Consider the following 228,744-nt stretch of genomic DNA (forward strand, 5'->3'; position numbering starts at 1 on the left):
AGAAGATCCGGGATTTCTTTGTGATCGTCTAACGTGGGTCGCTGTGGACGTGCTGAGCGATCTGTTGCATCGAGCGCGAGTGGGCAATACCGAGGTACGCCAGCTCATCCAGCGGCCGCCGTGGTCGCTGACCTTCGCCGCATCCGGACATCCAGCGCTCGCTGTCGTCGCGGTGCTCGGCGGTCCGGCGCACTTGCGGCTCGACGATGCCCACACGACAAAGGTGCCGGTGCCCGAGGGCGGTATCGCCGTGGTGAAAACGACCGGCGGATATACGGTTGCCGATAGTCCGACCACCCCGCCTCAGATTTTGATCGAGGAGGGGCGCAAAGTCGTCCTCGACCACAGCCGGGAACCGGGCGCGCTCCGGAATATGGGCCCACGCACCTACGGTGACGGTCTGCCAGGAGCCACGACAGTGCTGCGCGGCTCCTTCGTACTTCATGGCGACGTGGGCGAGCGAGTACTCGATCTGCTGCCACCCGTGGCGGTCGTACCTGCCGGATCACGGACCAGCGCCGCGTTGCATCTGCTCACCACCGAAGCCGCCCGGGACGAGCCGGGACAAGACGCCGTCCTGCATCGGTTGCTCGATCTGGTGCTCGTGCTGGCGCTGCGCGCCTGGTGGGCCGCGCCCGGCGCGACACCACCCGGCTGGTATCACGCGATGATCGACCCGCGGATCGGCCGTGCTCTCCACGCGCTCCACAACGATCCGGCCCACCGCTGGACCGTTGCCGCGTTGGCCGAGGAGGCCAACATGTCCAGAGCCTCCTTCTCCGCGCGCTTCACCGCCCTGCTCGGACGCCCGCCGCTGACCTATCTCACCGATTGGCGAATGACCCTCGCCGCGGACGCACTTCGCGATACCGACGCCACCATCGCGACCATCGCTCGTCAAGTCGGATACCACGACGCCTTCGCTTTCAGCGTCGCGTTCAGACGCACCCGCGGGACCGGGCCCTCGGCCTGGCGGCGCCGGCAGACCATGCGTACACCGCCAGACCGAGACACCCATTGACCGCCCTACCCCGCTGTCGCCGGTGCACTCGCGGGTCCGGCGGCCAGTCGGCGAATCAGCCCGCTGCGGTGCCGAACCACCGGGGCAGGTGCTCGAGCAGATCCTGCTGGTCTGCACCGACCCACGCCACGTGGCCGTCCGGCCGCAGCAGCACGGCGGGCACCTCCAGTTCCTCGCTGACATCGACGACGTGGTCCACCCGATCCGCCCACCCCGTTACCGAAAGCCGGCCGGTCTGGTCGAGCAGCAACCCACGCCCGCCGTGCATCAGTTCGTAGAGACGACCCCGCTTCAGCCCGACGTCCCGCATCCGCCGGCCGAGCAGGTCGTGCCCCTCGCCGAAGTCGTAGCGGACCCCGACCGCGGTGATGATCTCGGTGATATACCGGTTGACCTCCTCGAAGTCCATCAACTTCGAGAACAGCTCGCGCAGCGCGGTCGCGCCCGGATCGGTTCCCATCAGCGTGATCTGCGCGCGGGTGTTCTCCAGCACACGCGCGCCCACCGGGTGTCGTTCGGCGTGATAGGTGTCGAGCAGTCCCTCCGGCGCCCAGCCGTTCACCTCGGCGGCCAGTTTCCAGCCGAGGTTGAACGCGTCCTGGATGCCGAGGTTCATCCCTTGCCCGCCGGTCGGCGGATGGATGTGCGCAGCGTCGCCGGCCAGCAGCACCCGGTCGACCCGGTAACGCTCGGCCTGCCGCGTAGCGTCGCCGAAGCGGGACAGCGAGCGCGGGGAGTGCACCCCGAAGTCGGTGCCCGAGAACGCCCGCAGTTGCCGCTTGAACTCCTCCAGGGTCGGGGCCGCACGATCGTCCGACACGCCCTCGGCAGGCACGACGATACGGAACAGCCTTCCGTCGTCACCGGAGCGCGCGGCGCCGAACCGCTTCTGCGTTTTGTGGACTTCCTCGACGATCGCGGCCACCTTCGCCGGGTCCTCGGTCACCTCCATTTCACCGAGCAACGTCTCGACTTTGGTGGGTTCGCCGGGGAAGCCGACGCCGAGCAGTTTGCGCACCGTGCTGCGGCCGCCGTCGCAGCCGACGAGGTAGCGCGAGCGTAGTTGCGTGCCGTCGGCCAACGCGACGGTCACCCCCTGCTCGTCCTGACTCAGCCCCACCACTTCGCAGCCGCGCCGGATCTCGGCGCCGACCTCGAGGGCGTGCTCGTTGAGCAGCCGTTCGGTGACGGGCTGTGGAGTGGCGAGGCCGTACGGGTGCGCCGTGTCCAACCGTTCCGGCCACGGCTTGACGATGCCGCCGAAAAGACCGCCGACTTGGAACTTTTTACTGACCGCGAGGAACCGGTCCAGCAGGCCGCGCTGGTCCATCATCTCGACACTGCGCGCGTGTAGGCCCTGCCCCCGGGACAGCGTGGACGGTTCCGTCTCCTTCTCCAGTACCAGCGTGTGCACGCCGTGCAGCCGCAACTCGCTGACCAGCATCAAGCCGGTCGGTCCGCCGCCGACAATGATCACGTCAAACATGAACCGCCCATCCGTTGGTGTCGCATCTCGGCCAGCCGGTCCGGCGGAAATCCGCGAGCGCACGTGCCTCGCGAATCGCCGATTTCCGCAGGTTCTGGCTTCGGCCGAAGATTTTGCAGCACGACCCGGGCCTTGCCGCAAGTCCCCCAGTGCGATATATGTTAAAAGGGAAGAGCAATTGGTTCTTCCCCGTCCGCGCCCGGTATGGACATCGTGGCAGCACCCATCCCCCATTCGGCCAGTGCGTTCGCTTCGGTGTGGCAGGAAGCATCAACCCACGCGTCGGGTGGCCGGTCCATGCTTCTCGACCTCAGCATGCCTCGCAGGGTCGGCGCGTCCGCCGTGTAGATGAGCCGAAGCGGAATCTGCCGACAATATCCGGTCCGCAGCTGATGTGACCCACGAATACAGGGTCGTCCCAGCGGAATTGGCGACGGTGGCGCCCGGCTATTCGACGCCGAGCGCCACCTCGGTCGACTTGATGAGGACTTTGACGCGTGTGCCTTCGGTGAGTCGCAGGTCTTCGACTGCGTCGCGGGTGATCGAGGAGGTGATCTCGTCACCCCCGGTGAGCCGGACCCGGACCACGGCCATGGCTTCGCCGCGGGTGATCGAGACGACGGCGCCGTCAAGTTGATTGCGGGTAGATAGCTGCATGCCGGTGATGGTACGCACGCCCGGCCCGGGTGGCGGGGATTGCCGACGGGGGTGTCAGTAGGCGTCGCGGACGTGGCAACCGGCTACCTCACCTCCGCCCGAAACCGGGCTTGCTCGACACGACGGTGGATATGCCGTCCGCGTGCTCGAAATGTGCAGCGGGATGCTGTCCGTGCGGCTGCCGGAAGCGGTGAGTTCCGATCAGTATCGGTCGACGGCGGGCGGCGTCAACGTCGAATCACGCAGCGGCCCGATCGTTTCCTCGAACGCCTTCTGCCACGAACCGTCGGCCACCATTTGCTCGAGCGCGTCGTTGATCTTGTTCCGGGTTTCCTGGTCGCCCTTCTTCAGGCCGATACCGTACTTCTCGGTGGTGAACGTGTTGCCGACCAGCTTCAGTTCCCCTGACGCCTGCCCCGCGAAACCGGCGAGGATGATGTCGTCGGTGGTCACCACATCGACCGAACCGCGGCGCAGAGCTTCGATGCACTGCGAGTAGGTGTCGAGTTCCACCAGCTGAACATCTTTGGCGTAGTGATCCTTGACGTATTGCGCCGGGGTGGAGCCTTTGACCGAGCAAAGTTTCTTGTTGCCGTTCAGCGACTCGACACCGGTGATATCGGTGGTCTCCTTCTTCACCAGCAGCGCCTGCCCGGCCACGAAATACGGTCCGGCGAAGTCGACTTTCTCCTTGCGCGTGTCGGTTATCGAATAAGTGGCGACGATGAAGTCCACCTCGCCGTTCATGATCATCGTCTCCCGCCGGGCCGACGGCGTCTCTTTGAAGGTGATGCCGTCGGGCCGCACGCCGAGCTTGCTCGCTACGTACTTGGCGATCTCGACGTCATACCCTTGGTAGGAGCCGTCCGCTTCACGGAATCCGAGTCCTGGCTGGTCGAACTTGATGCCGATGGTCAGCTTGCCGTCCCGCACGTGATCGGCGGTGGTCGCGGGGTCGCTGCCGCCACCGCAGGCGGCGGCGACGAGGGCGACGGCGATCGCCCCGATACCGAGGCGAAGTGTTCGGGTGATCCTCATCGAATTCGGCTCCTTCTCACGCTGAGCTGCCGGTCCGGGGGCCGACGACACGTCATCTTTCCCGGAACATCGATCGCCCGGCTCGACTGCCCTCCCGCCAGTGGAAAGTTCGGGGATGTGGCCGCACGCGCCGGAAGTGCACGGCGTCGTTCAGGCCGACGACGCGGCCCCGACGACCGTTATCGGCACTTCCGGGCTTTCACGAGACGGTTGGAAGTTGTCGCGCCACAGACGTACAAGCGACCACGCGGTTGCGCAGAGCAGCAGGCCGTTGCGCACTGCCAGGACCACTACTCCCGGTCCGCTTCCGGTGGCGACCCGGTCGTAGAGGAACGGGAACTCCACCTGACTCGCCAGTGCCGTCGCGAGTACCAGCACCAGCACAGGCCGCTGCGTGGTGCGCGGGTCGAGCGCGCAGACCGCGGCGACCCCGACCGCCCACACCAAGTACTGCGGGCTGAGCACCCGACTGGCCGCCAAGGCGAGGAGCACCGCCGCCAATGCCAGATCCGTCGCCGGAGGACGCACGCGCCACCAGGTGATCAGCAACACCGCGCCGCCGATGATCATGACGGCCACGCATCCCCTGGCCACGGCGGACACCGCAGGGCCGGACAGCTCCTCCGCCCCATAACGATGCACGATGGTCCAGCCGCCGTTCATCAGCCGAGCAACCAACAACGGTGTGGCAGCGACGGATTCGATCTGCAATCCCCGCTTCGACTGAAACTCCAGAAACGACCACGCGCCCGGACCCAACGCGGTCAATCCCGCCATCGCAACCAGACCGGCGCAGGCCGCCGCCGCGCTCATGCGCCACAGCGTCCGTCGGCGCAGCCCGAGCACGACCACCACCGGCCACAGTTTCAGCAACACACCCGCGGCGGCGGCCACGCCTGCCGCCGCCGGTCGGCGCGCTGACCACAACAGTGCCGCGATCGCGGTCGCGGCTACGATCAAATCGAATCGGCCGTAACAGACCCGGCCAAGCAAGGCCACTCCGAGCGTCCAAATCCACGGCCCGGCCTGCGCTGTCCGCAGCCCGTCAGCCCGCGCCGCCCTGATCAACAAGCTGAGCACACCGGCGTCCGCTGCCGCGACCAGCGCGAAGAACAACCAGTTGTAGCCCGACCCACCGCCGATCAGCCAGGGCACCACCAGCAACGCACCCGCCCCGGGCGGGTACTGCCAGCGTTCGTCGTCCAACGGGAAAGCGTTCTGGTGCACGATATGTTCGGCCCACGCGCCGTACAGGGTCAAGTCCGCCGCCGAGGCATCCCAGACGCTGTGCGGCAACGCCGTCACACCGGTGAACACCACCATCAGTAATCGAGTAACCACCCAAACGACCCACAACCTCGACACCGACGACAGCTCGCGCACAAGGTCGCAGCCTAACCGTCCTGCGCAATGAGCAAGGCGCCCACGGGTATTCGCAGACGACGATCGTCTTACATTCCGGTTCGTGCGGTGATGCGGCCTTCCTGGATCGCGCGCTCGAGTTCGGCATGGTCGCGCGCGTTCTGGTCGGCGTAGGTTTCGGCGTATTCCGCCATGGCATGGTCGAACTCGTCTGTCGTGCCGAGGTACGAAGCGATCGCTATCCGGTCGCCCGCGCGGGCGTGTGCGTAAGCCAGCACCCGCCCGCACAGTCGGCCGTAGAGTCGCAGTCCCTTGGGGCCCATGGTCTCGATCACCGCCGAGCCCTTGCCGTCGCGTAGCTGCCGGAAGTAGAAGTCCCGCTGCTCGCCGTCGATGTCGGGACCGTGTTGCCAGCCCAGCAGGATGTCGCTCGCCGCCTGCATCAGCCGCTGCCCACGCACTACCCGCTCCCCCTGGTTCGGATACGACGGGCCCGCCAGATACCGTGCCAATACCGACGGTTGGGTCTCTTTCGCCTGCAGAAACAACGGATCCCCGTCGACTCCCAGCATCAGGACGATCCAAGCGCGGGTGCCCACGCTCCCCACGCCGACCACCTTGCGCGCGGCTTGCGCGAACTCGAATTGGTCCAGCAGCGCGCGGCGATTGTCCTGCAGAGTCGCACGGTAATCGCTGAGACGTTGGCGTAGTTCGCGATACAGCTGCTCGGCGTCGACATCGGCGAAGAGTTCCTCGAGCGGGACGAGCAGGGGCGGATCGCTGATGATCCGCGGCCTGCCGTCGACACGGGTGGTCAGCTTCGCCAGGGCGTGGTGGCTGTCGTGCGTCCGCGACTTCGCGAGCGCCTTGCGCACCCGCTCCTGGGTCGAGGTGTCCAGCTCGTCGCGCAATTCGGGCAATTCGGCCGTGGGATCGATGCGCGAGTACCACACGGCTGTGGTGCTCCGCTCGGCTTGGTCCCGCATCGTGGTCCGGTATTCCGCCGCACACGCTAGCGTGACTTTCAGCCGCTGTTTGGCGGAGAAGCCGTTCTCTCCGGCGGCGACCGCCAGGCTGGTGACGAGCCGTTTGACATCCCATTCGAACGGACCGGGGTATGTCTCGTCGAAATCGTTGATGTCGAAGGCCAGGCGGCGTTCGGGTGTCGCGAAGATTCCGAAATTGCTCAGGTGGGCATCACCGCACAGTTGAGTGTGCAGCCCCGTCGTGGGCGCTCGGGACAGATCGTCCGCCATGACCAGGGCCGCGCCGCGATAAAAGGCGAACGGTGAGTTCGCCATGCGGCCGTACCGCACCGGAACCAGTTCCGGAATCCTGGATCGAGCCTGCCGATCGAGCAGGTCGACCGGGTCCCTGCCGGTGGCGTCGTGTTCGGCGAGAGCGGCGAAAGGGGTAGTCCGCCGAGCGGATTCACCCTGCTCGGCACGTTCGGCGCGGGTGGCGATCCGATCGTTCACCGCGGCCGTCCGGTGGGTCACGGTGCGACCGGCTCGAACGGTCGCGTTTCATCGTGACCGAGGCGGACGACGCCTGCCGACGATTCCTGGACTTCGTTCCACGCTCCCGGCAGGTCACGCAGCGGCTCGGAGACCACGAACCGGGCCTCCTCCCCCAGCCCGCGGAGAGATTTCACCTCCGGATGCAGGGCGCGCACTTTCGCGACATCGTTGGAATAGAACAGCGATCGCGTCTGCCGCTCGGTGGAATACCGGAAGAACCACATGGATTCACCGTCGGTGGTCGCGACGGTCATCTGTACCGGAGCCTCGACCTCGTGCGCCCGGCCGACGTCTTCGACGAGGCCGACCGCGCGGGCGACCGCCTCGAACGGGTCGTGGACGAGCCCGAAGGTCAGGGCAAGGAAGAAGAGCAACTCGGAATCGGTAGATCCCTCGATATCGGCGAACAGGAGCGGATCGACCGCCGTCATCAGATCACGCTTGCACTGCCGGAACCCGCGCAGCGCTCCATTGTGCATCCACAACCAGTGCCCGTGCCGGAACGGGTGACAGTTGCTGCGCTGCACCGAGGTCCCGGTCGACGCACGCACGTGCGCGAAGAACAGCGACGTGCGCACCGCGCCCGCGATCTCCCGCAAGTTGCGGTCGTTCCATGCCGGTTCGGTGTTCTTGAACACCGAAGGTCGCGGGCCATCGCCGTACCAGCCGATCCCGAAGCCGTCACCGTTCGTGGTCGTCGCACCCAGTTGGGAGTGCAAGCTCTGGTCGATCAACGAATGCGTCGGCCGGAACAAAAGGTCCTCGGCCCGGATCGGCTCCCCTGAATAAGCCATCCACCTGCACATATATCGATTGAAGCAGAGCAGGCGGGGTTCGGCCACAGCATCCGCGCGATCAGTGGGTCATGATCACCTTGACCACCACCACGGTGGTGGCCGCAACCGCCAGCAGCAGGGCCTCGAGCAAGGTCGAACGCCGGGGACGCGCACCGTTGAGCCGCTCGATGACGAACACGATCCCGCCGATCCGGATCAGCATGACCACCTCCGCGAGCAGCTGCGCAGTGCGCGGTTCGAGCCATCCGAGACCGGCGATGCCGAGGATCACGCAAGGTAGCACCGCCGAGCTGAGGATCGGCACGGAGTCCCGCATGTCCATCCAGCGCTCCCGAGCGGAGATCGGACGGTTCTGCTGGACGCTCTGGCCGACCCCTTCGGCGAAAGAGTGTGCGATGAACGTCGAGAAAGCCGTCCCGAGGACGATCAAGATGCCGACGTGTTCGGCGGAGGTCGTCACCGGTATCAGCGCCGCGAGTATCAGCACGTTCCCGTAGACATAGGCGCTGATCCGGCTGGCCGCATTGCGGCGATCCAGCGGAGCGCTCCGGGAGAACAGCGGTCCGTGTAGGAATGCATGTCTGCTGGCTTCCATCGACCTCCCACCGAGTTCGTCGCCGGGCCATCCGTCTTTCCGAGTCGTGCCGAGCCCGCGGCAAGGCCTACTAAATAGTAGCCAGAAGATCGCTGGGGATTATGCTGAACACCGGCGCACGGCGACGTGTGCGGGCTCTGTTGTTCCAGGTTTTCGGTACGTCCCATGCGGATCGGGCAAGACGCCCCGTCAGACCGATGCATCGCTCCGTGCATCGCCGATGAGAGAGGTGACCGGCAAATGTCAGCAACTAATGACCATTCCGTCAAGCAGGCGGTCGCGGCCACTACTTCGATCGGCGCCGCGGTCCTGCTGTTGGCCGCTGGGCTCCTGTCGATCTTCCAGGGGATCTCCGCGATCGCCAAGGACGATCTTCTGGTCTCCGGAACGAATTACACCTATCAGTTCAGTACCACCACCTGGGGGTGGATCCATCTCGTTCTCGGCATCTTGGTCGTGATCGCGGCGGTCGGGCTGATCGCCGGCGCTATGTGGGCGAGGGTCACAGCGGTGTTCCTCGCCGCGCTGTCGATCCTGGCCAACTTCCTGTGGCTGCCGTACTACCCGTGGTGGTCGACCATTGTCATCGCCTTGGACGTCGTCGTGATCTGGGCGGTCACGACCTGGGAGCCGAGCCGCATGTGACCGGCAGCGGCCGCGGTGCCGGTGCGGGTCAGGTGTCGCGCGACGCCACGGGCGGCGCCGACACCGTGCGGCGGGGCAGCAGCGCCGCGGCGAGCAGTCCGCCGAGGCCGATCGCGGCGAGAACGCTCATCGCGGCCGCGTAGGCGTGACCGCCGGGATCGGCGACCAGGATGGTCCCGGCCACCGCGGTACCGAGCGAGGAACCGAGGTTGGACACGCTGCGCGACAACCCCGAGATCTCGCCCTGCAGTTCCTCACCGAAGCTGGACTGCACCACGTTGACCGACGGGGTGAGCATCACGCCGAGGCCGAGCCCGATCAACAACAGTCCGGGGGCGAACGCCCACGGGTTCAGCGCGCTGCCCGCCAATGCCAGCAGCACCACCACGCCGATGATGGTCACCAGGTAACCACCCATGATGAGGGTGCGCGCGGCGCGGCGCCTCGCCAGTCGTCCGGCCGACAGTGACGAGACCAGCAGGCCGATGGTGGCGGCGGTGAAGATGACGCCGGTCTCGATGGCGTTGTATCCGCGCACAACCTGCAGATACGCCGAGACGACGAACGAGGTGCCCATCAACAGCAACCACTGGATGTTCTGGGTGACCAGGCCGAGGTTCGACGTGCGGTTGCGGAACAAGCCGGTCGACAGCAGCGGCTCATGCCCGGCGCGCTCCTTGTTGCGGCAAGAGACGAAGAACCAGGCGAGGAACATCGCACCGAGTGCCAGCAGCGCCAGCATCAACCAGAAATTGTCGTCGGCGGCCAGAATGCCCATGACGAACAGGATCAGGCCGACCGCCGACAGAATCGCGCCCCCGAGATCGAAAGGCCGCGTGGGGTCCGCGGGCAGCGGGTCGGTAATGCGGCGGCTGAGCAGGATGATCGCCACGATGACGAGAGCCTGGAAGCCGAAGGCGGCGCGCCAGCTCAGCCCGGAGGTGATGAGTCCGCCGATCAACGGTCCGGCCGCGGCGCCGATGCCGCCCATGGCCATGATGGCGCCGAAGGCCCGTGCGCGAGACGACGTCTCGGTGAACAGCAGGGTGCTGAGGATATAGACCGGTGGGATCAGCAGCGCGGTGCCGACACCTTCGAGGATCGAATTGCCCAGGATCAGCACACCGAGCGCCGGTGCGAGAGCGCTGAGCACGGCGCCGACGCCGTAGACGGCCAAGCCGACGACGAAACATCGCTTGCGACCGTATCGGTCGGTGAGCTTTCCGCCGGGGATCATCAGCGCGGCCATCACCAGCAGGAAGATCGTGATCGTCACCTGCACCCCGTGCACGGTGGTGTTCAGGTCGGCGCTGATGTCGGTGATCATCACGTTCATGTTCGAACCGGCGAAGCTACAGATGAACTGCGCCAGCGCGAGGGGAAGCAGCACCCCACGCGGTCTGGACCCGGTCGGCTCCGCCATCCGCGCGCCCCGGGTCAGGAACCGTCCGGCCGAGCTTCGGCTCGGTCGAGCTGTTCATCCAGCGCCATCGCCGCGGCGACCAAGGCCAGGTGCGTGAACGCCTGTGGGAAGTTGCCCAATTGCTCGCCGGACGGGCCGATCTCCTCGGCGAAGAGACCGACGTGATTGGCGTAGGTGAGCATCTTGTCGAACGCGTAGCGGGCTTGGGTCAATCGCCCAGCACGGGCCAGCGCCTCCACATATAGGAAACTGCACAGATTGAACGTGCCCTCGACGCCGCGTAAGCCGTCCGGGGAGGCTTCGGGGTCGTAACGGTAGACCAGGCTGTCGCTGACCAATTCCTCGTCCATCGCGTCGAGCGTGCTCAACCACGCCGGATCCTGCGAGGACAGGAAGCCCATCCGCGGCATGAGCAGCAGCGACGCATCCAGCACCTCGGTGGCGTAGTGCTGCACGAACGCCTGCCGCTTCGAGCTCCAGCCGCGCTCGATGATCTGGTTGAACACGGCGTCCCGTTCCCGTGTCCAGCGCGCGACGTCCGCGGGCCGAGAGTGTTCGATCGCCAGCCGTACACCGCGATCGAACGCGACCCAGGTCATGAGACGGCTGTAGGTGAATTCCTGTTGACCACCACGAGTTTCCCAAATCCCCTCGTCGCGCCGGTCCCAGTTCTCGGTGAGCCAGTCGATCAGGTTCGCGATCGCCCGCCAGCCCGAGATTCCGCCGATATCGGACATCTGCGCCAGCGCGTCGGCCGCCTCACCGTAGATGTCGAGCTGGATCTGATCGGCCGCCGCGTTACCGACCCGCACCGGCGCCGATCCGCGGTAACCCTCCAGATGAGAGAGAATCTCCTCTTCCAGTCGAGGATCGCCATCGATGCGATACATGATCTGCAACGGCTCACCAGAAGTGGTGTCACCGGCTTCCAGCCGCTCGCGCAACCAGCGCCGGAAGGCATACGCCTCTTCGGCGAAACCCAAATCGTTCAGCGCCCGCACCGACAGGGACGCATCCCGGATCCAGGTATAGCGGTAATCCCAGTTGCGTTCGCCGCCCACCTGCTCGGGCAGCCCCATGGTTGCCGCGGCGATCGGCGCCCCGGTGGGCGCATACGTCAGCAGCTTCAGCGTGATCGCCGAACGATTGACCATGTCCCGCCAGCGACCCCGATACGTGGACGATCGTAACCACGTCTGCCAGAACGCGCGGCACGCGTCCAACTCCGCGAGCACAGCCTGCCGCTCCGGAGGCGCCGGTGCGGCGCCCCCGCTGTCCGTGCTCGTCAACACGAGCACCGCCGTCTCCCCTGCCGAAAGGGTGAACTGCGCGGACACATCATCCCCTTCGGCGCGCAACGCCACCGGGTCGGTTGCCTGCAGGCGCAGATCGGTGCCCGGCCCGCGAAAGGTCACCGACCGGTGATCGTGCACTGTGAGGGTGTGGGCGGCGCGCGCATAGTCGAACCGTGGTCGGCAGCTGAGCGCGAACGGCAGAGTGCCCCGCACCACCCGCGCAATCCGCACCAGCCGATGCCGGTCGATCGGGGCGCGATCACGGATCGGCTCCATGAAATCGATGACTTCGCCGACCCCGCTCTCGGCCATGAACCGGGTGACCAGCACGGCCGTGTCCGACAGGTACAGCTGACGAATCGTCACCTCCGCCTCGGCCAGATCGGCAGACAACTGACAGCTACCACCACGCTCGCTGTCGAGCAGTGCGGCGAAGACGCTCGGCGAGTCGAATCGCGGAGTACACCACCAGTTGATGGTGCCCACCGAGGACACCAACGCCACGGTCTGTAGATCACCGACAATGCCGTGCTCCGCGATCGGTGGATACGCGTTCATGGCAATCCTCCAGTGGCATCGACCGAACGGACAACTCAGCCCAGCGCAACCGATCGCCGCATCCCTCATTCGAGAGATGCGACCCTCACAGTGTGCTCCATGCCGACCGAAAAAGTGAACAGCTTATACATAGCAAATCTGAAACAGGCGACTACGGCGTATCGCCCCGACCTACCCGCGCCTGTCGCTCAGCTCGCTTCCGACTAGACAGCCGCAGCGGAGACCATCGGCTTGCAATTGGCCGCAGCGCATCTCGGCGGCTCGACCGACGACACGGCGGCTGGACGCGGCCACTGGATCATGCCGGGTAGGAACGAGTTTCGGTGGCCTTCACCGCAGCCCACAGCCGCTGGCCCGGACGCAGTCGCAGCTCGGCGACGGTGGCCGGTGTGATGTCGGCGAGCACGGGCGGCGCGCCGTCGAGACGAATCCGGGTGATGTGCGCGTGTTGCTCGATGCCGGTGATCGTGACCGGCCAGCTGTTGCGGGGGCTGCCGACGGGTTGTTCCGGATGCAGGCCGACCGCGTTCGGGCCGAAGGCCACATGGACTCGCCCCTCCGCGGGTTCGGCGATGGTGAGGCTGCCGCCACCGTCCAGGTCGACAGTCGTGCCGCGAGCCGTGCCGCGGTAGAGGTTGAGGCCCATCAAAGTCGCCACGTAGTCCGAGCGTGGTCTCGCCGCGACCTGCGCGGGCGGTCCTTGCTGGACGATCTTGCCGTCTTCGAGGATGATCAGCCGGTCGGCGAGGACCATGGCGTCGAGGGGGTCATGGGTGACCAGGACGGTGTGGCCGGGGTAGTCGCGCAGATGGTGGGCGAGGTCCGAGCGCACTTGGACCCTGGTACCGGCGTCGAGTGCCGCGAGTGGCTCGTCGAGCAGCAACAGCTGCGGTTCGGTGGCCAGCGCGCGGGCCAAGGCGACCCGTTGCGCCTGTCCTCCGGACAGTGCCCGGGGTTTGCGAAGTGCGTAATCGGCCAGTCCGACCCGCGCGAGCCATTCGGTGGCCCGCTCCCGCGCGACGGCACGCCGACATCCGCGGGCGCGCAGCCCGAATGCGACATTCTCCAGTGCCGACAAATGCCCGAACAACAGGTAGTCCTGGAACACGACGCCTACCTGTCGGCGTTCGGCGGGCACGAACGCCGACGGTGGGGCGTCCCAGGTGGTTCCGTCCAGCCGGATGTGCCCGCCCGTCAGCGCGATCAGCCCCGACAGGGCTCGCAGGGCAGTGGTCTTGCCCGCCCCGTTCGGTCCCAGCAGAGCGGTCACCTCGCCCGGTGCGGCGGCGAGAGGCAGTTCGAGCGCGAAATGCCCTCGGTCGATCCGTAGGTCGGCCTCCAAGCTCATATCGCTCCCCGGATCCACCGTTCGCGCAACGCGACCAACACGGTGACCGAGACGGCCAGCAGAACGAGGCTGAGCACGATCGCGGCGTCCGGATCGGTCTCCAGCGCGAGATAGACCGCCAGCGGCATAGTGGTGGTGCGGCCGGGGAAGTTACCGGCGAAGGTGATGGTGGCGCCGAACTCACCGAGCGCGCGGGCCCAGCACAGCACCGCGCCCGCGACCACTCCGGGCAACACCGACGGCAGGGTCACCCGGCGGAAGGTGTACCAGCGGGTGGCGCCGAGCGTGGCGGCCGCCTCCTCGAAGCGAGGATCGGCCGCCCGCAGCGCTCCTTCGACGGAGATCACCAGGAAAGGCATGGCCACGAATGCCTCGGCCACGATCACCCCGGCGGTGGTGAAGGGCAGTGAGACACCGAACCATTCGTAGAGATACCGCCCGATCAGCCCGCGCCGTCCCAGCACCAGCAGCAGTGCGACACCGCCGACCACCGGCGGCAGCACGAGCGGTACGGTGACCAAGGCGCGGATCAGCCCGCGCCCCGGCAGTTCGGCGCGCGCGAGCACCCAGGCCAGCGGGATGCCGAGGACCAAGCAGATCGCCGTGGCCGCGGTCGCGCACACCAGCGAAAGCCGCAGTGCCTGGCCGAGTTCGACGCTGAACAACCGATCCGGCATGGTCGCCCACGGCGCTCGCGCCAGCAACCCGATGAGCGGTACGACGAGGAACGCCAGCCCGCAGCCTGCGGGCAGCATCAGCGCGACCGGTCGCCGCCCGAGCACCGCCCGCCGCCGCGAGGGCGCGATCACGGCGTGTCGAATCCCGCCGCTGCGAAGACCGTCTCGGCCTTGTCCGAGGTCACGAAGTCGACGAACGCCGCCGCGGCGGCCGCGTTCGGCGCGTGCGCCAGCGGCGCTACCGGGTAGTCGTTGATCGCCTTGCCGGACTCCGGGAAGTCGATGCCCTCGACCTTGTCGCCCGCCGCCTTCACGTCGGTGCGGTATACCAGCGCCGCGTCGACCTCGCCGAGCGTCACCTTGGTCAGCACCGCCTTCACGTCCTGCTCGCGGGTATCGGGTTGCGGGATGATGTTCGCCGTCTCGAACACCGTCTTGGCCGCCGCGCCGCAAGGCACCTGCTCCGCGCACAGCGCGAGCTTGGGCTCGGTTCTGCCGAAATCGGCCAACCCGGTGATGTGTCCCGGGTTGTCCTTGGGCACCGCGATCTCGAGCCTGTTGCGCACGAAGGTGACCGGCGCGGCGGTGACTTCCCCCTTGTCGCGGAGCTGCTGCATGTTCTTCGGCGCCGCCGAGGCGAACACGTCGGCCGGTGCGCCTTGATCGATCTGTTCGGCGAGCGCCGAACTCGCGCCGAAGCTGTAGATCACCTTCACGCCCGGGTGCGCGGCCTCGAACTGTTTGCCGAGTTCGGTGAACGTCTCGGTCAGCGAGGCGGCGGCGAACACGGTCACCGTGCCCGAGACATGCTCGGCGCCGGTGTGTTCGGTCGTGTCGTCCGAACCACAGCCGGCCGCGGTCACCACGGCCAGCACCGTCGCGGTGGCGACACCCCACTTGCGAATCATCCTCATCCTCGTCAACTTTCCGGTATCTCCACGACGACGTGCGTGGACTTCACCGATGCGACAGCGACGCTGCCGACTTCCAGACCGAGCTCGTCCACCGATTCCCGGCTCAGCAACGACACCAGCCGGAACGGTCCGGCCTGCATCTCCACCTGCGCCATCACCGTGTCCTTGACCACCCGGGTCACGATCCCGCGCATCCGGTTGCGGGCCGACGCCGCGACCGTCGCACCGGGTGCGGGCGCCTCGGCAGTGGCGCGCAGGAACTCGGCGAGCTCGCGGCCGCTGACACCCTTGCGGCCGTTGTCCAGCTGAATCGCGGTCAGACGGCCCTGATCGATCCATCGGCGCACCGTGTCGTCGCTGACACCCAGCAACGCGGCTGCCTCACTGATCCGTAGATTCGACACAAGCGACAGTTTATTGCCGCATTCACGGTAAAGATAGTCGGTCAGATCCGCTACTTCGAGTACTCTCGTTCGCCCGCGCCCGGCGGCTTCTCGTGACGGCAGGGCGTTGTCGATGTCTTCACAAGCCGGACTGCGCCGCGGTGCGGCGCACCTACCCGTCGGTGTGGAGCGTTCCTGTCGATGCGGCAATCCGACGGCTATACGGTCGTGGTAGGCCACCGCTCGCGCAGTCGTGGCGCATGGCAGACGACAAGGAACCCGAGCGACATGTCGATATCGAAGAAGGCGCATCCGGACGCGTGCACGCAGGAATTGGTGGCCGCCTGCCGTGCGGAGATCCCCGCGCTGACCGATCGGCTGATCTCGGAGATCTTCACCGAAAACCCCGAATGGACCGATTATTCGCGGGTACCCCGCGCGGATCTGGTCGACGGCTGCCGCCGGTACGTGACCCGCATCCTCGACCGGTTGGGCGCTCCGACGACCGCGTTCGACGACGATGTCGCCGCGTCCATCGGCCGCCGCCGTGCCGAACAGGGCGTACCGCTGGAAGCCATGTTGCGCACGTTCCGGCTCGGCGGCCGGATCGTCTGGGAGGTCCTGCTCGACCGAGCGGACGATCTCGCTCCCGGCGAGATCCGCGCGGCGGGCACCGCGTTGTGGGCCGTGATCGACGGGCTGTCCACGTCGCTGGTCACGTCCTACCGGAATACCGAATTGGAGCAGTTGCGCAGCGACGAACGCCGTCGGCACGCCCTGATCGAGGACCTGCTCGCCGGCCGGGGCAACGACACCACCTTCGCCGCGCGCGCCGCACGTGAGTTGAACCTTCCGGCCGGTAGCGACTACCTCGTGGTCGTCGCCTGCGGTGCGGGCGAGGCGATGCACACCGGCACCGAGGCGGCCTTGGCCGCGGTCGGCATTCGTTCGGTGTGGCACGATCGCGTCGACTCGACGGTCGGGCTGATAGCGGTCGAACGCCACGACGTCGCCTCGGTGTTGCGACGGATCGAACCGCACGTTCGCGGACGGGCAGGCGCCTCGCCGACCGTCGGCGGCCTGGCGCAGGTCGGCACCGCACACGGCTGGGCACTGCTCACCCTGCAAACCTTGCCCGCGGACGCGACAGGACTCGTGCCGCTGCACCAACGCTTCCAACATGCGCTGTTGCTGCGCTCCACCGACGTGACCGACATGCTGGTCGCCCACACCCTCGGTCCGGTACTCGCACTGCCCGCCGCCGAGCGCACGACCTTGCTCGACACGCTCGCGGCATGGTTGGCGCACGACTGCTCGGCGGCCCATGCGGCGACACGGCTGCACTGCCACCGCAATACCGTGATCAACCGCCTCCATCGCGTCTCGACCTTGCTCGGCCGTCCGCTCGAAGGCCAGCGCAGCTATGTGGAACTGTCGCTGGCCCTGGCCGCCCTCGATCTCGTCCGGTCACCGGAGAGAGCCTGATCCGACCTCATCGGATTGGGCGCCGCGCCCAATCTGGCGATCGCACTACTGGGCTTCGTGGCAATTGTCTGTGCACTTCGCTACGGCAACACTCGATAGCGATGATTCGCCCCACAACCGGAGGCGGATCGGATCATCGAGGACGAGGAGCACCACGAGTGCCGGATTTCGATCTACTGGTGGTCGGCGGCGGCCCGGGCGGGTACGTCGCCGCCATCCGCGCGGCCCAGCGCGGCCTGCGGGTCGGCTTGGTGGAGAAGGAGCGCCCGGGCGGCGTCTGCCTCAATTGGGGCTGCATTCCGACCAAGGCGATGCTGCGGTCCGCCGAGATCTTCCAAACCGTCACCGCCGCAGCTGATTTCGGCGTATACGCCGACAACGTGCGCTATGACTTCGCCGCGGTGCGGCAGCGCAAGGACGGCATCGTCAAGCAACTCACCGACGGTGTGGCGAGCCTGCTCGCCGCGAACGGCGTGACGGTGATCGAGGGACACGCCCGCTTCACCGGTCCGACCAGCGTCGAGGTATTCGAGGCCGGACAATCGCCGATCTTCCCCGGCGGCCCCCGCTACGCCGCCGCACCGACCGCCACCGCCACCCGGACGATCAGCGCGAGCGACGTGATCATCGCGACCGGATCGGTGCCCGCTCGACTGCCGATTCCGGGCGCGGACCTGCCGGGCGTCATCACCTCCGACGGCGCGTTCGGGCTGACCGAGGTGCCCGAACGCCTCGTCGTCATCGGCGGCAGCGCGGTCGGCGCGGAATGGGCCAGCCTGTTCGCGAGTTTCGGCAGCCGGGTCACCGTCGTCGAGCTACAGGACACCCTGGTGCCGCTGGAGGACGCCGACGTCGGCGCCGCCCTGGGACGGTCGTTCACCAAGCGCGGCATCACCGTGCTCACCGGCTCCACCGTCGAAGCCATCGCGCGAACCGATGCCCTGCGCGTCACCGTCGCAGGCGAGCACGCCGGTGAACTCGACGCGGACGTGGTACTTGTCGGCGTCGGACGCCGTCCCAACACCGCCGACCTCGGCCTGGACCGCGCGGGAATCGACACCGACCCGCGGGGCTTCATCCCCGTCGACGAACGGCTGAGCACCGGCGTCGAACACGTCTACGCCATCGGTGACGTCACCGGGCGTGCCCTGCTCGCACACGTCGCCTCGCATCAGGGCCTCACCGCCGCGGACGTGATCGCCGGCCATCCGGCGCACATCGACTACACCGCGATCCCGGCCGCCACCTTCACCCACCCGGAGATCGCGAGCGTCGGGCTCACCGAGGCGAAGGCCCGCGCCGCCGGGCACGACGTCGTCACCGCCCGATTCCCCTTCGCGGCACTCGGCCGGGCGAAGACCTTCGGCGAAACCGATGGCTTCGTCAAAATCGTTGCCGGACAGCGCCATCGAGAAGTGCTCGGGGTGCACATCATCGGCCCGTCGGCCAGCGACCTGATCACCGAAGGCGCCTTGGCCATTGCGCTGGAGGCGACCCTCGACGAACTCGCCGACACCATCCACGCCCACCCCACTCTCGGCGAGATCGGCATGGAGGCGGCCATGGCCGGACTCGGACTGCCCGTGCACATCCCGCCCCGGAAGCGTTGAGGAGCCTGCCGTGACCACCAGCACCGCATCCCGCAAACCGAGTCGCAAGACGGCTCGGTCGACGGCCGCACACACCTCCGCGTCGGTCACCGAGGAGCGCAAGAGCGACGCCGCCGAACCCGCACGGACGCAGGACGACTCCGTTCCGGCCGACGCGCGCATCGCCGCGGAGGATCCCGACAGCCTGCGCGGCCTGTACCGCGACATGCTGTTCGTGCGCCGGTTCGAGGAGCGCACCGCCCAGAGCTATCAGCAGGCGAAGATCGGCGGCTACTGCCATCTCAACCTGGGCGAGGAAGCCACCGTGATCGGGCTCGGCGCGGCCATGCGCCCGACCGACTATCTGTTCACCAACTACCGCGAGCACGGATACGCGCTGGCCAAAGGCATCGAGCCCGGCCGCGTCATGGCGGAACTGTACGGCCGCTCCACCGGCACCTCCAAGGGCTGGGGCGGTTCCATGCACATGTACGACACCGCGACTCGCATGCTGGGCGGTTACGCCATCGTCGGCGGCCAGGTTCCGCTGGCCGTCGGCGCGGCGCTGGCCATCGACTACCGCGGCGAGGACGACGTGGTGGTGTGCCAAATGGGTGAGGGCACGACGAACATCGGTGCGTTCCACGAGTCGCTCAACATCGCGGCCCTGTGGAACCTGCCGGTGGTGTTCCTGGTGATCAACAACCAGACCGGCATGGGCACCACGGTCGAGCGCTCCTCCGCCGAGCCGGATCTGTGGAAGCGCGCCGCCGCCTACCGCATGCGCGGGGAGCGTGTCGACGGCACCGATGTGCTCGCCGTCCGCGATGTGGCCGGTGAGTTGATCGAAACAGCTCGGCGCGAGAAGAAACCCGCGCTGCTCGAGGCGGTCAGTCACCGCCTCAAAGGCCACTCCGTGGTCGACCCGGCGAAATACCGTACCGAAGAGGCCGTCTCGATCGCCCGCGGCAACGATCCCATCGTGCGCTGGCGCGACGCGCTGCTCGCCGCCGGTGTGCTGGACGATCGGTCCGTGGCCGCGCTCGAAGCGGAGGCGACGGCCGCGGTCGCCGCTGCGGTCGAATTCGCCGACGCAAGCCCCCATCCGGAGCCGTCGAGCCTGTTCGACTACAACTACGCGACGCCCGTGGCGGGCGATTCGCGTCGCCTGCCCGCCGATCCGCTCTTCACCCATTAAGGACATCACCGTGGCTGTCATGACCTATCGTGAAGCGCTGCGCGAGACCCTCCGCGAGGAGATGCGGCGCGACGACGATGTCTTCCTCATCGGGGAGGAGATCGGCATCTTCGAAGGCTCCTACAAGATCACCGCGGGACTGCTGGCCGAATTCGGCGAGAAGCGGGTGCGCGACACTCCCATCGCCGAGGAGGGTTTCGTCGGCGCCGCCATGCTCGGACTGCGCCCGGTCGTCGAGATCATGACGATCAATTTCTCGCTGCTGGCGCTGGATCAGATCGTCAACCACGCCGCGAAGATCTACGGCATGTTCGGCGGCCAGACCAGCGTGCCCATGGTCATCCGCACCCCGGGCGGCGGCGGGCAGCAACTGGGCGCGACGCATTCGCAGAACGTGGAGTTGTACTACGCCTTCGTGCCGGGCTTGAAGGTGGTCGCGCCGAGCACTCCGGCCGACGCGCGTGCGCTGCTGAAAGCCGCCATCGAAGACGACGATCCAGTGTTGTTCCTGGAGAACCTGTCGCTGTACAACACCAAAGGCGAAGTGCCGGAATATCTTCCGAGCGTCCAGATCGGCAAGGCCGCGGTCACGAGAACCGGCTCCGACATCACGCTGATCGGGTACTCGCGAATGGCGACGATCTGCTCCGAGGTCGCCGAACGACTCGCCGCCGACGGTTTCTCGGCAGAGGTCATCGACCTGCGCAGCCTTCGTCCGCTGGACCGCGCCACCCTGATCGAGTCCGTCCGTAAGACCGGCTGCGCCGTCATCGGCGAAGACGACTGGCTCACCTACGGCATCGGCGCAGAGGTCGCGGCTTCCATCTCCGACGGCGCCTTCGACTACCTCGACGCCCCGGTCCGCCGGGTGGCCATGGCCGAGGTGCCGCTGCCCTATGCCAAGCCGCTCGAACGACTCGCCCTGCCGTCGGCCGATTCGCTGTACACCGCCGCAGTGGAAACCCTTGCGGCAGTGGGCAAGCGACGCTGAAAGACCAGAGGACATTCATGCCCGAAATCACCATGCCCCGCCTCTCCGACACCATGGAGGAAGGCGTCGTCGTCTCCTGGCTCAAGCAGGTGGGCGATCCGGTCGAACAAGGCGAAATCCTCGCCGAGATCGAAACCGACAAAGCTCTCATGGAGCTCGAGGCGTACGACAGCGGCGTGCTCGAGCAAATCCTCGCCGGTGAGGGCGCGCGGGTGCCGATCGGAACACCCATCGGCGTCATCGGCGACGGCAGCGGAACTACCGCGAGCGGCCCGAACGGGGGTACGCCCGCCCCCGCCGAGGAGCAAGCTCCTGCCGGACACGGTGCGGAGCCGGACACTCGCCCGGTTCCGGCTGTCACGGTGACCGAACCCACCGTCGACTCCCGCGCAACGGTGCAGCGAAAGAAGACGTCGCCGCTGGCGCGCAAGATCGCCGACGAACTCGGCGTCGACATCACCACCGTCGTCGGCACCGGCCCCGGTGGGCGCATCATCCGGCAGGATGTCGAATCCGCCCATCGTGCAGCCGAACTCGATCCGCCGCGGAAGGTCGTCCCCGCTCCCCCGAGCGAGGTTTCCGCTCCGGCCGCAGGCGACTACGAGGAAATTCCGCTGACCACCATCCAGCGTGTCTCGGCCACGCGGCTCACCGAGAGCAAACAACAAGCTCCGCACATCTATCTGACCAACGCGATCGATGTGACCGACCTCTTCGACTTCCGCGCACAGGTCAACGCCACGCTGGCGCGGACAGATGTGAAGGTCAGCGTCAACGATCTGCTGCTCAAGGCCGTCGCCGTGACGCTGCGGAACAACCCTGCGGTCAATGTCTCCTTCGCAGGCGACAAATTGTTGCGGCACCGTGGCATCAACCTCGGTATGGCGGTCGCGACGCCCGCGGGCCTTCTCGTTCCCGTGCTGCGGGACGCCGATCGCAAGAGCGTGTCCGAGATCGCCGCCGAGAGCAGGGACAAAGCCGAACGCGCCCGCGAGCGCAAGTTGCGGACCGACGAGATGAGCGGCGGCACTTTCACCATCTCCAACCTCGGTATGTTCGGCATCGAGCACTTCACCGCCGTCATCAACCCACCGGAGGCCGCCATCCTGGCCGTCGGCGCGGCCACGGACGAACTGCGTCTGGACGACGGTGAAGTGGTGACCCGCAAGATTCTGCGGGTCACCATGTCCGCCGACCACCGCGCCATCGACGGAGCCGTGGCCGCACAGTTCCTGCAACAGCTGAAGGACCTGCTGGAACATCCACTCCGCATCGTGACCTGACACTTCGGCGCTCAGCCAACCGCCTTCCGCACCAGTTCGCCGATCCTCGCCTCCTCGGCGGCGGACACCTTCGTCAGCGCGAAGTACGTCGGCCACATGGCGCCGTCGTCGAGGGTGGCGATATCGCTGAAACCGAGAGTCGCGTAACGCGATTTGAACTTTTCCGCGCTCTGGAAGAAGCACACGACCTTGCCGTCCTTGGCGTAGGCGGGCATGCCGTACCACAGCTTCGGCGACAGATCCGGAGCGCTGGCTCGGACGACGGCGTGCACCCGCTCGGCCATGACGCGATCGGATTCGGCCATTCCGGCGATCTTCTCGAGCACGTCCTTCTCCCCGTCCGCCTTCGTCGCGCGCGAGCCGCGGCGCGCGGCCGTCTTCAACTCTTGGGCGTGCTCCTTCATCGCGGCGCGTTCCTCGTCGGTGAATCCCACCGCGGTCTTGGTCTTGGCGTTGGTGCGGGTGGCGGACTTCTGCGCGGTCATGAGTGTGTCTCCTTCGTCTCGGACAGGGGTGATTTCGATGGTGGTTCGGGCGCTCATCGGTCCTGGATCAGCCCGAGGACGTGGCCGTCGACGTCGGTGACGGTGGCCACCAGGCGGCCGCCGCCGACATCGTGGGCGGACTCCGCCACAGTGGCGCCCGCGGCGGTCACTTCCGCCAGCTTCGCCTCGATGTCCGGCACGTGCCAGTAGGCCACCGGTGCGGTCATTCCCTGCGGTCCGCCGTTCGGCACCAGCCCGATGTGCTGGCCCTCGGCCTCGAAGCCGACGTAGTAAGGCGAGTCGGTCTGCGGCGCCGTGCCGAGCAAAGCGGTGAACAGCGCCTTGGCTGCCGCCAGGTCGGACACGGGATGCAGCACGGTCTTGATTCCCTGGGTGGGAGAGCTGGTCATGATCACTCCTGAACTCGTCGGTCACGTTGTCCCGGTGTGCCGTTCTGTCGGGCGAACCGGGCGTGCTCACAGCATCTCTCCCGGCGACTCCGACCCACATCCGTGGCGACCACGGAACCGTCCACTGATCGGGCCACCGATCGACTACGGCGGCAACCCGCAACCGGGAACAGACCGAGAAGTATGAGGGCGAAGGGATACGGCAGAATCGGTGCCATGGTGGCGACGGTGGAGATCTCGGCTCGGGAAGCCGAGGTGCTGGCGCTGGTGGGGGAACATCTCAGTAACGCCGAGATCGGGGCGAAGCTGTTCATCTCCGTGCGCACCGTGGAAAGCCACGTCTCCTCACTGCTGCGCAAACTGGAGGTGCCCGATCGGCGGGCACTGGCCCAGCGCGCGTCCGCTTCGGTACGCGACGACCGGCCGCACCCGGCGCCGGTCCTGCCGAGGCCGCTGACTTCCTTCATCGGCCGCGGCCGGGAGCGCGCGGAACTGACCGCGATGATCGGCGAATACCGGCAGGTGACCGCGGTCGGTCCCGGCGGAGTGGGCAAGACCCGGCTTGCGCTGGCCGTCGCGGCGGAGATGGCCGCTGCGTACACCGACGGGGTGTGGTTCGTCGACCTGGTGCCGGTCACCAGCGCGGACACCGGCGTGATCGCCGGTACGGTCGCCCTCGCGCTCGGCCTCGGCGAGCAGCCCGGCCGCGGCATGGACGAGTCTGTGCTCACCGCGCTGGCCGACCGGCACGCCTTACTGGTGCTGGACAACTGCGAGCATGTGCGCGACGGGGTGGCGCCGTTCATCGAACGACTGCTCGCGACATGTCCGCGATTGACGGTGCTGGCGACCAGCCGGGCCCGGCTGATGGTGCCGTTCGAGCGGGTGTACACGGTCGCGCCGATGTCCTTGGCCGGCGATGGCGACTCGGATGCGGTCCGGCTGTTCATGGACCGCGCGGCGGCCGGCGGCTGGCCGCCGAATCACGCCCTTCGCGACCAGGTCGCCACCTTCTGCGAGCGACTCGATGGTGTGGCGCTGGCGATCGAGTTGGCTGCCGCACGCTGGACGACGCTCGGGCTGGATGGTCTCGAAGCCGGACTGTCGGACCAGCTCAGGATGCTCGCCGGGGGACCGCGCGCCGAGGACCGGCACCGGTCGGTCCGGGCAGCGCTGGACTGGAGCCACGCCTTGCTGGAGCCGGACGATCGAGTGCTACTGCGCCGGGTGTCGGTCTTCATGGGCGCGTTCACCGTCGAGGCGGCGGCGCAGGTAGCGGCGTCCGAGAAAGCCGTTGTCGCAGACGGACTGGCCCGACTCGCCGAGCAGAGCCTGCTCGCGGTGACGGCATACCCGAGTGGGACCGGATACCGGGCGCTGGAAACCATCCGCCAGTACGGGACGGAGCAGCTCACGCAGGCCGGTGAACTGGCAGGCACCCGTGCGGGGCACCTCCGCTGGTGCCTGGCCGAGGCCGCCGAGCTGACGGTGGTGAAAGCGGACTGGCGGGCACGATTCGACGCGGTGGCCGACGACTTCCGCGCCGCGATGACGTGGGCGAACGATCGGCCGGAGCACCGCGCGGATGCCTTCCGGTTCGCCCAGCATCTGGCGCGACTGTGCTTCACCCGAAATCTGATCGGTGAGTCCCAGATGCGCTACGAGCAGGCGGCCGCGCTCGCCGACGACCCGTCCGCCGCCGCCTCGATGCTGCGCCATGCCGCTGCCGCGGCCGGAGGTCAGATGCGGGGCGACGATATGCACCGCCTGCACCGCGCGGCCGCGGAGGCGGCCCTCAGGTCCGGCGACTCCGCCGGCGCCGCCCGCGACCTGGCGACCGCCGCTGCCAACGGCTACCGGTTCGCGAGTAAGTTCGTCCGGCCCCTGGCACCGGAGGAAGCCATCGCGCTCATCACCGAGGCGCGGCAGCTCGCCGGTGTCGACCCGCCCGCCCAGGCCGCCGTGGCGCTGGCCGAAGCCGGACGAGCGCTCACCGATGCCCTCACCGGCCTGCACTCATCCGACCTTGTGTCCGAGACCGTCGCGCGCGCCGAACGTGCCGTCGAACTCGCCAGGCACACGGCTGATCCGCTCGCGGAGTCCGCTGCGCTCGACACACTCGCCGGGGCGCACAGCATGGCCGGTGACACCTTCGCCGCAGCGGCCGTTGCGCGTAGCCGAATGGTGTTGTTGAACTCCGCTCCGCATACCCCAGCCGGTACCCATGAGCTGATCGACGCGCTCGGCGAGGCCGCCGAGGCCGAACTCGGCGCGGGTGATCTGCTGGGCGCCCGCCGGTGGGCCCAGCAGCTCGCGGATCATCCGCTGCTCGCCGAGGTCGGACATCGCGCGACGAGCTGGCTGCTGGTGACCGACGCGTTGGCGGGCAATGTCGCGGAGGTACGCACCAACAGCGTCCGATTCCTCGAGTCGTGGCATCGGGTCGGCAACCCCGTCAAGTCGGTCCTCGGTCCGGCGGTAGCCGGCGTGGCGATGATCCACGACCTACGCGGCGACCATGACGCTCGGGCCGAATGGGACGCCGTCGTAGCCCGACTCGGCACGCCACCAGCGCATATCCACGGCTATGGCGCGGTCTTCGACGCACTCGCCATGCTCCACCGCGGGCAGGTGAGCGCGGCGTTGGAACGGATGGCAGCCGATCCCGGCGAGGTATGGAGATGGGTCACCTGGATCTGGCTGCACTGGTATGTGGCGCTGCGGGCTGAAGCCGCCGTGCTCGCCAAGGCCCCCGATGCCGCCGATCGCCTCGCCGAGGCCAGGACCATCGTCGCCGGAAACCCCATCGCCGGTGCCATCGTCGAGCGCGCCGCGGCATTGCACGCCGGTGACCGGCAGCGGCTGCTCGCCACGGCGGCCGCGTTCGACGCCGCCGGTTGCCGTTACCAGTCGGCGCGCACCGTGGTGCTCGCCGGTGGCGAGCACGCCGCACGCGGCGCGGCCGCGTTCGCCGAACTCGGCCTCGCCCCGATGGCGCCTATCACTTTGTGAACCGCCGTCTGCGCTCGGCTCACGCTTACTTCCCGCGTCCCGACCAACGACGGAACAATCGCCGGACGCGCTCGCCGAGACTCGGCGCGGGTTGCGGCTGCGCACGGGCGGTTTCGGCGTCCGCCGCGGCCGACGCCGCCTGGGCCAATCGCGCGTGCAGTTGTTCGCGCACTTGGTCCGGGGTGTAGGCACGGCGGCGGCGCTCGGCGCGCACCACCACGACACCGGTGGCAACCACACCGGCCACACCCGCCAATCCCACTGCCTTCCACCACCTCATACCGCATAGGCTACGACCATGACGGGGACGGGCATCGATCTCGACCGAGCGGTCGAGGTCACCAGGACGGGTGACATCTGGCTTTTCCGTGGCCATTCCACAGCCGACCGGGTGATTCGCATGACGACGAACAGTCCGGTGAACCATGTCGGGATGTCCGTCGTGATCGACGACCTGCCCGCGCTGATCTGGCACGCGGAGCTCGGACGATCACTGACCGACATGTGGTCGGGGACCGCGCACCGTGGCGCCCAGTTGCACAATCTGCGCGATGCCGTTCTGGTCTGGGCACACCGCTACGGTCAGCAGGCATGGTTGCGCCAGTTGAACCCTCCCACCACCCGCGCCATGGAGGACGGCGCGCTGCGCGCCATCGCCCGGCTCGACGGCACTCCGTTCCCCTCCACCGCGGGCTTGGCGGGGCGCTGGCTCCGCGGTCGTGCGCGTCTGCCCCGCAGGAAGACGAGTGGATCGACCGCCCGCGAGCTGGAGAACGCGTACTGTGCCGAAATCGTCGCCGCCACATACCAAGCGATGGGGCTACTGCCCGAGCGCCGCAGCCCCGACTGGTACGACCCGGGCCGATTCTGGAGCGGAGACCGACTGCAACTGTCCGGCGACTACGCATTGAGCGGCGAAATAGCCGTACGGACACCGGCTCGCACGGATTCCTGACGCGAACACGAGAGCGGGACCCGGCGGTCCCGAAGTAAAAATCACCTCGATTTTCACAATATGGAGCGGATAAGAACATCCGTACCGTGAGGCCATATGGTCCCATCATCCTATTTGTGCAGGGCGCATTACTTACCGGCGCATATTCGAGTTGTCGCATGACCACCTACCGGCAGGACGGATCGTCGGTCGAACTTCCCTCACTTCGGCCATTGTTGTTCACCGTTTACGTACCCGCGGCGGCGTACGGGATCGGCATGGGAGCCGCGGCGCCCGTCATGGCACTCACGGCGCTCGACCTGGGCGCGTCGGCCGCCGTCGCTGGTCTGACCGTCGCCCTGGTCGGCCTCGGGCAGATACTCGGCGACATTCCCGCGGGCCAGGTCGTCGCCCGGCTCGGTGAGCGGATCTCCATCATCGCCGCGAGTACGGCGGGTTCGATCGGCGTGCTGTTGTGCTTGTTCGCACCGGCGGTGCCGATTCTGGGTGCAGGGCTGATAATCGTCGGACTGTCCAATGCGGTCTGGGGATTGGCTCGAATGAGCTATCTGTCGGAAGTGGTGCCGTTCGAACGCCGAGCGCGGGCGATGTCGTTATTCGGCGGAGCCATGCGACTGGGATTCTTCGCCGGACCGTTTCTCGGTGCGGCCGCTATCACCGGCCTCGGCACGCGCGGCGGATTCGTCGTCCAGTTGATCGCCATCGCGATCGCCGGATGGCTGATGGCCCGGCTGCCGGACCCGCAGACCCCGGCCGCCGGAGCGATACCGAAACCGCCGCTGTCCCTGGTCGAGATCGCGCGAGCACATCGCGCGCTGTTACTGACGCTGGGCGCCGGGTCGTTGTTGATGGGTGCGGCGCGTTCGTCACGGGAAGCCGTACTGCCGCTGTGGGCCGATCATCTCGGCGTCGACGCCGCTACCGCGAGCCTGATCTTCGGCATCGGGGCTGGCCTCGATGTACTGTGCGCCTATCCCGCAGGGCATTTGATGGACCGGTACGGCAGGAGATTCATCGCCGTGCCGTCGTTGGTCATCCTGGCGGTCGCGTATTTGTCGGTGCCGCTGACCGATTCGGCGCTCACACTCGGCATCGCTGCGATCGTCATGGGAATCGGCAACGGCATCGGCAACGGTGTCATCATGACCATCGGCGCCGATATCGCGCCCGCCGCAAGTCGTGCCGAGTTCCTCGCCGCGTGGCGGCTCACCCACGACGGCGGTTTCTTCGTGGGCCCGTTGGTGATCAGTGGATTGGCGGCGATCGGTCCGCTGGCCGTGGCGGTCCTCGCCATCGGAGGCGTGTCGGCCCTCGGCGCCGGGGTGATGGCGCGATACATTCCGGTGTACATCCCTTGGCCCAAACCGAGCTATCGCGCAGTTCAGCCGTAGTTACCGTTCTCAGCCGACCAAATGAGGAAGACGGATCGGGCTCGCGCGCAACGACGCCCGATCCGTCGCATGCATTACTTCGGAGCCTGCGAGTTGTACTTGTTGGTGTAGAACTTCGACGGCTCGAACGAACCGGTGATGGCGCCGGTATCCCGCAACCAATCCTCCCAGCGCACGAAGTCGGCATCGACGATCACGCCGTTGACGGCAGGCACTCCGACCGAAAGCCAGTACTTCACCGACGAGGCGTCCTCCCCCGAACGCTTTCGCTTCTCGATGATTTCGGTGAACTTCGCGACCACCTGGTCACGAGGAGTCGTCTTCTGCCATTCGATCGCCTTGGCGACCCCGTCGACGAATGCCCGGACACTGTCGGGGTTCTTGGCGATGAAGTCGTTGCGGAACACGTACTGGCCGCCGTTGAAGGGACCGAACTCCTCGTAGTCGGTGAAGACCGGACGAAGGCCGCCATTGGCGATCGCGCGCTGCTGGAATTGTCCGCTCAGAGCGGCCACGTCGACCTGGCCGCGCCGCACGGCGTCCTCGGTATTCGGCGGGGGCAACACCACCAGCTGAACCGATTTGATCTGCTGCTCGGTGAAACCGACCTTCTTCAGCGCGGTGTGGATGTCCGCCTCGGACTGACCACCCAGGGTGTTCACCCCGATCTTCTTGTCCAGCAGATCCTTCGGAGTTCTGATCGGACTGTTCTCGGGAACATAGAATCCGGTGAACGTCTTCGCATCGGATCCGTAGTAGTTCACCACCGCTGTGATCGGCGCACCGCCCTGCGCCAGTTTCGCGACCGCGCCGCCGAACGCGCCGCCGAAATCGACCTGACCGGTCGCCGCCGATTGGATGTCCTGCGGACCGCTGATGGTATTGCCCTGCCATTCGAGCTTCACTTTGCCGTCGAAGAAGCCCAGATCCTCCGCGAGTTCGGGAATGACGACTTGCGAGGCCCAGCCTTGATACCGCAGGACCGGCACACCGCCGGAGGTGCGGACCTCCCCGCCACCGCATGCGGTCGAAAGCAATGCCAGAGTTGTGGCGACTACCGCGCCTATCAGAAACTTGCTGCGCGTTATCACGCTCATACTCTCCCTCGATACATCCGCCGACGCGCCATCGCGTCGCAGTGCAGCGATCGTTGAGCATGCGCTATTTCGTGTCCAGGGTTGTCTTCGGCGCGATTCGAAAACGACACGCGCTCGCGGTAGGCACATCGTCGTGCCCGCCGCGGTGCGACGCCCCGCGATCAGGCGCTGCGCGTACCTTCCAGCGGCCGTGTGGCGGTCGACTTCTCGGTCCGCCTGAAGGTCAGCACCCCGTCTTCGAGCGCGCCCTTGCGCAGCAGCTTGCGATCGCGGAAGTAGTTGTTGATCACCTGCCACGGGCCATTGGTGCCCTGCCGCGGCATCACCGCGTCGCCGCGCTGGATGTAGCCGGAGGTCAGTGCCCCGCCCATCACCGAGTCGGCGCCTCGGTCGCGCTCGGTGGCGACGGCCTCGACCCGGGTGAAACCGTTCTTCCTCATGTGGTTGAGCACCCGGCAGAAGTACTCGGCCGCCAGGTCCGCTTTCAACGTCCAGGACGCGTTGGTGTAGCCGAGCACCATCATCGCGTTCGGCACGCTGTCGAGCATGGCACCCTTGTAGACCACCCGGTCCCGGGTCACCACCGGCTCGCCGTCGATCTCCAGGGTCATGCCGCCCAGCATCTGCACGCTCAGGCCGGTGGCGCTGATGACCAGATCGGCGGGCAGTTCCTCGCCGGAGGCCAAGCGGATGCCGGTCTCGGTGAAGGTCTCGATGCGGTCGGTGACGATGGAGGCCTTGCCGCTGCGCAACACCTTGAACAGGTCACCGTTGGGAACCACGCACAGCCGCTGGTCCCACGGGTTGTAGTTCGGCGTGAAATGGCGCATGTCGATGCCGGGGCCGACCTGCATGCGCACGGCGGCCAGCAGGAGCTTCTTCGCCGCCTCCGGGTTGGTGCGGGAGAGTTGGAAGCTCGCGCGCTGCAAGGCGATATTGCGGGCCCGGCCGATCCGGTAGGCCAGCTTCTCCGGCACCTTGGCGGCTTTCATCCCCACCGCGACCGGGTCGTCGGCGGGCAGCGCGGTGATGTACGTCGGCGAGCGTTGCAGCATGGTGACGTGCGCCGCCGCGTCGCTCATGGCCGGGATCAGAGTGATCGCGGTGGCGCCGGAGCCGATCACCACCACCCTCTTGCCTGCGTAGTCGAGGTCTTCCGGCCAGTGCTGGGGATGCACGATGCGCCCACCGAAGTTCTCCTCACCGGGAAACTGCGGACGGTAGCCGTTGTCGTAGTCGTAGTAGCCGGTGCAGCCGACCAGGAAGTCGCTGGTGTGGATCTCGGTCTCGCCGGTCTGCTCGTCGAGCGCCTCGACCGTCCAGGTGGCCGTCTCGCTCGACCAGCGGGCCGTGGTGACCTTGCGGCCGAACCGGATGTGCTCGGTGACGCCGTACTCGGCCGCCGTCTCCTCGATGTAGTGGCGGATGTGCGGGCCGTCTGCGAGGACCTTGGTGCCGTTCCACGGGCGGAAGCCGTAGCCGAAGGTGTACATGTCGGAATCGGAGCGGATGCCGGGGTAACGGAACAGATCCCAGGTGCCGCCGATGGCGGTCCTGCGTTCCAGGATCGCGTAACTGCGTCCCGTCTGCTCTTTGGTGAGATGGCAGGCCATGCCGATTCCGGACAGCCCAGCGCCGATGATCAATACGTCGACATGCCGCGTCATTGAGGTACTCGTTTCGTCCGGTCCGCCTCGCACACCTGAGGGTGCGTGCTGAGGCCAGATTACGTGTTATTCGTGGTTACGTCTAGTCACGAATAGTGACACGTACCGAGACCGGAATAAAAACCGGCTTGGTTTCAAATCGTGACCTGAGCCGGCGGAGCGCCCAGCATGGATCACTGCGGCGCGCCCACAAGGCGCACCGCCCGATCTGTCCCACCCGAGGTGCCGCGGGGCCGTTGTGACCGCGACACCGGTTCGGGTCGCTTCGCGTGCGCGCTGGTCACCGCGGTGGCTCGGCCGCGGTCTCCGGAAGGGAGTTGGCTCAGCATGAGTCTGTCGTTCCACTGGTTCCTCCCCACTTACGGCGATTCCCGCGGACTGGTCGCGGGCGGGCACGGCACCTTCATGTCCGGTGATCGCCCGGCCAGCCTGCGGTATCTGAACCAGATCGGCGCCGCCGCCGAGGACAACGGGTTCGAGGCCGTGCTCACCCCCACCGGCGCGTGGTGCGAGGACGCCTGGCTGACCACCGCGATGATGGTGGAGACCACCGAGACGCTGAAGTTCCTGGTGGCATTCCGCCCCGGCCTGGTCAGCCCGACGCTCGCGGCACAGATGGCGGCCACCTTCCAGCGGCATTCCAGGGGCAGGCTGCTGCTCAACGTGGTGACCGGTGGCGAGCCGCACGAGCAGCAGGCCTACGGCGACTTCCTGGACAAGTCCCAGCGCTACGCACGCACCGGCGAATTCCTGCATGTGGTGCGGGAACTGTGGACCTCCACCGAGCCGGTGACGTTCGAAGGCGAACACATCCGAGTCGAGCAGGCACTGCTGAGCAATCGACCGGACCCGGTGCCGCCGGTGTTCTTCGGCGGTTCCTCCGAACCCGCGGGCCCGATCGCGGCCCGCTATAGCGACACCTACCTGACCTGGGGCGAGCCGCTGCTCGCGGTGAGCAGGAAGCTGGAATGGATCCGCCGTCTGGCGGTGGACCACGGACGCGTCCTCGACTACGGCCTGCGCATCCACGTGATCAGCCGTGACACTTCCGAGCAGGCCTGGGCCGAGGCCGACCGGCTGCTGGCCGGCATCGACCCCGCCGACATCGAGCAGGTGCAGGCGAACCTGGCGCGCAGCGAATCCGAAGGCCAGCGGCGCATGCTGGAACTGCACGGCGGCAGCACCGAACGGCTGGAGATCGCGCCGAATCTCTGGGCGGGCGTCGGCCTGGTCCGCGGCGGCGCGGGCACCGCACTGGTCGGCTCGCATGCCGAAGTCGCCGAACGGCTGGCCGAATACGCGCGCCTGGGCATCACCCACTTCATCCTCTCCGGCTATCCGCACTTGGAAGAGGCGTACTGGTTCGGCGAAGGCGTGCTGCCGATCCTGGAGCGCAAAGGCCTGTGGCGGCATCCCAACCGCACCGAGCACATCGCCGCCGCCACGCCCTTCGCGACCTCATCCGGCAGCTGAGCGCAACACCCCAGTTATTCCCACGCGCTGCTACGCGGCGAGAATGGTCTATCTGTCCGGCACACCGGCCGCGACCGACGGACCGTTCCTGAGGGAGTCATGACCACCGCATCAGCCCGGCGATGGCGCCGCCGCCTGCCCGACACCGCGACCGAAGCGGGCGCGCCCACGCTGGCGCGCAGGCTCGGTCGGCTCGATCTCACCGCCATGGGCGTCGGCACCATCGTCGGCGCGGGGATCTTCGTCATCACCGGCGTGGCGGCAGCGGAGAAAGCCGGGCCCGCCATCATGCTGTCGTTCGCCTTGGCCGGAACGGTGTGCGTGCTGGTGGCGCTGTGCTACAGCGAACTCGCGGCGATGGTGCCGGTCTCCGGCAGCGCTTACACCTATACCTACGCGACCCTTGGCGAAGCACCGGCGTTCCTGGTCGGCTGGAACCTGCTGCTGGAGTTCGTCATCGCGGGCGCCGCGGTGGCGATCGGCTGGTCGGCGACCACGGTGTCCGCGCTCGATTCACTGTTCGGCATCACCGTCCCGCACGCACTCGTCGCGGGGCCAGGAGAAGGCGGCGTGGTGAACCTGCCCGCCGTACTGATCGTCGCCGCCGTCGTCGCGGTGCTGGTGGGTGAGGTGACGTTCACCGCCCGCATCACCAAGGCGCTGGTCCTGGTGACCATCAGTGTGCTGGTGCTGGTGATCGCCGTAGGCACCCCGCACGTGAGCGTGGACAACTGGACCCCGTTCGCGCCGTTCGGGCTCGGTGGGATCATCGGCGGCGCCGCGATCGCGTTCTTCGCCTTCCTCGGTTTCGACGTGGTCGCCGCGTCGGCGGAGGAGGCGCGCAACCCTCGGCGCGACGTACCCTTCGCCATCATCGGCACGGTGCTCATCGCCACCGTGCTCTACGCGCTGGTCAGCGCCGTGCTCACCGGCATGGTGCCGTTCGCCACGCTGAACAACAGCGCACCGATCGCCGCCGCGTTCGGCGCGGTGCGCATCGGCTGGATCGGCGACGTCATCGTGATCGCCTCGATCATCGCGCTCACCAAGGGTTTGCTGCTGATCGTGTACGCGCAGGTGCGGTTGATGTTCGCGATGTGCCGCGACCGGCTGCTGCCCTACTCCCTCGCGGCCACCGGCAAACGTGCCACTCCGGTGCGGCTGACGTTGCTGCTGGGAACGCTCGGCGCGGTCATCGCGGGACTGCTGCCGATCGACATCGTGGTGGAACTGGTGAACATCGGCGCGCTGTCGGCGTTCGCGGTGGTGTGCGTGGGCGTGCTGGTGCTGCGCCGGGTGGAGCCCGAGCGCGAACGCCCGTTCCGCACCCCTCTGGTGCCCGTGGTTCCGGTGCTCGCGCTGGTCGGGTGCCTGCTGCTTGCGACCACGCTGGATGCGCTGACCTGGGTGCGGTTCGGCGTGTGGGTGCTGGTCGGCATCGCGGTCTACCTCGGATACGGACGCAAGCGCTCCACCCTCGCCGAGCCGCGGCTGGACGCCGCCCCGCCGACGGGATCCTGACTCGGCGATACACCTGACGCCGATTTGCACTCGCTGCCGAAACATTCTGCGGCACAATCTTTTATCCGGCATCGAGTGCATCGGCGGTTCCACGTGGATCACGACGGGCACCGCCACCAGGCGACACGCTCCGGACGATCCCACCACTCGCGCGGCCGAGTTGTGAATCACAACATCCGGACCGGCACGCCGCGGCATGGGCGATTAGGGTCGGTCAGGTGACCTGGACCGTGGGCTTCGACCTCGACATGACGCTGATCGACTCGCGGCCGGGCGTCGCGCGGGCCATCGACCTGCTCGGCATCGAATTCGATCTGCCGCTGAACGGGACGACCTTCGCCGATCGGCTCGGCCCGCCGCTGGCCACCTTGCTCGTCGAAGCGGGCGCACCCGAGGATCTCGTCCCGGCCCTGGTGACCCGCTACCGCGCGCTCTATCCGACGATCGTGTCGAGCATTCCCCCCATGCCCGGCGCGCAAGCCGCACTGGCGGCCGTCGAGGCACGTGACGGACGAGTGGTCGTCGTCACCGGCAAGCACGCCCCGCTCGCACAGCTGCACCTCGCCGAACTCGGTTGGCGCGTCGATCATCTCGCGGGCGACCTCTGGTCGGCAGGCAAGGCGGCGACGCTGCGCGAACAGGGAGCGAATCTGTTCGTCGGCGACCACGTCGGCGACATGAACGGCGCGCGCGCCGCGGACGTCTTCGCGGTCGGCGTCAGCACCGGGCCGTGCTCGGCCGACGAACTGCGCGCGGCGGGCGCGGACGTGGTGCTTGCCGACCTCACCGAGTTCCCCGCCTGGCTCGCGACGGAATTCGGAGCGGTCACCGCTTAACCCACCTCCGATCACGGCTCCTCCCCTTCGGGACTGCTCGCGCGGTCGCCACGGCCATGTGCGACGGGCCGATAGCGGCACGAGGCATTCGCGGGTGAAACGACGGCCTGCCCAGCCTTCCGCGAACGCTCCACGCCGAAAACTTGCGGTGCAAGTTTTTTCTTCGCTAGCCTACCGCGCATGAACCTCGAACTGTCCGGCGAGCAGACGGCGGCGCGACAGCTGGCGGCCGATTTCGTCGACCGGGAGATCGCGCCGCACGCCACCCGGTGGGATCGCGACGAACAGGTGGACCGGTCGATCGTCGCCCGGCTCGGCGAACTGGGCTTCCTCGGGCTCACCATCCCCGAGCAGTACGGCGGCAGCGCGGGCGACCACCTCACGTACTGCCTGGTCCTGGAGGAATTAGGGCGCGGCGACTCCTCCGTGCGCGGCATCGTCTCGGTGTCGCTCGGCTTGGTCGCGAAGTCGATTCACCACTTCGGCACCGAGGAGCAGAAGCAGGCCTGGCTCACGCGACTGGTCGCCGGCGAGGCGCTCGGCTGTTTCGCGCTCACCGAGCCCGGTACCGGATCCGACGCCGCCCAGTTGCGCACCCGCGCGGTGCGCGACGGCTCGGACTGGGTGCTGTCGGGCACGAAGATGTTCATCACCAACGGCACGTGGGCCGATGTGGCGCTGGTGTTCGCGCGTACCGGCGGCGAAGGGCATCGGGGCATCAGCGCGTTCCTGGTCCCGACCGACTCCCCCGGCTTCACCGCGCGGGAGATCCACGGCAAGCTCGGGCTGCGCGGACAGGCCACCGCCGAACTCGTGCTCGACGGGGTGCGCGTCCCCGACAGCGCCCGCCTGCACGCCGAGGGCAAAGGCTTCACGGTGGCGATGGCGGCGCTGGCCAAGGGCCGCATGTCGGTCGCGGCCGGTTGCGTCGGGCTGGCCCAGGCGTGCTTGGACGCCGCCGTCGGCTACGCCACCCAGCGGGAACAGTTCGGCAAGCCGATCGCGGCCCACCAGCTGGTGCAGGAGCTGCTCGCCGACATCGCGCTGGACGTCGACGCGGCGCGGCTGCTGGTGTGGCGGGTCGCCGATCTCGTCGACCGCGGCGAGGAATTCGCCCTGGCGTCCTCCAAGGCGAAGCTGTTCGCTTCCGAGGCCGCGGTCCGTGCGGCCGATCGCGCGGTGCAGGTGTTCGGCGGCTACGGGTACATCGACGAGTTCCCCGTCGGCAAGTATCTGCGCGACGCCAAGGTGATGACCCTCTACGAGGGCACGAGCCAGATCCAGAAACTGCTCATCGGCCGCGCACTGACCGGCGTCGCCGCGTTCTGACAGGAGTACATCCGATGCACCGCTTCACCGACCGGGTCGCCGTTGTCACCGGCGCGGCTCAGGGCATCGGCGCGGCCACCGCGCTGCGCCTCGCCGCCGAGGGCGCCGCCGTGGCCGTACTCGACCGCGAAGAGCCCAGCGAGACCGCCGCGCGGATCACCGCGGCGGGCGGCGTGGCGCGCGGTTACGTCTGCGACGTCACCGACCGCGCGTCGGTGCAGAACGTATTCGACCGTGTCGCAACCGATCTGGGCAGTCCGCAGATCTTGGTGAACAACGCGGGGATCACGCGCGACGACCTGTTCTTCCGCCTGACCGAGGAAGACTGGAACGCGGTACTCGCGGTCAATCTGACCGGCGCCTACCACTGTGCGCAGATAGCGCAGACGTTCATGGTGGCCCAGCGATACGGCCGGATCGTGTCGCTGTCGAGCCGGTCGGCGCTCGGCAATCGCGGCCAGGCCAACTACGCCGCCGCCAAGGCGGGCATCCAGGGACTGACCGCGACGCTCGCTCTCGAACTCGGGCCCTACAACATCACGGTGAACGCGGTGGCGCCCGGCTATATCGCCACCGCCATGACCGCCGCCACCGCGAACCGGGTCGGCGTGACGGCCGAAGACCACCAGAAGGCCGCCGCGGACCGTACGCCGCTGGGCCGGGTGGGACAGCCCGACGAAGTCGCGGCGGTCATCGCGTTCCTCGCCAGCGACGAGGCGAGCTACGTCAGCGGCCAGACGCTGTATGTCAACGGAGGCGCCCGCTGACTTGCGCAGGCCCGGTCCGAGGCACCCATCGGCCCGCACCGTCCGGACTTCGCGTCGATAGCCGGTCCCGTCGTCGGCTCACCACGGGACCGGCCCGGTGCGGTCGAAGAACCCGCCGGTGGGTCCGTCCGGCGGGAGCGTCGCCAGCCGCACGATCGCGTCGGTCCCTTCGGTGACGGTCTGGAAGCCGGAGTGACCGTTCAGGTCCGTCGCGGTGTAGCCGGGGTCGGCCGCGTTGACCTGGATGCCAGGAAGCGCGCGGGCGTACTGCGAGGTGATCATGTTCAGCGCCGTCTTCGACGCCGGATACGGCAGGCCGAGCAACGTGGATTCGATCCGGGCCGGGTCGGAGGTTCGCGCCAGTGAACCGATACCACTGGACACCATCACGATCCGCGGCTGCTCGGCGGCACGCAGCAGCGGCAGGAACGCGTTCGTCACCTGCACCGGACCGAAGACATTGGTTTCGAACATCGCGCGCATGTCCGCGGCCTCGACTTGATCCGGCAGTTTCCGGGTCCCTCCGATACCCGCGTTGTTGATCAGCACGTCCAGCCGCGCGGTGCGCTGCCGTAGCTGCTCGACCGCGGCCGCGATCGATGCGGCGGAGGTGACATCGAGCGGGATGAACTCGACCGGCGCCCCCGTCGCGGTCAGCTCCGCCGCAGCCGCCTCCCCCAGCTTCTCGTCCCGCGCGGCCAGGAACACCCGCCAGCCCAAATCCGCCAACCTGCGGACGGTTTCGCGTCCCAAGCCCTTGTTCGCCCCGGTCACCAGGGCCGTAGTCGTATCGTTCACGGATGCCAGCGTCACGTGTCCAAGCAACCGCGCACCAGGGCTGCCAACTCCTGGGAGCAGCGCTCCCACCCCGGCGTCGACCGGCTGCGGCATGATCGGGATGTGGATCGAACCGAGCTGGCCGCGTTGCTCCGGCAGGCGCGCGAGCGAGTGCGTCCGGTGGACGTCGGGCTGCCCGCGGGCTCGCGCAGGCAGGTGCCGGGACTGCGGCGCGAGGAGGTCGCCCAGCTCGCTGGCGTCAGCGTGGACTACGTGGTGCGGCTGGAACAGGGGCGCGGTCCCCGTCCGTCCAGCTCGGTGCTGGCCGCGCTGGCCCGCGCGTTGCGGCTCAACGACGAGGACCGCACGCTGCTGTTCCAGCTCGCGGGCGCGGCGCCTCCGCAGGAGGACCGCATCGACATGGTGGTGCGGCCCAGCGTCTTGCGTCTGCTGGACCGGATGGCGGATCTGCCCGCGCTGGTGCTGTCGGCGAAAGCCGATCTGCTGGCCTGGAATCCGATGGCGACCGCGCTGCTCGGCGATTTCTCCGTGTGGCCGCCCGCCCAGCGCAACATCATCTGGCAGCGTTTCCTCGGCACCGAACCCGGGCGGGTGATGATGACACCCGCCGAGGCCGACAATGCCGCGGCGTTCTCGGTCGCCAGCCTGCGCAGCGCTCGCGCGCGCTACCCCGACGATCCCGGCCTCCTACGCCTGGTCTCCGAACTGCGCGCCCGCAGTCCACGATTCGAGCAACTGTGGAACGCACGGCGGTCGGGGCAGTGGCGCAGCGCGACCAAGACGATCGATCACCCGGACCTGGGCTCGTTGCGGCTGGACTGCGACACCCTGCTCGTGCCGGACACCGACCAAGCCGTCGTCGTCTATTCGGCGGCGCCCGGCAGCCGGGAAGCGTCGGCCCTGGAGTTGCTCCGGGTGACCGGTGCCCAGCGGTTCACGGTGACGGAGCCCAACGGCTAGCCACCGCCTTACGATGACAGCCGTGCGCGACGATCCCTACTGGAATCACAACACCCGCTACCACTCCTGGCTGTTGAAGCAGGTGCCACTCTCCGCGCGCACCGCCCTCGACATCGGCTGCGGGGACGGGCTGCTGGCGGGCAAACTGGCCGGACGCGGGCTGGCGGTCACCGGGATCGACGTCGACCCGGACATCATCGCCGCAGCCCCCGCCACGACGGGCGTGTCGCTCGAACAGGCCGACTTCCTCGACTACGCGGGCTCTTTCGATGTCGTCACCACCGTGGCCACGCTGCATCATGTTTCGCTGCGGGCGGGGCTCACGGCACTGCGCGACCTGGTCGCGCCCGGCGGCGTGCTCGCCGTGGTCGGGTTGTGGAAGATGACGCCGCGCACGGACTTCCACTACTTCCCAGTGGTGCCGCTCATCCGGGCGATGGACCTCGCGCACCGCGTCTCCTGGCCGAGTGCGCGAACGCGCGACCCCGTGGACGGATACGCCGAGATCCGCTCCGCCGCAGCGGAACTCCTGCCCGGAGCGCGCATGCGGCGGCGGCTCATGTGGCGCTACACACTGCTGTGGCACAAACCCGCGTGATCGTCCATCGCGAGGACGCACCCCGCTAGAGTCGTGGGCATGCCGCCGCTTCGGGAGCACAGACCGCGAAAGGCCATCCGCACGCTGCCCGACCACGCCGTGCCGACGCCGCCGCTACTACCCGGCGAGGAGGTGGACGTACGGCACGCAGGCGCGGCGTGACCACCCGCGCACTCGGCGGAGTCGTCTTCGACGCCGCCGCCGTCGTCGCGTTCGCCAACCGCGCCAACTACGCCCAAGCGGTCGTCTGGGCGACGGTCGACGCGGGAAACACCATCGTCGTTCCGAGCACCGTTCTCGCGGCGGCGCGCACGCACATTCCGGCCGATCGGCTCGACATCCTGGCCGTGCTGGTCGGCCTGCCGCACACCGTCGTCCCATCGTTCGACCGCACCGTGAGCCCGCCGCTCACTCCACTCGGCGGCGCGGCCCCCGCCGACGCCCTCGTCGCCGCGGGCCATGTCACCCGCGAGGCGGTCGCCCGCACCTGGCCCTGCCTGACCAGCCGCCCGAGACGGCTCAGGCAGATCGATCCGCGCGTCATCATCGATCCACTGCCGTGACTCGCGTCCGGCGGATCAGCGCAGCAACGCGATGACCGGGGCGAACTTCTCCATGCTGTCCTCGAGGACGGTGATGTAGGTGATGCCGTAGCGATCGCGCCGATCGCGCAGGCGGTCGGCCATCTCCTCGGGAGTGCCCATGAGCAGGATCGGATGTTCCTCCGGGGAGTCGGCGACGTCGGGCGGCAGCGCCGGACCGAAGACCTCCAGCACGCTCGCGCGCTCCTCGGGCGGCACCACCCGCTGCACGAGGATGTTGAACTCGACCTTGTCCAGCCGCGGACCGAGCAGATCCCGCACATAGACGACGCGCTCCTCGATCTCGTCGAGCCCGGCCATCTGCAGTGGCCCGCCATTGCGCGCGGCCGCCGCGCCCGTGAAGGCGATGATGTCGGCGTGCCGCGCGGCGACGGCGAGCAAGCGATCACCCCATCCGCCGATGAGCACGGGCGGTCCCGACGGCTGTGCGGGTTGCGGCTGATACTCCGGATCGGCGAACAGGCCGCGCAATGTGACCACCGTCTGTTCCAGGTGCTCGACGCGCTTGCTCCCGCTTTCGAAGGGGATGCCCGCGGCCTCGAATTCCGCCTGCACGTAGCCAGCGCCGAGCCCGAGTTCGACCCGCCCGTCGGTGAACTGGTCGGCACCGGCCACGTCGCGGGCCAGCAGGACGGGGTTGTAGAACGCGGTGTTGAGCACGAAGGTGTTCAACCGCACCCGCTCGGTCGCCTCGGCGGCCAGGATCATCGCGGGGAACGGCGCGGGCAGGCCGAGATGGTCGGCGACACCCACCACGTCGAAGCCGAGTTCCTCTGCTCGACGGCACTTTTCGATCCAATTCGACCTGGACTCGGGGACCACCATGTTGACACCGAACCGGAAGGGGCGCTGCGCAGTCACGTGTCCTGTCTAGCGAACCGGGCCGGACCGCCGTACTTCGGGGCCGATTCAGCACTGGGCGAGCGCACCCGCGGCCACCACGATGCCGAGCAGCGCGACGACAGCGGCGACCACCGGTACCGGCCTGCGCAGCGCCCGACGGACCGGGCCGGGAGCGTTGCGCGCTGCGGCGTTCGCGCGCGGGGATCGACGGGCGAACCAGCGCCGCGTCATGGCGACCGTGGTGATGATCAACGTCGCGATCAGCATGCCCGCCCCCTCAGACGCGTACGGCGCGCGGCGCGACCGCCCGGGAGGTGGACTTGCCTCGCGGTGGTTCGACGATCCCGTGCTGCAGCAAGCTTTCGGCGGTGTCCAGCACGGTTTCCCGTACCGGGCGCATGGTCCAGCCGAGTTCGCGCCGGGCCTTCTCGGCGCTGAGCGACTCGGTGCGCCCCAGGGCCGGCAGGGTCAGCCGGACGCCCTTGTCGAAGATCGCTACGCCGCGCACCAGCCAATTCGGCAACTGTCTGGTCGGCACCCGGAATCCGCGCGGCCCGAATTCCTCGGTGAGGATGCGCGCCATTTCCCCCATCCACAGGTGCTCGCTCGCGCAGATATAGCGGTTGCCTGCGGCCTCCGGTGTTTCCAGCGCGAGCCGATGCGCCACGGCGAGATCGCGCACGTCGACCGGCGCCCAGCCGACGCGGGGCGTGCCGGGCACGTCCCCGGCGAGCAGTCTCCGTATGGGCTCGTGCGAGGTGCTCGTCGTGGTGGACAGCACCGGCCCCAGCACCATTCCCGGGTTGACGACGACCAGTTCGAATCGCTCGCCCGCCGGAAGCCGTGCGACGAAATCCCAGGCCGCCCGCTCGGCCAGCGTCTTGCTCTTCTGATAGGCCGGGCTGCGCTCGACCACCGTCCAGTCGGCCTCGGTGCGCAGAACGTCCTCGGCGTGCCCGGCGACGATCGCCGCGATCGAGGAGGTGAGCACCACCCGGCGGACGGTGCCCGCGGCGGCGCAGGCGCGCAGCACGCGCAGCGTTCCTTCGACCGCCGTGTCGATGAGTTCTCGCTCGTCGTCGGGCGGGGTGGTGGGGAACGGCGAGGCGACGTGCAGCACCGCGGCGCTACCCGCGACGGCGGCTGCCCAGCCGTCGTCGCCGTTCAGGTCGGCTTGCGCGAACTCCAGTTCGCCCCCGGTTCGCCGGGCCAGTTCGACCAGGTGTGCCCGTTTGCCGGTGTCGGCGAGGTCGCGAACCGTCGCGCGCACGGCGTAGCCATGCTCCAGCAATTCGGCGATGACGTGACCGGCGACGAAACCCGTTGCGCCGGTGACCGATACCCGTGTGCTCATTTCTTCATCCGTCTCGTGAAGTGGTTGCGCCGCACTCATCTGAGCGCCGCTCAGATAATCTAAGCACCGCATAGTTAGGTTGTCCAGGACACGTCGCATACGCTCGGACGGTGACGCGGACCAGTTACCACCACGGCGCCCTGCGCGACGCGCTGCTGGCCGCCTGCCTGCGTTTGATCGAAACCGAAGGGCTCGCCGCGGTCAGCCTGCGCCGGGTGGCTCGCGAGGCAGGCGTGAGCACCGCGGCGCCGTACCACCACTTCCCCGACCGAGCCGCGCTGCTGGCAACACTGTCCACCCAGGGTTTCCAGATGCTCGGAGCGCAACTGGCGGCCGCCCGCGCCGAGGCGGAAACGCCCATGGCCGCCCTGACCGCGCTGGCGAACACCTATGTGCGGTTCTCCCGTGAGCAACCGGCCTACTTCCGCCTGATGTTCCGGCCCGAACTCTCCCAGCCCGACAAGCATCCCGACACCATGGCCGCCGGCGACGCGGCTTTCGGAGTGCTGGCCGACGCGATCACGGAGTGCGTTCGCGCGGGCGCGCTGCCCGCCGACAAAGCCGACACACTGGCCGTCATGTTCTGGGGACTCGGCCACGGCCTGGCCTCGCTGTGGCTGGACGGACAGCTGGAGAAGCGCGCGGGACAGTTCGGCACCACCGGCTCGGCGTTGGTGGACGACGTGATGCGGACCTTCGCGACATTGATCGAACCCGGCGCGCCGCCGCTGCCCTAGAGTGAACGCCAGACGTTTGCTCCTCCGATGCTCCCCACACCGATCCGAGAGGACGACACGGATGACCGCGCAGCTGGATCCGACGGTGCAGGAGTTCGTCGACGCGCTCAACGCCAATGATCAAGACCGGTTCTACGCGGTGCTCACCGACGACGCCACCATGTCCGACGACGGTGTGGAGCGCAACCTCGCCCAGTGGACCGAAGCGGAGATCTTCGACAGCAATGCCCGCATGCAAGTCGAGTCGGTCGGCGACGACGGCACCGAACTGGTCGCCGACTACACCAATACACGCTGGGGCTCGATGCGAACCACCTGGCGATTCGTCCTGCGCGAAGGCAAGGTGAGCCGTTTCGAGACCGGGCAGGCGTGAATGCCCTTGCCAGCCTGCCGTCCGCGTTGACATCCTGACCTTCGTGTTCGTCGCGCCGCGTTACGGTACGGGTTCCCTGGCCGACCTGTTCCCCTCCGTCCTCGCCGGTCTCGGCGTGCCCGGCGAGGCGGACCGCCTCGGGCTGGAGCTCGACGCCGACCAGGTCTGCGTCCTGCTGGTGGACGGGCTCGGCTACCACGATCTGGTCGCGAATCCCGCTGCGGCGCCCTTCCTGTCCGGTCTCGCGCCGACCTCGCTCACGGCCGGTTTCCCGACGACGACGGCCACCAGCCTGGCCTCGCTCGGGGTGGGTGTTCCTCCCGGCGAGCACGGCATCGTCGGCTATCTGTTCCACGTCCCCGGCTACGACTCGCTGTTCACTCCGCTGTCCTGGCGGCTGCACGGCGTACCGAAGTCCGATCTGCGGAAGGAACTCGTTCCGACGGAATTCCAGCCGCGCACAACGGTTTTCCAGCGCGCCGCCGCCGACGGCATCGCCGTCGCCCAGGTGTCACCGCGCGATCAGGCGGGATCGGGACTGACCGAGGCGGTTCTGCGCGGCTGCGAGTTCCGTCCCCAGCTGTCGTTCGGCGATCTCGTCGCCAATGTGAGCGAGGCGCTGCGCGCCGGTCCACGCTCGCTGGTCTACACCTACCACGGCGATCTCGACCTCACCGGACACGTGCGCGGACCCGCCTCGCGATCCTGGGAGTTGGAACTCGCGCATGCCGACCGGCTCGCCGCCGCGCTCGCCGAGGAGTTGCCCGCCGGAGCGGCGCTGCTGGTGACCGCCGATCACGGCATGGTGCTGCTGGACGACCGTATCGATTTCGACACCACTCCCGTGTTGCAAGAGGGTGTCCGGGCACTCGGCGGTGAAGCCCGCGCCCGGCACGTCTACACCGAGCCGGGCGCCGAACCCGATGTCGCGGCAGCCTGGCAGGCTACTCTCGGCGCGGACTTCGAGGTGCTCGGCAAAGCGGAAGCCGTGAGCCGAGGCTGGTTCGGGCCCACCGTGGACCCCGCGATCGCCCAGCGCATCGGCGATCTGGTCGTGGTCGCCCACGGGCGGCGCGGCGTCATCCGGACCGGCGCGGAACCGCTGCAGTCCCGGCTGGTCGGTCACCACGGTTCGCTCACCCCCGCGGAGATCGACATCCCGCTGTGCGTCTTTCGCGCCTAGCCCCTGTCGTGGTGAACATACGCCCGGGAGCGCTCTAGTCTGGAGTCCGATCGCGGCGGGCAGCGCCGCCGAACCTCAGGAGGAGTCCCATGAACGCCACGCTGTCACGGACCGGCCGAACCGGCCTCGGGATCGCGATGGTCGCCATGGCGCTCGCGGGCTGCACCGACATCGAACGCGCGCTCAACCGCGGCGGCGACACCCCGTGCAGCGAGTACATCAAGCAGGACCAGGACACCAAGCGCACGACGATCACCAAGTTCGTCAAGCAACAGAGCAAGGACGACCGCGAGCCGGCGGGGACCGTGGTGGACGCGACGATGGTCTCGGTCGACTTGCTGTGCGGCGCCCAGGCCAATGCCGACACCCCGATCAAGAACGCCGACGTCGCAGGCATTTTCATCCGGAAGTGACCGCTCAGCGCGGCGGATGGGCGGCAAGCCAGTCCGCCGCGCGCTTACGCGAGGCCCGGGCCAGCCAGGCGTCCTGGATGACCTCGGTGAGTTCCCGACGGCTCAGTTCGCCGAGTTCGGCCGCGCGCACCAGGACCGACGGATGTCCGTCGAAATGCGGCGTGGTGAAGAACGGCGAGTCCGGGTCCTGGACCAGCGCCTGTTTGTCCGACTCCGACGGCACCCAGATCACGATCACATCGGCATAGCGCTCGCCGGTCGCCGGGTCGACCGCGTCCGGACGCGGGTTGCGGAAGAACACGAACGATTTGCCCCCGACCTGGTAGATCGGGTTGCCGCGTGGTCCGTCGACGCGCGTCACGTGGGGCATGCCCGAGGCCACTGCGTGCACGTCGGCGAGCCGTGCACGTGGAGTACCGGTCGCCATGCCAGCAGCTTATGGCGTGACCGGCCGGTAGGGCTCGAACAGTTCGCCACCGTCACCGGCGTCCGCCAGAATGAGAGTGCGATTACGAGCTCACACGACGATGGGTCTTCCACGTGGCGCGGTTCCGCACCCTCACGCAACAGCGGGTCGAACTGGAAAGAGAATGGGAGCGTTGGGCGACGGCTCCGCGGGCGACACCGGAGCCACGGAACACCGTCCTGCGCAACGAAGTAGCGCAATCCTGGCGGCGGTCGTTGCACACCGTCGATCCGGGCACCACCGGCGCGCCGGGAGTGGACGACATCGGCGACCGCTGGGCCGCTTCCCCGTTGCGCGATCCGGTGACGGCGCTGGCGGGTGAACTGCGCGCCGTCACCGAGGACTCCGGTTATCTGGCCGTGGTCACCGACAGCGCGGGCACCGTCCTGTGGTCCTGCGGTGACCGCACCCTGCGCAGGCAGGCCGAGCAGGTCAATCTCGCACCCGGCGGCTGCTGGGACGAAAGCCATATGGGCACCAACGGCCTCGCCCTCGCGCTGCACACCGATCGCCCTGCCTCCGTGTTCTCCGCCGAGCACTTGGTCGCCGCCCTGCACGGCTGGGTCTGCTATTCCGCACCGATCCACGGCCCCGACGGCAGGCAGGTCGGCGCACTGGATCTGTCCAGTACCTGGGACCGTTCCCATCCCGCGGTGCGGACCTCGGTGCGCGCGCTGGTGACGGCGGTGGAGACGATGTTGCGCACGGCCGCGCCCGTGCCCGAGCCGGGAATCCGGCTGGAATGCCTCGGCGCCGCGCGACTGGTGCGCGACGGCGTGCCGCTGCCCCTGCCGCCTCGGCAATTGGAGATCCTCGCGCTGCTGGCGCTCCAGCCGGACGGCTTCTCCCCGGAGCAATTGCACGCCGCCCTCTACGGCGACCGCGCGGTTTCCATCAGCACGCTGAAAGCCGACGTCTCGCACCTGCGCCGCGCGATCGGCGGCGAGATCAGCAATCGCCGTTATGCCCTCACCGGTCCGGTGTCCTGCGACGCCGTCGACCTGCTCGCCGCCGTCACCGCGGGCGACACCACCTCGGCGGTCTGGCTGTACCGGGGGCCGCTGCTGCCCGGATCGGAAGCGCCCGCCGTGCTGCAGTGGCGTGATCATCTCGACGTGGGTGTGCGCACCGCCGTGCTCGCCGGGGACCGCGCCGAGCACGCGGTGGCATTCGGCGAACGCGTGCCCCGTGACATCGCGGTGCACGAGCACGCGCTGCGGTTGCTGCCGCCTGACGACGTGCGCCGCGCCCTGGTCGCGGCTCGGCTGCATACCGCGTTGCGCGACTGAGATTTTCCCACCAACCTCGCACCAACCTCGGCGGACCATAGTGGGTCGGTCCGAGATATCTGCGAGGAATCATGAGCTACACCAGACCGGGGGCCGGACTCCGGCATCGCCGACTACCCGATGCCCGGCTCCGTCGCCCACGCGGTACGGCGGCGCACCGAACGCATCGGGTGGACATCACCGACCGCGCCAGGGCCGCGCTGCGCCACGTGATCGACCAGCACGGGGCCGTGCTGCTGCACCAATCCGGCGGACACCACGACAGCGGATCGCCGCGCTGCCTGCCCATCCGGGAGTCCCGGATCGGCGGTGAGGACGTTCTGCTGGGCAGCCTTCCCTGGCACACCGAATTGTGGATCAGCGGGGAGCAATACGAGCACTTGAAGCACGCCCACCTCACCGTGGACGTGGCCGACGAGCCCGGCGGCGGCCCCTCGGACGCACTCGAGGACATGCGTTTCGTCATCAGATCACGGCTGCTCACCGACGAAGAAGCAGCGGCGCAGGCGGCGGGCGGGCCGCCGCGCACCGGAGCCGACCGGTTGGCGTGACCCCTGCACGACCGAACCGGCGGGTCGTCCGTCCGGGTGGGCACGACCACCCGGACGGACGTCGTGTCTCAGCGCCCGGGCAGGAAACGCAGACTCCGGGCCACCGTCATCAGGAACGGCTGCCACTTGCCCTTGGGGAACAGTTTCGGCGCGTCGAGGTTCATGAAACGGGTGACCACGATCGACTGCGGCTCGGTGAATTTGAGCAGGCCGTCCGGCCCGTGGCGGCGCCCCACACCGGAGATACCCATACCGCCCATCGGCGCCCCGGTGGTGCCCCATGCCGGCGCGTAGCCCTCGTCCACACAGACCGTGCCCGCGTGCAGCCGCGCCGCGATCCGCTCGCCTTCGGACTTGCTTCCCGCCCACACCGAGGCGTTGAGACCGTAGGCGGTGTCATTGGCCAGGCGCACGGCCTCCTCGACATCGTCGACCGGATAGATCGACACCAGCGGTCCGAAGGTTTCGTCGCGGCCGCATTCCATCTCGTCGGTCACTTCGGCGAGGACGGTCGGCTCGAAGAACAGCGGACCCAGATCCGGGCGGGCCTTTCCGCCGGTGAGGACCTTCGCTCCCTTGGAGGTGGCGTCCGCGACGTGCTTGGACACCGTCTCCAGTTGCGCTTCGGAGATGAGGCTGCCGATGTCGGTCGAATAATCGTAGGCGGCACCGAGTCTGGCGGCGTTCGTGGCGGCGACGAATTTTTCGGTGAACGCCGCGGCGACCTGCCGCTCGACATAGAGCCGCTCGATCGAGATGCACAACTGCCCGGCGTTGGAGAAGCAGGCGCGCACGGCCGCCCGCGCGGCCTTGTCCAGGTCGGCGCCGGCGGCCACGATCATCGGATTCTTCCCGCCGAGTTCGGCGGAGAAGCCGATCAGCCTGCGGCCGCACTGTTCAGCCAGGGTGCGGCCGGTCGCCGACGACCCGGTGAACATCAGGTAGTCGCAGGCCTCGACGATCGCGGTGCCGACAACGCCGCCCGGCCCGGGGACGACCGCGAGCAGCTCCCGGGGCAGACCGGCCCGGTAGAGCAATTCCGCACCGGCCAGCGTGGAGAACGGAGTCTGGCTGTCGGGTTTGACCACCACGGCGTTACCCGCGATGAGCGCCGGTATGGAATCGCCGATCGACAGCAGCAGCGGGTAGTTCCACGGAGCGATGACGCCGACCACGCCTTTGGGCTGGTACCGCACGGAGGCGCGGTTGAGCACCGGAAAGGCGCCCGGTACTCGGTGGCCGCCCAGCAGGCTCGGTGCGATCCTGGCGAAATAGCGGGCCGCGAACATCAGGCCCATGATCTCTTCCTGGGCCGCCCAGCGCGCTTTGCCGGTCTCGGCCTGCACGACGTCCATCAGGAATTCACGGTGCTCCACCACCAGCGCGCGGTAACGATCCAGCACGGCGGCGCGTTCGGCCACCGGCTTGGCCGCCCAGCTCCGCTGCGCGGCCCTGGCCTTCTCGAAGGCGGCGGCGACATCAGCTGCCGTGCCGACCGGCACGCTGCCGAGCGGCTTTCCGGTGAAGGTCTCGGCGATCGTCCTGCGCTGACGATCTGCGGGCGCCTCGATCGCGGCCAGCGCGCTGAGGCGGTCGAATACATCGGCTTCCGGCGCGGGCATCGTTGCCTCCTACTTGTAAGTAACCGAGGGATACGGACAATCTACGCCGCGTTCGAGGCGCCCTGAACCGGCCACGGGAGGATTTCGGGGCGTATCGGGCCACGGTCGACCGCTCAGGTGAGCCGCGCCGGACGCCATCACCTCCCAGTTATGTGCTCCGGCAATAATTTTCGGTAGAGCGCCGCCGAATCATGAGGACGTGTGTCACGTCAACTCCAGTCCCGCTCACCGGGACAGGACGCCCGGATCGCCGGGTTCGTGGATTACGTTGTGCCGATGTTCAGAGCGAGGCTCGGGGTCCGCACCCGGATTCTGGCGATCGCGCTCATTCCGAGCCTGACTCTGCTTGTCGTCGGCGTGGGCGCTGCGAGCTATCTGGTCGCGGAAGGAACCAAAGCCAAGGACTGGGCCGCTGAGAATCAGAAAGCCATTCCCTCGACCAGGGAATTGATGGAGGCGGTCCAGCAGGAACGCTACTTGACGCTCGCACAGCTGAGCGGCGACCCCACGGCGGCGGTACCACTCGGCGCCGCGCGGATGCGACTGGACGGTGCGCTGCGCGGCTTGGTCCAGGCCTCCGAGGGCCTCCGCGACATCGACGACTCCAAGCTCGGCGACAACGTCGCCAACTTCACCACCCTCACGCAGAACATGACCGCCGTGCGTTCCGGCGTCGACGCCGTGGCGCTGCCGCCCTCGGACGCGTACATGTTCTTCAACCGCCTGCTCGACGTGATCTCCGTCGGCACCAAAGTCGCCGAGCAGACCGCCCCGTACACCGAAATCGGCGTGCGGATCGCCACCGGCATGCGCCTGTTCAACGCTACCGAGGCGATGGCGCGCAGCAACGCGCTCGGCGGCCTGTACGTCGACGGCGCCACCGCGCCACCGGCCATTCCCGCCGAGGAGTACGTCCGTCAGGTCGGCTTCTACCACACCGAGATCGCCGCGCTCAGCGCCGAACTGCAGGGCGCCGAACAGCACCAACTGCAGACGCTGACCGCGAGCCCGGCCTGGCAGCAGCTCTCCGCGATGGAGAACGCCATCGCCCAGCGCGCCGTGACTCCTGCCGCGCCGACCGGCTCGAGCACATCCGGCAGCGGTCCGCGTTCATCGAGTCCGCCGCCGCTGCCACTGAACACGCAGGAATGGCGCAGCGCCGCCGCCGAGGTCAACCGCGGCCTGATGGATGCCTGGACCGGGCACAACCGGGCATCGCAGAAACTCGCGGAGGACAAGGCGGCCGCGGCGGCGACCAGATCCGCGTTCGCGGGCGGCGGCGTGCTGGTGATCAGCGTGCTGGCGTTTCTCATCGCCGTGGTGATCGCCAATCGGGTCATCCGCCGGTTGAAGCGGCTGCGCGGTCAAACGCTGGCCCTGGCCGATGAGCGGCTGCCGGAGATGATGCGCAGGCTGCGCGACGGAGAGACCGTCGATCCCGCGGTCGAATCCCCGAATCTGGACTACGGCAGCGACGAGATCGGCCAGGTGGCCAAGGCTTTCCAGCACGCGCATTCCGCGGCCGTCTCCGCGGCGGTCGCCGAATCTCGTACCAGAGAGGGCGTCAAAGCGGTGTTCCTGAACATCGCGCACCGCAGCCAGATCGTCGTGCACCGGCAACTGGAGATCCTCGACGAAGCCGAGCAGCGGCAGGAGGACCCGATCCTGCTCGACACCTTGTTCCGCCTCGATCATCTCGCGACCAGAGAGCGGCGCAACGCCGAGAACCTCACCATCCTCGGCGGCGGCAAGCCGGGCAGGCAGTGGCGCAACCCCGTGCCGCTGGTCGACTTGGTGCGCAGCGCCGTCGGTGAGACCCTCGACTACGCGCGGGTCCGGGTGGCGCGGCTGCCCGAGGTCCGCGTACTCGGCACGGTGGTCGCCGACCTCATCCACCTGCTCGCGGAGCTGGTGGACAACGCGACCTCCTTCTCCCCGCCGCAGTCGCGGGTCGAGGTGACCGGCAACGTGGTCGGCAAGGGCGTAGTGGTCGAGATCGGCGATCAGGGCATGGGCATGTCCGAAGCCGAACTGACCAAGATGAACGAGATGCTGCGCAACCCGCCGGATTTCGGCGTGGCGGCGCTGTCGGCGGACTCCCGGCTCGGGCTGTTCGTGGTCGCGCAGCTGGCTACGCGCCACGGCATCGCGGTGCGGCTGTCGGACTCCGACTACGGCGGTATCAAGGCCATCGTGCTCATTCCGACCGCGCTGATCGCGACGGATTCCGTCGCACCGCAGACACCGGCGGAACTCACCGATCCCGGCAGCCGACGCAAACTCGTCGCCGGTGCCGCGGTCGCGGCGGATACCGGGACGTTCGCGCAGTCGGCATCGCCGGTGGCGACCCTGTCCGCCGAACCGGCCGCACCCCCGCGCTACGGACCGCGCCCGTATACCGAGGCGCCGACGCAAGCGGGTCCGGACGGCCGTCCGGCGTTGCCCCGCCGGAGCCGCCAGACCAACCTCGCACCGCAATTGGCGCAGCCGGTCCAGGAGCAGGCCGCACCCGCGCAGCCGCCCCGCTCCGCCGAGCAAGCCCGCGATCTGATGTCCGCCATCGAGAACGGGACCAGGCAGGGCCGTCGCGCTGCCATCTCCGACGAACAGGAAGGCTAGGTGTGTCCGCTTCTCCCGCAGGTGATCTCAATTGGCTGCTCGACGATCTCGTCGACCGGCTGGCCGGCGTCCGCCACGCGGTGGTGCTGTCCACCGACGGGCTGCTGCTGGGCCGCTCCAGCGGAATGAACCGCGAGGACGCCGAACACTTCGGCGCGATGTCCTCGGCGCTCTACGGGCTGGCGCGCAGCGCGGGCAACCGATTCGACGGCGGCGGGGTCCGCCAGGCGGTCATCGAACTGGACCGCGCGGTGCTGTTCGTGACCTCCGCGGGCGACAACGCCTGCCTGGCACTGCAGGCCGCCGAATCGGCCAATCTCGGCATGGTGGCCTACGAGATGAATCTGACCGTCCAGCGCGTAGGCAACTACCTGTCCACAACTCCGCGCCAAGACCTCGTCGGACATGTCGAATAGCGACCGCCATGACCAATCCGCGTGAGCCCTGGTTCGACGAGGCGGCCGGTCCGCTGGTGCGTCCCTACGCGCTCACGCGCGGGCGCACCAGCGGCGCCGGACCCGAACTGGATATGCTCACCACCGTGGTCGCGGACACCTCCGCGTCCGCACTGCGACGCAGTGAACCCGAGTACGCCGAAATCCTTCGCCTGTCCCGGGTCTCGCAGACCGTCGCCGAACTCTCCGCACAGTTGCGTTTGCCGCTGGCGGTGACGAAGATCCTCGTCGGTGACCTGATCGGCGACGGGCAACTGATCTTCCGCGCTCCCGTTCCGACGGAGGCCGGACCCGATGACCTCAACATATTGCGAGCGGTACTGGATGGAATCCGAAAACTTTGACCCGAGCGGCACACCGCAACTGGCCGCCTCGGTCAAGATCCTCGTCGCCGGCGGGTTCGGCGTCGGCAAGACCACGATGGTCTCCGCGATCAGCGAAGTCGCGCCACTGCGCACCGAAGAACTGATCACCGAGGTGAGCACCGGCATCGACGATCTGTCGGGCGTCGAGCAGAAGTCCACGACCACGGTCGCCTTGGACTTCGGCAGGCTCACCATCGACCGTGAGCTGGTGCTCTACCTGTTCGGCACGCCCGGCCAGGATCGGTTCTGGTTCCTGTGGGACGAACTAGCGCGCGGCGCGCTCGGCGCGGTCGTGCTGGCCGACACCCGCAGACTGGGCAACTCCTTCGCCGCCGTGGACTTCTTCGAGCGGCGTGGTCTGCCGTTCATGGTGGGCGTCAACTGCTTCGACGGCGCACCGCGATACACCATCGACGAAGTGCGTGACGCCCTCGACCTCGACACGGTGACCCCCGTCATGCTCTGCGACGCCCGCGACCGCAGCTCTTGCAAAGACGTCCTGCTCACCCTCGTCGAGCATCTGATCCAGCGGGCACAGCGCGCACACGCCACCACCTGATCGCGCCGCGTGTTCACACGCGGTGCACTCCCTCGGCGACTGAAACCCCGAGAGTTCCGGGCTCACACCTGCCGCAGCCAGGCGACGAACAGCAGCGCGCCACCGGCGACGAGCACGACCGCCGCCGGAGCGGGCCACCGTGGCCCGTTCCGGCCGAGCAAACCGCGGGTCAGCCGCAATTGGAACGCGCCGAGCCCGGCCAGGGCCAGCAACCACACCGGCAGCAACCCGACACCGAGCGCCGCGTGCACCGCCCACCCCCCCGCCAATGTCGGGCCACCCCAAGAATCTTCGAGATCATCACTCGCGACGAGCGGATAGCAGACTCCGCGGAACGCGCCCAGGGCCGCGAGGAACGCCAGGAACCACGTCACCAGGCCCACCCCACCGCTGAGCACCGAGTGCGACACCGACCGGAGAGCCGAGAATTTATGCGGCAGAACGGATTCGCCGAGCATTCGCCGCGGCACGCGCAATCGGGTGGGAATTCGCCGCGCCGCCAGGGGCAGCGCCCGGAGTGCGTAGGCTGCGTAGCGCAGAAGCGGCCGAAACCAGGACATATCGCCGACGGTAGCGCTGTTCGGCCCGCGATTCACCGCAGCAGACCCGCGTGCACCAGATCGTCGAACAGCAGCTGATCCACGGGGGGGACGAGGGCGCGATCGGCATAGGAGAACCACGCGACCTCTTCGATCTCGCTGCTGGCGGCCAGCGTTCCACGATAATCCGCGGTGTAGCAACTCATCCGCACCAGCGCGCCGTCCGTCGGGCCGTGCACCGCCTCGTAGGTGCCGACATGCGCTGCGGTCTCCGGCAGCAGGGCGACGGTGAGTTCCTCCTCGATCTCGCGGAGCAGTGTCTGCAGGTCGGTTTCGGCGCCCTCGCGCTTGCCGCCCGGGATGTAGAAGACGCCTTTGCCGCGCGGTCTGGCGCAGAGAATGCGTCCCTCCTCGATGCGCACCCACGCCACCGTGTCGATCAGTTGCCGCACTCGCCCGTCCGCCACCGCCGCAGCCTATCGCCGTGCGGCGGTGAACGCGGAACCGGCCGCACCCGCCTCAGCGCGATGGCAGGAGGGAAGGATCCTTGGCGCCGGGGCCGAGAACGGGGCGCAGGTCGCGTGGGGCGATGTGCTCACCACACTCGGAGCACACCGGTTCGACGGTCGCGAGGTTCCCGCACGTGGTGTGTACGGTCTGCACCGGCGGGCCGTCCGGGGCGGCCCATTCGTCGCCCCACTGACGCATCGCGGTGACGACAAGCCACAGCGAACGGCCTTTCGGGGTGAGCCGGTAGTCGTAGCGAACCGGATTGTCCTGGTAGGGCTCTCTGGTCAGTACCCCATGCTCGATCAGATGCTCGAGACGCTGGGTGAGCACGTTGCGGGCGATGCCGAGACGGGCGTGGAAGTCGTCGAAGCGCGTCACGCCGAACAGAGCGTCGCGCACGATCAGCAGCGTCCACCACTCTCCGACCACCTCGAGGCACTGGGCCAGCGAGCAGTTCATGTCCTCGAAGCTCGTCCTGCGCATATCCGTCAGCATAGTCGGTTGCTTCATAGAACTCACTCGCTTATGGTGCATTGCATGAAACAACTCACTAAGCGGACACTCGCCGAGGAGTTCACGCTCACCGAGACCGGCACCGCTGGGTGGCAGGCGCGCGTCGACCGGTCCTGGCGCGGCTGGACCGGCCCGCACGGCGGCGTGATCGCGGCACTGCTCATCGAGGTGGCTCGCGCGGCCGCCGCGGAACCGCTGCCGGTGCGGGCCGTGGACCTCCGGTTCCTGGGGCGCCCCACAGACGAAGTGCTCACCTTCCACGCGACCGCACGCGCCGTCGGCCGCAGCACCGTCGTGGTGGAGGTGGGCGCCGACCAGGACGGCAGCCCGATCGCCGGGGCGTCCGTCACGCTCGGTCGCGCCATGGCGTCGGGCGTCGCGGATTACGCAGGCGCGCCCGCGCCGCGAGTGCCCGATCCCGATTCCTGTGCGCACTTCGCCCTCCCGCCCGAAATCGTTCCGGTGGGCGTGCATTTCGACATCCGTCCGGCAGCCGGGCCGCTGCCGCTGACCGGTGCGGACGAACCGATGATGTGCGCGTGGATCGAACTCGTCCCCGAGTTGCCCACCGATGCCGCGGCCCTCGCGATCCTCGCCGATGCCCTGCCGCCCGCCGTCTTTCCCACACTGCGCGCGCCCGTCGCGATTCCCACCGTGGCGTTGTCGATGCACCTGCACGACGTGCCGACCGAGGGCTCGCCGGTGCTGGTGCGCACGGTGAACGCCTCGACCGGCGGCGGCTGGTCGGTGGACGACACCTCTATCTGGGATCGAAGCGGCCTGCTGCTCGCCTCGGCCCGCCAGACCCGCCGCGTGCTCGGCTGAACGGAGACGATCGTGCATTCTTCATCCACGCCGCCCAACCGGGCCACCGACTACCGGGTCGTGCTCGCCGTCGTCTCCCTCGGCGTCCTGCTGTCGAGCCTGGACCTGTTCATCGTCAACGTCGCCCTGCCGGACATGGCCGCCGACCTCGGCGGAGCGCAGATCTCGGGACTGTCCTGGGTACTCAACGCCTACGCGATCGTGTTCGCCGCGCTGCTGGTCCCGGCGGGACGACTGGGCGACCGTCGCAGCATCCGGACCACCTTCCTGCTCGGGCTGGTGGTCTTCGTCGTCGGATCGGCACTGTGCGCCACCGCCTGGGACGTCGGGTCGCTGGTGCTGTTCCGCGTGCTCCAGGCCGTCGGCGGCGCGCTGCTGACGCCCGCCTCGCTCGGCTTGGTGCTCGCGGCCAGCCCCCCATCGCGCCGCGCCGCCGCCGTGCGGCTGTGGGTCGCCTTCGGCGGGCTCGGCGCGGCGCTCGGCCCGGTCCTCGGCGGCCTTCTCGTCGAATTCGGCTGGCGCTGGGTATTTCTGGTGAATGTGCCGATCGGTCTGGCCGCCGTGGTGGTCGGACTGCGGACGCTGCCCGATCCCGAGGGCGACGGCGGGCGGCTGCCCGACCTGCTTGGTGCGGCGTTGCTGGTCGGGGCCATCGCGAGCCTGGTGCTCGGCCTGGTCAAGGGCGAGGGCTGGGGCTGGTCGTCGGCGCGGGTGCTGGTCGCGTTCGCGCTGGCGGCGATCCTGGCGGTGGCGTTCGTCGTCTCCTCGGCCCGGCACCACAGCCCGGTGGTGGATCCGGCGCTGCTGCGCGCGCCCAGCTTCGCCTGGATGACCGGCAACGCGGTGTTGTTCAACGTGGCCTTCGGCGCGATGCTGCTGTCGGTGGTGCTGTGGGCGCAGAACGTCTGGGATTGGTCGGCGTTGCGCACCGGACTGGCCATCGCGCCGGGCCCGCTGATGGTGCCGGTGGTCGCAGCCCTGGCGGGACGGCTGATCGGCCGGATCGGGGCCGGGCCGGTCATCGCCGCGGGCGGGATCGTGTTCGGCGCGGGCATGCTGTGGTGGGCGCGGGCGGTCACCCTGACGCCCGACTATGTCGGTGGCTTGCTCGGCGGCATGGTGGTCAGCGGCATCGGCGTCGGCCTCACCCTGCCGACCGCCTTCGCCGCGGGCACCGGCGGACTGCCGCCGCAGCGGTTCGCCACCGGATCGGCCGTGCTGAGCATGGCGCGCCAGCTCGGTCTCGCCGTCGGCGTCGCGGGCCTGGTCGCGGTGCTCGGCTCACCTACAAGCCCGGAGGCGACACTCGACGCGTTCCGGCACGGGTGGTACGCGACGGCGGTGGTCGCGGTCCTCGCGGGCTTGGTCGGCGCGACCGCGCGTATTACGAAACCCACTGTCGCACAACCAGAATCGGCTATCGAGTCGGCCGTCGCCTGATCCGGGTCCAAGCCCATGGCCCGTGCGTGACACTCCGCTCGACAGCGCCGATTCGACAGCGCGCGTCGCGCCGCCATTGCTCGGCGATCCGCGGCCGCACTTTCCGGATCCATCGCGGCGCTGTCCGTAGTGGTTGTCATCGGCCGATTCGTGACCGCACACTTGGTCGATCCCTGGTCGACGTCCGAACAGCACCGGACGCCGACCAGGGTCCCACGCGACGGGCGGTTCAGCGGCTGGGCGCTGAAATCGCCGGACCACGAGCGGCAGGATCGGCACCAGTAGCCCGTTTCGGTCGGCACAGCATGGCAACGCTACGCGACTCGCACCGTGAGGCTCTCGCGCCCGGCCGCCAGCGCCACGTGGGCGACGGCCGCTTCCAGGCCCCGCGCAGGCAGCGGCGCACCGTCGAACATGGTGATCTCGACGGCGTCCTCGGCGAGCTCCCAGACACCCGCGATGCGCCCACCCACCACGACGATCGGTGAGATCCAGCCCGCGGTGCGGCTCACCTTCGCACGGTGGGCGGCAGGCAGCAGCACGGTGTCACCGGTGCCCGGTCCCAGCACGTATTGGTCGAAGGCGCCGAGCAGGTGCACCGTCGCACTCGGCGCGGCGGCGGCCAGTGCGTCGACCTGGTCGGTCGGCAGGAAGGCGCGGCGGCCCTCCACGTCGATTTCGGTGATCAGGTCGCCCAACTCGGCGAACCAGCGGCGCACCGTGGTCTCGCGCAGGCTGTTGCGGCTGAGCCAGGCGTCGAAGGTCTCCGGCGTCGCCGGGCCGTAGGCGCCGAGATAGCCGAGGATCGCCACCCGCGCCGCGGCGTCGAGAGCGGGCAGGCCGGGCCAGTCGCGCACCAGGTGCGCGGGACTGGTGAACGTCACTTTGGTGCCTCGTCCCGGGCCGTGACACAGCACGCCCTGCCAGGCCAGCGGTTTGAGCAGCGCACCCCAACCGGATCGCAGTTCCTCCCCCAGCCGATGGAATTCCGGTGCGGACACCAGGGCTTCGACCAACTCCTCCCGGGTGAGCACCGCGGCGTCGAGTACCTGCGCGACCGCCTCGGTCAGTGCCGCCACCTCCGTGGGCGAAGCGCCGAAGTTCTTCTGCCAGGAGGGTTTCTCCCAGGTGCGCGCGGAACCGATGAGCGCGAGAACGGCGGCGGCCAGTTCCGAAGGCAGCGCGTGCAGCGTGCCGCGCATCGCCCAGGTCTTCATCAGCGCGCCCTCGTCGAGCGCGCGCACCAGCGCGCCGGATTCGGGCTTCGTGCTGCGCAGTGCGACCGCCAGTTCGGCCGCTGAGGTGACCTGAGCCTGCACACCGCACAGACGCCCGGCCACCGCTACCGCACCTTCGTCGGTCCGGGACAAGACATAGTGCCGGTCCAGCCGCCAGGCGAAAACCTGATCCCAGGTGGCCCGCATTCGCGCTCCTTCTCCTGCTCAGTTCAGCATCGTGCCCGCGCAGGCGACCAGCGCGGCGGCCAGCGCCGACCCGGCGAGCGTCATCGCGATCACGCCGAGCAACGCGGTGCGGGTGGTGGCGCGCCGAATCGCGCCGACCGGGTCGGCCAGCCGTTCGGCGCGGGCCAGTACCGCCGTGCCCGCCGCGGCCAGCGCACCCGGCGGCGCGGGCTCGACGATGCCGACGATCGCCAGCAGCCCGCCGAGCAGCGGCAGCGAACCGTGCTCGTCGGCGGCCTTGTCGTCGGCGCACATCTCCAGCAGGCGGGCGATCTCGGCCGCGCCACCGGTGAACAACCGCAGGCCGGGCAGTGTGGTGGCCACCGCGCGCAGCACCGCGGTCAACGCCGCGTGCCTGCCGGACAGGTGCGCGCGTTCGTGCGCGAGTACCGCGGCGAGTTGATCCTCGTCCAGCGCCGCCAGCGCGGCGGTGGTGACCACGATGGTGTCGGGTCGTCCCGGCACGCAATACACCTGCCGCTCCGGTGAGTCGAGCACGACCGCCCCGATTCCCGGCACCGGCCTGCCGACCAGACGGACCGCCCGCGCGTGGACGCTGGTGCGCCTGCGCATGTCCAGCACGACTCCCACGGCGCGCGCCACCAGCGCGACGGTTCCGGTGGACACCAGTGCCGCCACCGCGAACGTGGCCGCACGGCCGGCCGCGGCGCCGTGCGCATCCACCGGAGCCCACAGGAACGAGGCGCACGCGTGCAACGCGTCCTTCGGATGTCCCCAGTAGGTGGCGAACTCGACGGTCAGCACCGCCGCCGCAACCCCCCATGCGCTCAGCGCACCGATGATCGCGACAACCCAGGCGATCACACCCAGCCGCGGCGCGATCCCGCGATAGGTCAGTCTGCGCAGCACGGGCGGACCGAAGGCCGCCACGACGCCGCCGTACAACGTCAGAGCCAGGGCCAGGCTCACGGCACTTCTGGTGACTTACGCGCCGCGAGTCTGCGTAGCGCGGCACGCAGCCCCGCCGACTCCTCGGCGCTGATCCGATCGACGAAATGGCTGAGCACCAGATCCGAGCGTCCGCCGGAACCCAGCGCCTCCAGCATGAGCCGGGCGCTGTGTTCTTCCCTGGTGAGCGTCGGCCAGTATCGATAGGCCTTGCCCGCGCGTTCGCGCGCCAGCCACCCCTTGCGATGCAGGTTGTCCATGGTCGACATCACCGTCGTATACGCGATGTCGCGCTGAGCCGACAGTTCGTCGAAGATCTCACGCACCGTTGTGTCCTCTGCGTCCTGATCCCAGATGCGGTCCATGATCACCGCCTCCAGATCCCCGAATCCACGCACCGTACCGACTCCCTCATCCGAGCTGTGCCCCGTCGTGGGAACAGGTTACCGGTTTGGGTGGGTTACTACGGAGGCAACCAGTAGATCCGTCCGCTCCGACCGCACCCTGTCGGGGCCATATGCGAACATATGTTCGTGTCCGACGCGCCCGTCTCCCGATCCGGCAGGCCCCGGATTCTCGCGCGGCCGGAGGCATCGATCCTGCATGCCGACCTCGACTCCTTCTATGCCTCGGTCGAGCAGCGGGACGACCCGTGGCTGCGCGGCAAACCGGTGATCGTCGGCGGCGGCGTCGTCCTGGCTGCCAGCTACGAAGCGAAGGCGTTCGGAGTGCGCACCCCGATGAACGGCGGACAGGCGCGCCGGTTGTGCCCGCACGCGATCGTGGTGCCGCCGCGCATGTCCGCCTACGCCGAGGCGAGCAGAGCCGTCTTCGAGATCTTCCGCGACACCACACCCGTGGTCGAGGGCGTCTCGATCGACGAGGCCTTTCTCGACGTCGGCGGACTGCGCCGGATCGCGGGCGAGCCCGTCGCCATCGCGACGCGGCTGCGTGCGGAAGTCCGCGACCGGGTCGGCCTGCCCATCTCGGTGGGCATCGCTCGCACCAAGTTCCTCGCCAAGGTGGCCAGCGCCGTCGCCAAACCCGACGGATTACGGCTGGTGCCGCCGGACGGCGAACTGGACTTCCTGCATCCGCTGCCGGTCGAAAGGCTCTGGGGTGTAGGCGATGTCACCGCGCGCACGTTGCACGAGCACGGCATCACGCGGGTGGGCCAACTGGCCGAACTCGGCGAGCGCCCGCTGCGGGCGATCCTCGGTCCCGCCGCGGCACGCCACCTCTACGCCTTGTCCTGGGCGCGTGACCCGCGCCGGGTCGAGACCGGCCGGCGGCGGCGCTCGATCGGCGCCCAGCGTGCCCTCGGCCGCAAGCACCGGCCGCCGGACGAGATCGAGGCCTACCTGCACGGGCTCACCGATCGGCTCGGCCGTCGCCTACGCGCCGCCGACCGGGTGTGCCGAACCGTGGTGCTACGCCTGCGTTTCGACGATTTCACCCGGGCCACCCGCTCGCATACTCTCGCCGGGGCCACCGACCACACCGAGACGATCCTGAGCGCGGCCCGCACCCTGCTCGCCGGGGCGATGCCGGTCATCCAGGAACGCGGCCTCACCCTGATCGGTCTCGCGCTGACCAACCTCGACGACGCCGACTCCGTCCAGCTCGCCCTGCCCTTCGAAGCCCGTGCCACCAACAGCCTCGACGCCACCCTCGACGACTTGCGCAAGCGCTTCGGCTCCGCCGCCGTCACCCGCGCCGCCCTCCTCAACCGCGGCGAGGGCCTCTCGGTTCCTCTTCTCCCCGACTAGCCGCGCCTCAGTACGAGCGTTTCGGCCGCTTGTCCATCAACCGCAGGATCAGCGGCGTGAAGATCAGCTGCATGGCCAGCTCCATCTTCCCGCCGGGCACCACGATGCAATTCGTCCGCGACATGAACGAGTCGTGCAGCATCGACAGCAGATAGGGGAAGTCGATCACCTTCGGGTCGGCGAACCGGATCACCACGAAACTCTCGTCCGCCGTCGGGATGGTGCGCGCGATGAACGGATTGGACGTGTCCACGGTCGGCACCCGCTGGAAGTTGACGTAGGTGCGGGAGAATTGCGGGCAGATGTAGGTGACGTAGTCCGGCATCCGCCGCAGGATCGTATCGATCACGGCCTCGCTGGAGTACCCGCGCTCGGTCTTGTCCCGGATCACCTTCTGAATCCACTCCAGATTGATGATCGGCACGACGCCGACCAGCAGATCGGTGTATCGCGCCACATCCACGGTGGAGGTGACCGCCGCGCCGTGCAGGCCCTCGTAGAACAGCAGGTCGCTGCCCGGCGTCAGCTCCTCCCACGGCGTGAAGGTGCCCGGCGGCTGGCCGTAGGGCTTCGCCTCGGCCTCGTCGTGCAGGTACCGGCGCACCGTTCCGACCCCGGTCTCGCCGTAGTCGCGAAACAGCGTCTCCAGTTCCTTCAGCAGGTTGGCCTCCTCCCCGAAATGCGAGAACCGCAGATTGCGGCTCTGCTCCGCCTCGGCCATGGCCAGTTTCATCTCGTTGCGGTCGTAACGGTGGAACGCGTCGCCCTCGACGATGGCCGCGTTGATCTCTTCGCGGCGGAAGATCTCCTGGAAGGTCCGCGTCACGCTGGAGGTCCCCGCCCCGGAGGACCCGGTGATGGCGACGACCGGGTGCTTGACCGACATGGTTCTCCTCTTCAGCGCTGGGCCGGACGAAACAGCGACCGCCTGCCGAACAGCGAGCTGTCGAAGCTGGGGCCCTCGTCCGGTTCGCGGTGATACCGCTCGATGCGCTCGACTTCGTTGCGGGAGCCGAAGATCAGCGGCACCCGCTGATGGACGTCGCCGGGCGTCACTTCCAGCACTCGCTCGCTGCCGGTGGTCGCGGAGCCCCCGGCCTGTTCGACGATGAACGCGATCGGATTGGCGCCGTAGAGCAATGCCACCCTTCCCGGACGCGTGGGCGGGCGGGTGTCGCGGGGGTACAGGTACACCCCGCCTCGGGTCAGGATGTGAAAGGTGTCGGCGACCAGCGAGGCCACCCAGCGCATATTGAAATCCCGCTCGCGGGGGCCGTCGACGCCGTCGAGGCACTCGTGCACGTAACGGCGCACCGGTCGTTCCCAGAACCGCTCATTCGCCGCGTTGATCGCGAATCCAGAGGTGTCCTCGGGGATGCGCATCCGCGGGTGGGTCAGCACGAACGCGCCGATCTCCCGGTCCAGGGTGAACCCGTCGACCCCGCTGCCGGTCGTCAGCACCAGCATGGTCGCGGGCCCGTACAGGGTGAACCCCGCGCACACCTGCTCGACGCCGGCCTGCAGGAAGTCGGCCGCCGCGGGGCCCGGGCCCTGCGCGGGCGCACGCAAGACGCTGAAGATGGTGCCCACCGGCAGATTTACGTCGATGTTCGACGAACCGTCCAGCGGATCGAAGGCCAGCAGGTACTTCCCGCGCCGATGGGTGGCGGGCACCGGATGGATCTCGCTGATCTGTTCGGACAGCAACGCCGAAAGGTGCCCGGTCCATTGAGTTTCGGCGACGATGATGTCGTTGGTGATCGCGTCCAGTTTGCGATGCACCGTCGGCGGCAGATTGTCCGGCTCGGACGCACCGATCGAGCCGACGATCGCGCCCCTGGTGACCTGATTGGCGACGATCTTCGTCGCGGTCGCGATCACGTTCACCAGGGCGGAGAACTCACCGGACGATCCGGGATGCCGATGCTCCTGTTCTATGGTGAAGCGGGTGAGGGTCTTCAGTCCTTCTGGCATAACGCCTCGATCTCGTCACCGGGGTCACACGGTCGGCTCGCCGGCGGGCTCGGGGTCGGTGAACACGCTGCTGCCGTAGACATCCCGGTCGGTCAGCGTGATCAAATCGGTCTTGGTCAGCGGTCTGCGCAGTTCCACGAGACGCTTGGCCTGCCGCAACCGGCAACGGTCGAGCGCGTTGCGGACGCTGCGCGCGTTGGAGAAGCGCGGGCGGGCCATCCGGTGTTCCAGGTACTCCCCGAAAGCGGTCCGCGCCGCGTCGTCGAAGTGGAAGTTCTCCGCCGCCACCATGAGCTCGGCGATTCCCAGCAGCTCCGCGTGCGTGTAGTCGGCGAACTCCAGATGGTGGGCCACCCGTGAGGACAGGCCCGGATTGGCGGAGAAGAAGCGGTCCATCCGGTCGGGGTAGCCCGCGAAGATCACCACCAGGCTGGCGCGTTCGTTCTCCATCTCCTGCAACAGGATCTCGATCACCTCCTGCCCGTAGTCGCGTTCGTTCTCCGGCCGGAACAGGTAGTAGGCCTCGTCGATGAACAGCACCCCGCCCGCCGCCTTGGCCAGCGCCTCTTTGGTTTTCGGTGCGGTGTGCCCGATGAACTGACCCACGAGATCGTCGCGGGTGACCGTGTGCACCTTGGGTTTGCGGATGTAGCCCAGGGCGTGCAGCATCTGCGCCATCCGCAATGCCACCGTGGTCTTGCCCGTGCCGGGACCGCCGGTGAAGCTCATGTGCATGGTCGGCCGCGAGGAGGTCAGTCCGAAACGTTGCCGGGCACGGTCGATCAACAGCAGCGCCGCGATCTCGCGGACCCGCCGCTTCACCGGAGCCAGCCCGATCAACTCCGCGTCCAGCCTGCGCAACGTTTCCTCGACGTCGTGACCCGCGATGTCGCTCGACAAGTCCAGCACCGCGTCCTCGGCCAGGATTTCCGGCTCTTCCGGATCGGGCGACGCCGTCCGCACCGCGCCGGGGACATCAGCCCCCGGCCGGTGCAGACGGAATCCGGAGCCGTTGCGCTCAGCCGCCATACCGCTCTCCCGGCCGGACGGTCGTGGCATACGAATGCAGGCCGTATGTCTGCATCCGGTCGGGACCCTCGGTGCGGGTGAGCACGAAACCCGGCTCGTCGGGCGGTCGTTGCACCAGGAAACTCAGCGCCGTCGTCTGCCTGGTGTAGCGGGCGTCGTAGGCGAGCACCCGCACGTAGTGCCGGGGGAAAGTCGCCCGGCACGCGTTGATCTCGGCCAGCACACCGTCGGGCTCGTCCAAGTCGAACAGCGGCAGCCCCCACATCTCCCAATAGGCATTACGCGGGTGCGGATCGTCGGTGTACTCGATGGACACCGGCCAGCTGTTGAGCAATGCGTAGCGCACTTGGGCGGCGATCTGCTCGTCGGTCAGCGGCGGCAGGTAGCAGAATGTTCCGTGCCTCAGATACATCGGCTCGTCCTTCCTGGATGGTCAGCGGCTGGCCGTCGGCACGGCGTCCGGCGCGTCGGTGGAGGTGTAGTCGAAGGTGACATCGCCCCAGGTGGCAAGCGCGACATCGAGCGGACGGCAGATCTCGGCCGCCTTCCTGAGCACATCGGGGCCTTCCTTCAACAGGTCGCGGCCTTCGTTGCGGGCCTGCACGACCGCCTCCAGCGCGACCCGGTTCGCCTCCGCGCCCGCGGCGATGCCGAGCGGATGCCCGATCGTGCCGCCGCCGAACTGCAGCACCACGTCGTCACCGAACAGGTCGAGCAACTGATGCATCTGCCCGGCATGGATGCCGCCGGAAGCCACCGGCATCACACCGGGCAGGCTCGCCCAGTACTGGTCGAAGAAGATCCCGTTGGCCGGCTCGGTCCGGATGTGGTTCTCCCGCAACGTGTCGTAGAACCCCTTGGTCGTCGCCGGGTCGCCCTCCAGTTTCCCGACCACGGTGCCCGCGTGCAGATGGTCGACGCCGATCAGCCTGCACCACTTGGCCAGCACCCGGAAGCTGACGCCGTGCGTCTTCTGCCGCGTGTAGGTGGAATGCCCCGCGCGATGCAGATGCAGCAGCACCCCGTTGCGGCGCGCCCAATGCGACATCGACTGCATCGCGGTGAAGCCGACGGTGAGGTCCATCATGATGACGACGCTGCCGAGTTCCTTGGCGAACTCCGCGCGCTCGTACATCTGCTCCATCGACGCCGCGGTCACATTCAGGTAATGGCCTTTGATTTCGCCGGTCTCCGCCATCGCACGGTTGACGCCCTCCATCGCGAACAGGTACCGGTCGCGCCAGCGCATGAACGGCTGCGAGTTGATGTTCTCGTCGTCCTTGGTGAAATCCAGGCCGCCTTTGCATGCCTCGTAGATGACGCGTCCATAATTGCGGGCGGATAGCCCGAGTTTCGGTTTCACCGTCGCGCCGAGCAGCGGCCTGCCGTATTTGTTGAGATATTCGCGTTCCATCACCGTGCCGTGCGGCGGCCCTTGGAACGTCTTCACGTACGCCACCGGAATGCGCATGTCCTCCAGCCGCAGCGCCAGCAGCGGCTTGAACCCGAACACGTTGCCGATGATCGAGGAGGTCAGGTTGGTGATCGATCCCTCCTCGAACAAGTCGAGATCGTAAGCGATATAGGCGAAGTACTCCCCCGGCCGCCCGGGGACCTCGTCGATGCGGTAACACTTCGCCTGGTAGCGCGAGTGGGCGGTGAGCCGGTCGGTCCACACCACCGTCCAGGTCGCCGTGGAGGATTCACCCGCCACCGCGGCCGCCGCCTCGATCGGATCGACACCGCGCTGCGGAGTCACCCGGAACACGGCGAGCACGTCGGTATCCGACGGCTGGTAGTCGGGCGCGTAATACCCCATCGACGCATAGGATTGGACACCCGGATCCCAGCGGTCGCGTTCGGTTTCTTCGGCCATCGTTCCTCCTGCTGTGCCACTGCGGGACACCCGCACCCGGGCGAACGGGCGTGCCTTGGGATTTCCAGGATGACGGGCCGGATACCGACAAACAATTTGATTGTTTCTCGCGACACTCAACATATTCGTTGAGTTTGTTACCGTTCTCGGGTGGGTATGGTGAGCGCGGCTCGGATGGAAACCTTCCTGGCCGTCGCCCGCCACGGCAGCATCCGCCGCGCCGCGGCGCAGTTGCACATCACCGAGGCCGCCGTCTCCGCGGCCGTCGCGCACATCGAGAAACTGCTGGGGGCAAAGCTCATCGCGAAGTCCGGGCGCGGCATCGCGCTCACGGAGGCCGGGCGCGTCTACGCCGAGTACTGCCGCGGCATCCTCGGGTTGATGAAGGAGGCGCAGGCGGCCGTGCGCCGCGCCGAGACCGGGCGGCTGCGGATCGGCGTGGTCGCCACCGCGGGCGAGTACGTCCTGCTGCGGCCGCTCGCCTCGTTCCGCCGCCGGTTCCCCGACATCGAACTGAGCCTGTCGGTGCATCCGCGCGACGCGCTGTTCCTCGAATTGCAACACCATGAAACGGATCTCGTCATCGCAGGCCGCCCGCCACGCGACACCGGGCTGGTGGTGCGCGCCCGGCGGCCCAGCCGTCTGGTCGTGGTCGGCCTACCGGAACTCGACCCGCTGCACACCACCTGGCTGCTGCGCGGGCGCGGCTCCGGCACCCGCGAGGCCACCCTCGCCTTGCTCGACCAACTCCGGATCGAACCGCCCGTGCTCACTCTCGGCTCCCACGGCGCCGTCCTCGCCGCCGCGCGAGAAGGACTCGGCGTGACGTTGATCCACAGCGACGCCATCTCCCAGGACCTGGAGAACGGCGCGCTGCGCGTGCTCGCGGTCGAGGGCACCCCGCTGGATCGTCCCTGGCATGCCATCACCACCCGCACACCGACGCCGACCACCCGCCTGTTCCTCGCCCATCTGCTCGACCCCGCGGAGGTCGGTTCCGACGCCTTCCACCCGCATTGAGGCCCGCGACCTGCGCGAACCGGCACCACAGCCGCCACGGAAACCGACTGGACGGATATGACAGACTGACTCGCATGACCCGAGGGGATGTTCCGTCCAACGTCTCGGACACCGCGCGCTGGGTCGCGGCCTACCGGGCACGCGAGACGATCCGCCCGGACGCGCTGTTCCGCGATCCGCTCGCCGACCGGCTGGCCGGCGAACGCGGCCACGCCATCGCCGACAACGCGCCTGCGGTGATGCGCGACGGGTGGCCGATCGTCACGCGGACCAAACTGATCGATGACCTCATAGCCACCGCGATCGGCGAGGGCTGCGACCGCGTCCTCAACCTCGCCGCCGGTCTGGACGCTCGCCCCTACCGGCTCGATCTGCCCGACGAGTTGCTCTGGATCGAGGCCGACCTCCCCGAGATCGTCGCCGAGAAGGACAGCGCCCTCGCCGGCGAGACGCCGCACTGCGTGCTCATCCGCCGCGCGGTCGATCTCGCCGACCCGGACGCGCGGATGAAGTTCCTCGACGAGGCGCTCGGCGCGATCGGCCCGAGCGCCACCGGCGCGTCCAAGGCCCTGGTGCTCACCGAGGGGCTGCTGATGTACCTCGACCCGCCGACGGTCACCGATCTCGCGACCGCACTGGCCCGCCCTGAGATCGCCTGGTGGCTGCTGGACCTGAGTCTGGGCATGCGCAAGATGCGCTCTGGCGACACCTTCGCCAACGCGCCGATGCAGTTCGAACCCGCCAACGGCGTCCGCTTCTTCGAAGACCTCGGCTGGCAGCCGATCGAACTGGAAAGCCTGCTGCTGCACGCCCGCAAGTTCCACCGCGCACCTTGGTACCTACGTCCCTTCACCTATCTCCCCCAGCCCGACCCCCGCAAACCCATGCGCACCCCCTGGTCGGGCATCATCCGTTTCCGCCACACCTGAGCGACGCCGTCCTCGGCTACAGCTGGCCGTGCTGAGAGTCGAAGGTGAGCACGCGGCCGCCCAGTTGGATCTGGGCTCCGGGTGCGAGGACGATCGGCTGGCCGGGGACCGCTCGGACCCAGTCCTGGCGTCCGGGATGACGAATGTGGGTGCCGTTGGTGGAACCGCCGTCCACGACCGTGACATCCCAGTCGACGAGGCGGATCTCCGCATGCGCCCGCGACATTCCGCCCGAGCTGTCCTCCAGCCGCACCGGGCGCGCGCCACGCGCGACCGCGTCCGAATGCTCCGGTTCGCGGCCGAGAACGCAGTCGCTGTCCAGGACGAACGACGTGCCGTCGTCCAGTAGCAACACACCGAGTGGTGGGCGCACCCCTTCGCTGAGCACGCAGGTGAGCTGATCCATCCGGATCCCGCAGACCGCGCAGAACGACACCCGAGGATCGTTGTGATGATGCCGGGCGCATTGGAAACCCGGCACGATCACGCGATGTCCCAGCGCGTTCGAGCCGGTCGACCCGAGCGCGTCGGCGACGACGCCGGTCGAGGGAACCATCGTCTCGGCGAGATTCGCGTCGTTGGCGATCGCGTGATCCCGATCGGTGCGGTGCGCGGGCCGCGCCGGGCTCTGGTCCGGCGCCGGTGGTACTGGCTGCGCCGCCGGGGGCGTCACGCCTTCGCGTGGCGTGGCCCGCCGCGCCGGCGCTTGGAGATCGACTTCCGTCGCGGCATCGCCGGACTCCTCGCCCTTCCGCAGGCTCGGCGCCCGTCGTGGTTGCGCTTCGGACTCCTCGGAACCCGCCTGCCCGCCCGGCCGGTGTGGTTGCGGCATCGCCTGCGGTCCGGCGGTGCGAATCGGTTGCGGCATCTGATCCGGCATCGGCGGCCGATCCTCGAGGCGATGCGGTTCGGCCGCCGGTCGTGGCGCGACGTGCGGCGGCTCCGGCCGGGGCTCGACGGGAGATGGCGGCGCGGATCCGGCGTGCGGTCGCCGCGGGGACTCGGCGTCACCGTGGCTGTCCGGCTCATCACCGATCGCGCCCGACCACAGCACCGCGCCGGACCCTGGCGCGGCGCCCGCCTCCAGCGACAGAATCCCCCGCCCCGGTAGCGATTCCGCGGTCCAGCCCGCCTCGTCCACGAACAACCCGGCGCCGCTGCCGGGTGCGGGCGTCACCATGCGGTCGACGGTGAATCCGGCGTCCCGGCCGCGCAGCACCTCCGTGTGGCCCGGACCGGCGAGCACCGCGGTGACCCCACCGTGCAGAAACACCGCGAGACCTTGGTCCACCGGCGTGATCACCCCGAATTCGACTTCCTCCTCCTCGCCGTTGGACAGGCCCATCAGCCAGGTCGTGGCCAGTCGCGCCACCGCGCGCCCGCTGCGGCGCCGGTCGCGCGCGACGGCTTCGCGAACGATGTCCAGCAGCGCCGTCATCGTGCGGGCAGCGACCGTGTCCGCCGTGAGGAGCCCGTCGCCCCGGTGCGCGACGACCACGACCGCGCCATTCGCGCTCGCCACCAGGTGGGTGCCGGGCAACACCTCGATCTGCGCGCTCACAGGAACCGGCCGCCTTGGAAGCGCCACCGATGGAAGACCACCCGCATCGGCCCGTTCACGATGAGCCAGAAGGCGATCCATGTGACGACGAACTGGATGAGGAAGGCAGCGAGCGGCGGACGCAGATGCTCGGGCAGCACCACCGTGGTGTAGCGCACGAGCACCCAGATCAGCGCTCCCTCGTTGAGGATGGTGACCAGACCGAACAAGGTCGGCCAGTCCTTCTCCCAGCGGAACTGTTGGAGCAGGTGGTAGAGCAGTTCCCAGAGCACACCGACCAGAACGGTCGCCAGCAGCACCGACAACGTCACCCGGTACGCCTGACCGATGCTCGAGGACCCGGTCGGCAGGAACGGGGTGATGAGCAGCGCGACGACGAAGCCGATCACGCTCAGCGCGAGCAGACGGGTCTGGATTCGCCCGTTCAAGGTAGGAAGCATCGCTCAGATCTTCTCGTTCGTAACCCACAGCCACCATTGCCGCGTCGAGCGCAGCGGCCCCATCCTGCGGCAGAACCCGACCGCGGCCAGGTCGTCGGCGATCTCCTGCGCGGCGATCTGCAAGCCGAGGAAGGTGTCCACCCCGGCGAACGGCCCGCCGAGCGTCGCGCTGCCGGAGGCGTATATCCGTCCTGTGCCGCTGCGGGTGCCGATCAGCTCGAAAGTCGTGTCCACGTCCAGCCGACCGAGCGGATTACGGCCCGCGCCGGTGTGGTCGAGCAGGTCTGCCAACAGCCGGTGCTCCCGGACGTCGGCTTCCAACCCCGTGCAGTCGATGATGTAGTCGACGGTCGTGTCGAACGGTTGCGTCGGCGGCGGAAAAGGCAAGGGCGCGCTGGAATCCGGAAGAATCGTGGCGACCACGCCTTGCCGTCCAGCGGCAGGACGCGGAGCGCGCATCGTGCCGGCCATCACCTGGTACCACCCCTCCCGGCGGCCACGGCGCAACTGTTCCTGCCAGTTGTCGCGGATGGGGGTGTTGGTGCCGGAGATCTCCTTGTACGCGCGCGCCCGTTCCTCGCCTTGCAGTCGTCGCACCTTCTGCTTGAGCTGACCGCCCCACACCGACTTCGGATAGTTGAAACCCTGGTAGGCCCATCCGTCGCCGCCCTTGCGCCTGCTGAAGATGTTCTTGCCGTGCGAGCCTGCGATATACGTGCGGAACAGGTGCAGGATCCGGGTGTCGAGCCGGTATTTGTCCCGGTCGTCGATGAGCCGTTGCAGGACGCGGCTGGCCACGATCCCGCTGCCACGGATCAGCACCGTGCCGGGCCGCCGCTGGAGCGCCTGGTAGACGTGCTCATGCGGCTCGTAGGCATTGACCACACGGGTCGGATCACGATGGGTCTCGCGATACTCCTGCAGATCCGGCAGCAGCTTCAGCCCCGGATAGCCGACGGCGACATGGACATACGTGCTGCGGAAAGCGACCCGCTTGGTCGGTGCCGAACCCGCGGGCGGGGTGAGGATGGTGAAGTATCCGCCGCCGTTGCGCTTGCGGACCATGCGCACGTGCCCGCGGTGCAGCGAGCGGGCATAGCCGATGCGGTGGAATTCCCGCTCCATGGAGGCGAACGCCTGGCCCGCACGCGGGGTGTAGTAGTTGGCGAAGATCGGCTCGACGAAGACGTTCCACAGCGGCTTGATCGACTTGTCCGCGATCGCCTCCCGCACCGCGTAGGACGGAAAGCCCCAGATGTTGTCCGGCGTGGAGGCCGAGTCGCTGCGCAGGCGTTCGCCACGGGGGATCTGCGACACCCTGGTGAGGTACTCGTAGGAGGTCCACGGGTGCTCCTGCGGACCGAGCACCGCCATCGCTTCGGCGGGCACGCCGAAGATCCGGAGCGTGTCGTAGGTGACGAACGATCCGATCCCGCTGCCGATGGTCACGAACGGTACGTCGAACACCGGAATCCCGGCGCTGCCGAGCATTTCATCGGTCCATACGTCGGTGTCGACGAGGGCCTGCGTGATATCTCCCCGCATTGGCCGGACTTTACCGGCAGATCCTTATCAACTGCTTGCCATCGGCTTTCGCCGGACGACCGCACTGGTGACGCGCCGCGCACGACGCGTGTGAACCATCTGCGCCGAACCTGCCACGCGGTATGCCCTCGCGGACGTACCATGCCGTTCGTGGCCGATTCCACTCGTTCCACCCCACTGCGGGTCCTCGTGTACAGCAACGACGCCGACACCAGGCGCCAGGTGATCCAGGCCTTGGGCAAGCGTCCGAGCGCAGAGCTACCGGAGTTCGAGTACCTGGAGGTCGCCACCGCTCCCGTGGTGATCGCGCAGCTGGACGCCGGTGGCATCGACTTGGCTGTGCTCGACGGCGAGGCCGCCCCCGTCGGCGGGCTCGGCATCGCGAAGCAGTTGAAGGACGAAGTCGATCCGTGCCCGCCGCTGCTGGTGCTCACCGGCAGGGCCGACGACGCATGGCTTGCCAGCTGGTCGCGCGCGGAGGCAGCGGTGGCGCATCCCATCGATCCGCTCCGGCTCACCGAGGCCGTCGTGGCTCTGCTGCGCAGCCGCTCCGCGGCCTGAACCCGCCAGCGATTCATAGCGATCATGAATTAATTCACCCGGGCGCGCCGCCGCGCCCGGACCGCCGGTAAGCGACCCTCGACCGCGCCGCCCTCGGCGCCGTTGTTCGCCGCGCAGTTTGTCGCCTTTTCCGACTGCGAACCCGCTCGGGACCACATTTGACGTCGCCGTACCCGACACCTCAACGTTTCCAACTGACCGTTCACCCAACGGTGCGGACCCCTCGCGCGGATTACCACCGTTTCGGTCATAAATGCTTGTACTGAATTCGATCAAAAGCCGTCGCCAAACGCGGTGCAGGCCGCCGGTTCAGTTGTAGGCTGTGCCCTACCTCACACGGAGATGGGTCCGGTAATGACCGTCCCCGGGTGGAGCCGAGGGGCGAGTCTGGCCGAGGCGGACAACGACGTCAGCCCGCCTCGGACGCTGTTGTCAGCTGCCGCTCGCAAGGAGGGGAAGTGCAGTCGTGAACATCGAGGTGCCGACACTTGTACTCGGCGCGATCGCGGCGGCGTTCGCGCTGTTCTCCATCGTCCTGTCCGCCCTGGTCGGCCCGAAACGACGAAACCGGGCAAAGCTGGAACCCTACGAATGCGGTATCGAACCCACGCCGCATGCCGTGGCGGGCGGACCGGGAAACGTTACCGGGCAACGCTTTCCGGTGAAGTACTACCTCACCGCCATGTTGTTCATCATCTTCGACATCGAGATCGTGTTCCTCTACCCGTGGGCAGTCCACTTCGATGCGCTCGGTCTCTTCGGTCTGGCCGCGATGGCGTTGTTCATCGTCAACGTCTCGGTGGCCTACGCCTACGAATGGCGACGGGGTGGGCTCAGCTGGGACTGACCACCGCGCAGCCGAATTCGTAGCCGACGAGTGGAAGCGAGTCAGTAGAACATGGGTCTCGAGGAAAAACTGCCCAGCGGCTTCCTGCTGAGCACCGTCGAGGATTTCGCCGGATACCTGCGCAAGGGCTCCCTGTGGCCGGCCACCTTCGGGCTCGCCTGCTGCGCCATCGAGATGATGGCCACCGGCGGGGGCCGTTTCGACATCGCCCGCTTCGGCATGGAGGCCTTCCGCGCCTCGCCGCGGCAGGCCGATCTGATGATCGTCGCGGGCCGGGTGAGTCAGAAGATGGCTCCGGTGCTGCGCCAGGTCTACGACCAGATGACCGAACCCAAATGGGTGCTGGCGATGGGCGTCTGCGCCTCCTCCGGCGGGATGTTCAACAACTACGCCATCGTGCAGGGCGTCGATCACGTGGTGCCGGTGGACATCTATCTGCCCGGCTGCCCGCCCCGGCCGGAGATGCTGCTGAACGCGATCCTGGCATTGCACGCCAAGATTCAACAGATGCCGCTCGGCGTCAACCGCGAGGAAGCCATTCGCGCCGCCGAACAGGCCGCGCTCGCCTCGACGCCGACAATCCGGATGGAGGGTCTGCTGCGATGACCTTCGACACCCCCGACGACACCGAAACACCGCCCGCGCACGACGCGATCGATGCCGCCGCCACCGCGGGCCCCGAAGGCACACTGCCCGAGGAGGATTCCAGGCCGGCGGAGGCCGACGTGATCGGCGTGCGCCGCGGCATGTTCGGCGTCACCGGCACCGGCGACACTTCCGGCTACGGCCGCCTGGTCCGCCCCGTCACCCTGCCCGGCGGCACGCCCGCCCCCTACGGCGGGTACTTCGACGAGTTGGTCGCCGCGCTCCACGCCGCGCTCGCCGCCACCGGCGCCCGCTCCGACGCCGCGCTCGAGAAGGTGATCGTCTTCCGTGGCGAACTCACTTTGCACGTGCGCCGGGAGCATCTACCCACGGTGGCCCGCGCGTTGCGCGACGATCCCGCACTGCGATTCGAGCTCTGCCTCGGCGTCGACGGCGTGCACTACCCGGAGGACTCCAGCCGTGAACTGCACGCCGTCTACCACCTCATGTCGATCACGCACAACCGCCGTCTACGGGTGGAGGTCTCCGCACCGGACGCGGACCCGCACATCCCCTCGCTCTACGAGGTGTATCCGACCACCGACTGGCATGAGCGCGAGACCTACGACTTCTTCGGCATCCGGTTCGACGGGCACCCCTCGCTGACCCGGATCACCATGCCGGACGACTGGCGCGGTCACCCCCAGCGCAAGGACTACCCGCTCGGCGGGATCCCGGTCGAATACAAGGGCGCGCGCATCCCGCCGCCCGACGAGCGGAGGGCATACAGCTGATGAGCGACACCGACACCGAACCCGAGGTCACCGCGCCCGAGCCCGCCACGGTCACCGTCGCAGGCCAGGACTGGGACCAGGTGGCCGAGACGCTGTCCGGCGCGGGCGAAGAACGCATCGTCGTCAACATGGGTCCGCAGCATCCGTCCACCCATGGTGTGCTGCGCCTGATCCTCGAGATCGAAGGCGAGACGGTCACCGAGGCCCGCTGCGGAATCGGCTACCTGCACACCGGGATCGAGAAGAATCTCGAATTCCGCAACTGGACCCAGGGCGTCACGTTCGTCACCCGGATGGACTACCTGTCGCCGTTCTTCAACGAGACGGCGTACTGCCTTGGCGTGGAGAAACTGCTCGACATCACCGAGCAGATCCCCGAGCGCGCCACCATCGTCCGCGTGCTGCTGATGGAACTCAACCGCATCTCCTCGCACCTGGTCGCCCTGGCCACCGGCGGCATGGAGCTCGGGGCGTTGACGCCGATGCTGTTCGGCTTCCGCGAACGCGAGCTGATCCTCGACGTGTTCGAGACGATCACCGGCCTGCGGATGAATCACGCGTTCATCCGCCCCGGCGGCCTGGCTCAGGACCTCCCCGACAACGGCGTCACCAAGGTGCGCGAACTGCTCGCGCTGCTGCCCGAACGGCTGCGCGATATGGAGCGCCTGCTCACCGCCAACCCGATCTGGAAGGCCCGCACCCAGAACATCGGCTATCTCGACCTGCAGGGCTGCATGGCCCTCGGCATCACCGGCCCGGTGCTGCGCGCCACCGGTCTGCCGCACGACCTGCGCAAAGCCCAGCCCTACTGCGGCTACGAGAACTACGAATTCGACGTTCCCATCACCACCGGATGCGACTGCTACGGCCGCTACGTCATCCGGGTGGAAGAGATGAAGGAATCGTTGAAGATCGTCGAGCAGTGCCTGGACCGGTTGCGGCCCGGCCCGGTCATGATCGATGACAAGAAGATCGCCTGGCCCGCCGACCTGCAACTCGGCGCCGACGGACTCGGCAACTCTCCCGAGCACATCGGCAAGATCATGGGCAGGTCCATGGAGGGCCTGATCCACCATTTCAAGCTGGTCACCGAAGGCATCCGCGTTCCGGCCGGCCAGGTGTACGCGGCCGTCGAGTCGCCGCGCGGCGAGCTCGGCGTGCACATGGTCAGCGACGGCGGCACCCGGCCCTACCGTGTGCACTACCGCGACCCCTCGTTCACCAATCTGCAAGCGGTCGCGGCGATGTGCGAGGGCGGCATGGTCGCCGACGTCATCGCCTCGGTCGCCAGCATCGACCCCGTCATGGGCGGAGTGGACCGATGAACCCGGCAACAGACGGCGATACCCCGAACGGTGGCTACGGGACCGGTGGCACACGGGTCCTGCTGAAGCTCAGCGCCCGGCCCGAGCCGTACCAGCCCTTCGTGCGCGAACGGCTCGAAACCGACGCCAAGGAGATCATCGCGCGCTATCCGCATCCGCGCTCGGCGCTACTGCCCCTGCTGCACCTGGTGCAGTCCGAGGAGGGTTGCGTCACCGGCACCGGAATCGAGTTCTGCGCCGAGCAATTGGGCTTGACCGGCGCCGAAGTCACCGCGGTCGCCACCTTCTACTCGATGTTCCGGCGCACACCGACCGGCGACTACCACGTCGGCGTCTGCACCAATACGCTCTGCGCGGTCATGGGCGGCGACGCCATCCTCGCCGCACTCGAGCGCCACCTCGGCATCGGGCACGGCGAGACCACAGCGGACGGATCGATCACGCTGGAGCACGTCGAGTGCAACGCGGCCTGCGACTTCGCGCCGGTCGTCATGGTCAACTGGGAGTTCTTCGACAACCAGACCCCCGAGTCCGCGCGGGCGCTGGTGGACGCGCTGCGAGCCGGACAGCAGGTCACCCCGACCAGGGGCGCGCCGCTGTGCACGTTCAAGCAGACCGCCCGCATCCTCGCCGGTTTCCCCGACGAGCGCCCCGGTGTGCTCGACGGCGCGGCCGGTGACGCGACACTCGCCGGCCTGCGGGTGGCCCGCGAACAGGGCATGCGCGCCCCCGCGCCGGAAGAGGACACGGAGGGCAGGCGATGACGCTCACCCCGGTGCTGAGCACCTACTGGGACGATCCGCAGTCCTGGACGATGGACACCTACCTGCGCCACGACGGCTACCAGGCGCTGCGCACCGCCCTGCGGACGGACCCGGATCAGATCATCCAGACCGTCAAGGACGCGGGCCTGCGCGGGCGCGGCGGCGCGGGCTTCCCCACCGGCATGAAATGGAGTTTCATCCCGCAGGGGCCGGGTCCCGACGGCGTCACCAAACCGCACTACTTGGTGGTGAACGCCGACGAATCGGAACCAGGCACCTGCAAAGACATTCCGCTAATGCTGGCCGCCCCGCACGCGCTGATCGAAGGCGTCGTCATCGCCGCCTACGCCATCCGCGCGGCGCACGCGTTCATCTACGTGCGCGGCGAGGTGGTTCCGGTGCTGCGGCGGCTACAGGCCGCGGTGGCCCAGGCCTACCAGGCGGGCTTCCTCGGTCATGACATCCTCGGCTCCGGCTACGACCTCGAGCTGATCGTGCACGCGGGCGCGGGCGCCTACATCTGCGGTGAGGAGACCGCACTGCTGGACTCGCTGGAAGGGCGCCGCGGCCAGCCTCGGCTGCGCCCGCCGTTCCCCGCCGTCGCGGGTCTGTACGCCTGCCCGACCGTGGTGAACAACGTCGAGTCCATCGCCAGCGTGCCGCCCATCATCCGCAACGGCATCGCGTGGTTCCGCTCCATGGGCAGCGAGCGCTCGCCCGGCTTCACGCTCTATTCGCTGTCGGGTCACGTCACCCGGCCCGGGCAGTACGAGGCCCCGCTGGGCGTGACGCTGCGCGAACTACTCGGCTACGCCGGTGGCGTGCGCGCCGGGCATCGGGTGAAGTTCTGGACTCCGGGCGGCTCGTCCACGCCGCTGTTCACCGAGGAACACCTCGACGTGCCGCTCGACTACGAAGGCGTCGCGGGTGCGGGATCCATGCTCGGCACCAAAGCCTTGCAGATCTTCGACGACACCACCTGCGTGGTGCGCGCCGTGCTGCGCTGGACGGAGTTCTACGCCCACGAGTCCTGCGGCAAGTGCACCCCATGCCGGGAGGGCACCTACTGGCTGGTGCAGCTGCTGCACCGTATCGAGGCGGGCACCGGCGTCGCATCCGACCTGGACAAGCTGCTCGACATCAGCGACACCATCAACGGCAAGTCGTTCTGCGCCCTCGGCGACGGCGCGGCCAGCCCGATCATCTCCTCGCTGAAGTACTTCCGCGAGGAGTACGTCGAACACCTGCGGCTGGGCCGCTGCCCGTTCGACCCGGCGCGCAGCACGGCATGGGCCGAGTCAGGAGAAGAGGTCCGATGAAACCGGTATCGCGGAGCGATTCGATCAGGGGTGGCGGCCGGGCGGCGAACGGGCCTGCCGCCGTGCGTGACAACAACGGCGGGCCCGCGCCCGCCGACCTGGTGACCGTGACCATCGACGACACCGCCGTCAGCGTGCCGCCCGGCACACTGCTGATCCGGGCCGCCGAGCTCATCGGCATCCAGATCCCCCGCTTCTGCGACCATCCACTGCTCGACCCGGTCGGCGCATGCCGTCAATGCCTGGTCGAAGTCGAAGGGCAGCGCAAGCCGGTCGCCTCCTGCACCATGGCCGTCGCCGACGGCATGGTGGTGCGCACCCAGCTCACCTCCCCCGCCGCCGACAAGGCGCAGGAGGGCGTGATGGAGCTGCTGCTGATCAACCATCCGCTGGACTGTCCGGTGTGCGACAAGGGCGGCGAGTGCCCGTTGCAGAACCAGGCGATGTCCACCGGCCGCGCCGAAAGCCGGTTCGACGGCCGCAAACGCACCTATCCCAAACCGATTCCGCTGTCCACGGCCGTGCTGCTGGACCGGGAACGCTGTGTACTCTGCGCCCGCTGCACCCGTTTCTCCCAGCAGATCGCGGGCGACCCGTTCATCGAACTGATGGATCGCGGCGCGCTGCAACAGGTCGGCACCGCGCAGGCCGAACCGCTGGATTCTTATTTCTCCGGCAACACCGTGCAGATCTGCCCCGTCGGCGCGCTCACCGGCACCGCCTACCGATTCCGCGCGCGCCCGTTCGACCTGGTGTCCAGCCCGAACGTCTGCGAGCACTGTGCCTCCGGCTGCGCCCAGCGCACCGACCACCGGCGCGGCAAGGTGTTGCGCAGGCTGGCCGGAGACGACCCGCAGGTCAACGAGGAGTGGAACTGCGACAAGGGCCGGTGGGCTTTCGCCTACGCCACCGGACCCGACCGGCTCACCACCCCCCTGGTGCGCGGCTGGGACGGCGAACTCGCCCCCGCCTCGTGGTCGCAAGCGCTGGCCGCGGCCGCGGAGGGGCTGGCCGCGTCCTTCGGCAACGCCGGCGTGCTGGTCGGCGGCCGGGTCACCGAGGAGGACGCCTACGCCTACGCGAAGTTCGCGCGAGTCGCCCTCGGCACCAACGATGTCGACTTCCGCTCCCGCGCGCATTCTGCCGAGGAGGCCGATTTCCTCGCCGCCCGCGTCGCGGGCCAGGACGGCGCGGTCACCTACGACAGCATGGAAGCCGCACCGGTCGTCCTGCTCGTCGGATTCGAACCCGAGGAAGAATCGCCGATCGTCTACCTGCGCCTGCGCAAGGCGGCCCGCAAGCGCGGCCTGCCGATCTACTCGCTCGCGCCGTACTCCTCGCGCGGGCTCGAGCGCATGTCCGGACGGCTGATGCGCGCCGTGCCGGGCGCCGAACCGCATCTGCTCGACGCCATCCGCACCGGCGAGATCACCACGCCCGGCGCGGATCCCACCCAGCTGGCCGATCTGGCCCGGCTGCTGCGCGAACCCGGTGCGGTGATCATGGTCGGCGAGCGGATGGCGGGCGTCGCGGGCGCGCTGTCGGCCGCGGTGCGCCTCGCCGACGAAACCTCGGCCGCCCTCGCCTGGGTGCCGCGCCGGGCAGGCGAACGTGGCGCGGTCGAAGCGGGCGCCATGCCCGGCCTGCTTCCCGGCGGCAGGCCCGTCGCCGATCCCCGTGCCCGCCAACAGGTCCGCGCTGTCTGGAACGTGCCGGAGCTGCCCGTCGGCGCGGGCCGGGACACCACGGCGATCCTGGAGGCCGCCTCCGGCCTCGGCGCGCTGGTCATCGGCGGAGTCGATGTCGCCGACCTGCCCGATCCGGCCGCAGCGCTGGCCGCGATCGACGCGGCCAGGTTCGTGGTAAGTCTGGAACTGCGCCGCAGCCCGGTCACCGAACGCGCCGACGTGGTCTTCCCGGTAGCCGCGGCCATGGAGAAATCCGGCACCTTCCGCACCTGGGAGGGCAGGCCGCGCCCGTTCGCCGCCGCGCTCGGTGACGACATGGTGCGCCGCCAGACCGCGCCGCTGTCGGATCAGCGCGTGCTGCACGCCATCGCCGAAGAGATGTCGGTGCGCCTCGGCCTGCCCGACATCGAATCCGCCCGCGCCGAACTCGCCGAACTCGGCGCGTGGGACGGCGCACCCGTCACCGCCCCCACGCACGGGCCGAACCCGTTGCCGCGGCTCGAGCCGGGAACGGCGGTGCTCGCCAGTTGGCGCATGCTGCTGGACGAAGGCCGGATGCAGGACGGCGAACCGAATCTGGCCGGCATCGCCCGGCCCCCGGTGGTGCGCCTGTCGGCCGCCACCGCCGCCGAGATCGGCGTACAACCCGACGACCCGGTCACGGTCGCCACCAGCCGCGGCACGGTCACGCTCCCGCTGATGATCAGCGACCTGCCCGACCGGGTGGTCTGGCTGCCGCAGCACTCGCCCGGCTGCTCCATCGCCGAGCAACTCGCCGTGCAGCCCGGCGCGATCGTGCATCTGCGGCACGCCGACGAGAGGATGAAGGAGCACCGTCATGAGTGATCTCGCCGCGCTCGCCTTGACCTCCACGGTTACCCGCGCCGCCTCCGATCCCTACGCGCCCGCCGGCTTCGGGCACGACCCTTTGTGGCTGGTGATCGTCAAGGCGCTGGCCGTCTTCGTCTACCTGATGCTGATTCCGCTGATCGCCGTGCTCGCGGAACGAAAGATCGTGGCACGCATGCAAATGCGGATCGGCCCCAACCGGACCGGGCCGTTCGGCTCGTTGCAGAGCATCGCCGACGGCGTGAAGATGGCCCTCAAGGAGGACATCGTCCCGGCGATCGTGGACAAGCCGATCTACATCCTGGCGCCGGTCATCTCGGTGGTGCCCGCCTTCATGGCGTTCGCGGTGATCCCCTTCGGGCCCGAGGTGTCGTTCTTCGGTGTCATCACGCCGTTGCAGCTCACCGATCTGCCGGTGGCGGTGCTGTACATCCTCGCGATCACCTCCATCGGCGTCTACGGCATCGTGCTGGCCGGATGGTCGTCGGGCTCGACCTATCCGCTGCTGGGCGGGTTGCGCTCGACCGCGCAGGTCATCTCCTACGAGATCGCGATGGCGCTGTGCTTCGCGACGGTGTTCCTGCTCGCGGGCACCATGGCCACCTCCGGCATCGTGTCCGCGCAGGAAGGCACCTGGTATGTCTTCCTGCTGCTGCCGTCGTTCCTGATCTACTGCGTCTCGATGGTCGGCGAGACCAACCGGGCGCCGTTCGACCTGCCGGAGGCCGAGGGCGAGCTGGTCGGCGGCTTCCACACCGAGTACTCCTCGCTCAAGTTCGCCATGTTCATGCTGGCCGAGTACGTCAACATGGGAACGGTGTCCGCGCTGGCCACCACCTTGTTCCTGGGTGGCTGGCACGCCCCGTGGCCGCTGAACATGTGGGACGGCGCCAATTCCGGTTGGTGGCCGGTGCTGTGGTTCACCGCGAAGGTCTGGACGTTCCTGTTCGTGTTCATCTGGCTGCGCGGCACACTGCCCCGGCTGCGCTACGACCAGTTCATGAACCTCGGTTGGAAACTGCTGATCCCGACCTCGCTGGCTTGGGTCATGGTGGTGGCCACCGCACGGGTGTTGCAGGCCGAGGGCTATCGGGTGCAAACCCCCATCCTGGTGATCGGCGGCTTGGTGGTCACCGGCCTGCTGGTGCTGCAATTCCTGCGGGCGGGCCGGGCGCAGGCGGCGCCGCCACCGGTCGAGCAACCCGTGACCGCGGATTCCCCCGAGTCGACGGTCTTCCTCGGCTTCCCGGTTCCGCCGCTGCCCGCCGACGCGCACACACGCGACGCCACCCGCACCAAAGCCGGGCTGTTCGATCCACTGGGCGGGTTCGCGGTCACCGCGGGCACCATGTTCAAGAAGCCGAACACCGAGTTCTATCCCGAGCAGAAGACGCCGACCGCGCCGCGTTACCACGGCAGACACCAGCTCAACCGGCATCCCGACGGCTTGGAGAAGTGCATCGGCTGTGAGCTGTGCGCATGGGCCTGCCCCGCCGACGCGATCTACGTCGAGGGCGCCGACAACACCGAGACCGAACGGTTCTCGCCCGGTGAACGATACGGCCGGGTCTATCAGATCAACTACCTGCGCTGCATCGGCTGTGGCCTGTGCATCGAAGCCTGCCCCACCCGGGCGCTGACGATGACCAACGACTACGAGATGACCGATGACAACCGGGCCGACCTGATCTACGAGAAGGACCGATTGCTCGCCCCGTTGCAGCCCGGGATGACCCCACCGCCGCACGCCATGCACCCCGGCGCCGACGAGGCCGACTACTACCTCGGCCGGGTGCCCGGCGCGCCTGCCACCAGCGGTGCCACGGCGACCGACGCGCTCCGCAAACCCGCCGCCGCCGGCGCGGAAGGAGTGACACGATGACCGAACTGATCCTGGCCGCGGAGCCACTGACCCGCGCATCCACCGGCGAGACCGTCCAATTCTGGATCCTGGCCCCTATCGCCGTGCTCGGCGCGCTCGGCATGGTGTTCGCCCCCAAGGCCGTGCACTCCGCACTGTGCCTGGCCGCCACGATGATCGCGCTGGCCGCGTTCTACATCGCCCAGGACGCACTGTTCCTCGGCATCGTGCAGATCGTGGTCTACACCGGCGCGGTCATGATGCTTTTCCTGTTCGTGCTGATGCTCGTCGGCGTCGACTCCGCCGAATCGCTCAAAGAGACCATCCGCGGCCAGCGACTCGCCGCCGCCGCGGTAGGCATCGGCTTCGGGCTGCTGCTCAGCGGCGGCATCGCCCACGGCGTACGCGAATCCGGAACCACCTTCCCCGCCAACGGTTTCCCCGGCCGCAACGTGATCGCCGAATTGGCCGAACTGATCTTCCTGCGCTACGTGTGGGCCTTCGAACTCACCGGCGCCCTGCTGATCACCGCAACCATCGGCGCCATGGTGCTCGCGCACCGCGAGCACTTCGGCCCCCGCACCGATCAGCGTGAACTGTCGCGCCGCCGCTTCCGCGAGAAGGGCCACCGCGCCACACCACTGCCCACCCCCGGCGTCTACGCCAGGCACAACGCGGTGGACATTCCCGCGCGGCTGCCCGACGGGTCGTTCGAGGAACTGTCGGTCAGCACCATCCTGCGGCACCGCCGCACCAGGGCGCTCACCGAAGCGGCCGTCATCTCGGTCGGCACCACGCCCGCGGCGGACGCGGCCGACACACCCAGCGACGAGGAAGGCAACCGGTGAATCCCGAGAACTACCTGTTCCTGTCCGCCCTGTTGTTCACGATCGGCGCGGCCGGAGTGCTGCTGCGGCGCAACGCCATCGTCGTGTTCATGTGCATCGAGTTGATGCTCAACGCGGTGAACCTCGCGTTCGTCACCTTCGCCCGGATGCACGCCAACCTCGACGGACAGGTGTTCGCGTTCTTCACGATGGTGGTCGCCGCGGCCGAGGTGGTCGTCGGCCTGGCCATCATCATGACCATCTTCCGCACCCGCCGCTCGACCTCGGTCGACGACGCCAACCTGCTGAAGTTCTGACGTGGACACCGCAACGCTGTGGCTGCTGCCCGCCCTCCCCCTGGCGGGCGCGATCGTCCTGCTGCTGACCGGACGTTACGCCGACAAGTGGGGCCATCTGCTCGGCACCGCGCTGGCCCTGGCCTCGTTCGTGGTCGCCGCGCTCGCGTTCGCCGACATGCTCGGGCGCGACACCGCCGACCGCGCGGTGCGCGAGGATTTGTTCAGCTGGGTTCCGGTAGCCGGTCTCCAGGTCGACTTCTCGCTGCGACTCGATCAGCTGTCGATCTGTTTCGCGCTGCTGATCACCGGCGTCGGCTCGTTGATCCACATCTACTCGATCGGCTACATGAGCCACGATCCGGCTCGGCGGCGGTTCTTCGCCTACCTGAACCTCTTCCTCGCGGCCATGCTGCTGCTGGTCCTGGCGAACAACTACCTCGTGCTCTACCTCGGCTGGGAGGGCGTCGGCCTGGCCTCCTACCTGCTGATCGGGTTCTGGCACGAAAAGCCCTCGGCGGCAACGGCGGCCAAGAAGGCCTTCGTCGTCAACCGGGTCGGCGACATGGGCTTGGCGATCGCGATGATGGTCATGTTCGCGACGTTCGGGTCGATCGACTTCGACGTCGTGTTCGGCGCCGCGTCCGCCGCGGGCGAGGGCACACTCACCGCGATCGGCCTGTTGCTGCTGCTGGCCGCGTGCGGCAAGTCCGCGCAGGTGCCGCTGCAATCCTGGCTCGGTGACGCGATGGAAGGCCCCACCCCGGTGTCGGCGCTCATCCACGCGGCAACCATGGTCACCGCGGGCGTGTACCTGATCGCGCGCTCCAACGCGATCTTCGACCTCGCACCGAACGCGCGCCTCGGCGTGGTGCTGGTCGGCGCGGTCACCCTGCTGTTCGGCGCGATCATCGGCTGCGCGAAGGACGACATCAAGAAGGCGCTCGCCGCCTCCACCATGAGCCAGATCGGCTACATGGTGCTGGCCGCCGGACTCGGCCCCGCCGGATACGCCTTCGCCATCATGCATCTGCTCACCCACGGGTTCTTCAAGGCCGGGCTGTTCCTCGGCGCCGGTTCGGTGATGCACGCGATGAACGACGAAACCGACATGCGCCGCTACGGCGGACTGCGCACCCTGCTGCCGATCACCTACGTCACCTTCGGCCTCGGCTACCTCGCCATCATCGGTGTTCCGCCGTTCGCCGGATTCTTCTCCAAAGACCGGATCATCGAGGCGGCGTTCAACCAAGGCGGTCTCGGTGGAGTCGCCTTGGGACTGGTCACGCTGCTGGGCGCGGGACTGACCGCGTTCTACATGACGCGGGTCATGCTGATGACGTTCTTCGGCGAACGGCGCTGGAAACCGGACACCCACCCGCACGAAGCCCCCGCGGTGATGACCGGGCCGATGATCCTGCTCGCCCTCGGCTCGATCGGGGCGGGCGCGGTGTTCGTCTTCGGCTCCTCATTGCAGAACTGGCTCGAACCGGTCGTGGGCGCCCACCACGGCACCGAAGCCGTTCCCGCGGCGCTGGTCACCATCCTGGCGCTGGGCGTGGTCGCCGTCGGAGTCTGGGTGGCCTACTCGCAATACGCGCAGCGCGACATCCCCGAGACCGCACCCGAAGCCGTCTCCGCGCTCACCGTCGCGGCGCGCCGCGACCTCTACGGCGACACGGTCAACGAAACGGCGTTCATGCGGCCGGGACAGTACCTCACCCGGGCGCTGGTCTTCCTAGACAATCGCGGCATCGACGGCGTCGTGAACGGCACCGCGGCGCTGATCGGCGGGTTGTCCGCACGAGCCCGGCGTGTGCAGTCCGGCTTCGTGCGCTCCTATGCCCTGTCCATGTTCACCGGCGCGGCCCTGGTGGCCGCAGCCCTGCTGGCGGTGAGGTTGTGGTGAGCGAGTTCCCCTGGTTGACGACGCTGTGGCTGGCGCCGGTCGTCGGTGCGGCGATCGTGCTCGTGCTGCCCGCCGCGCGACGCACGCTCGCGCGCGCGGTGGCACTGGCCATCTCGGTGCTCACGCTCGGTATCGGCATCGCGCTGGCGGTGCGCTTCGATCCCGGCGGCGCGCAATACCAGTTCGTCGAATCCCATCAGTGGATTCCGGCGTTCGGCGCCGGATACACCCTCGGACTGGACGGCATCGCACTGGTGCTGGTGCTGCTGACCGCGGCACTGGTGCCCCTGCTGATCCTGGCGGGCTGGCACGACGAACGCGAAGTCGGCAGCGGCAGGCGGGTGGCCCACACCTACGTCGCGCTCATCATGCTCGTCGAGGCGATGGTGCTGGTCTCCTTCGTCGCCTTGGACATCCTGCTGTTCTACGTCTTCTTCGAGGCGATGCTCATCCCGATGTACTTCCTCATCGGCGGGTTCGGGCCGCGCACCGGCGACGCGCTGGTGCGCAGGCAGCGCTCGCGCGCGGCGGTGAAGTTCTTGCTGTACAACCTGTTCGGCGGGCTGATCATGCTGGCCGCGGTCATCGGGTTGTACGTACTCACCGCCCGCGAAGGTTTGGGCGAAGGGTCCTCGGGCACGTTCGATTTCCGCACCGTCGTCGCCGCCGCCAACGCCGGGCAGCTCGGCGCGGGTCCCGCGGTGCTCAATGCCCTGTTCCTCGGGTTCATGTTCGCTTTCGCGGTGAAGGCGCCCTTGTGGCCGCTGCACACCTGGCTGCCCGACGCCGCCGTCGCCGCCACGCCTTCCAGCGCGGTGCTGATGATGGCGGTGGTCGACAAAGTGGGCACCTTCGGCATGCTGCGCTACTGCCTGCCCCTGTTCCCCGACGCGTCGAGCACCTATGCGCCGCTGGTGATCACGCTCGCGGTGATCGGCATCGTCTACGGCGCGCTGCTGGCCATCGGGCAGACCGACGTGATGCGCCTGATCGCCTACACCTCGATCTCCCACTTCGGTTTCATCATCCTCGGCGTCTTCGCCATGACCAGCCAGGGGCAGACCGGCGCGACGCTGTACATGGTCAATCACGGCATCTCCACCGCCGCACTGTTCCTGGTGGCCGGGTTCCTGGTGTCCCGGCGCGGAACCCGGCTCATCGCCGAGTACGGCGGCGTGCAGAAGGTGGCCCCGGTGCTGGCGGGCACGTTCTTCATCGCCGGTCTCGCGACGCTCTCGCTACCCGGGCTCGCACCCTTCGTCAGCGAATTCCTGGTGCTGATCGGTACCTTCACCCGCTACCAGTTCGCCGCCGTGATCGCCGCGGGCGCGCTGGTGCTCGCTGCCCTCTACGTCCTGTGGCTCTACCAGCGGATGATGACCGGACCGGTGAAGAAAGGCAACGAGCGGATCTGGGATCTCGCCCCGCGCGAACTCGCCGTCGTGGTACCGCTGATCGCCGCGCTGCTGTTCCTCGGCATCTACCCGAAAGTCTTGACCGACTTCATCAATCCCGCGGTGAGCCAGACCCTCACCACCATCGGCCGGACCGACCCCGCACCGTCGACACCACCGGCGGAAGCGGGATCGACCCACCATCCCGGAGGTGTCCACAAATGACCGACCTCGCCTCCACCGCGACGCTCGCCGCGAGCGTTCCCGCGCCGAGCATCGAATACGGCGCCCTGTCCCCCATGCTCATCGTGTTCGGCGCCGCCGTACTCGGTGTACTGGCCGAAGCGTTCGTCGCCCGGCACTACCGCTATGCCACCCATCTGGTACTGAGCGTGGTCGGCTTGGTCGCCGCGCTGATCGCGGTGGTGCTGCTGGCGGGCACCGAATCCACCGCTGTCGCCGGTGCGGTCGCGATCGACGGCGTGACGCTGTTCCTGCAGGGCACGATCCTGGTGGTGTCGCTGCTCGGGATCCTGTTCATCGCCGAGCGCGGAGCCGAGCCGCGTCTGCGGGCGCGGTCGGGCCCCGGAACCTGGAGCCGAGCCGCCGCCACCCTCGAACGCGGTGTGGACGCGTTCACGCCCCAGGCCTCGGCGGTGCCCGGCAGCGCGACCGAAGCCGCGGCGCTGCGCGCGGGTGTCGCGACCACCGAGGTGTTCCCCCTGACGCTGTTGGCCGTCGGCGGATTGCTGCTGTTCCCGGCGTCCAATGACCTGCTGACCATGTTCGTCGCCCTCGAAGTGCTGTCGCTGCCGCTGTATCTGCTGTGCGGTCTGGCCCGGCGCAAGCGGTTGCTCTCCCAAGAGGCGGCGCTGAAGTACTTCCTGCTCGGCGCGTTCTCCTCGGCGTTCTTCCTCTACGGCGTCGCGCTGCTGTACGGCCAGGCGGCTACGGTGCGACTCGGCGGCATCGCCGACGCGATCGCCCAGCATCCGGACAACGCGACGCTGGCGGTCCTCGGGATCGCGATGCTCGCGGTCGGCCTGCTGTTCAAGATCGGCGCGGTGCCGTTCCAGTCCTGGGTGCCCGACGTCTACCAGGGCGCTCCCACCGCGATCACCGGGTTCATGGCCGCCGCCACCAAAATCGCGGCGGTCGGCGCGTTGGTGCGTGTGCTGCAGGTCGCGGTGCCCGGTCTGCGCGACGACTGGCGGCCCATCCTCGCGGCCGTCGCGATCGCCACCATGGCCGTCGGCGCGGTCATGGCGATCACGCAGACCGACGTCAAACGAATGCTTGCGTATTCCTCGGTGGCGCATGCCGGGTTCCTGCTCACCGGCCCGGTGGCGGCCAACGACCGCGGTGTCGCGGCCGTGCTGTTCTATCTGCTGGCTTACGGAATCGGCACACTCGGCGCGTTCGCGGTGGTCAGCTCGGTCCGCGAGCCGGACGGTGACGAGGCCACCGGCCTGCCACGGTGGGCGGGGCTGGGCCGCAGATCACCCTGGCTGGCAACGGTATTCGCGCTGTTCCTGCTTTCCTTCGCGGGGTTGCCGCTCACCAGCGGCTTCGTCAGCAAGTTCACCGTCTTCGAAGCCGCCGCTTCGGGCGGCGCGGCGCCACTGGTCGTCATCGGCGTGATCTGCAGCGCCGTCGCGGCGTTCTTCTACCTGCGGGTCATCGTGCTCATGTTCTTCACCGACCCGCCCGCCGACGCGCCGCTGCTGGTCAGCCCGCCGCTGACGACGACGATCGTGGCGGTCACCGCGGCGATCACGTTCGCGCTCGGTGTCTTTCCGCAGCCGTTGCTCGATCTCGCCGATCAGGCGGCGACGTTCGTTCGCTGACCGGCCCGCTCGCCCCGATGCCGCCGCACGACCGCGGCGGCATCGTCGTCTCACGGCTCGACGCACTCAGGCGCCGCGCCGGCCTTGCAGCGCTTTCGCGATCAGCGCCCGGGCTCGATCGCCGTACTCGGCTTGGTCGGCAAGGATCGCGAAGGTCTTCTCGTGCAGCGCGATCTCGGACGGGCGCGTGATGGTCAGCTCCGCCGAGACCGTCTCGGTCAGCACCTGTGAGCGGTCGTAGATGACGAAGTTCGTCGCGGGGGCGCGGTACTCGGCGCAGATCGGGATGATGCCCAACCGCACAGTCGGGTTGGCCATCACCGCGAGCAGGTGGGCGAGTTGCTCGGCCATGACGATCGCGTCGCCGACCGTGCGCCAGAGCGCGGCCTGGTTGACCACGAAGTGGAACCGGTGTTTCGCCCGGAAGAGCACCTGCTTACGGGTCATGCGCGCGGCCACCGCTTCTTCCAGGTCGTCGCGCCCACCGGTCACCGCGATGCAGGCGGTCAGGATCGCGCGCGCGTAGCCCTCGGTTTGCAGCAGCCCCGGCAACGTGTCCGGCGCGTACCAGCGGATCTGCGAGGTCTGCGATTCCAAATGGATCGATTGCCGTTGCCTGCGCGCGTGCCCGGAGGCGACGGTGCGCTGCCATTCCAGGTACATCGACTGCAGATTGCGCGCATTGGCGACCAGATCGTCCAGCACGGCGGTGTTACCGCACGCTTCACACCACGCGGCGAGGTCCGCTTCCGACGGCGTCTGCTTGCCGCCCTCGATCCGGGAGACCTTGCTCGAATGCCAGCCGCACCTCGCGGCCAGCTCCAGGCCGGTGAGGTGGGCAGCGCGACGAAGTTCACGCAGGCGCGCGCCCAGCACCTCGCGTGCGTCCGACACACCGTTCACTCGGGTACGTGCTCACTCTCGCAATATCGTTGATGATCGATGCCCATGGGCCACAGCCGTTCCCGCACCCGCAGGTACCGGGCGACCAGCGCCGGATCAGTACTGATCGACAGCCCGGTGAACGCCCCGTTCTCGGCGAAGGTGTTGAAGGCCACCGTGTCCGAGTCGAACAGCCAGTAGTCGTCGTGCGGCAGATCCGCCGCGTCGACCAGATGCCGCGGTAGCCAGCGCACCGCCTCGCCGGTGGCGATGTTGTCGTCGGTCGCCGACAACAACCACCGGGTGTAGCCGGTATGCGGGACCGTCACGACACGTAGTCGCTCCAGCGTGACTCCGCGGGTGGCCGACTCGACCATCAGAGCATCCCAGGCTTTCCACGACTCGGGCTGTTCCTCTCGCTCGTACGCTACTCCGGCATCGAAGCGGCGCAACGCTTCCTGCTCGTCCTCCATCAGGTACTGATCTCTCACCTCCAAGTGGAAAGCGCGGAATCGAGCCGCCCGAAAGAGCGGCTCGAAACAGCGGTCACCGGCGACGTGCAGCATCAGCGCACCACCACGGCGGTTTCGTGACAGTCGAGGGTCAACTGGGCGAGCAGTTCGGGGTCGGTGACCGGTTCGCCGGCCACCAGCACCGATCCGCAGGTTCCACTCGGCTCCACCCGTAGCCACATGCCTGGTTCCAGCCAGTCCAGCAATTGGTGCGGTACACGCACCGTGCCCGTGCGGTCGGTGGCATCGCCCTGCACCACGAGCACGCCGGTGTCGGTCGCATACACGGCGGGGCAAGCTCCATGGTCGGATCCGGATCCGAGAAGTCGCAGGTTCATAGCTGATCCTTTGCGAGAGCTGGCGGACGATGTCGTGCAATCGTCCCCACCGGACCCGATGCCGGTCAACGCACTTCGCAAAGTCGCGCAAAATGTGGGCGGCGGTATCGGTGTGGCTTCTACCGTCGATTCGGCAACCCGGGCCACCGCGCCGATGTCGGTCCCGGGCTGCCTTCTCCTCGAGGGAAAGGGCCGCGACATGATGAGACGCCCCAGGACTGCCGCCGATTTCGCGGTGCTGGGTGTGCTGGCGCCGGGCGGGTTGCTCACTGTGGAGCAGCTGGCGCAGCAGGCGCGGCTGACCGCCTGGTCGGTGCGCAGCGCATTGCTGCGCCTGCAGTCGCGCGGTTTGATCATGGACTGCCAGCACCGCGGCCGCTGGGCCATCACGCCGCGCGGCCGCGGCGAGTGGGCCGCGAAGGGCCGCAGATTCACGTTGTGAGCCGGATCCCGAGACTTCGCAGGCGACTCCAGCCGATTCAGGACTTGTCGAGGATTTCGCGCAGCCGGTCGGCGAAGGCGCCGGGATCGTCGACGAATCCGGTGTGTCCACCGGGGAACAGCGTTGGCGTCAGGTCGAGCGCCGCGGCGAGCGCGCGCGAGGTGCGATCACAGAATTGCCCGGCGGATTCCGCGCCGATACCGATGACGAGACGAGTGGACGCGTGGCGCAGGGCGCGGATATCGGGTTCCCAGGTGGTGGTGCCGCGGATCTCGTGGGCGAACCAGTAACGTTCACTGGCCAGCTGCCGCGGGTCGCGCTCCGGGCCGAACATCTGCTCGAGCACCGGCTCGGGCATCGCAATGTTCGCGGCCGCGAAGAACTTCCGCCAAGCGCCGAGCACGTCGCCTCGGGCATAGGTGGCGACGAGGTCGTCGGTCGCGGCTCGATGCGCGTCCCGGTCGGCGATCAGCGCGTTGATCGGTGGTTCGTGCGCGATCGCCGTAGTGACGAGATCAGGACGAGACCGGGCGAGTGCGAGCGCGGTCACCGCACCGCCACTGGAACCGAAGACCACGGCGGGCCCGGCGTCGACATGCGCGATCAGCCGGACGAGGTCGTCGGCGCGCAGTTCCGGCGTCGAGTCCGCTTCGGCGTCCTTCAGCGTGGAACCTTGGTGCCCACGCGGGTCGGTGGTGAGCACGGTGTGGTCCACGGCCAGCAGGTCGGCCAACGGCGCGAACGCGGCGGCGTCCATCGGCGCGCCCGCCAGTACGACCAGCGGGCCCGCGCCACGCAGTTCGTAGTACAGGTGCGCACCCGGGACGTCGAGGGTCCGCGCGGTGACCGCGGACGGCAGATGGGTCATGGGTTCTCCTCGTGCAGTCGGTTCCCTCTTCGGAATGCAGACGATGTGCACGAACGAAATTCATCGACCCAGCGCAGATGATTTCTCCGCAGCCGGCTAGATCGCGGGTAGCTGCTCGCCTTGTACGACTTCGATGTCGAGGTCGATTTTGACGGTGGTGCCGACGGCGGCCACTCCCGCGCGCACGACCGCGTTGTAATCGATCGCGAAATCGTTGCGATGCAACACTGTTTCGGCGTGGAAAGCAGCACGCACGCCGCCCCATGGATCCGCTCCGAAGCCACCGTAGGTGACCTCGAGATCGACCGGACGGCGCTGCCCGTGCAGGGTGAGCTCACCCGGCATCACCCAGGTGTCACCACCGGTACGACGCAACCCGCTGCCGGTGAATGCGATCAGCGGATAGGTGTCGACATCCAAGAACTCCGGCGAACGGAGGTGATTGTCACGCGCAGAGATACCGGTATCGATACTCGCCGCTTTGATCTCCGCGTGTCCGGTGGACCGCTCGAACGGCTCACCGATATCGAGCCGCCCGCTCACCTCGGCGAATCGGGCCTTGATACTCGCTATACCCAGATGACGCACCGTTGCGATCACCGTCGAATGCACCGGATCGATCGTCCACGGCCCCGGTGGCGGTGCCGCCACCGTCCCGGCGATCGGCGCCAACACCATCTCCCCGAGCACACCCGTCCCGGCTGGAGAGATCCGCACGGTCCGGGCTACGGGCTCGAACCCGACAGCGGTGAGCACCGCGGTATGAACACCCGCGGGCAACAGCTCAGTGCCCACCGCCCCGGTCTCGTCGACGACCGCACGGGCGATCTGGCGCCCCGTCATATCCGTCACTGTCAACACCGCGTTCGGCACCGGCCACCCTTGTGCGGTGCGAACACGACCGGTCAATCCGCTCATCGACGATCCTCGATCTCGTAACCGAGCCGCACATCGTGGGCGACCTCGCCACCGGACACGGTGACCTGCCCGGTCACCGGCGGATAACCGCGCGCAACGACGGTGTACTGCCCTTCGGGCAGATCGGTCACGACATACCGGCCGTTCTCGTCGGTGCGTGCCGTGGCGGTCACCTGCCCCGCGGCGTCGAGCACACTGACCAGGACATCCGGCACCGCTCGGCTGCCCTCGGCCCACGCGGAGCCGGCAAGCACCGCCATCGTGGCCAACTCGATGTCATGACGCAAGACACCGCTGTCCGGCACCGTCAATGTGGTGGCACTGGGACGCATATGTTCAGCGACCGCGACCAGGGTATAGACACCTGAGACCACACCGCGACATACGTAGGTGCCGTCGCCGCCTGTGACAGCCGACCCGACCACCTCGCCACGCGAATCGGTCAACGTGACGGTCGCACCCGGCAGCGGCACACCGGGGCCGGCGGTACGAACGACACCCGACAACTCGCCGGAGCCCACCAAGGTCAGATCCAGGCGATGGGGCCGCTGGCCGACCGGCACGTTCACCGCGGTCGGCTGGTGCCCCATCGCCGACACGATCAACACATAGTCACCCGTCTCCGGCGCGGTGATCGCATAACCACCATCAGCAGCGCTGTTCGCCCGCGCGACCTGACGGCCACCGTGATCAACCAACGTCAACACCGCACCCGGCACCGGACGACCGTCTTCACGATGGACACGACCACCCAACGCCCCACCATCGAAGTCCGACCCCGACAAGCCGCCAGTCGATTGACCGTTCTGTGACGGCGCGGCCATCCGGTACACACGACCGTTCTGCTCTACCACCGCATGCCGCCCGATCGACGCGGCTGGGACCGGCTCGGGCAACACCCGCTCGGCGCCTTCCCAGAGTTGGTTTTCCTCCCAGCTCGACTCCGCGAATGCGTCCAGTTCGGCATCCAGTGCGGCCATGTCGTCCGTGGCAGTCGGATCGTCCTGCACCGCAGAGTTTTTCGTGGTCGGGTCGAGTGCGGGATCGATGTCGATCGTGCGGCGCAGCGGACGGTTCGGCAGCAACGCCGCCGCGATGAGCGCGACGACCGTCGCGGCGGCGGCGATGAGGAAGATCCGCCCGGTCGCGTCACCGTAGGAGGCGCGCACGATGGTCGCGATAGGCGCGGGCAAGGCATTGAGATTCAGATTGCCACCGCCCGTGGTGCCGGTCCGCACGCCGAGCCTGGCGAATCCCTCCGCGGACAGTTCGCTGACCCGGCTGGCCAGCACCGAACCGAGCACCGAGACGCCGATGGCGCCGCCGAAGGTGCGGAAGAAGGCGACGCTGCTGGAGGCGGCGCCGATGTTGTGCACGCTTACGGTGTTCTGTACGGCCAGGACCAGGTTCTGCATCATCATGCCGACGCCGAGGCCGACGATGGTGATGTAGGCGCCGACCTGCCACAGGTTGGTGGCGTGGTCGATGGTGGACAGCAGTGCGAATCCGGTTACCAGCAGCGCGGCGCCGGCGACGACGAAGCTTTTCCATTTGCCGCGTCGGGTGATGAGCTGGCCGGAGCCGACCGAGGCGATCAGCATGCCCGCGACCAGCGGGATGGTCAGAACACCGGCGATGGTCGGGGAGTAGCCGCGTGCGGTTTGGAAGTATTGGCCCAGGAAGGTGGTCGCGCCGAACATGCCGACGCCGACGGCGATGGAGGCGATGATCGCCAGGCCTGTGGTGGGTTCGGTGACGATCGGCAGCGGGATGATCGGCGACTTGGCGCGGGACTCGACCCACACGGTCGCCAGCAGCAGCAGCACACCGGCGCCGACGTAGAGCGCCGACTCGGAGGAGATCCACGCGTAGTAGTTCGCCTTCCCGGCGAAGGACACCCAGATCAGCAGCACCGAGACACCGGCGGTCAGCAGCGCGGCGCCGAGCCAGTCGATCGACACGCCGTCCTTGCGTTCGGTGGGCAGCCGCAGGGTGCGCTGCAGCAGCGCCAGTGCGATCACGGCCAGTGGCACGCATACGAAGAAGCACCAGCGCCAGCCGAGTGGGCTGTCGACGATGACGCCGCCGAGGATGGGGCCGCCGGACATCGAGACCGCCATCACCGCGCCCATGTAGCCGGAGTAGCGTCCGCGTTCGCGTGGGGCGACGATGGAGCCGATGATCGCGACGACGAGCGCGGTCAGCCCGCCCATGCCGATGCCTTGGACGACGCGCGCGGCCAGCAGTATCGGCACGGTGTGGGCGAGTCCGGCGATGATCGAGCCGATGACGAAGATCACGATGGCCGATTGGACCAGCAGTTTCTTGTTGAAGAGGTCGGCGAATTTCCCCCAGATCGGGGTGGAGGCGGCGTTCGCCAGCAGCGCCGTGGTGATGACCCAGGCGTAGGCGGTCTGCGATCCCTCCAGCTCGCCGATGATCGTCGGCAGCGCGGTCGAGACGATCGTCGTGCTGAGCAGCGCCGTGAACAACGCCGCCAGCAGCCCGGTCATCGCTTCCAGGACCTCGCGGTGGGTCATCGCGGAGGGGTCGCGTCGCGTCACCGACTCGACTGAACTAGACATCTACTTCCTGACTCTCTGTCGAAACCGGCTCGCTCCCGCCCACCGCGGTGTGGTGCGCGACTGCGGCCAGTGAATTCCTGAGCTTCTGAACAACCACGACGGCCTGCTCGGCCTCGTCCTCACTCCAATCGGCGAGAGCGGCCTGCAATCCCCGCGCCCGCGACACTCGGATGCGTCGCAGCAGATCGCGTCCTTGGTCCGTGATTTCGATGAGGGTGGCCCGGCCATCGCTGGGATCGGCATGGCGGGCGATGTCGCCGGAACTCACCAACTCGGCGACATGCCTGCTCAGTGTCGATGGGCTGATGCACAAGTCCACGGCCAGATCCACTTGCCGGCATCGCCCCCTGGCCTCGAGGGACCCCAGCACGCCGACGCCACCCGGAAGCAGGTGCCCTTCTTCCGGGTGCGACAGAACAGCGCGCATCGCACGGCCCATGAAATAGAGCTCAGTTATCAGGCTCCGAGCCGCATCGGGTGATACCGCCATGCCCACTCCCAGCGCGAGAATTAGTTGCTTGTGCTACACAACTATAGCGTGCTTACTTGCGCTAAGCAATTAACCACTCACGGGTGACCCAGGTGGCCCGCCGCGAACGAGAAGGGCCGAGCCCGCGACGCCGATTGCAAAACCTAAGGGTTCTAGGATAGAAACTAGGAATCCAAGAGAGAGGAGGTGTGCACATGATGGCCCGAGCGGGACTGACCGCGGATCGGATCACGCGGGCCGCGGCCGATCTCGCCGACGAAATCGGCTTGGAGAACGTCACCATGTCGGCGGTGGCCAAGAAGTTCGGCGTCCAGGACGCCAGCCTGTACTCGCACGTGAAGAATCTGCGAGACCTCCGCGCGCGGGTGTCCGTTCTGGCGGCTACGGAGAAGACCGAACTGATCGCGTCCGCCGTGGCCGGTCGCGCCGGACGTGATGCGCTCGCCGCCTACGCCCACGCCTGGCGGGACTACGCCCTGCGTCACCCCGGCCGCTACGCCGCGACCCAGCTTCCGTTCGATCCCGAAATGACGCCCACCGCGACCGGCGCGCTGCACGCCATCGAGCTGACCTACGGCATGCTGCGCGCCTACGGTCTGGCCGAACCCGACCGGACCGACGCGGTCCGCTTGCTGCGCAGCACCTTCCACGGATACAGCGTTCTGGAGGCGACCGGCGGCTTCGGGCACACGCGCTCGACCGCCGAGTCCTGGGAACGCATCATCGACGCCCTGCACGTCGCCCTGGAGCAGTGGCCGACCGACAAGGAGAAATCATGAGATCCGGCACCCTGCGAGTCCCGGGAGCCACCCTGTACTACGAGGTCAGCGGCGCCGGGCCGGTGCTGCTGTTGCTGCCGGGCAGCGGAGGCGACGCGGCGGTGTTCGATCCCATCCTCGAGCCACTCGCACAACACTTCACCGTGGTCACCATCGACCCGCGCGGCTACTCGCGCAGTGTGCTCGACCCCGGCCCACCGGCCGACATCGAGGTCGAGGTGCAGAGCGAGGACGCCCACTTGCTCCTCGAGCACCTCACCCCCGAGGACGAGGACGCTTACGTGTTCGGCGGCAGCGGCGGGGCGGTGGTCGCGCTCGACCTGCTCGCCCGGCATCCCGAGCGGTTGCGTCTGGTTATCGCGCACGAGCCGCCCTCCTTCGGGGTGCTGCCCGATGCCGCCGAGCACAAAGCGTTCGTCGACGAGGTGTACGAACTGTTCGTCACCGACGGTCTCGCCGCCGCGGGCGCCCGCTTCCTCGAAGGCATCGGCGGAGGTGTGCGGATGCCCGATCCCGCCGAACTCTCCCCGCGCGCCGCGGCGATGATCGAACGCCTGCACGCCAACGCGCCGCGCAACATGGCGCACGAGTTGCGCACGATCACCTCCCATCTCCCCGACGTCGCGGCCTTGGCGCCGGTCAGCGACCGCCTTGTGCTCGGGGCAGGACGAGAGAGCAAGGGCAAGCTCCCCCACCGTCCCGCGGAAGCGCTCGCCGAGCAGCTGAACATTCCGCTCACCGAATTCCCGGGCGGGCACAGCGGATTCACCGACGCACCTGCCGAATTCGCCGATCTGCTGCTCGACTTGCTGCTCGCCGCGCGCGTGGACTGATCAGCGCGGTGCGACCGACCGATTGCGGCTATGCGCGGAGAACCGGCAGCGGGTAAGACGGGCTGTCCACCTCGCTGCCGCTCGGCTTTCCGCTGGTGCTGATGGACGTCACCCGCGTGACGGCGGAGGCGGCCACGCCCGTCGGCCAGTTCGGTCAACGCGGCGGTTCGAACCTTCCTCGCGGACCTGCCGATTCGGCGGCGGAGACCAGCAGGCGATGAGTCGCCGCTCGACTCGGGCCGGATTCCATTTCCATCAACTATCTTATGAGTGAATTGCGGCCTATGGAATCGGTCGGCTGCACGCATCGAGTCGAGTATCCCGACCCCGGCGGCCTACCGGGGCAGGATCATCGATTTCAGATCCGGCAGGTTGCCGATGCGCTGGGATGCGGGCCGATCAGCGGCATCGGTTTGCGGTGATCCGGTTTCCCGCAGCCGGGCGCGCACTTCCGCAGGGGTCTTGCGTCCGGCCGCCGCCGCACTCATGCCCTGATAGCTGGTGACCGCGCCGACCACGATCGGGGACGCGCTCGAGGTTCCGCTGAACACGTCGGTGTACCAGAGGTCCTCGTCCGGACCGCCTTGCAGGTCACCGTACCCGGTCGTGGTGACTTCCAGGCCCCAGCCCTGCACGTCGACCCGCTTTCCGTAGTTGGAGAACGGCAAGCGGGAGCGGGCCGTGCCGTTGTCGCGGCCATGGAAGCCGGGTGGCGGTGCGCCGGCTCCGACGATGATCGCACCGGAGTCGGCTTCGCCGCCGCGAAAGGGATTGCGCCACGTGCTCGGGAACTCCGCGGGGCGGGAGTCGTAGATCGCGGCGTCGAGGTCTTCGCCGCCATTGCCTCCCGCCTCCACCACGACAACGCCTTTACCGACCGCGTAGTTGATCGCCGCGAAGTCGTCGGGCCACCATTCGATCGCGATATAGCCGCGCTGATCCGGCCGGTTGGCGTAGGCGAAACGCGGGCCAGGCCGATGTAGTTCGAGCAGCATCACATCGCCGGGGTTGAGCACGTCCGCCGCCGAGCGGATCGCGGACGCCGATCCGGACCCGAAGATCGACAGCGCGCGGATATACGCTTCGGGCACGATCCCGGTGATGCCGTAGGCATTCACGTCACCGCTGATCACTCCGGCGACCGCCGTGCCGTGGTCGCGCCAACCCTGCTCCGGTGACGGGGTGCCTCCGATCACCCCACCCTGGTTGACCTGCAAGTCCTCATGGGTGAACCGCCACGCGCCCTCGACATCCACCACTCGCACACCGGTCCCGCGGCCCCCCGGCACCGTCCACGCCCACCGAGCGTCGATCCCCTGCGGGGCGGCATCCAGATATCCTTGCCGTACCGCGAAATCCGGCGTGACCGGCGGGGCCTCGGCGGCGGAACGGCCGGTGATCGCTCGCGCGCCTTCCGGCGCTATCGGCGGCTCGGCGGGCGGTTTCACATATGCCGCCGCGATGTCGTCCGCGGTCCGCAACCGCTCGGCCAGTTCGTCGAGTCGGCCGGTGACACCGCGGACGTAGAAGTAGTTGAGATACTCCGCTCCGGTCTCCAGGCGTGAGGTGCCGGCGAGCCTGCGCTCCAAGCGGTTCGCCGGTCCGAAGATGCGCACCAGTTCGCTCCCGGCCGGAAGTAGTTCCGTCAGACGAGCTTGCGCGCTGTGACTGTCGCTCAGAGCGATCGGCGTGATCGCGGTACCGGCGCCATGGGTGACCACGATGAGTTCCGCGGGCGACCGGAGCTCGGATTGCTGGGATGCCATGGCGCCCAGTCAACCTGGATAGCATCCTGCTCGCCACCTCGAGATCAGCCATCCAAGCGCAAGGTCGGCACCATCCCCGGCAGCGCGACCGTGTCGCGGCGGGAGCCCACGGAGAACAAGGCCTCCAGCGTCCCGATCGCGATCATGCACGATCCGGCTACCCAGCCGAGCGTGTCCGGTGACTCGAACGACACCGAACCGACCAGTAGACCGAGTGCCAGCGTGATCAGCCCGAACAACTCCTGCCGTCCGCGCCCGGGCAGATCATCGACCCAGACCGCCACGGTGGCGTGACAGATCCCGCGGATCGCCCACGCCAATCCGATCCAGAACGACAGCAGCGGAGCCGAATTCCCGCCCGCGAAGCAGAGCACCGCGAGTAGGGCCGACAGCGCCCCACTGACCAGCACAAGCATCCGCAGCGGGGTCACGAAGCGGGCACCGAGCGCCACGACCAGTTGTAGGGCGCTGTTGAGCAATAGGTAGCCGCCGGACAGCAGTTCCGCTGTCGGCAGCGATTTGTGCGGCCACACCGCTAGGGCCACACCCATGATCATCGAGCAGGCACCGGCCACCAGTACCGTCTGCCGGGCTGCCCCGGCCAGTGGTTCCGTACGCCCTTCGACTCCGTTTTCGGGCATAGCTACATGATATGACCAGAGCCGCGGTTAGCGGCTCGTTTGCCCTATCCCGATCCTCGTCATGCGCGCGGGCACACCGCTCCGTTCGAATTACGCAGTCAGGCTGATGAATACGCCGGTGGCAATGGTGTCGTCGAGCCGCCACCACGCGTCGACCCGACCGGCAACCGCCGACTCCACAGGCGAGACCGGCACTTGCAGAAGGCGATGGATACGAAGGATCCGATCGCCCACCGGGATGTCGGTGTAGAACAATCCATCCCGAGCTGGACCGAAACCTCCTGCGAGAGAGAGCGTATCCGCGACGTGTACCGTGACCGAGGGGTCGGGCGTGTCGCTCTCGCTTTGGGCCTGAGGCCGCGCGTTCCCGATGAGCGCGGAGACGATCTGGGCCACCGCGACCGGGTCACGGGTGGCGTCGTACACCCACCGGGTGCCGAGGACACCGTGTTCGGAAATGCCCACAAGCGCCTCGGCGGCGTCCGGCAGCGGTGCGCCCCGGTAGGTCAGCGGCACGTGATAGGTGTGCGGCTGCGCGCCGGAGTGATCGGTGATCACCACGAATTCGATCCCGACTTCCCCGTCCGGGTCATCGAGCCGGAAACCACCGGCTTTGTGCAGATCCGCTGGTTTTTCACCGCGGTACCACGCGCGGCCGGGCAGCCACGAGGTCAGCAGTTCCATCTTCGTGGGAACCATGGTGGTCCGATGGATGACGGCCATGCTCGACTCCTCCTCCACGTCGCACACGTCGCACACCGAGATGCACCGAGATGCACCGAGATGCACCGAGATGCACCGAGATGCACCGAGAGCCTAGTACGGAAGCCCTGCGCCCGCTCAGGCGTCGTCGCGCCGGTCGGGCTCGGTAGCGGGTGATTTGCGGCGAGCTTCGGCGAGGAGTTCGTCGAGCTGGGCTTCGGCGCGTTCGGCGCGCGCGAGGGTCTGCACGCGAGCTTCGTCCAGCGCTTCGAGCCGCTGAGCGGCTTCCGCGCGCGCCTTGTCGACAGTCGCGGCGGCCTCTGCGCGGACGGCGGCGAGTTCGGCGGTCGCGGCGCGACGGGTTTCGGCGAGTTCGGCGCGGGTGGTGTCGAGTTCGGCCCGTACTCGGCGCCATTCGGCTCGCGCTTCGTCGGCGGCTTCGGCGCGCTCCGCGGCGGCGCGCTCGGCTCGTTCGGCCGCTCGTTCGGCGTCCGCCGCGCGCTGCACGGCGAGATCGCGCTCGGAATGGGCGGCCGCGACCAGGGCTTCCGCCTCACGCCGGGCGTGTGCGATGTCGGTCTCCGCGCGACGCTCGCCGCGCTCGACTTGTTCGGCGGCTTGCTTTTCGATGCGTTCGATCTGTTCGGCGGACTCGCGGCGCACGGTGCGGACTTCGGCTTCCGCTGCGCTGCGTGCGGCGAACACGTCATCGGCCGCCTGCTTGGTGACGCGTTCGACCTCACGCAGCGCGTCGTCGCGCGCCGAATTCGCCTCGGCGACCAGCCCTTCGGCGTGTTCGGCGGCGCCGGCCGCGTCGTCGGCGGCGGATTCGGCGAGCTCCCTCGCCTCCTGCGCCTCCCGCCGCGCCTGCTCGGCCACTACCGCCGCGCCTTCCGCCTCGGCGATCCGCCGCGCCGCGTCCACCTGAACCGCCTGCACCTGGGCTTCCGCGACCGCCGGGTCGGCCAGCGTGGACAACTCCGCGACCGCGGCGTTCAGCGTGGTGTTCAACTGCTCGGCGAGTCCCCGGAATTGGGTGAGCAGTTCATCGGCCCGCAATCGCGCAACGGTCACCGGCCCCGGCTGCGTCACAGTGACAGCAGTGGCCGCAGTCTCGGCCTCCTGCTGTTGCCGTTGCCGCTCGCGCCACGCACGCCAGCGCGTGTGGTCGGGCCGGTCGCAGTACTCCGAGGGACGACCGGGTCCTGCTCCGCTCGGAATCGGGCGCGTACAGCCCGGATAGTTGCACACCTTCGACACGGCCAGATCGTAGCGTTCGATTCTGCGCAACCTCGCTTCCCCACCGAGGACGTATCACGCACTTCAGGCAGTGCGGCGGCCGTCCTGGCTCAGTAAATACGAGGTCAACGACCAGCGTGAGCTGACCAGCGACCCTATCCGCCGCGCGGCCGAAAGGATTGGAGGCGCTCACGCGCTCACGTCACGTTTCGGCACCGGCTGGCCGCAGTAGCGGAGTAGGCATCGAAGAACGGCGTGGACTTGCCCACCGGCAGAATCAGCCATGCAGCAGCCAGATCCGTCGCCGGATCGCCAGCGCCCAGCGCGCCGAAATCGAGCACGCCGGAGAGCATGCCTTCGCGGACAACGACTTCCAGTTCTGCGCCGGATGTTTGCCCTGCCGCGGTCGAGGACGGTGCCCCACACCGGCCGGGTCTGGCGGTCCCGGTGGTCAGAGGCCGGCTCGGCGGCGGACGGTGCGCTCGAGGATCCCGAGGGTGGCTTTGAGGGAGGACCGGGGAACCACCGGGAAGCTGAGCCGCTGCTTCCACTTCTCATCGATCTGTGACCAGTCGCAATACGACGTGACGAGGGTGCCGCCCTCGGCCGGTGCCAACCGGTAGCCGTAGATGTGGCCGAATCGGCGGCCACCGGTTTCGACTGTCCAGGCGATCTCCTCGTCCGGAACGAGCCTGGTGATGACGACCTCGACCTCGTACCTGCCCAGGGGAACGTCCCCGAGGGCCTCGCGATCCATGTGGACCAGGAATCGGTCGCCGGGACGCTCGACCGGCTTCCCTTCGGCGTCGATCAGCATTCCCGATGCGTCGATGTCCACGTGCCCTTTCGGGTCGGTCAGCACCGCGAAGACGGCATCGGGGGATGCGGGGATGAGCCGGGAGACCTCGACCCGTTCGGCGTCTGCCGGTTTCCCTTCGGCAGGAGGCGTTTCCGCAGTGGCGATGAGAACCGCCCTGCCGAGGATGTGCGAGGTCATGGCGAAGCCGAGCAGGGCCGGGGTGGAATCGACCGGCACGCCGATGGATTCGACGTCGAGGGCATGCACCACGACCAAATATCGGTGTGGTCCGTGCCCCGGCGGAGGGGCCACGCCGCTGAACCTGGCCGCGCGGGCGTCGTTGGGCAGTTGGAAGGAGCCGGTCGGCAGACCCGCCCCCGTGTCGTCGCCGGCACCCTCGGGCAACTCGGTCACGGTGGCCGGGATGTCGGCGACCGCCCAGTGCCAGAATCCCGACCCGGTCGGAGCGTCGGGGTCGTAGACGGTGACGGCGTAGCTCGCCGTGCCTTCCGGCGCGCCGCTCCAGGACAGCTGCGGGGAGACGTCCTTCCCGCCGGGAACGCCGGAGGAGAACTGCGCGGGCGACCAAGCGCCGCCGTTGGTGACCGTGGTGCTGGTGACGGTGAAGGAGGCCGCCTCGGGGAGGCGGGCGAAGGGGTCGTTGGCGCTCATCGGTGTCTTCTTTCCGTTCATCTACCGACATCCACGGTACAAAAATAATCGATTATTCTCTAGATGATCTATTATCTGAGTATGCATCGGACATCGCGCACTCCGGACTCACCCGGAAAGAAGATGCTCTCCGAGCAGGTCTACGCGCACCTACGGGGCGCGATCATGCGCGGAGAATACGCTCCCGGTCAGGCCCTCAAGCCGCAGGATCTGGCGAAGAAGATGGACGTGAGCCTTGCCGTCGTCCGCGAGGCGCTGGTGCGGGTGGTCGGCGAGGGCCTCGCCGACCGGCTACCCAACCGCGGCTTCGCCGTTCCCGCCTTCTCCGACCGCCGATGGCAGGAGATCGCGGAGGCCCGCCGGACTATCGAGCCAGTCCTCTTGCGTATGTCCATCGAGCGCGGCGACCTGGACTGGGAGGCTCGCGTGCGAGCCGCCCACCACCGCTTGGCCGGCACTCCGGTGTACCTACCGGGAGACGGCGAACACTACAGCGAGGCATGGTCCGAATCACACCGGCTCTTTCATCGCGCCCTGGTCGAGGGCTGCGGTAACCCAGTCCTACTGGAGACCTTCGACCGGCTGTGGACCGCCAGCGAGCTGACCCGCCGCTGGTCGACCCGCCGCAACCCCGACCGCGACGGCCTCGAAGAACACCGCCGTCTGGAAGAGGCGGCACTGGCCCGTGACGCCGACGCCGCAGCCGACGCATTGGCCCGGCACCTCACCCTGACTGCCGCCGGACTGGAACCGTGATCGGTGAGGCTGGAGTGCCGGACAGGCGCAGCCCGCCCCCGGTGGGGCCGCCGGGGACGCGGACAGCACCAGCAGCTTCCTTCGGCGAACGGATCGCCTTCTCCGCCCGACAGCCGTGAGGTCATGCGAGTTTCGGGAGTGACTCACGTCACTGGTCGATGCTGTCAGGGATTGGGGAGCTGTCTCGTTCAGGGAGCACGCGAACCAGACAGGAGCGAACCATGAAGCACCGCATCGTCGTCCTCGGGGCCGGATACGCCGGAGCCTTCTCCGCCGGATACCTGGCGCGCCAACTCCATTCCGACGACTTCGAGATCACCGTCGTCAACGCCGAACCCGATTTCGTCGAGCGGCTGCGCCTGCATCAGCTCGCCGCCGGGCAGGATCTCCGCCACCGGCCGCTGGCGGAGATGTTCGCGGGTACCGGCATCCAGCTGCGACTGGCGCGGGTAACCGACGTCGACGTCGAGCACCGGAGTGTCACAGTCGCCGACGCCGAGGGCGTCGAGCGGCTCGGATACGACACCCTCCTCTACGCGCTCGGCAGCGCTGCCGCCGACCACGGCGTTCCGGGCGTCCACGAGCACGCCTTCCCCGTGGCCGCGCGGCCGTCCGCGCTGCGCCTGCGTGCACGCCTGGACGAGCTGGGCGGAGACGGGAAGGTGCTGGTAGTCGGCGGCAATCTGACCGCGATCGAAACCGCCACCGAGATCGCCGAATCACGCCCAGGCCTTCGGGTCGGCCTGGCCACCAGCGGCGAACTGGGCGGCTGGCTGGGCACGAAGGCTCGCCGTCACCTGCTGCGCGCCTTCGACAGGTTCGATATCACGGTCCACCAGCACACCACCATCGAGCGCGTCGAGGAGGCGGCAGCGGTCGCCGCCGACGGCACCGCTTTCGCCTCCGACGCGACCGTGTGGGCCGCAGGCTTCGCCGTCCACCCGATCGCCGCCGCCAGCGGCCTCGAGGTGGTGGCCAACGGCCAGATCACGGTCGACCGTCAGATGCGGTCGGTCTCCCACCCGGACGTCTACGTCGCCGGTGACAGCGTCTTCGTCATCGGTGACAACGGTCGGCCGTTGCCGATGTCCTGCGCTTCCGCGGGATTCACCAGCATGCAGGCGACCGCCGCGATCATCGGGGACCGGACCGGGCGCAAGGTCTCGACGACCTCGCTGGCGTATGTCGGCAACCACATCAGTCTCGGCCGCAAGGATGGGATCTTCCAGCTGGTCGACGGTGACGCACGTGCGAAGTCGTGGGCCCTGTGCGGCGGGACGGCCGCGCGCGTCAAGTCGGCGATCCTTCGGACTGCCGCCTGGAGCGTGAGCCACCCGACCTTCGGAAAGCCGAGTCGCCACTATCGCTCGGCCACCACCGCAGAGCACTCGCCCCACGTGGTCGCCGCATAGGGTCGTGCCCATGGACACTGCCACCGTGGCGCGTTTCGAGGCCAGCCGCAATCGGCTGGCCTCCCTCGCCTACCGTCTGCTCGGCTCGGCCGCCGATGCCGAGGACACGGTGCAGGACGCGTTCCTGCGGTGGCAGGCCGCCGACCAGGAGTACGTCGATGTGCCCGAGGCATGGCTGACCAAGATCGTCACCAATCTGGCGCTCGACCGGCTCCGTTCGGCGAAGGTGCGCCGCGAACGCGCGGTCGGCGCCTGGATGCCCGAACCGCTCCTCGACGGTGACCCGATGCTGGGTCCGGCCGACACCGTCGAGCAGCGCGAATCGGTGACCCTAGCGGTGCTGACGCTCATGGAGCGTCTGTCGCCGATCGAACGGGCCGTCTACGTGCTACGCGAGGCCTTCGCCTACAGCCACGCCGAGATCGCCGAGATTCTCGGCATCACCGAGGCCGGCAGTCAGCAACACACCCACCGAGCCCGGCGCCGAATCGCCGCCGCGGGCAACGGCACCGACGTCGACCGAGCCGCGGCGCGCCGAATCGTCGAGGCGTTCGTCGACGCCGCCTCCTCGGGCCGGACCGAACGGCTGCTGGCGCTGCTGACCGACGACGCGACCGGCATCTCCGACGGCGCCGGGCTGGGGCTGGCCGAGAAGCTGATCCGGTACTCGACCCCGCAGCGGATCGCCGGCGTGGTGCGGGCCGGCTTCAAGCCGTCTCCGGCCAAGCGGAGAGTCGCCGGCGGCTCGCCCTCGATCCATGCCGCCGTGGTCAACGGCTGCCCCGCCATGCTCGCCACGCTCGACGACCGCGTCGTGGGCGTGGTGGTCCTGGAGATCCGTGACGACAAGATCGCAGGCATGCGCGGCATCGCCGCGCCGGACCGACTCGGTCGCCTCACCCAAGAATGGCAGCGGCAGGAGCATGCCGCCCCGCTGATCGAATCGTGGTAAGCGGCTGTCCGACAGTCGATTTCACGTTCGTCAGTGGCCACTGACGCGTTGGTGGATCTGTTCGAGCTGATGCGCAAGATCAACACGGGGCGGATCGGCGCGTGGAACAGGATATTGCCGGAGGCATGGGGATGCGATCGATTTGCCGGGAAAGAGGCCGGTGGCCTTACGCGGCACGGTTGTTCAGCCAGGTGCGGTAGCGGCGCAGTGCGCGACGCTGGAGCACGGTCTCGTGGAGGAGAGCGACCTTGGGGTTGATCCCGGGACGCGCGCGCCGTCCGGCGCCGAGGCGGCGAAGCTGTTGTCGCACTCGGGCCATGCTCGCGGCGGACGCGACAGCCTTGTCCTTGATCTCGACGGGTGCGAGTTCGACCTTGGCGTCAGCGTCCCGGCGCCACCGGTTCGGCAGGTCAGGGTCGACGGCCAGCGCGCTGCCCATGCCGACGAGATCGATGCCGCCGGCCAGGACCTCCTCGGCCACCGGTCGCCGGAGGACACCTCCGGTCAGCATCAGTGGCAGCGGGCTGGTTGCCGCGAGTTCTTCGGCGAGAGAGAGGAAGTAGGCCTCGCGGGCTCGGGTCCGCTGGTCACTGGCTTGGCCGGTCATGGCAGGGGCCTCGTAGCTGCCCCCGGAGAGTTCGACGAGGTCGACGCCGAGCGGGGCCAGCATCGCGAGCACGGTCGCGGCGTCGTCAGCATCGAAGCCGCCGCGCTGGAAGTCGGCGGAGTTGAGTTTGACCGCGACGGCGAAGCCGGAAGCGACCGCGGCCCGCACCGCACGCACGATATCGAGCAGCAGCCGGGCCCGATTCTCCAGGCTGCCGCCCCACTGGTCCGCGCGCCGGTTGGTCAGCGGCGAGAGAAACTGCGACAGCAGATAGCCGTGGGCGGCATGGATTTCCACACCGTCGAACCCAGCCGCCTCGGCCCGACGCGCCGTCTCGGCGAAGCGCTGCACGGTTTCCTCGATCTGCCGCGGGGTCATCTCGACCGGGTCGGCGAATCGCTTGCTGTTCTTGCCGACATCGACACGGATCGCCGACGGCGCCCAGGCGACGCCGGGCATGTCCGCGCGCACCTGCCGGCCGGGATGGTTGATCTGCATCCACACCCGCGCGCCGCCGCTCTTCGCGGCGACGGCCCACCGACGGAACGGTTCCAGCGGCGACTCCGCGTCCAGGACGACTCCGCCCGGCCCGGTGAGCGCCTCGGCGTGGACCATGACATTGCCGGTGATGATCAGTCCGACCCCGCCTCGACTCCAACGTCGATAGAGCCGGAACAGGGACTCGTCGGGGAGTTGACCGGATGCGGCCATGTTCTCCTCCATAGCGGCCTTGGCCAGCCGGTTGGCGACCACGGAGCCGTTCGGGAGGGTGAACGGCGCGAAGACCGGTGAAGTCCGCTCCGCGCCGCCTGACCTCGCAGGGATGGGGGCTGTTGATGGCATCGCCGCTCCTGAATGCGGTAAGTTTACATTGCTAACATGAGCCTAGAAAGGGATGTAAGCGATGTCAACTTCGGCGAAAAGGAGTGGCTACCATCACGGCAACCTCAGGGCGTCGCTACTGACGGCGGCGATGCACCTACTCGAAGTCGGCGAACCGTTCTCGCTGCGTGCCATCGCTCGCGAGGCAGGCGTGTCGCCGACCGCGCCCTATCGACACTTCGCCGACCGCGACGCCCTGGAGTCCGCCCTGGCCGTGCAGGGCTTACGTGACCTGAAGGCGGACCTGAGCGACGGACGCGAGCTCCCGACATCGGCGGCGGGGCTCGGCGAGCTGGCGGTCGCCTATGTCGAGTTCGCCCTGCGCCGACCGGCGTTGTTTCGCCTGATGTTCGGCAACGCCTGCGACGAGGGCAACGAGGAGCGGGTCCAGGCGGCAGCGGAAATCCACGATCTCGTACAACTCGCGATGAAGCAGGTCTTCCCGGACGGCGACCCCCAGGCGCTGGCCTCGGCATGGTGGGCGCTGGCCCATGGCATGGCATACCTACACCTGGACGGCAAGCTCCCGGCGGAGTCGAGCCACGAAGTGGCCGATCGAGTGCGCGCCGCGTTCGCCGCGATCCTTTCCGCGCGCACACAGTAGGCCGGCGCCGCCCAGAGTGTGCCCACTCACACCGACACGAGTGTTGACAGTGCTCACATCCCGCCCTAGCCTCGCTAATGTACGCAATGTAAACATTCAGGAGGATGACCAACCATGAGCAAACGCATCTTGAACGTCGTCACCAACGTCGGCCACTACGACGACCCGTCCCACCCGACCGGTTTGTGGTTGTCCGAGCTCACCCACGCCTGGCAGGTCTTCGAAGAGCACGGATTCGAGCAGACCATCATCAGCCCGGCGGGCGGCCCCGCTCCCCTGGAACCGCGGTCACTGAAGTTCCCCAACTACGACAAGACCGCGAAAGCCTGGCGTGCCGATCCGGCACGGATGGCGCTGCTGGAGAACACCGTCAGCCCCGACCAGATCGACTCGGCCGACTACGACGCCATCTATTTCACCGGCGGGCATGCGGTGATGTACGACTTCCCCGACAGCGAGGGCCTGCAGCGCATCACCCGGGAGATCTACGAGCGCGGCGGCATCGTCTCCTCGGTCTGCCACGGCTACTGCGGCCTGCTCAACACCAAGCTCTCCGACGGGTCCCACCTTGTCGCCGGTCGCAGGGTGACCGGGTTTGCCTGGCAGGAGGAAGTCCTCATCCGCGTAGACAAGCTCGTGCCCTACAACGCCGAGGACGAGATGAAAAAGCGCGGCGCCCGCTACGAGAAAGGCAAGCTGCCGTTCCTGTCCTACGCCGTGGTCGACGGCAACCTCGTGACCGGCCAGAACCCCGGATCAGCCAAGGAGACGGCGAAGAAGGTCGCCGCCCTGCTGTGACCCCTCCGCACCGGCGTCCCACTCGAAGTGGATGGCTCACGCGCCGCCGAGCCGGGCGGATGCCAACCGCAAGCGTTCGGCAAAGCGGCGTTCGGCTCCCGGCTAGGCGAGCCGGCGCGGAACTGACACCAGTCACCGGAGATCCTTCGAGCCAGAGATCGACTGCCGACAACCCCTGGCAACTCCCGTTCGCTCCCAGTGCCTCGTCCGGAAAGATCGAACCGGGCCGCCAGGCCATGACAACCGATGAACGGTTTGCGCCCGGAAGCGATGTGCACCTGCGGATCTGGTTGGGTGGCATGGTCTTCGACTACGCGGCCACCGCCGTGGCGGCTCGCAATGTGATCGATGACTGGAGCCGAAAGCATTGGGTCACAATCGAATTGATCTGCGACACCATCGAAGAACATCTACCGCTGCCCCGCCTGCCGTACGAACGATTGTTCTTCGGCCCGTGACAAGCAGGTGTAGTCCACCACCGGATACCGGGCTTCACGCACGACGGCGTCGGGGTGACCCACGGCTGCGGTTGGGCACCAGGTGCAGACCATGCCCCTGGCTGGTCACCGACCACCTCCCGCTCCGACGCTTTGACATAGGTCCAGGGAGTCGAACCGGTGTGTATGCCAGATAAGGCGTGAGCGTTCCTCGGGATAAGGCTGGGTAGTCGGCTCGGCGCTGTAGACACGAGTGGATCGGCTTCCCGGATCGTAGGACGCCCAGCCAGGGTTTCCGGTGGTCGCGAAACGCACCCAGTCGCTGCGCATTTGATAGGAGACCTCCAGGACCTCATTCGCGGCGTTCGGGTGGGCCAAGGGGTGGCCACGCACCTCATCGGCGCTGAGCGTGCCGAACACAAGCAGCATGTCCAGGCTGTGCGAGGCACCCTGATCCCGGCGGAAGCTCCAGCACAGTTCATAGAGCCACACGGGTCCATGCCCGGCGTGTTGGGCGTCGGCGAGATGCAGGCTCGGCATCCGAAGCAGCCAGTCGGAGTTGACGAGCTCATACAGCTGTTCAGGGGCGGCCTCCGGGTAGGCGGCGCGGTATCCGCCGCTGCTGTCCGAGACGGGCGCGAGACGTTCGAGTGCGGCGGTCGCATGCTCATCGGTCATCTCTGTGCCGCGGCGGGCGTTGAACAGCGAGTACTCGTCACGGGTGTGTCCGATGAGCAGATCGATACCCCGCGCGGCACCGTTGGCGAGCGCATGCCACGGCGAAGCAGGCAGTACGACGCCATCGACAACCGGTGAGAACGGCGTAGGCGTCAGCGCCGTGGGTCCCCAGGATTCGACGAATTCGGGCATCTTCCGAATCACCGCGTCGGTCGCCTCGATCAGCGCACGCGGCGGGATACCGGCGAGCTCATCGACGGTGGCGCGCACACCGAGTTCCGCGGCGATCGTCGCGGAGATCGCGCCGGCGAGCCGTGGGGAGAAGTACGTGCCCGGCAGGCTCTGCGATATCGCACGACGAAACAGCCCCGCTGCCATGGGCATAGCGAGCAGCGCCGCGACAGAACCAGCTCCTGCGGACTGGCCGAACACAGTGACGTTGCCGGGATCGCCGCCGAACGCGGCGATATTGTCCTGTACCCACCGCAAGGCTGCGATCTGGTCGAGAATGCCGCGGTTGTCCGGGGCCCCGGCGATGTAGGCGAAACCTTCCACGCCCACTCGATAGTTCATGCTGACCATCACCACACCGCACGCGGCGAGAGTCGCACCGTCCTGGTGCGGGTTGCTGGCGGCGCCCTCGAGGTATCGGCCCCCGTGAATCCACACCATCACCGGCAGCCGGACGGTACCGAGCTCGGGTGACCAGACGTTGAGCGTCAAACAGTCCGCGGAATCATCATCGGCGCTGCCGGACACCGACGACATCACCGAACCTCGATGGCTCGCTTGGGGAACCGGTGGACCGAATTCCAGCGCGTCGCGGACACCATCCCACCGCTGTACTGCAACGGGAGCCGCGAACCGACGCGCGCCGAATGGTGACTCGGCGAAGGGGATGCCCCGGAAGATCGCGACTGCGTTCTCCCACCTGCCGCGCACAATCCCCGCAGTCGTTCGGATCTCTGGTTCGAAACGCCCCCAACCTTCAACGCGCACATCAGAACCCCCGCCAGTCACGCCCACCACCCCGTCCATGCCGTTCGTCGACGCCAGATCGCGGGTGATCATGCCACAGTGGCCGAGAATTTCGAGACATTGGCCAGATACACATTTACGGTCGTCAGATTCACTGATACTTGGCCAGTTTCATCGAGACGGGACCACTCCAGGTCCAGTCGTCTCCGAAATCAGCCCTCCAGTTCTGACCTCCGATAAGTGAACCTTATCGGTGGTCAGGACGACGCTTCATGTCCGGCTACCGTTGCGATAATTACGTTTCGTAGCGTTAGGAGTGACGTAACTAAACCGCCACGAAAAGAGCTAAAAACTGGGTACCCCCTCTGCTGACTTCAAATGTCAGTTCTCATCTGATCTGCCGGGATAGGTGATAACCGAAGTGGCTTGCCTGTCGGGACGGGCCGAAGGATGCCCTCTGCCCAAAGCCGTATCCCCCGCGAGCTTCGTGAGGACGTCGGCCGTGTCGCTCGCAACGCCGAGGTGACCCTGGAGCAGATCGCCGCCGATTTCGGGATCCACCCGGTGACGCTGCCGAAATGGATGCGCCAGGCCGACGTCGACGAGGGAACCGAGCCGGTGTCCGGCGGCATCCTGCATACCGATCGCGGATCGCAAGCCCGGCCGATTCCGCAGCCGAAAGTTCGCACGCCCTGACTCTTCACGGCATGACCGGATCGGTGGGCCGCGTCGGCGCGGCCGGTGACAACACCTGATCGAACGGACCTATAACGTCACTGTGACGCATGGTGTTTCCGTGCGCCAACGCGCATCGGACGGCACTAACACAGGCGAATTGTCACTCGACAGACTCCGCAAGTGCCGCCGCTTCGGTGCCGTAGGCTGGCATTCCTGCGCCGAAAGTCGTGGCGCGAACAAGTCCGTCATCGTTAGGAACGCGGGAGCCCGAACCATGGACGATCGATCCAGTGTGGTCGCGGTTCCGGAGTCGGTGCGCACCGAGTTGCGCCGTGGGGTGCGCAGCGTGCTGGTCGATGCGGCGGCACTGCGGCTGGTGCGTGACCGTTTCGATGACGATCAAGCCGGATCGCTGCGGCGGTATCTCGAAGCGTCGCAGTCGGCGAACACGCTGCGCGCTTATCGAGCCGACTGGGTGGCGTGGTCGGCGTGGTGTGCCACCGAGGGGCGTCAGGCATTGCCTGCCGACGCGCTCGACGTGGCCGTCTATCTCGCGGCGGCGGCCGACGCCCGCCGCGCCGGCGGCGAATGGGCGTTCAGTCCCGCGACTTTGGAACGCAAGTCGGCCGCGATCGCCGCGGTGCACGCGGCCAACGGCCTGCCGTCACCGACTCGATCCGATGTGGTGCGCCTGACGCTGCGCGGCATCCGCCGCACCCGGCGGGCGCAACCCCGACGCAAACGCCCTGTCCTGCTGCATACTCTCGATCAACTGCTGGGCGGACTACCCGAACCGGGCTGGCCCGCCGAACCCGCCCGGCGCCGGGATTCGCTCGTGCTGCTCGTCGGTTTCGCCGGCGCCCTTCGCCGCAGTGAACTGGCCGGTCTGCGCATCGGGGACGTCGAAGTCGGTCTCGACCACACGACCGGCGAACCGATTCTGTTGATCCGGCTGCCCGCGACGAAGACCGACCCTACCGGCGCGGCCGAACAGCGCGTGGCGCTCCCCCGTGGCCGCCGTCCCGCGACCTGCCCGGTCTGCGCCCTCGCCGACTGGCTGCGCCTACGCGAAACACACGCCGCTGCGGGGACTATCGGTGTCCGGTCCTGGCTCGCCGACCTTCCCGCGAGATCGGCCGACATCCACCGTTGCCACGGCTTCACCGGCACCACGCTCACCGACGCGGATCTACCTCTCTTCCCCACCGTCAACCGGCACGGCGCGATCGGCGACCGCGCCATGTCCGGGCGGGCGGTCGCCGAACTTGTCAAGCGTTATGCCGCCAGGGCCGGGCTGGACCCCGACCTGTTCTCCGGACATTCGCTGCGCGCCGGCTTCGCCACACAGGCCGCGCTCGGCGGCGCCAGCGACCGCGAGATCATGCGTCAGGGACGCTGGACCAACCCGCGCACCGTTCACGGCTACATCCGCACCGCCAACCCCCTGGAAGACAACGCGGTGACCAAGCTCGGATTGTGAGCCCGGAATCAGGATGAATCGCATTGAATGCAACACCGCATTCTCGCGATGAAGGCTGCGACGCACATCGAGAGCAATTGCCACCCTCGCGGGTCACCGCGAAAATCGCGCCCCGCTTGATTACATTTTCCGGCCGTGCACGGGGTCCGCCTGCCTCGTGGGCGCGTCTACTAATTTCCGGGGCGGCACCGACCTCGGGGCACGTCGCCATGACCAGCGGCGGTCGAACAGTCGGCGGACGGAGCGGAACACAGTAGCCATCTGTGACATATCCCGTTGCGCAAGAAGTCATTTCATGGCCCTCGTCAATCGAGTCGGCACTGCCGACTCCCTGACCTGGGATATGACAGAACGAGTGCGTCAATTTGAACCGAAGGCCACCTGCTCGACTTTCTCGTTTGCGCGAAGCGGCATTTTATGTCCGCTGCGACAGGCCGATACCGTCGAATTCACGGAGTGGAATTTTCGGTCGGCCGAAGAGTGCGCGGCCGCATTGCGTGCCGGTGACGTAACCTCGGCGGAACTGACCGACGAAGCGATCGCTCATATCGAGCGGGACGGCAAGGTGGCGGCCGGCGTTCTTTCGTAGCGGCCGGCGACGGTGCGGGGTTGTTCGAGCCGGTTGATACCGCGGCGAGCATGTTGCGTGCCGGTAGATAGCGGGTCGAACGCCGGTGGCCGGCCTGGCAAGCGGCGGCGGCCGGCCCTTGTGAGGTGAATGGCGTTCACCTATGGTGGTGAACGCCATTCACCTCCGAGAGGGTTTCGCTGTGCCCATTGATTCGCATCCGTCGACGTCTCCGACTGCCGACCGTGGCGTCATGGCCGTTCTGGCGGCTGGTGGCATCGTCACCACGCTGGTGCAGACCGCAGTCGTGCCGCTGCTGCCGCAACTGCCCCGGCTGACCGGCGCGGCACCGGTCGATGTCGGGTGGGTGGTCACACTTACGCTGCTGACCGGCGCGGTCGCCACCCCGCTGCTTGGGCGTGCCGGGGACATGTACGGCAAGCGGTCGATGCTTCTGCTCGCGCTCGGGGCACTCGCCGTCGGGTCGCTGGTGTGCGCATTCGCCTCCACCCTCCCGTGGCTGTTGGTAGGGCGGGCGCTGCAGGGTGTGGGCGCGGCGGTGGTGCCGCTGTCGATCAGTTTCCTGCGGGGTGTGCTGCCGCCGCAGCGGACGGGTTCCTCGGTGGCGCTGATGAGTTCGACGGTGGGCATCGGCGCGGCTCTTGGTCTGCCGCTGGCCGCGCTGTTGGTGCAGTACGCGGACTGGCACGCGATGTTTTGGGCCATGACCATGCTCTCGACGGGTGTGCTCGCCCTGGCGTGGCGGCTGCTGCGGAAAGAGCTGGTCCGGTCGCCGGGGCGTTTCGACCTACTCGGGGCGTGCGGGCTGAGTGCGGGGCTAGTGTTCTTGCTGCTGGCTTTGTCGAAGGCAGGTGAGTGGGGCTGGGGCAGTTGGCGGGTTCTGGGCCTGTCGGGGGCGGCGCTGCTGATCCTGACGGGCTGGACTGTCCACCAGCGCCGCGTGTCGCGGCCACTGGTGGACGTGCGCCTCGCGATGCGTCCGGCGGTTCTGCTGCCCCACCTGGCCGCGTCGCTGGCCGGGTTCGCCTTCTACGCCAACTCCCTCGTCACCGCGCAACTGGTCCAGGCGCCCCGGGTCACCGGGTACGGTCTAGGGCTCTCGGTGGTGGCGGCGGGTGTATGCCTACTGCCCAGCGGTGTGATCATGGTGTTGTGTGCTTCCTTGTCCGCCCGCCTGTCCGCCGCCCGCGGGGCCAAGGCCACCCTCACCCTGGGCACGATGATCATCGCGGGCGGCTATGGCCTACGCATCGCCGACAGTCGGCAATTGTGGGCGGTCATCGTGGGCGCGGCCGTGGTCTCGGTCGGCACGGCACTCGCCTACTCCGCCCTGCCCCTGCTGATCATGCGGGCGGTGCCGCTGGAGCAGACCGCCGCAGCGAACGGCCTCAATGTTCTCATGCGCACCATCGGGCAAGCCTTGTGCAGCGCGGTGGTCGCCACCGTGCTGGCCCAGCACACCCGCCCGTTCGCCGACACGGCGGGCGTGGCCGTGGCGGCGCCGACCCTGAACGGGTACCGGATGGCCTTCGCCGTCGCAGGCGCGGTCGCTCTGCTGGCCTGCGCGGCCGCCTGTCTCGTCCCGCGCCAGCCGCGATCCGCGCCGTCCCTCCTCCAGGAGCCTGAACAAGATGTCCGACCCGAACTCCCCCTCTCCGCGCAGTGCCCGCCTGCGATCGAGGTCCATAGATCCGCCGAAGCCCGACCCGGCCCAGGACCGGTCGGCACGACCGCGTGATGCCGACGCCCGCCGTGCGGACATCCTCGCCGCAGCCCGGCGCGCCTTCGCACGCCACGCCTACGCCGACACCACCATCGCCGCCATCGCCGACGACGCAGGCGTGAGCCCGGCGCTCGTGATGAAGTACTACGGCACCAAGGAACACCTGTTCACCCAGGTCTTCACCTTCGACGCCGACGCCACCGCCCTCTTCGACGCCCCCTTGGACCGCCTCGCCCGGCACATGGTCTTGCATCTGATCGCCACCCAACGCGGAAAGACCCGCGACCCGATCCTGCGCATCGCCTTCTCCCGCCACCACTTGGAACTCGGCGGGCAGGCACGAGCCAACTTCCGCACGCAGGTCATCGACGCCCTCGCCGCCCGCCTCCCTGGCCCGGGCGCCCCGCTGCGAGCGGAGATGGCCATCGGTGTGCTGCTCGGCCTCGGCGCCCTCTACGCGACCGTCCAAGCCGACCAGCTCACCCAACTGGACCCCGACGAAGTCGCCGACCTGTACGTCCCACTCCTGCAACCCCTGCTCTGCGGCGAGGCCCCGACGGGCAGCTGACCAGCGCGGGATTGGCCGAACCCCACTGGGTGGGGTGCCAGTGGCCTTGTGTAAGTGCCGTGGAGAGAAGCCCGTACCTGATATTTGCTGACGATATGCTGACTGAGTGCTGTCAGTCCAGGCGCCGATGCTGGCCGTCTCCGGACGGCCACCGCGGGAGCACGGCCGGTGGGCGCTGGAGATGAAATGGGACGGCATTCGCGCCCTCGCGCGGTGCCGGGCGGGGGAATGCCGGTTCTACAGTCGCAACAATCGGGATCTCAGTGGGTCATTTCCTGAGCTCACGGCGGTTCTCGCCGAACTGGGCGAGGGAGGTGAGCTGATCCTCGACGGGGAGATCGTGGCGCCGGATCCGAAGACGGGGGCGCCGTCGTTCGCTCGCCTGCAACGGCGGATGCATGTCGTCTCCCCCAGCCCGGAATTGCTGCGAGGATTCCCGGCGCAGTATCTGGCGTTCGATCTCCTGGCTGTCGAGGGTGCGTCCATCATGAACCTGCCCTACACCGAGCGTCGCGAGCGTTTGGCGGAACTGGCGCTGGACCGGCCTCTGGTCCGGACCCCGCCGTACTACCGCGATATCGACGCCGACACGCTGCTGGACGTCGCTCGCGAACACGGCTTGGAGGGAATAGTCGCCAAGCGTCTCGATTCGGCCTACTACCCCGGGCGGCGGTCTCCGTTGTGGATCAAGACGCCGCTGCGCAAGACGACCGAGGTCGTCGTAGCGGGCTGGCTGCCCGGTACGGGCCGTTTCTCCGCGACGTTCGGCTCGCTGGCGCTGGGTGCCTACGACGACAACGATCAGCTGGTGCACGTCGGCAATGTCGGCACCGGCTGGACCATGCGCGACCGCCGCTCGCTGCAAGTTCGCCTGAACGAGCTGTCCCGCTCCGACACGCCCTTCGACGTCCCTCCGCCGCGCGCGGTGGCGGCATCCGCCCACTGGGTCGAGCCGGTCCTCGTCGGCGACATCGAATATCGCGAAGCCACCTCCGAGGGCCTGCGCCACCCCAGCTGGCGCGGGCTGCGCCCCGACAAGTCTCCGCGTGAGGCGAAAATGCCTTTATAGAACCAAATGCACCGCTGTATTGCTGATTGCTCGCACCGTTTTGCTCGTAGATCGCTCGTCAGCGTAGGCGTACATCACCGCTGACTGGAACTGCGCTCCTGCCGATCCGCGTTCGGGTGGCGAATCGCTACCACGCGAAGTTCTGCGAGCGGGATTGACCTGGTCGTGCGGATCAGTACTCCCAGGGGTCGAGCCCCGCCTCGTATGCGGCTGCCTCGTCCTTGTCGTGCAGGAAACGCGGGTCCACCACGCCCTCGAGTGAAGTGTCGCTGATCGGTCCTGGATGCCACTCATTGCGCACGAGTTTCAGCAGGAACTCGGCCATTCCGCACGGATACACCGACCACTCGTGGTTCATGCGGGAGTACACCGCGACTGGCCATCGATCCGGGTCCTGGTCCGTCGTGATCCAGCACAGAGTGTCGGCCGCAGCTGTTCCGCCCCAGATGAGCAGGTCCTCCAGCCGATACCGGCCCCTGTCGGCGGGAGCCCACTCGTTGACCCCCTTGTCCGCGAGCGCTGCCTGCGAGAGCCTCGATACCTTCACCATCCGCGCCTCCTCCGAGGAGACGACAGGGGTGAACACGACGACCATCTCCTCGATCGTGCCGCTGCCGAAGGCTGCAACGAAGGACCGATAGTCGGCCGGAAAAGCAGTTTCGTAGATCTTCTCCGCCGCACTCCAGTTGACGGTGTCCCCGCAGGTCGGCCCGATGCACGACAGCACTTCTCCGAGGCCCGCCATGGCGGGCTGATCCTCACTCACGCTTCAGTTCCCATCGAGTCGGTGCCCCACCATGTTGTGGCATTGTTTGTCCTTCAGGCTGTGCATCTCTCGTCGGGGCGCGCCATATCCGCCCGGTTTCGGCGAATGCTACTGCACCCCTATGACCTATCCGTCGACGCGAATGGAACGGAAGCCTGGAGCCAGGCGATCTCCCGCAAATGTCAGCGCCGGGCGCCTCGCTGCTCACTGGGCCCGGCGCTGACCGATTCAGTCAGCGCGCTATGCGGCTACTTAAGACTGGTGTCAGGGCTTGATCCCGGCCAGGATCGAGTCCCAGGTGCCCGGTGGGAGGCTCCCTATGTGGCTGCCCCCGGCTCGTTCGGTGTGGCTCACTAATGGCCTGCGTCCCATCGGGTTACCGTGCGGGTGTGGCTGGAAAAGGTCTGCCCTGGCTCGAAGTAGCGGTGCCCTTCCCGCACGGACACCCAGTTCGTTCGGACTTCTGGAAGGACGGCGGGCGCAGGTGCGGGTGTTCGCCACCGGCAACGGCTACGTGATGTCCGGTTCCGGGTCGGCAGTGCTGCCACCGCAGTCGAATGCGTCGTCGGCCGAGTCACCGTCGCGGGTCGGCTCCGCCCGAAGCAGTTGCGGCTGAGCCCGATCGCGCCGATCTTGCCCTCCTCGCGCAACGTGATCAGGTCGCGAGTTGATCGTCGAGGTCGACGACCTGGTCGCCGGAGGCCCGTAGGCCAGGCCCGGCATCGAGCGGCCGGTCGGTGTGCCTAGCGGCTCGGGGAACCAACCTCTTCAGAGGAAAACGCGAGCGATCTCCAGCCACCGCCGTGCGTCCGCGCCCACCGCGGTGAGGTCGGTTTCGGCCAGGGACCTGCGCTGGGTGAATGTAGCCGCCGACCGTGCCACGCAGCCGACGCATCCGGAAATCCCGCGGAACCGGGTGGTCCGCCCCAGCCTGTCCGGCCGGGGCGGACCTGCACCGGTTCCGCGCCCGCGCGCTCAGACGGTCGCGACCGGAGCCCCTGCGCCGGTCGCGACGACCCGGCGACGCCGCCTCGGCGCCAGTAGGGTCGGGTGCTTCACGGACCAGGCCGCGAGCGAGCAGATCAACTCCTTCACGCGGGCGGCCTTGCGGCCCACGTCGACCTTGGAGGTCGGCTGATCCTCCTTGGTCACCTTCTGCACGATGGCATCGCGGCGGCCGAGGCTGATGCACTGGCTGTTGTAGCCGATGGGGGCATCGGGAATCTCACGTCCGGTCAGCCGAGCGGCAATGGCATCGGCGCCCAGCCAGGCCATCGGGGAGGCGGTGGCGCAGCCCATGCGCAACGTCCTGCCACCCACTCCCGCGGCGTGCGCGGCATCGCCGACGGCGTATACATCCGGGTGCGAGACCGAGCGCTGGGTAGCGTCGACGACGATCCGCCCGGTCTCGGAGACGGTCAGAGTGCTGGCGGCCGCGATCGGGTGCACGGCGAATCCCGCTGTCCAGACGGTCATTTGCGAAGGGATCTGCGCTCCCGATCGGGTGACCACGCCATCTTCGGTGACCCTTATGACGTCGGCGTGCTCGTGGACGGTGATACCGAAGCGTTCGAACGCGCCGCGCAGGTGGCTCTGCGCCTTCTCGTCGAGCCAGTCGCCGACGCCGCCGCGCGCGGCCATCGCGACCTTCAGATCCGGGCGCGCCTCGGCGATCTCGGTGGCGACCTCGATACTGGTCAGGCCACCACCTACGATCAGCACGGTCTCGCCCGCCCGCAGCCGGCTCAGACGTTCCCGCAGCCGCAGCGCCGCCTGCTTGCTCGCCACCTGGTGGGCGTGTTCGACAACGCCGGGCACGCCGAAATCGGCGACGGTGCTGCCAAGGGCGTAGACGAGTGTGTCGTAGGCGAGGGTCTCGGCCCCCTGATCGCCGATCAGTTCGACGGTCTTGCGGTCGGCGTCGACCGAATCGACCCATGCGATGCGCACCTGGACGCCGGTGCCCGCGAACATCTTCCGCAGTGGACGAACCGGCAGGTCCTGCCCGGCGGCGAGCTGGTGCAGGCGCACCCGTTCGACGAAGTCGGGATCGGCGTTGACCAGGATGATCTCGACGTCGTCGCGGTGCAGTCGCTTGGCCAGGCGGCCGGCTGCGGTGGCTCCGGCGTACCCGGCTCCGAGGACGACGATGCGGTGCTTCATGGTGTTGCTCCTGTCTCGGTGGGTTCGGAGCTTGAACCGGACAGCCGCACGAATGCTGACAGGAGCAGGGTGTGATGTGGGTCACCATAAATCGGGCAGGGGTTCTCCCGGCGCGTAGGTGGCCCACTGGCGATTGGCGAATGCCAGCTTGTCGGGGTTGACGTGGGCGTGCATGGCGGCGATGCCGTCGGCGGTCACCTCCAGCACCACGACGCCGACGATGCGATCCTCGGCCACCAGGATCAGCGCGGGCCTGCCATTGACGATCGCGGCGAAGGGTGTGGGCTTGCCGCCGAGCTTGTCCCACTTGGCACCCGTAGGTTTGATGGCCAGCCGCACGAACATCGCGATGCGCTCGGCGCCGACGAGCGGCCTGTTCAAGGTGGCGAAGAAGGCGCCGCCGTCACCGATGATGGCGGCGTCATCGGTGAGTAACCGCACCAGCTCGTCGGTTCGGCCGCTGACCGCCGCGGCCAGGAATTCCTCCACGATCCGGCGCGCGGCGGTCTCGTCCACCTCGATACGCGCCCGTTCCACGGCCAAGTGCTGTTTGGCGCGGCGATAGACCTGCTGGCAATTGGATTCGGTGATGTCGAGCAGGTCGGCGATCTCGTGGTGCGAGTAGCCGAACGCCTCGCGCAGTACATACACCACGCGTTCCTTGGCGGTGAGCCGTTCCATGAGCGTGAGCATGGCGATCGACACCGATTCGCGTTGTTCGACGGTGTCGGCCGGGCCCAGCATCGGGGCGCCGGCCAGCAGCGGCTCCGGAAGCCATTGCCCCACATAGGTTTCCCGGCGCGCACGGGCGGAGGTGAGCTGGTTGAGGCAGAGATTGGTGAGCACCTTGGTCAGCCACGCCTCGGGCGTCTCCACGTATTCGCGGTCGGCGGCCTGCCAGCGCAGATACGTCTCCTGCACCGCGTCCTCGGCGTCGCCGGCCGAGCCCAGCAAGCGGTAGGCGATCGCTTCCAGGCGACCCCTGGAGCGTTCGAACAGATCGGCCTCGCGCGTGAGCAACATGTCGGTCATGGTCGGCCATGCGCACCGGTCGTGTCCAGCGGTAGCGGTCCCCAACCAGCTTGCTCGGAGGCGTCGCGCACGTGCCGGCCGCGACCGGGAACTCGCACTCGCCGACAAGCAGCTCATGCTTCAGCACAACGCTCGGGGGCGTATCCGGCTTCGACATGCACAGTGCCGCCGGCACAATATTGTTCGGTCGAGTCACGGTCGCAGGCCAGGACCGGTGGACTGAACGCGTTCGTCCTCGAAGTCCAGCCGGTAGACCGCGGGCATCGGCATGGCGCGGCTGAATGCCCAGTCGACCTCGCCGCGACCGAACGCGATCAGCGCCCGGGAGATGAACGTCCCGTGGCTGCCCACGACGACGGTCCGGCCGCGGTGCCGGTGCGCCAGCGTCGTCAGGATCGCCGCGGCCCGGTCGGACAACTGTCGCAGGCTCTCGCCACCGGGCCTGGCGAGCGACGGCTCGGCCCAGCTTTCACAGTAGTAGCGCGCATAGTCGGGTGTCGGGCCGATCCCGGACTCCCACTCGCGCAGATCGTGGTCGGTTTCGATGGGCAAGCCGGTGCGACGTGCGAGCGGTTGGATGGTTCGGACTGCGCGGAGGTAGGGGCTGGAGAAGATCACGGTGGGCGACAGGGCTGCCAGGTCGGTGACCAGCAGCTCGGCTTGTTGTTCGCCTGCCGCGGTCAGTGACCGCTCGTAGTCGCCCGGCCCTCCCGCGCGAGGGGTGAACGGCTCAGCGTGACGGACCAGGACGAGAGTGGAGCGGGCAGTGTGCCGGGTAGCGATTCGTCGCACCACATCGGGAAGCAACGTGTGTTCGGCGTGCAGCACCCGCGCGCCGAGTGTCTCGACGGTGTCACCCGGCTGGACCGGTACCTCTACCTGGGCGATGATCTGTCCGGTGTCGTATTCGTCCGAGACGAGGTGGACGGATACGCCGCTGACGGGATCTCCGGCGTCGAGGACGGCTTGATGCACGTGCCCGCCGTACATACCGGGGCCGCCGTGTCGGGGCAGCAGTGCGGGGTGGACGTTGATGATCCGTCCGGAGAACTCCGCTCTGGTGCGCGGCCCGATCTTCTTCAGGTATCCGGCGGTGACCACCCAGTCGGCCGAGTGCTCGACGAGCGCGGCGCGGATGGCTTCGTCGGGGTCGTCGTGGGTGCGTCCGGACAGGTGGCGGGCGGGAATCGCGTTGTCGCGGGCGTAGCGCAGCGCACCGGAGTCGCTGTTGTTGCTGATGACGAGCACGATCCGGAACCGTGCGTCCGCCACAAGGGAAGCTCGGTGCAGCGCACGCAGATTGGATCCGTTGTGGGAGGCGATCACCGCGACGCGAAGTTCCGGCACGGCTTCGTAGTCTGGCACAGCGAATTCGCCATGGTCGGTGTGATCGACGCTGGGCGTCGCGGAGGGCGCAGCGGCCGGGTTCGCTTCTCTGCTGCGGGTTGCGAACTCGAACGGCCGGGCCACAGGCAGGTCAGCGAAGGTCTTGCGGCCGGTGGGCGTGATCTTCGACGGATGCGGGCCACTGATCGATCCGAGCCTGCGGGGTGCGGCGGCGGGATCGCAGGAGGTCGCGGAAGCCGCGATCGGCGCGCAGTTGCGAATGTGCGCGTGCCGCATAGTGTTCGACGTGGCGGGCGGTGGGATGCCTGCGCCGGGCTTCGGCGAGCCATCCGGTGGCTTGGCGGAGGGCTTCGGTGCGGGTAAGGGGTGGGTCGGTGGGGAGCAACAGGGTGGCGTGGTCGGGGTCGACGACGATCGCGGAGCCGAGGTGTTGCAGGCAGCGGCCGATGCCGAGGTCGTCGTCGAGGGCGCGGTAGGCGGTCAGGGCGAGCTGCCAGCAGCGCAGGGCTCGGCGGGGTTCGCCGCGGGCCCACCACATCGTGCCCATGGTCTCGTGGGTCTGCGCGCGTCCGTCGGGATCGAGGCCGGCGCGGGTGAGGGACTCGGCGAGTTCGAGACGATCCTGCGCGGCGTCGAGGCGTCCTTGCCGGATGTGCACGACGGCGAGATTGATCAGGGCGCACACCTCACCGGCGACGTCGTCACGCGGCAGCAGCCACCACGCGGTCTCCAGCTGCTCGGCCACCTTGTCCAGCACCGGCGAGCCGGCGTCCAGCTCCCGCAGCGCCGCCTGATGCTCCCAGCGGGCGGCCAAGCTCGTCGACAATCGCCGCGGCCGGTAGCCGCGCGGCCGCTCGGTGAGCCGTCCCGCCCGCAACAACAGCAGATCGCGGTTCAGCTCGTCGGTTTCGGGAAGCGAGCACAGATCGTCGGCCACTCCGCGCCCGTTCTCCCCCAGGCCGATACGCGCGTACCACACGTCCAACGCGTTGCCGATGTCGACCAGGTGCGCGACGGCCGCCGGAGGATAATCCACGCCTCGAGCCGGTGGATCCGGAGAATCCGGTGGATTCACTCGAGCCGCGCACGCGTCCACCAGGGCGCGCAGGTACGGTTCCTCGGTTTCGAACCAGCGGCGAGCGCCCACCGCGAAGCGCCGTGACTCCAGCGCGATGGCCCAGCGCCCCGCGCGGTCGGCGTAGTGGTGCAGCAGCGCGGTGAGCGCCGCGGCCCACTGCGGTCCGGCGGTGACCGTCGCTCGATCCGGCAGCCTGGGCACTTGTCGCACGCACCACCGCTGGGCACCGTGCCCGGCGAGAATTCCGCGGCGGTGCAGACCGTCCAGCAGTCTCGCCGCGGTGCGGGCCGAGGGTTCCCGTGCCAGCGGCAACCGTCCCGGCGTGTCCCGAATGGCGTTGAGCACCGCCAGCAGCGCGACGGTTTCATAGTCGTGCACCGGCAGGTCCCGCAGGACCGCGGCGATGAGATGCCCGTCGAGCGCCGCGACCGTCCGTCGCGGCGGCGCGGCTTCCCGCGGCCTCCGGTCCGCGAGCGCGGGGCCCGGCTCGATGAGACCGGCGATGAGGTCCATGTCGCGGGCGGTGCGCATCTTGGTGCGATACCCGCGTGCGAACCGGTACAGCGCGTAGGTCGCCGCCGCGGCGATGAACAGCACCGACAACCAGCGCAGCGGCCCGTTGAAGAACTGCACGACGGCGTTCTCGCCGAACGAATTCACCACCAGGGTGCGCACCAGTTCGAACAACACCGTGTAGGCGACCAGCGACGCGGTGCCGAGGAACCCGATCCAGATCGAGGATCTGGGTGTGGCGGTCTGCCCGACCGGTTCGGTGTGCTCGGTCGAGGTGCTCACCCGATTCCTCCCTCGCCGCCGGCGGCTCGCGTCATCGCAGCACTCCACCGGTCAGGCCCGGCACCACCCAGCGCCGCCAGGTCACCAGCAGCAGCGCCACCGGCAGCACGGCCGACGCCAGCGATCCCGCGGCCAGTTGCGCGCTGTTCTCGCCGAATTGCCGTGCTTCGCCCCACAGCAGCAGCGACCACGGGCTCGCGCCCGCTCCGCTGACCACGAGGCCGATGAAGAAGTCGTTCCACACCTGCACGAACTCCAGTACCGCCACCGCTCCCAGCGCGGGTCCGGAGGAGGCCAGCACGCGCTGGGCGATGGTCCCCGGACTGGCCAGACCGTGCAGTGCGTCCGCGGCGGTGCTGCCCGGCGGGGACAGCATCGCGCCGCGCAGCACGAGGATGGCGATCGGCAGTCCGGCGGCGGCGTGCACGAGGATCAGCGGGATGCGGGTTCCGGACAGTTCGTACGTGTCGACGAGACCGTCGATCGGCCCGAGGTAGGTCTGCGCGGGCGTCACCGCCAGCACCACCAGCGCTACGACGGCCAGTCGTGCGGCGGTGCCGTTGGGTCGCAGCGCGGCCAGCCGGTAGGCCACCGGCGCGGCGGCGGTGACCACGACCACCGTGACGATCCCCGCGACCCAGGCGGTGGTCTGCAGCGAACGCCACAGTCCGTCGTCACCCGACACCAGAGCTATGGCCGAGAAGCCGAAGCCGTCGTGCGTACGCAACCCGGTATAGGCGAGCACGCCGATCGGGTACAGCACCAGCACCGACACCAGCACGATGCCCGCCGCCCGCACCGGACCGATGCGCCGCCGTCCCGCCACCGAGATCGCGCGCACCGCCGACCAACTCGCGCGGTGATGGCGTACGTCCACTTGCAGCAGCCAGGCGACCGCGCCCACGAGTACAGCCAGCGGCAGCGCGTAGGCCGCCGCCGCGCCGGGTTCGGCGTCGGCGGCCAGCCGCCACCAGTGCACGGTCGCGCTGTCGACCTGGTATTCGAGCGCCCCCGGCACCCCGATCAGCACCACGTCGAACACCCGCGCGGCCGCGACGCCGACGGCCAGTCCGGCGATCAGCAGCACCGGCCGCAGCAACTCGTACAGCCGGACCGCCAGCGGTCTGCCGTCGTCGCGGTAGAGGTACCCGGCGCGCGCCGGATCGGCTTCGATCGCATGGATTCCCGCGCGGAACAGCGCGGTGAGGAAACCCAGCCAGGTCCACAGGAACGCCGACCCGAGCATCGCCGCCAGCCACCACCGGTAGAGCCCGACGTCCTCGATGTCCAGCCACCGCGCGCCGTTGCCGAAGATCACCCGGAACGCCACCCCGGACACGAACGCCGACACCCCGAACGGCACGATCAGCGGCAGCCACAACCAGCGCGCCGCCCGGCCCCACCAGGCGATCGCCAGCGCCACGAGCAGCAGCCCGATCCCGAACGCCACCCACAACAGTGTGCGCAGGTACGCGCCGCGACCGTCGGCGTTCATCGTGCCGCCCAGCAGCCACAGTCCGGCGATCGTGGCACCGATCGACGACGGCCACAGCAGAATTCGGATCCACGGCACACCCCGCCGCCTGCGCAGCGCGGCGGGCAGCAGCGCACCGGTCGCCGCGACCGCGCACGCGAGCACCGACAACGGGCTGGCCCGGGCGGCGATCAGCACGGTCCATCCCGCCGGTAGCACCAGCAGCGCCACCGTCAGCAGCGTCGCTGGCAGCCCGGCCACCCAGCCCAGCCAGCGCCGTGGCCTGCCGCCCGCGACCAGCGGCCCGCGCATGCGGCGGGTGGCCAGCTCGATGCGCAGACCGTTGACGTCGAAATCCGGAGGCATCGTCATCGGCCCCGCCGATCGACGTCGTCCAGCGCGGCGATGGCACGGTCGGTGGCCTCGGTCGTTCGTGCCTGCCCGCCATCGCCGATCGCGATGAGGAACTCCGTCAGCACCCGCCACAATCCTTCCCGTCCGCCCACCGGCCCGATCCGGTCGGACAGATCGAAGGTGCTGCGCGCGGCGAGCTCACCTGCCGAGGGCGCCAGCAGCGGCGAGTAGTCCGCCTCGGTGCGCAGGTTCGGGGCGAGAAAGCCGCCGTAGCGCTCGATCCACGGCAGGGGGGCGCGAGCGGCGGCCAGTTTCTCGACCAGTTCGTCCGCGCGCGGGGTCGCCTGCCGCGTCACCACGATCACGTCACCGCCGACGATCTTCGGCCGCCCCGGCGCGGTGTCCACCGGCGGGAAGGCCACCACCCCGACGGCGTCGTCGATCTCGCGCCCGGACGCGCGGACCGCGCTGCGCACGATCGGTTCGGCGAAGTCCGGCGCCACGACCGCCGCGGCCCGGCGATGCTGGAACACCTCTCGGATGGCGTCGGAGAACTGCCTGGTCAGCGCGACGCCGACGCCACCAGGGAACGCGTGCCGCTGTCCCCACAGAATCCCCAGATGACCGAAGGCGGCCCGCACCGCCGGGTTGTCCCATTCCCGTTCCCGGTGGTTCTTGGAGGCCAATTCGTCGTAGATGCGGGGTGATTCGGCGAGCAGGACGTTCTCGAAGAAATCGGTGAGCACCCAGCCGTCGGCGGCGGCCAGCGCCAGCAGGCGGGTCGGCGTCTGCGCGAGCACCTCCATCCGGTCGACCCAGCCGTCGAGCGTCCATGCCGCCGGCTCACCCAAGCCGTGGGTGTCGAACTGTTGGCGGTCGAACCACACCAGCGATTTGTCCGCGGCTTTGAACGGCACACCGTAGAGCCGACTCTGGTAGCGCAGCAACAGTTGCCAGGGTTGGGCGTAGCGGGTGCCGAGTTCATCGGCCCACACCGTCTCGGCGAGGGGCCGCAGTTTGCCCGCGTCGGCGAGTTCGCGCACCCGCCCGGCTTGCGGAAGCAGCACCACGTCCGGCGCGGAGCGGCCGCCTGCGGTGAACGCGGTGTCGGTGTTGTCGCCGAGGGGGATGACCTCGACCTCGAAGCCGAGGTCCAGCTCGTCCAGGACGGCGTGGAAGGCGGCGAGTTCCTGGCCGCTCCAGGACACGCCGACGCGCACCGCGTCCGAGCCGCCCAGCAGCACCTCCGGCGCGCACGCGGCAGCCAGCGGGAGGACCATTCCCGCTTGCAGCACCGCTCTGCGCGTCCCCATCGACCCCCGATGTCATTGCGTGCCAGTCGAACTCGATTATGCGTCAGAGCCGTCGCGCCGGTGGCCGCTTTGAAAACTCTCGTGCGCGGGCGCGGACGCCTCTGCTAGCGTCACCGGCATGGAGCGCGCAGCTGTGACGACGACGCCGGAATTCGTCCCGGCGCGCTGATCCACGTTCATTCCAGCTCCGGGGCGAGTGCCCCGGGGTTTCGTCTCGTGGTCACTCGCCCTGTGTCGACGAGGAGACCATCATGCCCGACCACCGCGGCCTCGGCCGTGCGCTGCATCTATTCGATACCGACCCGCTCATCGGCGCGGGACTGCCGTTCTGGCTGCCGGACGGCGCGGCCGTGCGCCACGCTCTCGAGGATTACATCCGCGCCGCCGAACGCCGCGCGAGCTACCACCACGTGTATTCGCCGGTGCTCGGCAAACGTGAACTCTACGAATTGTCCGGACACTGGGAGCATTACCGCGACGAGATGTTCCCGCCGATGGATCTCGGCGGTGAGCAGGTGGTGCTGCGCCCGAGCCTGTGTCCCCATCACGCGCTGCTGTTCCGCTCCCGTGCGCACAGCTATCGCGAATTACCCCTGCGCATAGCGGAATTGGGTGGCATGTATCGCTCCGAGCTCTCTGGCGTGCTGGGCGGATTGACCCGGGTGCGCGGGATCCAGCTCAACGACGCGCATATCTTCTGCACCCTCGATCAAGCCGCCGACGAGGTCGCCGCAGCGCTGGCGATGATCGCCGACGCCTATGCCGCACTGGATATCCGCGCCGCCCGCTACCGGTTGTCGCTGCCCGGTCGCGGCGGGAAATACGTTGCCGCTCCGGGTTTGTGGGAGCGGTCGACCGCCGTGCTCACCGCCGCCTTGGACGAGCGCGGCCTGCGTTACGACGCGGTGGACGGCGAAGCCGCGTTCTACGGCCCGAAGATCGACGTGCAGGTGCGCGACAGCGCGGGACGGGAGGCCACTCTGTCCACCGTGCAGGTCGATTTCCATCAACCGGAGCGGTTCGATCTGCGCTACACCGGCGCCGACGGCGTCGCGCACCGTCCGGTCATGGTGCACCGCAGCATCATCGGCAGCATCGAACGGGCCGTGGCCCATCTGATCGAATGCCACGGTGGCCGGTTCCCGGCCTGGCTGGCGCCGACCCAGGTGGTCGTGCTGCCGGTGACCGAGGCCCAGCACTGCGCGGCCGCCCGATTCGAACGCCGTTGCCGCGAGAGCGGGCTGCGGGTGGCGGTCGCGCCGCCGGATCGCGGCAGCCTCGCCGCTCGCATCCGGGAGCACCGGCTCGCGCCGTATCAGGCGATCATCGGCGCGGAGGAATTCACCGCCGACCGTGTGGCGTTGCGGCTGCGTGACGGCCGCCGCCTCGACCCGTTGCCCGCCGCCGAAGCGCTCGACCGCATCGCCGCTCTGCTCGCCGCCCACAGCGCGGCATTGTGGGACGACTGCTGACGGGATCGCGGCGGCAACCCGGGTCGGCATGATGTGAGCCTTGCCACAACGTGGTACGTGCGCGTACCGTACGGGTGGTACATCGAAGTACCACACGAGGAGGTGGGCGTATGCCCGCTGTGCGACTTCCCGACGGGCCATCCACCCCGCCGATCGTGCAGAACCTGCAGATCCTGACGGGGCGCACCCGGACCTGGCGGCGCATGCACGACCGTTACGGGTCGGCCTTCACCATCCAGATGCCCCGATTCGGGCGGTCCGTCGTACTCGCCGACCCCGCCGAGATCAAAGCCCTGTTCACCGCGAGCGCCGACCTCGTCGACAACATCGACATCAACCTCGGTCAATTCCTCGGTCCCGGTTCGCTGTTCGCGCTCAGCGGGAACGAACACCGCAAGCAGCGCAAACTGCTCACCCCACCCTTCCACGGCCGCAGGCTGACAGTGTACGAATCGCTCATCGAAGAGGAAGCCGTCCACGAGATGGCGTCCTGGCCCTCGGGCCGCGAGTTCGCGACGATGGACTCGATGATGCGGATCACGCTGAACGTGATCCTGCGCGCGGTCTTCGGCGCCGAAGGCGCGGATTTCGAAGAACTGCGCCGACTGCTGCCCAGACTCGTCCTGATCGGCTCCGGTCTCGCCGCGATCCCGGTTCCCCAGCGGGCGCTGGGCCGGTTCGGCCCCTGGGCCCGCTTCGCGGCCTACCGCCGCCGCTACGACGAGATCGTCGGACAACTCATCGACCGCGCCGCGAGCGAGCGGATCGAGGAGCGCGACGACGTGCTCGCGATGATGCTGCAAGCACGCTACGACGACGGCTCGGCCATGTCACACAGTGAGATCGCCGACGAATTGCTGACCCTGCTCACCGCCGGACACGAGACGACGGCGACGACGCTGTCGTGGACGATCGAGCGGCTGCGCAGGCACCCGGATATCCTGCGCCGCTTGGTCGCCGAAGCCGATGCAGGCGGATCACAACTGCGCGAGGCGACGCTGCTGGAGGTGCAGCGCGTGCGGCCGGTCATCGACGCGACGTTCCGGCAGGTCCGGGCCGAAACCCTGCAGCTGGGCCGGTGGACCCTGCCCAAGGGCCAGAAGGTCGTAGCCAACATCCGGTTGATGCACGACAACGAGGAACTCTTCCCGAACGCCCGCGCCTTCGACCCCGACCGGTTCGTCGGCGTCCGTCCTGGCACATTCAGCTGGATCCCGTTCGGCGGCGGCAGCCGCCGCTGCATCGGCGCCGCGTTCGCCACCATGGAGATGAACGTCGTGCTGCGCACGCTGCTGCGCGATTTCACGCTCGAACCCACCGATGCCCGCGACGAGCGCACGCACTTCCGCGGCGTCGCGCTCGTCCCGGCCGAGAAGGGCCGCGCCGTGGTGCGCCGTCGCACACCGCCGTCCAGTGGGCGAGCGCTCGACCGCGCCGCCGAGGCGGCGGTATGAGCGAGCAGTTCGCCGAAGTCGGCGGCGGCGTCACCCTCGCCTACCAGCAGCACGGCTCCGGCGGTGTCCCACTGCTGTTGATCGCCGGATTGGGTCAACAGTTACACGAGTGGCCCGACGGGTTGTGCGAGCTCTTGGTCGCGCGCGGCTGCCAGGTCGTCCGTTTCGACAACCGGGACGTCGGCCGCTCGACGCACGCGAATTTCCCGCCACCGGCGCCGGTGCAGATGCTGCGGCGGCGCTGGCATCGCGAGCAGTACACGCTGGCCGATCTGGCCGCCGACACCGTCGGATTGCTCGACGCGCTCGAGCTGCCCTCGGCGCATCTGGTCGGCATGTCGATGGGCGGAATGATCGCCCAGACCGTCGCCGCCCACCATCCCGCCCGGGTCGCATCCCTGACCTCGATCATGTCCACCACCGGCGCCGCGCGGGTCGGCCGCCCGGCCTGGTCGACCTGGCGGTTGATGTTCGCCCGACCGGCACGCACCCGCGACGAGCACATCGATCGCACCGTGCGCATGTACCGGCACATCCGCTCGGCCGGATACCCCTTCGACGAGTCCGCCGTGCGCGCGCGAGCCGCCCGCACCTGGGATCGCGACCCCGGGCCCGCAGCGGGCGTCGGCCGGCAATTGGCGGGCATCGTGAAATCCGGTGACCGGACCCACGAACTGCGCGCGGTCACCGCCCCGACCTTGGTGCTGCACGGCGACCGTGACCGGATGGTCGCCCCGACCGGCGCCGGCGCCACCGCTCGCGCGATCGCGCACGCACGCCTGCACACCCTCGCGGGTATGGGCCACGACCTGCCCGCCGCGGTGTGGCCGACACTCGCCGACCTCATCCACGAACACATCCGCACGTCCGAAAGCAGGAGCATCGATGCCCCGCATCCGTAGGCCGTTATCCGGCCGCCCGGTCATGATCACCGGCGCGGCCTCCGGGATCGGGCGCAGCCTCGCCCAGTTGCTTTCCCGCACCGGCTCTCCCGTCGCGATCGCCGATATCGACCAGGCCGGGCTGAAGGAGACGGCGGCGTCGCTGACCGGGCCGGTGCTGACCCGCGTCCTGGACGTGCGCGACGCGGCCGATCAGCTCGCCTTCGCCGACGAAGTCCGCGACTGGCTGTCCGCGCCGCTGGCCGCGGTGTTCAACAACGCCGGTGTCGCGGTCTCCTCCTCGGTGCTCGACGCCGTCGCCGAAGACGACGAATGGCTGCGGCGCATCAACTTCGACGGAGTCGTCAACGGCACCCGCGCCTTCCTGCCCATTCTCGTCGAGCAGGACCACGGCGTGATCGTCAACACCTCCAGCGTGTTCGGGCTGCTGGGCATGCCCAACCAAAGCGCCTACTGCGCGGCCAAATTCGCCGTCCGCGGATTCACCGACGCCCTGCGCCAGGAACTGCGCGGCACGGGTGTATCCGCGGTGAACGTCCACCCTGGCGGCATCAGCACCAACATCGCCCGCAACGCCCGCGTCCGCAAGGACCCCGAGGGCCGGGGCCGGACGCACGAGCAGATGGCGGCGGAATTCGAGACCATAGCACTGACCACGCCGCAGAAGGCGGCCGAAATCATCCGCCGCGGAGTGGAACACGGCAAGTCCCGCATCCTCGTCGGCCCCGACGCCTACCTGTTCGACGCCCTGGCACGGGTGACACCCACCCACTACTACGGAGTGGTCGCGCTGCTGGAGCGCAGCCTGCGCACCCGGGAACCGAAAGGAGCACGGGCATGAGCGAACACCTCGACGTCCTCATCATCGGAGCGGGCCTGTCCGGCATCGGCGCGGCCCACCACCTGCAGGCCGCCTTCCCGCACCGCACCTACGCGATCCTCGAAGCACGCGACACTCTCGGCGGTACCTGGGACCTGTTCCGCTACCCCGGAGTGCGTTCGGACTCCGACATGCACACCCTCGGATATCGATTCCGCCCGTGGACGCAAGCCGAAGCCATCGCCGACGGTCCCGCGATCCTGCGCTACATCCGCGAAACGGCCGCCGACGCCGGCATCGACCGGTTCATCCGGTACGGGCACCGGGTGACCGACGCATCCTGGTCCAGCGCCGAGTCACGCTGGAAGGTGTCGGCCGAACACGACGGCGGCACCCGCGAATTCACCTGCGACTTCCTGCTCGTGTGCAGCGGTTACTACCACTACGACGAGGGCTACACCCCGCAGTTCGCCGGCATCGGCGACTTCCGCGGACAGCTGGTGCATCCGCAGCACTGGCCCACCGACCTCGATCACGCGGGCAAGCGGGTGGTCGTCATCGGCAGCGGCGCCACCGCGGTCACCCTGGTACCCGCGCTGACCGACACCGCCGCGCACGTGACGATGCTGCAACGCTCCCCGACCTACATCCTGCCCGTGCCCGCCCGCGACGCCCTGGCCAACCGGCTGCGCGCACTCCTGGGACCGAAACGAGCCTACACCGTGGTCAGATGGAAGAACGTGCTGGTCAGCACACTGATCTACCAGCTGAGCCGACGGCGGCCCCGGCAGATGCGCAGATTCATCCGCAACCTGACCGTCAAGCAACTGCCCGCAGGCTACGACGTCGACACCCATTTCAAACCCGTCTACCAGCCGTGGGATCAGCGGCTGTGCCTGGTGCCGGACGGCGACCTGTTCCGCGCCATCCGCGACGGCCGCGCCACGGTGGTCACCGATCGCATCGACCGGTTCACCGCGACCGGGCTGCGCCTGGCATCCGGCCGCGAGCTCGACGCCGATGTGGTGGTGACCGCGACCGGGCTGCGACTGCTCGCGCTCGGCGGCCTGCGCCTCACGGTGGACGGACACGAGGTCGCACTGCAGCACACCATGGCCTACAAGGGCATGATGCTCAGCGGAGTGCCGAATTTCGCGTTCACCATCGGCTACACCAACGCGTCCTGGACGCTGAAAGCCGATCTGGTCAGCGAATTCGTCTGCCGACTGCTGCGGCACATGGACGCAGGCGGCTACCGGCAGACCACCCCGTGGCCCGACCCCGCCGTGACACCCACACCGCTGCTGGACTTCCAGGCCGGTTACGTATTGCGCGACATCGACCGATTCCCCAAAGCGGGTTCGCGGGCTCCGTGGCGGCTGGGCATGAGCTACGCCCACGACGTGCTCACCCTCCGCTACGGCCGCATCGATGACGGCACCATCCGCTTCACCCGCGGCGGCTCACCCTCCGACGACGACCAGGCGATGGCATCGGCACACGATTCCGGGCAATCCACGGCCTGACATCCGGCCGCGGACTCGGGCCGGACGCGACGAACCGAAAGGAGTAACTAACCTGATTCTCGTGACCCGCGCCGCGCCCGTACCCCGCACCTCCGCCGACAACGGCACGGATTCGGGGTTCCGCCGCCGCCTGCTCGACGCCATGGCCGCCGCCGTGCGCGAACGCGGCTACCAGGACTCGACCGTCGCCGACGTGGTTCGTTATGCCCGCACCTCGCGCCGCACCTTCTACGAGCACTTCACCAGCAAACAGGACTGCTTCATCGCCCTGCTGAGCGAGCACCACAAGGACATGATCCAGCGGATCGATGCCGCGGTCGACCCGCACATGGCTTGGCGCACCCAGGTGCGCCAAGCCATCGAAGCGTGGATACGCACCGCCCAGCAAGAGCCATCCCTCACTCTCAGCTGGATCCGTGTCGTTCCCGCCCTCGGTGACGACACGCGGCAGTTGCAGCGCGAGGTCGGCGAGTCGTTCGTGGCGCTCATCCAGAAGCTCGCCGACACACCCGAATTCGCGGCCGCCGGACTACGGCCGCCGTCCCGCCAAGTGGCGACCATCCTCTTCGGCGGCTTCCGCGAACTCATCGCCACCACCGTGGAAGACGGCGACGACATCGCGGACATCATCGACGTGGCAGTCGAATCCGCGATCGGGCTGATCGGCCCCCACCGCTAGCGCCCGGCCGCGCTCACCGCGCGGCGTCGACGAACGCCCCATCGGTCAGCACCGGCACCACCCCGCTGCTGTCGAGTTCGGTGGCCGCCGCGACATCCTGCGCGAACCCGCCCTCGGCGAGTTCGCGGCCGGAGGCGCAGTCCCGGATCAGCGCCGCCACATCGGCGATCCCGCCGTACGCCACCGCGGCGGCGTGCGCTTCCGGAGACAGCGGCCCGGCTGCGCTGCGCGCCAGTGCCGCGGCGACCGCCCCCGCACCGAGCCAGTCCTCCACCGCTGGCCGCAGCCCGTCGCGGCCGGGCCAATGCTCACCTGCCGCGATCACGGCGACCGGCTGGCGCGCGCTTCCCCATCCTCGCCCGGCGATCCAGCGAGCGACCGCGCTCGCGTTGCGCAGGCACGCCGCGACCACCGGCACACCGCTGACGGCCGCGGAGATGGCCGAACCATTGGGCGAGGGCAGCACGAGCCGCTCGGCGACCGGCGCGCACCGCAACGCCGCCGGAGACAGCGACCACGGCTGCCGCTCGGACACCGCCCGCCGCCCCACCGCCAGCTCCGCGCCGTGCCGCGCGGCGAACTCCGCGGCACCGCCGTCCCGCCACGGATAGGGCAGCACTCGCGTCCCGGCTTCGACAGCGACCGACACCGACGTCGTGAACGACAGGACGTCGATGACCACCACACACGCGCTCCCCGGCCCCAGCGCCAGCGCACCGGCCAGCCCCCACTCCAGCCGCACCCCCCACGGCCGCTGCCGCGCCCACTCCGCGATCTCCGCCACAAACTTCCCTCCCGATGATCGACGCCCTTCGAGGCCACCTCGATCCGATCCACCTCCCGCGCTGCGACCTACGGTGCCGCGCGTCACCGAGCCGCTGCTGACGAAGGCCGAATGGCACCCGGGTCACCGGTACCCAGCCTCGCGCATCCGGCGACCGACGCTCGGCTCGGGTCAGCCCCGCGCGGGCCGCTCGGGCCGGTAGAACCACTCCACCGGAACGACGAGGACCCAGAATCGCGCGATCGTTATGCGACTCCGCCGCGAAATTCACCACGAAATCCGGCCGATGCCGACGATCACCGCATCGAGGTTCGCCAGATTGCTGGCGAAGCCGATGTAGTCCACCGCCACCACCTCGGCGTCCGGCTCCCACTCCAGCGGGTGGTGCACATAGTTCGCGCCGATGAAACCCGGCGCCGGTCACGAGGTAGACGGATATGCCCGCCAAGCCTTGCCGCGAGCACGCTGCACTCGCCGAGGACGCCAAGACGTATGAGCAGACCGGCGAACCGGTCTGGAAATCGGTGCCGACCCTCGCCGGCGTGGTCTACAGCCGAGCCGAGCCCACGACGCCCAGTGCGCCATTGTGCGCAGAGCGCTGCACCGACTTGCCGAGGCCAGCTGGTCGACGTGACACGCGAGCGCACGCAGCGCACCTGTTCTCCGACCCGCGGCAACGGCGGAGCGTCACACGGGTCCCCGTGCAGATCCACAACAGCGACGACGTCGTAGAGGCCCTTCGACGCCCTGACCTTGACAACCGTCGCCGACGATTCAACCGGTTCGAGTCCAGGTGGGTCAGCGTAGAGCTGGGTTCGACACAGCGCCGTTCATTTCCGGCACGCTTCCGCGACCGCGTAATGCCGTCGACCCGCGCGACGGACGGTTCGCGGCGAACACGGAGCCGGGGATATGCGGTCCCAGGCATCGGTTGCGGGGCAGGGCCCAGGATGCGACGCCGGATGCCTGGTCCGCCGAACGGCGCCGACACCGTAGCTTCGTCTAACGGAGGCGACGCGAGTCTTCGACGCTCGCAACTGCCCAGCAATACCGATCCTGCGGCTAGGCTTGCCGTGTGCCAACCGAGGTGGCCGACGGTGTAGCTGGCCGTCAATCTGGTTCAGTTCGCTCGAACGAGCGTCGTCGCTGGCTGCCAGGCCGATATGCGTTCGGCGGGCTGGTTGTCGCGGTGCTGTTCGCGTGGCTCTCCTTGACTCCCACCCTTCTTCCGCGCGGGCCATTCTTCCAAGGACTGGTTACCGGCATATCGGCGGCAATTGGCTATTGCTTAGGGTTTTTCGCGTCGAAATTCGTTCGCTACCTGGGGGGAGCCGCCTCCCCCGGTGAAGACAGTCGTACGACGGACGGCCGTGGTGATCGCGTCGCTCGGAACCACAGCGATGCTCGTGTGGTTCGGCAACTGGCAATCGCAGCTGCGCGAACTCATGAACGCCGCCCACTTCCCCTGGTGGGGTTATGTCCTCATAGTGGTGTTGGCGGCCACGCTGTACATCGGGTTGGTCGCGCTCGCACGGGTGCTGTTACACGCGGTGCTCTGGGTCGAGCGCAAAGTCGGTCGAGTGGTGCCGCGGCGGTTCTCGGCGACCGTCATCGGGGTGCTCGCGGTGGCGCTTCTGGTGACGATCGTCAACGGGGCAGCGGTGCGCGTGATCATGTCCGCGCTCAATGATTCGTTCGCGTCCCTCAATCAGGAAACCAAGGCGGGGGATGCCCCGCCGGCCTCGCCGCTACGTTCGGGTGGTCCTGGCTCACTGGTTTCCTGGGATTCCCTGGGACGTCAAGGTCGTGCGTTCATCTCGCGCGGCCCGACGGTCGAGGAATTGTCCGCGTTTCACGGTGGTCGACCCGCGGTGGAGCCGATCCGTGCCTACGCGGGGCTGGCCAGCGGCGGTGACTCCATTCGGGAGAATGCCGAACTGGCAGCTGACGAGCTCGAACGTGCCGGCGGGTTCGACCGTGCCGTGGTCGCCGTGGCGGTCACCACCGGTACCGGATGGATCAACGAAAGTCTGGCTTCTTCGCTGGAATACATGTACAGCGGTGACACCGCGATCGTGGGGCTTCAGTATTCCTATCTGCCGAGTTGGCTGTCCTTCCTGGTGGACAAGGAACGGGCCCGCCAGGCCGGAGAGGCGCAGTTCGGGGCGGTGTACGACAAGTGGAAGAAGCTGCCGCGGGAGTCTCGCCCGAAACTCGTCGTGATGGGGGAGAGCCTCGGCTCTTTCGGAGGCGAAAGCGCTTTCGGTGGCGTCGACGACGTCGAGATGCGGACCGATGGCGTGCTGTTCACCGGACCGCCCAATGCCAACCGGATATGGACCGACGTCACAACAAACCGGGATCCGGGCTCACCGGAGCGGTTGCCCATCTATGAGAACGGCCGGACTGTCCGCTTCGGCGCGCAGACGCCCGAGGATCTGGCACGCCCCGATGCCCCATGGGGACGGCCACGGATGGTCTATCTGCAGCACGCCTCCGATCCGATCGTCTGGTGGTCACCGAAACTGCTGCTGAATGAGCCGGATTGGCTTCGGGAGGAACGTGGCGACGATGTGCTCGACAGTACCCGCTGGTACCCGTTCGTGACGTTTCTCCAGGTCGCGGCCGACATGGCGGTGTCGACCAACGTCCCCGACGGACATGGACACACCTACGTCGTCGATATCGCCGACGCCTGGAGCGCGATCCTCTCGCCGCCCGGATGGACCGCGACGGACACCGACCGCCTGCGAACCGCACTCGTCGGCATCGGCGGAGACGGCTGAACCCGGTCTTCCTGGTCGTTGTCCGCAACGATGACAACGGCATGCTCGGTACGGGTCAGCTGTGGTCGGAGCGGCGACTCCCCGCACCATTGCTGGGAGACCCACCGCCCTTCTACAGGCGGACAGTGGCATGTAAGGAGCTTCCTCACGATTCGAGGATTCTGGCCTTCTCAGCTTCGAATTCGTCATCCGCGAGCACACCCTGGGCATTGAGTTCGGCGACTGGAGAGTCAGCGAAGAATGCCGTCAGTGGGAGGCGAGAGAGTGGCAGTTCGGTGCAGCCCAGACCGCCCGATAGCGTCGCGGGCCACGCATCCGCTTTCCGCGATCCTGAACCGCGCGCGGGTCCTCCCGCTCCTGCCGCACCACCCCCATCAGGCACGATGCGGGCATGCACGGGCGAAATCCGCACGGGGCAAGCGCTTTGCTCGGCCGCTGAGGGGCGCACCCTTCTCGGCACACCCGGCCCACCAGAGCGGATCGCGAGGTGATCCCGGCTCAAGTGGCCTACCCGGACCGAGCAACGCTCACCCTACGGCGGGGAGATCGTCCAGCGCGCCGATGAGGGGAGTCAGTCGCTCCAGTTCTTCCCGATGTGTGGCGCTGAGCAAGGCCAACGTTTCCTTGCCTGCCTCGGTCAGCGTGAGGTGTACGACGCGACGGTCGGTGCCCTGCCCTCGTTTCCGAGTGACGAGGCCGAGTTGCTCGGTGCGATCGATCAGCTGCACCACGCTGTGGTGGCGGGCGGACAGGTAACCGGCGACCTCCCCGATGCTCGGCCCGCCGGGGTGGGAGTGCCCTCGGATCGCCAGCAGGAGTTGGTGCTGGGTGTCGGTGAGTCCCACTTCGGCCGCCCCACGCTCACTCCAGCGCAGCAGCTGGCGCAGCACGGTACGAAACGCCAGCAGCCGCGTGTATTCCTGGTCGGTGAGGTGGCCCGATGAGGACATCGACCCTTCCATCATGGAGTGATATTATCACAGGATGATATAAGTGAGCGGCGATCAGGACGGGTCGCGTTCCTGAACCGATCGTGAGCCGCCCGGCTCGGGAGAGCTTCGATACGCCACTACGTCCGAAGGGTGGTGGAAACATGAGTAGTGAAACCATGATGAGCCGGCATCCCGACATCGTGGAATTGCGGGAGAAGTACGAGCGCGCCTCCGAGGCACCCGACGCCCAAGCGGTCACCGGCCTGATGTTCCTGACCGGGCTCTACCTCGCGATTTCCCCCTGGGTCGTCGGGTTCAACGGACTCTCCACATTGACCGTCAACAACCTCGTCGTCGGCATCGCTCTGGCCATGCTCGCACTCGGGTTCGCCTCGGTGTACGGCCGGACGCACGGCATCGTCTGGGCCGCTCCCCTGATCGGCCTCTGGACGATCGTCGCCCCCTGGATCGTCAGCGGCAACGTCGACACCACCTCGACGATCTGGAACAACGTCGTCACCGGCGCCGTCGCCGTGCTGCTCGGCCTGGCCTCGATGTTCCTCGGAATGCGCAGGACCGGGGGACTCACCGGCCCAGCACCTCGAGCGGAAGCCACGCGAACCCAGCGCCCGTCCGGGCTCGGGCCGGAGACCTCCACACGGTGAAAACGCAGTTCCCCGAGCGCTCTGCCGAGTGAGCGAATCGACGCTACGCGCGTCCAGCTGATTCGGCCCTGGCCGGCACGCGTGTCCGGTCCACGCCCTCGGCGAGCGCGGGCACTGTTCCCAGGCAAACACCGACTCCACCGGGTTGATGCTCAGCTTCGCCACCTCCCCCATCGGGTTTCGCGGTGCGGCCGCTCGGGCGGACGAAGGGATCCGATTCTTCGCCCGGCACCTGAAATGAGGCGGAGCCGTCAGGCCGGCAGCAGACGATAGGAGCTGTCGGCCGGTATCCCGCACATCGACGACAGGTCCCGACCCCCATCGATGGTGGTGACCAGCAGAGGCACAACCGCCCCGAGCGCGGCGGTACCGCCGCGCTCGGGGGCGGCGCACCTCAGAATCGGGTGGTGAAGGTCCCGCCGGATCCGCTGCCGCACAGGGCCGGGGGATCCGTTGCCCCACAAGGCTATCCATTCGATCGTCGCTGTACTCATCCAATGATGGCTGCTCTGTCGGACGCAAGCCGTCTGCTGAGCGACCGCGCCGTCTTGTGCCCTGTGTCACAGTCCCAATTCACTGTGACGTATTGACCATCGACGGTCCGTCCAGCATGGTGTCGATAGGTTAACAAGCGCTCAGTTACTTGCTGGAAGGTTCACAGTCATGCCCGAAGCCGTCATCGTCTCTGTCGCCCGCTCGCCGATCGGTCGCGCAGGCAAGGGCTCGTTGCGGGATCTCCGCCCCGACGACTTGGGGGCGCAGATCGTCCGGGCCGCGCTGGCGAAGGTGCCGGCCCTCAGTCCGAACGGCATCGACGACTTGATGCTCGGGTGTGGCCAGCCCGCCGGTGAGTCGGGCTTCAACCTCGCTCGAGTCGTGGCGATTCTGGCGGGCCTGGATCGGGTGCCCGGCACAACGGTCAACCGGTACTGCTCGTCCAGTTTGCAGACGACCCGCATGGCGCTACACGCCATCCGGGCCGGCGAGGGAGACGTCTTCATCTCCGCCGGCGTGGAGACCGTGAGCCGCTACGTCACGGGCAGTGCCGACGGCCTGCCCGGCACCGAGAACCCCGTATTCGCCGACGCGGTGCGCCGTACGGCGAAATTCGCTGCGGGCGGCGAGGCCTGGACCGACCCGCGCACCGAGGATCTACTGCCGGACGTCTATATCGCGATGGGGCAGACCGCGGAGAACGTGGCGCAACTGTGCGGTGTGAGCCGTGCCGAACAGGACGCTTTCGGTGTCCGCAGCCAGAACCTCGCCGAGGCCGCCCTCGCCAACGGATTCTGGGAGCGCGACATCACCGCGATCACCCTGCCCGACGGCAGTGTCGTCTCGCACGATGACGGCCCGCGGCCTGGAGTCACCCTGGAGAAGGTCGCCGAACTGAAGCCGGTCTTCCGGCCAGACGGGACGGTGACGGCCGCAAACTGCTGCCCGCTCAACGACGGCGCCGCCGCGGTCGTCATCATGTCGGACACCAAGGCCGCCGAACTCGGCCTGACGCCACTGGCTCGGATCGTCGCGACCGGAGTCAGCGCGCTGTCGCCGGAGATCATGGGCCTGGGGCCGGTGGAGGCGTCCAAGCAGGCGCTGGCCCGGGCCGGGATGACCATCGATGACATCGACCTGGTCGAAATCAACGAAGCCTTCGCCGCCCAGGTCATCCCCTCGGCGCGGGAGCTGGGCGTCGACTTCGACAAGCTCAACATCAACGGCGGCTCGATCGCGGTGGGTCACCCATTCGGCATGACCGGCGCCCGCATCACCAGCACCCTGATCAACTCCCTGCAGTTCCACGACAAGCAGATCGGTTTGGAAACGATGTGCGTCGGCGGCGGTCAGGGCATGGCGATGGTGCTGGAGCGCCTGTCGTAACCGCTGACTCCGCGAAAGGGATTCAATGATGAACAGATTCGAAGGCAAGACAGCGATAGTCACCGGTGCGAGCCGGGGCATCGGGCTCGGCATCGCGCAGCGTTTGGTGGACGAGGGGGCGCGAGTCGTGATCACCGCCCGCAAACAGGACGCGCTCGACGAAGCGGTGGAAGCACTGGGCGGGCCGGACCGCGCGCTGGCCGTCGCGGGCCGTGCCGATGACGTCGAGCACCAAGCGGAGACCGTCGCTCGCGCGATCGACACGTTCGGTAGCGCCGACCTCCTCGTCAACAACACCGGCATCAACCCGGCGTTCGGGCCGATGGTCGATCTGCCGTTGGACGTGGCCCGCAAGATCGTCGAGGTCAACTGCCTGGCCGCGCTGTCGTGGGTGCAGCAGGCGTATCGAGCCTGGATGAAGGACTTCGGCGGCGCGATCGTGAACGTGTCGTCGGTCGCAGGTCTCAAGCCGGCGCCGGGCATCGGCTTCTACGGTTCGAGCAAGGCGATGCTCACGCACATCACTCAGGAACTCGCGGTCGAACTCGGCCCGAACCTACGGGTCAACGCCGTCGCCCCGGCGGTGGTGAAGACGAAGTTCGCCACTGCTCTCTACGACGGCAGGGAGGACGAGGTCGCCGCGGCGTACCCGCTGAAGCGGCTCGGCGTGCCCGAGGACATCGGCAGTGTGGTGGCGTTTCTGCTCTCCGACGACGCGAGCTGGCTGACGGGGCAATTGCTGGTCGTGGACGGCGGCGTCACGCTGACAGGCGGAATCTGACATGGCGCGGATGAAAGCGTGGCGAGTCCATGAGCTGGGCGAACCGGGCACGGTGCTGCGGCTGGAGGAGGTGGAAGTTCCCGAGCCCGGCCCGAGCCAGGTTGTCGTGCGGGTCCGCGGCGCCGCGGCGAACTTTCCCGATGTACTGATGTGCCGCGGCCTCTATCAGGTCCGGCCGCCGTTGCCGTTCACGCCCGGCGTCGAGTTGTGTGGCGACGTGGTGGCGGTCGGTGCCGTGGCCGGGATCGCTGCCGGTGACCGGGTGCTCGGAGGCGCGGCGCTGCCGCACGGTGGTTTCGCGGAATTCGCCGTGCTGGAGGCCGCCCAGACCTTCCCAGCGCCGCCGTCGTTGGATGACGCGGAGGCGGCTTCGCTGTTCATCGGCTACCAGACCGGCTGGTTCGGATTGCATCGGCGCGCCGGATTGACCGCGGGCGAGACCCTCCTGGTGCATGCCGCGGCAGGTGGCGTGGGCAGCGCCGCGATCCAGCTCGGCAAGGCCGCGGGCGCCCGGGTGATCGGAGTTGTCGGTGGCGCCGAAAAAGCCTCCTACGCCGAGGATCTGGGCGCCGACGTGGTCATCGATCGGCATCAGCTGGACTTCGTCGACGTTGTGAAGGACGTAACCGGCGGTCGTGGCGCCGACGTGATCTACGACCCGGTCGGCGGCGAGGTGTACCAACGGTCCACGAAATGCGTCGCCTTCGAGGGCCGCATCGTGGTCGTCGGATTCGCCGGCGGCGAGATCCAAGCACCGGCATTGAATCATGCGCTGGTCAAGAACTATTCGATCCTCGGCCTGCACTGGGGTTTGTACAACACCCAGGACCCGGGCGCCGTCGCCGAATGCCATCGCGCGCTGACCGCACTTGCCGCCGACGGCGCGATCCGTCCCCTGGTCGGCGCGCGGCTGGGACTGGCGGAGGTCGCCGACGCCGTGCAGCGACTCGCGGACGGCAAGACCGTCGGTCGCGTGGTCTACACCCCCTGAACTCAGCAATTCCACCGCAATCACATCTTCGAGGAGTATTCATGACCGATCCGACACAGCGGACCGCCATCGTCACCGGCGCGGCTCGCGGAATCGGCGCCGCTGTCGCCCGGCGGCTGGCCGCCGACGGTATGGCAGTAGCCGTGCTCGACTTGGACGAGGCCGCCTGCAAGACGGTCGTCGACGACATCGAGGCAGCCGGTGGACGCGCGCTCGCGGTCGGTGTCGATGTTTCCGACGAGGCCGCGGTCACCCAGGCGGTCGATCGCGTGGCCGCCGCGCTCGGCGCACCGACGGTGCTGGTCAACAACGCCGGGATCCTGCGTGACAATCTGCTGTTCAAGATGAGTGCCGACGACTGGGATGCCGTCATGAACGTGCACCTGCGCGGTTCGTTCCTGCTGGCCCGGGCAGCGCAGGCGCACATGATCGAGCAGAAGTGGGGTCGCATCGTCAACCTGTCCAGCACCTCGGCGCTCGGCAACCGTGGCCAGGCCAACTACGCGGCCGCCAAGGCCGGGCTGCAGGGATTCACCAAGACACTCGCACTCGAACTCGGCAAGTTCGGCGTCACCGCGAACGCGGTCGCCCCGGGTTTCATCGAGACGGAGATGACCGCGGCCACGGCCGCCCGGATGAACATCTCCTTCGAGGACCTCAAGGCGGCGATGGCCGCCCAGATTCCGGTTGCCCGTACCGGCACTCCCGCCGACATCGCGCACACCGTGTCGTTCCTGGTGAGCGAGGGGGCCGGCTTCGTGTCCGGCCAGGTGATCTACGTGGCCGGCGGCCCACGGAACTGAACGGAGGAAGGAGAGCTGTGCAGATATTCCAGGGCCTGTCCGAGCTGGAGGCCGCGGTCGGCACCCACCTCGGATACAGCGATTGGCACACGGTGACCCAGGAACAGATCGATCGCTTCGCCGAAGCTACCGGGGATCACCAATGGATCCATGTGGATCCCGCGAAAGCCGCCGCCGGACCGTTCGGCACCACCGTCGCACACGGGTTTCTCACCCTCTCGATGGTGCCGATGCTGGCCGGTCAGGTATACGCCGTGCGGGGCTTGTCCATGGGTGTCAACTACGGCACCAACAAGGTCCGATTCCCCACTCCGGTCCCGGCCGGATCCCGGGTCCGAGCCGGTGTCGAACTGGTCTCGCTCGTGCCGGGCACGATCGGGTCGCAAGCAGTGCTCCGAGTGACCGTGGAACTCGACGGCTCGGACAAGCCCGCGTGTGTGGCCGAGACGGTCGCGGTGCTGGTGCCGTGACGGCCGATCAGAAGGATGACAGATGACTCGACCCGACGCGGTCCGCGACGATCTGCGGCGCGGGGTGGAAGCCGTACTCGAAAAGCACGATCCGGCCACCACCGATGCCGTGACCTTTCACCGCGCCAGGTTCGACGCGGGCCTGGCCTGGGTTCACTTTCCGATCGGGCTCGGTGGCCGGGCCGTCGATCGGGAACTGCAACCGTTCGTCGACGCCCTGTTCGAGCAGGCCGGATCTCCGGACAACAACGCGGCGATCAACGGTATCGGTCTGGGTATGGCCGCGCCGACGATCCTCGCCCACGGCACGACGGAACAACGGCAGCGCTTCCTGCGTCCGCTGTGGAGCGGGGAGGAGATCTGGTGCCAGCTGTTCAGTGAACCGGGGGCAGGCTCGGACCTGGCCGCGATCGCCACCAGAGCAGTGCGTGACGGCGGTGACTGGGTCGTCAACGGGCAGAAAGTGTGGACTTCGGTCGCGCACAAAGCGCAATTGGCGATCCTCGTGGCACGCACCGATCCCAGCCGGCCCAAGCATGCGGGGCTGACCTACTTCATCTGCGATATGACCGCACCCGGAGTCGAGGTGCGGCCGCTGCGGCAGATCACCGGCGAAGCGGAATTCAACGAAGTCTTCCTGACCGACGTTCGGATCCCCGACACGCACCGCCTCGGCAAGGAAGGAGAAGGCTGGCGAGTCGCAACCACCACTTTGAACAATGAGCGCGTCTCGATCGGGGGGCGCGCGCTCCCCCGCGAGAGCGGAGTGCTGGGCGCCGCCGCCGGCCTCTGGCGCGAATTCCCGGAAAAGCGCACCCCCGAATTGCACCACCGGCTGTTGCGATCGTGGGTGGATGCCGAGGTCTCCCGGCTGGCGGCGACCCGGCTGCGTCAGCAGGTGGCCGGCGGCCAGCCCGGGCCGGAAACCTCCGCCGTCAAGCTGTCGTTCGCCCGAGTCAACCAGCAGGTTGCCGGATTGGAGGTCGAACTGCACGGCGAGGACGGCCTGCGATACGACGATTGGACGATGGTGCGCCCCGACCGGGTCGATTTCGCCGGTCGCGGCGCCGGTTACCGCTTCCTGCGGGCCAAAGGCAATTCGATCGAGGGCGGAACCTCCGAAATCCTGCGCAACATCATCGCCGAACGGGTCCTCGGGCTGCCCGGTGAACCCCGTGCGGACAAGGACATCGCCTGGAAGGACCTGAGCCGATGAGCGACATCCTGCTGCTCGATACCGATGTCGAGACCTCCTTGCGCAGCGCGGTGCGTGACCTGCTCACCACCCGATGCGACCCGTCCGCGGTCGCGCGGGCCTACGACGGCGATCGGACACTGACCCGGACGCTGTGGACATCGATCACCGACGACCTCGGGCTCGCTGGTCTCCTCATCCCCGAGGACCGCGGCGGAGCGGGCGGTACGGCCCGTGACGCCGCCGTCGTCCTCGAGGAGTTCGGACGGTTCGTCGCACCGGTCCCATTTCTGACCAGCAGCGTCATTGCCGCGACCGTCCTGCTCGCGGGCGACTCCACGCTGGTCGGTCGGCTCGGCGACGGTAGTTGCAGCGCAGCGCTGCTGACGCCGTTCTCCACCGCGCTCGCGACGCACATCCCGACCTTGACGGCTGATGCGCAGGGCAGGCTGTCCGGACTGGTTACCAGCGTCGCCGGCGCGCTCGACGCCGATGTGCTGCTGGCCGCCGTCGAGACGGCCGACGGCACGGAGGTGCACGCGTTGACGGCCGCCGCGGCGCAGATCAAGCCGGTGGTCTCCCTGGATATGACCCGCCCGCTGGCTGACGTCGCTGTCGACTCCGTGCCGGGCCGGGTCGTCGTCGCCGCCGAATCCGGTTGGGCAGCTATCCAATCCGGCTTGACACTCGGCGCCGCACTCCTCGCGTCCGAGCAAGCCGGAATCGCCGCCTGGTGCCTGGAGACAACCGTCGAGTATCTGAAGCTGCGACGCCAATTCGGCCGGGTGGTCGGCGGATTCCAGGCGATCAAGCACCGCCTCGCCGACCTGTACGTCGAGGTCGAGTCGGCCTCGGCCGCCGCGCGGTATGCGGCGGGAACATACGCGGCCGACGACCCCGACAGCGTGATCGCCACCGCCGTCGCGGCGTCCTATTGCAGCGATATCGCGGTGCGGGCCGCCGAGGAGGCCATCCAATTGCACGGCGGGATCGGCATGACCTGGGAGCACCCGGCACACCTGTACCTCAAACGCGCGAAGGCCGACCAGATAGGACTGGGAAGTCCCGGCCACCATCGGAGATTGCTGGCGGACCTCGTCGGGCTGCCCGCGTGAGAAAGCTGAATGCACTGAACATGCTGCTCACAGGTGCCGATACCGGCAAACTCGTGGTCGTTGTGTAGAGCCATACTGTCCAGGTGACCGATACAGAGGACCTATCGCGCGCGGACCAGACCCGAGCGCGGCTGCTCGACGCCGCGGTGGTGGCCTTCGCTGAACGCGGCTTCCACGGGTCGACCACCCGCGACATCACATCGATCGCCGGGGTGAGCACGGGGACGATCTACGTGTATCACCGTTCCAAGGAAGAGTTGCTCTACCAGATCTCACGCGCCGGTCACCTGGAGACCCTGGAGCGCGTCCGCACTGCCATCGCTTCGGCACAAGACCCCGCCGAGCAACTGATCGCCGTGATGCGGGAGTTCACGATCCATCACGCCCGCTCCCACACCGTCGCCCGAATCATCAATTATGAGCTCGCCGCACTGAGCCCAGAACATCAACAGGAGATCAAGGCAACCCGGCGTGCGATCGAGGGCGAGGTCCGGTGCTTGATCGAGCGCGGGGCGGCCGCGGGGGTGTTCGAGAACTCGAATACCCATATGGCCGCGGCCGCTCTGCTTTCGCTGGGAATAGATATCGCGCGCTGGTACCACGAGGGTGGCTCCTGGTCACCGGAGGACATCGGCGACTATTACGCGGACCTCGCGCTGCGGATCGTGGGCGGTCGACGGTCGAGCCCCCCGGAGTCCGCTCGATCGTGAAGCGGTCAGGATGATCATGCGGAGCGACGCCGCGGAACTGCTCGCGAGGATCGCGGGAGAACTGAGCCGACATGCGCTCGGCTTGTCCGAACGTTTGACCGAGCAGATGCTCCACATCGAGCCGGAGCTGCGCGGCGACAGCCGCGTGGAGTCACTACTGCGGGCCAGCGTCACCGGCAACGTCGTGATCGCGTTGCATATCTACGAGCTGGGGCTCGACATCGACGAACTCGAAGCTCCCACGGAGGCATTGGAATACGCCCGGCGCATGGCCCAGCGCGGCACTTCGATCGCCGCCCTGCTGCGGGCCTACCGCATCGGGCAGCGACTGTTCAACGACCACATGCTCGGCGAGCTCACCGCGGCGACCAACGACGTCGCCCTGATCACCTCCGCAGTGGCCGAGATGACCGACCGCTCGTTCGCCTATATCGATCGGGTCTCCCAACAAGTCGTGACCGCCTACCAGGACGAGCGGGACCGGTGGCTGCAGAACCAGATGGCCGTCCGTACCGCGAGGGTGCGCTCGATCCTGTCCGGACAGCGCGTCGACCCGGATGACAGCGAGCGCACACTGGGATATCGGCTCGACCGAACCCACCTCGGCATGGTCATTTGGTCCGACGCGGGCGCCGACCAACTGCGCGCGGCCAAACAAGTGGCGACGGCCATCGCCGATCAGTTGTCCTGCCAAGGACCACCGCTGCTGATCCCGGCCGACGAATCGACCCTGTGGGCGTGGCTCCCGCAACCGGAACTGGATGTCGATCCCGCCGCGGTGCGCACTCCGGAGCAGACATGGGCAGCGGTGGGCAGACCTGCCAACGGACTGGAAGGCTTCCGGCTGACCCATCGCCAGGCGGCACAAGCGCAGGTCGTCGCGATGTCCGCACCGGCACCGCAGCGCGCGTCGATGTCTTGTTCGGCTCAACTCGGGCCGATCGCGCTGATGTGCTCGGACCTGACCGCCACCCGGGCATGGATCAGCGAAATTCTCGGGTCGCTTGCGCGTGATGACGATGCCACGGCGCAACTCCGCGAGACCGCGCGTGTCTTCCTGGAGACGAACGGCAGCTTCCAGACAACAGCAGCGCGGCTGGTGCTGCACCGCAACACCGTCCAGTACCGGATCCGTAAGGCGGAGGCGGTACTGGGACATTCGCTTCGGGAGCGACGGCTGGAGGTCGAGGTCGCCCTGCTGGCCTGCCGATGGCTGGGGTCGACCGTGCTGCAGCCCGTGGGGTGACCGAGACATCCGTCGTGCGCGGCGCACGATCCCTCCCGCTATCTTCATGCGCTCACAATATGGTCCAGGTCACATCACCTTCCTAACGTGGCGTTCACGCAAGTGAGCTGCCGAGTTAGCAAGGAGATCGACATGCACTTCGCTGCCCTGCCCGATATACGTGCCGGAGGCTTCCCACCAACCCGTGTCTTGCCGACGACAATTCGGGAAGTATCACCAACGCCGAGTTCCTCGACTTCGTGCGGCAGTACGCCGATCGGTTGTCGGAGGCGGGGATCGGTGTCGGCGATGTCGTGGCCGTGATGTTGCCGAACCGGCTCGAATTGATCGTGACATTGTTCGCGGCTTGGCGGCTGGGCGCCGCGGCGACGCCGATCGACCCGTCGTCGACCGCGGCCGAGTCCGACTATCAGCTGGCCGATTCCCGCGCTCGCGTCCTTGTCTGCGCTGACGAACGCGAGGCCGGCCAGGCCGATCAACCGCAGCGAATTGCGCTGGCGGAGCTGAATCGGCACGAAGGCCGCGGCGGCGCCGCGGAAGCGACCGAGTTCTCCAACGACGCGCTCGCCTTGATCATCTACACCAGCGGTACCACCGGACGTCCCAAGGGCGTCGAGTTGACGCACGCGAACATCATGGTGATGGCCGAGACGATGGTCGCGGGTATGCGGTTGACCGCCGAGGACCACAGTCTGCTGATCCTGCCGCTGTTCCACGTCAACGGCATCGTGGTCAGCGTGCTGTCGCCGCTGCTCGCCGGCGGCCGGGCCACAGTCGCGGGCCGGTTCTCGCCGCGGACCTTTTTCGACAGGGTCGAGGCGGCGCGGCCGACCTATTTCTCCGCGGTGCCCGCCATCTACGCCATGCTGTCGGCGCTGCCTGCGGAGATCCGGCCCGACACCTCCTCGGTCCGGTTCGCGCTCTGCGGTGCGGCCCCGATGCCGGTCGAACTGCTCACCCGATTCGAGGAGCGCTACGCGATCCCGATCTACGAAGGTTATGGCCTGTCGGAGGGGACGTGCGCGAGCACGGGCAATCCACTCGACGGTGTCCGCAAACCCGGCACCGTCGGTCTCGCGCTGCCGGGGCAGGAGATCGCCATCGTCGACAGCGACGGCAATTTCCTCAGCGCCGGATCGGTGGGCGAGGTCGTGGTCAAAGGCCCGACCGTGATGCGGGGATATCTGGGCCGGCCGGAGGAAACGGCCAAGGTGATCGTCGATGGCTGGCTGCACACCGGAGACATCGGTCGCATGGACGCCGACGGCTACCTCACCCTGGTCGACCGCATCAAGGACATGATCATCCGCGGCGGAGAGAACATCTATCCCAAGGAGATCGAGTCCGCGATCTACACCCACCCACAGGTGCTCGAGGCCGCCGTGATCGGTCGACCGCATCCGGTCTACGGCGAAGTGCCTATCGCCTTCGTGTCCTATCGCGACGGTGCCGCGGTCGAGCCGGAACAGATTCTCGAGCTACTGCGGAAGTCTTTGGCCGCCTACAAGCTTCCCGAGCTGATCGTGACCGTAGACGAGATCCCGAAGAACCCCGTCGGGAAGATCGACAAGCGGATTCTGCGCCGCCGCTCGGTCGATGCGACCCTCTGACCCCTCCCTTCCCTCTCGAAAGACACCTGCCATGGGATTCACGAAACCCGATCTTCCGGACATCGACTACGCCGAATGGAAGACCCGCCCGCGCGGTGAACGGCTGCGCACCGTCGCCGAGCACTGGGTCGAGCACGGCTTCGGCACGCCTCTTGCCGTCTACCTGCTCTACCTCGTCAAATGCGCCTTATACGTCCTCGGCGCGGCCGCGGTGATCTCCCTGACCCCCGGGCTCGGGGCGCTCACCGACATCAGCTCGTGGTGGACCGAACCGATCGTCTACCAGAAACTCGTCGTCTGGACTCTGCTGTTCGAAATACTCGGGCTCGGATGCGGGTTCGGACCGCTCACCATGCGGTTCCTGCCGCCGCTCGGCGGGCTGCTGTACTTCCTGCGTCCCGGCACCCTGCGGCTGCCGCCATGGCCGGGCAAGGTGCCGTTCACCCGTGGTGACGAGCGCGGGCTCATCGATGTCGCCTTGTACGCGGTCGTCCTCGGATCCGGAATCCAGGCGTTGCTCGCCTCCGGTCGCGGCGTTCCGCCGGTGGACGGCGGCCATGTAGGCCTGCTCGATCCCATGGTCGTCGTCGCTCTGGTCATCGCCCTCTGCGTGCTCGGGCTGCGAGACAAGACGGTGTTTCTGGCCGCACGCCCCGAGCACTACCTGTTGATGCTGCTGATGTTCTTCGTCCCCTTCGCCGACATGGTGATCGGATTCAAGCTGGTCATGCTGGCACTGTGGTGGGGTGCGGCCACGTCCAAGCTCAACCATCACTTCGGGCACGTGGTCGCCGTCATGATGAGCAACAGCCCCGTCATGCGACTCGGATGGCTCGAGCGCAAGATGTACCGCAACCCACCGCAGGACCTGCGGCCGTCACGTATCCCGGCTCTGCTGGCTCACGGCGGCACTGTCGTGGAATACCTGGTTCCCGCCTACCTCGTGTTCGTCGGCCACGGCGGCCCACTGACCTGGGCGGCGATCATCTTCATGGCCGTTTTCCACCTGCACATCATCTCCACCGTCCCGATGGGCGTGCCGCTGGAATGGAACATCTTCTTCATCTTCAGCCTGTTCTACCTGTTCGGACACTACGGCTACATCCACGTCCAGCAGCTTCGATCACCGCTGGTGCTCGCGATGATCCTCTTCTCCGCAGTTGTCGTGGTCGTGGGACATATTCGGCCGCAATGGGTTTCGTTCCTGACATCGATGCGCTACTACGCAGGCAACTGGGCCACAAGCGCCTGGTGTTTCCGCGGGGACGCCGAGCTGAAACTCGAGCAGCACGTCACCATGAGCGCCGCGCTGCCGGTCACCCAGCTGACCAAGCTGTACGGCCCCGAGACCGCCGACATCCTCATCCAGACCGGGCTCGGCTGGCGATCGATGCACACCCACGGCCGGGCACTCAACGGCCTCATCGCACGCGCCGTCGACAACCCGGAGGACTACGCCGTCCGCGACGGAGAGATTGTCGCAGGCCCGCTGCTGGGCTGGAACTTCGGTGAAGGGCACTTGCACAACGAACAACTGCTGACAGCGCTGCAGCGGCGCTGCCAGTTCGAGGAGGGCGAGCTTCGCGTCGTCGTCCTCGAATCTCAGCCCATCCACCGGCAACGCCAGGCATACCGCATCATCGATGCCAGAACCGGGGTCATCGAGGAGGGCTACGTACTGGTCGAGGACATGCTTGCCCGCCAGCCATGGCCGGAGCCGGACGATCTGTTCCCGGTTCATCCTCTCCACCACGACGACACCCAGGATCTGCCCTCGGCGCGTGCGCGATGACCACGGCGATCGTGGTCGGCTCCGGCCCGAACGGACTGGCTGCCGCCGTGACACTGGCCCGGCACGGGGTCGACGTCACCGTGCTGGAAGGTGCCGCCACCATCGGCGGCGGCACCCGCTCCGGCGAACTGACCCTCCCCGGTCTGCTGCACGACCACTGCGCCATGGCCCACCCCATGGCCGTCGGCTCACCGTTCTTCGCCGGAATCGACATGGCCCGCTACGGATTGAAATGGGCATGGCCGGAAATCGACTGCGTTCACCCCCTCGACGACGGAACAGCGGCAGTGCTGTATCAATCCGTCGAAGAGACCGCGGCGGGCCTCGGGCCGGACGGGCCGATCTGGCGCCGCCTGTTCGCCGACCCCGCCGCTGGATACGAACTGCTGGCGAAGGACGTCATGCAACCACTCCTACGGATACCGTCACATCCGCTGCGGCTGGCCCGATTCGGCATCCCGACCCTGATCCCCGCCACCGCACTCGGACGGCTGTTCCGGACCGAGCGGGGACGGGCGTTGTTCGCCGGGAACATGGCGCACGGCTGGCAACCACAGCACCGGATCCTGTCCGCGGCGATCGGTCTCGGCATCACCACCGCGGGCCATCGCTACGGGTGGCCAGTTGCGGTGGGCGGCTCACGCGCCATCACCGAAGCCATGGCGGCGGCGCTGAGAGATCTGGGCGGAAAGATCGAGACCGGGTTCTGGGTCGAGTCGCTGGACCGACTGCCGCCGGCCGACCTCGTGATGTTCGATCTTGCCCCGGCCGCTATCGCCGACATCGCCGGTGACCGGCTGCCGTCACGGGTCGCCCGGGCGTACCGGCGCTTCCGGCACGGGCCCGCCGCATACAAGATAAGCCTCGCCATAGCGGGCGGCATTCCCTGGACCAGCCCGCACGCCAGGAAGTCGGGAAGCCTGCACATCTGCGGCAGCGCAGCTGACGTGGTCCGCGCCGAACGCGCTGTGCATCGAGGTCGGCTTTCCGACCGACCGTTCATCATCGTCGGACAGCAGTACCTCGCCGACCCAACACGCTCACAAGGAAACATGCACCCGGTCGACATGTATGCCCATGTGCCACAAGGGTATTCGGAGGACATCACCGAAGTAATGCTCGACGCGGTCGAGCGGTTCGCACCGGGGTTCCGAGACCGCATCCTCGCCACCACCGTCGTAGGCCCCATCGACATGCAGGCCTACAATCCCAACTATGTGGCCGGAGACATCCTGACCGGCGACAAGAGCATCCGCCAGCTGGTCTTCGGCGGACCACGCATCACCAGGCGCCCCTATCATGTGGCGAACCGGATGTTCATCTGCTCGGCCGCCGTCCCGCCAGGGCCGGGAGCGCACGGGATGAGCGGATACAACGCCGCGGTCGCGGCCCTGCGAGAATTCGCCGCCCCACCGAGGCATCGATCCGCAGTGCCGCGCGGCGGGAACGGCCCGAACTCCCCCGAACATTGATCGCAGCGCGCGTCGCGTCGACCTGGGCGGCTACTGGGACAAGCAAGGCCCCGACCTGCTCGACCACCGCGATCCCCTGTCGGTCCAGACCCCTGCACCGGTCAACGCGACGCCCACCGAGCAAGCGCACCGAGCTCAGACCCGCCGCATCACCGACACGACCTTGCCGAGCACCACCGCTTCGTCACCGTCGATCACCTCGTAGGCCGGATTGCGCGGCTCGAGATACACATGACCGCTACGCCGCCGGTACACCTTCACCGTCGCTTCTCCCTCGATCATCGCCGCCACGATCTCACCGGAATGCGCCTCGTGCTGCTGTCGCACCACCACGACGTCGCCGTCACAGATCGCCGCGTCGATCATCGAATCACCACGCACCCGCAACCCGAACACCGTGCCACGGCCGACCAACTCGCGCGGCAACGTCATCGTGTCGTCGGCATGCTCCTCGGCCAGGATCGGAGCACCCGCCGCGATATCGCCGACCACCGGCACCGCCACCGAATCCTCCGCCGTCTCCCGCCGCACCGGAGCCCGCAGGAACATCCGCACGTCGATCGGACGCGACACCGTCCGGCCGCGGCGCAGAAAACCACGCTCCTCCAAGCTCTTCAGATGCTTGGACACCGACGACGCCGACCGCAGACCCACCGCGTCACCGATCTCGCGCGTATTCGGCGGATACCCGTACCGCAGAACCCAGTCCCGAATCGTGGCGAGAATCCGCTGCTGGCGCGGCGGCAACGTCGAGGTGTCGAGGTGCTCGAACGCGTCGAGCGGGTCATATCCGGTCACCCGGGGAATGGTAGAGGCACGGGCCGACACTACGGACCGGCCACCACACCGGGCACGCCGAACAACTCCTGATCGGGTTCGGGAACCCAGCAGGCGGCGGCGGTATCCCGGTTGTAGCTCTCCGCGACATGCTCGATCAAATGCCGCAATCCCGGATGCCGGTCACCCGCCGACCACAACAGCGCCAGCGGATAGGCCGGAATGGGATCCACGATCATCAGCCGCCGCACGTTCGGATGCCACGGCGTCTGCCCGCCGTCACCGGCGAAGGTCGCCAACGACGACGAATCCGCGATACGTTCGACGATTCCCGCCATATTCTCCAGCGGACCCCCGGTATCGATCGGAATCCCGCTGAACGCGCTGAGTTCTCGATAGAAATCGGCCCACTCCGACGGCACGGCCGCACCGGGCACCCACACCGGATGCCCCGCGACCTCCCGCAACCCGATCGTCGACCGGCCCGCGAACGGATGGTCCTTACCCACGAGCAGATACAGCGGCTCCAGATACGCCGGAGCCGCGACGATGTCATCGGGCAACGCCACCGGGCCGCCGTGCGCGCGGGCCAAGGCCGCGTCGACCAGACCGCTGCGCAGCGCCTCCCGCGACGTCGTGATCATGTTCGACATGACGATCTCGGTCTCACAGCGCGGATGACGCGCGAGATAGAACTCCATCAACTCCGTCGCGGCCATACGCTTACCCAGAACCGCCACCCGCAACGGCCGCACCCGCTCGCGCACGGACCGCACCGCCGCCTCGGCGCCCACGAGCAGTGAACGCGCATGCGGCAACAGCCGAAGACCCGCGGCGGTCGGCGCGCTGCCACCGCGTCCACGCTCGAAAAGCTCCGCACCCAACTGCGATTCGAGTTTCGCGATGCGCTTGGACACCGCCTGCTGGCTGATACCCAGCACAGCGGCGGCGTGACCGAACTGCTCCTCCTCCACCACAGCGACGAACGCCCGCAACGCCGCCAGATCCAGATCCACCATCACCTCCATCGACCAGGCAACCTCCGCCTTGCTCGGCGACCTCACAACGCTTCCGCGCCCGTCCGCTCCGGCGGGCGGACCACCTCCACCTGCGTGAGCGGGCCCGCATAACGCTCGATCTCCACCAAAGTGAGCTGCCCGGCGCACCCTTGGCTGAGCGTCGAGGACGGGCGGTCGGCGATCAGCACGTTCGGATTACCGTGACGGCAGAACGTCGGATCCGCCGGGTCGGGGTCGTACCACGCGCCGGTGGACAGCTGCGCGACACCGGCTCGCACCCCCTCGTCCACGACCAACCCCGCCAGGCAACTACCCCGATCGTTGAACACCCGCACGATGTCACCGGCACACAGACCGCGAGCCTCGGCGTCCGAGGGATGCATCCGGATCGGTTCCCGCCCGGAGATCTTCACCGACTGGCTATAGGCGCCCACGTCCAGCTGACTGTGCAACTTCGTCCGCGGCTGGTTCGCCACCAACTGCACGGGGAACCGCTCCGCCGCCGCGCCACCGAGCCACTCCTCCGGCTCCAGCCACACCGGATGCGGCGGGCAATCGGCGTACCCGAAGCCATCGATCGTCGACGAAAAGATCTCGATCTTCCCGCTGGGCGTGCTCAGCGGGTACCGGTCCGGGTCTGCGCGAAAGTCCGCGGCAAGCACCTGCCGTGGGTCCGGCACCGGAAGCTCGAGGCCCTCGCCGGACCAGAACGCGTCGAAATCCGGAAACTCCTGTCCCGCACGCGACTGCTCTACGCGCCACCGCTCGTACAGATGCCGCAGCCACTCCGCGACCGAACGTCCTTCGGTGAACTCCTTGCCGACCCCGAGCCGATCCGCCATCTCGGCGAAGATCCGATAATCGTCGCGCGCCTCGGCAGGCGGGCGGGTCAGCGCTCGCATCGGAAAGAACGACCGGTCACCTTCCCCCGCGCCGTAGTCATCGCGCTCGATGGACATCGTCGACGGCAACACGATGTCCGCGTGCCGCGCGGTAGCCGTCCAGAACGCATCGTGCACCACCACCGTGTCCGGCCGTTCGAACGCCATTCGCAAACGGGCCAGATCCTGATGGTGATGGAACGGATTGCCGCCACACCAATACACCAACCGCACATCCGGATACACCAGACCCCGACCGTTGTACCGATAGGGCGCACCCGGATTCAGCAGCATGTCCGCGATCCGCGCGACCGGAATGAAGGCATCGACACCGTTGCGCCCCTGCGGAAGTCGCGGCACCGGCCCGCGCGCCGGTTCCCCGACGCCCGCGGCCGATCCGTAACCATGCCCGAACCCGCCGCCGGGAAGGCCGATCTGCCCCAGCATCGCCGCCAGCACCACACCCGCCCACAACGGCTGCTCACCATGTCGCGCCCGCTGCAACGACCAACTCACCGTCACCAGAGTTCGAGCGGCGGCCATCTCGCGCGCCAGCATCCGGATACGCTCCGCCCCCACACCGGTGATCGCCGCGGCCCACTCCGGATCCTTGACGACTCCATCCACCGCGCCACGAAGATACGCCGCGAAACGCTCGAAGCCGACCGTGTACTCACGCAGAAACGTCGTGTCCGCCAAGCCTTCCGCGTCCAGCACCTGAGCCAGCGCAAGCATCATCGCCACGTCGGTGCCAGGCAGCGGCGCGATCCACTCGGCTTCGCTCTCCGGCGGGGTGTCGTCGCGCAACGGACTGATCGACACGAACCGGCAGCCCCGCTCCCGCGCCGCCGTGATCCAGCCCCGCACGTTGTGCCGGGAGACGCCACCAGGCGACACCGCCGCGTTCTTCGGTGACAGACCGCCGAAGGCCACCACGAGTTCGGAGTGCTCGGCCAGTACCGCCTTCGCCGTCGCCTGCTGCGTCAACCAGCCGATGTCGCCGATGACGTGCGGCAGGAAAACCGTCGAAGTGCCCAGACTGTAACTGTTCACGTGCCAAACGTAGCCGCCGAGACAGTTCAGGAAGCGGTGCAATTGACTCTGCGCGTGATGGAACCGCCCCGCACTCGCCCAGCCGTACGAACCGCCATACACCGCCTCCGCCCCATACCGCCGGTACACCCGGCCGAGCTCACCGGCCAGCAGGTCCAACGCCCGCTCCCACGACACCGGAACGAAAGCCTCCGAACCGCGCCGCCCCGGCCCCGGCCCGTTCTCCAGCCAACCCCGGCGGACATACGGCCGATCAATCCGAGTGGGGTGGTGCTGCGCAGAAGCGACGTTCCCGATCAACGGCATCGGCTCCGGATCACCACGCCACGGCCGGACCTCCGTCAGTCGTTCACCGTCGCTGTCCGCCTCGAACGCGCCCCAGTGGGTCAGATGCGTGGTCACCGCCCCACCGTAATCGGCCCCACCGACATCGCGGCGCCGCCCGTCCCCCCACCAACGCCACCTCAGCCGGATTTACGGCGCAGCTCGAAGATCCGGAACACACGGCCGCCGGAGAGCTCGTACTCCATGGCATAACCTGGCCAGAACTCGACCGCCAGATCCCAGAAGGGCTTGCGCTCCACACCGTCGATCTCACGCACCGCGACCAGGAACTGCTCACCCTCGTGCCGGACCGAGGCAGTCTGCGCGGCACGCAGATTCGCCGACCACGCCGGATGTTCGGCACTCCCCCAATTCGAGCCGAGGACGATGAAGTCCGCACCATGCGGCACATACAGCAACGACGTGGTCCGCGGGATCCCCGTCTTCCGACCCGGCACCGTGACCTCGATGGACGGCAACCCCGCCAGATCCAGGACACCCCTTCGCCCGTCGCTCACCCGCCGGATCACGCGCTCGAGTCGGAGCACGACCGGCGCCGACCGCATCACCCAGCGCTGCTGAGCGAGCCGTCTCGCCACGCGCGGCAACGGATTAGACACCACTTCAGGACACCTCTCCGTACGACTCGCAGGCTGGCAGGCGCTCTACAACAGATCTAACACCTCGTACCAACATCTATGCACAGTCGGCCTCTCGGTCTTCGATATCCATTGCGAAGTATTGATCTTCGCGATCGCCGCCTGTCTCGTCCTAGGCGGAGTTGTGGCGCATGACTGTTTGGTGGCTACGGAAGTGTTGCGTGGTTTTGAGGTCGATGCATAGTTGAATGCGAATATCTACGTATCAACATGTTATTTGGACTCCGCCACATCGCCCTCCACGCAACTCCGTTCCGCGCAAGTACTCGAAGCGCACCCCTCCCCGACTTTCGAGAAAACGGACAAGCGACCAGTTACCCTGTCCCCCGTGCCGTCCTCCCCCACCCTGGTTCGAGCACCCGAAGGACGACGAGGATCAGCCCCTTTCGGAACAGGAGTTCGATGCGTTCACACCGCCGCCATGTCTCTGCCGCCTTGGTGGCCGTCGCCGCGGTACTGCTCGGAGGCGCCGCCCCAGCAGCCGCCCGCCCCGAGCCGCCCGCCGCGGTCACCCCGATGGGCCCGGATTTCCTCTGGGGCGTCGCCTCGTCGGGATATCAATCGGAAGGCCATGCCCCGGACAGCAACTGGTCCCGCTACGTCGCGTCCGGGAAAACGACCGACCCCTACCGGGATTCGATCGACTTCTACGCGCGCTACCGCTCCGACATCGCCCTTGCGGCCGATCTGGGCGTGAAGGTGTACCGCATCGGCGTCGAGTGGGCACGCCTCCAGCCCGAACCGGGCAAGTGGGACCTCGAGGGGCTGAAGTTCTACGACGATGTCGTCGCCGCGATCACGGCTGCCGGCATGCGTCCCATGATCACCATCGACCACTGGGTCTACCCGGGCTGGGCGGTCGACCGCGGGGGCTGGAACAACCCGGGCCTCGTCGAGGACTGGCTGGCCAACGCACGAGCGGTCGTCGATCGCTACGCCCCGTTCCAGCCGTTGTGGGTGACGTTCAACGAGCCGACCTTCTACCTGCTGAACGAACTGCGCCACGGCGGACTTTCGCCCGCGGCCGCGCCCGCGATGCAAGACCGGATCGCCCAGGCGCACAACAGCATTTACGACTACATCCACCGGGTACAACCGGGCGCCATGGTGACCAGCAATGTCGCCTACATCCCTGGCGGTGAGGATGTGGTGAACAAGCCGCTGGTGGACAGGCTCGACACAAAGCTCGACTACATCGGCATCGACTACTACTACGGCCTCTCCCCCGACAGCCTCACCGCCACGGCGAGTTTCACGGAGTTGTGGAAGAACCCGCTGCAGCCGGAAGGCATCTACTACGCGCTGCAACACTATGCGCGTCAGTTCCCCGGTAAGCCGCTCTACATAGTCGAGAACGGGATGCCCACCGAGAACGGCCTGCCCCGCGCGGACGGATACAGCCGCGCCGACTCACTCCGCGACACCGTCTACTGGCTCCAGCGAGCCAAGGACGACGGCATGAACTTGATAGGTTACAACTATTGGAGTTTGACCGACAATTACGAGTGGGGCTCCTACACACCACGTTTCGGCCTCTACACCGTCGACGTCCTCACCGATCCCGCCCTAACGCGCAAGCCGACGGACGCGGTGGCCGCATACACCGACATCACCCGGACCGGCGGCGTCGCGCCCGGTTACCGGCCGACCCGTGCGCCGAAGGATTGTTCCTTCGTCGACGCGCCCGCCAGCTGTTCCGACCCGGTCACCGTCCCGCGGTGACACTTCGGGGCACACCATCGAGTGGAGGTGGACGATGACCGACGATCCCGTCGCGGTGCTGCGGCGCTGGGCCGATTCCGGCGGAATCTGGCGGGTCACCGGACGCCTGCCCGGTTCGGTCACCGTCGCCCTCTACCAGTGCACGGGCGGAGAGGAGGTCGACCGCCTGGTCTCTTCCGATCCCGAGTTGATCCGCTATCTCGGTGAGCGAACCAGCAGCGAGGACTGAACCGCTCAGCTCACGACCGATCCGGTCGCCCCCGCCCACAGCCGCTCCAGCACGCGCGCGGCCGGTTCCACGGCGGTGATCAGGCCGACCCCCTGCCCCGCGTCGATCGGCGCGACGGCGGGATCGTCAGCGGCGAGCGCCGCGGTGAGAGCGCGCTTGGCCGCCGCGTCCATGGCGAGCTCTTCTTCTCGCCCGGTCCACCGGTCGGTGAACCCGGTGCGCAGCACCCGCGCGGGAAACCTGGCGGGCCAAGGCAATTCCATTCCCACGTCGTACGCGCGGGTGAGCACCGCGTCGTCGCCGCGTGCCTCGATCAGAGCACGACGGCCCGCATCCGACAGCAGCGATTCCGAGGAGGCCGCCAGGCAGGTGCCGAGCCATGCGCCACTGGCCCCGGCGCGCAGCACGGCGGCGAGATCCCCCGGTGCGCCGATGCCGCCCGCCGCGAGCACCGGGACCGTTACCGCGTCCAGCACCTCTTCCAGCAGCGGCAGCAGCGACGCGTTCACGGCGCCATGCCCACCACCCTCCACGCCGCGGGCCACGAGGACGCCGACACCGGCAGCTTGCGCACGCCGCGCGTCCTGCCCGCTGTACACCTGAGTGGCCGGGACGATCCCGGCGTCCGCGACTCGGGCGGCCCAGCCCAAGTCTTCCCCGAAGCTCACCGAGATCAGTGCGGGACGCGCCTCGATCGCGACCTCGAGCAGTCGCGGCTCCCCGGCGACCACCCAATCGACCAGGCCGATGCCGAACGGGCCGTCGATGCCACGCAGGTGCGGCAATTCCCGCTGCAGCGCCCGGACCGATCCGGCACTGCCCATCCCGATCATCCCGAGCCCGCCGGCCGCGGTCACCGCCGCGGCGAGCCGTCCGCCCGCCACACCCCCCATCGGCGCATTGACCAGTGGAATGCGCGCACCCATCCGGTGCGCCCATGCGATCGCGTCGTGTGCGGGGAACTGTTCGCCGGGCATCGTCACGAGTTCCATCGCAGCACACCGTGCCATGAACAGTGCCGGGCCGCCCGGTCACCGCGGGTGGTCACCCGCGGTAACCGAGCATGTCCAGCAGTCCGTCGAGCTGGAGTTCGAACAATTCGTCGCGGTCGGCGAAAGTGTTGGTGCCGTACATGTCGAAGACGTCCGCGCTCACCGCCCCGAACAGGCCGACCCAGAACGTTACGCCGCGGACGACCAGCCAGTCGGGCACCTCGAGCGGGAACTCGTCGCGGATCACCGCGAAGCTGCCCGCGAGAGGCGCGGAGATCCGCGGCTCCTTACCGGGTGCGGCCAGTCGGCCGGCACGATGGGCCTGAGCGAACAGGGTGAGCAGCGCGGCGATCACCCGGGTGCCCGGCGCGGTGGTCTCGGTGGCGGGTGCGTCGTAGCCGGGAACCGGCGTACCGAACAACAACCCGTAGCGAGCGGGTTCGGCCAGTGCCCAACGCCGCACCGTGCGACCCAGAACCCGCAGCCCGTCGATCGGATCGTCCCCGGCCTCGGCCAGCGCCTCGTCGACCGCGTCGCCGAGGGCGTTGTAGCCGTCCACGACGAGCAGGGTCAGCAGCTCGTCGCGACTGCGGACATACCGGTAGACAGCCGAGGAGACCACGCCGAGGTCACGCGCGACCGCGCGCAGGGACAAGGCGGCGGCGCCTTCGGTCGCCAGGTGTTCGCGCCCGATCCGGACGATGTCGTTCATGGTCTGGGCCCTGGCGCGGGCGCGGGGTGTCGGCGGCATAACAGAAACGATGCGCGCATCCGAGAGCGTTGTCAACTATTGAGAGCATCGCTCTTTAACCGGGGCGGGCGACCACCGGCACCGCTGATCACCGGAGTGATCGGCTGGTTCGAGCCGACTTGCGAACCGTTACTTACCCGGGAGTAGTGTTAGCCGAGTCACTGGCGACACGATCGAGGAGTTCCACATGGACCAGCGGACGACGGATTTCGACGTGCTGATCGTCGGTTCCGGGTTCGGCGGCAGCGTCACCGCGCTTCGACTGGTGGAGAAGGGGTACAAGGTCGGCGTACTGGAGGCGGGCCGGCGCTTCGCCGACGACGAACTGCCCAAGACCAGCTGGGAGCTGAAGAAGTTCCTCTGGGCGCCCGCACTCGGCTGCTACGGAATCCAGCGCATCCATCCGCTGCGCAACGTCCTCATCCTCGGCGGCGCTGGCGTCGGGGGTGGATCGCTGAATTACGCGAACACTTTGTACGTGCCGCCGGAGCCGTTCTTCCGCGACCCGCAGTGGCGTGACATCACCGACTGGCGCGACGAACTCACCCCGTACTACGAGCGGGCGCAGCAGATGCTCGGCGTGGTGCGGAACCCGCACATGACGCCCGCCGACGAGGTCTTCAAGGCCGTCGCCGACGACATGGGTGTCGGCGACACCTTCGTGCAGACGCCGGTCGGCGTGTTCTTCGGCGAGCCGGGCAAGACCGTGCCCGACCCCTACTTCGGCGGCGTCGGGCCGGAGCGCACCGGGTGCGTCGAATGCGGCGACTGCATGGTGGGCTGCAAGTACGGCGCGAAGAACACGCTCGTGAAGAACTACCTGTACCTGGCCGAGCAGGCGGGCGCCGAAGTCATCCCGATGACGACGGTCACCGAACTGCGTCCGCACCCGGACGGCACGTGGGACGTGTCCACCGCTCGTACCGGCGCCTGGATTCGCAAGCAACCTCGCACGCTCACCGCCGCGCACGTCGTGCTCGCGGCGGGCACGCGCGGTACCCAGAAATTGCTGTTCGCCATGCGCGACAAGGGTGTGCTGCCGAACCTGTCCGATCGGCTCGGCGTGCTCACGCGCACCAACTCGGAGTCGATCGTCGGCGCCGCGACCAAGCAGGTGCGCCCCGGCACCGACTTCACCAAGGGCGTCGCGATCACCTCGTCCATTCATCCCACTCCCGACACGCACATAGAGCCGGTCCGCTACGGCAAGGGCTCCAACTCGATGGGGCTGCTGCAGACGCTCATGGTCGACGGTGGTGGCCGGATCCCGCGCTGGCTGCGCTTCCTCGGCCTGGTGCTGCGGCACCCGATGAACCTGCTCAGCTTCTTGAGCACGAAGAACTGGAGTGAGCGGACCATCATCTCGCTGGTCATGCAGCACTTGGACAATTCGATCACCACCTACACCAAACGCGGCCTGTTCGGCCGCAAGCTGACCAGCAAACAGGGCCACGGCGAACCCAATCCGACCTGGATTCCGGTGGGCAACGACGTCACCAGGCGGGTCGCGGAGAAGATCGGCGGCATCGCGGGCGGTAGCTGGGGGGAGATCTTCAACATCCCGCTCACGGCCCATTTCCTGGGCGGCGCGGCGATCGGGGCCGATGCCGAGCACGGTGTGATCGACGGCTACCACCGCGTGTACGGCTACCCGACGCTCAGCGTCGTCGACGGGGCGGCGGTCTCGGCGAACCTGGGCGTCAACCCGTCGCTGACGATCACCGCGCAGGCCGAGCGGGCGGCGGCGTACTGGCCGAACAAGGGCGAGGTGGACGCCCGCCCACCGGTGGGCACGGGATACCGGCGTATCGCTCCCATCGCACCGGTGAATCCGGCGGTTCCGGCGACTTCGCCCGCGGCGCTGGTGCTTCCGATCGTGGAGATCCGGGAGACGCCCGCCGCCGGATAGCTCCGCCGCCGGTCTGATCTGCCGGAATTCGACGGCGGCGGGCGAGTGCGGGGCCCGTCGCCGCGAAAACCCGAACCGACCGCGCAGCAATCTCGCCTCAACTAGCCTTTATCTGGTCTTTTGTCGCTGCGACAGCCAGGAGGCGATCCGTGAGCACACTGCGGCGCATGTTGCTCGGCCCCGTGGCGATGGCGACGGTCCTTATCCTCGCGATAGCGGGGTGCGGCGGCGACGGAGCGGACTCCACGCGAGCGGGAGCACCGTCCAGTTCCGCGGTGCTGCCCAACCGGATCGCCGGTGTGCCGATACCGGACGGCCGGATCGACGATGCCCTGGGCGAGCTGGACCGGCTCGCGGAAGACCTGTTCGCCTCCTCCGGGGTTCCCGGCATGGCGGTCGCCGTCGTTCACGGCGGAAAGGTCGTGTACAGCAAGGGATTCGGCGTCCGCAACGTCGTCACCGACGAGAAGGTCGACCCGGATACGGTCTTCCAGCTGGCGTCGTTGTCCAAGCCGGTCGGGGCCACGGTCGTCGCCCGCCGGATCGCCGCGGGAGGCGTCGAATGGGACACTCCGGTGCACCGGCTGCTACCGTCCTTCGCCCTCGCCGATCCCTACGTCACCGAGCACGTCACGATCGGGGATCTGTACGCGCATCGCTCCGGACTGCCCGATCACGCGGGCGACCTGCTGGAGGATCTCGGCTACGACCGCGGTCAAATTCTCGACCGGCTTCGGCTGTTGCCGCTGGGCACGTTCCGCGATTCCTACGAGTACACCAATTTCGGGCTGACCGCGGCCGCCGTCGCCGTGGCCACCGCGGCGGGAACCGATTGGGAGACGTTGTCCGCACAGACCATCTACGGTCCCCTCGGCATGAATTCGACCAGTTCCCGCTACACCGACTTCGTGTCGCGCGCGAACCGCGCGGAGGGGCACGTGCTGATCGAGGGGAAGTACGAGCCGGCGAACCCACAGCGCCAACCGGACGCGCAGTCCCCGGCGGGAGGTGTCAGCTCCTCGGTGACCGACATGGCCAAATGGATGACGATGGTGCTCGCCGACGGCTCCGCCGGAGGCTCGGTCCTGGTGCCATCGGAGGATCTGCTGCCCGCAATCTCTCCGCAAGCCGTGTCGGCGCCACCGAAAACGCCGGACGCGCGGGCCGGGTTCTACGGATTCGGCTTCAATGTGAGTGATTCCGCCGCGGGCCGCGTCGTGCTCGGTCACTCGGGAGCGTTCGGCCTCGGCGCGGCCACCGCGTTCACCCTGATCCCCTCGGCCGACGTCGGCATCGTGACGCTCACCAACGCGGCCCCGATCGGCGTGCCGGAGACGCTGAACGCGGAGTTCGCCGACCTGGTGCAGTTCGGGGAGGTCCAGCAGGACTGGCGCACTCTGTATCGAACGGCGTTCCAGCCGCTCGGAGCACCGGCCGGGGCGCTGGCGGGCAAACAGCCGCCCCCCGACCCCGCACCCGCGCGACCGGCGGCGGCATACGCGGGTACCTACGACAACGCCTACTACGGACCGGCGACGATCAGCGCCACCGATCAATTCCTCACGCTCACCCTGGGCCCGAACAACATGACCTTCCCCTTGAAGCACTGGAACGGCGACACTTTCGTCTTCACGCCTCCCGGCGAGAACGCCCCGCACGGATCGGTCTCCCAGGCGAGGTTCGACGGCGACAAACTCACCCTCGAGTACTACGACACCGAACACCTCGGCGTGTTCACCCGACGGTGACGGTCGCGCCCACCCCGACCGCGACCCCGGGCTCCGGCGCACGGCCCGCAGCCGGTCGCGGACGCCGTCCATCCGTTTCCCGGGGGTTTGCCGACCACCGTTGCGGGAAGTCGCTGAATGCAGGAGAGGAGGCAGCGATGACCGAACCGAACGAGACATACGACCCGCCGCAGGACACCGGCGCGCCCGACGCGGTCGAGACCGATGCGGCGGCCCTCAGCAGCGCCGAGGATCTGGACGAGGATCGGCTGCGTTCCGACCCGCTCGAGGCCGGAATGGACCCACCGGAGCACTGGAGCGGCGTCACGAAGTACGGCGTGACGCAGTGGGAGCAATCTCATCCTCGACCGCTCGGCGACCGGCTCGCCGAAGAGGAGCCCGACACCGATGCCGGAGTCCTGGAGACCCAGGCCACCGGCACCGAGGACGACCGAAAGCTCCAGGACATCACCGACGACCGCGACCAGGTACTCGCCGCGCACCGCTACGAGGAGGAAATCGGTGTGGCGGCCGATGTAGCGGGCGGTTCGGTGGCCGATGACATCCGGCACCCGGCCCCGCCCGAATGAACTGGAGCATGCCCGCCTGATCGGTACCGCCGTGGCCCGGCCCGCCACCCGGATAAGACATCCGCCGCATATGGCGCGATCGCTTCCGGCGCGGCAGGACCGGGCGCGGATGGAGTTTTACTCGTCCGGGAGCAACACCAGGCAGAACGTATGCCCCACCGGGTCGGCATAAACACGGAAGGCTCCATCGGTTTCGTCCTGCACGAGTGTCGCGCCCAACGCGAGCACAGCGGGCTCGGCTTGCTCGATATCGTCCACCAGGACGTCGAAATGTACTTGCTGTGACCCCTCGGGATCCGGGAAGCGCGGGGGCTGGTAGGCGGGCGCCGTTTGGAACGCGATGCGCCGACCTGATGCCTCGACCAGCACCACCCAGTCGTCGTCATCGTCCTCGAGCAGATCTCCCCCGAGCAACTCTTGATAGAACCTGGCGAGTTTGCGCGGCTGAGGGCAATCCAGCACGACGCTGCGCAACTGTCCGACCCCATTGTTCGATGCCATATTCCGACCTCCAGACCTATGCCATTCGTCGTTGCCTACCCGCGCCGCTCGGCGGCAAACGCGGGCGGTACATCCGAGCCCCGCGCCCGTCGCCGCTGCGACGGATCACACGGGCCGAAGGCAGGCCGGGCCGAACGCAACGGCCCGCCCGGCGCTACGAAACACGCCGGACGGGCCGCTTCCCCGTTCGCCATGCGACGCCGCCACGTCACACAGCTTGATCATGGTAAGCGCCCACGCCTGGCATATCCGGCAGCCACGCCGGATCATCCGATGTCCGATCGATGCGGCACTGTCGTGCACGCAGGTCATTCGCCGTGCGAGGCTCGCCAGAGCGTGTGTTCGCGGCTGATCGCTTCCTCGGCGTCGGATACGGCGTCGGCCCAAGCGGCTTCGGTGTCGTTCTGTTCCAAGACCTCGGCGACGATGCTCAATTCATTCGAGGCGACGGCATAGGCGGCGGCGCCGGTACTGTGCTGACGGGCCGACGACCAGGCGGCCAGGCCCGCCACCCCCGCCGCGAAAATGCCTGCGAGATCGAAGTTCACCGCGTTGAACGCCTTCGCCAGCGCTCCCGCGACACCCGCGACCTCGAAAACGAGTGCCAGCGTGCCGAACAACTGAGACCTGCGCTGGTGGTATCCGGATTTTCCCGCGTACCACCGTTGCTGTTCCCGGATGCGGTCGTTCAAGTAGACGCGGCGCCGTTCGTCGAACGGTGCGGAGCGCAGCCGCCGCATGCGATCGGTGATGGCCGGGGCGGTGGTCGGCCGCAACGCCAGCGCCGAGATATCCTGACGCAGCAGCATGAGTCGCTCGATCAACATCCGATCGGCCTCGCCCGGAGACAGCGTCCCGACGAACGGCGCACCCTGTACCGCGTACTTCCAGGTCAAGGTCTTCACCGATTCGGCGAGCGCGCGACCCTCGTACCAGGACTTACCCGGACGTCCGCGCAGAACGCCCACATCGACCGCGAGGATTCCGACGAAGGCCATCGCCGTGAGGATGGCCGCGATATCGGTGCCCGAAGCGCCGACGCGTATGGTGAATGCCGCGCACGCCGCCGCCACCACGGCCAGCCAAAGCCGAGCTCCGTAGGCGCGAAGATAGAACTTCTGGCCGTACAGCGACGCCGTGTCCGCGGACTGGAACAGCCCGGGGTAGTCGTCAGCCTGCCGCACGGGCCGCGGGACGCGTTCGAACCGACATGGCCGAAGCGTAACAGGCGACAGGTCCGTATCGAATCCTTTTGCGCTGCTTTAGAATTACGAGTCGACCATCGCCGATCGCCATTCCCGACCACGCATTCGCGACATCAACCACGGACTTGCAGATCCGCCATCAGATACCGGGTGGCGGCCCGATGACCGTCGGTCACGGCGATCCGGGCCGTCCGCGGGGTGGTGCCGGAATTCGGTGAGCGGCTGTCCATTCGCGACCAGTGATAGAGCACTTGCGCTTTCAGGAACGCCCGGTCACTCCGCTTGTCGCAGAGGAAGATGACTTCGGCAATGGGAAAGCGGTCGATCACACGTTGCAACTCGAATCGTGTTCCCGCGTTCGCCGGCACGTATCCGGCGAGGTCGAGCACGACGTAGTCGACCCGGGACAGCAGTGTGTCCACCGCCGCCTGCCAGAAGCTGACGTGGCAGAGGATCGAGCGAACGGGATAGCTGCCCGCGGGGTCGCGGACCTTGACCGCCAGATCGGTCACCCCGAGCAGCCGCCTGCGTCCGGGTGGAAACGGTACGTCCGAGTGTTTCGCCAGTTCTTCGCGCAACATGCGCGGCGACGCCACGAACATGGTGCGGAAGGCATTGCGCCTGCGCACGTCTCGCACCTCCTCCGGACTCACCGACGCGGCGCTGCGCAGGAGATGCACATACCCGAACTCGCGCCACGCGCCGCGCAGGAATTCCCGGGCGCGCGCCCGATTGTCGAACAGGCGCAGATAGGCGATCTGTACCGGCTTCGCGCCGATCACATTCGACCGCGGCGAAACCTCGCGAAGGTCTCCCCCGCCCCGCGGCGGGGTGGTGAACCGCACGGTGAGCGCCGGAATCTCGCTCGCGCGAGACCAAGTCGGGTCCGGGCCGATCGGGCTGATCCTGGCGCTGTAGGCGGGGTCTTTCGACCACTTCTCGACCGTCCGGCTCGCATTCCAACGCCGCCACCGCAGCGCGACCGATGCCAGCAATACCGCCGCCGACAGGACCATCAGGCCGAGGACGGCAGGCTCCAGTTCCGGCGCCGGACGTTGCGTTCCGTCGGGTTCCTCCACGGTCACCCCGTAGACCAGGACCAAGACGAACAGCGCGACCGGCACCACGCCCCAGAGCAACCGTCGGCTCGCGGCCGCGCCGTGACTTCGGACCTCCTGCACCGTGGCCATGTGCGTGTCCAGCGGCGGCACCAGCATGGCGATCTGATCGGGATCACGGTCCACGCGTCGCCGCAGCGATCGCGCCCGCAACCCCTGCGATGCGTCGGTGACGGCCTCCGCACCGGCGGCGAACGCCCCCACCCCCAGCACGGCCAGCGGAAACAGCACCAGCTGCCGCCACGTCGACAGGTCCACCGCGGGCACCCAGGCCGCCAGCAGCTGCGGCCCGCGAGCCCAGACCACGACAACAGCCGCCACGGCCGCCACGAATCGAACGGCGTTTCCAGCCGCCGACCGCAGCGACGCGGTCTCCTCGCCCCGGACGCGAGCGTACAACTCGCCGCCGCTCATTCCGCTGACCACCGCTGGCGTACCGTCCCGCCCCTGTGCCGACGAACATCCGTATACCGATGGCTGCGCCTGTCGCGCCGGCGATATCGCCGGGCATGTCAGCCGCTTTCACCGGCGAGCACCAGTATGGACCCGAGCCGGTGAAGACACATTCGTTATCGGCCGGGCCTATATGACGCGGACCGGCGCGGATTTCGGGAAGACGACCGGTAAGGCCATCAGTGCCCGGTGGAACGGTCCCGGCCGCCATTGCAGTTCGGCCTTGCCCAACTGGATTTCCGGCAGAGCGTCGAACAGCTGGTCGATGGCGTTCTGCACCGTCATGTAGGCGACGGATTTCGCCGGGCACGCGTGCGGACCCGCACTCCACGCCAGATGGGAACGATTGCCGATACGACTGCCACCTGGCTCGTCGGTCCCACGGATCTGAGGATCGTTGTTGCACCCGGCGAGGCTGATGACCACCGGCTGGTCCGCGGGCAACCAGACCCCGTCGACCATGATCGGCTGCCGCGGGTACGTCGTGCAGAAGTTCGCCATCGGCGGATCGTTGAACAAGACCTCGTCGAGCGCGTCGGTGGTGGACAGGTTCCGTCCGAGGACGTCACCGAAGCGGAACCGGTCGTCGGTGATCATCAGCAGCACGGCGTTGGTGATCAGATTGCGCTGCGCCTCGAATCCGGCCCCGTAGAAGCTCATCAGCTGGGCGAAGATCTCGATGTCGTCGAGTTCGGTCGAGTGGTGCGCCAGCCGCGAGGTGACGTCGTCGCCGGGATGTTGGCGCTTGAGCCGGATCAGCTGCATCAGCGCATCCTTGAGCATCTTCATGCCCTCGGGCCCCCGCACCGTGTCGAAGCGCGCGGCCATACCGGTGGCGACTCGCTCGCCGATCTCGGCCGGGCAGCCGACCATCTGGTTGAGGACTTCCAGGACCAGCGGAAACGCGTACTGGGTGACCAGATCGGCGGATCCGTCCGCGCAGAACGCATTGATCAACGGGACGGCGATCTGTTCGACCGTGGTAGGCACGTCGAACAAATCGATCCCGTCGATGGCGTCGACGGAAGCATGCCGGTAGCGATCATGGGCGAGTCCGGTGTTGTACCGTGCCGCCGGATACCACTCCATCATCGGCCGCACCGGAGAATCGTCGGGAATGGTCTTCTGCCAGGTGCGCGGATCGGCCGGGAAATGGTCGGGATCGCTGAGGATGCGCACCGCGGTCTGGTAGCCGATCACCAGGGTGGCAGGAACGCCGGGCGCCAGCTCGATCGGAACCAGCGAGCCGTGCTTGCTCCGCATCTCGCGGTAGGCATGGTGCGGGTCGGTGACGAACTCTTTCGTATACATCTGGACGCGCGGGGCGTCCGCTTCCGTCAAGGGTCCGTGCTGGACGGGGCACGCTCCGGTTCCAGTGGTGTGCGGCGCGGCCATCGGGGACTGTGGTGTGGTCAAGAACGTGACTCCAGGTAATGGAACTGCAATTCGACGAAAGTGATCTGTGAGCGGGTACACGTGCCTGCCGGGACCTGTCGTCCAGAGCTCGGCGACCCGCATACGCTAGCAACATAGCAACGCTCCGATCCCTCCGCTGACGAAGGCGGCGCCGACATACGGCCGAGAGGCACGTCGGGACAAGGCAATTCGCCGAATTTCGGCACGAAAGCACGCTGTAGGCGCTGGTCGGGAGCGCACGATCCGGTCGCCGCGCATCGGCTCCGGGTCGTGTTCCGCACCTGGGGGGCGTCGCCGCTCCCCTGCGGTCACGCGCGGTCGGCTACCGCACGGCAGATCACTGTTCGGGTCCCCCACCGCCGGCCAGGCCAACCGTCGTCGCGGCCGCCTGCCGCGCGTCGTCGACCGTGCATCGGCCGAGTCCGCAGGCGGTGGCGACACCGTAGGCCTCGCGTCCGGCGGCTTGCTCGAAGAGAGCGAGCGCGCGGGCGCTGTCCTCTTCGGAGTCCGGGGAGACGACACCGGCGATCACTTTCCAGTCGGGATCGAGTTTGCGCAGTGGTGCGTAGAACCGCGGGTCCAGCGGCGCCGGCTCGGCGCCGTAGGCGCACGGGATGTGCACCGGCGGCAGTGGTGTGCCCTGTTCACGCAGCAGCCGTGCCGTGCGGCCGAGCAGCTTCACCGCCGGAGTGAGGGTGCGCGGGGTGAGCAGGCTCTTGTGCTGATAGTCGCCGTAGCACAGGTGCACGATCGCTTCCGCGCCGATTCGGTGCATCCGGCCGAGGAAACCAGCGAGTTGCCGCGCGACGAGCGGTGCCAGGACCCACTGCGAACGTAGTCGTTCGGCCTTGACCATGCTCAGCAGTGCGATCGGCGACTCCAGCTGCCAGACCACGCGGTCACCGTACCGTTCGACGACCTCGGTCATCTCCTGAATCACCGCTTCGGTGAACACCGGCAGCTGCCGAAGCGCGCCGACCACGAGCCCGGAGCGCCGCACGGCGGGCCAGACGGGAAGCCCACCGGAGACCGCGGCGCCTGCGAAGACGAACATCGCCAGATCCAGCGGACTGGGTTGGCTGATCTGGACTTTCGTTCCGGCCAGCTCCGGACGGTCGCTCCGCAGCGATTCGAACGTGTCCACGACCTGGCCGATCCGCTCGACCCGGTCCATCGAGACGTGCCGCGGCTCCAACGTGCGCCCGGATCTCAGGCCGTAACTGGGGAAGTCGCTGTAGTCGGCGTACTCGCCGGGGCGGACGATCTCGAAGACGTCGGCATGCTGCTTGCGCGTGCGCAGATAGTCGAGAATCCAGTCCGGATCGAGATCGCAAGGCACGGCGGTCACCGGCCGTCCCTCGCTGTGGTCGGCAAACCATTGCATGACGGCACGATCACCCGTCATCAGCTCGGCAGGCAGGCTGCCGACATAATGCGCGTATCTGGTCATCTGTGGCTCTTCTGTTGTCTGGACGCGCGATCCGCGACCCGGGAGCATTCCCGTTACGCCGATCGGTAGCTGTGCAAGCGTACACGGACACGCCGGAATCCCGCACCCCCTGATGTTCCCACGCTATCGACCAGCGGATGAACGTTTCCGAAGCCGTTCCGCCGTCGCGGCAGGTGCTGCGGTGGCCGAGTCGGCCAGCCACTGCGGACCGGGACCTGTTGTGTGCCAATGGCTTAACCCCATGCTTCGATGCGAGCCCCGAACGGCGGCGACTACCGCGACAAAAGCACCGGACGAACCCAACGCCCACCAGACCCGGCACAGCGGTCACTATTGCGCTGACTCCAGCAGGCGTGCAGCCGATACGGGGTGCTTGCCGGCATCGTTCGGTGATCGGCAAAGTCGCGGATCACGCACCCTTCGGCTGCGCAGCAGCAACTTCCTCGCACAACGCTGCCCCGGGGTCGGCACCGGTCACCGTAGTCCGGGGCGACCGACCGCAGCAGTCCGCGCCGCGTCCTGGACGAATTGCGGCGAGGCATTCCGAAAATTTCCCACGCGCAGGCGTATTCGCGGTCTACCATCGGTGTCGTCCGAACCGATTTGCTGGATAGGACAATTCGACGGCGCCTGGTCCGTATCGGCGTCGTGTCGTGTTATCGCTTTGCTGTGCACCACTGATCAGATCCGAACAGACGCAGACCATCGACAGCGTGCTCGTCGATCGTCTCGGTATCCATCTCGGGGGTGAGGGCCACGCATGACCATCGAAACGCCTGTCCGCGACAATTCCGGCTCGCCTGGTAGCCGCGACCCGCTGAGCGTCTCGACCGGCTCGCGGGATCGCGTGATGTCTCGTCGGCAGCGCTGAGAGCTTTCCGATCCGAGCATGATTCGCTCGGGATGACCAGGTCGCCGCAGTACCGCTGAGCGCAGGCGCATCGATCGACCTCGGACACGGCGATGCCCGGAATTCATCGAATCCGTAGTGCGACAAGCGCTGCGGTACGTCGCCGACGCGGCGGTCGCGAGAACCACTCAGACAGAATGGAGTCCCCGCATGGCCTTCGAGTTTCTCGTGCCCGCTCTCACCGCACTGGTCGCGGTGGTCGTCTTCGTGGCGGGGGATCGCCTACATCCGAAGGCATGGCGGCACACCGACGACGACACCGTCGGCGCGCTGGTGCTCAACTTGATCAACACGATCTTCATGGCGGTGGTGGCGTTCATCGTCGTGATCGCCTGGCAGCAGTACGACAACGCGCGCAATCACACCATCGCCGAAGCCAAATCGCTCATCGACACCTACTGGGCCGCGCACGGGATGCCCGAACCCGACCACACGCGCATCCAAGGACTGGTGCGCGATTACACCGAGCAGGTTCTCACCGCGGAATGGGCCGTGATGGCCGACGACGGTCATCTCAGTCAATCCACCCAGGACACCCTCGATACCCTGCGCGACGCCGTTGCCGTGGTGAATCCGGCCGATCCCGAGGTAGACACACTTCGCACCAGTGCGCTGACCAGCCTCGACGCGGTGGCGCAGGCACGTGCCGATCGCGCGCTGGACGCCGGTTACCGCGTTCCCGGCTTCCTCTACCTGGCCATGTGGATCTGCACGGTCCTGCTGCTGTTCAGCGTGGTCCTCTCCGGCGTCCAGGTCACCAAGCGCACCGTCGTGACAACCGCGCTGCTCGGCGCCATCGTCGGCGTGGTGATCCGGGCGATCTACAACCTCGACGAGCCGTTCTCCGGTGGGAACGTGGTCCCGAAGGAGGCCTTCGAACTCGCACTGTCCCGGTACCAGCACACGACGTGATCTTCCGGCCGGTTCCGACTACGACGAGGCGACTGCACATGCGACGCGAGCGAAACACATCTCGAACACCGCGAATGGCCAAGGGATTGGCCGCTGCGATGCTGCCCCTGACCATAGCGGCACTCCTGGCCCAGCCGCTGGAAGCCTCGGCGGAGGCACCGCCGTGGCCGCCGTTCGGCGACCTCGCCACCGGGAGTGCGGTGACCGGATCCGAGCCGGTGGGCGCCTTCGCGGGCGGTGGTTCCAGCGACCGCCCCGCCACATCGTCCGGTAGCGCCGCTGCCGAAGGTGAGACGTCCGGTGGGTCCCTGAGTCTCGGCCCGATTCGGCTGCCTTCCGGCAGCGCCGGCCTCGTCGCCACCGGCAGCGCCGGGACCGCCGGCGCTCGCGGCGGTCCGCTCGCCACCGGCGATGCGGAAACCGGCGGCGCGGCACGCCCGGCGCCCCACTCGGACGTCACGGCGGAACAACCGGCCGCGACGCCGGGAGTCGACACCGGCAGCGTCCAGCTGGCGTGCACCGGCAGCGCCGTGACGGGCAGCGCGTTGCTCCTGCTCGGGCTCGTGACCGGCAGCGGTTTCGGCTCCCTCGTACCTGGTCTCATCGGCCCCGGATCGAGTGGATCGGGCGTGGGCAGCGCCGCCGCAGGCAGTGCCGCTACCGGCAGCGCAGTGCTGACGTGTCTTCTGCTGCTTCCCACCACCCCGCCCCCGCCCATGAGCCCCCTCCAACTCGGTCCGCCTGCCCCGGAACTCCCTATCGTTCCGGCTCCCGCAGCTGCCCCTACACCGATACCGCCGCAGGCCGAACGTCCCCTACCCGAGCCGCGCCCTGCCCAACAGAACCGGCCACGCGGACGGGACATCCAACCCGCCGAACCGGCCCCCGACCCGGCCGTCTGGAACCTCATGAGGCTGATGACAGTGCTGGTGGTCACCGTCATCACCGTCGTCGGTATCCGCCTCGCACCCGGCCCCAGACGAACCCGTTAGATCTCCGATCCGCGCAAGGATGGTGCGGGTGCCGAAACAACCGGCACCCGCACCGTCCTCACTACTCGGAGTCCCTCCGGCACACCTCAGCGGGGCGCCATCCGGATGGCGCCGTCGAGACGGATGGTCTCGCCGTTGAGCATCGGGTTCTCCACGATGTGGCGCGCGAGCGCGGCGTATTCGCTGGGGTCGCCCAGGCGCGAGGGGTGCGGGACCTGAGCGCCGAGGGACGCGATGGCCTCGTCCGGCAGCGTGGCGAACAGCGGAGTGTGGAACAACCCTGGCGCGATGGTCACGACCCGGATCTTGATGGCCGCGAGGTCACGCGCCACCGGCAGGGTCAGGCCGACGATTCCACCTTTGGACGCCGAGTACGCCGCTTGCCCGATCTGGCCGTCGAAGGCCGCCACGGACGCGGTGTTGATGATGACACCGCGCTCCTCACCCACCGGATCGGTCTTCGCGATCCGTTCGGCGGCCAGCCGGATCACGTTGAAGGTGCCGATCAGGTTGACGTTGACGACCTTGGTGAAGTCCGCCAGCGGGAACGCCCCGTTCTTGCCCACGGTCTTGATGGCGTTGCCGATGCCCGCGCAGTTGACCGCGATCCGCAGATCGCCCAGCTCCTGCGCGGCGTCGAGGGCCGCTGTGACCTGCTCCTCGTTCGTGACGTCCGCCGCCGCGAAGACCACGCCGTCGCCGAGTTCTTTGGCGACGGCCTCGCCGGAGGACGACGGCAGGTCGATGATCACGACCTTCGCTCCCTTGCCGTGCAGCTCCCGCACGGTCGCCAAGCCCAGTCCCGACGCACCACCGGTCACGGCCGCGACCGAGTTGCTGATCTCCATCCCACTCCTCTTCTCCGGGTTGTCGAACGACAGCGCGAAACGCCGTCCGACTGGTCCGCGCTGTCACCCCGACACGGGGAGCCAGGCGCCGTGACCAATCGAGACACGGCGACAGGCTAACCGTACGGGCAGCGCTAAGTAAACAGTCATTCTCCTTCGAATCGATACGCCGGTCGTCCAATGTCACCCGAACCCCCTGCAAGAGCGCGGAAATCGGCGTGATGGCAAGCTGTTGGTTATGGCCGATATTCGCCTGGACGTCTCCGACGCCATCGCCACCATCACCCTCGACCGCCCGCGGCAGCTCAACGCGTTCACCACCGCGATGGGCACGGAGCTGATCGATGCCTTCGATACCTGCGACCGGGACGATCGAGTTCGCGCCGTGATCATCACGGGCGCCGGACGCGCATTCTGCGCGGGCGCGGACCTGTCAGCGGGTGCGGAGACCTTCGTCGCGGGCGACCAGGACGCCGCGGAGTCCTTCCGGGACAGCGGCGGCGAGGTCGTCCTGCGCATGTTCGAATCGCGCAAGCCCATCATCGCCGCCGTCAACGGCCCCGCCGTCGGCGTCGGCATCACCATGACGCTCGCGGCGGACTTCCGCATCGCCGTCGACACCACCCGCATCGGGTTCGTCTTCAATCGACGTGGCATCGTTCCCGAGTCCTGCTCCAGCTGGTTCCTGCCCCGGCTGGTCCCCATGCAGACCGCACTGGACTGGGTGTACTCGGGCCGCCTCGTCGACGCGAGCGAGGCCCGCGAAGCGGGATTGTTCTCCGCGCTGCATCCGGCGGACACCCTGCTCGACGAGGCGCGTGCGCTCGCGCGCCGCGTCACCGAGCATTCCGCGCCGGTCTCGGTGGCCCTGTCCCGGCAGATGCTGTGGCGCAACCTGGGCGCCGAGCATCCGATGATCGCGCACCGCATCGAGTCCCGCGGCATCTACCACCGAGGCGCGAGCGCCGACGCCAGGGAAGGCGTGACCGCCTTCCTGGAGAAGCGCCCCGCGCGCTTCCCCGACAGCGTCGATCGCGACCTCCCGGACCTTTTCGGCGATGATCTCGCGGTCCCGCCGTTCCGGCTATGAGTTTCTCGCTGGTGACCACCGACCTGTCGGTGCGTCAGAATCCGTCGACGGTGGCGAGGAACTCCCGCAGCAACGCGGTGATCGCCGCGGGTTGTTCCAAGCTGCTGGTGTGACCGCAATCCGCGATGGTGTGCAGGCGCGCGCCCGGGATCGACGCGGCGATGCGCTCGGATCGCGCGGGCGGCGTCGCAATGTCGTCGGTGCCGACGGCGACAAGCGTCGGCACCGCGATGGCGGCGATCTCGTGTTCCACCGAAGCCCGGTCGGCCACGCCGAGGACTGCTCTGCGAACGGCGGCACGATCACAGCGCCGCAGGCGTGCGGCCCACGCATCGATGACGGGTCGATTCGCGGGGTCGGCGCGGAAACTCGGACCGAAAAGGTGCGGTTCGATCCGGCCCAGGACCGGTTTCGCGCCGAACAGGCGCAACGCGAGCGCGAGCCGCTTGTACTCCCCGATCTTGCCGGGGTCCTCCGGCTCGGCGCTGCTGTCCAGCAACGTCAGTGAGCGCAGCAGCGTGCCGTGCCGCGCCGCGATCCGCTGCCCGACGAAGCCGCCCATGGACAGACCGGCCCAGTGCACCGGAGCGATCCCGAGTCGCCGGATCACCGCGACGGCGTCACCGGCGAGGGTGTCCATGTCGTAGCCGTGGGCCGTCGCCGGGGTCGCGCCCTGGCCTCGCCAGTCGATCGCGATACAGCGGTAGTGCTCGCGCAACACCTCGATTTGCGGCTGGAACATCCAGCCGCCGAACAGCAATCCGTGACCGAACACCACGGTGGCCGCCTCCGGGCGGTCGCGCGGCGCTCCGGTATCGGTATAGGCGATCGGCACGCCACCGACCGTTATCGTGGGCATGAGTTCGTCCTGCTCCGAAAAATCGCGCTACACCGAAATCGACAGTTCCGCGGGTCCACGCACGTTGATCCGTCCGTTCCAGCGCAATTCGTCGATAGTCGCCTCGGGGAACCGCCGCACGAAGCGAGTGAAGACGGCCCGTGCCTCGAGCCGGACCAGCGCCGCGCCCAGGCAGTGATGGATGCCCGCGCCGAAGGAAAGGTGCTGCTGCGCGTTCGGCCGGTCGAGGCGCAGCTCGTCGCCGTCGACGCCCCAGAACTCGGGATCGCGATTGGCGGCGCCGACGCAGGCGAGCACCAGGCTGCCCGGCGGAATCACCGAGCCGCCGATCGGCATGGACTCCACGGTGATCCGGCGCATCAGTTGCACCGGGGTGTCGTATCGGAGCAGTTCGGCGACGGCGTTCTCGGCGAGTGCGGGGTCTTCCCGGAGTCGTCTTGCCTGCCCGGGGTGGCGCAGCAGGGCGAGGATGCCGTTCGCGAGGTGGTTCACGGTCGTCTCGTGGCCCGCGATGTAGAGCAGCATGACCTGGGCGACCAGCTCATCCTCGCTCAGCACATCGCCATCGTGTTCGGCGGTGATGAGCCTGCTCAGCAGGTCGTCGCCGGGTGCGGCGCGTTTCCAGCGGACCAGGTCGCCGACCATGGCGAACAGTTCCTGGTTGGCGGACCGGACCTTGGCCTGCAAGGCGGGATCGGGCAGTGGTTCCAGCGCCAGCACGAGTATCGCGGTGAGTTCGCGCAGCCTGGTGTGCTCGACCACCGGGACGCCCAGCATCTCGGAGATGATCGCGAAGGGCACCGGGAACGCCAGTCCCGCGACCACATCCGCGGTGCCCGCCTCGGCGATGCGGTCCAGGGCGGCATCGATGAGTGCCTCGGCCCTGGGCCGCAACGCCTCGATCGCGCGGGGCGTGAACGCCTTGGCGACGAGGCGGCGCAGGCGGGTGTGATCGGGCGGATTCCGGTCCAGCATGGACAGTCCGCGCATCATGCGGTTTTCCTTGCCGAGCTCGCCGCTGTCGCTTTTCCAGGTCGGCAGACGGGTCAGATCCTGTTCGTCGACCGACTGCGCCGACCGCTGCAGCGCGGCGGCATCCTCGTACTTCGACACGATCCAGAATCCGAGCGGGTGCTCGTGCACGGGTGCGGCGGCCCGCAGCCGGTCGTAGTGCGGATAGGGATTCTCGGCGAAGCCCGCGGCGAACGGATCGAACACGAAGCTGTCGGTGGTCACGGCCACTCCTCCTGGTTCACGAGTTGACCAGTTTCACGTTGCGCATGGTGACAAGTGCCGTGGCGCACAATGTTTCGTCCTCGTCGCGGACCGAGAAGACGTCCGTGGCCGCGATGGTGATGAGTACTCGTGGCGACGCATCCACAGGAAATGCGAATGCGCCAGGCCGCGCAGCGTTCCGCGTAGACCACCGCCGGAAAGGTTCGGCGAGTGCGGATCTCCTTCGCGATCGCTGTATTCGTGATGCCGCCGATGCAGGGCCACCCAGGACACCACGCCGCCCTGTCCGGCCATCGAGCCGAGCACCGCCAGCACCGCGGCGACCCACGGCGCCGCCGTGAACGTGCGATGGGTGAACAGCCGGTGGTAGCCGACGGTCACGCCGAGGCCGGTGGCCAGCCACATCGAGAACAACAGCAGGAATTCGGTCAGGCCGAACGGATGCACCCGGAGAAAGGCGAACGCAAAAGCCGTGCCGAGAATCGGCAGAATATCGAATAGCAGGAAGTGCCGACGTTGCAGCCGATGAATGTAAGGACTGCTGATCGTCTTCCTGCGGGGTTCCGGCTTCTCGCCGTTCGGATCACTGTCTTCGGCAATCACTCGACTACACCTCGTCGGTCCAGGGGCCCGATCTCGCCGGCGGGACCGCTCGACCGTAACCCCGCCGGCGAGAGGAACTTCGGCAGAGCAAGAGCCCCCGATCGTGGGATCGAAAGCGTCTATGTCACCACCACGCCACGACGCGCAGCGGAAACGAGCCCATCCCGCGCACCGGCGCAGGCAGTGCGACGAGTCTGGCGCCGGTGCCGGGGAGCGCGTCCAGGTTCGTCATCTGCTCGATGATCGGGATTCCCGCGCCCAGCAGCGTGTGATGGCACGGACGTGTCGGCAACGACGTGTCGTCGACGTCGAGCGAGTCGATGCCCACCAACGCCACATTGGCGGCGACCAGCGCATCGGCGACCTCACCGATCAGGAACGGATGCCCGGGCTCCCGGTACGCGGCCGAACCCCACTCGGACGACCAACCGGTGTGCACCAGCACCGCCTTGCCCCACAGGAGCGCGGGATCACCGAGCAGGTCGGGGCCCACCGCGCGCAGTCCCCGCGCGCGGATAAGGACGATCGGCACGTTGAACAGCCGTTCCAACGGCAACTCGGCGATGTCGGCGCCTTCGGCGTGGAAATGGTAAGGCGCGTCGATGTAGGTCCCGGTGTGGCCGACCATATCCACGCGTGCGATGTCGTAGGCCATGTCGATCAGCGGCGATCGGTCGCGCGCCACGGCCGTGGTGACGCGTGGTGCGGGCAGGCCCGGATAGGTGAGCATGCCGTCCGAGACCGGATGCGACAGCTCCACGATCGCTCGGCTCATACCTGGGACGCTACCGGCCGATCCCGTGCCCGTACACGGAGTCGTCGCGGGGCCGGACGCGGTGAAAGCGCCGATCGCGATCGGCACATGCGCGTCGCGCCGAAGAAGCGCAGAATGGACACCGGAAGGTCATCATGCGAGCGCTACAGGGCCTGCTCGGCGTCGTGCTGGGGATCCTCACGGCCGTGCTCGGCACGGTACTGGGGCTGGTCGCGGCCGTGCTGTGGCTCGTCGGCGCGATCCTATGCGTGACGGTGATCCTGCTTCCGCTCGGTCTGCCGGTCACCAAACTCGCCCGCCGCCTGTTCACCCTCTCCCGGCAACTCATGCATCTGCCCTGACGGCCGTCGCCGCGGGTCGGTCGATCAGGTTTCGTATGGCTTCAATGACGGGGCCGGGCATCTCCTCCGGCAGGAAGTGTCCGCACCGCACGGTCCCGGCGCGAAGATCGTTCGCCCATCCCGACCAGATCGATAGGGGATCGAACGGAAGCACGACCTCGCCCGGATCCTGCCAGAGCGCGGCGACGGGCATGGTCAACCGGCGGCCCGCACGACGATCGGCTTCGTCGTGGACGTTGTCGATGGAGGCGCTGGCCCGATAGTCGGCGCACACCGCGCGAACGGCGCCGGGCGCGCGGGCAGCCGCGAGGTATGCGGCGCGGGCTTCCCCGGGAATCGCGCCGGGTATCCGGCACCAGTCGTCGAGGAAGTGCCCGAAGAACAGATCGGGGTCGGCTCCGATCATGCGCTCGGCCACGTCGGAAGGTTGTGCGAGCAGGTACAGATGGAAGGCGAAGATGCCGGATGTCCCGTGCAGGGTGGACCACATGTCCGCGGCGGGCAGCACGTCCAGAATCGCGAGATGGCTGATCGCGTCCGGGTGGTCCAAACCTGCACGGAACGCGACCAATCCTCCTCGATCGTGTCCGGCGAGCGCGAATCGCTCATGGCCCAGCGCCCGCATGAGCCCGATGATGTCGGCGGCCATCGTCCGTTTCGCGTAGGTGCTGCCATCCGGCTCGCCGACGGGCTTGTCGCTGTCGCCGTAGCCGCGCAGATCAGGGCAGATCACCAGATGGTCGCGAGCGAGGTCCGTCGCGACGTGCCGCCAAGCGAAATGGGTCTGCGGAAAGCCGTGTAAGAGCACGATCGGGGCGCCTGCTCCGGCCATGGCTACGTGGAGACCGATATCGCCGACCGTCACGCGATCGTAGGCGAATCCAGCAATCCTGTTGCGCATCTCTCGGACAGTAGGACATGGCACCGACAAGCTCTGGGCACGTGCACCGGTCGAAAACCACTGCGGCGCTGTCGATCGTCAGCGAGAACTGAGATCCCCGGCTTATCGCGTGCGGCCGAACAGTAGCCGCTATCGGGAGCGGCTAACCCCGCCGGGATGCGGGAACAACAACGGTGCGAGAAAACGCCGGGCGAACTCCTTCGCCGCCGCGGCGTCGGCGAGCGGGAGCGCGCCGCGCGGATTCGAGATGAACGACATCGTCAGGCGGACGAACAGCTCGGCGACCACCTCGGCGTCGAAGACGCCCAGCTCGCCCCGCTTCTGCCAGTGCACTATGAAGCGCGCCACCAATGCCCGTCCCTGCTCGATGAATTCGTCACCGGTGAGGAAACGGGTGAGTTCCCCTGCCGCGGACGAGACGCGAAGGCTGCGCGTCAGCAACCGGGGGGCCTTCGCCTCGCTCACGAACGCCGAGAACATCTCCGCCAGCGCGCTGACCGGACCCGCCGAGCGCTGCACCGCCTCGGCCACGATGATCCCGACCCGTTGCGACTCGGCCATGAGGGCGTAGCGGACCAGCGCGGACTTGGTGCCGAAACGGCGATAGACCGTGGCGACGCCGACACCGGCCTGCTCGGCGATGCGGACCATGGTCGTCTCCTCGAAACCCACCTCGGCGAAGCAGTCGCGGGCGGCCTCGACGATGCGGCGAGATCGGGCGTCCAGCGCGACGAGATCGGCCCATACATCGCCCACCGCGGCCAGAAACTCCGGGACGGTCTGGTCACCGCCGCGTCCCTGCGGGCGCGTGGCGGAATGCGGTTCGGCCGGGCCCACGTCACCCGCGGTCTTGTTCCGCCTGGTGCTCGTCTCGGGCTTGCTCGAATCGTTTCGCTGCGCCCTCATCGGCGTGAGCCTACCGCCCGTCCCGTGCGGCGCCTCACCACCACCGTCAGCTCTTCCGCGTCCCCGCATGCGGGGACCCGTTCACCACGTCCACAAATGATAGTCTTGAAGCCATATCACTATCACCCGTAGTTCAGAGGTGACCCATGACGACGAACGCAGAGCTGCCCGTTGTTTCAGAGCCCGGCGTCGGCGCGGCGCCCTTCGATCGGGTTCGCCCCGAGGTCCTCGCCGAGTTCCGCAGGCATACCGGCAGCGTGCTGTCGGGCGTCTTCGCCGGCGCCGCCTTCGACCAGGTCGCGCTCGTCCCCGTCGCCGCCGCCGTCGACCGTACCGGCCGCTTCGCCGCGAACTTCGCCGATCGTGGCGTACGTTCGAGTTTCTCGGCCCTGCTGGCGATGTGGGGCGACCCTGCCGACCGGCTGGCCGAGGCCGAGTGGCTCAAACAGCGCCACCGTGACGTGCACGGCCGGGGTCGCGGCGACTATCACGACGTCCGCTACAGCGCCCTCGATCCGCAGACGTGGATCTGGGTGGGGGTGAGCGGGATGTTCGTCGCGCTGAACACCTTCACCTACTGCACCGGGACGGTGCTGCGCCCGGAGGAGAAGGAAGCCGCCTATCAGATGCTGCGCGAGGGGTTTTCCGGGCTGGAGTTGGCGGCGCGGTCGGGCAAGCTACCCCCGGACCTGGCGTCGGCGACCGAATACTACGACGCGATGGTGGAGCGGGAGCTGTCCTCGAACCCGTTCCTGGTCGAGCAGTTCGCGGGCCTGACCCGGCTCCCGTTGCCCACCCTCGGGCTGCCGCAGCTCGTTCGCACCGTGCTCATGCCGTTGTGGCTGCTGCTACGCCCTTTCACCGGTCACGTGATCCAGGTGTGCTCGGCCGAGGTCATGCACCCCGGCGTCCGCCGCATGGTCGGGTTCGAGCTGAAGCGGCGCCACCACCTCGAGTTCGCCGTGTACGTCCGTGTGCTGCAAGCGGCATGGCGTCTGCTGCCGGATCGGTTGCTGCTGCTCCCGCTGGCCTACAACCGCCTGCAATACGAGAAGCTCGTCCGCTATCACCGCAAGTACGCGCTGGACTCCTTCGCGCCGCCCCCGGGCTCGACGGGCGGTTGCCCGGTCTGAGACGGCCACTCCCCGCCGGGGGCAAGGCACGCCGCACCGCACCGGAAGGCATACCGGACTGGGTATGGAGGTGTCGAAGCTGGTGCTTGCCAAGGCGATTCAGCGGATCCGGCGGCACGGCTCGGCGATTCACCGGCTCGGGCAGGCGGCGCGGCAGGTAGCGTGTGCCGATATGGCGACCCCCTTGGCGTACACGGCCACCTACTCCCATCCGGCCGACGCGCTTCGCGCGGCGCTGGCCGACGAGCGGTACTGGAAAGACCGCGTCGAGGAGGTCGGCGGAGTCCTCGTGGAGTTCGATGCCGCCGAGGACCGTTTGCACGTGCGAATGGTGCAGACCATAGCGGCGGCCGAGTTGCCCGGCGCCGTCACCGCGGTGCGCCCCGAGGGCCTGGTCGTCACCCGCACCGAGACCTACACCCAGGAGGGCGGCAGTTTCGACGCCGACGTCGAGGGTGTGCCCGCGCGGGTGAGCGGCACCGTCCGGCTCACCGAGCAGGATGCCGCCGCGGTGGCGGTCGTGGACGGCGCGGCCGAGGTGGGGATCCCGTTGTTCGGCAAGAAGATCGAAGCGGCCGTCGTCGCACGGCTGGTCGACATGCTCGCCGCGGAAGCGGAATTCACCGATACCTGGATCACGAACCACTGACACGTCGACCGGCACCCGGAGTCGATCGGGCAGTCGATCGGGCATCAAGGATCACGCGGGGGCGGCCACCTCACCGGTCTCGTGCTCGGTACCGGTCGCGGTCCGACGACCCAGCGCCGGCGCGATCAACTCCACGGTGTCGTGCAGGATCTGCTCGTAGTCGGCGCGGTGGAACTCGTACGGAAGCTCCAGTCGCAGTTCCGAAGTCTGCGCGAGCACCGGATCGGCCCGCAGCCGATCGATGATCTCCTCGGCGGGCCCGACCAGGTCCGGGGCGAACAGGACGCGCCGCGGCCCCTGCGGCCCGAGGGTGCGCTCGCGCCTGCTCTCCGCGTACTGCCGGTACCGCTCGCGAGTCGCGCGGTCGGCGCTGTCGAACGGAACGATCACCCGTCCCACCGCGACCCGGGCGGGCCGAGCCGGATCCACCAGTCCGCGGTACTCGCCGATCAGGCTCGACTGGGTGGTGGTGAAATCGTCGCTGTGCTCGCCGAACACGATGTTCCCCGTCAGGAGGTTCAGCCCGTTCTCCCCTGCCCAGCGCACCGAACGGGTGCTGGCCCCGCCGTACCACAGCCGGTCGATCAAACCGGGATTGTGCGGCTGTAACCGCGGCCGCTGGGTGTTGCCCGGGGAGTGGATCACCGTGTCGGCGTCACCGAGATAGTCGCCCCGCAGGTTCTCGATCAGCCGGGCGATCCGTCCGTAGGAAAGGTCGTAGGTGCGCCAGTCCCCGTCGAAGACCAGGCCGCCGAGCAAGTCGGCATGCGGCGGCGTGCCCGCACTGAAACCGGCTTGCAACCGGCCCCGCGACAGCACATCCGCCAGCGACAGATCCTCGGCCAGCCGGAACGGGCTTTCGTAGCCGATGGGAATCACGGCCGTGCCCAATTGGATTCGACTGGTGCGCTGACCGGCGGCGGCCAGGAACACCGCTGCCGACCCGACGCCGTGCTCGAGATGACGCTGCCGGATCCACGCACCGTCGAAACCGAGGCTTTCGCCGTACTCGAACAGCCGTAGCGTGTCCTCGAGCCCGGAGTACGGATCGTCGTCGGGATAGTTGCCCGGCGTCAGGAACGACAACGTCCTGATCCGAGGTGTCGTGTCGCTCATCGGTTCAGCCGCGCTCGTACGGCAGCTTCTCACCGGCTTCGATCGCGACCGGGAGCCGGTTCTCCGCGGGCGGCAACGGGCAGGTCGCCAGGTCGGTGTAGGCGCAGGGCAGATTCGCGGCCCGATTGAAGTCCAGATCCACCGAACCGTCGGCATCCGGCGGCGACAGCTGCAGCACCCGGTTGGCGGCGTATGTGGTGACCCCGGAGGTTTCGTCGGTGAAGAGCACGGTCAGGGCGCCGGGGTCCTTGCCGGGGAAAGCGGTCAGGCGCAGCGGCCGTCCGTCCAACTCGAACTCGACCTGCCCCGGCGCGTCGTAGACGTGTTCCAGTCCTTCGACAGCGGCGCCGACCGTGGTCGGCTGCGGCTCCGGGAAGGCGACATATCGCCCGGAGACCACCCACTTCGGGTGCGGCGCGTAGGCGGGCGTGCCGCGAAATGCCGTGCGCAGCGGGTTGTCCGGGTGCCGTGGCCGAACGATGTCGTGCCCGCCGCGCTTGGCGACCTCGATCACCGCGTCACCCCAGACAGCGTTCACGCCGCCGCGTTCGGGGATGACCCCGAACACATGCCGTCCGCGCACGGGTTTCCCGTCGACCACCAGCTCCTCACCGTCGTCGAGCACCACCGTCACCCCGTCGGCGCCGGTGGACCAGGCACCCGGCGCGTCGGAGAATCGCTGCGGCGTCTCGGCCAGCCAGTGCAGATCGGTGATGGCCAGGAATCCGTGCGGGTCGGCCAGTCGCGCCTCTTGTCCGCGGTGCCAGTCCTGCCAGTCGGCGACGAAGGCGTCGGTCGGAGTTGCCGCGGCGGCCTGCGCTGTCATGTGGTGCTCCTCGTCTGAAGCCGTGTCCGCCCCGGTTCGGTGCAGTCCCCACGATTCGAGCCGAGACGTGCGACACCGCTCCGGACGACGAACGGAGGTGATACCGGATTCAACCGCACGCGCCCGTGCGCGAATAGAATTGCGATCAGCCCGAACCCAATCGCCGCTCACGGAGCATTCATCTGGTCGTGTGCGCACCGCCGTTGACGTGAATCGTCTGGCCCGTGATGTGCCGGGCGTGCGGGGAGGCCAGGAACTCGATCAGCCCGGCGACGTCATCGGGCTCTCCCGCGCGTTTGTCGTGCGTGGAGTCGATCAACCAGCTACGCCGTTGCTCGCTCAATTGCCCTTGGAAGAAATCGGTGTTCTCGATGTAACCGGGCGCGACCGTGTTCACCGTGACACCCTTCGGCGCCAGTTGCGCCGACAAGCCGGCCGACCACGCCGCCAGCGCCGCCTTCGCGGCGCCGTAGGACCCCGCGGCATACTCCGCGCCGATCGAGCCGACATTGATCACCGCTCCACCGGGTCGCAGCCGCTCCCGCAGCGCCGAGGTGGTCAGGACCGCACTCAAGAGATTCGTCGACAGGTTCGCCGTCCACTGCTCGGCCAACTCCGCCAACGACACCGCGGCACCGTTCCCGACGACGAGATCGGTGTTGCCCCCGGCCATGTTCACCAGCACATCCACTTCGGGCCCGACCGATTCGGCGAACCGCTCCACCTCCGTTGGAATCGCCGCATCACAAACGATTCCCCGCACTCCGAGTTCCTGTGCCGCCCGCTCCACCCGTTCCTTCGAACGCCCGGTGATCACCACGTCCGCCCCGCCTTCGGCGAACCGCTGAGCCACCCGGCGTCCGATTCCCCCGCTCGCACCGGTGACGACGACCGTTCCGCGCATTCTCATCTCCTCTCGGTATATTTAGCGCTAAATGTACCGAGGGGAGAGACTTCCGGCAATGACGCACGAAGCACACGACGAGATACCGTCGCCCGCCCGGATAGCCGCGGCATGGCGCCGCGAACTGCCCGGCGCGCGAGTCGAGTCGATCGAGATCCTCACGCCGCTGTGGCGAGTCGCCAAACTCCTCACCGACGAGCGACAGCGCACCCTCCAGCGGCTCGGCATCGATGAATCGACCCTCGACCTGCTCAGCACCCTGCGCCGATCCGGTCCGCCCTACCAGCTGACCACCCGCCAGATCGCCGCCCGCAGCCTCGTCACCGCGGGCGCCGTCTCCCAGCGCCTCGCCCGTGCGGAAGCGGCCGGGCTGATCACCCGCGAACCGACCTCGACCACCCGGCGCGGCGTCCTGGTCTCGCTCACGCCGGACGGCCATCGCCACATCGAACAGGTCGTGCCCGCCCTACTGGAGCACGAAACCGCCTTCACCGACCAACTCGCCGCCGACGAACGCACCGTGCTCACCGCGGCTCTGCGCACACTCGAGGCGGCGATCCGATCCGCCGAACCGGCATAGACCCCCGCGCCGACTCGGTCAGGCGCCGGACAGATCCGCGGACAGGTCGCTGATTTCCACGACCGGCCCGGCTCTGACCCAATTCGCGCGAGGCCGGATCGAGGATCGCACTGCGGTAGACGGCGAAACCGCGCACAGCGTGCCGGAATACGTCCGGCGATTGAGCGAACACGGTCCACCAGTCGCCGGGTGTGGCATGGATCGTGCCGTGATCGACGGCGGGATCCTTGCCGGGGCCGAACAGCCGGTCGTAGAACAAGAGGATTCGTTCGATGTGATTGCTGACACGTCGCCTGTCAAGGCTCGATCCGCCGACCCCGGCACCAGGGCATTCGAGCGGAGCCCCGGTGCCGAGAAGACAGCGTCAGAGAGGTCGCGGCTCCGGTGTTCCGGCGTGACCGCGCCACGCCGCACGTGGCCCGATGCCGTGGAATCGCCCGCTCCGCAGCGAGTCGGCCAGCGCGTCCTCGACAGAGGAGTGAACGGGCCGCAGGGCGTCGAGGTCGAGGACGGCCACGACGCGGGCCACTACCAGCCGGTCACCGACCACTCGCAGCCGGATGCCCCGGCGCAGGCATGCCTCGGATTCTTCGGCCAAGATCAGCAGCGAACGGCAGGACATGAAGCCGAGACCGCTCGCATCGATCACGATCGACCCCGGCGCCGCGGTGGTCGCTCCGGCCTCGTATAGCAATCGCCGCCACGCGGGCAGCGTGTAGGCATCGACTTCACCATGGACGTGGACGACGGTCGCGTTGCCGCGGTGTTCGATGGTCGCGTCCAGTCCGAGGAGGGCGTCTTTCCACCCGTCCGACGAGGGGTGGGCGGCGCCGCCGAGACCGTGCAATTCTGTGCTCATAGGGCACTCGATTCATTTCGCGCCTAGCGCGCTCGATACCGGCCCACCCTGCATCCTCAAGACAGACCCGTCCCTTATTGCTAACAGAGACATGCCCATCTGTACAGCGGTGCGGATCCGAGCGGTTACCTGGACAGGTCGTGGGACGGGCTGCGGTACCTGTTGGAGTCGGCCGAGGCGGGAGGCCGCGCGCTGCTCAGCAGGCGCCCAACGGTGGAACCGATCGACGGCGACCCGTCACGGCGGGATAGGAACAGCACGTAGCCACGCCGGGCCGTCACGGATTTCCCATGGCCGCACGCCGATCGTATGAGCGGTTCCTGCCGACCGTGAACGCTGACATTTGTTCAAGACGAATCTTCGGTCGCCCAGCAAGGTAGTCCCTGTACGGACCGTCCGAAGGAGAACCAATGGCTGAGACCAGCGCCGCTGCGGCGTCGAGTCGGTGTTCGGATCCAGATCCGAAGTGGCAGTGGAGTTTCGGATCGACGATGCCCAACTGGATCGGCGCTTTCAGCAAAAGGGAGGCATACTCGTGCGGATCCTCATCTCCGGTGCAAGCATCGCCGGACCGGTGCTGGCGTACTGGCTCACCAGGCACGGCTTCTCCGTCACCGTCGTCGAACGCGCGCCGACCCTGCGCAAGACCGGCGGCCACGCGGTCGACCTGTTCCGGCCCGCGATGGACATCTCGCAGAAGATGGGCGTGCTGGCGCGCATCCAGGAACGGGCCACCGGCACGAACCGGATGACACTCCACCCCGAAGGCGCGCGGCGGCCCGCCAGCGTGGATCTCGCCAAGATCTTCGGCGCCACTTCCGACCAACACGCCGAGATCATGCGCGACGACCTCAGCGAGATCTACTATGACGCCGCCTCCGACGACGTCGAATATCTCTTCGGCGACTCGATCACCGCGATCTCACCCGAGGGCGAGGTACGGTTCGAGAAGTCCGCGCAGCGCCGCTTCGACCTCGTCGTCGGCGCGGACGGGCTGCACTCCTCTGTGCGCCGCCTGGTCTTCGGCGAGGAATCGCGCTTCAGCGCCTTCGCCGGGGCCTATCTCGGGGTGATGACCCTGCCCGGCGCCTACGGCTGCGACAGCGAACTCCACATCCACGTCGGTGTCGGCCGCACCGCAGGTATCTACGGTGTACGCCACCTCGGCGAGGCGCGTGCGTTGTTCCTGTTCCGCAGCAACCGCGAACTCGACTACCACCGCCACGACGTGTCACGGCAGAAAGAGCTGCTGCGTAAAGCATTCCACGGTTTCGACACCGACGTGGACCGCTGGCTCGACGAACTCGACCACACCCCGGCGTTCTACTTCGACTCCATCACCCAACTCCGCATGGACACCTGGTCCCGAGGCCGGGTGACGCTCGTCGGCGACGCGGGCTACTGCCCCGGCCCGGCCGTCGGCGGCAGCACCACGCTGGCCGTCGTCGGCGCGTACGTCCTCGCCGGAGAACTCGCACGAGCGGGCGGCGACCACGAGCGCGCCTTCCCCGCCTACGAACACGCGATGGCCGAACACATACGCGGCGGCCACGCCGTCGCGCTCAGCGCAGCCAAGACCCTGATCCCCACATCCCGCCTCGGTGTCTCGGGACTGGTGCAGGCCACCCGACTGTTATCCGCCCTGCCCGCAGGCCCCGGCCGCGCCTTCCTCCGCCTCGCCACCAAAAGCACACGCGTCTACAACGCTATGACCGTCGACGACTATCCACCACCGCCCACCGCATCAGGAGGCCTGGGTGGCGACCCGTTCAGCCCTCGGACGTCAGACCCTCGAAGGTCAGGGTGAGCAGACGGCGAGCATGGTCGGCACGCCGTTGCCCGCGTCTGCGGTCGCGGAGACGAGGGTCATCGATTCGGTCACCTCGAGATCCGCGTGCACAACGACAGGATCGCCGAGAACTGGATGGTCGCGGGACCCTTCCAAGCGGCCGGATAGGCGACAGAGCGCGAGCTACGCGCGGGCGAAGTTCGCCCTGCGCGGCGCTCTCAGTAGAAGACCGGACCCGGGACGCCGCCGCCGACCGCGATGGCGTCGCCGGTGATCGCGATACTGCGGGGTGACGCGAGGAAGGTCACCACGTCGGCGACTTCCGCGGCGTCGATGACCCGGCGCAGCGTATTCTTCGCCAGCTCGGCTTCGAGTTCGGTGACCGTATTCCCCGACTCCTCGGCTTGCGCGGTCAACCGCTGGGTCAGGCGTTCGGTCCTGGTCAGCCCCGGATGCACGACCGTCACATTGATGCCCTTCGGACCGAGCTCGTCCGCCAAATTCTTGGTCAATGCCGAGACGCTGATGTTCCGAATCGTCTGGGCGATGGAATTCGCCTGGCGCGCACCGAGTCCACTGATGTTGATGATCCGGCCCCAGCGCTGCTCGACCAGATGAGGGGCGACCGCGCGGGCGGTGCGCAGATATCCGAGCACCTTGATCTCCACTTCACGCCGCACCACATCGTCGCTGGTGGCCGCCAGGTCGGCGCTCGCGCCCGCACTCCACGGCGTGGCGGCGGAGTTCACCAGGATGTCGACGCCGCCCAATTCGGCGACGGTGCGCTCCACCAGCGCCTCGACCTGGCCGTCGTCGCCGGTGTCGGTCGGTATCGCGACCACTCGCCGGCCCGTCTCCTCGGCCAATGTCCGGGCAGCGGCCGCGAGCGGTTCGGCCGCACGCGCCGCGATCACCACATCCACACCTTCGTTGGCGAGCCCGCGAGCGACAGCCAATCCGATCCCCCGGCTGCCGCCGGTCACGATCGCGCGCTTTCCATCCAGATCGAGATTCACCAGGCTGACGCTAACAAGCCTGTCGATTCCGGTAACCGATCCCGCTCGACATGATCGGAACTACGCGCTGCCTCGCGCCCATTTCCGGCTCTTCCGGGCCCCGGCGAAGCTCAGCCGTTGCCGTAGACGCGATCCGGCGAGATCAACACCACCGCCCGGCGCTCGGCGGCCATCACTCTGTCGTACTCGTCCCAATCCTCGTGCACGCCACCGGCCGCGGTGAACACCTCACGCAGCAGCAACCGCAACCGCTCGGCATCGACCCCGGGGGCCGGGTCGTCCGGACCGGCGATCCACACCGGCCCCTCGGCGGCGCACCATTGCCAACCGACACGGACCACGATCGTGGCACGCGCCCGGGCCCGCAGGTTGTCCAGTTTGCGCACGCCGCCGCGTACCACCATGCCGACCACGTCGGCACCGGTCGCCGGGTGTCGCAATACGCCGGCGTTGACCAGCGACGACTGGATCGTGTTGTCGGCTCGAAGGGTGGAGACGACGCAAAGTCCGTGGTCACCGGCGATCAGCCGGGCGAAGTCCGCGAGATCGGTCACGCCGAAAGTCTACGTACTCGAGCGGGCGCGGGCCGTCGGTAACAGCGAGTTGCGCAGTGCCGCTGATATTTTCCGCACAACCCGCTCGGAAACACACCCGGCCACGCCATGCGCGCGCCGTGGCAGTGCTTGCTCCCCGGGCTCAGAAATGATCGCGGCTCAGAGTCGGCCGACGATTCGTTCGGGCGTGACCCGGACGACGACCATCGGAGTATCCCCGTAGGTGGCCGCGGCTTCCGGATTGTGCTCGCGATAGGTCTTGCCGGTGTACTTCAGCGCCAAACGATCCCGTATTTCGAGACCGCCTTCGGTGGACAGGGTCGCGGTACCGTGGATCGCGGCGTAGGTGTAGGGCTGCTCGGGTGGGTTGACCAGCACGCCGACTCGGGCGTCACGGCGCAGGTTGCGCTCTTTGCGACTGCCCTCCCCCACGACGAAGAGGACATCGTCCCCGTCTCGCAGTATCCACACCACCGATTGATGTGTGCTGCCGTCGGGCTGGATCGTGGCAACGACACCGAATACGGGCGAGTCGAGGACCTGCCGCAACCTGGCCGGGGAAATGCCCGACGCCGCCGACTGCAACCGTCCGAGCAGCTTCGTCGTCTCGCCGTACAGCCGCGCGGCCGCGGCGGTGTCGAACTCGGGTCCGTGCACGTCCAACGGCTGTCCCTGCGCGATCGCGGTCAGCGCCTCGACCGGCGGATCATCCAGTACCGCGAGGATCGGGCGGATGGCCTCGTCGATCGGTCGTGCGGTGCGGCGCATCGTTTCGATCCTGGCCGCCATCTCGGCGTCGTAGTCGCCGGACAGGGCGGTATTCACCACCCCCGGATGCACCAGCACGTATCGCACTCGCGCCGACACCGGCCTGCGCGCGAACTCGATGCCGAGCAGATCGTTGAGCTGACCGCCCTGCGCGAGCGCGTGCAGGCCGTGGTAATCGCGCTCGAAACCCAGGTCGTCCCAGCGGATCTCGCTGGTTCCGCTGCCCGGACCGGCCACATTGACGATGACCGGGTTCGGGGCGGTGTTCAGCAGGTCGATCAGTTCGTAGCTGAGCACGAATCGGCTCAGGTAGAACAGCGCGAAGGTGTATTCGAACCCTTCCGCGGTCACCAGCCGATCGGACCGGTAGTGCCTGGCACAGAGCACCAGGGCATCCACCGTGGTGAAACGGGTTCGGATGGCGTCGACGGCGGTGCGGGTCGCACCGATCGAACTGAGATCCGCGGGCACGAAATGCGCACGGTCGCCCGCCCCGAGCTCCTCGGCTGCCGCGAGAAGGCTCTTGCCTTTCTCGGCGTCTCGCCCGACGACCACGACGGCGTCTCCAACGGCAAGCCGCTTCAGGGCGACAGCCCGGCCGATCCCATCGGTACCACCAACGACCACAACATATTTCATGACACAAAGTTAACCGACTAGTTCAAATAAGTCATCTTGACAGTACTGCTTATCACACTATTTGGTTCAATGAAGCCGAACTACGGAACGAGCAGAGATCGGTATACACATCAAATTGGTTTGATGTAATGTGGGCGAGGTGGGTACCACGGATCGAGTGCCGGTTCCGCTGCTGATGCGCATGACAGCACATCCGCTGCGGTGGGCGTTGATGACCGAGCTGGCGGCGAGTGATCGCCGGGTGCGGGAGCTGGTGCAAGCGGTCGGGGAGCCGCAGAATCTGGTGTCGTATCACCTACGGCTGCTGCGGTCGGCCGGGTTGGTCGACGCGCGCCGCAGCAGTTTCGACGGCCGCGACAGCTACTACCATCTCGACCTGTCCCGGTGCGCGGCCGCATTCGGTGACGCCGCGGTTGCTTTGCATCCGGCGCTGGCTCCGTCCGGCCGCCCATGGCCGAAGGACTGTTCGGTGTTGTTCCTGTGCACCGGTAACAGTGCCCGGTCGCCGATGGCCGAGGCACTGCTGCGGCACCGCGTGACCGGCGTCCGGGTCGCCAGCGCGGGCAGCCATCCCAAACCGCGGATCCATCCGAACGCGGCGCGGGTGCTCCGGGAGGACTACGGGATCGACCTGGGTGCACAGCGACCGCAGGCGCTCGATGCGGTCGCCGACCGCCGCTTCGATTACGTGATCACGTTGTGCGACAAGATCCGCGAGGTACCCCGCGACCACGGCCGCGCCGTCGCGACGCATTGGAGCCTGCCCGATCCGGCCACGACCGGCGACACCGACCGCGCCACATATCCGGAGTTCCGTCGTCTCGCCGCCGAACTCGACACCCGCATCGGGTTCCCACCCATGCCCACCGCCATGTCCTCGGCACACAACAACTAGGAGATCCAGCCATGACCACGACCGCACCGATCGAACTCGCCCGAGTCCGCTACCTCATCGACGATGTGGCCGCGGCGGTCGAGTTCTACACCACCCACCTCGGGTTCACCGTCGACTTCGACGCCTCCCCGGCCTTCGCCGCAGTGGTGCGCGGCCCACTGCAGTTGCTGCTGGCGGGGCCGAAGAGTTCGGCGGCACGCCCGATGCCCGATGGCGCTACCCCGGAACCCGGCGGCTGGAATCGTCTCCAGCTGGTCGTCGACGATATCGCCGCCGAGGCCACGCGGCTGCGAGCCGCGGGCGTCACCTTCCGCAACGACATCGTCGACGGCCCCGGCGGGCAACAGGTGCTCCTCGAGGACCCCTCCGGCAACTTTGTCGAACTGTTTCAGCCCGCGCCCCGCCCGACAGCACGCTGAGAGCATCGACTCATGCCGGTCGACAAGCTCGCCGCTGGTGTAGCGGCCACCGATGCTCACCGCGGGCCGCGGTGGCGTGATCCGCGGCTGATCGCCGTCGTGCTGCCGCCGGTCGTGTTCGTGGCCGGCGCGGTACTCGTTCCGCACCTGGGTGCCGACCAGATCCGCAGTTGGGCACAAGAAACCGGTCCGTGGCTGCCGCTGGTGTTCTTCACCGCGCACGCCGCGGCGACCATCGTCCTGCCACGGATCGCGTTCACTCTCAGCGCCGGACTGCTGTTCGGTCCGGTCGCCGGCGTCGCCGTCGCGATCGCCGCGACCACGGTCAGCGCGGTCGTGGCGTTCCAGCTCGTGCGCGTGGTCGGCCGCGAAGCCGTCGCGGCCCGGCTGCTGACCCATCCTGCGGTCGCCGCGGTCGACCGGCGCCTGGCCCGCCGCGGCTGGCTGGCGGTGGGGTCGCTGCGGCTGATCGGCCCGGTGCCGTTCGCGCTGATCAACTATTGCGCCGGCCTGTCCTCGGTCCGGCTCGCGCCCTACCTGGTCGCCACCGTCGTCGGCGTGCTGCCAGGAACGATCGCGGTCGTCGCGCTCGGCGACGCTCTGACCGGGCACACCAGCCCGGCCTTGCTCGCGACCACCGTGGCCTGCGCCGCGATCGGAGCGGCTGGACTGCTCGTCGATGCCCGTCTCGGCGCCGACGAACCAGTAACGAACGCGCCTACGACACCGGCAGCCGGCGCTACCTCCGATCCAGCCTGCTCATCCGCGGTTGCGCCGACAGCTGCAATTGCCCGGTCCAGCTGTCGGTTTCGTGTGCGATCACCTCGTTGACCCGGTAGGAGAAATCCCGCAGCAGTCCCATCCTGCGGTCGATCTCCCCATTCGAATTGGCGGGCGCGCGGGAGACCGAAGCCCACTCGAGTTGGAAGTCGCACAGCATCGCGTTGATCGACTGCGCGCTGCGGATGTCGCGCGCCCACGCCGTCGAGACACCGAAGAAACGGTCGCATGCCGCGCTTCCGGCGGCGCAGGCGAGCAGGATGTATCCCCAGCTCGGGTCGATGGCGTGGACTCCGGCGGTGGTCAGCAGGGGCACCAGGATTCCGAGTAAGCCGAGCACGATCATCGCCGCGGTGAGGGCTAGGCTCGCCCGCCGCTTCGTTAGACCGTCCCGCGAATACCACTCGCGCGCGTCCATGGCGTACGCCTCGACACGTTGGAACAGCCGGGCAAGGGTCTCATCGGAACTCGACCAGTCGGCGGAGCGGAGGTCCAGCGAACGCGGTACTCCGAGATCCTGCGAGCGATCCCCGCCGATGGGCGATCGGTGCTCTGTCACGGCCCGTACTGTATCTCGCCTACGGCTCCAGAATCACCTTTCGGCAGTTTGCCAGGCGGCCGGAGCGGCGTCGGCAACCCTACTCGGCACGTCCGATCGGCACCGCCGGATGCACCGTTTCATCTTGTGCGGCAAGGTTTTTCAGCTCGCGGCTAGATCGTGGACTGATTCCGCGTCGACCGCGCCGAGGCGTTGCGATGCGTGGATCGACGAAAGTTGCGACTTAGTAACGGATTCGGGCGACACGTGGTCTCCAGGTAAGTCGCCGGTCAATTCCGGCACCGCTCCCGCAAAAATTGCAACGGCACCGAATCGGACTGTGCTACAGATCTTTCGACGGCCGCCTGCGATGCGGACGAACGGCGCCGCACCGATCGCTGTCCGACGTCGGCAGAATGCACCGAACTCTTCCCGAACGCGGTAGTCCGTCTGCTCGAATGTTCACACAGACCTGGAAGCCGAAGTGCCGGGCGAAGGGTGGGGTGGCCGGGTGAGCCGATCTCCATTTCCGCACCTGCGCCCAGGCGCCCCACCGAGATTTCAAAATCGCGCTGATCGCAACCATTCTCCGAGCGTTCGGCAGCTCTTAACGTCCGGATAACCCTGCTGCCTACCGTGCGTGAGGCCGACCGCAGTCGGGACCGCCCTGTCCACCCGGGTTCCCGACGGCGAACCCTTGTCCTCGAGTTCGGAGCGAAGTGCAGCCAACGCCGTGGTCAGCAAAGGACACTCGACTCGAGCGAGAACCGAGCGCGGCGCCGGGACGGCACGGCGAATTCCGTGCATCCCTGTCGGCGTTGCGGGGCCACTGGGGCTACCTGTGCGCCGTGGCCGGCAGTATCGTCACGCTGATCCTGCTGTTCCAGCCGTGGCTCAGGGCTGTGGGCGCCGACGGCAAAGCCAGTGCCGATGCCTTCGGCCGGATCACCGCGACCACTTCCTACCTGAACGTCTGGTCGTCGTCGCAGCCGCCCACCGCGCGGATCAGCGGCGCCCTGGCACTGCTGTCCGCGGGCGCGATCATCCTCACCGTCTGCGTGGTGGTGGTGAATCTCCGGCTTCGCACCGAGGTCCTGTCACGCACGGCGACGGCGTGCGCGGTGACGAGCGCGGCGCTGGTCCTGCTCACCGTGCTCTACGTCAACAGCAAGGCTCCCGAGCTGCGCGCCATGCTCGCCCGCTCCACGGACTTCGGCGGGCAGGTCGGCATGGTGACGAGTTGGGCGTTCGGCAACGGCAGCCTGATCGCGCCGGGAGTCCGGCAGGTCTCCTACAACACCGCGGGACTCACCCACTGGGCTCTGCTCGCAGGTATCACTTCGCTGGGCTCGGCCGTCATCGCCGTCGCCCAATGGGCCTACAACCGTCCGGCCACGGCGCTGCGCCTGCCACGCCGTACGGCCGGTGCGCGTTCCGGCGAACCGGCCGGACGCGTCGAGTGAGCAGGCCCGCGGGCCACCTCACGCTCCGCTGACGCCTCGATCTGCCGCCGGTCGGCACGCGTGGCAGGCCGTCGCATCGGCGGCCTTCACGATCCCACGCGACGGGACGGCCGAGCGCCGAGGGACTTCACGATGCTGAAAGTAATCGGCGTAGCGGACTTTCGGCCCTACGGGCACGACCCACGCTGCGGGCACAGTCTTGCCAGGTGAGTCGGTGGGGCGAGAGCAGTGGAGGATGGGATGTCACTGGTGTCGGAGGTGTGGTCGTCGACGTCGTTCCCGGAAGTCGCCGTGTTCGCCACCGGCCGGGTACCGGCCCTCGAGCGGGAACGCTTCGCCGGTACGGTCGGCCGCCTGCTGCGGCGATTCCCTGTCGCGGGCGCCGCCCGCCTGCGGATCACGGCCCCGGACAGCGACGACGGCCCGATGGTCATCCAGGTGAATCTGTCCGTCGGTGACACCTGCGCGCGAATCCAGACGTTGGCACATCGTCGTGGTGACGCGTTGCCGACGGTGATCCGGTTGCAACGGCAGATCAAGGCGTTGCAGAAGCCGTGGGAGCCGCGGCCGTGGCCGGATCCGGACCGTCGGCCGCTGGACGCACCCGGCCCGGGAGAACTGGTCCGCCGCAAGGCGGTTGCGCTGACAACGGGCTCGCTGCCCGCGGCGACGGCGCTCTTGGACGCGATGGATTACGACGCGCATCTGTTCACCGATGCCGAGACCGGGGAGGACGCCGTCATCTACCGCGCCGGACCGTTCGGGCTGCGGATGGCGCGCCAGCACAGTGTCCATACGCCACACTCGATCGTCGGCAGTTCGGGACTGTTCACCATCAACCCCCGACCGGCACCGGCGCTCACCGAAACACGAGCAGTGGAACGCGTATGCGAATACGGATTGCCGTTCCTGTTCTACACCGACCCACCGTCGGGACGCGGCCGTCTGATGTATCGCCGCTACGACGGCGGCCTGACGCTCGTCGCACCCCGCACCGGCGCCATCGACACGGCGACCGACTGAAAGTCGTCACTTCCCCGGCGTTATCCGTCCGGCCTCGGTCGTCGCTGATCGCGACCGGGCCGGGCCGCGACCGATCATCTCTCCCTTCCGTAGCAATGCGCAAAGAAAGGCGGACACGACGTTGGCGCGTGATCTGACACAGCTGGAGATCCTCACCGAGCTCGAACCTTTCGCGGGTGCCGCGTTGAACCGGCACCTGTCCATGGTCAAGGAGTGGCATCCCCACGACTACGTGCCCTGGGACGAAGGACGCAACTTCGCGATGCTCGGCGGGATCGATTGGGAGCCAAGGCAATCACGGCTCTCCGAGGTGGCGAAGGCGGCCTTGATCACGAATCTGCTCACCGAGGACAACCTTCCGTCCTATCACCGCGAGATCAGTGCCAGCTTTTCCCGAGACGGCGCGTGGGGGTCGTGGGTGGGACGATGGACCGCCGAGGAGGCCCGCCACAGCATCGCCCTGCGTGACTACCTGGTCGTCACACGGGGCGTCGACCCGGTCGCGTTGGAGAACGACCGTATGGCGCACATGTCCACCGGCTTCGGCGCGCCGGTGGAGCGAGCGGACACCGACTTCGACGGCGGGTTCCTGTACTCGGTGGCGTACGTGTCCTTCCAGGAGTTGGCCACCCGCATCAGCCACCGCAACACGGCGGCGGTCTGTGACGACCCCGTCGCCGACCGCATGCTGCAACGCATCGCCGCCGACGAGAACCTGCACATGATCTTCTACCGCGGCATGTGCGGCGCCGCCTTGGATCTGGTGCCCGATCAGGCCATCGAAGCGATCGACCTGATCGTGCGCAACTTCCGGATGCCGGGCACCGGCATGCCCAACTTCCGGCGCAACGGCGTCCTCATGGCCAAACACGGCATCTACGATCTGCGCCAGCACCTGGAAGAAGTGCTCCAACCCGTCATCCGGCAGTGGAACATCCTCGACCGCGACGACTTCGGGCCACGCGGCGAGCAAGCCCGCGAACGACTCGCCGCCTTCTTGGACGACCTCACGGAAGTGCGCATTCCCCGGTTCGAGGAACAACGCGACCGTGCCCTCGCCCGGGAAGCACGCCGGGGTGTCGGCGCCGCTGCGGGATAGTACGCCCGGGTAGGTCCTCCCCGCCGAGACGACCGTCAGCCCACATAGCGACGCGCGGGGGAACGGCGCTGCGATTCTTCCAGCAGCACGAGGCCCGCCTCCACTGGCGGAGGTAGGACTTTTCGTTCGCGCAGCACCCACGGCATCCCACGCAGTGTGTCCAGGACGGCCGCGGCGGTCGTCAGGTCGGCCGGAGCCGATCCGAGTACGACGGCGGTCCGCCGGGCGGCGCTGCGGGCCGGGCGGCGCAACCACAGCGTCCACAACGTGTTCCGGATGCCGAGCCTGCGACGGTGCGTCGGATCACGGGTGGTGGACGGCTCGTGGTGGATCAGGATGTCCTCCATCCAGCACATCCACCAGCCGTGCGCCGCGAGGTCGAGGGCGAGCAGTTCCTCTTCGCCCGCGAACCACAGACGCCGGGAGAAGCCGCCGACCTCCCGGAACGCGCTGACCCGGAAGGCGGACAGCGCGGCCATCACGCCGAGCAGAGCGGGGCCGGGCAGCCAGTCGGGCCCGACGACCGGTGAGTCGCGCAGTTCCGGCGTGATCGGGTCTTCTCGGAGATCGGGTGCGACCAGGCATCGTCCGGTCACCGAGCCGAGGCCGGGGTATCGGTCGAGCACATCGGCGGCGCGGGTCAAGGCGCCCGGCTGCCATCGGGTGTCGTCGTCGCAGAACGCGACATACGGCGTTGCCGTCCGCTCGACCGCGATATTCCTGGCCACCGCGCCGAGGTTCTCCGCCGAGCGGATGAGTATTACCGAGGGGAACGCCGCGGCGACCGCGTCGGCGGTGCCGTCCGTGGACCCGTTGTCGACGAGGATGATCGGCGCCGCGTCGGGCAGCGTGGTCATGTGCGCCAGGGTGCGCAGCAATTGTTCGCGCCGGTTGCGGGTCATGATGACGACCGTCATTCGTTCCGTGACCATCCGTCACTTCCTTCCATGGGCGAGTTCCAGCGTCCTGGCACGGCGCTCGACCTCCGGCGGCAGCGTGCGCCGCTGCGCCAGCGCCCTCGGCAGGCGGCGAACGACCCCCGCGAACGCCAGCAACATTCGGGGGTCCCGCGCCGCTCGGCGCAACAGGCCCGCGGACTCGGCAGCGGACCGCCGCAACGGCCGCCGCATCCAAGCGATCAACGCGTTGTTGCGCTGTTCGGTCCGTCTGCGCCACGCGTGCGGCGGGCGCCGCGCCGAGGGGTGGTGATGGGCACGCACTCGCGCCACGTAACAGAGATCCCAGCCGCACGCCGCCATATCGAGTGACAGCAGGCGTTCCTCGGCGCCGAAATGCAACAGCGGGCTGAACCCGGCGGCCTGCAGATACGCCTCTCTCCGGACGATCGCCGCGCAGGCGAGGAAGCCGAGAACCAACGGGCCCGGCAGACCGGGGGGATGCCCGAGCGGGCTGCTCGCCATCAGTTCGTTGACGGGATCGTCACGGTGGTCGGCGCCGACAAGCGTGCGTCCGGCGATCAGGCCGAGTCGCGGATGGGCATCAAGCACCCGCTCGGCTTCGCGCAGCGCGTCCTCGGCCCACCAGGAGTCGTCGTCGCTGAACGCGACGTAGGGCGTGCGGGCCAGTGCGACGCCGAGGTTGCGCGCCGCCGCGCCGAGATTGCGAGGCAGCCGGACGACGCGCACATCCGGGAATGCCTCCGCCGCGCCGACCGTGCCGTCGACCGAAGCGTTGTCCAGTACCACGATCGCGGGAGCCGGGCGCAGTGCGCGCAATTCGGTCAAGGTGCGGGCCAGTTCGGCCGCGCGGTTGCGGGTGGCGATGACGACGGTGGTCTTCGCCACCGTCGGCGCGCTCACGCAGGCCGTCCCGCGAGCAGTTCGTCGAGCAGGTCGCTGGTCAAGGCGTCGGCCGAGGGGAACTCCCGCCGCCGCGCGCGTTCGCGCCCCGCCGGTGCCAGGCACCAGCGCCACCACGGGTCGAACGCGCCCGCGTCGGCGGTCTGCTCGGCGGACACCAGCGCAGGCCAGTCCAGCGCCCTCGCCTGCGCGGTGACCTTCCCTCCGCCCGCGATGGGATCCACCGCGAGGACCGGGATCCCGGCTCGCAGGCCCAGCACCAAGCCGTGCAGTCGAGTGGTGATCACCGCGTCCAGGCGAGCGAACACCGACGCGAGCTGGTCGGGTGTGCGGCACAGGCGCCAATCGTCGGACGTCAATCTGGTGTCGAGCGGTAGTCGCGCGCAGTCGAGTTCGCGCAGCCACCGCAGCAACGCGCGATGCACCGACCGGTGCCGCCTGGCCACGCCGTACTCGGCCTGGCCAGGGGCGAAGACGACTCCCACAACGGGGACGCTCACCGTGGACGCCCCGACCGCCATGTCCGGTCGCGCGATGGACGGACCGTCGCGCGGCAAGATGCGGTGGAACCCGGTGACCGCGGCATCGGCCGGATCGAGGATGGAGACGCCCACCGCGATGCGTCGGCAGTTGGCGTACCGTTCGTGCAGGAACCGGACCTGTTCACCGTGCGCGGGCCCGCACACGAACACCAGGTGCGAATATCGCCCGGAGTCCGCGTCGTCCAGATGCATCCCGTCGGAACGAAACCCCGGGCTCCACGCCGTGTCGTGGGGTATCGCGGCGGAGACCAGCGCGTCACACACTCGGCTCATGCTCAACACGTCCCCGGCCGTCGCTTCCCCGTGCAGGAAGCTGGGCCACCCGGTGACAAGTACCCGCATGTCTCTGCCCATACCCGCTGCGTTCCAGGTCAATCAGCCGCGACGGCGACCTGTCCGCTCGGTGACCGCGAAGACCGGGGTGCGGCGTCCTAGCTCGGGGCCGGGCGCAGGTGCACGACCTTCGTCTGGGTCATCTCGTCCAGCAATTCCGGCCCGTAACCGAAACCGGACCCGCTGGCCCGCCGCGGGTGCGCCGCTCCCCCGGGCGCCCCGCCGAACACCGAGTTGATCTTCACCGTCCCCACCGGCAGTTCCCGCCAAGCGTGCTGCGCGTTGGCCATAGACGGCGTGAGCACGGTGGCCGCGAGCCCGTAGTCGTCGGTCGCGGCCTCGGCGATGCCCTGCTCGAACGTATCCACCACCCGTACCGGCGCGATCGGACCGAAGGTCTCCTCCCGCATGATCCGCATGGCCGGATCGCACTGTGCCAGCACGGTGGCCGGATAGTGCGCACCGGCGCCGTCCGGCAGCACACCGCCCGTCAGCAGTTCGGCGCCGCGCTCCACCGCGTCGCGGACGTGCGCGTGGACCTGCTCGCGATGATGACGGTCTACCAGCGGCGCCGGGTTCCAGGACTCGGCTTCGGCCACCAGCGCCGCCAGGAAGGCCTCCGCGACGTCCCGGTGCACGAAGATCCGCTCGACGGACACGCAGATCTGGCCGGAGTTCGCGAACGCGCCGAGCGCCGCCTGCCCGGCCGCCCAGACGGGATCCACACCGGCGTCGACGACGAGCGCGTCGTTGCCACCGTTCTCCAGCAGTGCCTTCGCACCGGTGTCGGCGACGCTGCGCGCGATCGACCGTCCCGTGGCGGTGCTGCCGACATGCGCGATGACGTCCACATCGAGACGTGCGGCGAGCAGCGCGCCGACCCGGCCGTCGCCTTGCACCGTCTGCAGAACGCCGCCGGGAAGCGCTCGGGAAAGCAACTCGCCGAGCAGAGCTCCGGTGTGCGGTGCGCGTTCGCTCGGCTTGTACACGACCGTGTTTCCCGTGACCAACGCCGCGCCGAGCAAACCGCAGGACACCGCGACGGGATCGTTCCACGGCGTCAGCGCGACGACGACGCCGCGGGGCTCCCAGACCATGAGGTCGGTCGCCTCGAAAGCTCCTTGCAGACTTCGGCCTCGGTGCAACGGTCCCAGTTCGGCATATTGCTCGAGCGTCGCGGCACCGGCCAGCACCCCCTCCTTGCTCTCCGACCGTGGACGTCCGGTTTCGAGCCGATTGAGTTCGGCCAGTTCATCGGCATGCTCGCGGAGCAGAGCAGCACCGGCGCGGACCGCGACGGCCCGCTCAGCCGCCGTTGTTCGCGCCCAGCTGGTTTGCGCGCGATTCGCCAGATCAACCTGCCGATCGATCTCGGCGGTATCCGACATGGGCACCTTGCCGACGGTGGCGCCGCTGGCGGGATCGAAGATCTCGATTGTTTCGGTCGCGCGTAGTTCAGTGGCCGACGGGGCAGCATGGGGTGCGCTCATATCGCGGCCATTGCCTGGCATCCATGGTTCAAACCGGTCGCGCGTCGGCCGCATCGGTACCGCCGCGCGGCAGTCCCAGGACACCGACATAGCCACAAGTTTGCTGTCGGGCCGCGCCGACCAGGTTTGATCCGGCGGCAATAGGCAAGAGCTACCGGCATGGCCGGAAAGATCGAGCGGCTCACGGTGCTGCTGTGGCACGTGCACGGCTCGTGGACGACGTCGTTCGTCCGAGGGCGGCACCGTTATCTGCTGCCCGTGGTGGAAGGCGGCGGGCCGTGGGGCCGTGGACGGTGCGGCCGCGACTGGCCGTCCGCCGCGGAGGTGCCCGCTGACCACTTGCGCGAAACCGAGCCGGACGTGGTCGTGCTCCAGCGCCCGGAGGAAATCGAGCTCACCGAACGATGGCTCGGTCGTCGTCCCGGGGCCGATATTCCCGCGGTCTTCGTCGAGCACAACGCGCCGCGGCCCAGCGCTGCCACCAGCAGGCATCCGCTGGCGGATCGCGCCGACATCCCGCTCGTGCACGTCACGCATTTCAACGACTTGATGTGGGACAGCGGACGCGCGCCCACCCGGGTGGTGCCGCACGGAATCGTCGACCCCGGCGCGCGCTACACCGGTGAACTGCCTCATGGCGTGGCGCTGATCAACGAGCCGATGCGGCGCGGAAGGATCACCGGGAGTGATCTCCTGCCCGACTTCGCGATGGCGGGACCGATCGATGTGTACGGGATCGGAGCCGGCGACTACACGGCGAACAGGTCCACCGGGCACCCGATCCGCGGCATCGGCGACTTGCGGCAGTCGGCATTGCATCCGGACATGGCGCGCAGAAGGGTGTACCTGCACACCGCGCGCTGGACCTCGCTCGGATTGTCCCTTCTCGAAGCCATGCACCTGGCCATGCCGGTGGTAGCCCTCGCCACCACCGAGGCCGTCATGGCGGTGCCCCCCGAAGCCGGCGCCGTCTCCACCGATGTCGCGGTGCTCACCGCGAAGTTCCACGAGTTTCTCCACGAACCCGATCTCGCGGCGCTGGCGGGCAAGTCGGGACGGCAGTTCGCGCTCGAGCACCACGGCCTCGAGGTCTTCCTGCGCCGGTGGGATGCCCTGCTCGCCGAGGTCGCCGAATGAAGGCAGTGTCCCGGAGAGAGAAGGCGGAATCATGAAGATCGCGATGGTGTCCGAACACGCCAGTCCGCTCGCGGTGCTGGGCGGCGTCGATGCCGGTGGGCAGAACGTTCATGTCGCCGAGCTGTCCGCTGCCCTGTGCAGGCAGGGGCACGAGGTCACCGTCTACACGCGCCGCGAGGAGGCCGACGCGCCCGACATGGTTACCGCCGAACAGGGTTACCGCGTCGTCCACGTCCCGGCCGGTCCCGCTCGTCCGCTGCCGAAGGACGAATTGCTGCCGCACATGGTCGAATTCGGCATTTTCCTGCGTGGGCACTGGCGCGACCTGCGGCCGGATGTCGTGCACGCGCATTTCTGGATGTCCGGACTCGCCGCCCTGTCGGGGGCACGCCCCACCGACATTCCGGTCGTACAGACCTTTCACGCGCTGGGCGTGGTGAAGCGCCGCCACCAAGGTGCGAACGACACCAGTCCGGCCGACCGGACACGCCTCGAACGGCTGATCGCCGGACAAACCGACCGGATCATCGCCACCTGCACCGACGAGGTGTTCGAACTGGCCAGGCTTGGCGTCCCCCGGTCCAAGACTTCGGTGATCCCGTGCGGCGTGGACCTCGAACAGTTCGCACCCGAAGGACCGAAAGAGCCGAAGTCGGCCGAGTACCGGATGATCAGCGTCGGCAGGTTGGTGCCCCGCAAAGGTTTCGACACCGCGATCACCGCGCTCACCGGACTGCGGAACGCCGAGTTGGTCTTGGTCGGCGGCCCGGACGATGCCGAGCTCGCCGACGACCCGGAGGGCAGGCGGCTGCTGGCCCTGGCGGACGAACTCGGCGTACGAGAACGGCTGCGCATGCTGGGCCGGGTGCCGAGGACCCGGATAGCTCCGCTCCTGAGATCGGCAGACGTGGCCGTGTGCACGCCGTGGTACGAGCCCTTCGGGATGACGCCACTCGAAGCGATGGCGTGCGGCGTTCCCGTGGTGGCCACCGCGGTCGGCGGCCTCATCGATACCGTCGTCGACGGTGTGACCGGCAGGCTGGTTCCACCGCGGGAGCCCGCGGAACTGGCCGACGCGGTCGGCGAGCTGCTGACCACACCAGGGGTCCGGGAGCGCTACGGCCGCGCCGGGCGCGAGCGTGTCGAGTCGCGCTATTCATGGGATCGGATCGCCACCGAAACCCTCCACGCGTACCGCCGGGTGACCGCACGCGCGGGCGCGCGCAACGGACATGGGCCCACCGACAGCCGTTCGCTCGACGGCACCAGCGACAGCGGCAAGCTTGCTCCCGAGTCACCGTCGACAGATCGTGGTCTTCGCGCGAGCGGCCGCGGGTAGGCCACAGCATGTCCGAACCCTGCGAACGCGCGTTGGTCACCGGCGGATGCGGTTTCGTCGGATCACACCTCTGTGAGCAGTTGCTCGACGCGGGCACCGTCGTGGTCGCGCTCGACAACTTCGCCACGTCCACACCGGACAACGTCGCCCGGCTGCTGGCCCGTCCCGGATTCGACCTCATCCAGCACGACGTCACCGAGCCGCTGCCGACGATGGGCTTCTTCGATGTCGTCTTCCACCTCGCGTCGGCCGCGTCGCCACCGGACTACCTGCGACTGCCGATCGAGACACTACGAGCCGGCTCCCTCGGCACCGCCAACGCCCTCGATTCGGCCGAGCGGCATCGAGCTCGTTTCGTGCTCGCATCGACCAGCGAGGTCTACGGCGACCCGGGTGTCCACCCGCAACCCGAGCATTACTGGGGTCACGTGAATCCGGTCGGGCCGCGCAGCGTCTATGACGAGGCGAAGCGGTATGCCGAGGCTTTCACGATGGCATTTCGCCGGGAGCGTGGCGCGAACACCGGGATCGCCCGGATCTTCAACACCTACGGTCCCCGCATGCGTACCGACGACGGCCGGATGGTGCCCACCTTCATCGCACAGGCGTTGGCGGACGCACCGCTCACCATCGCGGGAACCGGCGAGCAGACCCGCTCGCTGTGTTATGTCGAAGACACGGTGCGCGGCCTGCTCGCGTTGGCGTCGACCGACCATCCGGGGCCGGTCAACATCGGTAATCCGCACGAGATATCCGTCCGCGGCCTCGCCGAGGAGATCCGAGCGGCAACCGGCAGCCGTTCCATCGTGACGTATGTCGACAGCGCGATCGATGATCCGAAACGGCGCTGCCCGGACATCTCGCTGGCCCGGCGCGAATTGGGCTGGTGGCCGTTGATCGGCAGGAAGGAAGGACTGCGCCGCACGATCGACTGGTTCGCCGGGCGCACGGCCGAGTCGGCCGAAGAGTCCGTGCGCTGAGCGGCGCCCGACGGCGGATCGGTTTAGTCGCGACTTCACCGGGTAGCGCCCCTCTTGTATGCCAGCGGGCGAACCGGGTCCCGCGCGTCTCGAACCGCGTCTCGAACAGAAAGGCGGCCCGTGCGCATTCTCGGAATCAACGCGGTATTTCATGATCCTGCTGCGGCTCTGATCGTGGACGGCGAAATCGTCGCGGCCGCCGAGGAAGAGCGGTTCACCCGCCGCAAGCACGGCAAGCGCCCGGTGCCCTTCTCCGCATGGGAACTGCCCGAACAAGCCGCCGCATGGTGTCTGGAGCGAGCGGGATTACGCCCCGACCAGCTCGACGCGGTGGGCTACTCCTACGACCCGGCACTGGTCGATCATTCGCTCGGCGGTCTCGATCGGAAAAGCGAGGCGACCAGAACGGACTACGCGTTCCGAGCGCCCGCTTTCCTCGCGGCCGCGTTGCCCGGCCTCGATCTCACCATCGTGCGTTTCGTGCGACATCACCTGGCGCACGCCGCGTCCGCGGCCCTCGCGGCCCCGTCCGGCGACTCGGCGGTGCTGGTGGCCGACGGACGCGGCGAGAGCCAGTCCTATCTCGCCGGGGAATATCGAGACGGCAAGTTCGTGGAGCTGGCGGCACAGCGGCTGCCGCACTCGCTCGGATTGATGTACGAGGACCTCACCGAGCATCTGGGCTTCACCCGGTCCAGCGACGAGTACAAGGTCATGGCACTGGCCTCCTACGGCACCCCCCGCTTCCTCGATCGGTTCCGCCAACTCGTGTATTCCACCCGGGACGGTGGTTTCCGTACCGAGGCCGTGAACTGGTCGGACTTCGCCCCCACGGTCATCGGCGGTGAGTTCGGCCGAGACCACGCAGACCTCGCCGCCAGCGTCCAACGACGACTCGAGGACGTGTTGCTCGAGTTGACCTCTTGGCTGCATCGCCAGACCCGGCAGCGAACCCTCACGCTGGCCGGCGGCATCGCGCTGAACTGCGTGGCCAACAGCCGTCTGCACGCCGAAGGCCCCTACGAGCGGATCTGGGTCCAGCCTGCCGCGGGCGACGCTGGCACCGCACTGGGCGCCGCGCTGCAATTGGCGGCCGAGTTCGGGGAGCGGGTCACCCCGATGCGGGGCGCCGACCTCGGCCGCGAATGGACGGACGCCGAGCTGGAAACCGTGCTCCGCACGGCCAAGGTCCGGTACACGAAATCCAACGACATCGCGGCGGACGTGGCGCAAGCGCTCGCGGAAGACCAGGTGGTGGCCTGGTTCCAGGGCCGGTCCGAATTCGGCCCGCGCGCACTCGGCCACCGTTCGCTGCTCGCTCACCCCGGCCGGTCGGCGAATCTCGAACGCCTCAACGATGTGAAGGGGCGCGAACAGTTCCGGCCGCTGGCACCGATGGTGCTCGCCGACCGGGCGTCCGAGATCTTCGGACGCGGGCCGCTGCCGAGCCCGTACATGCTGTTCGTGCACGACGTCGCGCCGGAGTGGCGAGAGCGGATTCCCGCCGCGACACATGTCGACGGCACCGCGCGGGTACAGACCGTAGATCCCGCCGACAAGCCGGTTTTGGCACGCATGCTGGCGGAGTTCGATCGGCACACGGGTCTGCCGGTAGTGATCAACACCAGCCTGAACACGGCGGGCAGGCCGATGGTCGATTCACCGCGCGACGCCCTCGAATGCTTCGGTTCGGCACCCATCGATCTGCTCGCCATCGGCTCATTCGTGGTCCGTCGCCCATGAACGGCCCCACCGTGGACTACAGCATCGTGATCCCGACCATGGGCCGGGAAAGTCTTCGCGCGCTGCTCGAGTCGTTGGACACGGCGTCGGGACCGAAACCACGGGAGATCATCGTGGTGGACGATCGGCCACGAGCCGGGGACCTACCGTTGCCCGCGACGGTGTCTTCGGTTCAGGTCATCCGCTCGGGCGGACGCGGACCCGCCGCGGCCAGGAACGCCGGGTGGCGGCATGCCGAAGGAACCTGGATCGCTTTCCTCGATGACGATGTGCTCACCGCGCCGGATTGGCCCGCCCGCTTGGCCGAGGACCTGCGTGATCTCGACGACAACGCGGCGGCTTCCACGGCCCGCATCGAGGTTCCACTGCCGAAGCACCGCAGGCCGACCGACGCCGAACGCGGGATCGCACGGCTGGCCACGGCGCGGTGGATCACGGCGGACATGGCCTATCGCCGGTCCGCGCTGATCGCGGTGGGTGGCTTCGACGAACGGTTCCCGCGGGCGTTCCGCGAGGACGCCGATCTGGCACTCCGGGTCTGCCTCGCGGGTTACGTCATCGCGGCCGGACAACGCGTCACTCGCCACCCGCTTCGCGAATCGGGACCGATGGCCAGTGTCCGAGCACAACGCGGGAACGCCGACAACGCCCTATTGCGGCGGAAATACGGCGCTCGATGGCGGCAGCGGATCGGCGAAGAGGCCGGACTTCTCCGCCACCACGCGTTCACTACGGCCGCGGGCGCGGTGGCCGTGGCGCTCGGCGTCGCGGGCCGCAAACTGCCCGCCCTCGTTTTCGCGGCCATCTGGACGGCGCTGACCGGTGCATTCGCAGCGCGCCGGATCGCACCCGGACCCCGAACACCCGGCGAGATCGGCCGGATGACGCTGAGCAGCGCGCTGATTCCACCGGCCGCGTGCTGGCACCGACTGCGCGGCGAGCTGCGTCACCGGAACGCGACCCACGCCTCGCCGCTGGCGTTGCTGTTCGACCGCGACGACACCCTCATCATCGATGTCCCCTACCTCGCCGACCCCACCGAGGTCCAGCCGGTGCCAGGAGCCGCCGACGCGCTGCGGAAAGTGCGCGCGGCGGGCATCCAGCTCGGCATCGTGAGCAACCAGTCCGGCGTAGCGCGAGGATTGATCAGCCCCGAACAGCTCGCCGCGGTGAACGCCCGAGTCGAGGATCTGCTCGGACCGTTCGCGACCTGGCAGGTGTGCGTGCACGGCGAAGGCGGCGGCTGCGGGTGCCGCAAACCGGAGCCGGGCCTGATCCGGCAGGCCGCCGCGGATCTCGGCGTCGACATCGGCAGGTGTGTGGTCATCGGCGACACCGGCGCCGACGTCGCCGCCGCGCAGTCCGCGGGCGCACGCGCGATCCTGGTGCCGACGGCGAGAACCCTCCCCGGCGAGGTGCACCGCGCGCGTCGCGAAGCGACCGTGGCGCGGGATCTGACCGAGGCCGTCCGGCTGGCGATGGCGGGTGTGCCGTGACCGGCCGGGCGCTGGTGGCCCGCATGGACAATTTCGGCGATGTGCTGCTGGCGGGGCCGTGCGTCCGAGCGGTGACCGCGCAGGTCGATTCGGTGACGCTGCTGGCCGGGCCGCGCGGCCGAGCCGCCGCGGATCTTCTGCCGGGTGTGGAGCAGGTCGTGACGTGGCGCGCGCCGTGGATCGATCTGGAGCCACCCGCGGTCACGTCGGCGGGCATCGATGCCTTTGTCGAGCGGATACGCGCGCTCGAGGTGGATCTCGCGTTGATCCTCACGTCCTTCCACCAGTCGCCGCTGCCGCTGGCGCTGCTGCTTCGGATGGCCGGTATTCCCTGGATCGGCGCGATCTCGGAGGACTACCCCGGTTCGTTGCTGGATCTGCGCCATCGCGTCGAGGGCGATCCGCCCGAAGCCGAACGGGCGTTGTCGCTCGCCGCGGCGGCCGGCTTCCGGCTGCCGCCCGGCGACGACGGCAAACTCGCTGTCCGGCAGCCGTTGCCGAAGGTCGGCGGGCTCACCGGCGAACCGGGTTACGTGGTCATGCATCCGGCCGCGTCGGTACCGGCGCGGCAGCCGTCGTCGTCCCGTTCCGCGGCCATCGTCGCCGCACTGACCAGCGCCGGTCACCGGGTGATCGTGACCGGCGCTCCCGCCGACCGGCCGCTCACCGGCGCCGTCGCGGGCAGACACGGCATCGACCTCGGTGGAGCCACGACCCTGCCCGAACTCGCCGCCGTGCTCCGCGACGCGAGCGTCGTGGTGGCGCCCAACACCGGCCCGGCGCATCTCGCCGCGGCCGTCGGGACACCCGTGGTCTCGCTGTTCGCACCGGTCGTGCCCGCCGAGCGGTGGGCCCCCTACGGCGTGCCGGTGGCCATGCTCGGTGACCAACGCGCGCCGTGCCGCGGCAGCAGAGCCCGGGTCTGCCCGGTGGCGGGGCATCCGTGCCTCGACTCGATCACCCCCGAGCAGGTCGTCACGGTGGCGGAAGAACTCGGTGCGGGCAGCCTCACGCGCCTGCGGACAGGAGGTGCGGGGTGATCGAAGACCATTTCGCTGCTTTGCACGCGGCGCTGGACCGCACCAGTTGCTTCGCACCCGATATCCGCAGATGGGGCAGGCAACTCGCGGTCGTGCTCGCCAACGGTGGACGGTTGCTCGCCTGCGGTAACGGCGGCAGCGCCGCGGAAGCCCAGCACCTGACCGGTGAGCTGGTCGGCCGCTTCCGCAACGAGCGCGGTCCGTTCTCGGCGATCGCGCTGCACGCCGACACCTCGGCGGGTACCGCGATCATCAACGACTACGGCGAGACCGAACTGTTCGCCCGCCAGGTCCGCGCGCACGGCAGGCCCGACGACATCCTCGTCTTGTTGTCCACCAGCGGCACCAGCCACAACGTGGTTGCCGCGGCGAAAGCGGCGCACGACATCGGCGTCGTCACGTGGGCCATGACCGGGCCTGCGCCCAATCCGCTCGCGGCGCTGTGCGACGACGCCGTCGCCGTGGACGCGCCCACCACGGCCACTGTGCAGGAAGTGCATCTGGTCTTGGTGCACGCTCTGTGCTCGGCGCTCGACGATGCACTGGGGGTACCGACATGAAGCCGTTGGTCGTGGTCGGCGACAGCATTCTGGACGTCGACATCGAAGGCGTCGCGGAGCGGTTGTCGCCCGAAGCGCCCGTGCCCGTCGTGGACGTGGAACGCCAGTGGATACGCCCGGGCGGTGCCGGGCTGGCCGCCGCGCTGGCCGCGCAGTCGGTCGCCGAGGTCTCGCTCATCACGGCGGCCGCCGACGACCACGACGGCCGCATCCTCACCCGGCTCCTCGACCAGCACGTTCGAGTCGTTCCGATCGCGCTGCGCGGCAAGACGGTTCGCAAGGCCCGCGTCCGCGCCGCGGGACAGTCGCTGTTGCGAATGGACACCGGCGACGGCACCGCGGACGGCGGCTCGGTGAGCGCCGCGGTTACCAGGACACTGCGGGCGGCCGGGGCGATCCTCGTCGCGGACTACGGCCGGGGTGTCGCCGCGCATCCCCGGATCAGGAGCCTGCTCACCGACCTGGCTCGGTCGGTACCGGTGGTGTGGGATCCGCACCCGCGCGGCCCCGCGCCGACGCCGGGAGCACAACTGGTCTCGCCGAACCTGAAAGAGGCACGCCAGTTCGCGCCGGGGTATGTCGAACCCGACGAGTTGGCGAAGGTGCTGCGAGACGAGTGGGCAGCGGATTCCGTCGCGGTTACCACCGGTCCGGGCGGAGCGGTCCTGGCCAATGGGAAACGGCTCACTGTGGTTCCCGTACCTGCCGACGTCCGTCTCGCCGGGCATCCCGGTTCCGACACTTGCGGCGCGGGTGACCGATTCGCCTCGGCCGCGACCGCCGCCCTGTTCGGCGGCTCCACGGTCGCCGACGCGGTGTCGCACGCGGTCGACGCGGCGGCCAGGTTCGTCGCGGCGGGCGGCGCGGCCACGTTGTCCACGTGCGACAGCACGGCCGTGGCCACGGCAGGGCCGACCGACACGAACGAGTCGGCGTTCGAGGTGGCGGCGCGAATCAGGGCGCGTGGCGGCCGACTCGTCGCCACCGGTGGCTGTTTCGATCTGCTGCATCCCGGCCATGTGAGCCTGCTGCGCCAGGCTCGCGCCATGGGTGACGCCTTGGTGGTCTGTCTCAACTCCGATGCGTCGGTGCGGCGCCTGAAAGGGCCGCGCCGGCCGATCGTCACCGCACGTGACCGTGCCCGGCTGCTCGTCGAACTGTCCTCGGTCGACGCCGTCGTCGTGTTCGACGAATCCTCGCCGAACGCACTGCTGGACCGCCTTCGCCCCGATGTGTGGGTCAAGGGCGGCGACTACTCCGGCGTGGATCTCCCCGAGGCCGCGGTCGTTCGCGGTTACGGCGGCGAGATCGCGCTGATCCCCACTGTTCCCGGTTACTCGACTACACAACTGGTCACCGCGAGCCAGGTCGGCGGCTGACCCGAGAACGTAAGGAGCGCGATGCGAACCCTCGGCAATGTCCTGATCACCGGTGGCGCTTCCGGGCTCGGCGCGGCGGTCACCGCCGCCGTCCGCGCGAACGGGGGCCGCCCCTATGTGATCGACCGGGTGGAGCCCGAGGCACCCGTCGATTTCGTGCGTGCCGATCTCGCCGACACCGTCGCCGCCGAACAAGCCGTGCACGAGATCATCGAGCGCACGGGGGGCCGGATCGACGGCGTGTTCACCGCGGCGGGGACCGACGCCTGCGGCCCACTGGACCAAGTGCCAACGAAGAAATGGGAATACGTGGTCCAGGTCAATCTGTTCGGCACCGCCGCCGTGATTCGTGCCGCCCTTCCGGCGCTGCGGGAGAGCAAGGGAACGGTCGTGACGTGTGCTTCCACCCTGGGCATCAAGGCGGTCGGTCACGCGACCGCCTATTGCGCCTCGAAATTCGGCGTCGTGGGCTTCACCAGGGCGCTCGCCGCCGAAACGGCGGGCAGCGTCGGGGTGACCCTGCTCATCCCGGGCGGGATGCACACGGCGTTCTTCGACGACCGCGACGAGCAGTACAAGCCGCCGCCCGACGCGAAACTCAACCAACCGCAGGACGTCGCCGACGCGGTGGTCTTCGCGCTCCGGCAGCCGCCGGGCTGCGAGGTCAGGGAGATGGTCGTGTGCGCCTCGGAAGAGGGATCGTGGCCCTGACGCGCACGATCCTGGTGCTGCGGGCACTCGGGCTCGGCGACCTGCTGACCATCGTGCCCGCCTTGCGCGGGATCAGAAGCGCCCACCCCGGCCACCGGGTGGTGCTCGCGGCGCCGGCAGCGCTGCGTGACCTCGTCGGCCTCATCGACGCGGTCGACGAACTGCTGCCGACGGCGGGACTTGGTGCGCTTCGATGGCCCACGGCGCCACCGAGGCTCGCGGTCAACCTGCACGGCAAAGGACCGGAGAGCATCCGCGATCTGTTGACGGCAGGCCCGGATGCACTACTGACCCACCACAATCCGGAATTTCCCGACCTGCCCGGCCCCGCGTGGCGCGACGACGTGCACGAAGTGGATCGCTGGTGCCGCCTGCTGGAATACGGTGGGATCGACGCCGATCCAACCGAACTGCTGCTGCCGGCCCCACCGCGACCCGCCCCCGAATCGAATGCGGTCGTGATCCATCCCGGCGCGGCGTATCCCGCGCGGCGCTGGCCGTCCGAACGCTTCGCGCGAGTGGCGCGTGAACTCGTCGCCGACGGTCATCGAGTGGTGATCACCGGGAGCAGAGACGAAATGCGCTTGGCCAACGCGGTCGCCGAGAAGGCCGGGCTCCCGCCCTCGGCGGTGTACGCGGGACGCACCGATCTGACCGAACTCGCCGCACTGGTTGCCGACGCGGCTCTGGTCGTGTGCGGTGACACCGGCGTCGGGCATCTCGCCACCGCGTTCGGCACACCGTCGGTAGTGCTGTTCGGGCCCACGCCCCCGAACCGGTGGGGGCCGCCCCCGGACGCGGAACACCACATCGCGCTGTGGGCCGGGACGGTCGGCGACCCGCACGCCGATTATCCGGATCCGGGCCTGCTCATGGTGCGACCCGAACATGTGCTCACGGTCGCGGCCGACTTGCTCGGACAGCGGGTCCGCCATGGGTAGTCGCGTCGGCGTGGTCGGCGCCGGTTATGTGGGGCTCACCAGCGCCGCATGCCTCGCCCACCTCGGACACCACGTGATCTGCGTCGACAACGACGAAGCCAAAGTGGCGGCGCTGCGTACGGGTGCGGTCGCGATCGTCGAGCCCGGGTTGCCGGAACTGGTTCGAGAGGGACTGGAGGAAAATCGGCTGGTCTTCACATCGGACGCGCAGGCGCTGCACGAATGCGAAGTGGTCCTGTTGTGCCTTCCCACGCCCATGGGCACCGGCGGTACGGCCGACCTCGGCGTGCTCGAGGACGCGCTGAGGACGTTGGCCACCGTCCTGCCACCGGACTGTGTGCTCGTCACCAAATCCACCGTCCCGGTGGGGACGGCAGCGCGGATTCCCGCCCTGTCCGGTCTCGCGGGCACGGCGGTGGTCAGCAACCCCGAATTCCTCCGGGAGGGCCACGCGGTCGAGGATTTCCTGCGCCCCGACCGGGTTCTCCTCGGCGCGGCCGAGCACGATCGGGAGTCGGCCGACCGTGTCGCGGCGCTCTACGCCGGAACGGGCGCACCGGTGCTGCGTTCCGACTCTGCCAGCGCCGAACTGGCAAAGTACGCCAGCAACGCGTTTCTCGCGGTGAAGCTCTCGTTCGTCAACACACTGGCCGAACTGTGCGAACGAGTCGGCGCCGACATCACCAAGGTCACCGGCGCGATGGGGATGGACGACCGGATCGGTCCCGCCTTTCTCGCTCCCGGCCCCGGCTGGGGTGGCTCGTGCCTGCCCAAGGACACGCGCGCGCTCCTGCGTGCCGCGGAAGCTCGGGGTGTGGACTTCGCCATGGTTCGCAATGCCTTGCAAGCCAATGACCGTCAGCAGGCGATGGTGCTGCGCAAGATCCGCCGCGCAGTCACCGATTCGGTCGACGGCTCGCTGGCCGGAACCCGGATCGGCGTGCTCGGCCTCGCGTTCAAAGCCGGAACCGGCGATCTGCGCGACTCCCCCGCCGTCGCGGTCGCGCGGCAGCTGACCCGGCACAGCGCCGTGGTCACCGCCTACGACCCGTGTGTGCCGGCGGGCACCCCGGGTCTGGACGGCATCCGCGTGGTGGACGACCCCTACCTGGTGGCGAAAGACGCCGGCGCGCTGGTGATCCTCACCGAGTGGCCCGAATTCCGTTCGCTCGACTGGGCGAAACTCGCGACCGATGTCGACCGACCCGTAATCGTCGACACGAGAAACCTTCTCGACGAGCGCCTGCTCACCCGCACCGGATTCACGGTGCTGGGCAACGGCACCTCCGGCGCTTCCGACGGCGGACGGGCCTTTTAGACACGCTCGTGCAGGGCCCAGGTCGAGTACGCGAAGCCGGTCTCGGCACCGGCGATCTGCTGGCCACCGGAACGCCGTCCGGCGTCGGTTACGCCCGCACCCCGCCTGGCTGGTGCAGCCGGGCGACACCGCGAAGGCGTGGGCGACTTCGGCACCGTCCGGCGCCCACGCCTACGGGGCACAGGACGAGGTCGACGCACGGCACGACAGCACGCGACATCTCGGCCGAGGAGTCCGGCACAGCGCGCCGGCCGTCGATGCCGCACACTGCTCCCATGACGACGCCCGAATCGCGAACCGGATCGATGTTCCGGTGGACTCCGGTAGCCACCGGCGCGGTGATCGCGCCCGGCGAGCGATTGACCTGGCCGCGCACGATCGGCTTCGGATTGCAGCATGTGGTGGCGATGTTCGGCGCCACCTTCCTGGTGCCGGTCCTCACCGGGTTCCCACCGTCGACGACGCTGCTGTTCTCCGGGGTCGGCACCCTGCTGTTCCTGGTGATCACCCGCAACCGGCTGCCGAGCTATCTGGGTTCGAGTTTCGCGATCATCGCTCCGGTCCTCGCGGCCACCGCCTCCGCCGGAATGGGTGCGGCGCTGGGCGGCATCGTCGTGGTGGGCGTCGTGCTGATCGTCATCGGCGCGGTGGTGCACTTCGCAGGCACCCACTGGATCGAAGCGCTGATGCCGCCGGTGGTCACCGGCACCATCGTCGCCCTGATCGGGCTGAACCTGGCGCCGACCGCCAAGACGAATTTCGAGAAGGACGCGATCACCGCGACGGTCGTGCTCGTCCTGCTGATCCTGTGTCTGGTGCTCTTTCGCGGGTTGCTCGGCAGGCTGGCGATCGTCACCAGTGTCGTGCTCGGCTATCTGCTCGCGCTCGCCCGCGGCGAGGTCGACACCGCGGCGATCGGGAAGGCTTCCTGGGTGGGGCTGCCCGACTTCCACGCACCGAGCTTCCACCTCTCGGTGATCCCGATGTTCCTGCCGGTGGTCCTGGTACTCGTGGTGGAGAACATCGGGCACGTCAAGTCGATCACCACGATGACCGGTATCGACTACGACCGGCGCATGGGCCGCGCGCTGGCGGCCGACGGTCTGGCGACCGTACTGGCAGGCAGCGGCGGCGGTTCGGCGACCACCACGTACGCGGAGAACATCGGCGTGATGGCCGTGACGAAGGTGTACTCCACCGCCGCGTACTGGGTGGCCGGCGCCGCGGCGATCGCGCTCAGCCTCTCACCGAAGGTGGGAGCCGTGATCGCCGCCATCCCGGCCGGGGTGCTCGGTGGCGTGACGACGGCACTCTACGGCTTGGTCGGAATCCTCGGCGTGCACATCTGGGTGAGCAACCGGGTGGACTTCGGCAAGCCGATCAACCAGTTCACCGCGGCCATCCCGCTGGTCATCGGCATCGCCGACTTCACATGGGTGGTAGGCGAACTCGACTTCGGTGGTATCACGCTGGGCGCCGTCGCCGCGCTGGTGATCTACCACGCCATGCGGCTCATCGGGGGATGGCGCGGGACGGTCGTCCCTGACAACGCGCACGGGGTGCGGAAGCCGGTGGAACCGACGGATCGGTGACCGTCGGCGATTCCGGGCAACAGCGATCGACGCTCCATGCGCTGGGAACCTGGAGGAATACGAGCACGACCCTCAGATCCTCGTGCTGCGGTCGGCCCAAAATCGCTCCCGCACTTCCTTCTTCAAGACCTTGCCATTGACGCTGCGAGGGAGCTGGTCGACGAAGACGACCGCCTTGGGCGCCCGCACCGGGCCGAGCCGCTCGCGGCACCGGGCGATCAGCTCCGCCTCGCCAACGGTCTGCCCCGCCTCGAGTTCGACCACAGCGGTCACGACCTCACCCCAGTCGGGATGCGGGGCGCCGACCACCGCGCAATCCCGCACGGCGGGGTGGCTCCAGATCACCTGCTCGACCTCGCCGGGAAAGACGTTGAAACCGCCAGAGATGATGAGGTCCTTCTTCCGGTCGGTGATGTGGAGGTAGCCTTCCGCGTCGCGATGCCCCAGGTCGCCGGTGTGCAGCCATCCGTCGACAATGGTCTCCGCGGTGCGTTCGGGATCCTTGTAGTAGCCCTTCATCACGAGATCACCCCGGACACAGATCTCGCCGGTCACACCCGCGGCCACCTCCGCCCCGGACTCGTCCAGAATCGCCACCGTGGCCAGCGGATAGGGTCGTCCGCACGAACCGAGTCGGTGCTCGGGCGCAACCCGTCCGTCGATCAGGTGCTCGTCGGGCCGCAGGAACGAGATCGCCGCGGGGGCTTCCATTTGCCCGTAGCCTTCCAGAAAGACCGGCCCGAGCCGCTCGATTCCGGCGCGGAGTTTCTCGGTCGACATCGGCGCCGCGCCGTAGGTCAGGTAGCGCAGGGACGAGGTGTCGGCAGTCCGCTGCCGCAGCACCTCGAGCAAGCGGTAGATCACCGTCGGCGGAAGGAACAGATCCGTGACGCGGTGCCGCTCGATGGCATCGAGGACCCGCTCCGGTGTCGCGCGCGGGATGATGACGACTTCGCCCCCGCGTGCGGTGGCCTGCAGGCTGAACAGCCCGGCCGTGTGCGTCATCGGGGCCGCGGCCAGGTTGACGATGGGTGCGCCCGCCGGATGGACCAGCGCCATCATCTGGTGGGTCACCATCGCCGACAGACTGCGGTGCGTATTCATGACGCCCTTGGGTGCACCGGTCGTTCCGCCGGTCGGCGCCACGGCGACCACGTCGTCCATGGCGTAGCCGACCCGCGGTGGCGCGGTGGGATGCTGGGCGGTCCAGTCCTGCAGGGTCACATCGTCGGTCCCTGCCGCCAACGCGATGTATACGCCGACCCCGGGTGCCGCCGTCTTCAGTTCCGCTACCTGGTCGGCGAGAGCAGGGTGGTAGAACAACACTTCCACGTCGAAGCGCCGCAACAGCCGGATGTTCTCGCTCACCGGATGGGCCGGGTTCAGCGGGACCCACGCCGCGCCCGCGCGCCATGCGCCGAGTACGCAGATCCACGCCAGCGGTGAGTTCGGCGACAGCACGGCGATTTTCGATTCGCGCCGCATGCCGGCGCTCAGTAGCGCATGGGCGATTCGGCACGACAGCGCACCGGCTTCGTCGAAAGTCCAGACCTCGTCGTCGGTCCGGTAGGCGACGCCCGCCGGATTGATCGCCCGCCCTCGATCGAAGAAATCGATGATGGCCATGTCTCACACCCTTCCCAGCACGATGACGGCGGTGACCGCTTCCTCGCCGCGGTGGAAACCACCGCCGTTCTCCGCCAACGCGATTCGCGCCCCGTCCACCTGACGCGGACCGGCGTTGCCGCGCAATTGTTCCGTGAGCTCGAAGATCTGGCCGAGCCCACTCGCCCCGAGGGGATGCCCCTTGGATTCCAGGCCGCCGGAGGGATTCACCGGAATCCTGCCCCCGAGCGTGGTCTCACCGCGCAGCGCCGCCGGTCCACCCGCACCGAGCGGAACGAGGCCGAGCAACTCGGTCTGCAGGATCTCGCCGAATGCCGTGGCATCGTGAACCTCGGCCACGTCGATGTCCTCCGGACCGGCTCCTGCCAGTTCGTAGGCGCGTGCGGATACCGTACGGCTCGGGTGTCCCTCGAACGTCGTCGCGTCGCGGTCCGCTCCGCTGCCGAGGACGGCGGCGAGAACCTGCACCGATTTCGGCGCGCCGAGCCGCCGGAGCCCGGCCTCGCTGCACACGATCACCGCGGCCGCGCCGTCGGTGATCGGCGCGCACATCGGGACGGTGAGCGGGTACGACAGCTGCCGCCCCGCGAGTACGTCCGCCACGGTCATCGGCTTGCGGTAATGCGCGCGCGGGTTGTCGGCCGCATGGTCGTGATTCTTGGCCGCTACCGCGGCGATCTGTTCCTGGGTCGTGCCGTGCAGACGCATGTGGTTGCGAGCGATAGCCGCGTAGATGTCCATGAAGACCGAGCGGCGCCCCAGGTCGTGGTCGTCGACGTCACCACCCAGCTCCAGCAGGACGCGCTCGAGCGCGGCGGGATCGGACACGTCGTAGGCGCTGTCGAACACCGCCATGGTTCGTTCGGGGTCGTCGACGTGCATGCGCTCCACGCCGACGGCCAGCGCGACATCGGCGGCCCCCGACCGGATCCGATCCACCGCGAGCGCGAACGCGGAGGCGCCCGTAGCGCAGGCGTTCTCGACGTTCACGATCGGAATGCGCTGAATACCCGAGGCCCGCAAGGTGATCTGCCCCGCGATCATGTGCTGGCCCTCGAGCGCACCTTGCGTGGCGGTACCGAAGAACGCGGCGTCGAGTGCGTCGGCGGAGGCACCGCAGTCCCGCAACGCGTCGGTGACGGCCCAGCGGGTGAGATCGTTGACGCTCTTTCCGGCGTGTCTGCCGAACGGCGTCATTCCGACACCGGCGACCCAGACGGGGGTTGTCATGATTTTCCTTTCGATTCGGAAGTCGTCGATGCGGTCCGATCGACGCCGGCCCGCGCCGAAGGCGGTGCGGAGTCGCATCGACCGCGCGGGACGACAGGAGTCGTCGCTAAGGGCGCTCACCGATCGGCTGGTGATCCGCCAGGAGTCGACTGCCGAGGAAATCCAGTACTCGGTGTAGGGCGGCCTGGGTAGGTTGGCCCGGTTCGTCGATGAGGTGTTCGGTCAGGACCGAGTGGGGATCGAGCACGGCGTCCGGGTTGGCGGCCGCGTCGTCGAGTTCGATCGCGATGAACGCGTCGCCGAGTTGGTCGCGCAGGAAGTCGAATCGTTCGGCCGGAGAACGTCGATCACCGCAGAATCGCAGGCCCATGACCGAAAGTCCGTCGGCGCAACGTTGTTTGACGCGGGCGAGGTCCGAAGCGGACAGGTCGATGGAGTATTTCTGTCGCGAGGTGAAACCCAGCGGCAGCCCCGGCTGGGACAGCACGGGCGCGATCAGACGGTCGTCGACCGCCATGGCGAGGGCGAATCCACCGGTGAAGCACATCCCGACGGCACCGACACCCGGTCCGCCGCAGCGGCGGTGCTCGTGTTCGGCAAGCGCACGCAGCCAGTGCACGACGGGTGAGGTGCGGCCGGTGGCCAGCACCACGAACTCCCGGCTGACGCAGATCGGCCCGAGCTGACCGGCGACGTTCGCCAACGCGGAGACCAGCCCGTGCGCGGCGGGGCTGGGGTCACGTCCCGGGTTGCCGTACAGGTGCGGCACCACCGCCGTGCACCCCAAACCCGCGACGCGGCGGGCGAAGTCGAACACCTCGGGTGAGATGCCCGGAAATTCCGCCATGACGATTACGGCGGGACCGGCGCCTTGGCGGAAAAGTGCGCGGGTCTTGCCGTCGTAGGTGAACGAATCGCGCTCGAAGTCGTGAAGATCGTCGTCGCTCATGTGTAGCCCTTCTCGTGAACGGGCCCTCACTATCGACCGGCAGGACTCGCCGGTTATAGGAAAAATGTTCCCCGATGCGCCCGGAGTCACCGCTGTCCCTCGACAGCGCCGTCGATGAACAGCGGCGTCGACGAGACCGGGACCCGAAGCACTCCCCCAGCGATGTCGACCGGCACCCGAGCACCGTGGACATCCACTACATGCGCCCGGAGAAACGGCCAGTCACAGACGAATTCGTTCGGTGAATCATCCTGATCGGCCATGCCGCGCCGCTCCCAGACGACCAGCGCCGGAGTGCCGTGATTCCGCTCGGCTTCGAACAAGTACAAGTCGGGACGATCGGTGACGGTGATCCGCCGAACCCGGGTGGCGCCGTCGAGCAGGCGTGCCATCGACTCGAAGGTGTCGGCGGCCGGATGCCGCCGACCGATGATTCCGCCCGCACTGTCCAGAAGCTGGAGTTTGCCGAACATCAGCGCACCCGCGGCACGGCTGTCGCGATAGAACTCCCATTCGGGGGCGATCGGGTAGTACAAGTTGCGCCGGATGCCCTCGGCGAGCGCGAGCATCGTGCGCACCACCACATCCCGGCAGGCCAGCCTGTGCCGGTGTTCCTCCAGTTCCGGTGCGCACCCGTTCATGAACATCTGCAACGTGGGCGGCAGTTCGGCCATGCGCTGGTAGAGCTCGACCACCGGCGCGTCCGCCGTGGCTTCGATCTCTTCGAGGGTGTCGGGCATAGGAGCCTTCCCAAGGAACTGCTGCTGATGAACCGCGAGCACATCGGCCAGATGCGGCAGATTGTCCGGGAAATCCGTGGGCAGCGGCCCGCTGTGTTCGCTTGCGACGACCGGCTTTTCGCATCCGTGCGCGGCCAGCTGCGCTCGGCATGCTCGCACCAGTTCCGGGACGGTGTACGGGTCACCGTAGGGGTGGATGTCGAAAACGTCGAAATGCTCCGTTCCATCCCGCAGCACCTCTCCGAAGAAGCGCCCCCAGGTGTGCGCTCCGGCCGGTCCGTCGCCCAGCATCGCCCCCGGCACCGCCGCGCCGAGTACCACCAGCGCCGCGGGGTCCGCCTGTTTCACGGCCTCGTGGAAGACCCGCAGCTGAGCGACATAGTCACCGGCCGTACCGGCCCAGAACAACGGCAGGCATGGCTCGATCTCGCACTGCCAGAAGCGGATTCGGCCCGGCTGGTGCGCGGCGAGCTCTCGGACGAAGCGATGGTAGCGGTCGATGTCGATGGCCGGCGACGCGGGCAGCCACCGGGTGGCGCGCCGCGTGGCCCAGTGCGAACCCGCGCACACCGTCACCCACGCCTCGTCGCCGTCGGCGAGTTGGTCCAGCAACGCGTCGAGCACGTGCAGATCGAACCGGCCGGGTTCCGGCTCGACCTGCGACCAGTAGATGTTCACCCGGACGATGCCTGCGCCCAGCGCCCGCGCCTGTGGCACGAACTCCTCGGGTCGGCCGAACAGCCCGTAGGTGGTGCCACGCACCACCCCGAGACGAATTCCGGGCAGCAGTTCATCCGCGGATACGGCAGAGGTCATGGTCGTGCTCCTTTCAGCGCCAAATAGAGGACTATCAGTACTCTATTAGAGAGCCAAGCTACCATGAGATTCCACCGCAAAGGGACGTATAGTCCTCTAAGTGAACGGAATGAGTGGGCCGGACGGGCCGAGCCGCGCGGACGATCACCGCAAGGCGCCGCGACGGCGTGGCGAAGTGTTGGAGCAAGCGATACTGCGAGCGGCGGCGGAGGAACTCGCCGAGGTCGGCTACGCGGGCTTCGGCATCGACCGAGTCGCCACCCGCGCCGGAACCAACAAAACCACGATCTATCGCCGCTGGCCCAGCCGCGCGGCACTGGCGGTCGCGGCGTTCCGCGATGCCGCCCTGACCGACGACGTGCCCGACACCGGCGACCTGCGCACGGACGCACTCGCGGTACTACGCGCCGCCGCCGATCGAATGACGTCACGACAGGGAGAGCTACTGCACGTACTGGCCACCGAAATGCACAGCCAACCGGACCTGCTCCGCGAAGTTCGAGATCAGCTGTTCGACACCAGCGTCACCCGATGGCTGACGATTCTCGGTCGCGCCATCGCCCGTGGCCAAGCCCGCCCCGAAGCACTGTCGCCGCGAATCGCGACCGTGGCGGTCGATCTACTGCGCAACGAGTACCTTGTCCGCGGCGTCACCACCATCCCCGACAGCACCATCACCGAGATCATCGACACCATCTACCTGCCCCTCGTGCGGCCCCACGTCGGGCAGGGCGGCGAATGAGAGCGCGCCGCCTACTCGGACCGCGTCGAGCGCGTCAGAAGTGCGCGGCGCCACCGTCGATCGAAGTCGAGTGGCGTAATTTGTCGAGGGTCGTGGAGCGCGACGGCGGGCGCATGCGTCACGGTTGGGCGAGCGAGTGCGTCGGGGTGATGGTCCGGATGTGCAGGACGACGTCGAACCAGTCGCCCAGTCCGGCACCGGCGATGTGATGATCGACGTCGCGGTCAGGGCGGTAGGTCCCGATGATGAGGCGGAGCTTCGCGGGCCGATGCAGCCATTGCCGAACCGCGCCCGCGGGTGCGGTCCGCAGATCGAGCAGGTAACTGCCGAGTTCGGGTTGGTCGAGCACAGTGTCCGCGAAGCCCTCCACCGGAGCGGGCACAACCAGGTCGGCGCGGACGTTGCCGTGATGAAAGGTGAGCGCGACCGACAGATAACCGGTTCCGAAGCGGTCACGGAGCAGGGATCCCGTGCTCGGAAACCGTTGTGACATAGCGGCAACGGTGAGCTCTCGCGCGACGGCGGTGTTGGACACTCCTTCCCAGTACACGATCCGGTGCCCGGTGCGGTCGTGCCAGTCCACGATGCGGCGAGCGGCATCGACGGATTCGGCGGCGAAGTCACGGCGGCCCGAGGCGGTGCTGTTCTCGTGGTACCGCACGATGAGGCGAGCCGCGTCCAGGATTTCGGGTGCGCCTGCGGCGCCCGGCAACGACTCGACCAGCGTCAGCGCGTCTCGGGCGTGGTCGGCAAATGGGCGTCCGGGGTGGGTGCCGTTCGCGCGCTGTATGTGCTCGCCCAGCCGATGGGCTGTCACAATCGGGTCGTAGTGCGATCTGAGCTCCGCGATCCTTTGCGGCGCAGCTCTTTCCACGAACCTAGTCACGCGCTCGTAGTGCGCCGGTTTGGCGGCCTCGGGAGCCAGGCCGAACAGGCGCACCGGATCGTGCGGATGCGCACGATTGAACTCGCGCGCCCACTCCAGAACCGCGATTGTCTCGGCGGTGCGCCACGGCACCCACGCATCGCCCAGAATCGCCCGCACGTCCCCGGTACCCGTCCGCGCGTATTCGTCCATGTCCGCCACGACGGATTCGTCATCGAGCAGGGCGAGCGCCCGAAAACCCAGAGTTTCCACGAACAGTCGCAATATCCGGTGTGCGGTCACGGACAGTTCGTGCCCCGCGCGGGTCGTCGCGCCGACTCCGACGACGACCGTGCCGTCAGCCCGGTCGGCCAACGCCGCCAAGTCCATGAGCGATCCATCGGCGTCGAGCGTGGCGAGGGGGCGGGCGCAGTCGCGGATCCAACGCGTCACGTGCGCGGAGTCGTGCGTCTCATCCGACATGATCTGCTCCTCGACGGACGGGCCCGCCGGACCTGGCTCGGCGGAGCGCTATGGAAAATACCTTTGCGATCAAAGGCATTTATCTTTGCTCGCAAAGGTACTTTCGGGATGGAGCGGATGTCAATTGCCGAATCGCGGTCACCGAGCCCCGTCCGCCCCGCCTACCGCGACCAACGCGCCGCGATGAGGTCGGCCGCGCCGGAGCGCAGGAAGGACCGATCGAGTGAGCCGAGCATCATCGGCGTCATGAGCGATGGCGGGCGGCGACAGTTTCTCAGGATTGCCCGGCGGCGCGATCCGCGGGCGTCGCGCGATGCGCTGTCGCTTTTCCCGCGAGGGTCAGCAACTCGCCGAACACATCGGCTGCTATCTCGGCGAGCGACCGCTGCTCGTCTTCGCGAATCCATTGCGTGAAAGCGATCCCGAACACCGTGATGCACGACTCCGCCGCCAGCCTCGCGGCGAGGTCGTCGACGCCTCGCGCGCGCAGGGCGTCGGCGACCGTCGTGGCGAGACCTGCGAGCTTGTGCCGCTCGCGTTCCTGTAGTGCGGGGTTCTGGTCGATCACGAATTGTCGTGTGCGGGAGTCCGACCGGCGTTCGTCGGGAAAGAACGACGCTACGGACTGCAGCGCGGAGGCGACGATGTCGATCGCGGACGTGTCCGGGGGTGCGGCGTCCACGCCGGTGACGAACGCTTCGACCAGTAAGCCCTGTCCGCGGAAGAGAACCTCTCGCTTGTCACTGAAGTGACGGAAGAACGTGCGTTCGGTCAGGCCGGCGGACTGCGCGATCTCCGTGGCGGTGGTCTGTTCGAAGCCCCGGGTGGCGAACAGTTCGAGCGCGGCCTGCCGCAGCCGCTCCGCGGCCCCAGGTTCCCAACGTGCCATGTCGCCAAGTGTAGTGATGACAGCTACTGACATGAAGGCGTAAGGTGATGTCTGTGACTGACGTCAGTCACAGACATCACCTAGCAGGGATCGCTCCCCCGCTCAGCGGCGGAGTGGACGAAGGAGTTCACGTCATGCATGTTTTCGTCACCGGAGCCTCTGGATGGATCGGCTCGGCCACCGTCGCCGACCTGCTCGCCGACGGCCATGAGGTCACCGGACTGGCCAGATCCGACGGATCCGCCGCAGCCCTCGAGGCCAAAGGCGCCCAGGTCCGCCGCGGCGACCTGGACGACCTCGACAGCATCCGCTCCGGAGCCGAGGCGGCCGACGCCGTCATTCATCTGGCGAACAAACACGATTGGTCCGACCTCGCCGCCTCCAATGCGGCCGAGCGAGCCGCCGTTCAGACCATCGGCGACGCGCTCGCCGGCACCGGCCGCCCCTTCCTGCTCGCGTCGGGCGTCGCCGCCCTCAGCCAGGGCAGGCCCGCGACGGAGGCCGACCCTTCTCCGTTCCACGGCCCCGACTCGCCGCGCGGAGGAAGCGAGAACTTGGCGCTCGAGTACGTCGACCGCGACGTGCACACCGTGAGCCTGCGTTTCGCGCCAACCGTGCACGGCGCCGGGGACCACGGTTTCATCGCGACCCTCGCCGCGATCGCTCGCCGGACCGCCGTCTCCGGCTACCCCGGCGACGGCGCCAACCGGTGGGCCGCGGTCCATCGAGCCGACGCCGCCCGACTGGTCACGCTCGGCCTCGGCAAGGCCCCGGCGGGAGCTCGCCTGCACGCCGTCGCCGAAGAGGGCGTGCCGAGCCGCGTGATCGCCGATGCGATCGGCCGAGCGCTGGACCTGCCCGTGACCTCCATCGCCCCGCAGGACATCCAAGGTCATTTCGGGTGGATCGGCGCATTCTTCGCGATGGACCTCTCGGCAACCAGCGATGCGACGCGAGAGCTGCTGGGCTGGACACCTACCGGACCGACCCTCATCGAGGACCTCGACGCCGGTGCCTACACGGCGCACTGATCGGCCGCCGCAAGTTCATGCCGTCGCCGGGGCGGTTCCACTGGCCAGCCTTCCACCGTGGTCACCGGTAGCCTCCCCGACCCAGCACGCCCTGTGGCGATCATCGCCTCGGCGACGATAAGAAAAGACCGGTGTCCGCACCGGTGCGGCCTCGGGCATCGAGCACGCGGCGGCGTTCACCCGAACCAGGTCGAAGACCACGAGGGATTCGGTTCATCCAACCCGTCGGCGGGGCCGGGGCAAAGGATCCGGTACGACCTTTGCGGCCGAGGCAGCGGTGTCGATCATGCCGGACCGACGCCGGCCGCGCGGGCGGGGTGGAGATACTTCATCCGACGCGGTGCGGCACGCCCCGAAGTTCGCAGTGCCAATGCGTACAGCCGCAACGCGTGCCGGTCCCCCGGGCGCTGCGGCACACCGAGGAGATCCCGCGCTCGCGGATGCTGGATCGCCCGCGCCACCGAATTCGGTAGCGCCCGTGGTATCCACGCATCCGGGCGCAGCACCTGCGGCGCCAGCCCCACCGCGGCCGGACTCGTTCGCAGCGTCGTCGCGCAGGTCTCCTCGACGTAATCGCGAAACTCGGGCAGCGTGTGCGGCATGTGCCGTGCCGAAATACCGTAACGGCCATACCATTCGACGCATTCCCGATAGAGCCGATGGCTTTCTTCCGGTGTCAGCGGGCGAATGAACATATTGATCGCGAAGAAGAGTGTGTCGACATACGTCGCATGCTGGAAGAAGAAAAGATCCGGCCGGAGCGCGTGATAGCGAGTGCCGAAATCGTCGCTGCCCTGCACGTGGGCGTGCCCGGCGTGGATCAGCGAGCGCAGATCCCGGTCGGAGTAGGCGATCTGCACAATCGCGTTGACGGTGCGGCGCTTGTGCAACCACAGCCGGTAGGTCACATGCTCGGTGAGCGCCGTCGCGATCGCGGGATGCAGAATTTGCAGGGCTACCGCTCTGGGAAGCGCAAGCGCGAAACGCCGGTCTCCGAGATACTTCCGCAACAGCGATCCGGGCTCACTGACGGTCTTCACACCAGCGGCTTTCCGAGCGCGCGCCGCCTGCGCATATCGTGCAGATAGTTGTCGAAGGGATACAGCCGCCAACGCTCGGGGAACACCCGCAACACCAGTCCGATCGAGCGCATCGTCAGCTCGAAGACACGCTGGCGACGAGCGCTCCAATCCAGGCCCAGTTCATCGCGGAACCTCTGCGGGAGAAAGCCCGTGGTGAAGAACCGATTCGTCCGGCGGAACGCCAACCGCTCCAGGCGTCGATAGGGGCCCAGATCGATGACCTGGTCGAGCAAATAGGCCCGCACCTCATCGTCCAGCGTGAGATCCGAAAGCTTCGAGTCCCAGTACTCGGCGAACGCGGCACGGTCGCGCGGCCACACCTCCGCGCGCATCTGCAATGTCGTCCCGAATCGGCTCGACTCGCGGTACACCTCGTCGGCCAG

The 228,744-nt window shown here is 68.2% G+C and carries 216 protein-coding genes and 3 pseudogenes (1 of these 219 only partly in view); 117 read left to right on the forward strand and 102 right to left on the reverse strand.

The window, feature by feature from the left end; genetic code table 11:
* The first annotated feature begins 43 nt into the window (after positions 1–43).
* Positions 44–1,021 carry an AraC family transcriptional regulator gene (locus tag ACIHAX_RS14655; protein WP_397277828.1) on the forward strand — a complete coding sequence of 326 codons (978 nt, stop codon included), beginning with the start codon at positions 44–46 and terminating at the stop codon, positions 1,019–1,021.
* Between the two features lie 55 nt (positions 1,022–1,076).
* On the opposite strand, the gene rox is transcribed toward ACIHAX_RS14655, so the two are convergent.
* The 7 genes from rox to ACIHAX_RS14690 all read right to left on the reverse strand — a co-directional run bounded on the left by rox (position 1,077) and on the right by ACIHAX_RS14690 (position 8,476).
* Positions 1,077–2,507 carry a rifampin monooxygenase gene (gene rox / locus ACIHAX_RS14660; RefSeq protein WP_397277830.1) on the reverse strand — a complete coding sequence of 477 codons (1,431 nt, stop codon included), beginning with the start codon at positions 2,505–2,507 and terminating at the stop codon, positions 1,077–1,079.
* Positions 2,508–2,954: 447 nt separating this feature from the next.
* Positions 2,955–3,164 (reverse strand): TOBE domain-containing protein, encoded by a 210-nt coding sequence (locus tag ACIHAX_RS14665; RefSeq protein ID WP_355073881.1) that lies wholly within the window; start codon positions 3,162–3,164, stop codon positions 2,955–2,957.
* A gap of 201 nt (positions 3,165–3,365) precedes the next feature.
* Positions 3,366–4,202: a glutamate ABC transporter substrate-binding protein gene (locus ACIHAX_RS14670; RefSeq protein WP_364426230.1), complete on the reverse strand. Its 837-nt coding sequence runs from the start codon at positions 4,200–4,202 to the stop codon at positions 3,366–3,368.
* A 150-nt stretch (positions 4,203–4,352) separates the two neighbouring features.
* The gene (locus tag ACIHAX_RS14675) at positions 4,353–5,525 is read right to left on the reverse strand and encodes a glycosyltransferase family 87 protein (protein ID WP_364426233.1); all 1,173 of its coding nucleotides are present in this window, start codon (positions 5,523–5,525) and stop codon (positions 4,353–4,355) included.
* Positions 5,526–5,653: 128 nt separating this feature from the next.
* On the reverse strand, positions 5,654–7,063 hold the full coding sequence (locus ACIHAX_RS14680; RefSeq protein WP_397277833.1) for a DUF2252 domain-containing protein: 1,410 nt from the start codon (positions 7,061–7,063) through the stop codon (positions 5,654–5,656).
* Positions 7,060–7,878 (reverse strand): class II glutamine amidotransferase, encoded by an 819-nt coding sequence (locus tag ACIHAX_RS14685; protein ID WP_364426239.1) that lies wholly within the window; start codon positions 7,876–7,878, stop codon positions 7,060–7,062. The genes ACIHAX_RS14680 and ACIHAX_RS14685 overlap by 4 nt, the downstream gene beginning before the upstream one ends.
* A gap of 61 nt (positions 7,879–7,939) precedes the next feature.
* Positions 7,940–8,476 (reverse strand): hypothetical protein, encoded by a 537-nt coding sequence (locus ACIHAX_RS14690; protein WP_356964288.1) that lies wholly within the window; start codon positions 8,474–8,476, stop codon positions 7,940–7,942.
* A 240-nt stretch (positions 8,477–8,716) separates the two neighbouring features.
* On the opposite strand from ACIHAX_RS14690, the gene ACIHAX_RS14695 reads away from it, so the two are divergent.
* Entirely contained in the window at positions 8,717–9,121 is a 405-nt protein-coding gene (locus tag ACIHAX_RS14695) for a hypothetical protein (protein ID WP_364426245.1), read from the forward strand.
* Positions 9,122–9,149: 28 nt separating this feature from the next.
* On the opposite strand, the gene ACIHAX_RS14700 is transcribed toward ACIHAX_RS14695, so the two are convergent.
* The 6 genes from ACIHAX_RS14700 to ACIHAX_RS14725 form a co-directional block, all read right to left on the reverse strand.
* The gene (locus ACIHAX_RS14700; RefSeq protein WP_397277836.1) at positions 9,150–10,448 is read right to left on the reverse strand and encodes an MFS transporter; all 1,299 of its coding nucleotides are present in this window, start codon (positions 10,446–10,448) and stop codon (positions 9,150–9,152) included.
* 110 nt (positions 10,449–10,558) lie between these two features.
* A complete protein-coding gene (locus ACIHAX_RS14705) occupies positions 10,559–12,466 on the reverse strand; it encodes a glycoside hydrolase family 15 protein (protein ID WP_397277838.1) in 1,908 nt (635 codons plus the stop codon).
* 229 nt (positions 12,467–12,695) lie between these two features.
* Positions 12,696–13,745, reverse strand: a complete 1,050-nt coding sequence (locus ACIHAX_RS14710) for an ABC transporter ATP-binding protein (RefSeq protein WP_355073895.1) — start codon at positions 13,743–13,745, stop codon at positions 12,696–12,698.
* Complete coding sequence (gene modB, locus ACIHAX_RS14715; RefSeq protein ID WP_364426777.1) at positions 13,742–14,500, reverse strand: molybdate ABC transporter permease subunit; 759 nt, start codon at positions 14,498–14,500, stop codon at positions 13,742–13,744. Before modB ends, ACIHAX_RS14710 begins: the two co-directional genes overlap by 4 nt.
* A 50-nt stretch (positions 14,501–14,550) precedes the next feature.
* On the reverse strand, positions 14,551–15,330 hold the full coding sequence (gene modA / locus ACIHAX_RS14720; RefSeq protein WP_364426255.1) for a molybdate ABC transporter substrate-binding protein: 780 nt from the start codon (positions 15,328–15,330) through the stop codon (positions 14,551–14,553).
* Between the two features lie 11 nt (positions 15,331–15,341).
* Positions 15,342–15,740 carry a TOBE domain-containing protein gene (locus ACIHAX_RS14725; RefSeq protein ID WP_355073899.1) on the reverse strand — a complete coding sequence of 133 codons (399 nt, stop codon included), beginning with the start codon at positions 15,738–15,740 and terminating at the stop codon, positions 15,342–15,344.
* Between the two features lie 267 nt (positions 15,741–16,007).
* On the opposite strand from ACIHAX_RS14725, the gene ACIHAX_RS14730 reads away from it, so the two are divergent.
* The 5 genes from ACIHAX_RS14730 (at position 16,008) to ACIHAX_RS14750 (ending at position 22,265) form a co-directional block, all read left to right on the forward strand.
* Positions 16,008–17,204 (forward strand): PucR family transcriptional regulator, encoded by a 1,197-nt coding sequence (locus ACIHAX_RS14730; RefSeq protein WP_397277840.1) that lies wholly within the window; start codon positions 16,008–16,010, stop codon positions 17,202–17,204.
* 158 nt (positions 17,205–17,362) lie between these two features.
* Positions 17,363–18,814 (forward strand): dihydrolipoyl dehydrogenase, encoded by a 1,452-nt coding sequence (gene lpdA / locus ACIHAX_RS14735; protein ID WP_397277842.1) that lies wholly within the window; start codon positions 17,363–17,365, stop codon positions 18,812–18,814.
* Between the two features lie 10 nt (positions 18,815–18,824).
* Positions 18,825–19,991: a pyruvate dehydrogenase (acetyl-transferring) E1 component subunit alpha gene (pdhA, locus tag ACIHAX_RS14740; protein ID WP_397277844.1), complete on the forward strand. Its 1,167-nt coding sequence runs from the start codon at positions 18,825–18,827 to the stop codon at positions 19,989–19,991.
* Between the two features lie 19 nt (positions 19,992–20,010).
* Entirely contained in the window at positions 20,011–20,982 is a 972-nt protein-coding gene (locus tag ACIHAX_RS14745; RefSeq protein ID WP_397277846.1) for an alpha-ketoacid dehydrogenase subunit beta, read from the forward strand.
* A gap of 17 nt (positions 20,983–20,999) precedes the next feature.
* Entirely contained in the window at positions 21,000–22,265 is a 1,266-nt protein-coding gene (locus ACIHAX_RS14750) for a dihydrolipoamide acetyltransferase family protein (protein ID WP_397277848.1), read from the forward strand.
* An 11-nt stretch (positions 22,266–22,276) separates the two neighbouring features.
* Here ACIHAX_RS14750 and ACIHAX_RS14755 read toward each other — a convergent pair whose 3' ends face one another.
* Complete coding sequence (locus ACIHAX_RS14755) at positions 22,277–22,750, reverse strand: DUF1801 domain-containing protein (RefSeq protein ID WP_364426274.1); 474 nt, start codon at positions 22,748–22,750, stop codon at positions 22,277–22,279.
* Between the two features lie 53 nt (positions 22,751–22,803).
* Positions 22,804–23,160 (reverse strand): VOC family protein, encoded by a 357-nt coding sequence (locus ACIHAX_RS14760; protein WP_356964301.1) that lies wholly within the window; start codon positions 23,158–23,160, stop codon positions 22,804–22,806.
* Between the two features lie 216 nt (positions 23,161–23,376).
* On the opposite strand from ACIHAX_RS14760, the gene ACIHAX_RS14765 reads away from it, so the two are divergent.
* Positions 23,377–26,172, forward strand: a complete 2,796-nt coding sequence (locus ACIHAX_RS14765; protein WP_397277851.1) for an ATP-binding protein — start codon at positions 23,377–23,379, stop codon at positions 26,170–26,172.
* Positions 26,173–26,197: 25 nt separating this feature from the next.
* Here ACIHAX_RS14765 and ACIHAX_RS14770 read toward each other — a convergent pair whose 3' ends face one another.
* Positions 26,198–26,452, reverse strand: a complete 255-nt coding sequence (locus tag ACIHAX_RS14770) for a hypothetical protein (RefSeq protein WP_397277853.1) — start codon at positions 26,450–26,452, stop codon at positions 26,198–26,200.
* An 18-nt stretch (positions 26,453–26,470) separates the two neighbouring features.
* Here ACIHAX_RS14770 and ACIHAX_RS14775 point away from each other — a divergent pair, with 18 nt between their 5' ends.
* Both ACIHAX_RS14775 and ACIHAX_RS14780 read left to right on the forward strand, forming a co-directional pair.
* The gene (locus ACIHAX_RS14775) at positions 26,471–27,127 is read left to right on the forward strand and encodes a hypothetical protein (protein WP_397277855.1); all 657 of its coding nucleotides are present in this window, start codon (positions 26,471–26,473) and stop codon (positions 27,125–27,127) included.
* 158 nt (positions 27,128–27,285) lie between these two features.
* The gene (locus tag ACIHAX_RS14780) at positions 27,286–28,518 is read left to right on the forward strand and encodes an MFS transporter (protein ID WP_397277857.1); all 1,233 of its coding nucleotides are present in this window, start codon (positions 27,286–27,288) and stop codon (positions 28,516–28,518) included.
* Positions 28,519–28,592: 74 nt separating this feature from the next.
* Here ACIHAX_RS14780 and ACIHAX_RS14785 read toward each other — a convergent pair whose 3' ends face one another.
* On the reverse strand, positions 28,593–29,615 hold the full coding sequence (locus ACIHAX_RS14785; RefSeq protein WP_364426286.1) for an ABC transporter substrate-binding protein: 1,023 nt from the start codon (positions 29,613–29,615) through the stop codon (positions 28,593–28,595).
* A gap of 161 nt (positions 29,616–29,776) precedes the next feature.
* Entirely contained in the window at positions 29,777–31,282 is a 1,506-nt protein-coding gene (locus tag ACIHAX_RS14790; RefSeq protein ID WP_397277859.1) for a flavin-containing monooxygenase, read from the reverse strand.
* A 327-nt stretch (positions 31,283–31,609) separates the two neighbouring features.
* Here ACIHAX_RS14790 and ACIHAX_RS14795 point away from each other — a divergent pair, with 327 nt between their 5' ends.
* The 5 genes from ACIHAX_RS14795 (at position 31,610) to fabG (ACIHAX_RS14815) (ending at position 37,208) form a co-directional block, all read left to right on the forward strand.
* Entirely contained in the window at positions 31,610–32,755 is a 1,146-nt protein-coding gene (locus ACIHAX_RS14795; protein ID WP_397277861.1) for an LLM class flavin-dependent oxidoreductase, read from the forward strand.
* Positions 32,756–32,854: 99 nt separating this feature from the next.
* Positions 32,855–34,276 (forward strand): amino acid permease, encoded by a 1,422-nt coding sequence (locus ACIHAX_RS14800; RefSeq protein WP_397277863.1) that lies wholly within the window; start codon positions 32,855–32,857, stop codon positions 34,274–34,276.
* A 218-nt stretch (positions 34,277–34,494) separates the two neighbouring features.
* Complete coding sequence (locus ACIHAX_RS14805; protein ID WP_355073927.1) at positions 34,495–35,112, forward strand: haloacid dehalogenase-like hydrolase; 618 nt, start codon at positions 34,495–34,497, stop codon at positions 35,110–35,112.
* A 180-nt stretch (positions 35,113–35,292) separates the two neighbouring features.
* Entirely contained in the window at positions 35,293–36,441 is a 1,149-nt protein-coding gene (locus ACIHAX_RS14810; RefSeq protein ID WP_356964311.1) for an acyl-CoA dehydrogenase family protein, read from the forward strand.
* 14 nt (positions 36,442–36,455) lie between these two features.
* Positions 36,456–37,208 carry a 3-oxoacyl-ACP reductase FabG gene (gene fabG, locus ACIHAX_RS14815; protein WP_397277866.1) on the forward strand — a complete coding sequence of 251 codons (753 nt, stop codon included), beginning with the start codon at positions 36,456–36,458 and terminating at the stop codon, positions 37,206–37,208.
* 78 nt (positions 37,209–37,286) lie between these two features.
* On the opposite strand, the gene ACIHAX_RS14820 is transcribed toward fabG (ACIHAX_RS14815), so the two are convergent.
* Positions 37,287–38,006: an SDR family oxidoreductase gene (locus ACIHAX_RS14820; protein WP_397277868.1), complete on the reverse strand. Its 720-nt coding sequence runs from the start codon at positions 38,004–38,006 to the stop codon at positions 37,287–37,289.
* Positions 38,007–38,021: 15 nt separating this feature from the next.
* On the opposite strand from ACIHAX_RS14820, the gene ACIHAX_RS14825 reads away from it, so the two are divergent.
* The 4 genes from ACIHAX_RS14825 to ACIHAX_RS14840 are packed head-to-tail and all read left to right on the forward strand — an operon-like array spanning position 38,022 to position 40,127.
* On the forward strand, positions 38,022–38,966 hold the full coding sequence (locus tag ACIHAX_RS14825; protein ID WP_397277870.1) for a helix-turn-helix transcriptional regulator: 945 nt from the start codon (positions 38,022–38,024) through the stop codon (positions 38,964–38,966).
* A 13-nt stretch (positions 38,967–38,979) separates the two neighbouring features.
* Positions 38,980–39,564, forward strand: coding sequence for a class I SAM-dependent methyltransferase (locus ACIHAX_RS14830; RefSeq protein WP_397277872.1), 585 nt, complete (start codon positions 38,980–38,982; stop codon positions 39,562–39,564).
* Between the two features lie 39 nt (positions 39,565–39,603).
* Entirely contained in the window at positions 39,604–39,726 is a 123-nt protein-coding gene (locus tag ACIHAX_RS14835; RefSeq protein ID WP_355073936.1) for a hypothetical protein, read from the forward strand.
* Positions 39,723–40,127 carry a hypothetical protein gene (locus tag ACIHAX_RS14840; protein WP_364426312.1) on the forward strand — a complete coding sequence of 135 codons (405 nt, stop codon included), beginning with the start codon at positions 39,723–39,725 and terminating at the stop codon, positions 40,125–40,127. Before ACIHAX_RS14835 ends, ACIHAX_RS14840 begins: the two co-directional genes overlap by 4 nt.
* A 15-nt stretch (positions 40,128–40,142) precedes the next feature.
* On the opposite strand, the gene ACIHAX_RS14845 is transcribed toward ACIHAX_RS14840, so the two are convergent.
* From ACIHAX_RS14845 to ACIHAX_RS14855, 3 genes are read right to left on the reverse strand one after another with little or no spacing between them, the layout of a single operon-like run.
* Positions 40,143–41,027, reverse strand: coding sequence for an LLM class F420-dependent oxidoreductase (locus tag ACIHAX_RS14845; protein ID WP_364426315.1), 885 nt, complete (start codon positions 41,025–41,027; stop codon positions 40,143–40,145).
* Positions 41,028–41,075: 48 nt separating this feature from the next.
* Positions 41,076–41,276 carry a hypothetical protein gene (locus ACIHAX_RS14850; RefSeq protein WP_364426318.1) on the reverse strand — a complete coding sequence of 67 codons (201 nt, stop codon included), beginning with the start codon at positions 41,274–41,276 and terminating at the stop codon, positions 41,076–41,078.
* A gap of 10 nt (positions 41,277–41,286) precedes the next feature.
* Entirely contained in the window at positions 41,287–42,363 is a 1,077-nt protein-coding gene (locus ACIHAX_RS14855; protein ID WP_397277875.1) for an SDR family oxidoreductase, read from the reverse strand.
* Between the two features lie 110 nt (positions 42,364–42,473).
* On the opposite strand from ACIHAX_RS14855, the gene ACIHAX_RS14860 reads away from it, so the two are divergent.
* The 4 genes from ACIHAX_RS14860 (at position 42,474) to ACIHAX_RS14875 (ending at position 45,069) form a co-directional block, all read left to right on the forward strand.
* Positions 42,474–43,100: a TetR/AcrR family transcriptional regulator gene (locus ACIHAX_RS14860; protein ID WP_355073945.1), complete on the forward strand. Its 627-nt coding sequence runs from the start codon at positions 42,474–42,476 to the stop codon at positions 43,098–43,100.
* Positions 43,101–43,161: 61 nt separating this feature from the next.
* Positions 43,162–43,473, forward strand: a complete 312-nt coding sequence (locus tag ACIHAX_RS14865) for a nuclear transport factor 2 family protein (protein ID WP_355073947.1) — start codon at positions 43,162–43,164, stop codon at positions 43,471–43,473.
* A gap of 43 nt (positions 43,474–43,516) precedes the next feature.
* Positions 43,517–44,656 carry an alkaline phosphatase family protein gene (locus ACIHAX_RS14870; RefSeq protein ID WP_397277877.1) on the forward strand — a complete coding sequence of 380 codons (1,140 nt, stop codon included), beginning with the start codon at positions 43,517–43,519 and terminating at the stop codon, positions 44,654–44,656.
* Between the two features lie 89 nt (positions 44,657–44,745).
* Positions 44,746–45,069, forward strand: coding sequence for a hypothetical protein (locus ACIHAX_RS14875; RefSeq protein ID WP_355073951.1), 324 nt, complete (start codon positions 44,746–44,748; stop codon positions 45,067–45,069).
* Between the two features lie 4 nt (positions 45,070–45,073).
* Here ACIHAX_RS14875 and ACIHAX_RS14880 read toward each other — a convergent pair whose 3' ends face one another.
* Positions 45,074–45,496, reverse strand: a complete 423-nt coding sequence (locus ACIHAX_RS14880) for an MmcQ/YjbR family DNA-binding protein (protein ID WP_355073953.1) — start codon at positions 45,494–45,496, stop codon at positions 45,074–45,076.
* 113 nt (positions 45,497–45,609) lie between these two features.
* On the opposite strand from ACIHAX_RS14880, the gene ACIHAX_RS14885 reads away from it, so the two are divergent.
* Together ACIHAX_RS14885 and ACIHAX_RS14890 are read left to right on the forward strand one after the other, a co-directional pair.
* Positions 45,610–46,824 (forward strand): transcriptional regulator, encoded by a 1,215-nt coding sequence (locus ACIHAX_RS14885; RefSeq protein WP_355073954.1) that lies wholly within the window; start codon positions 45,610–45,612, stop codon positions 46,822–46,824.
* Positions 46,825–46,895: 71 nt separating this feature from the next.
* Entirely contained in the window at positions 46,896–47,375 is a 480-nt protein-coding gene (locus ACIHAX_RS14890) for a DUF779 domain-containing protein (RefSeq protein WP_397277880.1), read from the forward strand.
* A 68-nt stretch (positions 47,376–47,443) separates the two neighbouring features.
* Here ACIHAX_RS14890 and ACIHAX_RS14895 read toward each other — a convergent pair whose 3' ends face one another.
* Positions 47,444–48,997 carry a succinic semialdehyde dehydrogenase gene (locus tag ACIHAX_RS14895; RefSeq protein ID WP_364426356.1) on the reverse strand — a complete coding sequence of 518 codons (1,554 nt, stop codon included), beginning with the start codon at positions 48,995–48,997 and terminating at the stop codon, positions 47,444–47,446.
* 276 nt (positions 48,998–49,273) lie between these two features.
* Between ACIHAX_RS14895 and ACIHAX_RS14900 the strand changes: the two genes are divergently transcribed.
* From ACIHAX_RS14900 to ACIHAX_RS14915, 4 genes are read left to right on the forward strand one after another with little or no spacing between them, the layout of a single operon-like run.
* A complete protein-coding gene (locus ACIHAX_RS14900; protein ID WP_397277882.1) occupies positions 49,274–51,616 on the forward strand; it encodes a nitrate- and nitrite sensing domain-containing protein in 2,343 nt (780 codons plus the stop codon).
* Between the two features lie 2 nt (positions 51,617–51,618).
* A complete protein-coding gene (locus tag ACIHAX_RS14905) occupies positions 51,619–52,032 on the forward strand; it encodes a roadblock/LC7 domain-containing protein (RefSeq protein WP_355073958.1) in 414 nt (137 codons plus the stop codon).
* Between the two features lie 8 nt (positions 52,033–52,040).
* Positions 52,041–52,415 carry a DUF742 domain-containing protein gene (locus tag ACIHAX_RS14910; protein WP_355073960.1) on the forward strand — a complete coding sequence of 125 codons (375 nt, stop codon included), beginning with the start codon at positions 52,041–52,043 and terminating at the stop codon, positions 52,413–52,415.
* Positions 52,396–52,995: an ATP/GTP-binding protein gene (locus tag ACIHAX_RS14915; protein ID WP_355074427.1), complete on the forward strand. Its 600-nt coding sequence runs from the start codon at positions 52,396–52,398 to the stop codon at positions 52,993–52,995. The genes ACIHAX_RS14910 and ACIHAX_RS14915 overlap by 20 nt, the downstream gene beginning before the upstream one ends.
* Positions 52,996–53,057: 62 nt before the next feature.
* Here the strand turns inward: ACIHAX_RS14915 and ACIHAX_RS14920 are convergent, their stop codons facing one another.
* From ACIHAX_RS14920 to ACIHAX_RS14930, 3 genes are read right to left on the reverse strand one after another with little or no spacing between them, the layout of a single operon-like run.
* Positions 53,058–53,555: a hypothetical protein gene (locus ACIHAX_RS14920; RefSeq protein WP_397277884.1), complete on the reverse strand. Its 498-nt coding sequence runs from the start codon at positions 53,553–53,555 to the stop codon at positions 53,058–53,060.
* 32 nt (positions 53,556–53,587) lie between these two features.
* Complete coding sequence (locus ACIHAX_RS14925) at positions 53,588–54,001, reverse strand: NUDIX domain-containing protein (RefSeq protein WP_355073963.1); 414 nt, start codon at positions 53,999–54,001, stop codon at positions 53,588–53,590.
* A gap of 52 nt (positions 54,002–54,053) precedes the next feature.
* Positions 54,054–54,527 (reverse strand): helix-turn-helix domain-containing protein, encoded by a 474-nt coding sequence (locus ACIHAX_RS14930; protein WP_364426370.1) that lies wholly within the window; start codon positions 54,525–54,527, stop codon positions 54,054–54,056.
* Positions 54,528–54,581: 54 nt separating this feature from the next.
* Here ACIHAX_RS14930 and ACIHAX_RS14935 point away from each other — a divergent pair, with 54 nt between their 5' ends.
* Positions 54,582–55,382, forward strand: a complete 801-nt coding sequence (locus ACIHAX_RS14935; RefSeq protein ID WP_397277887.1) for a thioesterase family protein — start codon at positions 54,582–54,584, stop codon at positions 55,380–55,382.
* Positions 55,383–55,394: 12 nt separating this feature from the next.
* Positions 55,395–56,822: an MFS transporter gene (locus ACIHAX_RS14940; protein WP_397277889.1), complete on the forward strand. Its 1,428-nt coding sequence runs from the start codon at positions 55,395–55,397 to the stop codon at positions 56,820–56,822.
* 314 nt (positions 56,823–57,136) lie between these two features.
* Here ACIHAX_RS14940 and ACIHAX_RS14945 read toward each other — a convergent pair whose 3' ends face one another.
* The 3 genes from ACIHAX_RS14945 to ACIHAX_RS14955 are packed head-to-tail and all read right to left on the reverse strand — an operon-like array spanning position 57,137 to position 59,592.
* The gene (locus tag ACIHAX_RS14945; protein ID WP_397277891.1) at positions 57,137–58,246 is read right to left on the reverse strand and encodes a DNA glycosylase AlkZ-like family protein; all 1,110 of its coding nucleotides are present in this window, start codon (positions 58,244–58,246) and stop codon (positions 57,137–57,139) included.
* An 18-nt stretch (positions 58,247–58,264) separates the two neighbouring features.
* The gene (locus ACIHAX_RS14950; RefSeq protein ID WP_397277893.1) at positions 58,265–59,215 is read right to left on the reverse strand and encodes a M56 family metallopeptidase; all 951 of its coding nucleotides are present in this window, start codon (positions 59,213–59,215) and stop codon (positions 58,265–58,267) included.
* Positions 59,212–59,592, reverse strand: coding sequence for a BlaI/MecI/CopY family transcriptional regulator (locus tag ACIHAX_RS14955; protein ID WP_043691105.1), 381 nt, complete (start codon positions 59,590–59,592; stop codon positions 59,212–59,214). The genes ACIHAX_RS14950 and ACIHAX_RS14955 overlap by 4 nt, the downstream gene beginning before the upstream one ends.
* A gap of 129 nt (positions 59,593–59,721) precedes the next feature.
* On the opposite strand from ACIHAX_RS14955, the gene dinB reads away from it, so the two are divergent.
* Positions 59,722–60,963 (forward strand): DNA polymerase IV, encoded by a 1,242-nt coding sequence (dinB, locus tag ACIHAX_RS14960; RefSeq protein WP_397277895.1) that lies wholly within the window; start codon positions 59,722–59,724, stop codon positions 60,961–60,963.
* A 7-nt stretch (positions 60,964–60,970) separates the two neighbouring features.
* Here the strand turns inward: dinB and ACIHAX_RS14965 are convergent, their stop codons facing one another.
* From ACIHAX_RS14965 to ACIHAX_RS14985, 5 genes are read right to left on the reverse strand one after another with little or no spacing between them, the layout of a single operon-like run.
* Positions 60,971–61,849 carry a phosphoribulokinase gene (locus ACIHAX_RS14965; RefSeq protein WP_355073975.1) on the reverse strand — a complete coding sequence of 293 codons (879 nt, stop codon included), beginning with the start codon at positions 61,847–61,849 and terminating at the stop codon, positions 60,971–60,973.
* A gap of 11 nt (positions 61,850–61,860) precedes the next feature.
* Positions 61,861–62,937 carry a class 1 fructose-bisphosphatase gene (locus tag ACIHAX_RS14970; protein ID WP_364426390.1) on the reverse strand — a complete coding sequence of 359 codons (1,077 nt, stop codon included), beginning with the start codon at positions 62,935–62,937 and terminating at the stop codon, positions 61,861–61,863.
* Positions 62,938–62,961: 24 nt separating this feature from the next.
* Positions 62,962–63,966: an AAA family ATPase gene (locus tag ACIHAX_RS14975; protein WP_355073978.1), complete on the reverse strand. Its 1,005-nt coding sequence runs from the start codon at positions 63,964–63,966 to the stop codon at positions 62,962–62,964.
* A complete protein-coding gene (locus ACIHAX_RS14980) occupies positions 63,956–64,378 on the reverse strand; it encodes a ribulose bisphosphate carboxylase small subunit (RefSeq protein ID WP_355073980.1) in 423 nt (140 codons plus the stop codon). The genes ACIHAX_RS14975 and ACIHAX_RS14980 overlap by 11 nt, the downstream gene beginning before the upstream one ends.
* Positions 64,379–64,399: 21 nt before the next feature.
* Positions 64,400–65,842, reverse strand: coding sequence for a form I ribulose bisphosphate carboxylase large subunit (locus ACIHAX_RS14985; RefSeq protein ID WP_355073982.1), 1,443 nt, complete (start codon positions 65,840–65,842; stop codon positions 64,400–64,402).
* A gap of 174 nt (positions 65,843–66,016) precedes the next feature.
* Between ACIHAX_RS14985 and ACIHAX_RS14990 the strand changes: the two genes are divergently transcribed.
* Complete coding sequence (locus tag ACIHAX_RS14990) at positions 66,017–66,862, forward strand: LysR family transcriptional regulator (RefSeq protein ID WP_397277898.1); 846 nt, start codon at positions 66,017–66,019, stop codon at positions 66,860–66,862.
* A 74-nt stretch (positions 66,863–66,936) separates the two neighbouring features.
* A complete protein-coding gene (locus ACIHAX_RS14995) occupies positions 66,937–67,791 on the forward strand; it encodes a class I SAM-dependent methyltransferase (protein WP_397277900.1) in 855 nt (284 codons plus the stop codon).
* 16 nt (positions 67,792–67,807) lie between these two features.
* Here ACIHAX_RS14995 and ACIHAX_RS15000 read toward each other — a convergent pair whose 3' ends face one another.
* From ACIHAX_RS15000 to ACIHAX_RS15010, 3 genes are read right to left on the reverse strand one after another with little or no spacing between them, the layout of a single operon-like run.
* A complete protein-coding gene (locus tag ACIHAX_RS15000; RefSeq protein WP_397277902.1) occupies positions 67,808–69,352 on the reverse strand; it encodes an FHA domain-containing protein in 1,545 nt (514 codons plus the stop codon).
* A complete protein-coding gene (locus ACIHAX_RS15005; protein ID WP_364426401.1) occupies positions 69,349–69,792 on the reverse strand; it encodes a hypothetical protein in 444 nt (147 codons plus the stop codon). Before ACIHAX_RS15005 ends, ACIHAX_RS15000 begins: the two co-directional genes overlap by 4 nt.
* Before the next feature lie 3 nt (positions 69,793–69,795).
* Complete coding sequence (locus tag ACIHAX_RS15010; protein ID WP_364426404.1) at positions 69,796–71,337, reverse strand: hypothetical protein; 1,542 nt, start codon at positions 71,335–71,337, stop codon at positions 69,796–69,798.
* 141 nt (positions 71,338–71,478) lie between these two features.
* On the opposite strand from ACIHAX_RS15010, the gene ACIHAX_RS15015 reads away from it, so the two are divergent.
* The 14 genes from ACIHAX_RS15015 to nuoN all read left to right on the forward strand — a co-directional run bounded on the left by ACIHAX_RS15015 (position 71,479) and on the right by nuoN (position 88,203).
* The gene (locus tag ACIHAX_RS15015; protein WP_355073991.1) at positions 71,479–71,898 is read left to right on the forward strand and encodes a hypothetical protein; all 420 of its coding nucleotides are present in this window, start codon (positions 71,479–71,481) and stop codon (positions 71,896–71,898) included.
* 466 nt (positions 71,899–72,364) lie between these two features.
* Positions 72,365–72,745 carry an NADH-quinone oxidoreductase subunit A gene (locus tag ACIHAX_RS15020; protein WP_067807371.1) on the forward strand — a complete coding sequence of 127 codons (381 nt, stop codon included), beginning with the start codon at positions 72,365–72,367 and terminating at the stop codon, positions 72,743–72,745.
* A 51-nt stretch (positions 72,746–72,796) separates the two neighbouring features.
* On the forward strand, positions 72,797–73,351 hold the full coding sequence (locus ACIHAX_RS15025) for an NADH-quinone oxidoreductase subunit B family protein (RefSeq protein ID WP_040866749.1): 555 nt from the start codon (positions 72,797–72,799) through the stop codon (positions 73,349–73,351).
* On the forward strand, positions 73,348–74,124 hold the full coding sequence (locus ACIHAX_RS15030) for an NADH-quinone oxidoreductase subunit C (protein ID WP_397277905.1): 777 nt from the start codon (positions 73,348–73,350) through the stop codon (positions 74,122–74,124). Before ACIHAX_RS15025 ends, ACIHAX_RS15030 begins: the two co-directional genes overlap by 4 nt.
* Positions 74,124–75,449, forward strand: coding sequence for an NADH dehydrogenase (quinone) subunit D (nuoD, locus tag ACIHAX_RS15035; RefSeq protein WP_379254450.1), 1,326 nt, complete (start codon positions 74,124–74,126; stop codon positions 75,447–75,449). The genes ACIHAX_RS15030 and nuoD overlap by 1 nt, the downstream gene beginning before the upstream one ends.
* Entirely contained in the window at positions 75,446–76,213 is a 768-nt protein-coding gene (nuoE, locus tag ACIHAX_RS15040; RefSeq protein ID WP_355073996.1) for an NADH-quinone oxidoreductase subunit NuoE, read from the forward strand. The genes nuoD and nuoE overlap by 4 nt, the downstream gene beginning before the upstream one ends.
* Entirely contained in the window at positions 76,210–77,532 is a 1,323-nt protein-coding gene (gene nuoF, locus ACIHAX_RS15045) for an NADH-quinone oxidoreductase subunit NuoF (RefSeq protein WP_355073997.1), read from the forward strand. Before nuoE ends, nuoF begins: the two co-directional genes overlap by 4 nt.
* 101 nt (positions 77,533–77,633) lie before the next feature.
* Positions 77,634–80,066, forward strand: a complete 2,433-nt coding sequence (locus tag ACIHAX_RS15050) for an NADH-quinone oxidoreductase subunit G (protein ID WP_397278069.1) — start codon at positions 77,634–77,636, stop codon at positions 80,064–80,066.
* Complete coding sequence (nuoH, locus tag ACIHAX_RS15055) at positions 80,059–81,951, forward strand: NADH-quinone oxidoreductase subunit NuoH (RefSeq protein WP_397277908.1); 1,893 nt, start codon at positions 80,059–80,061, stop codon at positions 81,949–81,951. Before ACIHAX_RS15050 ends, nuoH begins: the two co-directional genes overlap by 8 nt.
* Positions 81,948–82,778 (forward strand): NADH-quinone oxidoreductase subunit J, encoded by an 831-nt coding sequence (locus ACIHAX_RS15060; RefSeq protein WP_355074000.1) that lies wholly within the window; start codon positions 81,948–81,950, stop codon positions 82,776–82,778. Before nuoH ends, ACIHAX_RS15060 begins: the two co-directional genes overlap by 4 nt.
* Positions 82,775–83,074 (forward strand): NADH-quinone oxidoreductase subunit NuoK, encoded by a 300-nt coding sequence (gene nuoK / locus ACIHAX_RS15065; RefSeq protein WP_355074002.1) that lies wholly within the window; start codon positions 82,775–82,777, stop codon positions 83,072–83,074. The genes ACIHAX_RS15060 and nuoK overlap by 4 nt, the downstream gene beginning before the upstream one ends.
* 1 nt (position 83,075) lies before the next feature.
* On the forward strand, positions 83,076–84,962 hold the full coding sequence (gene nuoL / locus ACIHAX_RS15070) for an NADH-quinone oxidoreductase subunit L (protein ID WP_364426423.1): 1,887 nt from the start codon (positions 83,076–83,078) through the stop codon (positions 84,960–84,962).
* A complete protein-coding gene (locus tag ACIHAX_RS15075) occupies positions 84,959–86,581 on the forward strand; it encodes an NADH-quinone oxidoreductase subunit M (RefSeq protein ID WP_397277910.1) in 1,623 nt (540 codons plus the stop codon). Before nuoL ends, ACIHAX_RS15075 begins: the two co-directional genes overlap by 4 nt.
* Complete coding sequence (gene nuoN / locus ACIHAX_RS15080; protein ID WP_364426429.1) at positions 86,578–88,203, forward strand: NADH-quinone oxidoreductase subunit NuoN; 1,626 nt, start codon at positions 86,578–86,580, stop codon at positions 88,201–88,203. The genes ACIHAX_RS15075 and nuoN overlap by 4 nt, the downstream gene beginning before the upstream one ends.
* A gap of 66 nt (positions 88,204–88,269) precedes the next feature.
* On the opposite strand, the gene ACIHAX_RS15085 is transcribed toward nuoN, so the two are convergent.
* The 3 genes from ACIHAX_RS15085 to ACIHAX_RS15095 are packed head-to-tail and all read right to left on the reverse strand — an operon-like array spanning position 88,270 to position 89,884.
* Positions 88,270–89,097, reverse strand: coding sequence for a helix-turn-helix transcriptional regulator (locus ACIHAX_RS15085; protein ID WP_364426432.1), 828 nt, complete (start codon positions 89,095–89,097; stop codon positions 88,270–88,272).
* Positions 89,098–89,102: 5 nt separating this feature from the next.
* On the reverse strand, positions 89,103–89,651 hold the full coding sequence (locus ACIHAX_RS15090; protein WP_355074012.1) for a DUF6879 family protein: 549 nt from the start codon (positions 89,649–89,651) through the stop codon (positions 89,103–89,105).
* A complete protein-coding gene (locus ACIHAX_RS15095) occupies positions 89,651–89,884 on the reverse strand; it encodes a hypothetical protein (RefSeq protein ID WP_355074014.1) in 234 nt (77 codons plus the stop codon). The genes ACIHAX_RS15090 and ACIHAX_RS15095 overlap by 1 nt, the downstream gene beginning before the upstream one ends.
* Positions 89,885–90,134: 250 nt before the next feature.
* Between ACIHAX_RS15095 and ACIHAX_RS15100 the strand changes: the two genes are divergently transcribed.
* A complete protein-coding gene (locus ACIHAX_RS15100) occupies positions 90,135–90,377 on the forward strand; it encodes a helix-turn-helix domain-containing protein (protein ID WP_159929549.1) in 243 nt (80 codons plus the stop codon).
* A gap of 37 nt (positions 90,378–90,414) precedes the next feature.
* Here ACIHAX_RS15100 and ACIHAX_RS15105 read toward each other — a convergent pair whose 3' ends face one another.
* The 4 genes from ACIHAX_RS15105 to ACIHAX_RS15120 form a co-directional block, all read right to left on the reverse strand.
* Positions 90,415–91,245: an alpha/beta fold hydrolase gene (locus ACIHAX_RS15105; protein ID WP_397277913.1), complete on the reverse strand. Its 831-nt coding sequence runs from the start codon at positions 91,243–91,245 to the stop codon at positions 90,415–90,417.
* 96 nt (positions 91,246–91,341) lie between these two features.
* Positions 91,342–92,163: a YceI family protein gene (locus ACIHAX_RS15110; protein ID WP_397277915.1), complete on the reverse strand. Its 822-nt coding sequence runs from the start codon at positions 92,161–92,163 to the stop codon at positions 91,342–91,344.
* Positions 92,160–94,748, reverse strand: a complete 2,589-nt coding sequence (locus tag ACIHAX_RS15115; RefSeq protein ID WP_397277917.1) for an MFS transporter — start codon at positions 94,746–94,748, stop codon at positions 92,160–92,162. The genes ACIHAX_RS15110 and ACIHAX_RS15115 overlap by 4 nt, the downstream gene beginning before the upstream one ends.
* Entirely contained in the window at positions 94,741–95,175 is a 435-nt protein-coding gene (locus ACIHAX_RS15120; protein WP_397277919.1) for a MarR family winged helix-turn-helix transcriptional regulator, read from the reverse strand. Before ACIHAX_RS15120 ends, ACIHAX_RS15115 begins: the two co-directional genes overlap by 8 nt.
* 257 nt (positions 95,176–95,432) lie before the next feature.
* Here ACIHAX_RS15120 and ACIHAX_RS15125 point away from each other — a divergent pair, with 257 nt between their 5' ends.
* Both ACIHAX_RS15125 and ACIHAX_RS15130 read left to right on the forward strand, forming a co-directional pair.
* On the forward strand, positions 95,433–96,017 hold the full coding sequence (locus tag ACIHAX_RS15125; protein ID WP_364426450.1) for a WHG domain-containing protein: 585 nt from the start codon (positions 95,433–95,435) through the stop codon (positions 96,015–96,017).
* On the forward strand, positions 96,014–96,850 hold the full coding sequence (locus ACIHAX_RS15130) for an alpha/beta fold hydrolase (RefSeq protein ID WP_397277921.1): 837 nt from the start codon (positions 96,014–96,016) through the stop codon (positions 96,848–96,850). The genes ACIHAX_RS15125 and ACIHAX_RS15130 overlap by 4 nt, the downstream gene beginning before the upstream one ends.
* A 335-nt stretch (positions 96,851–97,185) precedes the next feature.
* Here ACIHAX_RS15130 and ACIHAX_RS15135 read toward each other — a convergent pair whose 3' ends face one another.
* The 6 genes and pseudogenes from ACIHAX_RS15135 to ACIHAX_RS15160 all read right to left on the reverse strand — a co-directional run.
* A complete protein-coding gene (locus tag ACIHAX_RS15135; RefSeq protein ID WP_397277923.1) occupies positions 97,186–98,616 on the reverse strand; it encodes a S8 family peptidase in 1,431 nt (476 codons plus the stop codon).
* A gap of 44 nt (positions 98,617–98,660) precedes the next feature.
* Positions 98,661–99,257: a DUF308 domain-containing protein gene (locus ACIHAX_RS15140; RefSeq protein ID WP_355074023.1), complete on the reverse strand. Its 597-nt coding sequence runs from the start codon at positions 99,255–99,257 to the stop codon at positions 98,661–98,663.
* 90 nt (positions 99,258–99,347) lie between these two features.
* Positions 99,348–99,980, reverse strand: coding sequence for a 1,4-alpha-glucan branching protein (locus ACIHAX_RS15145; RefSeq protein ID WP_397277927.1), 633 nt, complete (start codon positions 99,978–99,980; stop codon positions 99,348–99,350).
* Between the two features lie 117 nt (positions 99,981–100,097).
* On the reverse strand, positions 100,098–101,033 hold the full coding sequence (locus tag ACIHAX_RS15150; protein WP_397277929.1) for a hypothetical protein: 936 nt from the start codon (positions 101,031–101,033) through the stop codon (positions 100,098–100,100).
* Positions 101,034–101,395: 362 nt separating this feature from the next.
* Positions 101,396–101,749, reverse strand: coding sequence for a phosphotransferase (locus tag ACIHAX_RS15155; protein ID WP_397277931.1), 354 nt, complete (start codon positions 101,747–101,749; stop codon positions 101,396–101,398).
* A gap of 392 nt (positions 101,750–102,141) precedes the next feature.
* Positions 102,142–102,669, reverse strand: a pseudogene (locus tag ACIHAX_RS15160) (YbhB/YbcL family Raf kinase inhibitor-like protein); the annotation flags it as partial.
* An 81-nt stretch (positions 102,670–102,750) separates the two neighbouring features.
* Between ACIHAX_RS15160 and ACIHAX_RS15165 the strand changes: the two are divergent.
* The 3 genes from ACIHAX_RS15165 to ACIHAX_RS15175 all read left to right on the forward strand — a co-directional run bounded on the left by ACIHAX_RS15165 (position 102,751) and on the right by ACIHAX_RS15175 (position 105,789).
* Complete coding sequence (locus ACIHAX_RS15165) at positions 102,751–103,425, forward strand: GntR family transcriptional regulator (RefSeq protein ID WP_397277933.1); 675 nt, start codon at positions 102,751–102,753, stop codon at positions 103,423–103,425.
* Between the two features lie 221 nt (positions 103,426–103,646).
* Positions 103,647–104,837 carry an NAD(P)/FAD-dependent oxidoreductase gene (locus ACIHAX_RS15170; RefSeq protein WP_397277935.1) on the forward strand — a complete coding sequence of 397 codons (1,191 nt, stop codon included), beginning with the start codon at positions 103,647–103,649 and terminating at the stop codon, positions 104,835–104,837.
* Between the two features lie 10 nt (positions 104,838–104,847).
* Entirely contained in the window at positions 104,848–105,789 is a 942-nt protein-coding gene (locus ACIHAX_RS15175; RefSeq protein WP_397277937.1) for a sigma-70 family RNA polymerase sigma factor, read from the forward strand.
* Positions 105,790–105,955: 166 nt separating this feature from the next.
* Here the strand turns inward: ACIHAX_RS15175 and ACIHAX_RS15180 are convergent, their stop codons facing one another.
* Entirely contained in the window at positions 105,956–107,239 is a 1,284-nt protein-coding gene (locus tag ACIHAX_RS15180; RefSeq protein WP_397277939.1) for an NADH:flavin oxidoreductase/NADH oxidase family protein, read from the reverse strand.
* Between the two features lie 61 nt (positions 107,240–107,300).
* Between ACIHAX_RS15180 and ACIHAX_RS15185 the strand changes: the two genes are divergently transcribed.
* The 3 genes from ACIHAX_RS15185 (at position 107,301) to ACIHAX_RS15195 (ending at position 109,138) form a co-directional block, all read left to right on the forward strand.
* Positions 107,301–107,882 carry a TetR/AcrR family transcriptional regulator gene (locus tag ACIHAX_RS15185; RefSeq protein WP_355074034.1) on the forward strand — a complete coding sequence of 194 codons (582 nt, stop codon included), beginning with the start codon at positions 107,301–107,303 and terminating at the stop codon, positions 107,880–107,882.
* 114 nt (positions 107,883–107,996) lie between these two features.
* Entirely contained in the window at positions 107,997–108,680 is a 684-nt protein-coding gene (locus tag ACIHAX_RS15190; protein ID WP_355074036.1) for a type 1 glutamine amidotransferase domain-containing protein, read from the forward strand.
* A gap of 272 nt (positions 108,681–108,952) precedes the next feature.
* Positions 108,953–109,138 (forward strand): hypothetical protein, encoded by a 186-nt coding sequence (locus tag ACIHAX_RS15195; RefSeq protein WP_397277942.1) that lies wholly within the window; start codon positions 108,953–108,955, stop codon positions 109,136–109,138.
* A 105-nt stretch (positions 109,139–109,243) separates the two neighbouring features.
* Here the strand turns inward: ACIHAX_RS15195 and ACIHAX_RS15200 are convergent, their stop codons facing one another.
* Entirely contained in the window at positions 109,244–110,833 is a 1,590-nt protein-coding gene (locus ACIHAX_RS15200; protein WP_397278071.1) for a carboxylesterase/lipase family protein, read from the reverse strand.
* 390 nt (positions 110,834–111,223) lie between these two features.
* On the opposite strand from ACIHAX_RS15200, the gene ACIHAX_RS15205 reads away from it, so the two are divergent.
* From ACIHAX_RS15205 to ligD, 6 genes are all read left to right on the forward strand, one after another.
* Complete coding sequence (locus tag ACIHAX_RS15205; RefSeq protein WP_364426486.1) at positions 111,224–111,469, forward strand: hypothetical protein; 246 nt, start codon at positions 111,224–111,226, stop codon at positions 111,467–111,469.
* A gap of 256 nt (positions 111,470–111,725) precedes the next feature.
* A complete protein-coding gene (locus ACIHAX_RS15210) occupies positions 111,726–112,931 on the forward strand; it encodes a site-specific integrase (protein WP_355074040.1) in 1,206 nt (401 codons plus the stop codon).
* Between the two features lie 295 nt (positions 112,932–113,226).
* Entirely contained in the window at positions 113,227–113,520 is a 294-nt protein-coding gene (locus ACIHAX_RS15215) for a hypothetical protein (RefSeq protein WP_397277944.1), read from the forward strand.
* Positions 113,521–113,752: 232 nt separating this feature from the next.
* On the forward strand, positions 113,753–115,258 hold the full coding sequence (locus ACIHAX_RS15220) for an MFS transporter (RefSeq protein WP_397277946.1): 1,506 nt from the start codon (positions 113,753–113,755) through the stop codon (positions 115,256–115,258).
* Positions 115,152–115,811, forward strand: coding sequence for a TetR family transcriptional regulator (locus ACIHAX_RS15225; protein WP_355074052.1), 660 nt, complete (start codon positions 115,152–115,154; stop codon positions 115,809–115,811). The genes ACIHAX_RS15220 and ACIHAX_RS15225 overlap by 107 nt, the downstream gene beginning before the upstream one ends.
* Positions 115,812–115,938: 127 nt before the next feature.
* Positions 115,939–116,880, forward strand: a complete 942-nt coding sequence (gene ligD, locus ACIHAX_RS15230) for a non-homologous end-joining DNA ligase (RefSeq protein WP_397278073.1) — start codon at positions 115,939–115,941, stop codon at positions 116,878–116,880.
* 172 nt (positions 116,881–117,052) lie between these two features.
* Here the strand turns inward: ligD and ACIHAX_RS15235 are convergent, their stop codons facing one another.
* From ACIHAX_RS15235 to ACIHAX_RS15265, 7 genes are all read right to left on the reverse strand, one after another.
* A complete protein-coding gene (locus ACIHAX_RS15235; protein ID WP_355074053.1) occupies positions 117,053–117,646 on the reverse strand; it encodes a hypothetical protein in 594 nt (197 codons plus the stop codon).
* Between the two features lie 975 nt (positions 117,647–118,621).
* On the reverse strand, positions 118,622–119,809 hold the full coding sequence (locus tag ACIHAX_RS15240) for an NAD(P)/FAD-dependent oxidoreductase (protein ID WP_397277949.1): 1,188 nt from the start codon (positions 119,807–119,809) through the stop codon (positions 118,622–118,624).
* Positions 119,810–119,890: 81 nt separating this feature from the next.
* Positions 119,891–120,832, reverse strand: a complete 942-nt coding sequence (gene sigJ / locus ACIHAX_RS15245; protein WP_397277951.1) for an RNA polymerase sigma factor SigJ — start codon at positions 120,830–120,832, stop codon at positions 119,891–119,893.
* Between the two features lie 201 nt (positions 120,833–121,033).
* Positions 121,034–122,188 (reverse strand): formyltransferase family protein, encoded by a 1,155-nt coding sequence (locus ACIHAX_RS15250; RefSeq protein ID WP_397277953.1) that lies wholly within the window; start codon positions 122,186–122,188, stop codon positions 121,034–121,036.
* 130 nt (positions 122,189–122,318) lie between these two features.
* Entirely contained in the window at positions 122,319–124,061 is a 1,743-nt protein-coding gene (locus ACIHAX_RS15255) for a tetratricopeptide repeat protein (RefSeq protein WP_355074061.1), read from the reverse strand.
* A 31-nt stretch (positions 124,062–124,092) separates the two neighbouring features.
* A complete protein-coding gene (locus tag ACIHAX_RS15260) occupies positions 124,093–125,907 on the reverse strand; it encodes a hypothetical protein (protein WP_397075768.1) in 1,815 nt (604 codons plus the stop codon).
* Positions 125,904–127,202 carry an ABC transporter substrate-binding protein gene (locus ACIHAX_RS15265; protein ID WP_397277955.1) on the reverse strand — a complete coding sequence of 433 codons (1,299 nt, stop codon included), beginning with the start codon at positions 127,200–127,202 and terminating at the stop codon, positions 125,904–125,906. The genes ACIHAX_RS15260 and ACIHAX_RS15265 overlap by 4 nt, the downstream gene beginning before the upstream one ends.
* 251 nt (positions 127,203–127,453) lie before the next feature.
* Here ACIHAX_RS15265 and thrS point away from each other — a divergent pair, with 251 nt between their 5' ends.
* The 6 genes from thrS to ACIHAX_RS15295 all read left to right on the forward strand — a co-directional run bounded on the left by thrS (position 127,454) and on the right by ACIHAX_RS15295 (position 134,055).
* Entirely contained in the window at positions 127,454–128,674 is a 1,221-nt protein-coding gene (thrS, locus tag ACIHAX_RS15270) for a threonine--tRNA ligase (protein ID WP_397277957.1), read from the forward strand.
* Between the two features lie 110 nt (positions 128,675–128,784).
* Positions 128,785–130,128: a cytochrome P450 gene (locus ACIHAX_RS15275; RefSeq protein WP_397277959.1), complete on the forward strand. Its 1,344-nt coding sequence runs from the start codon at positions 128,785–128,787 to the stop codon at positions 130,126–130,128.
* The gene (locus ACIHAX_RS15280; protein ID WP_397277961.1) at positions 130,125–131,030 is read left to right on the forward strand and encodes an alpha/beta fold hydrolase; all 906 of its coding nucleotides are present in this window, start codon (positions 130,125–130,127) and stop codon (positions 131,028–131,030) included. Before ACIHAX_RS15275 ends, ACIHAX_RS15280 begins: the two co-directional genes overlap by 4 nt.
* Positions 131,014–131,871, forward strand: coding sequence for an SDR family NAD(P)-dependent oxidoreductase (locus ACIHAX_RS15285; protein ID WP_356964416.1), 858 nt, complete (start codon positions 131,014–131,016; stop codon positions 131,869–131,871). The genes ACIHAX_RS15280 and ACIHAX_RS15285 overlap by 17 nt, the downstream gene beginning before the upstream one ends.
* On the forward strand, positions 131,868–133,376 hold the full coding sequence (locus ACIHAX_RS15290) for an NAD(P)/FAD-dependent oxidoreductase (RefSeq protein ID WP_364426530.1): 1,509 nt from the start codon (positions 131,868–131,870) through the stop codon (positions 133,374–133,376). The genes ACIHAX_RS15285 and ACIHAX_RS15290 overlap by 4 nt, the downstream gene beginning before the upstream one ends.
* A gap of 61 nt (positions 133,377–133,437) precedes the next feature.
* Entirely contained in the window at positions 133,438–134,055 is a 618-nt protein-coding gene (locus ACIHAX_RS15295) for a TetR/AcrR family transcriptional regulator (protein WP_355074073.1), read from the forward strand.
* A 13-nt stretch (positions 134,056–134,068) separates the two neighbouring features.
* On the opposite strand, the gene ACIHAX_RS15300 is transcribed toward ACIHAX_RS15295, so the two are convergent.
* Together ACIHAX_RS15300 and ACIHAX_RS15305 are read right to left on the reverse strand one after the other, a co-directional pair.
* Positions 134,069–134,839 (reverse strand): 2-phosphosulfolactate phosphatase, encoded by a 771-nt coding sequence (locus tag ACIHAX_RS15300; protein ID WP_397277963.1) that lies wholly within the window; start codon positions 134,837–134,839, stop codon positions 134,069–134,071.
* Between the two features lie 267 nt (positions 134,840–135,106).
* A complete protein-coding gene (locus tag ACIHAX_RS15305) occupies positions 135,107–135,229 on the reverse strand; it encodes a hypothetical protein (protein ID WP_364426539.1) in 123 nt (40 codons plus the stop codon).
* 799 nt (positions 135,230–136,028) lie between these two features.
* Between ACIHAX_RS15305 and ACIHAX_RS15310 the strand changes: the two are divergent.
* Positions 136,029–136,608, forward strand: a pseudogene (locus ACIHAX_RS15310) (alpha/beta-hydrolase N-terminal domain-containing protein); the annotation flags it as partial.
* Between the two features lie 102 nt (positions 136,609–136,710).
* A complete protein-coding gene (locus ACIHAX_RS15315; RefSeq protein ID WP_397278075.1) occupies positions 136,711–137,625 on the forward strand; it encodes an alpha/beta-hydrolase family protein in 915 nt (304 codons plus the stop codon).
* Positions 137,626–138,152: 527 nt separating this feature from the next.
* Here ACIHAX_RS15315 and ACIHAX_RS15320 read toward each other — a convergent pair.
* On the reverse strand, positions 138,153–138,575 hold the full coding sequence (locus tag ACIHAX_RS15320; RefSeq protein WP_355074084.1) for a MarR family transcriptional regulator: 423 nt from the start codon (positions 138,573–138,575) through the stop codon (positions 138,153–138,155).
* A 143-nt stretch (positions 138,576–138,718) separates the two neighbouring features.
* On the opposite strand from ACIHAX_RS15320, the gene ACIHAX_RS15325 reads away from it, so the two are divergent.
* From ACIHAX_RS15325 to ACIHAX_RS15385, 13 genes are all read left to right on the forward strand, one after another.
* Complete coding sequence (locus ACIHAX_RS15325; protein ID WP_355074085.1) at positions 138,719–139,222, forward strand: SPW repeat protein; 504 nt, start codon at positions 138,719–138,721, stop codon at positions 139,220–139,222.
* Between the two features lie 663 nt (positions 139,223–139,885).
* Positions 139,886–141,103 (forward strand): acetyl-CoA C-acetyltransferase, encoded by a 1,218-nt coding sequence (locus ACIHAX_RS15330; RefSeq protein WP_355074087.1) that lies wholly within the window; start codon positions 139,886–139,888, stop codon positions 141,101–141,103.
* A gap of 25 nt (positions 141,104–141,128) precedes the next feature.
* On the forward strand, positions 141,129–141,884 hold the full coding sequence (locus tag ACIHAX_RS15335) for an SDR family oxidoreductase (protein WP_355074089.1): 756 nt from the start codon (positions 141,129–141,131) through the stop codon (positions 141,882–141,884).
* A 10-nt stretch (positions 141,885–141,894) separates the two neighbouring features.
* Positions 141,895–142,875: an NADPH:quinone oxidoreductase family protein gene (locus ACIHAX_RS15340; RefSeq protein WP_397278077.1), complete on the forward strand. Its 981-nt coding sequence runs from the start codon at positions 141,895–141,897 to the stop codon at positions 142,873–142,875.
* Positions 142,876–142,916: 41 nt separating this feature from the next.
* Positions 142,917–143,678 carry a 3-oxoacyl-ACP reductase FabG gene (fabG, locus tag ACIHAX_RS15345; RefSeq protein ID WP_364426549.1) on the forward strand — a complete coding sequence of 254 codons (762 nt, stop codon included), beginning with the start codon at positions 142,917–142,919 and terminating at the stop codon, positions 143,676–143,678.
* Between the two features lie 17 nt (positions 143,679–143,695).
* Positions 143,696–144,148 carry a MaoC family dehydratase gene (locus ACIHAX_RS15350; RefSeq protein ID WP_355074093.1) on the forward strand — a complete coding sequence of 151 codons (453 nt, stop codon included), beginning with the start codon at positions 143,696–143,698 and terminating at the stop codon, positions 144,146–144,148.
* Between the two features lie 22 nt (positions 144,149–144,170).
* Entirely contained in the window at positions 144,171–145,364 is a 1,194-nt protein-coding gene (locus ACIHAX_RS15355; protein ID WP_364426555.1) for an acyl-CoA dehydrogenase family protein, read from the forward strand.
* Positions 145,361–146,458 carry an acyl-CoA dehydrogenase family protein gene (locus tag ACIHAX_RS15360; protein ID WP_397277968.1) on the forward strand — a complete coding sequence of 366 codons (1,098 nt, stop codon included), beginning with the start codon at positions 145,361–145,363 and terminating at the stop codon, positions 146,456–146,458. The genes ACIHAX_RS15355 and ACIHAX_RS15360 overlap by 4 nt, the downstream gene beginning before the upstream one ends.
* A gap of 83 nt (positions 146,459–146,541) precedes the next feature.
* Positions 146,542–147,168, forward strand: coding sequence for a TetR/AcrR family transcriptional regulator (locus ACIHAX_RS15365; RefSeq protein ID WP_397277970.1), 627 nt, complete (start codon positions 146,542–146,544; stop codon positions 147,166–147,168).
* A 16-nt stretch (positions 147,169–147,184) separates the two neighbouring features.
* Positions 147,185–148,414, forward strand: coding sequence for a PucR family transcriptional regulator (locus ACIHAX_RS15370; RefSeq protein WP_397277972.1), 1,230 nt, complete (start codon positions 147,185–147,187; stop codon positions 148,412–148,414).
* Between the two features lie 212 nt (positions 148,415–148,626).
* Positions 148,627–150,024 carry a class I adenylate-forming enzyme family protein gene (locus tag ACIHAX_RS15375; RefSeq protein ID WP_397278079.1) on the forward strand — a complete coding sequence of 466 codons (1,398 nt, stop codon included), beginning with the start codon at positions 148,627–148,629 and terminating at the stop codon, positions 150,022–150,024.
* 31 nt (positions 150,025–150,055) lie between these two features.
* Positions 150,056–151,816, forward strand: coding sequence for a DUF3556 domain-containing protein (locus ACIHAX_RS15380; protein ID WP_397277974.1), 1,761 nt, complete (start codon positions 150,056–150,058; stop codon positions 151,814–151,816).
* Positions 151,813–153,288 carry a phytoene desaturase family protein gene (locus ACIHAX_RS15385; RefSeq protein WP_397277976.1) on the forward strand — a complete coding sequence of 492 codons (1,476 nt, stop codon included), beginning with the start codon at positions 151,813–151,815 and terminating at the stop codon, positions 153,286–153,288. Before ACIHAX_RS15380 ends, ACIHAX_RS15385 begins: the two co-directional genes overlap by 4 nt.
* A 135-nt stretch (positions 153,289–153,423) precedes the next feature.
* Here the strand turns inward: ACIHAX_RS15385 and lexA are convergent, their stop codons facing one another.
* From lexA to ACIHAX_RS15405, 4 genes are all read right to left on the reverse strand, one after another.
* Positions 153,424–154,086, reverse strand: a complete 663-nt coding sequence (gene lexA, locus ACIHAX_RS15390) for a transcriptional repressor LexA (RefSeq protein ID WP_364426574.1) — start codon at positions 154,084–154,086, stop codon at positions 153,424–153,426.
* A 29-nt stretch (positions 154,087–154,115) separates the two neighbouring features.
* Positions 154,116–155,129 (reverse strand): LysR family transcriptional regulator, encoded by a 1,014-nt coding sequence (locus tag ACIHAX_RS15395; protein WP_397277978.1) that lies wholly within the window; start codon positions 155,127–155,129, stop codon positions 154,116–154,118.
* Complete coding sequence (locus tag ACIHAX_RS15400) at positions 155,126–157,420, reverse strand: molybdopterin guanine dinucleotide-containing S/N-oxide reductase (protein ID WP_397277980.1); 2,295 nt, start codon at positions 157,418–157,420, stop codon at positions 155,126–155,128. Before ACIHAX_RS15400 ends, ACIHAX_RS15395 begins: the two co-directional genes overlap by 4 nt.
* A gap of 62 nt (positions 157,421–157,482) precedes the next feature.
* Positions 157,483–157,941, reverse strand: a complete 459-nt coding sequence (locus ACIHAX_RS15405) for a nitroreductase family deazaflavin-dependent oxidoreductase (RefSeq protein WP_397277981.1) — start codon at positions 157,939–157,941, stop codon at positions 157,483–157,485.
* A gap of 462 nt (positions 157,942–158,403) precedes the next feature.
* Here ACIHAX_RS15405 and ACIHAX_RS15410 point away from each other — a divergent pair, with 462 nt between their 5' ends.
* Positions 158,404–159,723, forward strand: coding sequence for a family 1 glycosylhydrolase (locus ACIHAX_RS15410; RefSeq protein WP_364426586.1), 1,320 nt, complete (start codon positions 158,404–158,406; stop codon positions 159,721–159,723).
* A 34-nt stretch (positions 159,724–159,757) separates the two neighbouring features.
* Positions 159,758–159,952 carry a hypothetical protein gene (locus ACIHAX_RS15415; RefSeq protein WP_397277982.1) on the forward strand — a complete coding sequence of 65 codons (195 nt, stop codon included), beginning with the start codon at positions 159,758–159,760 and terminating at the stop codon, positions 159,950–159,952.
* A 5-nt stretch (positions 159,953–159,957) separates the two neighbouring features.
* On the opposite strand, the gene ACIHAX_RS15420 is transcribed toward ACIHAX_RS15415, so the two are convergent.
* Positions 159,958–160,944 (reverse strand): NAD(P)H-dependent flavin oxidoreductase, encoded by a 987-nt coding sequence (locus ACIHAX_RS15420; protein WP_397277984.1) that lies wholly within the window; start codon positions 160,942–160,944, stop codon positions 159,958–159,960.
* Positions 160,945–160,996: 52 nt separating this feature from the next.
* Positions 160,997–161,695 (reverse strand): TetR/AcrR family transcriptional regulator, encoded by a 699-nt coding sequence (locus ACIHAX_RS15425; protein ID WP_397277986.1) that lies wholly within the window; start codon positions 161,693–161,695, stop codon positions 160,997–160,999.
* A gap of 187 nt (positions 161,696–161,882) precedes the next feature.
* On the opposite strand from ACIHAX_RS15425, the gene ACIHAX_RS15430 reads away from it, so the two are divergent.
* The 3 genes from ACIHAX_RS15430 (at position 161,883) to ACIHAX_RS15440 (ending at position 165,921) form a co-directional block, all read left to right on the forward strand.
* Positions 161,883–163,604, forward strand: coding sequence for a GMC oxidoreductase (locus tag ACIHAX_RS15430; protein ID WP_397277988.1), 1,722 nt, complete (start codon positions 161,883–161,885; stop codon positions 163,602–163,604).
* Positions 163,605–163,771: 167 nt separating this feature from the next.
* Complete coding sequence (locus ACIHAX_RS15435) at positions 163,772–165,352, forward strand: serine hydrolase (RefSeq protein WP_397278081.1); 1,581 nt, start codon at positions 163,772–163,774, stop codon at positions 165,350–165,352.
* 137 nt (positions 165,353–165,489) lie between these two features.
* The gene (locus ACIHAX_RS15440) at positions 165,490–165,921 is read left to right on the forward strand and encodes a hypothetical protein (RefSeq protein WP_364426599.1); all 432 of its coding nucleotides are present in this window, start codon (positions 165,490–165,492) and stop codon (positions 165,919–165,921) included.
* 117 nt (positions 165,922–166,038) lie between these two features.
* Here the strand turns inward: ACIHAX_RS15440 and ACIHAX_RS15445 are convergent, their stop codons facing one another.
* The 5 genes from ACIHAX_RS15445 to ACIHAX_RS15465 all read right to left on the reverse strand — a co-directional run bounded on the left by ACIHAX_RS15445 (position 166,039) and on the right by ACIHAX_RS15465 (position 172,064).
* The gene (locus ACIHAX_RS15445; protein ID WP_364426602.1) at positions 166,039–166,422 is read right to left on the reverse strand and encodes a VOC family protein; all 384 of its coding nucleotides are present in this window, start codon (positions 166,420–166,422) and stop codon (positions 166,039–166,041) included.
* A gap of 308 nt (positions 166,423–166,730) precedes the next feature.
* On the reverse strand, positions 166,731–167,606 hold the full coding sequence (locus ACIHAX_RS15450) for a DUF4231 domain-containing protein (protein WP_364426605.1): 876 nt from the start codon (positions 167,604–167,606) through the stop codon (positions 166,731–166,733).
* A gap of 134 nt (positions 167,607–167,740) precedes the next feature.
* Positions 167,741–169,159 (reverse strand): hypothetical protein, encoded by a 1,419-nt coding sequence (locus tag ACIHAX_RS15455; RefSeq protein WP_364426609.1) that lies wholly within the window; start codon positions 169,157–169,159, stop codon positions 167,741–167,743.
* A 168-nt stretch (positions 169,160–169,327) separates the two neighbouring features.
* Entirely contained in the window at positions 169,328–170,593 is a 1,266-nt protein-coding gene (locus tag ACIHAX_RS15460) for a cytochrome P450 (RefSeq protein ID WP_355074441.1), read from the reverse strand.
* Positions 170,594–170,951: 358 nt separating this feature from the next.
* Positions 170,952–172,064, reverse strand: coding sequence for a hypothetical protein (locus ACIHAX_RS15465; RefSeq protein ID WP_355074125.1), 1,113 nt, complete (start codon positions 172,062–172,064; stop codon positions 170,952–170,954).
* A gap of 1,060 nt (positions 172,065–173,124) precedes the next feature.
* On the opposite strand from ACIHAX_RS15465, the gene ACIHAX_RS15470 reads away from it, so the two are divergent.
* Together ACIHAX_RS15470 and ACIHAX_RS15475 are read left to right on the forward strand one after the other, a co-directional pair.
* Positions 173,125–173,886: a DUF4239 domain-containing protein gene (locus ACIHAX_RS15470; RefSeq protein WP_397277992.1), complete on the forward strand. Its 762-nt coding sequence runs from the start codon at positions 173,125–173,127 to the stop codon at positions 173,884–173,886.
* Between the two features lie 98 nt (positions 173,887–173,984).
* Positions 173,985–174,878 carry a hypothetical protein gene (locus tag ACIHAX_RS15475; RefSeq protein WP_397277994.1) on the forward strand — a complete coding sequence of 298 codons (894 nt, stop codon included), beginning with the start codon at positions 173,985–173,987 and terminating at the stop codon, positions 174,876–174,878.
* An 86-nt stretch (positions 174,879–174,964) separates the two neighbouring features.
* Here ACIHAX_RS15475 and ACIHAX_RS15480 read toward each other — a convergent pair whose 3' ends face one another.
* Entirely contained in the window at positions 174,965–175,726 is a 762-nt protein-coding gene (locus ACIHAX_RS15480; RefSeq protein ID WP_355074129.1) for a 3-hydroxyacyl-CoA dehydrogenase, read from the reverse strand.
* 238 nt (positions 175,727–175,964) lie between these two features.
* Between ACIHAX_RS15480 and ACIHAX_RS15485 the strand changes: the two genes are divergently transcribed.
* Positions 175,965–176,816, forward strand: a complete 852-nt coding sequence (locus ACIHAX_RS15485) for a crotonase/enoyl-CoA hydratase family protein (RefSeq protein WP_397277996.1) — start codon at positions 175,965–175,967, stop codon at positions 176,814–176,816.
* Between the two features lie 34 nt (positions 176,817–176,850).
* Here the strand turns inward: ACIHAX_RS15485 and ACIHAX_RS15490 are convergent, their stop codons facing one another.
* The 4 genes from ACIHAX_RS15490 to ACIHAX_RS15505 form a co-directional block, all read right to left on the reverse strand.
* Positions 176,851–177,675 carry an alpha/beta fold hydrolase gene (locus ACIHAX_RS15490; protein WP_397277998.1) on the reverse strand — a complete coding sequence of 275 codons (825 nt, stop codon included), beginning with the start codon at positions 177,673–177,675 and terminating at the stop codon, positions 176,851–176,853.
* A gap of 27 nt (positions 177,676–177,702) precedes the next feature.
* Entirely contained in the window at positions 177,703–178,911 is a 1,209-nt protein-coding gene (locus ACIHAX_RS15495) for a cytochrome P450 (protein WP_397278000.1), read from the reverse strand.
* Positions 178,912–178,944: 33 nt separating this feature from the next.
* Entirely contained in the window at positions 178,945–179,514 is a 570-nt protein-coding gene (locus tag ACIHAX_RS15500) for a fatty acid desaturase (RefSeq protein WP_397278002.1), read from the reverse strand.
* A 124-nt stretch (positions 179,515–179,638) separates the two neighbouring features.
* Positions 179,639–180,289 (reverse strand): cyclase family protein, encoded by a 651-nt coding sequence (locus ACIHAX_RS15505; protein WP_397278004.1) that lies wholly within the window; start codon positions 180,287–180,289, stop codon positions 179,639–179,641.
* A 134-nt stretch (positions 180,290–180,423) separates the two neighbouring features.
* Between ACIHAX_RS15505 and ACIHAX_RS15510 the strand changes: the two genes are divergently transcribed.
* Positions 180,424–180,630, forward strand: a complete 207-nt coding sequence (locus ACIHAX_RS15510) for a hypothetical protein (RefSeq protein ID WP_355074149.1) — start codon at positions 180,424–180,426, stop codon at positions 180,628–180,630.
* Here ACIHAX_RS15510 and ACIHAX_RS15515 read toward each other — a convergent pair.
* The gene (locus ACIHAX_RS15515) at positions 180,614–181,531 is read right to left on the reverse strand and encodes an alpha/beta hydrolase (RefSeq protein ID WP_364426636.1); all 918 of its coding nucleotides are present in this window, start codon (positions 181,529–181,531) and stop codon (positions 180,614–180,616) included. The two genes, ACIHAX_RS15510 and ACIHAX_RS15515, sit on opposite strands and share 17 nt — an antisense overlap.
* A 129-nt stretch (positions 181,532–181,660) precedes the next feature.
* A complete protein-coding gene (locus tag ACIHAX_RS15520) occupies positions 181,661–182,437 on the reverse strand; it encodes a TetR/AcrR family transcriptional regulator (protein WP_364426639.1) in 777 nt (258 codons plus the stop codon).
* A 146-nt stretch (positions 182,438–182,583) separates the two neighbouring features.
* Between ACIHAX_RS15520 and ACIHAX_RS15525 the strand changes: the two genes are divergently transcribed.
* The gene (locus ACIHAX_RS15525; RefSeq protein ID WP_397278006.1) at positions 182,584–183,570 is read left to right on the forward strand and encodes an oxygenase MpaB family protein; all 987 of its coding nucleotides are present in this window, start codon (positions 182,584–182,586) and stop codon (positions 183,568–183,570) included.
* Between the two features lie 64 nt (positions 183,571–183,634).
* On the forward strand, positions 183,635–184,219 hold the full coding sequence (locus ACIHAX_RS15530) for a DUF2505 domain-containing protein (protein WP_397278008.1): 585 nt from the start codon (positions 183,635–183,637) through the stop codon (positions 184,217–184,219).
* A gap of 51 nt (positions 184,220–184,270) precedes the next feature.
* Here ACIHAX_RS15530 and ACIHAX_RS15535 read toward each other — a convergent pair whose 3' ends face one another.
* From ACIHAX_RS15535 to ACIHAX_RS15545, 3 genes are all read right to left on the reverse strand, one after another.
* Entirely contained in the window at positions 184,271–185,335 is a 1,065-nt protein-coding gene (locus tag ACIHAX_RS15535; RefSeq protein ID WP_355074158.1) for an LLM class flavin-dependent oxidoreductase, read from the reverse strand.
* A gap of 4 nt (positions 185,336–185,339) precedes the next feature.
* On the reverse strand, positions 185,340–186,161 hold the full coding sequence (locus ACIHAX_RS15540) for a DUF1684 domain-containing protein (RefSeq protein WP_397278010.1): 822 nt from the start codon (positions 186,159–186,161) through the stop codon (positions 185,340–185,342).
* A gap of 178 nt (positions 186,162–186,339) precedes the next feature.
* Positions 186,340–187,065: an SDR family oxidoreductase gene (locus ACIHAX_RS15545; RefSeq protein ID WP_364426654.1), complete on the reverse strand. Its 726-nt coding sequence runs from the start codon at positions 187,063–187,065 to the stop codon at positions 186,340–186,342.
* A 58-nt stretch (positions 187,066–187,123) separates the two neighbouring features.
* Here ACIHAX_RS15545 and ACIHAX_RS15550 point away from each other — a divergent pair, with 58 nt between their 5' ends.
* Entirely contained in the window at positions 187,124–187,645 is a 522-nt protein-coding gene (locus ACIHAX_RS15550) for a MarR family winged helix-turn-helix transcriptional regulator (RefSeq protein ID WP_397278012.1), read from the forward strand.
* Between the two features lie 61 nt (positions 187,646–187,706).
* On the opposite strand, the pseudogene ACIHAX_RS15555 reads toward ACIHAX_RS15550, so the two are convergent.
* Both ACIHAX_RS15555 and ACIHAX_RS15560 read right to left on the reverse strand, forming a co-directional pair.
* Positions 187,707–187,919, reverse strand: a pseudogene (locus ACIHAX_RS15555) (carboxymuconolactone decarboxylase family protein); the annotation flags it as partial.
* Positions 187,920–188,009: 90 nt separating this feature from the next.
* The gene (locus ACIHAX_RS15560; RefSeq protein ID WP_364426660.1) at positions 188,010–188,504 is read right to left on the reverse strand and encodes an anti-sigma factor antagonist; all 495 of its coding nucleotides are present in this window, start codon (positions 188,502–188,504) and stop codon (positions 188,010–188,012) included.
* Positions 188,505–189,039: 535 nt separating this feature from the next.
* Here ACIHAX_RS15560 and ACIHAX_RS15565 point away from each other — a divergent pair.
* Positions 189,040–190,311, forward strand: coding sequence for an FAD-dependent monooxygenase (locus tag ACIHAX_RS15565; RefSeq protein WP_397278014.1), 1,272 nt, complete (start codon positions 189,040–189,042; stop codon positions 190,309–190,311).
* Between the two features lie 200 nt (positions 190,312–190,511).
* Here ACIHAX_RS15565 and ACIHAX_RS15570 read toward each other — a convergent pair whose 3' ends face one another.
* The 3 genes from ACIHAX_RS15570 to ACIHAX_RS15580 form a co-directional block, all read right to left on the reverse strand.
* Entirely contained in the window at positions 190,512–191,309 is a 798-nt protein-coding gene (locus ACIHAX_RS15570; RefSeq protein ID WP_397278016.1) for an SDR family NAD(P)-dependent oxidoreductase, read from the reverse strand.
* Between the two features lie 110 nt (positions 191,310–191,419).
* On the reverse strand, positions 191,420–191,863 hold the full coding sequence (locus ACIHAX_RS15575; RefSeq protein WP_355074173.1) for a pyridoxamine 5'-phosphate oxidase: 444 nt from the start codon (positions 191,861–191,863) through the stop codon (positions 191,420–191,422).
* 159 nt (positions 191,864–192,022) lie between these two features.
* Positions 192,023–193,270: a TIGR03618 family F420-dependent PPOX class oxidoreductase gene (locus ACIHAX_RS15580; RefSeq protein WP_397278019.1), complete on the reverse strand. Its 1,248-nt coding sequence runs from the start codon at positions 193,268–193,270 to the stop codon at positions 192,023–192,025.
* Between the two features lie 139 nt (positions 193,271–193,409).
* Here ACIHAX_RS15580 and ACIHAX_RS15585 point away from each other — a divergent pair, with 139 nt between their 5' ends.
* The 3 genes from ACIHAX_RS15585 to ACIHAX_RS15595 are packed head-to-tail and all read left to right on the forward strand — an operon-like array spanning position 193,410 to position 195,415.
* Complete coding sequence (locus tag ACIHAX_RS15585) at positions 193,410–194,165, forward strand: ArsR family transcriptional regulator (protein WP_397278021.1); 756 nt, start codon at positions 193,410–193,412, stop codon at positions 194,163–194,165.
* An 11-nt stretch (positions 194,166–194,176) separates the two neighbouring features.
* Positions 194,177–194,584: a VOC family protein gene (locus ACIHAX_RS15590; RefSeq protein ID WP_355074179.1), complete on the forward strand. Its 408-nt coding sequence runs from the start codon at positions 194,177–194,179 to the stop codon at positions 194,582–194,584.
* 12 nt (positions 194,585–194,596) lie between these two features.
* A complete protein-coding gene (locus ACIHAX_RS15595) occupies positions 194,597–195,415 on the forward strand; it encodes a TVP38/TMEM64 family protein (RefSeq protein WP_397278024.1) in 819 nt (272 codons plus the stop codon).
* Here the strand turns inward: ACIHAX_RS15595 and ACIHAX_RS15600 are convergent.
* Positions 195,324–195,923 (reverse strand): SLATT domain-containing protein, encoded by a 600-nt coding sequence (locus tag ACIHAX_RS15600; RefSeq protein WP_355074183.1) that lies wholly within the window; start codon positions 195,921–195,923, stop codon positions 195,324–195,326. The genes ACIHAX_RS15595 and ACIHAX_RS15600 overlap by 92 nt on opposite strands.
* An 827-nt stretch (positions 195,924–196,750) precedes the next feature.
* Here ACIHAX_RS15600 and ACIHAX_RS15605 point away from each other — a divergent pair.
* The 3 genes from ACIHAX_RS15605 (at position 196,751) to ACIHAX_RS15615 (ending at position 199,487) form a co-directional block, all read left to right on the forward strand.
* Entirely contained in the window at positions 196,751–197,365 is a 615-nt protein-coding gene (locus tag ACIHAX_RS15605; RefSeq protein ID WP_397278026.1) for a hypothetical protein, read from the forward strand.
* A 240-nt stretch (positions 197,366–197,605) separates the two neighbouring features.
* Positions 197,606–198,388 carry a sigma 54 modulation/S30EA ribosomal C-terminal domain-containing protein gene (locus ACIHAX_RS15610; protein WP_397278028.1) on the forward strand — a complete coding sequence of 261 codons (783 nt, stop codon included), beginning with the start codon at positions 197,606–197,608 and terminating at the stop codon, positions 198,386–198,388.
* A gap of 121 nt (positions 198,389–198,509) precedes the next feature.
* A complete protein-coding gene (locus tag ACIHAX_RS15615; RefSeq protein WP_397278030.1) occupies positions 198,510–199,487 on the forward strand; it encodes an acyl-ACP desaturase in 978 nt (325 codons plus the stop codon).
* Between the two features lie 35 nt (positions 199,488–199,522).
* Here the strand turns inward: ACIHAX_RS15615 and ACIHAX_RS15620 are convergent, their stop codons facing one another.
* The 4 genes from ACIHAX_RS15620 to ACIHAX_RS15635 form a co-directional block, all read right to left on the reverse strand.
* Positions 199,523–200,419 (reverse strand): glycosyltransferase, encoded by an 897-nt coding sequence (locus ACIHAX_RS15620; protein ID WP_355074189.1) that lies wholly within the window; start codon positions 200,417–200,419, stop codon positions 199,523–199,525.
* Between the two features lie 3 nt (positions 200,420–200,422).
* Positions 200,423–201,307, reverse strand: a complete 885-nt coding sequence (locus ACIHAX_RS15625) for a glycosyltransferase (protein WP_355074191.1) — start codon at positions 201,305–201,307, stop codon at positions 200,423–200,425.
* On the reverse strand, positions 201,304–202,191 hold the full coding sequence (locus ACIHAX_RS15630; RefSeq protein ID WP_356969319.1) for a polysaccharide pyruvyl transferase family protein: 888 nt from the start codon (positions 202,189–202,191) through the stop codon (positions 201,304–201,306). Before ACIHAX_RS15630 ends, ACIHAX_RS15625 begins: the two co-directional genes overlap by 4 nt.
* Positions 202,192–202,280: 89 nt before the next feature.
* Positions 202,281–203,672 carry an aldehyde dehydrogenase family protein gene (locus ACIHAX_RS15635; protein WP_397278033.1) on the reverse strand — a complete coding sequence of 464 codons (1,392 nt, stop codon included), beginning with the start codon at positions 203,670–203,672 and terminating at the stop codon, positions 202,281–202,283.
* A 159-nt stretch (positions 203,673–203,831) separates the two neighbouring features.
* Here ACIHAX_RS15635 and ACIHAX_RS15640 point away from each other — a divergent pair, with 159 nt between their 5' ends.
* The 12 genes from ACIHAX_RS15640 (at position 203,832) to ACIHAX_RS15695 (ending at position 217,908) form a co-directional block, all read left to right on the forward strand.
* The gene (locus ACIHAX_RS15640; RefSeq protein WP_397278035.1) at positions 203,832–204,809 is read left to right on the forward strand and encodes a glycosyltransferase; all 978 of its coding nucleotides are present in this window, start codon (positions 203,832–203,834) and stop codon (positions 204,807–204,809) included.
* Between the two features lie 31 nt (positions 204,810–204,840).
* Entirely contained in the window at positions 204,841–206,148 is a 1,308-nt protein-coding gene (locus ACIHAX_RS15645) for a glycosyltransferase (protein WP_397278037.1), read from the forward strand.
* Positions 206,149–206,156: 8 nt separating this feature from the next.
* Complete coding sequence (locus ACIHAX_RS15650) at positions 206,157–207,128, forward strand: NAD-dependent epimerase/dehydratase family protein (RefSeq protein WP_355074197.1); 972 nt, start codon at positions 206,157–206,159, stop codon at positions 207,126–207,128.
* Positions 207,129–207,248: 120 nt separating this feature from the next.
* Positions 207,249–208,871, forward strand: coding sequence for a carbamoyltransferase (locus ACIHAX_RS15655; protein WP_397278039.1), 1,623 nt, complete (start codon positions 207,249–207,251; stop codon positions 208,869–208,871).
* Entirely contained in the window at positions 208,868–210,367 is a 1,500-nt protein-coding gene (locus tag ACIHAX_RS15660) for an HAD-IIIA family hydrolase (RefSeq protein ID WP_397278041.1), read from the forward strand. The genes ACIHAX_RS15655 and ACIHAX_RS15660 overlap by 4 nt, the downstream gene beginning before the upstream one ends.
* On the forward strand, positions 210,364–211,407 hold the full coding sequence (locus tag ACIHAX_RS15665) for a glycosyltransferase family 9 protein (protein WP_397278043.1): 1,044 nt from the start codon (positions 210,364–210,366) through the stop codon (positions 211,405–211,407). The genes ACIHAX_RS15660 and ACIHAX_RS15665 overlap by 4 nt, the downstream gene beginning before the upstream one ends.
* Positions 211,404–211,967, forward strand: a complete 564-nt coding sequence (locus tag ACIHAX_RS15670; protein ID WP_364426719.1) for an SIS domain-containing protein — start codon at positions 211,404–211,406, stop codon at positions 211,965–211,967. Before ACIHAX_RS15665 ends, ACIHAX_RS15670 begins: the two co-directional genes overlap by 4 nt.
* A complete protein-coding gene (locus tag ACIHAX_RS15675; protein WP_397278045.1) occupies positions 211,964–213,346 on the forward strand; it encodes a PfkB family carbohydrate kinase in 1,383 nt (460 codons plus the stop codon). The genes ACIHAX_RS15670 and ACIHAX_RS15675 overlap by 4 nt, the downstream gene beginning before the upstream one ends.
* Before the next feature lie 21 nt (positions 213,347–213,367).
* Positions 213,368–214,057, forward strand: coding sequence for an SDR family oxidoreductase (locus ACIHAX_RS15680; protein WP_356969335.1), 690 nt, complete (start codon positions 213,368–213,370; stop codon positions 214,055–214,057).
* Positions 214,048–214,998 (forward strand): glycosyltransferase family 9 protein, encoded by a 951-nt coding sequence (locus tag ACIHAX_RS15685; protein ID WP_397278047.1) that lies wholly within the window; start codon positions 214,048–214,050, stop codon positions 214,996–214,998. The genes ACIHAX_RS15680 and ACIHAX_RS15685 overlap by 10 nt, the downstream gene beginning before the upstream one ends.
* Positions 214,991–216,316 (forward strand): UDP-glucose dehydrogenase family protein, encoded by a 1,326-nt coding sequence (locus ACIHAX_RS15690; protein WP_397278049.1) that lies wholly within the window; start codon positions 214,991–214,993, stop codon positions 216,314–216,316. The genes ACIHAX_RS15685 and ACIHAX_RS15690 overlap by 8 nt, the downstream gene beginning before the upstream one ends.
* A gap of 305 nt (positions 216,317–216,621) precedes the next feature.
* Positions 216,622–217,908: a uracil-xanthine permease family protein gene (locus ACIHAX_RS15695; RefSeq protein WP_397278083.1), complete on the forward strand. Its 1,287-nt coding sequence runs from the start codon at positions 216,622–216,624 to the stop codon at positions 217,906–217,908.
* Positions 217,909–217,980: 72 nt separating this feature from the next.
* On the opposite strand, the gene ACIHAX_RS15700 is transcribed toward ACIHAX_RS15695, so the two are convergent.
* The 4 genes from ACIHAX_RS15700 to ACIHAX_RS15715 all read right to left on the reverse strand — a co-directional run bounded on the left by ACIHAX_RS15700 (position 217,981) and on the right by ACIHAX_RS15715 (position 223,269).
* On the reverse strand, positions 217,981–219,534 hold the full coding sequence (locus ACIHAX_RS15700) for an AMP-binding protein (RefSeq protein WP_364426735.1): 1,554 nt from the start codon (positions 219,532–219,534) through the stop codon (positions 217,981–217,983).
* A gap of 3 nt (positions 219,535–219,537) precedes the next feature.
* A complete protein-coding gene (locus ACIHAX_RS15705) occupies positions 219,538–220,764 on the reverse strand; it encodes a thiolase family protein (RefSeq protein ID WP_397278052.1) in 1,227 nt (408 codons plus the stop codon).
* Between the two features lie 106 nt (positions 220,765–220,870).
* Entirely contained in the window at positions 220,871–221,713 is an 843-nt protein-coding gene (locus ACIHAX_RS15710; protein ID WP_364426741.1) for a dienelactone hydrolase family protein, read from the reverse strand.
* An 86-nt stretch (positions 221,714–221,799) separates the two neighbouring features.
* Positions 221,800–223,269, reverse strand: coding sequence for a hypothetical protein (locus ACIHAX_RS15715; RefSeq protein WP_397278054.1), 1,470 nt, complete (start codon positions 223,267–223,269; stop codon positions 221,800–221,802).
* Between the two features lie 109 nt (positions 223,270–223,378).
* On the opposite strand from ACIHAX_RS15715, the gene ACIHAX_RS15720 reads away from it, so the two are divergent.
* Positions 223,379–224,011: a TetR/AcrR family transcriptional regulator gene (locus ACIHAX_RS15720; protein WP_397278085.1), complete on the forward strand. Its 633-nt coding sequence runs from the start codon at positions 223,379–223,381 to the stop codon at positions 224,009–224,011.
* Positions 224,012–224,129: 118 nt separating this feature from the next.
* Here ACIHAX_RS15720 and ACIHAX_RS15725 read toward each other — a convergent pair whose 3' ends face one another.
* Both ACIHAX_RS15725 and ACIHAX_RS15730 read right to left on the reverse strand, forming a co-directional pair.
* On the reverse strand, positions 224,130–225,359 hold the full coding sequence (locus ACIHAX_RS15725) for an erythromycin esterase family protein (protein ID WP_397278056.1): 1,230 nt from the start codon (positions 225,357–225,359) through the stop codon (positions 224,130–224,132).
* 274 nt (positions 225,360–225,633) lie between these two features.
* Positions 225,634–226,248 (reverse strand): TetR family transcriptional regulator, encoded by a 615-nt coding sequence (locus ACIHAX_RS15730; protein WP_364426750.1) that lies wholly within the window; start codon positions 226,246–226,248, stop codon positions 225,634–225,636.
* Between the two features lie 134 nt (positions 226,249–226,382).
* On the opposite strand from ACIHAX_RS15730, the gene ACIHAX_RS15735 reads away from it, so the two are divergent.
* Positions 226,383–227,279: an SDR family oxidoreductase gene (locus ACIHAX_RS15735; protein WP_397278059.1), complete on the forward strand. Its 897-nt coding sequence runs from the start codon at positions 226,383–226,385 to the stop codon at positions 227,277–227,279.
* Between the two features lie 284 nt (positions 227,280–227,563).
* Here the strand turns inward: ACIHAX_RS15735 and ACIHAX_RS15740 are convergent, their stop codons facing one another.
* Both ACIHAX_RS15740 and ACIHAX_RS15745 read right to left on the reverse strand, forming a co-directional pair.
* Positions 227,564–228,319, reverse strand: coding sequence for an oxygenase MpaB family protein (locus ACIHAX_RS15740; RefSeq protein ID WP_364426756.1), 756 nt, complete (start codon positions 228,317–228,319; stop codon positions 227,564–227,566).
* Positions 228,316–228,744, reverse strand: partial view of an oxygenase MpaB family protein gene (locus ACIHAX_RS15745; RefSeq protein ID WP_364426759.1) — the end only. Its footprint extends 432 nt past the window's final position; 429 of the gene's 861 nt are visible here — the last part of the coding sequence; its start codon lies off the right edge, out of view; its stop codon occupies positions 228,316–228,318. Before ACIHAX_RS15745 ends, ACIHAX_RS15740 begins: the two co-directional genes overlap by 4 nt.

It is taken from the genome of Nocardia sp. NPDC051929 (genome assembly GCF_044548645.1).
Lineage (GTDB): Bacteria > Actinomycetota > Actinomycetes > Mycobacteriales > Mycobacteriaceae > Nocardia > Nocardia sichangensis.

Bases quoted from the DNA above. Each gene is read 5' to 3' on its own strand.
- rox (WP_397277830.1), bottom strand. From the start codon at position 2,507: ATGTTTGACGTGATCATTGTCGGCGGCGGACCGACCGGCTTGATGCTG.
- ACIHAX_RS14665 (WP_355073881.1), bottom strand. From the start codon at position 3,164: ATGCAGCTATCTACCCGCAATCAACTTGACGGCGCCGTCGTCTCGATC.
- ACIHAX_RS14670 (WP_364426230.1), bottom strand. From the start codon at position 4,202: ATGAGGATCACCCGAACACTTCGCCTCGGTATCGGGGCGATCGCCGTC.
- ACIHAX_RS14675 (WP_364426233.1), bottom strand. From the start codon at position 5,525: ATGGTGGTGTTCACCGGTGTGACGGCGTTGCCGCACAGCGTCTGGGAT.
- ACIHAX_RS14685 (WP_364426239.1), bottom strand. From the start codon at position 7,878: ATGGCTTATTCAGGGGAGCCGATCCGGGCCGAGGACCTTTTGTTCCGG.
- ACIHAX_RS14690 (WP_356964288.1), bottom strand. From the start codon at position 8,476: ATGGAAGCCAGCAGACATGCATTCCTACACGGACCGCTGTTCTCCCGG.
- ACIHAX_RS14695 (WP_364426245.1), top strand. From the start codon at position 8,717: ATGTCAGCAACTAATGACCATTCCGTCAAGCAGGCGGTCGCGGCCACT.
- ACIHAX_RS14700 (WP_397277836.1), bottom strand. From the start codon at position 10,448: ATGATCACCGACATCAGCGCCGACCTGAACACCACCGTGCACGGGGTG.
- ACIHAX_RS14705 (WP_397277838.1), bottom strand. From the start codon at position 12,466: ATGAGGGATGCGGCGATCGGTTGCGCTGGGCTGAGTTGTCCGTTCGGT.
- ACIHAX_RS14710 (WP_355073895.1), bottom strand. From the start codon at position 13,745: ATGAGCTTGGAGGCCGACCTACGGATCGACCGAGGGCATTTCGCGCTC.
- modB (WP_364426777.1), bottom strand. From the start codon at position 14,500: ATGCTGCCCGCAGGCTGCGGGCTGGCGTTCCTCGTCGTACCGCTCATC.
- modA (WP_364426255.1), bottom strand. From the start codon at position 15,330: ATGATTCGCAAGTGGGGTGTCGCCACCGCGACGGTGCTGGCCGTGGTG.
- ACIHAX_RS14730 (WP_397277840.1), top strand. From the start codon at position 16,008: ATGTCGATATCGAAGAAGGCGCATCCGGACGCGTGCACGCAGGAATTG.
- ACIHAX_RS14745 (WP_397277846.1), top strand. From the start codon at position 20,011: ATGACCTATCGTGAAGCGCTGCGCGAGACCCTCCGCGAGGAGATGCGG.
- ACIHAX_RS14750 (WP_397277848.1), top strand. From the start codon at position 21,000: ATGCCCGAAATCACCATGCCCCGCCTCTCCGACACCATGGAGGAAGGC.
- ACIHAX_RS14755 (WP_364426274.1), bottom strand. From the start codon at position 22,750: ATGACCGCGCAGAAGTCCGCCACCCGCACCAACGCCAAGACCAAGACC.
- ACIHAX_RS14760 (WP_356964301.1), bottom strand. From the start codon at position 23,160: ATGACCAGCTCTCCCACCCAGGGAATCAAGACCGTGCTGCATCCCGTG.
- ACIHAX_RS14765 (WP_397277851.1), top strand. From the start codon at position 23,377: ATGGTGGCGACGGTGGAGATCTCGGCTCGGGAAGCCGAGGTGCTGGCG.
- ACIHAX_RS14770 (WP_397277853.1), bottom strand. From the start codon at position 26,452: ATGAGGTGGTGGAAGGCAGTGGGATTGGCGGGTGTGGCCGGTGTGGTT.
- ACIHAX_RS14775 (WP_397277855.1), top strand. From the start codon at position 26,471: ATGACGGGGACGGGCATCGATCTCGACCGAGCGGTCGAGGTCACCAGG.
- ACIHAX_RS14780 (WP_397277857.1), top strand. From the start codon at position 27,286: ATGACCACCTACCGGCAGGACGGATCGTCGGTCGAACTTCCCTCACTT.
- ACIHAX_RS14785 (WP_364426286.1), bottom strand. From the start codon at position 29,615: ATGAGCGTGATAACGCGCAGCAAGTTTCTGATAGGCGCGGTAGTCGCC.
- ACIHAX_RS14790 (WP_397277859.1), bottom strand. From the start codon at position 31,282: ATGACGCGGCATGTCGACGTATTGATCATCGGCGCTGGGCTGTCCGGA.
- ACIHAX_RS14795 (WP_397277861.1), top strand. From the start codon at position 31,610: ATGAGTCTGTCGTTCCACTGGTTCCTCCCCACTTACGGCGATTCCCGC.
- ACIHAX_RS14800 (WP_397277863.1), top strand. From the start codon at position 32,855: ATGACCACCGCATCAGCCCGGCGATGGCGCCGCCGCCTGCCCGACACC.
- ACIHAX_RS14810 (WP_356964311.1), top strand. From the start codon at position 35,293: ATGAACCTCGAACTGTCCGGCGAGCAGACGGCGGCGCGACAGCTGGCG.
- fabG (WP_397277866.1), top strand. From the start codon at position 36,456: ATGCACCGCTTCACCGACCGGGTCGCCGTTGTCACCGGCGCGGCTCAG.
- ACIHAX_RS14830 (WP_397277872.1), top strand. From the start codon at position 38,980: ATGACAGCCGTGCGCGACGATCCCTACTGGAATCACAACACCCGCTAC.
- ACIHAX_RS14835 (WP_355073936.1), top strand. From the start codon at position 39,604: ATGCCGCCGCTTCGGGAGCACAGACCGCGAAAGGCCATCCGCACGCTG.
- ACIHAX_RS14850 (WP_364426318.1), bottom strand. From the start codon at position 41,276: ATGCTGATCGCGACGTTGATCATCACCACGGTCGCCATGACGCGGCGC.
- ACIHAX_RS14855 (WP_397277875.1), bottom strand. From the start codon at position 42,363: ATGAGCACACGGGTATCGGTCACCGGCGCAACGGGTTTCGTCGCCGGT.
- ACIHAX_RS14865 (WP_355073947.1), top strand. From the start codon at position 43,162: ATGACCGCGCAGCTGGATCCGACGGTGCAGGAGTTCGTCGACGCGCTC.
- ACIHAX_RS14875 (WP_355073951.1), top strand. From the start codon at position 44,746: ATGAACGCCACGCTGTCACGGACCGGCCGAACCGGCCTCGGGATCGCG.
- ACIHAX_RS14880 (WP_355073953.1), bottom strand. From the start codon at position 45,496: ATGGCGACCGGTACTCCACGTGCACGGCTCGCCGACGTGCACGCAGTG.
- ACIHAX_RS14890 (WP_397277880.1), top strand. From the start codon at position 46,896: ATGAGCTACACCAGACCGGGGGCCGGACTCCGGCATCGCCGACTACCC.
- ACIHAX_RS14895 (WP_364426356.1), bottom strand. From the start codon at position 48,997: ATGCCCGCGCCGGAAGCCGATGTATTCGACCGCCTCAGCGCGCTGGCC.
- ACIHAX_RS14900 (WP_397277882.1), top strand. From the start codon at position 49,274: ATGTTCAGAGCGAGGCTCGGGGTCCGCACCCGGATTCTGGCGATCGCG.
- ACIHAX_RS14910 (WP_355073960.1), top strand. From the start codon at position 52,041: ATGACCAATCCGCGTGAGCCCTGGTTCGACGAGGCGGCCGGTCCGCTG.
- ACIHAX_RS14915 (WP_355074427.1), top strand. From the start codon at position 52,396: ATGGAATCCGAAAACTTTGACCCGAGCGGCACACCGCAACTGGCCGCC.
- ACIHAX_RS14920 (WP_397277884.1), bottom strand. From the start codon at position 53,555: ATGTCCTGGTTTCGGCCGCTTCTGCGCTACGCAGCCTACGCACTCCGG.
- ACIHAX_RS14930 (WP_364426370.1), bottom strand. From the start codon at position 54,527: ATGCGCAGGACGAGCTTCGAGGACATGAACTGCTCGCTGGCCCAGTGC.
- ACIHAX_RS14935 (WP_397277887.1), top strand. From the start codon at position 54,582: ATGAAACAACTCACTAAGCGGACACTCGCCGAGGAGTTCACGCTCACC.
- ACIHAX_RS14945 (WP_397277891.1), bottom strand. From the start codon at position 58,246: ATGCGGGCCACCTGGGATCAGGTTTTCGCCTGGCGGCTGGACCGGCAC.
- dinB (WP_397277895.1), top strand. From the start codon at position 59,722: ATGTTCGTGTCCGACGCGCCCGTCTCCCGATCCGGCAGGCCCCGGATT.
- ACIHAX_RS14965 (WP_355073975.1), bottom strand. From the start codon at position 61,849: ATGTCGGTCAAGCACCCGGTCGTCGCCATCACCGGGTCCTCCGGGGCG.
- ACIHAX_RS14970 (WP_364426390.1), bottom strand. From the start codon at position 62,937: ATGCCAGAAGGACTGAAGACCCTCACCCGCTTCACCATAGAACAGGAG.
- ACIHAX_RS14975 (WP_355073978.1), bottom strand. From the start codon at position 63,966: ATGGCGGCTGAGCGCAACGGCTCCGGATTCCGTCTGCACCGGCCGGGG.
- ACIHAX_RS14980 (WP_355073980.1), bottom strand. From the start codon at position 64,378: ATGTATCTGAGGCACGGAACATTCTGCTACCTGCCGCCGCTGACCGAC.
- ACIHAX_RS14985 (WP_355073982.1), bottom strand. From the start codon at position 65,842: ATGGCCGAAGAAACCGAACGCGACCGCTGGGATCCGGGTGTCCAATCC.
- ACIHAX_RS14990 (WP_397277898.1), top strand. From the start codon at position 66,017: ATGGAAACCTTCCTGGCCGTCGCCCGCCACGGCAGCATCCGCCGCGCC.
- ACIHAX_RS14995 (WP_397277900.1), top strand. From the start codon at position 66,937: ATGACCCGAGGGGATGTTCCGTCCAACGTCTCGGACACCGCGCGCTGG.
- ACIHAX_RS15005 (WP_364426401.1), bottom strand. From the start codon at position 69,792: ATGCTTCCTACCTTGAACGGGCGAATCCAGACCCGTCTGCTCGCGCTG.
- ACIHAX_RS15010 (WP_364426404.1), bottom strand. From the start codon at position 71,337: ATGCGGGGAGATATCACGCAGGCCCTCGTCGACACCGACGTATGGACC.
- ACIHAX_RS15015 (WP_355073991.1), top strand. From the start codon at position 71,479: ATGCCGTTCGTGGCCGATTCCACTCGTTCCACCCCACTGCGGGTCCTC.
- ACIHAX_RS15025 (WP_040866749.1), top strand. From the start codon at position 72,797: ATGGGTCTCGAGGAAAAACTGCCCAGCGGCTTCCTGCTGAGCACCGTC.
- ACIHAX_RS15030 (WP_397277905.1), top strand. From the start codon at position 73,348: ATGACCTTCGACACCCCCGACGACACCGAAACACCGCCCGCGCACGAC.
- nuoD (WP_379254450.1), top strand. From the start codon at position 74,124: ATGAGCGACACCGACACCGAACCCGAGGTCACCGCGCCCGAGCCCGCC.
- nuoE (WP_355073996.1), top strand. From the start codon at position 75,446: ATGAACCCGGCAACAGACGGCGATACCCCGAACGGTGGCTACGGGACC.
- nuoF (WP_355073997.1), top strand. From the start codon at position 76,210: ATGACGCTCACCCCGGTGCTGAGCACCTACTGGGACGATCCGCAGTCC.
- nuoH (WP_397277908.1), top strand. From the start codon at position 80,059: ATGAGTGATCTCGCCGCGCTCGCCTTGACCTCCACGGTTACCCGCGCC.
- ACIHAX_RS15060 (WP_355074000.1), top strand. From the start codon at position 81,948: ATGACCGAACTGATCCTGGCCGCGGAGCCACTGACCCGCGCATCCACC.
- nuoN (WP_364426429.1), top strand. From the start codon at position 86,578: ATGACCGACCTCGCCTCCACCGCGACGCTCGCCGCGAGCGTTCCCGCG.
- ACIHAX_RS15090 (WP_355074012.1), bottom strand. From the start codon at position 89,651: ATGCTGCACGTCGCCGGTGACCGCTGTTTCGAGCCGCTCTTTCGGGCG.
- ACIHAX_RS15100 (WP_159929549.1), top strand. From the start codon at position 90,135: ATGATGAGACGCCCCAGGACTGCCGCCGATTTCGCGGTGCTGGGTGTG.
- ACIHAX_RS15105 (WP_397277913.1), bottom strand. From the start codon at position 91,245: ATGACCCATCTGCCGTCCGCGGTCACCGCGCGGACCCTCGACGTCCCG.
- ACIHAX_RS15110 (WP_397277915.1), bottom strand. From the start codon at position 92,163: ATGAGCGGATTGACCGGTCGTGTTCGCACCGCACAAGGGTGGCCGGTG.
- ACIHAX_RS15115 (WP_397277917.1), bottom strand. From the start codon at position 94,748: ATGTCTAGTTCAGTCGAGTCGGTGACGCGACGCGACCCCTCCGCGATG.
- ACIHAX_RS15120 (WP_397277919.1), bottom strand. From the start codon at position 95,175: ATGCGCGCTGTTCTGTCGCACCCGGAAGAAGGGCACCTGCTTCCGGGT.
- ACIHAX_RS15125 (WP_364426450.1), top strand. From the start codon at position 95,433: ATGATGGCCCGAGCGGGACTGACCGCGGATCGGATCACGCGGGCCGCG.
- ACIHAX_RS15130 (WP_397277921.1), top strand. From the start codon at position 96,014: ATGAGATCCGGCACCCTGCGAGTCCCGGGAGCCACCCTGTACTACGAG.
- ACIHAX_RS15135 (WP_397277923.1), bottom strand. From the start codon at position 98,616: ATGGCATCCCAGCAATCCGAGCTCCGGTCGCCCGCGGAACTCATCGTG.
- ACIHAX_RS15140 (WP_355074023.1), bottom strand. From the start codon at position 99,257: ATGCCCGAAAACGGAGTCGAAGGGCGTACGGAACCACTGGCCGGGGCA.
- ACIHAX_RS15145 (WP_397277927.1), bottom strand. From the start codon at position 99,980: ATGGCCGTCATCCATCGGACCACCATGGTTCCCACGAAGATGGAACTG.
- ACIHAX_RS15165 (WP_397277933.1), top strand. From the start codon at position 102,751: ATGCATCGGACATCGCGCACTCCGGACTCACCCGGAAAGAAGATGCTC.
- ACIHAX_RS15170 (WP_397277935.1), top strand. From the start codon at position 103,647: ATGAAGCACCGCATCGTCGTCCTCGGGGCCGGATACGCCGGAGCCTTC.
- ACIHAX_RS15175 (WP_397277937.1), top strand. From the start codon at position 104,848: ATGGACACTGCCACCGTGGCGCGTTTCGAGGCCAGCCGCAATCGGCTG.
- ACIHAX_RS15180 (WP_397277939.1), bottom strand. From the start codon at position 107,239: ATGCCATCAACAGCCCCCATCCCTGCGAGGTCAGGCGGCGCGGAGCGG.
- ACIHAX_RS15185 (WP_355074034.1), top strand. From the start codon at position 107,301: ATGTCAACTTCGGCGAAAAGGAGTGGCTACCATCACGGCAACCTCAGG.
- ACIHAX_RS15190 (WP_355074036.1), top strand. From the start codon at position 107,997: ATGAGCAAACGCATCTTGAACGTCGTCACCAACGTCGGCCACTACGAC.
- ACIHAX_RS15200 (WP_397278071.1), bottom strand. From the start codon at position 110,833: ATGGACGGGGTGGTGGGCGTGACTGGCGGGGGTTCTGATGTGCGCGTT.
- ACIHAX_RS15205 (WP_364426486.1), top strand. From the start codon at position 111,224: ATGCCCTCTGCCCAAAGCCGTATCCCCCGCGAGCTTCGTGAGGACGTC.
- ACIHAX_RS15210 (WP_355074040.1), top strand. From the start codon at position 111,726: ATGGACGATCGATCCAGTGTGGTCGCGGTTCCGGAGTCGGTGCGCACC.
- ACIHAX_RS15215 (WP_397277944.1), top strand. From the start codon at position 113,227: ATGGCCCTCGTCAATCGAGTCGGCACTGCCGACTCCCTGACCTGGGAT.
- ACIHAX_RS15220 (WP_397277946.1), top strand. From the start codon at position 113,753: ATGGCCGTTCTGGCGGCTGGTGGCATCGTCACCACGCTGGTGCAGACC.
- ACIHAX_RS15225 (WP_355074052.1), top strand. From the start codon at position 115,152: ATGTCCGACCCGAACTCCCCCTCTCCGCGCAGTGCCCGCCTGCGATCG.
- ligD (WP_397278073.1), top strand. From the start codon at position 115,939: ATGCTGGCCGTCTCCGGACGGCCACCGCGGGAGCACGGCCGGTGGGCG.
- ACIHAX_RS15240 (WP_397277949.1), bottom strand. From the start codon at position 119,809: ATGAAGCACCGCATCGTCGTCCTCGGAGCCGGGTACGCCGGAGCCACC.
- sigJ (WP_397277951.1), bottom strand. From the start codon at position 120,832: ATGTTGCTCACGCGCGAGGCCGATCTGTTCGAACGCTCCAGGGGTCGC.
- ACIHAX_RS15260 (WP_397075768.1), bottom strand. From the start codon at position 125,907: ATGACGATGCCTCCGGATTTCGACGTCAACGGTCTGCGCATCGAGCTG.
- ACIHAX_RS15265 (WP_397277955.1), bottom strand. From the start codon at position 127,202: ATGGGGACGCGCAGAGCGGTGCTGCAAGCGGGAATGGTCCTCCCGCTG.
- thrS (WP_397277957.1), top strand. From the start codon at position 127,454: ATGCCCGACCACCGCGGCCTCGGCCGTGCGCTGCATCTATTCGATACC.
- ACIHAX_RS15275 (WP_397277959.1), top strand. From the start codon at position 128,785: ATGCCCGCTGTGCGACTTCCCGACGGGCCATCCACCCCGCCGATCGTG.
- ACIHAX_RS15280 (WP_397277961.1), top strand. From the start codon at position 130,125: ATGAGCGAGCAGTTCGCCGAAGTCGGCGGCGGCGTCACCCTCGCCTAC.
- ACIHAX_RS15285 (WP_356964416.1), top strand. From the start codon at position 131,014: ATGCCCCGCATCCGTAGGCCGTTATCCGGCCGCCCGGTCATGATCACC.
- ACIHAX_RS15290 (WP_364426530.1), top strand. From the start codon at position 131,868: ATGAGCGAACACCTCGACGTCCTCATCATCGGAGCGGGCCTGTCCGGC.
- ACIHAX_RS15320 (WP_355074084.1), bottom strand. From the start codon at position 138,575: ATGTCCTCATCGGGCCACCTCACCGACCAGGAATACACGCGGCTGCTG.
- ACIHAX_RS15325 (WP_355074085.1), top strand. From the start codon at position 138,719: ATGAGTAGTGAAACCATGATGAGCCGGCATCCCGACATCGTGGAATTG.
- ACIHAX_RS15330 (WP_355074087.1), top strand. From the start codon at position 139,886: ATGCCCGAAGCCGTCATCGTCTCTGTCGCCCGCTCGCCGATCGGTCGC.
- ACIHAX_RS15335 (WP_355074089.1), top strand. From the start codon at position 141,129: ATGATGAACAGATTCGAAGGCAAGACAGCGATAGTCACCGGTGCGAGC.
- ACIHAX_RS15340 (WP_397278077.1), top strand. From the start codon at position 141,895: ATGAAAGCGTGGCGAGTCCATGAGCTGGGCGAACCGGGCACGGTGCTG.
- fabG (WP_364426549.1), top strand. From the start codon at position 142,917: ATGACCGATCCGACACAGCGGACCGCCATCGTCACCGGCGCGGCTCGC.
- ACIHAX_RS15355 (WP_364426555.1), top strand. From the start codon at position 144,171: ATGACTCGACCCGACGCGGTCCGCGACGATCTGCGGCGCGGGGTGGAA.
- ACIHAX_RS15360 (WP_397277968.1), top strand. From the start codon at position 145,361: ATGAGCGACATCCTGCTGCTCGATACCGATGTCGAGACCTCCTTGCGC.
- ACIHAX_RS15370 (WP_397277972.1), top strand. From the start codon at position 147,185: ATGCGGAGCGACGCCGCGGAACTGCTCGCGAGGATCGCGGGAGAACTG.
- ACIHAX_RS15380 (WP_397277974.1), top strand. From the start codon at position 150,056: ATGGGATTCACGAAACCCGATCTTCCGGACATCGACTACGCCGAATGG.
- ACIHAX_RS15385 (WP_397277976.1), top strand. From the start codon at position 151,813: ATGACCACGGCGATCGTGGTCGGCTCCGGCCCGAACGGACTGGCTGCC.
- ACIHAX_RS15410 (WP_364426586.1), top strand. From the start codon at position 158,404: ATGCGTTCACACCGCCGCCATGTCTCTGCCGCCTTGGTGGCCGTCGCC.
- ACIHAX_RS15415 (WP_397277982.1), top strand. From the start codon at position 159,758: ATGACCGACGATCCCGTCGCGGTGCTGCGGCGCTGGGCCGATTCCGGC.
- ACIHAX_RS15420 (WP_397277984.1), bottom strand. From the start codon at position 160,944: ATGGAACTCGTGACGATGCCCGGCGAACAGTTCCCCGCACACGACGCG.
- ACIHAX_RS15425 (WP_397277986.1), bottom strand. From the start codon at position 161,695: ATGCCGCCGACACCCCGCGCCCGCGCCAGGGCCCAGACCATGAACGAC.
- ACIHAX_RS15430 (WP_397277988.1), top strand. From the start codon at position 161,883: ATGGACCAGCGGACGACGGATTTCGACGTGCTGATCGTCGGTTCCGGG.
- ACIHAX_RS15435 (WP_397278081.1), top strand. From the start codon at position 163,772: ATGTTGCTCGGCCCCGTGGCGATGGCGACGGTCCTTATCCTCGCGATA.
- ACIHAX_RS15440 (WP_364426599.1), top strand. From the start codon at position 165,490: ATGACCGAACCGAACGAGACATACGACCCGCCGCAGGACACCGGCGCG.
- ACIHAX_RS15445 (WP_364426602.1), bottom strand. From the start codon at position 166,422: ATGGCATCGAACAATGGGGTCGGACAGTTGCGCAGCGTCGTGCTGGAT.
- ACIHAX_RS15455 (WP_364426609.1), bottom strand. From the start codon at position 169,159: ATGAGCGGCGGCGAGTTGTACGCTCGCGTCCGGGGCGAGGAGACCGCG.
- ACIHAX_RS15460 (WP_355074441.1), bottom strand. From the start codon at position 170,593: ATGGCCGCGCCGCACACCACTGGAACCGGAGCGTGCCCCGTCCAGCAC.
- ACIHAX_RS15465 (WP_355074125.1), bottom strand. From the start codon at position 172,064: ATGACCAGATACGCGCATTATGTCGGCAGCCTGCCTGCCGAGCTGATG.
- ACIHAX_RS15470 (WP_397277992.1), top strand. From the start codon at position 173,125: ATGGCCTTCGAGTTTCTCGTGCCCGCTCTCACCGCACTGGTCGCGGTG.
- ACIHAX_RS15475 (WP_397277994.1), top strand. From the start codon at position 173,985: ATGCTGCCCCTGACCATAGCGGCACTCCTGGCCCAGCCGCTGGAAGCC.
- ACIHAX_RS15480 (WP_355074129.1), bottom strand. From the start codon at position 175,726: ATGGAGATCAGCAACTCGGTCGCGGCCGTGACCGGTGGTGCGTCGGGA.
- ACIHAX_RS15485 (WP_397277996.1), top strand. From the start codon at position 175,965: ATGGCCGATATTCGCCTGGACGTCTCCGACGCCATCGCCACCATCACC.
- ACIHAX_RS15490 (WP_397277998.1), bottom strand. From the start codon at position 177,675: ATGCCCACGATAACGGTCGGTGGCGTGCCGATCGCCTATACCGATACC.
- ACIHAX_RS15505 (WP_397278004.1), bottom strand. From the start codon at position 180,289: ATGAGCCGAGCGATCGTGGAGCTGTCGCATCCGGTCTCGGACGGCATG.
- ACIHAX_RS15510 (WP_355074149.1), top strand. From the start codon at position 180,424: ATGCGAGCGCTACAGGGCCTGCTCGGCGTCGTGCTGGGGATCCTCACG.
- ACIHAX_RS15515 (WP_364426636.1), bottom strand. From the start codon at position 181,531: ATGCGCAACAGGATTGCTGGATTCGCCTACGATCGCGTGACGGTCGGC.
- ACIHAX_RS15520 (WP_364426639.1), bottom strand. From the start codon at position 182,437: ATGAGGGCGCAGCGAAACGATTCGAGCAAGCCCGAGACGAGCACCAGG.
- ACIHAX_RS15525 (WP_397278006.1), top strand. From the start codon at position 182,584: ATGACGACGAACGCAGAGCTGCCCGTTGTTTCAGAGCCCGGCGTCGGC.
- ACIHAX_RS15530 (WP_397278008.1), top strand. From the start codon at position 183,635: ATGGAGGTGTCGAAGCTGGTGCTTGCCAAGGCGATTCAGCGGATCCGG.
- ACIHAX_RS15535 (WP_355074158.1), bottom strand. From the start codon at position 185,335: ATGAGCGACACGACACCTCGGATCAGGACGTTGTCGTTCCTGACGCCG.
- ACIHAX_RS15540 (WP_397278010.1), bottom strand. From the start codon at position 186,161: ATGACAGCGCAGGCCGCCGCGGCAACTCCGACCGACGCCTTCGTCGCC.
- ACIHAX_RS15545 (WP_364426654.1), bottom strand. From the start codon at position 187,065: ATGCGCGGAACGGTCGTCGTCACCGGTGCGAGCGGGGGAATCGGACGC.
- ACIHAX_RS15550 (WP_397278012.1), top strand. From the start codon at position 187,124: ATGACGCACGAAGCACACGACGAGATACCGTCGCCCGCCCGGATAGCC.
- ACIHAX_RS15560 (WP_364426660.1), bottom strand. From the start codon at position 188,504: ATGAGCACAGAATTGCACGGTCTCGGCGGCGCCGCCCACCCCTCGTCG.
- ACIHAX_RS15580 (WP_397278019.1), bottom strand. From the start codon at position 193,270: ATGAAATATGTTGTGGTCGTTGGTGGTACCGATGGGATCGGCCGGGCT.
- ACIHAX_RS15590 (WP_355074179.1), top strand. From the start codon at position 194,177: ATGACCACGACCGCACCGATCGAACTCGCCCGAGTCCGCTACCTCATC.
- ACIHAX_RS15595 (WP_397278024.1), top strand. From the start codon at position 194,597: ATGCCGGTCGACAAGCTCGCCGCTGGTGTAGCGGCCACCGATGCTCAC.
- ACIHAX_RS15610 (WP_397278028.1), top strand. From the start codon at position 197,606: ATGTCACTGGTGTCGGAGGTGTGGTCGTCGACGTCGTTCCCGGAAGTC.
- ACIHAX_RS15620 (WP_355074189.1), bottom strand. From the start codon at position 200,419: ATGGTCACGGAACGAATGACGGTCGTCATCATGACCCGCAACCGGCGC.
- ACIHAX_RS15630 (WP_356969319.1), bottom strand. From the start codon at position 202,191: ATGCGGGTACTTGTCACCGGGTGGCCCAGCTTCCTGCACGGGGAAGCG.
- ACIHAX_RS15635 (WP_397278033.1), bottom strand. From the start codon at position 203,672: ATGAGCGCACCCCATGCTGCCCCGTCGGCCACTGAACTACGCGCGACC.
- ACIHAX_RS15640 (WP_397278035.1), top strand. From the start codon at position 203,832: ATGGCCGGAAAGATCGAGCGGCTCACGGTGCTGCTGTGGCACGTGCAC.
- ACIHAX_RS15645 (WP_397278037.1), top strand. From the start codon at position 204,841: ATGAAGATCGCGATGGTGTCCGAACACGCCAGTCCGCTCGCGGTGCTG.
- ACIHAX_RS15650 (WP_355074197.1), top strand. From the start codon at position 206,157: ATGTCCGAACCCTGCGAACGCGCGTTGGTCACCGGCGGATGCGGTTTC.
- ACIHAX_RS15660 (WP_397278041.1), top strand. From the start codon at position 208,868: ATGAACGGCCCCACCGTGGACTACAGCATCGTGATCCCGACCATGGGC.
- ACIHAX_RS15675 (WP_397278045.1), top strand. From the start codon at position 211,964: ATGAAGCCGTTGGTCGTGGTCGGCGACAGCATTCTGGACGTCGACATC.
- ACIHAX_RS15680 (WP_356969335.1), top strand. From the start codon at position 213,368: ATGCGAACCCTCGGCAATGTCCTGATCACCGGTGGCGCTTCCGGGCTC.
- ACIHAX_RS15690 (WP_397278049.1), top strand. From the start codon at position 214,991: ATGGGTAGTCGCGTCGGCGTGGTCGGCGCCGGTTATGTGGGGCTCACC.
- ACIHAX_RS15695 (WP_397278083.1), top strand. From the start codon at position 216,622: ATGTTCCGGTGGACTCCGGTAGCCACCGGCGCGGTGATCGCGCCCGGC.
- ACIHAX_RS15700 (WP_364426735.1), bottom strand. From the start codon at position 219,534: ATGGCCATCATCGATTTCTTCGATCGAGGGCGGGCGATCAATCCGGCG.
- ACIHAX_RS15705 (WP_397278052.1), bottom strand. From the start codon at position 220,764: ATGACAACCCCCGTCTGGGTCGCCGGTGTCGGAATGACGCCGTTCGGC.
- ACIHAX_RS15710 (WP_364426741.1), bottom strand. From the start codon at position 221,713: ATGAGCGACGACGATCTTCACGACTTCGAGCGCGATTCGTTCACCTAC.
- ACIHAX_RS15715 (WP_397278054.1), bottom strand. From the start codon at position 223,269: ATGACCTCTGCCGTATCCGCGGATGAACTGCTGCCCGGAATTCGTCTC.
- ACIHAX_RS15720 (WP_397278085.1), top strand. From the start codon at position 223,379: ATGAGTGGGCCGGACGGGCCGAGCCGCGCGGACGATCACCGCAAGGCG.
- ACIHAX_RS15725 (WP_397278056.1), bottom strand. From the start codon at position 225,359: ATGTCGGATGAGACGCACGACTCCGCGCACGTGACGCGTTGGATCCGC.
- ACIHAX_RS15730 (WP_364426750.1), bottom strand. From the start codon at position 226,248: ATGGCACGTTGGGAACCTGGGGCCGCGGAGCGGCTGCGGCAGGCCGCG.
- ACIHAX_RS15735 (WP_397278059.1), top strand. From the start codon at position 226,383: ATGCATGTTTTCGTCACCGGAGCCTCTGGATGGATCGGCTCGGCCACC.